The following is a 218,928-nucleotide window of genomic DNA, read 5'->3' on the forward strand; positions in this document are numbered from 1 at the left end:
GCATAGGAAAAGCCCTTCTCGCGAACGCGCTGCGCAATGCAGCATCAGCGTCACAAACTGTGGCTTTTCGTGCTGTCGTTGTCGATGCCGTGGATGAACAGGCTGCCAGATTCTACCTTTCGGTTGGCTTCAAACCGACGAAAATCAGCCCGCTCAAGCTGCTTTTGCCGACGCAGGACATCTTGGCTTCGATGAACGGCTTTTAGACTGCGCTCCGCTCAGCCACTTCGGCTTGTCGCTGGGCAAGGGCTGACAAAATGCGCTTGTCGATGCGGCGAAGAATTGCCACCTCCTCCCGCCGGACAACGGCGCCTTTGAGCGCGACCAGTTGGCAAGCTCAGTCGACATTCCCGGACCCGGGACAATGGAAACCAAGCCTGGTCTTTACGGCGCCTTGGCTGCCACAGGAAGCATCACGCCTGAGGTTTCGACGACCTCAAGACTTTCGTCAGATATGTCCATGACTATTCCCCTCTCCCAGGATTCCTTGGGATCCCGCAGGAAGAGAAATTCAAGCGCTCTTGCCTGGCCATTCCGTCATCGCCCAGAGCAAGTCTGGCGCTTGCCGTGAAGGCGCGCCGAAACCGGTTGCACCGAGGCGTGGCCAAATCGCGTCTGCCGCTCCGGTGATCCGGAAGCTACCGCAGCTGTTTCATTGCTGCTGGCTGCAGGTGGCCTCCTGAGCGCTCGCCCATCCCGGCGCCAGGCCATCGCCGGCCTCTCATTTGTCACGATGGCGGGCGGACGAGATCAAGCCCCATCGGCCCTGGCCTTCAGACGTTTGGCACTGAGATACATCATGGCGGCCGCCGCTTTCGTGCGCTCCCAGCCGGCGGCCTCGGCATGGTTCAGAAGCTTGTCGACATGTTCTGCCAAGGCGCCTTGGCATTCGGCATCGTAAGCCAGGGCAGTCGGGTGATTTTCGGGCGATTTCATCATAGGTGGCTTCGTCATTCGTCGCGTCCGCATAGACCGGAGAGGGCGCCGGCCGGCTGCCGCCCTCTCCGATCAATCAGGCGTGGGCCGATCGGAACCCCGCAGTTTCCGGCGGCATCTCGCCGTCCTCGACCAGGATGTCTTTCTTGCGCACAAAGGCGGCGAAGACACCCCTGGCTGTCTCAGCGTCGACGTCTCCAGCAAGTGCAGCTTTGCACGCCCTGATTGCCGCTCGCTGCTCGGGGCTGTTTCCGCACCACTCCATCGCAAACTGAAAGGCATCGACGACGGTGTTGAGTTGGCGCGGGAAGCCAAGTCCGACCCAGACACGGATGGCTTTTCGAAAGATTGTGCAAGCATCGCGCGATCCTCCGCCTAGGCACCGAGACCGCTTGCGCCAGCCTTTCCCCCTGTCATCCATGGCAGCGGGCCGGCCGAATGCGGGCGCGTTGCTCGAGGCCGGTGAGAGCGATGCCGGCGAGCTATGTGCCTAGCCATCGCGACGCGGCACCAGGCCGAGATCCCGACTGCGGTAATCGAGGCTTCGGCCGGTAATTCTCTCCAGAACGGCGTCCAGACCGGCGACGTGGTGATGCAGCAGCGAATAGGTCTCGTTGAAGGGCTTCAGGCTGATGAAGCACTTCTGGATCGCCATACGCAAAGGGATCGCCGCCAGGACGATCGCCTCGATCTCGCTCTCGGTCAGTCTGTCGTTTCTGTGGTGCCTGCGCGACATGTTTGCTCCTGTCTGACCGGACTGCGACGCGGCCGCGATGCGACCAGGCCGGCGCCCTCACCATCGCCTGGCGCGCGCCCCTGATCGCCGAGGCGATACGGCAGCTCATCCACGACGCTCATCGGTCCGGCGCGCGATGCGACGTCGACATCCCCAGCAGCCGCACCAGTTCCTCATATTTGGCGCCGCAGCGGTCATAAATGTTGAACGTGTTGGTCCGCGTGCAGCCGATGCGCGCGACAATCGCGTCCAGCAGAAGCGCCAGCGTGCGGTCGCCGCCTGCCCGCACCATCGCGTCGCGGTCGAACTGCTTGCGCATCCCGCATTTGTCGCAGGAGACGATGATCTTGTCGGAGGGAAATTCGGATAACATCGGCATGGGAACAAAATAGGAACAAATACCTCCGGGCGTCAATTCACAAAATGCTAACGCAAGGGCAATGGCGCGCGCCGCAGGCTTCGCCCCGGTGCAGGCCGTTGCGAACGAAACGGAAACGATGCTTCATGCCGGCATGAACATCGCCATCCGTGATTCGGCAGCAGAGCCAGGTTATCTCGCCCGCCTCAACCCGGGCCAGCGCGCCGCCGTCCTGCATGGCGACGGCGCGGTGTCAGGCCCCTTGCTGATCATTGCCGGCGCCGGCTCGGGCAAGACCAACACGCTCGCCCACCGGGTTGCCCATCTCATCGTTCGCGGCGCCGACCCCCGGCGCATCCTGCTGATGACATTTTCGCGCCGTGCCGCGGCCGAGATGAGCAGGCGCGTCGAGCGCATCGCCGCCGACGTGCTGCAGGAGCGCGCGGCGAGCCTGATGGAAGGGCTGAGCTGGGCCGGCACCTTCCATTCCGTCGGCGCGCGACTGCTGCGCGACTATGCGCTCGACATCGGGCTCGAACCGGCCTTCACCATCCATGACCGGGAAGATTCGGCCGACCTGATGAACCTGGTGCGCCACCAGCTCGGTTTTTCCGAAACCGAGAAACGGTTTCCAACCAAGGCGACCTGCCTTGCCATCTATTCCCGTGTCGTCAATTCGCAGGAGCCGATCGAGGCCGTGCTCGGCCAGGCCTTTCCCTGGTGCGTCGGCTGGAGCGACGAGTTGAAGCTCCTGTTCGGCGCTTACGTCGAGGCCAAGCAGGCGCAGAACATCCTCGATTACGACGACCTCCTGCTCTACTGGTCGCAGATGGCGGCCGAGCCTGACATCGCCGCCCATCTTGGCCAGCGCTTCGACCATATCCTGGTCGACGAATACCAGGACACCAACCGGCTGCAGGCGGCAATCCTGACGGCGATCAAGCCCGACGGACGCGGCCTGACCGTCGTCGGCGACGACGCCCAGTCGATCTATTCGTTCCGCGCCGCCGAAGTGCGCAACATCCTCGACTTCCCCACCTTGTTCGCCGAACCCGCCGAGGTCGTCACCCTCGACCAGAACTATCGCTCGACCGACGCCATCTTGAACGCTGCCAATGCCGTCATCGGCGAGGCCGAGGAGCGTTTCACCAAGAACCTGTGGACCGAACGCCGCTCGCTGGAAAAACCGCGCATCGTGACGGTTGCAGACGAAGCCGAACAGGCCGGTTATGTCTGCGACGAGGTGTTGAAGGAGCGCGAGGCCGGCACGCTGCTGAAGGAACAGGCGGTTTTGTTTCGGGCAGCGCATCATTCGGGGCCGCTCGAGGTCGAGCTCACCAGGCGCAACATCCCCTTCGTCAAGTTCGGCGGGCTGAAGTTTCTGGACGCCGCCCATGTCAAGGACGTGCTGGCTGTCCTGCGCTTTGCCCAGAACCCGCGCGACCGCATTGCCGGCTTCCGGGTGATGCAGTTGATGCCCGGCATCGGCCCGTCCGCGGCGTCGAACGCCATCGACAGCATGGAGCAGTCGCTCGACCTCGAAATGGGGCTGGCGCGCTTTTCCCCGCCGGCCCGGGCAGCCGCCGACTGGCCCGGTTTTGTCGAGCTCTTTTCACAACTCCGGCGCGGCCCCGGCTGGCCGGCCGAGATGGAGCGGGCGCGGCTCTGGTATGAGCCGCATCTCGAGCGCAAACACGAGGATGCGACGACCAGGCGGGCCGACCTGCTCCAGCTCGAACAGATCGCCTCGGGTTATGCCAGCCGCGAGCGTTTCCTCACCGAGCTGACGCTGGACCCGCCCTCGGCGACCAGCGACGAGGCCGGGCCGCCGCATCTCGACGAGGATTATCTCATCCTGTCGACGATCCATTCGGCCAAGGGCCAGGAGTGGACCAAGGTGTTCGTCCTGAACGCGGTCGACGGCTGCATGCCGATCGACCTCAGCGCCGGCGAACGCAAGGAGCTCGAGGAAGAACGCCGGCTGCTTTATGTCGCCATGACCCGGGCCAAGGATTCGCTGCACCTGATCACGCCGCAACGTTTCTTCACCTCCGGCCAGGCGGCGCGCGGCGACAGGCATGTCTACGCCTCGCGCAGCCGCTTCATTGCGCAGCATCTGCTTACCCATTTCGAGGCGACCGCCTGGACCAGCCAGTCGTTCCAGAAAGACAAGGCGACGCGGCCGCGCACCTCGGTCGACATCAAGGGCAAGATGCGCTCGATGTGGACGTAGCGGGGTCGAGGGTGTTCTTCGGCGACGTTGTAGTCGAACTGCGACATCGATGCCCGACACCTGTTACCTCGGTATGACACCGTCTTCCCAACCGCTGCGGCGCCCTCTACTTTGCCTCGACTTGCGCTCAGGACGGATGGGAGATGTTGTGTTCAGAAGTGTCTTGTCGACATTCGCACTTGTTCTGTCGACCCTCCTTGTTGCGCCTGCCGCAGCCTCGGCGGCCGAAACGCCGCCGGCCACGGCCCAACAGGCGCTCGAACAGTTGCTGCCCAGTTCCGTGTTCCGCCCTGGCATGTCCCTGGAGGAGTTGGAAGAGGTGATCGCTGCGCGCTTTTCCGACTGGCAGCGCGAAGACCGGACCCGCGCCCTCAACAACCGCAAGGACATCGAGCTTTCCCCGGAAGCCCGGTCCAGCTATCTGCATAAAGTGGTGATTGCTGGCGCCGACAAGGTGGCGGGTCGGTCCTTCCAGTATGATTTCGCCCTGACCTCGCCGCTATCGGGCGCCCGCGTCTATTCGATCGTCCATACCGTCGAGGCAGCAAAGTCGGAGCTGATCGCGCGGAACGATTGGGACCGCGCTTTGCGTGCCCGGTGGGGAGATGAACATGGGTGGCTGCGAACCGACACACGCCTGCGGGCAACATATTTCTTCGATGCACGATGGCTGCCGGTCGAAAACCGCGGCGAAAAGTGCATTGCCATCTACCCCGCGCTTGTTCGCCTGGACGAAAAGACCGTCGATCAGGTCGCTGCGACGTCGCAGCTTCTGCAAACAACGGGGTGTTCATTCAGTCGCGACAGCTTCCTGACGCTCAGGGATGGCGTTGCCGCTCGATCGACCTTTTATACCATCGACTTCAGGCTGCAGGTCGATGACGTGTCGAAGCGTGTGTCATTTGGGCTTCGTTAGCCGCGGGCCCGATCGCCGGCGGGCAACGCGACCGCCGCGTTTCGACCCGTTGCAATGTCTGCTCTCTGCCTGGCAGCTGTCACGATGCCGAGGCTGGTCGTGACCAAGAAAACGAGGACAAACGTGTCGATTGCCCGGACTGGACTGCGCGCTCTCATCGCAGCTTTCGTTCTCGCCCTTGCGGCCCCTGCCCATTCCCAGGACTGCGGCTCTCCCACGGGCGAGATGGACGCGTGCATTTTCGCCGAGCTGGCGGCAAGGGAATTTGCCGCGTCATTGCCGAAGCGCATGGACGAGTTTCAGACACTCGACATGGTCGTCGCCAACGGGCGAAGGTCCGTCTTCAACATCGTCTGGAACCAGACGAAGGCGGAGATGGATCAGATGCTTGCCGCCAAGGGTACGAGCTGGGCTGCCATCACCGACGACATCGATACGAACTTGTCAAAATTCCTCTGCGACATGAGCGGCACCTCCGACTTCATCAGGATGGGCGGCATCATGCAGGCCAACTACCGGACGAAGGACTGGCATCCGTTCCACACCGTGCAGGTCTCCAGCTGCCCTTGAAGCCGCCGTGGGCCAGCAGCTTCATCAGTTCCGCAAGATCGGCCGCCTCACAGGCGACAGGACAAGCGCCCTCGCCTTCAAAGCGAGCCAGATCGAGATTTCCAGTGTCGGCAAGTTATAGGCCGCCTACCGGCAAACAGGTGCGAAACCGATGAACTGTTCAGAATGTGCGCCATATGATCTTCAACGGCTTATCCGGTCGCCCGGCGAGCTGTCCAAAGTCATCAAGACGGTCCGCGAAGCCGTCCTTTCAGGTGCATTGTTCGCCGATGCGCATCCTGGCCACCCCTTCCTGGACCTTGATCCTGATGGCCCGTGGCAAGACGTCATCAGCTACGGCTTCCGCTGCAAAAGTTGCGCCCGGGGCTTTGAGCTCCAATGCGAAACCTACCATGGCGCAGGCGGCGCGTGGGCGCCTGCGGAATCATAGCCCGAGCCGGCGCCTCACTTCGCCAGTCTTCTCCTGCCAGCCCATTCGCACCGACGACTCCAGCAGCAGGGGCGGTCGCGAATTGAGAGTTCAAGCGATGCCTTGCACCACCCTCGCCAAACAACGCTGAGACGTCAGTCGTCGAGCATGGCGTCGACCACCTGTTCGACATCCATGGCGGATGAATCGATCCACCGGCCGAGGTGCGGCGTCTCGCGGGCAAGTGCCTCGGCGAGGATTGCGGGCGGAAAATGGTCGGAATAGCCGGTTTTTGCCCGGTCCCTGTCGCGCTGCGCCAGCACCTCGGCCGACGGCGCCAGCACCACGACGCGCGGAGTAAGGTCGGCCAGGCGCTCGACGGCGGCGACAAGATCCTGCCCGATGAGAATGTCCTGATAGACAACGGTGAAGCCGGCGTCGTGGTAACGACGCACGGCATCGGTGGCGATCATTTGGCGCAGCGTCAGTTGCGCGCGCGCTTCGGCGTCGAGCGTCGGCCCCATGACGGCTGCGCCGTTGACGATCATGCGACGGAAGACATCGCCGCCGACGACGGCCGAGCGGGGGAAACGTTGCGCCAGCGCCTTGGCGACGGTGGTCTTGCCGGCAGCCATCGCGCCGGTGATGACAAAGAGGCTCATGCGGAAATCCTGGTTGTTGCTCGCCCTGTGCGCATGGCAGTGGGCAGATCAAGGCAGCTGGGCAAATCCGGGCGCCTCGACGGATCAGGTCACCGCGACAGAAACGTCTCCGCCGCAGCCCCACGGCAGGCGTGAAAAATGCCGACGAACAGCGCACCGCGGGCCGACAGCCCGGCCCGGCCCCACAGCGCGTTGACCGAGGGTTTGTCCGCCGGCGTCGTCCTGAATGCCTGGGCAAGCGCGGCGTTCATGCAGCCGAGCACATGGGCGCGCACGACTTTGATGCCGCATTGTGCGCCATCGGCGTTGAGCGCGCTGGGCTGCATCTCCTTGAGCCGCTGCTCTGCACCAGCCAGCAGGAAGGCCCGTTCGGCTTTGGGCACGCCGTTCGATGAAAGCAGTTGTTGCAGCTTGCCGCGTTCGGCCGCCTGGCTGACCGCCGGGCACGCACCGGCGGCAGCGGCCGCGCTCGAGGCGAGCACGGCAAAAGCAAAAACCAAGGCTCAAGGCGATTCTGTAACGAGATGGCATCTGGCAAAGCTAAACCACGCGCAACACTGTCGACAACTTGCGGCAAGTGAGATTTCGTGCCGTATTATACGGGAGATCGCGGGTCGAAAGACAATGAACCACGCTGCCGGTGCCGTTGGAATATTGATTTTTTCATTCCTGACCGTGGCCGGATATGTCCTGTGGGGCCAGGGTGGAGCTGCCGCCCTGGGCGCGGTCGGGGCGATACTCGGCTTTTTCGTTGCCGTTTTTCTCGATGAAATCCTGCCCGGCAAATATGGCGACTATGTCGATACAGCTTTGGCCGCCGCGATACTGCTGACCATGGGATGGATGATCGTGGATTTTGCCATCACGAACTGGGGCGTTCGCTAGACGCGTCGATGTCATCAACCGGAGAAAAGGAGGAAAAACCATGCCCAACGAGGGAAAAATTGTCGGTGCAGCCGAAGCGCACCAGAAGGCGATGGAACAGGTCAAGGAGATGGACAAGCAGTTCCGGCCGGAGCCTGTCGAAAAGACGCTGTTCGAGAAGACCCACGAAAAGCTCGAAAAGGCGCAAAAAGAGGGCAAGGTCTGAGCTCAGGGCCGCACAGAGGCAACCGCCCTAGCCGCAGCAGGGCTGGCCATCGCCTTTGGCGGGGCCGCAGCAGCTGGCCTTCGCCTGCTCGACAAGCCAACGGTCGCGCGGCTTGCAGCTCGACGCCCGGGCGGAGAGCTGGACATGGACCTCGCCGCCCTGGACAAGCGGCATGGATGCTTTGTGGAGCTGTATCGCGGCGATGCCGTCGCTGACCTCGAAGGTCAGCCTGGCCCCGGGATCAAGAGCCACATGCGCGCCGACCTTGCCGATGATGGCCGCGAATTTTCCCGCCGGCATATGGGTCCGTCCGTCTTCGTCGACATCCCAGAGCTGGATGAAGAGCTCGGTCCAGGCCTCGGGGTTTGCGCCGCAATCAAGTGCTGCAAAGGCTCCGGCCTTCACTTCGGTGACGTGGTAGCCCGGCTTCACCGTGCGGCCGCCATAGCTGAACAGCAACGGCTTGTCCTTGTGCCCGGCAAGGACGGACAACAGCGCGCCGATCGAAATGCCGTCATCTGCGAAATCGGTCGAGCCGGCAAAATCGTGGTTGTCAGGGGTCGGCATCTCGGTTATTCCTCATTTTGACATTTCTAGGATTGTTGAAATATGGATGAACGTCAAGCGCTGATCGCCTTCGGGGCGATGTCCCAGGAAACGCGGCTGAAGATCGTCCGGCTGCTGGTCAAGGCCGGGCCGGACGGCATGGCCGCAGGCAGCATTGCGGAGGCCGCAGGGGTTACGGCATCGAATGTGTCGTTCCACCTCAAGGAGCTGGAGCGTGGCGGGCTGGTCACCGCCCGCCGGGACGCACGCTCCATCGTCTACTCGGCCGACTATCAGGCGCTGAGCGGCCTGATCCGGTTTCTGATGGAGGACTGCTGCGCCGGCAACCCGGCCATCTGCCAGCCGGCCCTTGCGCCCGCTTGCTGTTAAGGGACGGCCAGAAATCATGTCGACATTCGAACGTTACCTGACCCTCTGGGTCGCGCTGTGCATCGTCGTGGGCATCGCGCTTGGCCATCTGCTGCCAGCTGTCTTCCAGGCCATCGGCGGCGCCGAGATCGCCAGGGTGAACATTGCGGTCGCCGTGCTGATCTGGCTGATGATCATCCCGATGCTGCTGAAGATCGATTTCGCCGCCATGGGCGAGGTCGGCAGGCATTGGCGCGGCATCGGCGTCACGCTGTTCATCAACTGGGCGGTGAAGCCGTTCTCGATGGCGCTGCTCGGCTGGCTGTTCATCGGCTGGCTCTTCCGCCCGCTTCTGCCCGCCGACCAGATCGATTCCTACATTGCAGGGCTGATCATCCTGGCAGCGGCCCCCTGCACGGCCATGGTTTTCGTCTGGTCGAACCTGACCAGGGGTGAACCGCATTTCACCCTGTCGCAGGTGGCGCTCAACGATGCCATCATGGTGGTTGCGTTCGCGCCGATCGTCGGCCTGCTGCTCGGCCTGTCCGCGATCACCGTTCCCTGGGGCACGCTGGTCCTGTCGGTGGTTCTCTACATCGTCATTCCCGTCGTCATCGCCCAGCTGATCAGACGCCGGCTGCTCGCCGCAGGGGGCCAGGCCGCGCTCGACCGACTGCTGCACACCTTGCAGCCGCTCTCGCTGGTGGCGCTTTTGGCGACGCTGGTGCTTCTGTTCGGCTTCCAGGGCGAGCAGATCATCGCCCAGCCGGCGATCATCGCGCTTCTGGCGGTGCCGATCCTGATCCAGGTCTATCTGAATTCGGGCCTGGCCTATCTGCTCAACCGCATCTCGGGCGAGCAGCATTGCGTCGCCGGTCCGTCGGCGCTGATCGGCGCTTCCAATTTCTTCGAGCTGGCGGTCGCCGCCGCCATCAGCCTGTTCGGCTTCAGCTCGGGTGCGGCACTTGCAACCGTCGTCGGCGTGCTTGTCGAGGTTCCGGTGATGCTGTCGGTCGTCTGGATCGTGAACCGCAGCAAGGGCTGGTACGAGCGCGGCGCGGCCGTCAAATCCTCCACCGAAGCTGAAAGGTCCGCCTGATGGACGTCACCATCTACCACAACCCCGTCTGCGGCACGTCGCGCAACACGCTTGCGCTCATCCGCAATGCCGGGGTCGAACCCACTGTGATCGACTATCTGAAAACGCCGCCCGCGCGCGCCGTGCTGCAGGACATGATCGCCAAGGCCGGCCTCAGCGTGCGCGAAGCCATCAGGCAGAAGGGCACGCCCTATGCGGAACTGGGCCTGGACGATCCGAAGCTGACCGACGACCAGTTGCTGGACGCCATGCTGGCGCATCCGATCCTCATCAACCGGCCATTCGTCGTCACGCCCTGGGGCGTGCGGCTCAGCCGACCTTCCGAGATCGTGCTCGACATCCTGCCGCTTCCGCAAAAAGGGCCGTTTCACAAGGAAGACGGCGAAGTGCTGATCGATGCCTGGGGAAACCGCGTTGCCTGACCTGCCCAACATCGCCAGCAACGCGCTGGACCTGCCTGACCGCAGCAAGCTGTCCGTCGAATTGTCGACCCACAAGCCGCGGATCCTGCTTCTCTACGGATCGCTTCGTGGACGCTCATACAGTCGCTTCCTGACCCAGGAAGCTGCGCGCCTGCTCGAGCACTTCGGCGCCGAGACCTGCATCTTCGATCCGGCCGGCCTTCCGCTGCCGGACGGCGCGCCAACCGATCACCCGAAGGTCAAGGAACTGCGCGAGCTGTCGCTCTGGTCGGAAGGCCAGGTCTGGACCAGCCCGGAACGACACGGGGCGATGAGCGGGGTGATGAAATCGCAGATCGACTGGATCCCGCTGGCCACAGGTTCGATCCGGCCGACGCAAGGGCGCACATTGGCGGTGATGCAGGTCTCGGGCGGCTCGCAGTCGTTCAACGCGGTCAGCCAGATGCGCATCCTCGGCCGCTGGATGCGGATGATCACCATCCCGAACCAGTCTTCCGTGGCCAAGGCCTACCAGGAGTTCGATGAGGCTGGCCGCATGAAGCCGTCATCCTACTACGACCGCGTCGTCGACGTGATGGAAGAGCTGGTCAAGTTCACGCTGCTCACCCGCGATGTCTCGGACTATCTGACCAACCGCTACAGCGAACGCAAGGAAGATGCCGAAAAGCTCGAGGCGCGCATGAAGCTCAAGGCGATCTAGAGCATCTGGTCCCGCCGTTGGGGTCGTCGGCAAGGTCGTCGTCCGAACGGCATATTTCTATCATTCTCGAAATACCCATTGACGTTGCCACGCGGTGGGCGCTAGCTATTTCCATGAAACTCGAAACAGCAGCTACCCAGCTCGAAGCGCTCGGCAACCCGACGCGACTACGGATTTACCGAGCCCTCGTTCGCGCCGGCGAACAGGGGCTCGCTGTCGGCCATCTGCAGGAGAGGATCGGCATCGCCGCATCGACCCTCTCCCATCATCTGCATCGACTGATCGCCACTGGTCTCGTTGGGCAGGAGCGCCAGGCAACAACACTGATCTGCCGTGCCAATTACGCCGCAATGAACGGCCTTCTCGGTTTCCTCTCCGACGAATGCTGCGCCGACGTTCGCTCCCCGCAGACGAAAGACAACGCGGCATAGTTTTTTGACAGCTATTTCGATAATCCCGGAAAGATGGAAAATGGCACCGCCCGTTTCAACTGAACAGCGTAGCAGCACCGTCATCTGGGGCCTGGGTCTGACCCAGATCATCGGCTACGGCACGCTCTATTACAGCTTCAGCATCCTCGCGCCCGGGATGGCCAGGGATTTCGGCTGGACGCAGGAATGGGTATTCGCAGTCTTTTCCGCCGCCTTGCTGATCGGCGGTCTCGCCGCGCCGTCCATCGGCCGCCGCATCGATCGCCATGGCGCGGGTGCGATGATGGCCCTGGGCTCGCTGGTCGCGGCCTTGTCGCTGGTCCTGTGCGCGCTCGCGCCCGATCGCCTGACCTTCGTCGCCGGCATGATCGTCATGGAGATCGCCTCGGCCTTCGTCCTCTACAACGCGGCCTTTGCGGCCCTGGTGCAGATCACGCCGCAAAGCGGCCAGAAGAGCATCACCCATCTGACACTGATCGCCGGTTTTGCCTCGACCCTGTTCTGGCCGATCACCACCGAACTGCACGCGCATCTGACATGGCGGCAGGTCTATTTCGCCTTCGCCGTCCTGCATCTGGTGGCGTGCCTGCCGTTTCACTGCTGGCTGGCACGCGCGATGAACGCCGATCGCCGCGGCGGCAAGGACAGGGCCAGAGCCGTGGCAGCGATCGCAGGAAGCGTCGCCTCCGGGGATCGGCGCCGGGCGTTTGCCCTGATGGGCCTGGGATTCGCGCTCGAAGGCTTCGTCCTGTCGGCGCTGCTCGTCCACATGGTTCCGCTGCTCAGCGCCGTCGGGCTTGGGGCGAGTGCTGTGCTGGTGGGCACGCTGTTCGGCCCTGCCCAGGTGTTCAGCCGCTTCATCAACATGCTGGCCGGCCGCGGGCTGTCGCAGTTGGTGCTGGCGGTGATCTCCGCCGCTTTCCTCGTCGCCGGCTTGTCGACCTTGCTGGTGTCGGCTCCCTGGATCTGGGGTGCGGCGGCTTTCGCCATCCTTTTCGGCCTCGGGTCGGGATTGACCAGCATCGTCCAGGGGTCCCTGCCCCTGGCCCTGTTCGGCTCCGAGGGATATGGCGCGTTGCTGGGCAAGATATCGTCGATCCGGTTGATCGTATCGGCACTGGCTCCGTTTGTCTTTTCAGTGCTGATGGCGCGTTTCGGCACCTGGCCTGCGCTGGCCATCGCCATCGTGCTGGGCATCGCCGCGGCCATCGCCTTTGCCAGCATCGGCTGGCGCCGCCGTGAAACTGAAATGGTGCCGGAGACATGATCCGCCTGGCGGCGCCCCCGGGGGCAACGACCGTTGTTTCGCCCTCGGCCGTTCGACGGCGGTTTTGGGATCGTGGAGAACATCGGCCTGGTCTTTGCCGATGCCGGAGCAATCGGACTTGTGTCAGAGCTGTTGGTGCACATGGCTGCGAGGCCGGGCGTCGGCCAAGGTCTGAGGCTGCGCCTTAGCCCCAGGTGCTTGTCACCAAAGCCTTGGGATGACCGATGCATAAAGTCAGGGACGCGCTCGTCGACGTCCTGATGTCGAACACGCAAGACCGCCTTGCCTGGGACCCGGCATCGCCGGCGCAGGCGGCACAACATCTCGGCCTGACCCAAGCGCCCATCCAGCGGGCGGCCGACCGGCTCTGGCAGCGCATCGTGCAGGACAGGTCTTCTGGCGAATTCCACCTGTGGACGTAGCCAGCGCGAGCGGAAGGTGGCGCAGGCGCCGACAACACCAGACCCTGCGAAACCGCCACGCCGCCTGGCCGCTGCTACCAGCGGCCAGACCCACAAGGTCTTCCGATTCCGGATCGTGCGGGGCGCGTCGGGGAGACAGAGGTCGCGAACAGCCCTGCCCGCCACCCAGATCAGCACCGGCCAGCCTGCCCGGCCAAGGCCTGTTGAGGCGGCGGCCTCAGCAGGCCTTTGTCGCGCCTGCGCGGCTGGAAACTGCGCCGCGCGATTTATTGTGCAGTGCAGCAACGATAGACGCTCATCGGCGTTGTGGAGGGCGCGCGGTCCGGTCAGGGCTGCGGAAACAGGACACCGCCATGAGAAACCTATCTGATACGATCTCGCGCCTGGCAGCACGGCGTGCGCAAACGGTCGCGCCGGAGCGGCATGACGACCCGCTCAGGGATCTGGTGAACTTCGGCTCGAACCCCGGTGCCCTGCGCGCCAGACGCCATGTCCCCGAGAACCTGCCTGGCTCAGCGCCGCTGGTCGTCGTGCTTCATGGCTGCACCCAGACCGCGTCGGGCTACGACCATGGCGCCGGCTGGTCCGCCCTTGCCGACAGCCAGGGCTTCGCGCTGCTGTTTCCGGAGCAGCAGCGGTCCAACAATGCCAATCTCTGCTTCAACTGGTTCGAGCCGGGCGACATGATGCGCAACGGCGGCGAAGCTCTGTCGATCCGCCAGATGATCGAGGCGATGGTCCTGGCGCATCGGCTTGATCGCAGCCGGATCTTCATCACCGGGCTTTCGGCCGGCGGCGCGATGACGTCGGTGATGCTGGCGACCTACCCGGAGGTGTTTGCCGGCGGCGCCATCATCGCCGGCTTGCCCTTTGGCACGGCCAATTCGATCCCGACGGCCTTCGACCGCATGCGCGGCCATGGCAGCCGCTCGCAGGCGCGGCTTCAGCAGCTGCTGCGCGCCGCCTCGCCCCACACGGGCCCATGGCCGACACTTTCCGTCTGGCACGGCTCGGCCGACCAGATCGTCGTCGGATCAAACGCCGACGACATCATCGGCCAATGGCGGACCATTCACGGCATCGACGATGAAGCGCCGCCGTCGACGACCATGGTCGACGGCCACAGCCGTCGCGTCTGGAAAGACGGCTCGGGACGGGAGGTGATCGAACAGTATCGCATCAAAGGCATGGGGCACGGCACGCCGCTGGCTGCAAACGGCATCGGGACCCCCGGCCCGTTCATGATCGACGCCGGCATCTCGTCGACGCAGCGCATCGCGCAATTCTGGCAAATCGCAGATCCGCAGGTCGAGATCCTGCTGCCGCAAAAACGAGAAAGAGCAGCGGCTCCCGACAAGCCGGCCCGCGCCGAGGGGATCACCAGGACAATCGAGGATGCGCTGCGATCGGCCGGGCTTCTGCGCTAGAGCAATTCCAGGAAAAGTGTGCAGCGGTTTTCCGTCAGGAATTGCGCAAAAACAAGAAGATAGAGAGATTCCGCGATTCGAAGAAAAGCGGAAACGCTCTAGAGGATACGCGCCGGCTCCGGCCAAGGCGAGCGGGCCACCGGACCCGCTCGCCTGCGTCTGACATGCGTCAGCGCGCTTCTCTCTTCCACACCCGCAATCTGCCCAGAGCCTCGACGAAAGCCGGCATGTCCCGCGGCGTGGCAAGGCGGATGACGCCCTCATCTTCCAGTGCGCCGTTGCCGCAAACCTTCTCGACCAGCCCCTTGGCAGCCGTGACATGGCCGATGAACTTGCAGTGCGCGAAAGCATCGGAGACAAAGTCACGAACATCGGGATTGTCCGACAAGGCTGGCATCGTCTTCTCGTCCGGCAGCAGCGCGACCGCGTCATAGAGCACCGAGGGCGCCCCGGCGATCATCTGGTCCGCCGGCACCAGGCTGCCGTCGCTCAACTTGGCCCCGCCGACCTTCGGCGCGATGATCTCGCAGCTGGCCCCAGCCTTGGCGATCGCGTCCTTGAGCGCCGAAAGCAGGGCGGCATCGGTGCCGTCGGTGACGAGAATGCCGAGTTTTCGTCCTTCGAAGCGCTCGGGTCCCTTGGCGAGAATGCTGAGCGAGGCTGCCGGCTCGAGATCCTGGCGCGTTGGCATTGCAGCGTCGGCCGCCTTGGGCATGGACTGCAGGCCCAGATTGGCGGCGACGCCATTGGCCAGGCCGCGATCGACATTGACCAGATGCGACACCATGCGCTCGCGGATGACCGGCGTCTTGACCTTGGCGAGTTCGAAGGTCAGGGCCGCTGCGATATGGGCCTGCTCCGGCGGGGTCTGGCTCAGGTAGAATTGCCTGGCCTGGCTGTAGTGATCGGCGAAGCTTTCGGCGCGCAGCCGCTGCTTGGGCCCGCTCTCGACGTCGGCAAAGGAGCGGAACCCGGCTTGCGGGGATTCGCGCGGTCCCTCGCCCCAGGAATTCGGCTGGTAGTTGGCGCGGCCGACCGGGTTGCGCATGGCCATGTGACCGTCCTGCTGGAAGTGGTGGAACGGGCATTTGGGCGCATTGATCGGAATATGGGTGAAGTTGGTGCTGCCCAGCCTTTTGATCTGGGTGTCGAGATAGGAAAAGTTGCGCCCCTGCAGCAGCGGGTCGTTGGAGAAGTCGATGCCGGGCGGCACATTCTGCGTCATGAACGCCACCTGCTCGGTCTCGGCAAAGAAGTTGTCGGGCATGCGATCGAGCACCAGGCGGCCGACCGGGACAGGCGGCAGCAGCTCTTCGGGAATGAGCTTGGTGGCGTCGAGCACGTCGAAGTCGAAGCTGTCGGCGAACTCCTGGTCGAACAGCTGGACCTGCAGTTCCCACTCCGGAAAATTGCCGGCCTTGATCGCGTCCCAGAGGTCGCGGCGATGGAAATCGGGATCGGCGCCGTTGATCTTCACCGCCTCGTTCCAGACCACGGACTGGAGGCCGAGCTTCGGCTTCCAGTGGAACTTGACGAAGGTCGATTCATCCCTGGCGTTGACCATCCGGAAGGTATGGACGCCGAAACCCTCCATGAACCTGAACGAACGCGGGATCGCCCGGTCGGACATCACCCACATGATCATGTGCATGCTCTCGGGCGTCAGCGAAATGAAGTCCCAGAAATTGTCGTGGGCCGATTGCGCCTGTGGAAAGCCGCTGTCCGGCTCGGGCTTCACCGCATGGATGATGTCGGGAAACTTGATCGCATCCTGGATGAAGAACACCGGGATGTTGTTGCCGACGATGTCCCAGTTGCCCTCCTGGGTGTAGAGCTTGACGGCAAAGCCGCGGACGTCGCGCGCCAGGTCGACCGAACCCTTGCTGCCGGCGACGGTGGAGAAGCGGACAAAGGCCGGGGTCTTCTCACCGGCACGCTGGAAGATGTCGGCGCGGGTGTATTTTGCCAGCGACTTGTAGGTCTCGAAATAGCCATGCGCGCCGTAGCCGCGGGCATGCACCACGCGCTCGGGAATGCGCTCATGGTCGAAATGGAAGATCTTCTCGCGCAGGTGGAAGTCTTCCAGCGCGGTGGGTCCGCGTGCGCCGATCTTCAGCGAATTCTGGTCATCTGAGACCGGGCCACCCTGGGCGGTGGTCAGCACGGGGGTTGCGCCTTCGGCCAGCTGGTGCAGCTCGCCGCCTTCGCCGCGCTGGAGTTTCTGGTCATGGATCGTGGCAATCTTGCCGCGGTTCGTTGACTTGGCCATGGCTCATTCCTTGGAGAGGGGGTGCGGGTGCGCACATCACCCTCAATGCCGCGACGCCGGTGCGGTTCCCTTGGTTCTCGAAATGAAGTTGGGGCTCACGAAATGAAACGGGGGCTCGCGAAATGAAGTCTGGCCGCAACATATGAAATTGGCGTGGGCACTGCCGCCCGCCGGCTGAGCCGGCATTGGCCACATCCCGGCCGCCCCGCCGAGCCGCCCCGCTGATATGTCCGAGCGGCCATGGATGCCAGGCGGCCGACTGAGCCGGCGCGCCGAAATTGTGCCGGCACTTTTTGGGAACCAATCGTCCTGCCAACGGTTTTATTGTCGCAAGTCAGGAGAAAATAATGAAAAATCTTATACTTAGCGCGGCCATTCTGGCTGCCACGGCTTTCCATGCCCAGGCGCAGACCCAGCCGTCGAGCGACCCTCAGACGCCGGCCATCGCCACGCCTGATACTGTCAATCCGACGGCTCCGGTAGCCGGCGCCAACAGCTTCACCGAAGCGCAAGCCAAGGCCAAGATCGAAGAGGCGGGCTTTCAGAACGTGACGGCGCTGGTCAAGGCCGAGAGCGGCATCTGGCAGGGCAAGGCGACCAAGGACGGCAAGGAAACAGCCGTTTCGCTCGACTACCAGGGCAACGTCGTCGCCCAGTAATCCGGGCCCAACATTTTCACCCCATTTCAGGACGTAGAAGGAAGATCACCATGGTAAGTGTGACAGGATTGTTCGACCATTATTCCGACGCACAGGCAGCGGTCGAAGAGCTGCACCGAGCCGGCATTTCGCATGACGACATCAGTGTCGTGGCGAGCAATGTCGACGGTTCATATGACGCCCGTTCGTCGGATACGGCAGACGCTGCCGGCACCGGCGCGGGCATCGGCGCCCTTGTTGGCGGCACAGGCGGCCTGCTCGCCGGCCTCGGCGTCATGGCAATCCCCGGGGTTGGCCCGGTGGTGGCAGCCGGCTGGCTGGCGGCGACCGCCGCAGGTGCTGCGGCCGGTGCACTCGCAGGCGGTGCGACTGGCGGTCTCATCGGGGCATTGACCGATTCCGGCGTCCCCGCCGAAGACGCCCATGTCTACGCCGAAGGCGTGCGACGGGGTGGCACGCTGGTGACCGCACGCGTCACCGAAGGCGCTGAAGAAGACACCGCAAGGTCCATCCTGCACAACGCCAATCCAGTCGATGTCAGCGAGCGCCGGGCAGCCTATGCCGATGGCGGCTGGACGGCCTTCGACGAAACGGCCGACCCGTACTCGCCCAAGGACATCGAAGAAGAACGCCGGCGCTACGCCACCCGCATCCCTCCGGTGGTCTGATCGCGCCGTAGTCTGGCCCTCCGTAGTCTGGCCCCCCGTAGTCTGGCCCCCATAGTCTGAACCGGTGAGCCGCCGCTGTCTTGTCTACGACGCGGCGGCAAAACCTTGAAATGCCGAGGGGCTAGATGCCGAGGGTGAGATGCTGGCGACCCGATCTTCCGGTAGGGCCGCTTGGCTAGCACACATAGCTGCCGGCCGAGGGATCGATTCGCCCGCATGCGCGTTTCATCACTCTCTAATACAGGCTCTTATACAGGAGGCCGACATGCCGGACGATCCGAAGAAAACCGCTGAGGACCGCAAGCTCGTCTCGAGGCAGGAGTATGAGATCGAGGAATTTGCGCGCAAATATGATCTGATGCGCGGCGAAGCCGCGGCGATGATCAGGCGCTATGGTCCATCGCGCCGCAAACTTGACGCCATCATCACGCAGCGCCCGCGCGGGTAGATGGCCAGGACAGATGCCTGAACAGAGCCAGCCCGCCGCATTCAGCGTCGACGAGACGGTCAGTCTCAGGTCCCGTGCCGGCGTGCCCCTGGGCACGCCCAACAGCTTCACCGTCAAGACGATACTGCCCAGCGACAACGGCCACCGTCACTATCGCATCCGCAGCATGGAAGAGGCCTTCGATCGCATCGTGCCCGAGGCCAATCTGGTCGCCGCGGACCAGTGCCAGACGATTCATGACGATGAAGCCCGACGGAATTTCCGCATGCGCTTTGCGCCCAAGCGGCGGCGATAGCGATGCTCTTTATGCGCGCACATTGGCACGTCAGCCCCCTCAAATACCGTCAAAGGCAGTCGCTGACGAAGACGACGGCAAAGCTGCTCAATTTCCGGATGCAACCGCGCAGCTGTGGCTGTTCCCGTTATGAGGGTGTATAGTCGAGACATCGACGATAACTGGAACGGGCATCGTCGGCTGCGAGCGAAGATCAGGCTTCCGCCCCACTTACGGGAGGAAGCTATGAACAGCTCCTCGAACATCTCAGCACTGGATTTCGAAATAGCCCTGGGCGCGTTGCGCCGCATAACCCCCTTGCCGACCGACCGGTCCGACCTTGATGCGCTGGCACGAGGCCTGATCGCCGAACTATGTCCCGACAAGGCCTATCCCGACGCCCTCATAGAGGCGTTGGTGCAAGCTGCGGCAAGCGAACCTCACCCTATCCGCCGGTACGACGCAGGGTAGCCAGGCGCTGGTCGGCATGCGATTCCGCCACCGACAATAGAATGTCGACGTCGTCGAAACTTCTGCGATCATGCAGATCGGCGATGCGTTTCCTGAGCAGCCTGAGGTCGTCACGGATGGCTTCAGCGTCACTCAGGTGATTGCTGGTGGTCTTCATTGAATTCTGCCTGTCGGGGAGGTGCGGCCCTGTTGGCTGGCGAAGAAAGCAGGCGCCACGCCAGCGGCAGCCTGCACAACGGACAAGCGCCCGCTCGCAAGCTCAATCGCCGAGATCATCACAGGTTCCATGGAAAAGGCCTGCCGGATGGGGCACATCCGGCAGGCCTGGTGTGAGCATGACCGGAGGGGGGAGGCCATGCTCGCGACCACAACGCCTGTCGTCCCGATAAATTCCCTGGACGAAGGCCTGCCGGAGGGTTTTCTCGCACTGCGCGGAAAGAAACGCTCAGGCACTGATATCGGTGGGCCTCGCGACAAACCTCGCTGTCGAACGCCCGACGGTTGGGGTCGTCGCAGCCAGATCAAGCCCGGTCGCCAGATCAGGCCCGGTCGCCAGATCAGGCCCGGTCGCCAGATCAGGCCAGGTCGCCAGATCAGGCCCGGTCGCCAGATCAGGCCCGGTCGAATGTGAACGATGTGAGCAAGGTGGTCACGAAATTGCTCGCCTTTTCCTTGACCAGCATATTCGTCCAGTCGTCCGTGCCGCGCAGCCTCAGGTCGGTGTAGATGCTGTCGACAGCCGCCTCTTCGATGCGCTTGATATGCGCCATGAAGGCAACCTCCCCGTCCGCGCGATACATGTCACGGATGACCATGCGCAGGACCTCCTGAATCGCTATTTGCCAGGCAGTGTTGATCGCGTTAATTTCATTCGTGTCTTCTGACATCGAGGTTCCTTTGGGTGGCTTGGCCCTGGACAATGTTCACCCAGGGTTTGAGCAGCCGCCTGATGGCGCGCGGATGACAGGGCGTCCGCGTCAGACCTGTCTCGTAACAGCTGCCGTCCGTTGGTCTCGGATCGCTGGGCCAGGAGCGATCGCGGTCGCCCCTGCACGATCGTGCAGTTCCTTTGCAAGGCGCGCTTGACGAAGCCGGAGCGTCTTTTCCGCGCGCGAGCGAACGAGCACGTCCACCGCATCGAGGGGGGTGTTGCGTGCGAAAAATTGCGATTGCGCACGGCTGAAGGCAATCTCGGCCTGTTGGCGAGATTTGCTGTGTGTCTGAAACAATGGGTTTTCCGATTGGGAGGCCGCATAGGGTGCGCGGCAATAAAAAAGGTCAGGCGGACTGCCTGACCTTGATCGTTATCATGCTCTCACAGTGCCAGTACATCCGTGGTCAACGGAGAGACAGATACTGTATGGCTTAGGCGGCCTGCAGATTGCAGGCAGACATCTTGCCGGACTTGTTGTCGCGCTCCATCTCGAAGCCGATCTTCTGGCCCTCGACGAGTTCGCGCATTCCGGCGCGCTCGACGGCAGAGATGTGAACGAACGCATCCGCGCCGCCATTGTCGGGCTGGATGAAGCCGAAGCCTTTGGTGGAATTAAACCATTTAACGGTGCCAGTGGTCATGATGAACCCTTTCATAGCAAAAAGTGGACCACAACGCCGAAGCGCTGCGGATGGTGATAGCGATTTTTGAAAGAAAAGGTTCGTTCAGGGCGCGGTGCCAAACGCGCGGTAACCAAAGCTCAGCAAGCAAATATCGATGATGGACATGTAGGGCAGCCCTGTCGCGTTGTCAACTCAAGCTTTTGGAATTCAGCAGATTCTACCTAAGGTCGTACAGAGCAGCCGGAAAAAGGCGGTGAAAGCCTTGGTGTAATGTGCCCGAAACCAGAGGATACCATCCATTGCCCTGCCGATCTCGCGCAGGGCGCGTGCCGCAAGCCTGTCTAACAGCCAGGCTGACCACCGGCCGCACGCCGGGAGCCGTACCGCGCGGCGACGCGCAGCAGTTGCACGCCCGACGGGGTCCGTCTTCCACCCATTCCGCCAGGGCCGAGATCGAGTTGCCGGCATTGCGGTCAAGTTGGAACAATTGATGCAAGGCCCGCGCATCAACCGTGGTACAATACTTGTGTCGGACCTGGCCAATCAGCCTTTCGACGCAACTGCCGAGTCATGACTTGCTTCGTAAGTCTCCGGCCCTTGAGGGCCTCTCCATGCCACATCCGACAGAGCATTTTGAAGCGGCGAGCACCCTTGCCGTGGTGATGTCTTCCAACGAACCGCTGCTTTTCCTGTCTGACACTCTCAGAATTATTGCGGCAAGCGCGTCGTTCTGCCGGGCATTCGAGATCGACCCCGCGTCAGTCGCAGGCAAGCTCCTCGGCGAACTTGGAAACGGGGAGTGGGCGATGCCCAAGCTCGTTTCACTGTTGACGGCGACCGCGACCGGCAGTGCGAGCATCGATGCCTACGAGATCGACCTGAAGCGACCAGACCAGATGACGCGGCAGTTGGTCGTCAACGCAAGAACGCTCGACGACGGCGACCTCCACCATATTCGCCTGCTTCTCGCCATAACCGATGTGACCGACATGCGCGCCCAGGCTCGCCTGAAGGATAATCTGGTTCGCGACAAGGCCATCCTGCTGCAGGAGGTCCAACATAGGGTCGCCAACAGTCTGCAGATTATCGCCAGCGTCCTGATGCAGAGTGCACGTCGTGTGCAGTCGGAGGAGGTTCGTGGACATCTTCACGACGCCCGTCATCGCATCATGTCAATCGCAGCGCTGCAACGACAGCTTTCCACATCCGATGGCGGCAGCGTTGAGCTCCGTGGCTATCTCACGCAGCTTTGTCAAAGTCTTGGCGCATCGATGATCGCAGACGCCGAGAGGCTGTCAATCCAGGTGAAGGTCGATGACAGCACCGTGGATGCGGACATATCCATAAGTATGGGGCTCATCGTAACCGAACTCGTGATCAATGCCCTCAAGCATGCCTTTCCCGGCGAGCGGACCGGGACGATCGTGATCGAGCATCGATCGTCGGGTAAGGACTGGACGCTTTCCATTGCCGACAACGGGATCGGAATACCCGTGGGGGACGATGCGCCCAAGGCAGGGCTCGGGACTAGCATCGTGGAAGCGCTCGTTAAGAACCTGAACGCCGAAATTACGGTGAGCGACGCGGCCCCAGGTACGGTGGTCACAATCAGCCGTCGGGAAACCGCGGGCCTGCGGACCGACCTTTGTTCAGCGGCGTAGAAACCAATCTGCTCCCACAAACTGCAGTGCTGCAGCCCACCTCATACATTGAGTGACCAATGAAGAACGGCAAACCGGTCGTCCTGATCGTGGAAGACAGTCCAATCATACGAATGAGCGCAGTCGATCTTGTCCTGTCGGCGGGCTACGAAGCGCTGGAGGCTGGCGACGCCGACGAAGCAATCCGCATCCTCGAAATGCGAGATGACATCGATCTCGTGTTCACCGATGTGCAGATGCCGGGGACGATGGACGGTATCAAACTGTCCCACTACATCCGCGATCGATGGCCGCCCGTGAAGCTGATCGTAGCCTCAGGTGCTGCCATCATCGAGGAGAGCATGCTACCCGGAGGCAGTCGCTTCTTTTCGAAGCCCTACGACGATCTCACCATCACCGAGGCAATGGCACGCCTTCTTTCAAGCGACAAGCTGGACTTCGACAGCGGGGCAATGGGGAAATAGTTCGCGTGCGTTTTCCCTTGCGTCAGGCGCCGCAGCATCGGCAGCACCCCGGCCTTCACCCATTCTTGTTCCGCTTCGCCGCCGGCTTGCGGCTGCTCGGGATCGGCGAGTACAGACCGGCTCGTTGATGATGATGGACGCCTGAGCGCCATACCCCGCTCGACCCTCATCGGAGCCGAGCCCGAAGCGCCTCGACCTGACGAACGCCTTTTGATGAGCCCTTGGGGATCGGGCCGGCGGCCCCCTGCCATGAAATAAAAAAGCCCGCCACCTCAAGGCAGCGGGGCTCGATCTGGAGAACCAGATTACACGCTGGAGAACCAGATCACATCGGCGGTGACAGCGTCACCTGCGTGACCTTGGTGATGTCGTCGCCGTCCATGGTGACCACCACCTTCTTGCCGACCGCAAGCTCAGCGGGAACGGCAACGTCGGCGCCGACCGTGAAGCTCTTGCCGTCCTCCAGCATGATGACCTTGGTCTCCTTGTTGTATTCCTTGATCACGCCTTCAGCAGTTCCTGCGAAAGCCGTGCCGGCAAGGAACAGCGTGGCGCCAAGCGCCAGAATGAGCTTTTTCATTTTTTGATTTCTCCTGGCCTTTCAGGCGTGTTTGCCTCTAGGCCACTCACTCAACCTTCTCGCGCCACTATGGTTGCCATGGCTGGCCGAGATAACGGGGGCTGGCCGAGATAACAGGGGCTGGCCGAGATAACTGGCGCGCACGCTGTTGCCAATGCAGCAGCGGCGGCGACGTTCTCCTCAATCCTCCGGAACCGTAAGCGCCATCAGTCGTTCTGGCCCCGAGGGATCTCAACCAAAGGAGCCAACCATGCCGACCAAAGAAAAGGGCCTTGAAGACCTCTTCCACGACACTCTGCGCGACATCTACTACGCCGAGCGCAAAATCCTGAAGGCGCTGCCGAAGATGGCCCGCGGCGCCAGTTCCATGGAATTGAAAGCGGCGTTCGAGAAACACCGCGACCAGACCGAAGGCCATGTCGAGCGCCTGCAGCAGGTCTTCGCGCTGATGGACAAGCCGGCCAAGGGCAAGACGTGCCCCGCTATCGACGGCATCCTTGAAGAGGGCGAGGAAATCCTCGAGGAGTTCAAGGGCACGGCGGCCGGCGACGCCGGCCTGATCTCGGCTGCCCAGGCCGTCGAGCATTATGAAATCACCCGCTACGGCACGCTGCGTCGTTGGGCTGAAATCATGAAGATGCCGGAGGCAGCGGAACTTTTCGCCGCCACCCTGGCCGAGGAAGAAACCACCGACAAGGATTTGACCATGCTGGCAGACAGCAAGGCCAACCGCCAGGCCTTGGCCGCATGATCAACCGTCCTGGAGCTCTGCCGAACAAACCGGCAGAGCCGCGGGACCCCTCAAGAGCAACCGCAGGCGCGACCATGAAATCGACGACCCCACCTCTCCCAACCGATGACGAACTCGTCAGACACCTCGTGGAAACCAGCGATCTGTCGCCGCTCCAGGCCGCAGAACTTGTCAGGCTGCATGGCCGGGACCGTCAAAAGCTCGAGCAGATGGCCAAGATATCCAAGGCGGAGGGTTAACCGGTGGCTTCCTTGCAGCCAGCCGCCGCCGCAGGCAGGCAACGGGCAATACAGGCAAAGATAGACAAGGACGACGGGCGCAAGGCGCCGCGCAAAGCCAGGCCCGCCAAGGCGATGCAGGCCGGCGCCAGACGTTATCCTGCGCCGCCCTTCCCGAAGCAGCATCTGCCGAAACCCGGCCACGAAACCGCGGTCGAGCCGGCGCCGATGTATGACGCGCCCTATTATCTCGGCTCGCAGAAACTCGCCGGCAAGGTCGCGCTGATCACCGGCGGCGATTCAGGCATAGGTCGAGCGGTTGCGGTGCTGTTTGCGCGGGAGGGCGCCGACATCGCCATCGGCTATCTCAGCGAAGACGTCGATGCGAAGCAGACAAAGCTCGCCGTCGAAGCGGAAGGCCGCAGCTGCATCCTGCTTCGCGGCGATGTCAGTTCGCCCGCCGCATGCCGCAAGGCGGTGGCGAGGACAGTCAAGCAATTCGGCAAGCTCGACATCCTCGTCAACAATGCCGCCTTCCAGGTGCATTCGGCCGATATCGCCGACCTCACCGAGGCGCATTTCGACACCACGCTCAAGGTCAATCTCTACGGCTATTTCCACATGGCCAAGGCAGCGCTCGCGCATATGGGGCCAGGCGCCGTCATCCTGAACACCGGCTCGGTGACCGGCATCAGGGGCAGCAAGGAGCTGGTCGACTATTCGATGACCAAGGGCGGCATCCATGCCTTCACCAGGGCGCTTGCCGCCAACCTTGTCGATCGCGGCATCCGCGTCAACGCGGTCGCACCGGGACCGGTTTGGACGCCGTTGAACCCGTCGGACAAGCAGGCTGAGGACGTGGCGCAGTTCGGCGCAAAGACTGCGATGAAGCGTCCGGCCCAGCCCGAGGAAATCGCCCCCGCCTATGTGTTCCTCGCCTCGTCGCACTGCTCCAGCTACATCACCGGCGAGATCCTGCCGATCATCGGCGGCTACTGAGAAAATGCCTGCCGGCCGAGGCCGGCACGACACGTGCATGCAAAGGTGAGCGCCATGTTGCCGCCCGAAATCATCGACAACCCCGACCTGTCCATCGATGAGAAGATCGGTCGTCTGCGCAACCTCGATGCCAGCCTGCGCAGCCTGTACCGGGCGCTCTACCCCGGTGAAACGCCGTGGGACGACCTGGCCGAGATCGAAACCGGAATCCGCAGCCTCGAACAGATGCTGCCGTCGGGAACCACGGTCGATCGTTGCCGCGACGACGACAGACAATGACACGTCCCGGGTCCCGACCAAGGGGTTACCGGGACCTCCGCCGCTGCAAGGACCTGACGGCGCTGGCCGACAACAAGGCCAATCGTCAGGCACTTTCGGCATGATCCATGACCACCGGCCGGTCGTCTCGCGCAGAGGGCAGGCCCATGACCTCGAGAGGGCAGAGATGAGCAAGGCATTGTTGGCACTCCCGCTGGCGCTGATGTCGCTGTCGGCGGCCCCTGCGACGGAGAAGGACTTTCTTCAAACGCTTTCCGGCAGTTGGCAGGGCTCCGGCCAGGTCCGGCTGCGGCCTGATACGGCGCCGGTCCCGGTCGTCTGCACGCTGCGATCACGCAGCAAGGGCGCTTCGCTCAATCTGGACGGCAATTGCCGGGCAAAAATCGTCTTCTCCAGGCGCATCGGCGTCGATCTGCGCGCCGAAGGGGCGCGTTATTCCGGCACCTATGTCGGTTCACGTCGCGGTGCGGCCAGCCTTGCGGGCAGACGCAGCGGCGATACTGTCACGCTGCAGATCAACTGGCCTGACCGCGGCTCAGGCGCGCGGGTCGCCACCATGCAGGTGGCGAGCAGGATTGCCGGCAAAATGCGCATCGTCACTGTCGAACGACACCCGCAGACCGGAAACCGGGTGGTGACGGCTGATATCGCCTTCAGCCGCAACCAGACGGGCCTCTTTTACAGACGCACATTTTTTGAGCCGGGCGGCATCCTTCGCTGCGTGGGGGAACCCTAGCTGAGCACGGCGGGTTGTTGACAGGAAACGGAGACCCACCATGGCCAAGACAGCAACGCGGCAAAGCCCAGCCGAACCCAGGCCGGCACTGCCCCCGGACAATCCGACGCCCAGGGTGAAACCGACGCCCCAGGACAAACCGACGCGCAACGACAAACCGACGCCCAGGAACGAACCGACGCGCAACGACAAACCGACACGAGACACGCGGGACGACCCGTCAGCCAATCCGGACGCCGACGAAAACCAGCCCGACACCGCGCCCCACAAGGACGTCGAAAAGCTTCAGCGCAAGCTGAAGCGCTGATGCACCAAAAAGAAAGGCCTGCCCACGTCTCCGTCGGCAGGCCGTCAGGTTCTGGGATGCGCAGCCGGGAAAGGGACGAAACCGGCTACATGTGCAGTGTCTAAACCCGACAACAGCGCCGAAGTTCCATCGTTGGGTGAGCACCCAGCCGAGCCCCGCCCGGATCGAACCGCGAGCCGGCACCCGCAGCCGCCGCTGCATGATCACGATTGTCGCCGCGCGGTGGGTTTGTCGGAACGGATCGCCGACTGGATGGTTTCGCCAATCCACCCACCAAGAGGAGACCAGTCATGGACCACAGCAATCACGTCCGCCTCACCGAGGCCGAACTCACGCCCGATCTGCTTGCCGACGCCACCATCTATGGCCCCGACGACGAGGACATCGGATCGGTGTCGCATGTCCACGGATCCGGCAGCACGGCCCAGGTGATCATCGATGTCGGCGGCTTCCTCGGCATCGGCGCAAAACCGGTCGCGGTGCCCGTCAGCCAGCTCGATTTCATGCGCGACGAGGATGGCGAGGTCCACGCGGTGACATCGTGGACGAAGGACCAGTTGAAAGACATGCCGGAGCATCTCGACTGATCTGCATGTCGCGTCAGTGGCGCGGGATGGGCCCGCGCCACGGGGCAGGCGCGCACCTTCACGCGAAATGGCCATGATTGGCCGCCGATGAAAGATGCGGCGCCCGGACATCTGGTTCTGGCGCCCGCCTCTGCCGGCGCCTGCAGGTTGCGGGCCGCGTTCGCGGCCTGTGAGCGCGCCGCCAAGCGAACGCTCACTTTTTGATGATATCCCTACAGTAACGCTTGTTCACGATCCCGTGAGGGCGGCCCCACAGATCGAAATAATGTGTTACACTTCGTGAATGCTCAATCTCGCAGCAATCAATGCGGAAGGAGCCCGAAATGAATCAGGCGAACAATGACCGGAAGTCCTTGGATCAGAGGATTTCAGATTACAGACCAAGCAAGAAGAGTTTGGCTTGGTCAATTGTGATCAGCGCTATTTTGACCATGATATTCGGTTTTACTGCTGGAGGCTGGGTTACCGGCGGATCCGCGAGGCTTATGGCGACGGTGGCGGCGCGGGATGCCGTGGCGGAACTGGCCTCTACGGAATGTGTGAACCGCTTTCTCGGTGGCACCGATGCGGCCCAAAGACTGACCGACCTGAAAGCTCTCAGTTCCTGGCAACGAGATGACTTTGTCAAAGACGGCGGCTGGAGCCAGTTCGGGTCGGAGGAAGTCGCAGGCGCTGCCGTGATGTGCGCTGACAAGCTCGCAGCCATGGACGGCGTGCCCGAAACGACGTCCTCGGCGGCGGTCGAAGGATAGCCCCGCGCCGGGAGTTTCAACATGGACAAGGAATTCAACCCACCGGTGGTGATAGCACGCGAGAACCGAGCCGGACGCAGGACGATAGCGTCCGCCTGGGAAGCGCTGGAGTGGTTGCGACTGCGAAGACCGGCTTGCACAGGCCCGCGATACCGTTCGGCCGTTCGCATATGTCGCGATGTGCTCGATGGGTTGCGGGCTCCCCCGGACGCCCGCCGAGCCTTCATATCAGCCGCCAGGGAGGTTGGCCGGCGTGTGTTCTGACGTGAAATGAAGGGGGTGGAGAGGGATGAAGTATCGCGACGTGCAGGAAAGGCTGAGGATGGTTGGCATCGTCATGAGCAAGTCCCAGGGCCGAATACGCATCAACCACTTCGGGGCGACTGCGGAAACCGCGTATTTCACCTGTTGCCTCGAGGATGCGCTTAAGACGGGGCAGGCTATGGCCGAGCCAAGTGCACTGCCCGAAGCGTGGTGTGCGGAACGCACATAAGACTTCAGGAGATGGAAGGACGGCAGGCGATCTCCTGAAGCGACCGCCCGGATCGGGAGGAACATCCGGGCGGTCTTTTCCGTTGGGGATGACCGCTGCCCAGAAGAATGAACGCCAACAGGATCGGCGACTGCCGAGGATGTGGCGCACGTGGTCGTCGCCGTGAACTGTGCACTGTAGAACGCTCTTCCGGCTGCGATGACGCGGCCGCGTCTGCTGCAACAGGAAGGAGAGCTAAGTGGCTTTGTCGGTCAGCGCGATTTTTATCCTGCTCGCGGTTGCCCTGTTGCCTGTGCTCACGAACTTCCGAACGTCGTTGCCTGGCGGCGATGTCGCCGCGTTTGTCGTTTATCCGATCACCATCCTCGCATTGGCAGCCTTCGGAATAGCCGGCGCCATCGCTGCGCTCTTCTAGGCGCAATCGACCCGCCAAGGGCACTTGGCGCCAGAATGACCTATTGTCGGAACATTGACGGTTGCTGATATGCGCCACCGTCGACTGCGAGCGATTATCGGTAAGCTTCCGCCCCGAAACGTGAGGGAGGATGCTTTGAAAAGCTCCACGGTGTCGGCCTTCGAATTCGACCTACCCTCAGCGCTCTCCATAAGATCGTAACAGGCGATCTGTCCAAGCGGCCGAGCCTGGCGCGACTTAAGCCATTGAATTAAGTGGCGATCCCGACAGGATTGCCAAATCCGCAAAATTCATTGTGGAATCAAGGACGTCCGCCCGAACTTCCAAATGAACTGGCCCACTGATTCAGTTACAGAATTGTTGTGCCGCCCTACCCGCTGATACGGTCAAGGAGATGGTGATGAGAGTGCTTGTTTGTGGTGGCCGCGGCTGGTGCGACATCCTCGCAATGATGACGGTCATGGATGAGCTGAATGATGCGCATGGCCCAAGCCGCCGGATCTTCTTCCCGACCATCTCCCTGGAACCGGAGAAAACGCGCTCGACCTTGAGGAACCCATGGCCGCCGGGGACACTCTCACACTTCATCCGACCGGAAAGAGAATCGACGTCAACGTCGCCGAACAGTTGGATCAGGTCCGTCGGGTAATAGACGTGAGCTCGCCTGCATAGCGCACCGAACCTCGACCAAATCGCGGGCATCGTTCAGCTTGGACAGCGGAAAGGGTGTGGTTCGGCTCGGCTGTGGCATGAGAACGAAATAGGAACAAACTCCTTTTGGAGTCAATTCACATCATGTCGGAACGAAGCTCCGCGGCCAGCTTTTCGAGGCCGTCGACTGACCCTTGATAGGACGCTGCATAGCGCGGAAACAGCTCCTGCTGGTTCCTGTAAAATGCGAGCCACTTCGGCAGGTCCGAGATTGGATAGGTGTTTGTCCAGTCACCATTCGCCATCGTGAAGGTGCCGGCTGCAGAATCATAAGTGACGTTCATGCCCCGCCCTAGCGCGCCGGTTGGCAGTTGAAAACCACCGCCCCAATTGACGCCGCACCCGCCGTGACATGACTGGCTTCAACGAAGCGTCCCGTGACGTCTACCCCGGCACGCTGGCGCCGACGGCAACCGAGCCTGGCGCCCGCTTCATTCCACCCTCCGGCAACGGGCGGGCGCGCCATTTTCTAATCCATTGCTGGCCGCATCCCTGCTTTGCCTCAGCGAGCCAAATGAGTTGCAGCATTGCAACTAGGGAGCGCCAAAGGTTAGGCCCCGAAGTAGATTGTGTTTGCTAAATTAGTTCCGCCACGTAATGCTTGAGGCAACTCTTAACTGGAGGGGGTACCTGGATGAAAAACTTCCTTGTCGCGACTACCTTTCTATTGGCAATCGCCGGATCTGCTAACGCGGCAGATGTCGTGGTCGAAGAGCCTGCTCCTATCGTCCCAGCGGGCTTTGTCTGGACGGGTGGATATGTCGGTATTCAAGCCGGTTGGCAGTGGGGTAGAGACCACACCGAAGAGTTCTTCGGTGGCGTCGCCACTGGTTTCGATGAAGACCTCGACAGCGATGGCTTTATTGGGGGTGTCCACGCCGGTTACAACTGGCAGTCAGGACAGGTGGTCTACGGTATCGAGGGCGATTTCGAGTTCGCCGCTGTCGATGGCGGATACCGCCTCGACAACGGCAATGGCACTGACTTCGATATGAATTGGCAGGCGTCCATTCGTGGCCGACTTGGTTTCGTTCCGATGGAGCGTCTGTTGGTCTATGGCACTGTTGGCGCCGCTTTTGCCAACCTCGAATATACCTACGTCAGCGCCAACACGACGTTTGAATCGTTTGACGAGACGAAAGTCGGTTGGACGGCCGGCGCAGGCATTGAGTATGCCGTTACCGACAACATCACCACCCGCTTGGAATATCGGTATACCGACTTCGGAAGCGTTTCCAATTTGTCGGCGGTCGCTTTCCCAGGCTTTACCTATGATCACGACCCGCAGTTCCATGCTGTCCGTGTCGGTCTCTCATACAAGTTTTGAAGTTTGGACTGATCCATGCTCTTTGACCCCGGCTCAGCGCCGGGGTTTCTTTTTGTGCGGACCGCGGCATCGGCCTGACAGCAAAAAGACATCAAAGCCAACCGGTCGGAATGCCAAGATCTAATGCACGCCGGCACCGCACATTGGCTAGGTCGCCCTCATCCCTTGGGCTGTTGCCCGCAACCATGCCCACCCCACCACGCAATGCGGGCGGCCCGACTTGGCAACAACCAAGCGGGCCGCTTTCGCAATCCTTGCCCCTTGAAATCCGTCCTCGCCTGAACGTCCTCGCCTGAATACGATTTAGGCATAGCGGGAGGATCTGACCATGGGCGACGCTCAGTACCTCAATCACAAACTCGAATGTCCTTACTGCGGCACCATTCGCCTGCGCATTCCTGACGATGTGCAGCCGGATTCCCCGATCTCGTGTGAGGATTGTGGCCGACATCTTGGTATGTGGGATGAGTTGCAAACCGACTTTGAACGCCAGGGCGGTGCAGATGGTGTATTTCGTATCGATAAGGGCCGGATCAGACGCCTAGCGTGAGTTGCTTGGAGCGTGTCCACAGAGACAAAGGCCCGCCGCTTTGCCTCGGCAGGCCTTTGCCCTCAACGTGGTTGAAAGGGTTCACCACGTCACCCGCCTCGAACCGGGTTATCCTCACAATTCGATAGATCGGTTTCGGTTCCGCAGACTCGCCGAGACAAAAACCGCTGTCCGTTGGAACTTGCGGTGGGTGCCAACGTTCCAAAGCCGAACCTCTCTCTCACCCGGAGCAAATGCAATGGCCACGACCAAGGCAGGCGGCAAGGACTCGCTCTCGAAAAAGGGGACCGAAGCTTCCAAGCATCTTCAGACGGCGACACCGAAAAAGGAAACCGGGGGAAAAAAGGTCGATGAGGGAAAGCGGGCGAAGCCATCAAAATAGTAGGGCGACATCTGGCGAACCGCCATTCGCCCAGAGGAAATGAACCCGGCGACGATCGTGAGCAGCACGCAGCAGCGGCTATACGCCGACTAAGGCATCAAGACAGAACAGGATCTCGTCGATGCGGTTGAGCGGTGTCTCGCCAAAACGCGAAAGCCCCGCGACCTTACGGCGGCGGGGCATTGTGTCCTGCGGCGCTAGAGATCATTTCTTTGAGAATGGCCGGGTCGCCATCGATCTTGGCGCGAGCGTCGAAAACCGCACAGTCGAGCGATGCCGTCATTCTCCGCATGGAGAAGAACCCATGACGAACATTTTCGGCAAACGCTATGTAAACCGGCAGGAATCCTTGCCTTCTGGCGGTCTATGATAGGCTAACACATTGAAAATATTGGCGATCCCGACAGGATTCGAACCTGTGACCATCGGCTTAGAAGGCCGGTGCTCTATCCAGCTGAGCTACGGGACCGCTGGCCGGCGGGGCCGGCGTGATCGTGGACGTCAGTGCGTCCAGGGCGTCCTGCGGTCATAACGGAAATTGTCGGAGTAGGAAATCTGCCGGCGCTTGGCTTCCTTCGGCTCCTGCACGCGGAAGGCGATGCCTTCCTTCTCGGCGTAGGCGACAGCTTCTTCGCGGGTCTCGAAGGTCAGCCGGATCTGGCTCATCATGTCGCCGGAGCTGGTGTAGCCCATCAGCGGGTCGATCTTCTTCGGCTTCTCGGCGTCGAATTCGAGCACCCAGTGCCCGGTCTTGGCTTTGCCCGACTGCATGGCGGTCTTGGCAGGGCTGAAAATTCGCGCGGACATTAATTCCCTCATTCGTGAGTCCGCAGCGAGCGCGGACATCCAGATGCGCCCGTCATTTACTGCGCAATCGCCAATGCTGCAAGGCGAAAGCCGGTTTCCGCTTTTTTGCCCTTGCCATGTCGAGCGGAAGCCACTAGGCACGGCGTCGAAATGTGATTTCGGAGTGTAGCGCAGTCTGGTAGCGCATCTGGTTTGGGACCAGAGGGTCGGGAGTTCGAATCTCTCCACTCCGACCATTTTCTCCCCGCGACAGCTTTTCCCAGGACATCGATCTGTCCGCCCATGGCATCTGGCGTGCGCTGGCAACGGCCTTGCGCATCACGCCACGGCCATGCGCAGGCGAATCGCGCGCGATGGAACGGCCGACATCGGCCAGCGCTCAGCCCGTCCCTGCCTTCCGGCATGACGCGACCGAAAGGAAACGCACCGGCAGCTCAAGCAATTGCTCGGGGCCGTGCGGTGCTGCGGGTGCAGAAAGAGCACTGGTTCTCAACCGCTTGAGCCCGGCGGCAAGGTCACGGCATGGATCCCAGGGTCTCCGCGACGGAGCTGCGCTCCTGCTCCGCCCTGGGATGACGAAGGGGTGGGCCTGAGGCCAATTATCAGTGGCGGCGACCGGCACAGATCGCCTAGCGATGCTCTGCGGTTGCCACGAGCTCTTGCCAAAAGCCAGCCTTGGAGCCTGCCCAAGCGCCAACCGTGGCGGTTGGCCGAAACCAATGTGCCTTCGTCATCCCAGGGCGAAGCAGGAGCGCAGCTCCGTCGCGGAGACCCTGGGATGACAAAATGGTGGGCTCCCGACATCACCACCCAAGCCCACGAAACAGTTCGTGCCATTCGGGATTGGTCTTCTCGATCAGCTCGACCTTCCACTGGCGTGGCCAGCGCTTGAGCGATTTCTCGCGCTGGATGGCGTCGCGGATGTCGAAGTGCTCCTCGTACCAGACGAGGCGATGCACGCCGTAACGCGCGGTGAAACGAGAGCCCTCGCTTGCCTTGTGTTCCGGCAGACGGCGCGCGAGATCGTTCGTCACGCCTATATAGATCGTGCCGCCCTTCTGGCTGGCGGTCATGTAGACATATCCGGTCATCGCGAGAGATTATTCGCGGCAAGGTTGCGCGCAAGGCCTGCCACATGGGCGCACGCCCCGCAGTTGAACCCCACCTGGCGACGGCCCACCCCTTCGTCATCCTAGGGCGAAGCAGGAGCGCAGCTCCGTCGCGGAGACCCTGGGATCCATGCCGTGACCTTGTCGCTGGGCTCAAGCGGTCCAGAAAGCTCTCCTGCTTCAGCCCCAGGTTCCTCATCCTCGCGCCTCAGCCATGCCCAGTTCAATCGTGGGCAATGGAATGCGGCCGGCCATCGCTCAGCCCTTTCTGGCCGGCCGGCATGACGCGACCGAGACGTATCGGACCGGCAGCGTCAGCAGCTGATCGGAGCCGTGCGGGGCGGCTGCGTCGAAGAACAGGCTGTCATCAGGGGCCATGCGGTAAAGTTCCATGCCGTGGCGCCAGACCATCTCGCCTTCCAGCAGATAGATGAATGTCGTGCCGGCATGCTGGCGCAAGGCGGGGCGGTCGGCGTCATCGGTCAGGAAAACGAGACAGGGGTCGACCGACACACCTGCAGCATCGGGGACGACATAGCCGAGCGGGCGATGACCGGCGCGCGTGCCGCAGCGCTCGGTTGGCAAGCCGGCCTTCACGAACCTGGCGTCGCGCACATCCTCGGACGGTTTCAGCAAGACGCTCAGCGGCACGGCCAGGGCGCGCGACAGCTGGTGCAGCGTGGTCAGCGACGCCGAGATGATGCCGTTTTCGATCTTCGACATCATGCCGAGCGACAGGCCGGCGGCCCGCGCCAGCTCGATGATGGTCATGCCATGCCTGCGCCGGCAGGCCCTGACCTCGCGGCCGATGGCCATTTCGAGCCGGTTGCCGGCAGCGCCGCGCAGCGCGTGCGGGTCCTGGTTCAAAGCCAGAGCTGCGTCGGCCATGTCGCCTCCGCCAAAGTCGAAGCCTGATATTGTCATGCGCGTCACCTCCTGAAATGACCATGTCGATGGCCTCGTCGCCCCCCCCTGTTGCCGGCATCTTTCGCCGGCATCCTTCACCGGCATCTGTCGAGGTGTCTGTCACCGGCATCTGTCGCCGGCGTCTGCCGCCCCTATCGCAACGGCGGCCGGTCGCGACGGCCCGACCCGAAATCCGCCGCTCAATTCGGCACGTCGGCGCGACGTCAGTGGTCTGCGGACCTCCGCGACGGCGCGAGCCCGCCTGCTTGCATCCAGAACGCAAAAAGCTCCCGGCGGGGTGACCCGCGGGAGCTTTTTTGCTCTGCCATCGGCCCGCATCGGTGCGGGCGCGATGGGGTGAAGCGTCAGGGATTTAGGCGGTCATGTCAATGGGCATGCGGGGGGCATGCGGGGGGCATGCGGGGGGCATCCCGGGGGCATCCCGGGGGCATCCCGGGGTGGATCTCTGGGACTCGGGGCGGACAAGTCGAGGGTGCTCCGGCGCGCCGGCACTGCATGCGTCACGGGCCACGCGGGCTCGGGCCGAATGGCGAAACGCCTCAAGCGCGGCGCGACGGCGGCGCGCCGGCATGCGATGCGCCACAGGCCCGGGCCACCGGCATGTCAGGCCGACCGGGAGCGACCGCGGAGCGCATCGGCCGGGAGATGCCTAGGCAACGTCCACGGCCTCCTCGACCGGCAGCTTGAGCCGGGGACACGTCGAGGCTGATGCGGCGCGCCGGCATTCGATGCGCCACAGGCCCGGGCCGCCGGCATGTCAGGCCGACCGGGAGTGACCGAGGAGCGCATCGGCCCCTCTCCCGGATGCCTAGGCAACGGCCTCCTTCACCGGCAGCTTGAGCGCGTCGCTGGCATTGATGATGGCAAGCGCGATCGCCTCGATGGTGGTGCGCTTGTTCATCGCCTGCTCGCGCAAGGTCTCGTAGGCAACCTGCTCCGACACCTTGTTGGTGGCCATCAGGATTTCCTTGGCCTTGTCGATGTCGCGATGCGCCTTGAGCTTGGCGGAGAGCCGCTCGACGCGGATGCGCAGCCGCTCTTCGCGGCGGTGGTTGTTGACGCTCAGAAGGATGTTGGCGAGGATTCCAAAAGTCCTGAGCGGCAGGCCGATCACCGCCTGCGCCCTGAGCCGCAGCACCTTCTCGACGATGATCGGGTTCTCATAGTCGACGATGGCGATCAGCACCGCCGGCGGGTCGTCGGCGTTCCAGTTCCAGCTGATGCCGCCTTCGACGAGCGGGCGGATGAAGGCGAACACCACGTCGATATTGGCAGGAATTTCCGCCGGCGGCGGCCAGTTGGTCTGGACCTGGCAGCCGATGCGGTTGAGGTGCTGCCAAAGCTCCTCGCCCTCGCTGCTCTTGGGCTGCAGCAGAAGCACACGCAGCGAGCGTATGTCCTTGATCTGGATCGGCGCTGATCCGTCATGCGGCGCCACGTGGGGGCTACGTGATACCATTGGTCCTCATTACGGCAATGTCGTCGGCAACAACGCTTGCCCAGGGTGTCGTTTGCCCTGATGTCGGGCGGTTTCTTGTCCCCATGCCCCTCGGCACAGGGTCATCGCTGAAGTCCCTTGCCTCCCAGCACGGGTCATAAGGAATGCATGGCCAGGCGCTCCCCCCATTCCTCGGGATTGTAGCTGGCGAGATAGGGATCGGGGCGGATGGCCGTTGCCGATCTCGACAGGATCTCGAACTGGCCGTCCTCGCGCGCCCGTGCCACCCGCGGCCACACATAGGTATGCGCATTGTCGGGGTCGATGCGGATGCGCCCTTGCGGGGCGTCGAATTCCGAACCGAGGATGGCCGGCCTGAGCGTCTCGACATCGTCGGTGCCTGTCTTGCGCAGCGCATTGGCCACGACATGGACCTGGAAATAGGCCGCCTCCCAGCACATGTTGGTCACCGCATCGCTGCCGAACCTCTTCTTGTAGCGCTCGACGCAGCGTTCGTTCTCAAGCCCGCCGACCGACTGGAAATAGCTGGCCGAGGTGATGTGGCCGGCGCCGACGTCGATGCCCATCGCCTGGATGTCGGTTTCGCTGGTGGTCAGGCTGGCGATCGGCATCGCCCTGGCATCGAGGCCGGCTTCGGCGAAGGCCTGGTAGAAATGGACGATGCTTTCGCCGACGAAATTGCAGAAGATCACATCAGGCTGCTTGCGCTTGATGTCTGCTATCAGCGGCTTGTAGGCTGAGCGCCGGGCGTCGAGCTTGAGATAGCCGCGGCCCGCCACCTCGCCGCCATGCCTCAGCAGCATCTCGTTCATGATGCGGTCGGACTCGCGCGGCCAGATATAGTCGGAGCCGACCATGTAGAAGCGCTGGCCGACATGGTTGAGCAGATGCTCGCCGAGCTGGACGCTGTTCTGGTTGGGGGCGGCACCGCAATAGATGGCGTTGCGCGAATATTCGAAGCCCTCATATTGCGCGGGATAACAGAGCAGCCCGTTGCGGTGCTCGACCGCCTTCAGCACCGCCTTGCGCGTGCTCGACATGTAGCAGCCGAAGATGATCCGGACGCCGTCCTCGACAAGCAGGCGGTTGGCGAGGTGGTGATAGGCAACCGCATCGCAGCCCGGATCGTAATGGACGGCAACAAGCTCACGGCCGTCGATGCCGCCTGCTTCATTGACCTCGTCGATGGCAAACAGCGTCGCATTCAGCATGCTGCGTTCCATCACCGAAGTGACGCCGGTCTCAGAGAACAACACGCCGACCTTCATCGGCTCCTCGGTTCTTGTCGCCATCGATTGCCAACTCCGTCAGATTGTTCATCCGCGAACTCGACACAAAAAAAGCGCCCAGCGCGGGTTACCGCAGCAAGCGCCTTTGCTCGACTGATCGGGACATCGCTGTCCTTGCGTAAACTGTGCCTCAAGCGCCCTGCCCCGTCAACTCGCTTGCGCCTGGGCAAACGATATCAGGCAACTGCCCTGTTCCGGCAAAGCCTGTCCGACGCTCGCAGGCGAGCCGACAAACCGCCAGACACGTTGCTTTGCCTGATGTTGCGCCGATCGGACGAAATCCCGGTTGACAGAAATCGGGAAGTTGCGGATGATCATCGACATCAGGCCTGCGACGCTGCGGGCTGAGACCAGAGCAAAAAGGCTCCCGCGGTTCATCTCCGCCGGAGCCTTTTTGCGTTTTACCACCAGTGCGCTGCGCGCCCCGTCTCTTCGGCTGCGCAGACAGCAACGACGCTGACGATACCCATTGCCGCTTCGAGCGACTGACCTCGCTCGCACCCCGAATTCCCTGGGATTCCGCAAGGATTCCAGACGTGCGGAGCTGTGCCAAAACGGCCCCGCCCGGCGGAAGCACGACAACACCAATCAGCCTGAGGAGGAACTGGACGTGAACAAGGTAGAGACATTTGGCACTGCGGTGCGTGTGGCCTGCGATGTGGGCGGCACATTCACCGATGTGTGCATCCTGAACGAGGCTTCCGGCAAGATCCATGTCGCCAAGACGCCGACCACGCCGGACCCGATCGACGGCGTGCTCAAGGGCATCGAGGCGGGCGGCGTCGCGCTGCGCGACATCATCCTGTTCTCGCATGGCACGACGCTTGCCACCAATGCGCTGATCACCCGCCGCTTCCCGCCGGCCATCATGGTCACGACCAAGGGCTTTCGCGACGTCATCGAAATCCGCCGCGGCACGCGTGACGATCTCTGGGACACCTACAAGGAAATGGCCCCGCCCTATCTGCCGCGCCGCGACCGCCTGGTGGTGACGGAGCGCATCGACTATTCGGGCAAGGTCATCGAAGGCGTCAATGAAGCCGAGGCGCGCGAGCTCGCCCGCGTCATCAAAAAACGCAACGTCAACAACGTCGCCATCTGCTTCGTCAATTCCTTCGTCAATCCCGCAAACGAGCAGCGCATGCGCGACATCCTGCTCGAGGAACTGCCCGGCGTGTCGATCTCGCTGTCGAGCGACATCATGCCCGAGATCTTCGAGCATGAACGCTTCAACACCACGGTCGCCAACACCGTGCTCGGACCGGTCGCCGGCCAGTATGGCGCCGAGCTCGAAAGCCGCATGCAGGACGGCGGTTATGCCGGCGACGTGCTTTTGCTGCATTCCGGCGGCGGCGTCATGACCGCCAAGGGCGCCACCAAATTTGCCGCGCGTCTGGCGGCATCGGGCATCGCTGCGGGTGCCATTGCCAGCCGCTTCATCTCCGAGCTTGCCGGCTACAAGAACTCGATCAGCCTCGACATGGGCGGCACCAGCACCGACATCAGCCTGTGCTCCGACGGCCATCTCCACGTCACCAATGACTGGCATGTCGAATATGGCTATCCGATCCGCTTCCCCAGCATCGAGGTGCTGACCATCGGCGCCGGCGGCGGCTCGCTGGCCTGGCGCGACGCGGCCGGCGCGCTTCGCAACGGACCGCAATCGGCCGGCTCGACGCCGGGACCGGTGTGCTACAATCAGGGCGGCACGGAGCCGACCAACTGCGACGCCAATGTCTATCTCGGCCGCCTCGGCACCAAGCTCGCCGGCGGCAGGGTCGAACTCGACGTCAAGCTGGCCGAAAGCGCCATCAACCGCGTCATCGCCGAACCGTTCGGCATGGATGCGGAACAGGCGGCACTGTCGATCCTCAAGGTCGCCAACGCCAACATGGCGGATGCGGTGCGCCTGGTGTCGCTGCGCAAGGGCTACGATCCGCGCGACTTCGCACTGGTCGCCTTCGGCGGCGCCGGTGCCCTGCATGGCGTGGCACTGGCCCGCGACCTCTACATCCCCGTCGTTTTGATCCCGCCAAATCCCGGCGTCACCTCGGCCATGGGCTGCCTGCTCGTCGACATCACCCATGACATCACCCAGATGTACACCGACACGGTCAGCGACATCGACATGGCCGAGCTCAACAGCGCCTTCCGCCTGCTCGAAGAAGACGGCCACGACCGCCTGCTGAGCGAGGATATCTCGCCCGAGCAGATGCTGTTCCAGCGCTACATCGACATGCGTTATCTCGGCCAGTGGCGCTCGATGTCGATCCCGGTCAGCGCCGACATCGAAAATCTCGACGAGGCGGTCAGGCAGTTCCATGAGGAGCATGGCCGCGAGCACAATTATTCGCGGCCCGATGCCCCGGTCGAAGTGTGCCGCATCCAGGTCAAGGCCACCGGCCTCAACCGCAAGGCGGAGCTCGCCCGGCACGAACTGCGCACAGCACCCTTGCCCGACCCCGTCGGCGAACGCCTGGTCCGCTTCGACGAAGCGCCGGAGCGCATCAAGACCCCGGTCTATGACCGCTCGACCCTGCATGCGGGCGCCGTCGTCGCCGGCCCCGCCATCATCGACCAGCTCGACTCGACCATCGTCGTGCCGCCCGGGATCAAGGCCGAGGTGGACGAGTACCTGATCATCAGGATGCACGTCCCGCAGCAGTCCTGAACGACCGAGCTTTAGCCCTCACGCAAATTCTGAATTGGAGATTGGAAATGGCACCTAGAAAAGATCGCCGCACGCTCGATCCGGTTACCTTCGAGGTCCTGAAGAACGCCTATGTCAACATCGTCGACCAGATGGCGGAGCAGATCCTGCGCACCTGCTACTCCTTCGTCATCTACTCCCGCGACTTCTCCTCGGCGCTGTGCGACCCGACCGGCGACACCATCATGCAAGGCAGCGGCGACATCGCCGCTCACGTCGGCACGCTGCACCTGACCGCCAAGGCGGTGATCAAGAAGTTCGGCCATGACGTGCACCCGGGCGACGTCTTCGTCATCAACGACGTCTACCAGGGCGGCACCCACTTCAACGACACCCGCCTGTTTGCGCCGATGTTCTACAAGGGCGAGCTGCTCGGCTTCGCCCAGGCCAACGGCCACTGGGCCGATGTCGGCGGCGCCGTGCCCGGCTCGTTCAACGTCAACGCACTCGACCACATGGCCGAAGGCCTGCGCATCACCCCGGTCCGGGTCTACAGCAAGGGCGTCTATCTCTCCGACGTCGCCGAGCTGATCGCCCACAATACGCGTGCGCCCAGCGACATCATCGGCGACCTCCAGGCCCAGGCCGAAGCCTGCCGCCTGGCCGAGCGCGAGATCCAGCGCCTGTGCGACAAATATGGCGTCGAGACGATCAAGAAGTCGTTCAACGAGGTCCAGGACTATGTCGAGGACATGACGCGCCAGCGCATCTCCGAGCTGCCCGACGGCACCTGGGAGACCATCGACTATATCGACGTCGATCCCGACGAGGGCGAAGGGCTGGTGCCGATCAAGGTCAAGATGACCATCGACGGCGACCGCGTCCATTACGACCTGACCGGCTCCCACCCCAAGACGGTCGGCTCGTTCCTCAACTGCTGCTATGGCGGCGCCTTCGCCGCCGTCGTCGCCGGCACCAAGATGCAGTCGCCTGACATTCCGATGAACTCCGGCTTCTACCGGGTGGTGACGGTCGATGCCGGACCGCTCGGCTCGGTGGTCAATGCCGAATGGCCGACCCCGGTCGCCGGCTTCGCCTCCGGTCCCTTCGAAAAGATCATGAACGCGGTGTTCGAGCTCTGGGCGGAGGTCTTGCCGGAACGCGCCATGGCCTGCACCTTCAACCTCGACTATCTGCTGATCGGCGGCCGCGACACGCGTCACGAAGGCAAGCCCTACTTCATGTGGTACGACTGGATGGTCGGCGGCTGGGGCGCGCGCAACGGCCGTGACGGCTGGGCGGCAACCGGCCCGGTGTTCGGCGTCCAGCTCGGCACCCAGCCCTTCGAAGGCCAGGAGCGGCTGTCGCCCGTTCTCACCACCTGCCACGAGCTGATGGTCGATTCCGGCGGCCCCGGCGAATTCCGCGGCGGCCTCGGCGTCCAGAAGGGCGGCACGCTTTACGCCTGCGAACGCACCGTGGTGTCTTATTGCTGCGACCGCGAGCGCTCGATCACCTGGGGCCTGTGGGGCGGCCTGCCGTCGATCCCGCACGGCGTCTGGGTCAATCCCGGCCAGGACAAGGAGCGTTATCTCGGCTCGCTGTTTTCAGGCGTGCCTTTGCAGCAGGGCGACACCGTGCAGCGGCCCTCGGCCGGCGGCGGCGGCCTCGGCGATCCGCTCAAGCGCGATATCCAGAGCGTGCTCAGCGACGTGGTCGAAGGTTATGTCTCGGTCGAGCGGGCGAAGAAGGACTATGGCGTCGTCGTCCATGTCGTCGATCTCGATCTCGACCAATACAGGATCGACGAGAACGCCACGCTGGCCGAACGGGCGCGCATCGCCAGCCACCGCAAGGACTGGCTCAACGAGGACGCCGAGAAGATCGCCGCCCTTTATCGCGACAAGAAGCTCAACATGCTCGACCTGATCCGCCAATACGGCGTCATCGTCGACTGGGGCTCGGGCGAGCTTCTTGCCAAGACCACCGCCGAGTTCCGCGAGATGCTGAAGCGGCGGACGGTTCCCTACTGGACGGCATCGGGCCAGGCCGCCAACGCGACCCTGAAGGTCGCCTGATCAAGGGAAGGCAGCAGGCTCCAGTGGGCTTGCTGCCTTCTTCGCCAACGGGGTTCGCATAATCAACAATCAAGAATCTGCCAAAAAACAAAAATTCGGAGATGAACCATGTCTGGAAGTCTCGATGTCGCAGGGGAACTCGACTATTCGCAACGGCCCGTCCCACCCAAAGGCCGCATGCCCAAGCTCAATCTGACGATGGCCTTCTGGGCGATCTGCAGCGCCATGTTCTTTCTCATCATCTCGGCGACGCTCGCCGAAATCTATGGCACCGCCAATACGATCATCGGCCTGATACTGACTGTTATCTCCTACTCCGCCATCAATGCGGTCATCACCCGCTACGCGATCAGGAGCGGCCTGTCGGTGTCGCTATTTTCAAGGCTCTTGTTCGGCCGCTACGGCTCGGCGATCGCCACCTTCATCTATGCGGTCTCGAGCATCTATTACGCCGTGTTCGAAGGCTCGGTCATCGCCACGGCGGCGACCTACTATTTCGAAGGCCTGACCTTCGCGGTCGCAGCGCTTATCGTCTGCATCTACAGCGTGCCGCTGATCCTCGGCAGCGTCCAGCACTGGCTCGACAAGTTCAACGGCTATCTTTTGCCGCTCTATCTTGTCGGCCTGATGGGCACGGTGATCTACGCCATCTCGCATTACGGCTATTCCAACGCCTGGCTGACCATGACGCCTGATGGCGGCGCCCCGCCCTATGGCTGGATCAACGTCTTCATCGCCTTCATGGGCGTCTGGTGGATGATGATGTGCACCTTCGACTTCGCCCGCTTCGGCAAGAAGGAGGACGAGACCTACCACGCCGTCTTCAATTTCGGCCTGCCCTTCTACACGCTGACCTATTTCGTCAACGGCCTGGTCGGCATCTTCCTGGTGCAGACGATCCCGCTCGAGGGCGCAACCTCGGAAGTCTCGGTCGTCAAGGCGCTGATCGTGATGATGGGCGCGCTCGGCCTGCTGTTCGTCTGGATCAGCCAGACGCGCATCAACACCACCAACTTCTACCTGTCGACAGTCAACATGCAGGCGTTCTTCCGGCTGGTGTTCAAGCTGGAGATGCCGAAATATGTATGGGCGATCATTGTCGGCGTCATCGTCTATGTCGTGATGCTGGCCGACATCTTCCAGTATCTGCTCGTCGCACTCGCCTATCAGGGCATCTTCGTCGTCGCCTGGGTCGGCGTGGCGCTGGCCTATATCATGTGCGGACAGCATGACGGCAGCGGCGAGGAAAGCGCCCGTCCCGACGACGATTTCCCTGCCTATTACGCGCCCGGAATGGTCGCCTGGTTCGGTGCTGTGGCCATCGGCATCATCCTGCTCGCCATCCCCAACCTCGAACTGCTGTCGGCGCCGGCAACCGTCACCAGCAGCTTCCTCCTGTTCTGGGCGCTGTCGTCGCGCATCAGAACCGTCGCCATAGCCTCCTGAGGCCAACCGGGCGCGGGCGCGGTCTCGACCATCGAGACCCGACCGCGCCCGGATGTTTTTTGTGCCGCGCCTTGCCGTTCCGGCTCATTCCCCCGCCGTCACCGCCCTGCCCTCTGCCCATGCCGCCTGGATCGCCTGGCTGAGTTCGGTTTCCGAGATCGGCTTGTGCAGGATGCGGCTGCCGCCGGCGCTGACCTCCTTCAACCGTGACGGCGAGGTGTCGCCGGTGACGATGATCGACGGCACGCTGCGGCCGAGATAGGCGCTCAGCATGCGGATCGCCTCGAGCCCGGTGGCGCCATGGGCCAGCCGGTAGTCGGAGATGATCAGGTCGACCGATGCCACGCCGCGCAGGGCGGCGGCCGCATGTACCGCCTGGGCCTCCGCCGCCGAGCGTCCGGCATAGACGCTGTGGCCCTCGATGGTCAAAAGCTGCTCCATCGCCTCGAGAATGTCGGTCTCGTCCTCGACGACGATGATGCCGCCTGAGACCGGCTCCGGCTTCACCTCACGCTGAACAACAGGCGCCGTTGCCGCGGCGACGCGCGGCACGGTGATCGAAAACATCGAGCCGCGCCCAAGCCGGGATTTCAGCGTGAGCGGATGATCCAGCAAGCCGGCGGTGCGGCGGACGATGGCGAGGCCGAGGCCGAGCCCTTGAGTGCGGTCGCGCGCCGGGTTCTGCAGCTGCACGAATTCCTCGAAGATCGCCGCCTGCTGGTCGTCTGGAATGCCGGGCCCGGTGTCCCAGACCTGGATCTCGACCAGTCCACCGCGCTTGCGGCAGCCGAGCACGACGCCGCCCGCTTTGGTGTAGCGGAAGGCGTTGCTCACCAGATTGGTCAGCACGCGCTTCAGCATCATCGGGTCGCTTTCGACCAGCAGATGGCAGTCGACCACCCGCCATGTCAGGCCACGCTGTCTGGCCTCAGTGGCGAACTCCTCGCGGAAGTCGCGCAACAATTCGCGCAGGCAGACGCTTTCGCGGGCAACGGTGACGATGCCGGCATCGAGCTTGGAGATGTCGAGCAGCGCGTTCAGCAGGCCGCTGAGATTGCCGATGATCGATTTGGCCCGGCCGGCGAGGCCGCGCGCCTGCTCGGCCGGCACGTTGCCGCGCTTGGCCAGCACGGCAATCGTCGACACCAGCAGGCTAAGCGCATGGATCGGCTGGCGCAGATCGTGGCTGGCGGCGGCGAGGAAGCGGGTCTTGGCGCGGTCGGCGGTCTGGGCGCGATCGCGCTCCTCCTGCAGATGCTCGACCAGCCGCTCGTTTTCCAGCCGCAGGCTGATGGTCTCGCGCAACATGCGATAGGTGATGCGGCAATAGTAGAAATTGATCACCACCAGCGAGACGAGCAGGAACAAAAAACCCGCCGAGATGGCGCTGCCGCTGGTGATGACGCGGGCGGCGACCGGCAACACCGTCGCCAGGATCGAGCCGATCAGCGCTGGCGGAAAGGCCGAAAGCGACGGTACGGTGCCGCAGACCAGGCCGGTCAGCACCACCACGGTGAAGGACAGCAGAAGCGGCGCTTCGGGCAGGAAGCCGACCCAGCCGAAGATGCCCCACAACAGCCCGGAGACCCAGGAAAAGCCGGCTGCCAGCCAGGCCCAGCGCATGATCGTCCTGATATCGCGCGGTCGGCTGAAGAAGCGGCGGGAGGCGAAAACGCGCAAGCCCGTCAGCGTGTACAGCGCAGCCAGCCAGCCGGCCAGCCAGGCTGTGGAAATGCCGCTGCGCAAGACATAGACGGCGCCAAGCGAAATGACGATGTTGGAGATGACCACGCCATATGAATTGCGATAGAGCAGCTCGACCAGCGCCTGGCGTATCTTGTCTTCCTGCATCCGCTTCCCCACCTGCCGGATGAACATCACTTCAACTGTCCTTCCCGGGACAGTTGATCTACCGGCAATTTATTTCCCATAAGTTGGCAACTGCCTCCACGCATCGCTGATTCACCTGTGGTGACCACATGAACCGCCCGCTCACCTTCATCCTCGCCGACGACCATGCGCTGGTGCGCGAGGGGCTGAAGATGCTGATCTCGACGATGGACAACATGTCGGTGGTGGCGGAAGCGGCGGATGGCGAGGCCTTGCTGGACAAGGTGGCGAAGACCCGCGCCGACATTTTGCTGCTCGACCTCGGAATGCCCGGCGTTGCCGGCATCCAGTTCATCGCCGACATCAGGGAGCTCGTGCCCAGGCTGAAGATCATCGTGCTGACCGCCAATATCGAGCCGCGGACGGTGCGCGCCGCACTCGAGGCCGGCGCCAGCGGCTACCTGACCAAGGACGGCGACCCCGAAGAACTCGGCGAGGCGATCGAGGCAATCGGGAAAGGCGGCACCTACCTTGCCCGCACAGTGCGTTTCGCCGTCGGCGAGGCGTCCGGCAGCGGCAGGCCGCACGCCGTGCCCGACATATTGTCGCCGGTGCCGCTGACCCGGCGCGAGCGCGAAATCCTCGCTCTGGTGGCGCAAGGGCTGACGGCGCGCGCCACGGCCGAGCGGCTGGGCATCAGCCCGGCGACGGCGCGCAAGCACCGCGAAAACCTGATGGGCAAGCTCAATCTCCACAGTGCCGCCGAACTGACCGCCTATGCGGTTCGCCTGGGTTTGCCCACAGCCTGAAGCCTGCCGCGCAGCGCCCTGACGGCGCCCGGCATCACGTCAATATCTCTTTAACCATCAGCACTTTAGCCAAGGCCGGGCGCGCTCTAAATACGGCATCTGTCGTATGTCTTCGCGTCAGCGACGAGCCTACTCCTCCCTTCCATCGCGTCATTTGGCGATCGCGTCATCGGGCCAGCGCGCCATTTGACGGTCGCATCATTGGGGAGGAGCCGTCATGCCATCGCTGGAACTTTGGATTCCGTTTGCCCTGGCAACGCTGGCCTTCGCCTGCATGCCGGGACCGGCGATCCTCTACATGACGGCACAGACGGTGGCGCTCGGCCGCCGGGCCGGTCTGATGGCAGCCTTTGGCGTCCATATCGGCTGTTACGTCCACATCTTCGCCGCGGCCATCGGCCTGACCTCGCTGATCGAGCAGGCGCCGATGCTCTTCGAGGCGATCAAGCTTGCCGGGGCCGCCTATCTCGTCTGGCTCGGCCTTCAGATGTTCACGGGCTGGGGCAAGTCGCATGGCGACGTCGCCAGCCCGGCATCGCCCAACCTCGCGTCACAAAGCCTGCGCGACAGCATCATCGTCGAGATCCTCAACCCGAAGACCGCCCTGTTCTTCCTGACCTTCCTGCTGCAATTCGTCGATCCGGCGGCCGCCTTGCCGGTGTGGCTGCAGTTCCTGATGCTCGGCATGTTCGTCAACCTGGTGTTCTCAGTCGCCGACATTGCCGCCGTCGGCATCGCTTCGGTCACCCTTGCCCGTGTCGCATCGGGCAATACCGGCTGGATCGTGCCCAAGGCCTGCGGCACGATCCTGGTCGGGCTCGGCCTGGCGCTGGTCGGCCACCAGATCTGACATGACACGACGCCTGTCCATGCCTTCGCCCGGATCCATGCATTCGCATCTGCCCCCCCCTTGACTGAAGAGCGCGACAGGCTAGGCTGACCTCAAATACCGGCCCCGACTGCCGGGTGGCAAACATGCCTCGTATGCCTCGCCTCCCGGCGGTGGCTGCGGGGCATTTTTGTTTTTGGGAGGAATTTTTGAAGTCGCGCATCGAAATCGGCGTGCTCTATTCGCGCTCGGGCAGCTATCAGCTGGTCGCCAATGCCTGCCATGCAGGCACCATGCGCGCCATATCTGATGTCAATGCCGACCCGGCAAGCGGCATCGAGCTGGTGGCCATCGATCGGGACCCCGGCGGCAATATCGACCGCTACGCGCCGCTCTGCGACGAGATACTGCGCCACAGCAGCGCGCGCCATGTCGTCGGCGCCGTGACGTCGTGGAGCCGCAAGGAGGTCATCCCGGTGCTGGAGAAGTCGGGGGCGGCACTGTGGTATGCCTGCCCTTATGAAGGTTTCGAGGCCAATGAGCATGTCGTCTACATGCATGCCTGCCCGAACCAGCATCTGGTGCCGCTTCTGGCCCATGTCGTGCCGCGCTTCGGCGCCAACGGCTTCCTGCTCGGCTCCAACTACATCTGGGGCTGGGAGACCAACCGTGTCGCCCGCGACCTGATTGCCGACGCCGGCGGCAAGGTTCTGGGCGAGCGTTACCTGCCGATCGGCGACGCCGACGTCTCCAGGCTGATCGAGGAGATCAAGGCGACACGGCCGTCCTTCATCCTCAACAATCTGATCGGCACCTCGTCCTACGCCTTTTTCGCCGCCTACGCCGATCTCGCCCGCGACGACCCGCATTTCGGGCCCGAGTGCTGTCCGATCCTGTCCTGCAACCTGACCGAGGCCGAGCTGCCGGCAATCGGTGCGGCCGGCAATGGCCACCTCTCGGTCGGGCCCTATTTCCGCAATGCCGCCACCGCCACCGACGAGACGCCGGCGTCGTCCTTCGAGGCCTCAGGCTACGCCTCGGTCATGGTGCTGGCCAAGGTGCTGGCGCAAAACCCTGTTGCCGGCTTCGCCGAACTGTCCACAGCCTTTGCCGGGACCAGTTTTGCCACGCCCTTCGGCAGCATCACCGTCGACCCGCAGACCCAGCACGCCACCTTGCCGGTCGAGATCGGCCGCATCTCGGGGCTCGGCTTCGAACGGGTCAGCCATATCGAACGTGTGGCGCCGGACCCCTATCTCTCGCGCTACGACCGGGCCAGGACCTTCGGCCGCCAGCGGCTCAAGGTCGTATCATGAGCCGGGCCGCGCACATCCCCAATCTCGGCGGCGCCAGGGCATTCGTGCTGCACCGCCCGCATGCAACCGTCAGCGCGATATCACGCCAGCTCCAGGCGATCGGCCTCGAGGTTGTCGACTGCTGGCCGGAGCTGCCGGCCGAGGCGCTGGCCGCCGACTTCGTCTTTTTCGATGTCGATCTCGGCTTCGACCAGCAGTTTCCATGGCCAAGGGGTGCCGCCCCCATGCCGACCATCGCCTTGATCGGTTCGGAAGCGCCGGGCCGCATCGAATGGGCGCTGGCGCACAAGGCCGATGCGCAATTGCTGAAGCCGGTCGGCAATGCCGGCGTCTACAGCGCGCTGCTGATTGCCCGCCAGAGTTTTGCCGCGCGCCGGCAGCTGGCCGACGAGATCACGGCACTGCAGCAGCGTGTCGCCGAACGCCAGACCATTGTCCGCGCTGTTTCCGCGCTGTCGGGCCAGGACGGCGTCGACGACGAACGCGCCTATGCGCAATTGCGCGCGCTCGCCATGAACTGGCAGGTCAGCCTCGAGGACGCCGCCCGGCGTGTCGTCGCCCTGACCGAAAAGGAGGCCGGCGTTGACCAGTCCCATCGCGCCTGAGGTATCAGCCATCACTGTGCCAGCCCGGCCGCGCGCCGGTGTCTGGCGCCGCCTGGTCAGGCGGCCGCTGGCGCTGACCGGCCTGGTGATCATTGCGCTGACCGTCGCAGGTGCGGTGCTCGCGCCCTATCTCACCGGCTACGACCCCAACGAGCAGATGTTCGACGGGCTGACGCTGGAAGGCGCGCCGCTGCCGCCCAGCGCCACCTTCTGGCTCGGCACCGACCTGCTCGGCCGGGACCTGCTGACCCGCATTCTCCATGGCGCGCGGACCTCGCTGATTATCGGCATCGTCGCCAATGGCGCTGCCCTCCTGATCGGCACGCTCGTCGGCATCACCGCCGGTTATTTCCGCGGCTTTGTCGGGGCAGCGCTGATGCGCTTCACCGATTTGATGATGGCCTTTCCGGCCCTTTTGCTCGCCATCTGCCTGGCCGCCGTGTTCCAGCCCAGCCTGTGGATCGTCGCCATGGTGATCGCGCTGGTCAACTGGGTGCAGACGGCGCGCATCGTCTTCACCGAAACCAGCTCGCTGGCCGAACGTGAGTTCATCGACGCCGAGCGCACCATCGGCGCCGGCACCTTGCGCATCCTGTTCCGCCACATCCTGCCGCATCTTCTGCCGACCATCATCGTCTGGGGCACGCTCGGCATCTCGACGACGGTGCTTCTGGAAGCGACTTTGTCCTATCTCGGCATCGGCGTGCAGCCGCCGACGGCGTCGTGGGGCAACATCATCTTCGAGAACCAGACCTATTTCCAGGCAGCCCCCTGGCTGGTGTTCTTCCCAGGTGCGGCGATCCTGGCCCTGGCGCTGGCCTTCAACCTCGTCGGTGATGCGCTGCGCGACATTCTCGACCCGACGCAGCGAGGCCGGGCATGATCGCCTATCTCACCCGCCGGCTGATCCAGGCCGCCCTGATCCTGCTCGGCGTGTCGCTGATCACCTTTGCCCTGCTCTATCTGCTGCCGGCCGATCCGGTGCGCCAGATCGCCGGCCGCAGCGCCACGCCGCAGACTGTCGAGAGCATCCGCCAGCAGCTCGGGCTCGACCAGCCCTTCGCGGTGCAATACTGGCGCTATCTGACCAACCTCGTCAGCGGCGATCTCGGCCGCTCCTACATCCAGCGTTCGGAGGTCAGCGAGCTGATCGTGGCGCGCCTGCCGGCCAGCCTGCTTCTGATGGTCGGCGCCATCGTCTGCGAGCTGGTCATCGGCCTGAGCATGGGCCTGGTGGCCGCCGTCAGGCGCGGCAGCGCCACCGACCAGGCGCTGATGGTCGGCTCCTTTATCGGCGTGTCGGCGCCGCAATTCGTCGTCGGCCTGCTGCTGCTCTACGTCTTTGCCGTCAAGCTCGGCTGGTTTCCGATCGGCGGCTACGGCACCTTCAGCCACATGGTGCTGCCGTCGCTGACGCTCGGCATCCTCGGCGCCGGCTGGTACTCGCGCATGATGCGCTCGTCGATGATCGACGTTTTGCGCCAGGACTATATCCGCACCGCCCGCGCCAAGGGCCTGGCCCAGCGCGCCGTGCTGTTCGGCCACGCTCTGCCCAACGCCATCCTGCCTGTCATAGCCATGATCGGCATCGACATCGGCCTGTTCATGGGCGGCATCGTGGTGGTCGAAAGCGTGTTCGGCTGGCCCGGCATCGGCCAGCTCGCCTGGCAGGCGATCCAGCGTGTCGACATCCCGATCATCATGGGCGTCACGCTGGTGTCGGCCTGCGCCATCGTGCTCGGCAACCTGCTCGCCGACATCGTCGCCCCGTTCATCGATCCGCGCATAAAGCTGCGCTGATCCAGACTGCCAACAGACAGACGACAACAAACAAAGAGAAGGGAACCTCGGATGAGACATTATTTGACATCAACGGTCGCCGCGTCGGCGCTTGTGCTGGCGCTCGGCCTGGCCTCGGCCAGCGCGCAGGAAACGCTCGACCCCAAGGCCAAGCAGGGCGGCGCGATCACCATCACCTACAAGGACGATGTCGCCACCCTCGACCCGGCGATCGGTTATGACTGGCAGAACTGGTCGATGATCAAGAGCCTGTTCGACGGGCTGATGGATTACGAGCCCGGCACCACCACGCTGCGCCCAGAACTCGCCGAGAGCTACGAGATCTCGCCCGACGGCAAGACCTTCACCTTCAAGCTGCGCAAGGGGGTGAAATTCCACAATGGCCGCGAGATGACGGCAGACGACGTCAAATATTCGCTCGACCGCGTCACCAACCCCAAGACGCAGAGCCCGGGCGCCGGCTTCTTCGCCTCGATCAACGGCTATGACGACGTCGCCGGCGGCAAGTCGGAAAGCCTGTCGGGCGTGACTGTCGTCGACCCCTCGACGGTCAGAATAGAGCTGTCGCGGCCCGACGCCACCTTCCTGCATGTCATGGCGATCAATTTCAGCCATGTCGTGCCGAAGGAGGAGGTCGAGAAATACGGCGCCGATTTCGGCAAGCATCCTGTCGGTACCGGCGCCTACAAGATGGCCGAGTGGACGCTCGGCCAGCGCCTGGTGTTCGAGCGCAACGCCGACTACTGGCACAAGGGCCTGCCCTATATCGACAAGATCACCTTCGAGATCGGCCAGGAGCCGATCGTCGCCCTTCTGCGCCTGCAGAATGGCGAGGTCGACGTTCCCGGCGACGGCATTCCGCCGGCCAAGTTCCAGGAGGTGATGGCCGATCCCGAGCAGAAGGCGCGTGTCGTCGAAGGCGGCCAGCTGCAGACCGGCTATGTCACCATGAACACCCAGATGCCGCCCTTCGACAACGTCAAGGTGCGCCAGGCCGTCAACATGGCGATCAACAAGGACCGCATCGTCAAGCTGATCAACAACCGCGCGGTGCCTGCCAACCAGCCGCTGCCGCCGTCGATGCCCGGCTATGACAAGGCATTTGCCGGTTATGCCTATGATGTCGACAAGGCCAAGGCGCTGCTCGGCGAGGCCGGCCATCCCCAAGGCTTCGAGACCGAACTGTTCGTCATGAACACCGATCCCAACCCGCGCATCGCCCAGGCGATCCAGCAGGATCTGGCGGCGATCGGCATCAAGGCGGCGATCCAGTCGCTGGCCCAGGCCAATGTCATTGCCGCCGGCGGCGAAAAGAATGGTGCGCCGATGATCTGGTCGGGCGGCATGGCCTGGATCGCCGACTTCCCCGATCCGTCCAACTTCTACGGCCCGATCCTCGGCTGCAGTGGTGCGGTGCAGGGCGGCTGGAACTGGGCCTGGTACTGCAACAAGGAGCTCGACGACAAGGCGGCCGCGGCCGATTCGATCGTCGATCCCGCCAAGGCCGAAGAGCGCGCCAAATTGTGGGGCGAGATCTACGCCAAGATCATGGCCGATGCGCCCTGGGCACCTGTCTTCAACGAGCAGCGCTTCACCATGAAGTCGCCGCGCATGGGCGGCGACGACAAGCTGTATGTCGACCCGGTCCATATCCCGATCAACTACGACTATGTGTATGTGAACGATGTGCAATAACTGCAACTACACCATCCACGGACGCCATCATCACTTCGGCTGGGACAATTCTTTTGCCCCGGCCGAGCGGGTGACGCCCGGCTCGACGATCGAGTTCGAATGTCTTGATTCCTCGGGCGGCCAGCTCACGGCCCAAAGCACCGTCGGCGACATCGCCAAGCTCGACTTCGACAGGATCAACCCGGTGACCGGGCCGATCTTCGTCGAGGGCGCAGAACCTGGCGATGCGCTCAAGGTGACGATCGAGGCGTTCAAGCCGTCCGGCTTCGGCTGGACGGCCAACATTCCGGGTTTCGGCCTGCTCGCCGACGACTTCACCGAGCCGGCGCTCAACATCTGGAAATATGACGCGACCTCGCTCGCACCGGCTTTGTTCGGCAAAAACGGCCGCGTGCCGCTGAAGCCTTTCGCCGGCACCATCGGCAACGCCCCTGCCGAGATGGGGCACCACTCGGTGGTGCCGCCACGCCGCGTCGGCGGCAATCTCGACATCCGCGACCTTGCCGCCGGCACCGTGCTCTATCTGCCGGTCGAAGTGGCGGGCGCGCTGTTTTCGGTCGGCGACACCCATGCCGCCCAGGGCGACGGCGAGGTCTGCGGCACGGCGATCGAAAGCCCGATGAACGTCGTGCTCACCCTCGACCTGGTCAAGGATGCCAGGCTGAAGACGCCGCGCTTCACCACGCCGGGGCCGGTGACACGGCATCTCGACGCCAAGGGCTATGAGGTGACGACAGGCATCGGTCCCGATTTGATGACCGGTGCCAAGGAGGCGGTCGCGCAGATGGTCGACCTTTTGTCGGCGCGTTACAAGATGGATCCCGTCGACGCCTACATGCTGGTGTCGGTGTGCGGCGACCTGCGCATTTCGGAGATCGTCGACATGCCGAACTGGGTGGTGTCGTTCTACTTCCCGCGCTGCGTGTTCGAATGAACGCTGCCACCGATATCAAACGCGACGTCGGGGCCCCTGCCCCGACGTCGGAAAAGCCGGTGCTCGACGTCGCCGGGCTGACCATTTCGGTGCGCGGCGAAGACGGCGAACGGCCCGTCGTCTCCGAGCTCTCCTTCTCCCTGGCACGCGGGGAGACCTTGTGCATCGCCGGTGAATCCGGCTCCGGCAAGTCGATGACCTCGCTGGCGATCATGGCGCTGTTGCCGCAGCCGGCAGCACGCATATCGGCCGGCGCGATCCGGCTCGGCGACACCGATCTCGCCTCGCTCGACGAAGGCCGGATGCGCCGCATCCGCGGCAACCGCATCGCCATGATCTTCCAGGAGCCGATGACCTCGCTCAATCCGGTGCTGTCGATCGGCCGCCAGCTCGTCGAGGCGATCGAGGCCCATACCGGTGTTTCCAGCGCCGAGTCGCGCAAACTCGCCATCGAGGCGCTGACCGCTGTGCGCATTCCCGAGGCCGAAAGCCGGCTGAAACAATATCCGCATGAACTCTCGGGCGGCATGCGCCAGCGCGTCATGATCGCCATGGCGCTGGCGCTGAAACCCGACGTGCTGATCGCCGACGAGCCGACAACGGCACTCGACGTCACCGTGCAGGGCGAAGTGCTGGAACTGCTGCGCGACCTGCAGCGCCGGCACGGCACCAGCGTCATCCTGATCACCCACGACATGGGCGTCGTCGCCGAAATGGCCGACCGCGTCATCATCATGCGTCACGGCCGCATGGTCGAACAGGGCAAGGTGACCGACATTTTCGAGCGACCCCAGGTCGACTACACACGCGACCTGCTTGCGGCGGTGCCGCGCATGGGCACTGGCGCCGCGCGTCAGGCAGCGCTGCCGGAGATCGCGGAGGCGAAGCCCGCGCCGGTCGCGGTGGCGCGCGACCTTCATGTCCGCTTCGACCTCACCGGTGGTTTCTTCGGCCGGGTCAATCGCCGCGTCCATGCCGTCGAGGGTATCAGTTTTGCCATCGCCGCCAACGAGACGCTGTCGCTTGTCGGCGAATCCGGCTGCGGCAAGTCGACGACGGCCAAAGCCCTTGCCGGGCTGGTGCCTTATCACGGCGAGCTCGAGATCGGCGGGCGCAACCTCAAGGGCCTCGGCCGCGACGCGCGCAAGGCGGTGCGCCGCGACGTGCAGATGATTTTCCAGGACCCTTACGCCTCGCTCGATCCGCGCATGCGTGTCGGCGAGCTCGTTGCCGAACCGCTTGTGATCCACGACATCGGCACCCCAAGGGAACGCACAGAACGGGTCGCAGCTCTGTTCGAGCGCGTCGGTCTTTCGACTGAGCAGATGGAGCGTTATCCGCACGAGTTTTCCGGCGGCCAGCGCCAGCGCATCTGCATCGCCCGCGCCCTGGCGCTCAGGCCCAAGCTGATCATCGCCGATGAAAGTGTGTCGGCGCTCGACGTCTCGGTGCAGGCGCGGGTGCTGCAGCTGCTGAAGGAGCTGCAGGCCGAATTCGGCGTCGCCTATCTGTTCATCTCGCATGACATGGCGGTGGTCGAGAACATCTCCGACCGCGTCGCCGTCATGTATCTCGGCCAGATCGTCGAGATGGGCACACGCGACCAGATCTTCTCCAATCCGCGCCACCCCTACACCAGGCGGCTGATCGAGGCGGTGCCGGTGCCCGATCCCCAGAGGCGCCGGGCCCGTTTCGCCCGCATGGAGCGCGAGATCCCGAGCCCGGTGCGCAAGCTTGGCGACGCGCCAAAGAAGCTGGTGCTCACCGATGTCGGCGGCGGCCATCTCGTCGCCGAATCGTCAGAAAGCCAGGCCGGCTGAGCGCGCCGCCCGGCGCGGCCGGCGCCGGGCTGCCTGGACATCCTCCACCCGAACAACCGATGTGCGTGGCGGCGGCGGCCATAGATTGTGGAAAGATCACAGGGAGTTGTGCCGTTGCGACGTTTGCGCAGGGCAGCCAGCATTTGATGAATCAAAGTGTAGTGCTATCGTCCGATCAAGCATGGTCAACAAAAGCTGAATGACAGCAGTGCGTTCCACCATGCCCAGGCCTGGCGGATCCGCTCGCCGGCTTTGCGCCACGCGCGAATGACTTTGCATAACCGGTCGCGGGCCAGGGTGGGAGTGGCAACGATTGGCGGAGCTGTCGGAAAAATTCATCGACCAGATCTATGAGGCGTCCTTCGTCCCGGAGAAATGGCCCGCCTTGCTCGACGACCTCGCCAGGGCCGTCGACGGCATCGGCGGCTATCTCTTCACCATCAGCCGCGGTGCTTCCGCCTATGTCGCCTCTGAGGCGGTCGCGCCCCATGTCGGGGCCTTCATGGATGAAGGCTGGATGGCGGTGAACGGCCGCGCCGCGCGCGCCGAGGCGCTGGCCTATCCCGGCTTCATCACCGATCTCGATGCTTTCAGCGCAGAGGAGCTGGACAGCGAGCCGATCTACCGCGACTTCCTCAGGCCACGCGGCATGGGCTGGGCCGCCGGCACCCATATCCCGCTGCCCACCGGCGACGTGCTGTCGTTCAACCTCGAGCGTTCCACCGCCCGCGGCCCGTTCGAGCGTCCCCTTGTCGAGGCACTCGACCGCTTACGCCCACATGTCGCCCGCGCGGCCATGGTCGGTGCGCGGCTCGGGCTGGAAAAGGCGCGTGCCGGGGCCGACGCGCTGGAGGCGCTTGGCCTGCCGGCGGCGGTGCTCGGTGGACGCGGCCAGCTGCTTGCCTGCAACGCGCTGATGGACAGGCTGATCCCCGACATGGTGCAGGACGGCACGGCGCGTGCCCAGATCACCGACAGGAAGGCCGATGCCTTGCTCGATCAGGCCCTTTCGGCACTGGCCGGCGGCACCAGGCGCGGCATCGTCCAGTCCTTCCCGATCAAGGGCGGCGACGGCAAGCCGTCGGGCGTCGCCCATCTGTTGCCGGTGCGCGGCTCGGCCAACGACGTGTTCAGCCGCATGAACAGCATCCTCGTCATCATGCCGCTGCCCGGCCCGGGCGCACCGCCGGTCAAGGTGCTGCAGGCGCTGTTCGACCTGACGCCGAGCGAAGCGCGCATCGCCGCGGCCCTTGCCGACGGCCGCAGCATCGATGCCATCAGCCAGGATTTCGGCATCGCGCGCGAAACCGTGCGCTCGCATCTGCGCTCGATCTTCGCCAAATCGGGGGTCTCCAAACAGTCGTCGCTGGTCCGGCTGCTGCTCGGCGTGACGCTGCCGCGACCGGGCAGCTAGGGTGTGATCGCAGGAGGGGGAAACCGGTGTTCGGGATCAGGCTCGCGCAGAGAGGCGGCTCTGTTCGAAGGCGGAGCCAATCTAGACGATAGGCTTACTCGACAGTTGGCCTGCGACCTGCGCAACTGGCGTGGGGAGAAACGACAATGCCTTATCTCGACATCTATCTGGCCCAGCTGACCGACCCGTTCCGCATCGGCCTGCTGGTCGCGCTGCTGGTCACCGCCGCCAACACCGCGCCGACGCTGAACCGCTGGATTCCGATCGCGCTCGGCGTCGTCTTCGTCGCTGTGCTGATCCCATTCAGCTTCGGCGCCTCCGACGAGATCGCCAAGGCCTTTGCCGTCGCCGTCGGCCTGGTCTCAAACGTCACGCTGCTCGCAGTGCTGCTCGGCGCCAAGGCGCTCTACGCGCGCTTCGCCAGGGGCTAGAGCGCTTCCGCTTTTGGTCGAATTGCGGCGGCGCTTTCTGTTCCTGGGCAATTCCAAGCAATGCAGAACACAGGCAGTTTATGCCACCCGCCCCACATTCCTCACCCTCACGGCAGGATCCTCGGGTCAAGCCTCTGGGATGACGAAGCGAGGAGCCATTAGGCCCTACAGCTCGAACTCGCCCTGCCCGGCGTCGAGGGCGCCGATGGTTTCGGCGGCAAGCGCCCGGGTGATGCGGCTTTTCTGTTCCAGCGCTGCGCGGTCGAGGCGTTCGACGACGCGGATGGCGGTCGACAGGGAGCGTTCGATGCGGCGGACCAGGAACTGCACGACATGCGGCTCGACCTCGACCTGGCGGTCGGCGAACAGCTTGGTGATGACGCCGGCGAGCAGCAGGTCGTCGGGCTCGTCGATCTCGACGGTCGCCGCAGCCTTCAGCCGCGAGGCGAGGTCGGGCAGCGTCACGCCCCAGGCGGTGGGAAAGCTGCGCGCGGTGAGCAGCAATTGCGCGCCCGAGCCGCGCACCGTGTTGATGAGGTGAAACAGCCCGTTCTGGTCGAGCCGGCCCTGGTCGGCATCGTCGATCAGCACGGAGGCCGTGCCGATCTCGCCGAGATGGGCCGAAATGTCCGAGACGTCGAGCTGAAGTGCGTCGGCATTGTCACGCCAGATCGCGGCGAGATGCGACTTGCCCGAACCGGCCGGACCGGCGAGCAGCACCACCGGTGCCGGCCAGTCGGGCCAGCGGTCGATCAGCGACACGGCTTGCGCGTTGGCCCCTGAGACGACGAGGTCGTCGCGCGAAAACCCTGGTGAATGACCAAGGTCGAGCGGCAGCTGGCGCGGTTTGATCGGCTCGCGCGACACTGTCATTTTTCCGGTTTCGCATCGCCCGGCTTGCGGGCCTGGACTTTGGCGCGGCTCGGCCTATCGGCCTCGGTTTCTGCACGGCTCCGCATGGCAGCGGCGGTCTTGGCGCTACCCGGCGCGACAGCCTCGGTCTTGGCATCGCTCGGCACGCGGGCGGCCTCGATTTTTGCACCGCTCGGCGCGGGCGCCTCCACGGCATGGCCGTGATAGAGCGGGGAATCGAGGTAGCGGCCAATGGCGAAACGCACAAGCACCGCAACGGCCGCCGCCGACGGCACCGCCACCAGCAGGCCGACAAAACCGAACATCGCGCCGAAGGCGACGAGTGCGAACATCAGCCAGACCGGATGCAGGCCGACACTCTTGCCGACGAGGCGCGGCTGCAGGATGTTGCCCTCGATGAACTGGCCGATGAAAAACACCGCCGCCACCGCAGCCACCATGGTCCAGTCGGGCCAGAACTGGACGAAGGCGACGCCGATCGACAGCACCAGGCCAAGCAGCGAGCCGACATAAGGAATGAAGCTGACGAGGCCGGCAAACAGGCCGATCAGCACGCCGAAATTGAGCCCGGTCAGCGTCAGGCCGACGGCATAGAGGATGCCGAGGATCAGGCACAAGGTGCCCTGGCCGCGGACGAAGCCGGCGATCGCGGTGTTGATGTCGCGGGCGATCTGGCGGACTGTTACAACGTGGTCGCGCGGGATCCAGCTGTCGACGACTGAAACCATGCGGTCCCAGTCGAGCAGCATGTAGAAAGCGACGACGGGGGTGACCACGAACAGGCTGGCGATCGAAAACAGCGCCACGCCGGAGCTCCAGATGCCCTGGAAGATGGTGGTGACGAAGCCGAAGCCCGACTTGATCAGCGAATTCAGCCCCTCGCGCAGGCCTTGCGCATCGACGCCGAAACGCTGCTCCAGCCATTGCGGATTGAAGTCGGTGATCAGCTGCTGCAGGCGTTCGAGATAGCCCGGCACCTTGGCGGCGAAGTCGGCCATCTGCGAGGCCAGCACCGGAATGATGATGACAAGGCCGAGAACCAGAAGCACCAGGAAGCAGACCAGGATGACGACGGTTGCCATCAACCTGGACAGGCCGAGCTTCTGCAGCCGGTCGGCGACCGGGTCGAGGAAATAGGCCAGCGCCATGCCGGCGACGAAGGGCAAAAGAATGTCGCTGAACAGATAAAGGAAAGCGGCGAACAGGACGGCCGAAATCAGCCAGAAGCGGATCTGCTTGCGGAATGCCGCCGCCGCCGCTTCTTCGGCCGCGTCGTTATCGGTTGGGAGTGTCGCCTTCGCCATAACCGCTCATGTGCCTCAGCCAAGCCACGAGATAGGCTGCCGCCGAAGCGACGGTCAAGAGGCCGGAAATGGTTATCAACGCCGGCCGGACCGGGCCGAGCGCAAAGCTGAAGGCAAGTTCGGCCAGCACCACCGCCGCCAGAACGATCTGGATCGCGGTGTTGACCTTCGACACCATCAGCGGGCTGACCTTCACCGGATGGCCCATGATCGTCGACAACAGCACGGCGCCGATGATCAGCGCGTCGCGCGACACCGCCAGCATCACCAGCCACAAAGGCAGGTGCCCCATGATGCCGAGCACGACAAAGACGCTGACCAGGAGCAGCTTGTCGGCCATCGGGTCGAGATAGGCGCCGAGTTCCGAACGCTGGTTGAAATGGCGGGCGATGAAGCCGTCGACGCCGTCGGAGACGCCGGCAATGACAAAACCGGCGAAGGCCCAGTCCCACTCGCCCGCCAGCATGGCGTAGATCACGCAAGGCACGAGGATCAGCCTCATGATGGTGATCATGTTCGGAACAGTCACAATCAGCATCCCGTCTCGGCTTTTTGCCATTATGCTTTGTCTTTTTGAGATATTTTGTCTTTGGTCGATAAATGGGCGAGACTTCACGGCATCGCAAGAGAGCGGGCCGCGTCAGCCCCCTGTCCACCGCTTTGGCGGCCGTTTCCAAGGCAATCTGGCCGTCTCGCTTGCGGGAACCGGCCGTTCATGCGAATAGCGCCGCAAAAGCGCACCAGGATTTGGGCATCAGGATTTGGCGATGAGCGAAGGCAAGAACGGTCTCACCTATGCGCAGGCGGGCGTCGACATCGACGCCGGAAACCTGATGGTCGAGAAGATCAAGCCGCTGGTGCGCTCGACGCGCCGGCCGGGCGCGGATGGCGAGATCGGCGGCTTCGGCGGCCTGTTCGACCTCAAGGCCGCCGGTTTCAACGACCCGATCCTGGTCGCGGCCAATGACGGCGTCGGCACCAAGCTCAAGATCGCCATCGATGCCGGCAAGCATGACACGATCGGCGTCGACCTCGTCGCCATGTGCGTCAACGACATCGTCGTCCAGGGCGCCGAGCCGCTTTTGTTCCTCGACTATTTCGCCACCGGCAAGCTCGACCCCAACCAGGGCGCCGACATCGTCTCCGGCATCGCCGAGGGCTGCCGCCAGGCCGGCTGCGCGCTGATCGGCGGCGAAACCGCCGAAATGCCCGGCATGTATCATGGCAACGACTACGACCTCGCCGGCTTTGCCGTCGGTGCCGCCGAGCGTGGCCGGCTGCTGCCGACCGACGACGTCGTCGAGGGCGACGTGCTGCTCGGCCTCGCCTCCTCCGGCGTGCATTCCAACGGCTATTCGCTGGTCCGCCGCATCGTCGAGGTCTCGGGTCTCAAGTGGAGCGACCGGGCGCCTTTCGCCGACGGCCCGACGCTTGCCGAAGCGCTGCTCGAACCGACCCGCATCTACGTCAAGTCGCTGCTCCGGGCGATCCGCGAGACCAACGGCATCAAGGCGCTGGCCCACATCACCGGCGGCGGTTTCCCCGAAAACATCCCCAGGGTGCTGCCCAAGGAATTCTCGGCCGAGCTCGATTTGTCGGCGATCGAGGCACCACGCGTGTTCTCCTGGCTGGCTTCCACCGGCGGTGTGTCGCCCGAAGAAATGATGCGCACCTTCAACTGCGGCATCGGCATGATCGCGGTCGTTGCCGCCGGACAGGCAGCGCAGGTCGCCGCCGTGCTGCAGGAGGCCGGCGAGACCGTCACGCCGATCGGCCGCATCGTGCCGCGCCGCGACACCGGCGTCATCTATCGCGGGTCGCTCGCCCTATGATGCAGCGCAAACGCACGGTCATCCTGATCTCGGGCCGCGGCTCCAACATGGCCGCGCTGATCGACGCCGCCGCCGACCCGGCATTCCCCGCCGAGATCGTCGGCGTCATCTCCGACAAGGCCAACGCGCCCGGCCTCGGCATCGCCGCCAGCCGCGGCATCGCCACCAAGGTGGTGACCCGCGCGGAGCACGCCAGCAAGGAAGCGCATGACGAGGCGATCGGCTCGGCGCTCGACACCTTCGGCGCCGAGATCGTGGCGCTAGCCGGCTACATGCGTCTGTTGACCACCGGCTTCGTCGAGACATGGCAGGGCCGGATGATCAACATCCATCCGGCACTGTTGCCGTCCTTCAAGGGGCTCGACACCCACCAGCGCGCGCTCGACGCCGGCATCCGCGTGCATGGCTGCACCGTGCATTTCGTCACGCCCGAAATGGATGACGGCCCCATCATCGCCCAGGCCGCCGTGCCGGTGCTGATCGACGACGACGAGCCGACACTGTCGGCCCGCGTGCTCAAGGCCGAGCACCGGCTCTATCCGCTCGCCCTCAAGCTGTTTGCCGAAGGCAAGGTGCGCATGGAGGGCAGCCGCACGACCTATTCAGGTTTCAGCGACAGCATCGGCACCGACGAGATCGCAGCCCCCCATCCGGCACGCGACGAGATCGACCTGGAGCAGCTCGCCCGCATCACGCCCTGAGCCGAAAGATCCCGCATGGCAAAGGCAGGCATGGCAAGGACGAGGCATCTTCTTCTTCTGCGCCATGCCAAGTCGAGCTGGGACGACGAGGCGCTTGCCGATTTCGACCGGCCCTTGGCGCCGCGTGGGCTGAAGGCCGCACCGCGCATGGGCCAGGAAATCGCCCGACGCGGCTGGCTGCCCGAACTGGTCTATGTCTCGCCTGCCGCGCGCACCCGCCAGACATGGCAGCTTGCGTCAGCCGACTGGCCGGCGCCCCTGCCCGCGGCAAGCTTCCACGACAGCATCTATAGCGCTTTGGCCAACGACCTGTTTGCGCTGACCAGATCCGCACCCCAGGAGATCGGCAGCCTGCTGGTTATCGGCCACAATCCCGGGCTTGAGATCTTCGCCGCCCAGCTGGCCGGTCCCGGCTCGGACGCCGATGCCGTCAGCTCGCTCGAAGAGAAATTCCCGAGCGGCGCGCTGGCCCGCTTCGAGATTGACGGCGACTGGGCTCAGCTCAGCCCCGGCGGCGCGCGCCTGACCCATTGTATCAGGCCTAGAGAGTTGGCCTGAGGCGCAGCGGCGCGGACGAGCGACTGCCGGGTCAGTTCCCTGCCATCCCAGCATTCTGAAGATCGGCCAGCTTTTGAGATTGGCCAGCGCCTGAAACCGGCGAGAGACCGGCAGGCCGCCCCCTGCCCGGCAACATCAGGCCATTCAGTCCTTCGAGGTCACCGCCGTGTCACGGTCGGCCGCGCGTTTTTCCGGCCGGGGTCAAAATAATAATTGCATATGCAACTACTATGAGCTATACCGTCTCCATGTTCGACCGTTGCATCTACTTCAACACCACGGCGCTTGCGCGCCAGCTCGACCGCGTCTGGACGGCGGCCTTTCAGCCCTTCGGCCTGACGCCGCCGCAAGGCTTCATGCTCAGGGCGGTGCTTTTGCGGCCGGGCCTGTTGCAGAGCGAACTGGCCGACGAGCTGAAGATCGCCCGGGCAACCGCGACACGCGGCCTCGACGGGCTGGAAGCCAGGGGCCTGATCGTCCGAACAAAATCAACCGGTGACAAACGCGAGTCCCTGATCACGCCGACGGCGGAGGCGATTGCGATCAAGGACGCGCTGAACGCCGCCAGCGGCGCGGTCACCCAACGCCTGCAAGGCGTTTTCGGCGACCAGGTGTTTGCCGGCTTCGTCGAGCAGGCCAAGGCGATCGCCGCCAAGCTGGAATGAGCCAATCACGACCCATGAACCCTTCACAATAGTTGCATAGCTAATCATAGGAGAGAGAAAATGCCTATCCTCACCGTCAAGATCGCAGCCCAGCGCAGCGACATGCTGACCGACAAGGTGGCGGCGATGCTCGCCGAACACACCAGCACAATCCTCGGCAAGAAGCCCGAAGTGACGGCAATCGCCATCAGCTATATCGACCCGCGTGACTGGATCATCGCCGGCCGCTCGCTCGCCAGCCACGGCAAGTCGAGCTTTGCGCTGGAGATCAAAATCACCGACGAGACCAACACCAAGGACGAGAAGAAGCGCTACATCGCGGCGGTTTTCCAAGGCTTTGCCGACATCCTCGGCGACATCCACGAAGAGAGCTACATCCACGTCCATGACGTGCGCGCGGCGTCCTACGGTTATGGCGGCAAGACCCAGGAGTTCCGCTATCACCATCCGTGATGGCACCCCTGATCACCGCATCCGACGTGGCGCCATGCCAGGTCCTGGGGCGCGTGGCCTGTCTTGAGCCACGCAAATCCTGGGCGTGCCTGTCTTGGCCGCGCCGGGCCAAAAACCGCCTAGCGGAACTTGCGTGTGAGCAGCGACACCAGCCTGGGTGCCGCCATGATCAGCACGGCGCCGACCAGCCAGACCACGACCACCAGCGGCTTGAGCACGGCACCGACGAGCGCGAAAAATCCGCCGAGCAGGCCCGACGTCTCGGCACTGCCGACGACACCGACAACCTCCGAGCCGATGCCGGTCGCGGCCGCCGCATCCCGGCCGGTCTGCACCAGGGCGCCGGCATTTGTCGACGTCCAGGCGAGCACGCCGTCGACGAGGCTGTAGCCGCCCCAGGCCAAAAGCGTCCACACCACCAGCACGACAAGCGCTGCCGTGCTGCCGAAGCCGGGCAAACGCGAGCGCGGCGCGGTTTTTGCCGACGCCACACGCCCGTCGCGCCCGAAGGCTCCGTCGTTGCCCGAACGCTGACCCCAGTTGCCGCCGCCATGGCCGCTGCCGCCGCGACTGCTGCCGCCATGGCTGCTGCCACCGTGACTGCTGCCGCCATGGCTGCTGCCACCGTGACTGGTGCCGCCATGACTGCCGCTTGAGGCCTTGTCGCCAAGCCGCTTGCCGATTTCGCCGAGGACCGAGCCAAGCAGGCCATCCCGGCCCTTGCCGCTGTATTTGTTCCTGAAATCAAACCCGCCCATCGACGCTCTCCTAAGGTTCCGCGCCGAACACGCATCGGCCGGGCCATAGATAGGCATTCCAGATGTTAGAGATAACGTGACAGAGTGCTGACAGTTTGACGCAGGCAGGGTCAGTGGATGCGCTCCAGCGGCGCACAGCTGACCCGCTCCATCTGCAATGTGGTGTGGTGCAGGTCGAACTTTTCCTGCAGCCGCACCTCCACCGCCCGGCGCACCGTCTCGGCATCGGCGCCCTCCTCCAGCACCACATGCGCGGTCAGCGACGCCTTGCTCTGGGTGATCGCCCACAGATGCAGATCGTGCACCGAGGCCACGCCGGGCACGGTTGATATCGCCAGTTCCACCTCGGCCAGCTCCATGCCAGGCGGCACGCCTTCGAGCAGGATGTTGATGCACGCCTTGAGCAGCACCCAGGTGCGCGGGAAGACCATGAAGCCGATTCCGACGGCAATCAGCGAGTCGACCCACGTCCAGCCGGTCAGCCAGATGACCACAGCACCAGCAATGACGCCGAGCGAGCCCAGCATGTCGGCCCAGACCTCGAGATAGGCGCCCTTGACGTTGAGGCTGTTGTCCTTGTGTTGCGTCAGAAGCCGCATCGAGAGGAAATTGACGGCAAGGCCGATGACGGCGACGACAAGCATGCCGAGCGAGGCGATCTCGGTCGGCTGGGACAGCCTGACATAGGCCTCATAGAGGATGTAGAAGGCGACACCGAGCAACAGCAGCGCGTTGAAGGCGGCGGCCAGGATCTCGAAACGGGCATACCCATAGGTGCGCAACAGGTCGGCGGCGCGGCGCCCGACCTTGATGGCGATCAAAGCGATCGCCAGCGCCATGGCGTCGGTCGCCATATGCATGGCATCCGAAATCAGCGCCAGGCTGTTGGTGACGATGCCGCCGATCACCTCGGCGACCATGAAGCTGCCGGTCAGGCCCAAGGCCAACCACAGCCGCGACACCGGCGTGTTTTGCATGTCGCCATGATCGTGGTCGCCGCTCATCAAGGCCTCCGCTCGCCTTCTCCTGACACAGGCTAGACCGAGATGGGCGACGGACGAAAGACGCAGCGCTCACACGTCTGTGCGAACGGCGACGCTACCCGGCCGCCGCGACGCCGTCCGGCTCCTTTTCGAGCAGGAAGTCGATCACCGCGCGCACCGCCGGCAATTGGCCGCGCCGGTGTGGCGTCAGGATCGTCGTGGTCACCTGGCCTGCCGTCCAGTCGGGCAGCAGCCGCACCAGCCTGCCCTGCGCCACCGCATTGGCCGAGATCAGCTCGGGCAGGCAGACGATGCCGAGGCCGGCTTCCGCCGCCATCAGCAACGGCACCGATTCATCGGCATGGAAACGCTGCCGCGGCGCCACCTCGACGATGCGGCCTTGCCCATGGCGCAGCCGCCAGCTCCTAGACGTCATCGAGCTCATCAGCCCGTCATGGCCTGCAAGCGCCTCCGGTGTCTCGGGTTCGCCATGTGCCGCGACATAGGACGGTGCCGCCACCACCGTGATCGCATCTTCGCTCATCCGCCTCTGCATCAGGTCGGAATCGGGCAGCGGCGCGAAGTGGCTGCGCAGCGCGATGTCGAAACCGTCCTGCACCAGGTCGACGAAGCGGTCGGTGACATGCAGCTGGACCAGAAGCCTGGGATGGCGACGCGCCAGCAGCGGCAGCCGATGCGCCAGCCGGAACTGCGCGTTGGGCACCGAGGTGGTGATGCGGACTGTGCCGGCCGGCTCGGCCAGCCGCTGCAACACAACCGTCTCCACTGCCTCGGCCTCGATGACGGCGGCTCGGGCATGGTCATAACAGTCGCGGCCGACGTCGGTCAGCGTGAAATTGCGCGAGCTGCGGTGGATCAGCACCGCGCCGAGCGACGCTTCGAGTGCCGCCACCCGTTTGCTGACGGTCGATTTGGGGCAGCCGAGGCGCCGGGCGGCGGCGGCAAAACCGCCGTGATCGACGGCAGCAGTGAAGAACTGGAGATCGTTGAGGTTCAGCATCAAAGTCTACGTATGTGGACGTTTTGTTTCAGATTGCCCGACTACAGCATCAAAGTCCACGGGAATACATCAGGGTTCTCAACAATGGAGACCTGACATGACAACCCTACCGATCTTCACCTCCGGCTTCCCGCTCGGCTCGTCGGCCGGCCTCGTTACCGCCTTCGAATGGCTCGGCCAGCCCTACCGGCTGACCCGCGTCGACATGCTGGGCGAGATGCGCACCGAGGCATACAAGCGCTTCAACGGCCGCGTGGAAACGCCGGTTCTGGTCACCGATGACGGCCGCGTTTTGACCGAAACAATGGCGATCGCCTTGTGGCTCGAAGCCCGCGACACCGAGCGCCGCATCAGCTTCGAACCGGGCACGCCGGAGGCCGACAGGATGCACCAGATGATCGCCTTCCTGAACACTGCCTTCACCGGCGCCTTCGGCCCGCTCTGGGTGGCGCTCGAAGCCGAACACGCCACCGAAGCGGAGCGCGAGACGCTGCGCAAGTTCGGCCGCGACTTCGTCACCACCCGCCACGCCCAGCTCGAGGCGATGATCGGCGACAGCGCCTATCTGCTCGGTGACAAGCCGACGCTGGCGGATGCGGTGTTTTCAGGCGTGGCGCGCTGGGTCGAGTTCCATGAGGCGGTCGACCCGGCCGACTACCCGCGCATCCTCGCCCTGCGCAACCGCCTCGAAGCCGACCCGGCCTTCCGCTTCGCGGTGGCGATCGAGGACGGCGACGTCACGGCCAAGGGCAGCGGCGCGATGAAGGGGCTGGTGCCGCTCGCCCAGGTGCTGCGCGACACCGCTGCCGCGCAGGCCGCCTGAGCGGTCAGGGAGAAAGGGCTGCGCGTTGTCCGGCGCGCAGCCCTTTTTCGGTGCGGGTGGAAAGACGACGCTCGATATGGTCAAGTCCACGGCATGAGCAGATCTCGAACGATGCGGGGTGGATTCCTGACCTTCAGCTTCTGTTCGCCGAAATCGGCGACCAAAGGGTTCCAATCGTAAACCGGCCTACCAGCTGAGCGCCTCCAATTCTGTCGTCATGGGCTTCTGAACCAAAGACTTAAAACCTGCCATTCGTCGCGGCGTTCAGATCTTGCTGCCAGATGCCATGTAGAGGCGTTGCTGTTTCGCGATGTCGGGCGATCAACTCACCACGCAAACGGACGAATTGGCTCGAACGACACGGAGATGGATGCGTCGCCGTAATCGAGTCTCTTCATGACGCACTCGACATCTGGTTGTCTCAGACCGGAGCAGCACGCGCCCCTACAGCCCCGGAACGTGGTCAAGACCGTCGTCCGACCGGCCTCGAGCCAGAGGGACACAGTCCACTTCACAGTCTGGACGCTGCCGGTTCAGCGCCAGTCCTGTTCTTTTGGCGGGAACATCGGCGCAACCTCGTCAATTGTTGGGCCGCACCCTGGCCGCCGATTTGTCGGCAAAGGCCGCAAGACGGGCGCGGGCGTCAGGCTGGGTGTTCACCACGCCCGCCACGACCGCCTCGGCATAGGCTGCATCCAATGCCGACATGTTCTGCATGTGGCTCACGGCCGAGCAGATGGCAAAGTTCGAAAGCGGTAAGTTCTGAGCCGCCTTGCGAGCCAGTTCCATTGCCTTTTCAAGGCTGGAGCCTTCGGTGATGTATTGCGCAAGCCCCAGACTGACCGCCTCTTGCCCCTGATAGACACGGCCCGTCAGCATCATGTCGATCATCCGCGACTTCCCGACCAGATCGGTGACGCGGATCGTGGCGCCGCCGCCCGTGAAAAGTCCGCGTTGGCCCTCGGGCAGCGCGAAATATGTCGTCTGGTCCATCACCCGAATGTGGGCCGCGCTAGCTAGTTCCAGACCGCCGCCGACAACGGCACCCTTCAGTGCGGCGATGATGGGGACACCACCGTACTCCATCTTGTTGAACGCCTCATGCCAACGCATGCAAAGATGCATGAACTCGGCCGGGCTGCGGTCGGCCTGATGATGCTCGACCAGGTCCAGCCCGGCGCAGAAATGATCCCCGTTGGCGGCGAGCACTATGGCGCGGATCCCTGCGCGCGGCGCAGTCGAGAAGAACTCGACTAGCTCTTCGATCATGTGCGAATCGAGCGCGTTGCGCTTGGCGGGACGGTTCAGGGTGACAACCCAGACGCCGTCATCATGCGCCTCGATGGCCAGGTTTGCGAAGCGGGTGCGGTCGATCTCAACGGTCATTCTGCGGTCCTGTTCAAAAAGGCAAGTGGATCAGAAGGCGGCGTCCAGGAGGCTTGCCTCACCCTGGATGACGCGGGCGCGCTGGAGACCAGTCTCGGGCAGGATGTGATGCGCGTAGAACCGCGCGGTGGCAGTCTTGGCGATCATGAAGTCGCGGTCGCCGACGAATGCTTCGCCCGCAAGGACCGAGCGCGCCATCTGCCAGCCTGCGACCAGGTTTCCAGCCAGAATGAGATAGGGCACGGCACCGCCATATGCTTCGGTCGGGGGGGCGGACAGAAGGTAGGCGACGGTCGCTTCGAAGTCTTGCCGCGCTGCGCCGAGCCGTGCAGCGATCTCCTGCGCGACCGGTGAGCCGCCATTGAGCGCCTTTTCCGTCTCTGCGATCATCGCGGCGATACGGGTTGCCGTGGTACCACCGTCGCGCAGGGTCTTGCGGCCTAAAAGGTCGTTGGCCTGAATGGCAGTGGTGCCTTCGTAGATCGGGAGGATGCGGGCGTCTCGGTAGTGCTGGGCGGCTCCGGTTTCCTCGATAAAGCCCATGCCGCCGTGAACCTGCACCCCCAGAGAGGCGACGTGCACGGCCATTTCGGTGCAGTACCCCTTGACCAGCGGCACGAGGAATTCCGCAATCGCCGCGTCGCTACGGTCCTGCCAACCCGCAGCAAAGACCGCCAATGCACGGCAAGCTTCGGTTGTGGCGCGCATGTGCGAAAGCATCCGGCGCACATCGGGATGCTGGATGATGGCGACCGCCCCGGGGGCGCTGCCGTCGACCGGGCGGCCCTGGATGCGGGCTTCCGCGTATGCCAGTGCCTGTTGGCTCGCGCGTTCCGAGATCGCAACCCCCTGGATGCCGACCGCAAAGCGGGCGGCGTTCATCATCGTGAACATGTACTCCAGCCCAGCGTTTTCGGCCCCGATCAGAAACCCGGTCGCGCCCTCGTAGTTCAGGACGCAGGTCGGACTGGCCCGGACTCCCAGCTTATGCTCGATACTCTGGCAGGTCACGCGATTGCGGCTGCCGTCGGGAAGGACCTTCGGCACCAGGAACAGGCTGATCCCCTTGACGCCCCCCGGGGCATCAGGCGTGCGGGCAAGGACGAGATGGATGATGTTCTCGGCCAGATCATGTTCGCCATAGGTTATGAAGATCTTGGTACCGGTGATCCGATAGGTGCCGTCGCCTTGCGCCTCGGCGCGCGTTCGCAGCAGTGCCAGATCGCTACCGGCCTGCGGTTCGGTGAGGTTCATGGTGCCGGTCCAGCGCCCCGCAACCAGATTCGGCAGGTAGACGGCCTTCATCTGATCCGAACCGAAATGGCGCAAGGCTTCGATAGCGCCATCGGTCAGGAGAGGGCAGAGCGCAAAGCTCATGTTCGCGGCATTCAGAATTTCGCCCGCCGCAGCGCCCACAGTCCGGGGTAGGCCCTGGCCGCCGTACTCCACGGGATGCGGCAGACCTTGCCAGCCCATTTCAACGAACTTGGTATAGGCTGCGCGAAAGCCTCCGGGTGTGGTCACCCGACCAGCGTCACAGCGCGACCCTTCGCGATCGCCGGGGAGGTTTAGCGGTGCGATTTCCTCCGCGCAAAAGCGGCCGAACTCCTCAAGCACGACGGCAGCCGTATCCAGATCGATTTCGCCCGGCGCGGCAAGGGCGATGTTGAAAAGCAGGTCCTTTACGGGAGCTTCCCAAGTCATGATTTTGACCCCAGATCACGAGCGGCTGCGCGCAAAACGAACTTCTGGATCTTGCCCGTGGCGGTCTTTGGCAGTGCGCCAAAAACCACCGTCTTCGGCGCCTTGAAGTGAGCAATGCGGTCGCGGCAAAAGGCAATGAGTTCTGCCTCGGTCGGGGCCGGGCCTTCGCGAAGTTCGACGAAAGCACATGGGCTTTCGCCCCATTTCGGGTCCGGGCGGGCCACGACGGCCGCCGCAAGCACGGCAGGGTGGCGATAGAGGACGGCCTCGACCTCGACCGAGGAGATATTCTCGCCGCCTGAGATGATGACATCCTTCAGCCGATCGCGGATTTGCACGTAGCCGTCGGGATGGACCACGGCGGCGTCGCCCGACCAGAACCAGCCGTCGGCGAAGGCTTCGGTCGTGGCGGCGGGGTTCCTGTAATATCCCTTCATCACAGTGTTGCCCCGGATGGCGATTTCGCCCTGGGTCAGGCCGTCGCGCGGCACGTCGGCTCCGGTCGTGCGGTCCACCACACGGATATCCTCGACCATGGGAAACGCCACGCCCTGCTGCGCCTGCTTCTCGGCTCTGGCAGAGGCGGGCAGCCTATCCCATTCGTCCTGCCACAGGCACTGCGAGATATGGCCGAATGTTTCGGTCAGGCCGTAGACCTGCATGACGTCGAGGCCGAGGGCCGAGGCCCTTTCCAGGATGGCGGGCGGCGGCGGGGCGCCTGCGGTTAGCACCCTGATCTTCGGATCGAAGGGGCGTGCATCGGGACTGTCGCAGAACATCTGCAGCACGATCGGCGCCGCGCCCATATGGGTGACCCGATGCGCGGCTATGGCAGCCAGCAATTTCGCCGGGGCGATGTCGCGCGTGAAGATCATATGGCCGCCGACGATCGCCATGGCCCAGGGATGGTTCCAGCCATTGCAATGGAACATGGGCACGACCGACAGGTAAGTCGGGTGCGGCGGCAGGGCCCAGCCCGCGACCGTTCCCATCGCCATCAGATAGGCGCCACGATGGTGATAGATCACCCCCTTCGGCCGTCCCGAGGTGCCCGAAGTATAGTTCAGTGCCAATGCCTGCCATTCATCTTGCGGCAGCGCCCAGTCCATCGGAGGATGGGCGGTCAGATCGTCAAAGGTGGTCTGGCCAAAGCCGGCATGGCCCGGAAGGTCCGTGATATCGACCACCGGAAGGTCCCTGCCATTGATCTCGAACGCATGACGCAAAAGGGGAGCAAGCGCGGTGTCGGCGATCACCAGCCTGGCGTCCGAATGGTCGATGATATAGGCGACCGTTTCGGGCTCCAGCCGCGTGTTGATAGTGTTCAATACGGCGCCGAGCAGCGGAACGGCGTAGTGCAACTCGAACAACTCGGGGATGTTGGGCGACAGAACCGCCACCGTATCCCCCGCCTTGACGCCCAATGCTGCCAGCCCCGCGGCGACGGACCGACAATGCGCAGCGGTCTCGCGCCAAGTGCGGCGACGGTCGCCGTAGGTCAAGGCGGGGAGGTTCGCGTAGACCGTTTCCGCCCGCTTCAGAAAGGACAAGGGCGACAGCGCCACGTGGTTGGCAGCGTCCCGCATCGGCGCGTCAAAGTGCTGTTGCATGGCGCGCCTCAGAGGAAAGGAAGATCGACCAGCCTAGCGGCAACCGGACCATGATCGCGCAGAACCTGGACCGTTTCGCCGGTGGGAACGCCTGCGTCGACCAGCGCATAACCGATGTTGGCTTTCATGCGCGGCGACCAGACGCAGTTCGTCATCATTCCGATGCACTGGCCATTTCGGGTGATCTGCTCGCGGTGGAAACCGAGCGGCGCGGGCGCCTCGCCCTCCAGCACCAGGCCCAGCTGATGTCGCCTTATTCCTTCGGCCTTGATCCGGCGCAGGGCCTGAATTCCCACCACGTCGTCGGGCACGTCAAGGTCCACATATTTGCCCAGACGCACTTCGAACGGGTTCGTCGCCTCGTCCGTGTCCCCGCCGACCGATATGAGACCGCTTTCGGTACGTTCCGCAGTGGCTGGCGCACCGGGCCCGATACCCCAGGGGCGGCCTGCGTCCTTGAAGATGTTCCACAACTCGGTGCCGCGTTTGCCATCCTTCAGGTAGATCTCGAAGCCGCCTTGCTTCGACCAGCCCGAGCGCTGCACCGCAACGGGGATGCCCTTGATCTCGGTTTCGCGGAACCAGAAGTATCTCAGGCCCCGTATCCAGTCGCCCAGCACATGGGCCACGACATCCTCGGCCTTGGGGCCCTGCAGGGCCATCGGCGAGACGTCGGGTTCGCTGACCTCCACATTCAGGCCGCGCTCGGCGGCGATGGCCCCGGCCCAGAGCCAGATGTCGCTGTCGGCGATCGAGAACCAGTAGAGGTCGTCGGCCAGCTTCAACAGGATCGGGTCATTGATGATCGTGCCCCGGTGATTGCACAGCGGCACATATTTTCCCTGTCCCACCTGGCAGGTCGAAAGATTGCGCGGCGACAGGATCTGCGCCAGCCGCCCGGCGTCCGGGCCCTTCAGCTGCACCTGGCGCTCAACCCCCACATCCCATTGCGAGACCCCGTTGATCAGACGCCAATATTCCGCCTCCGGGTCGCCATAGGAGGTCGGCATGATCATGCGGTTGTAGATGCTGGCAGCGGTCATGCCTTCGGCAACCGCGCTGGCGTAAAAGGGCGATGGGCGCAGGCGCGCCGATGGAAACACATTGAACATGAAACCTCCCTGGATGCTCCCAGAGACGCCTCTGGCGCGCATTGGTCAAACGACGTATTCGGGGGCAATGCCTATACAAATAGTTATATCTGCGTTTTGAGGCTGTGATGAATCTGGATCTCCCTCCCCTGACCTGGCTCCGCGCCTTCGAGGCCTCGGCCCGGACGCTGAGCTTCACACAGGCGGCTGCCGAATTGCATCTCACTCAAGCTGCCGTCTCAAAACACGTGAAGGCGCTGGAGCAATATGTGCGGCGGCCCTTGTTCATCCGCCGACCGCGCGGGTTGGAGCTGACCAAGTCCGGCGCCGCCTATCTGCCCAAGATCCAGGATGCAATGGAGCGTCTAGCCATCGGCACGCGAGAGGTCTTTGGCCAGCGCCGTAGCAGCGTCCTGACCCTACGCTGCGCGGTTTCCTTCGCCGTCAACTGGCTTGCCCCACGCCTTCCCGACTATCTGAATCGATATCCGGGCAAGACCATCCGCCTTTTATCCAGCGTCTGGAAAGATGCCTTCGACACCGAAGATTTCGACCTCGACATCCAATATGGCAACGGGCGGTGGCCGGGGTTCAATAGCCATCGCCTGACATGGGAGACAATTACCCCACTCTGCGCCCCTTCAAGCCTATTGCGAGAGACCGACGATCTGCGCAACCACAGGCTCCTGCATGTGCTCGGCTACCATGAGGGCTGGGGCATCTGGCTGAAGGCAGCCGGAGCTCCTGAGATCGACGCCGGCAGCGGCCTCCATCTGGACACGTCGCTGACGGCATTTGAACTGGCGGCGCACGGCGGAGGTATCGCGCTTGGGCGCAAATCGCTGGCCGAACATGCTTTGGCTTCAGGACGGCTTATCACGCCGTTTGCCCTCGCCCTGCCGATTGATGAGGCTTTTTACCTGGTTGAGCCCGCAGGCAATAGCACGCATCCAGACGCCGGCTTGTTTACAGACTGGCTTCTGTCTGTTGCGCAAGCATCTAGAACCGCGCGCAATCGCGCCACCTGATCGCACCCGCGCCGCCGCTCTCTGAGACGCTTCATGCCAAGAGTGACCCTCACGGGCCAACGCCGGCTAGGCCGTGGTGGTCATCGGCCCGCCACTCGGCGCGAAGCAACTGGACGGTATCATCCGACATGAACTGGCTACGTCCATTGGAAATTGCCTACGCCATTTACTATGGAGATAGTGACCTTGGCGCGATCTGATTTCCATGGCTTTCATGCGCACCTCAATCGCCTCCGCGGCCTTCTTGCGGTGTGAGGATGAGTCAGGCGATTTCCGGTCAAGAGCCGACTTCTTGCTTTCGAAACTGCGGTCCGAAGGCGCTGTCATCGGCATTGCCGGAAACCGGTGCAGGTCCGCAATCCAGAGGCCCGCGACCTGCAAACCCGCGACGGACCGTTCATGTCGTCGGCCTTGCCGATTGCGGGCTTCGCCATCATCGAGGCCGCCGATCTGGCCGCAGCAATCGAAAAGGTTTCGCAGGTGCCCTGCGCGGTGGCGCACGGCGCCTTTGAAGTCTGGCCATGACGACGCCGCGCTTGATCTTGTCGAACAGGCGGGCATGCAGCACGACCTCGCCGCGCATGTTGCCGATCTCGACCCGGTCGCCTGTGGTGATCCCGAGGGCTGCCGCGTCCTCGGAATGCATCAAAAGGTCAGCCCGCCCCTCCTTGTCGCGCGACACCGGCGGCTCGGTGAAGGTCGATTCCATGTGTCGCGATAAAACAGGTTGCATAATGCAATCAGATTTGTGACGCTCCGAAGCACCTCAGCATACCGACTTGGATCGTCTGCGGGCCGCCTGTTGTGCCGCAGCCCCCCAGAAGGAGACGACATCATGCCGAAATTCCTCACCATCGGATATGGCGACCAGGCCGGATATGACCGGACCTCACAACCCGTCCGCGACGCCGCCCACGCGCAGGATGCAATGCTGCGCGCGGAGGGCGCATTGATCGGAATCGCCGGTGCGCCCGTGCAGGTGCGCAATCCCGAAGCGGCGGGTCCGGAGACGCGGGATGGCCCATTCATGTCGTCGGCCTTGCCGGTTGCCGGCTTCGCCATCATCGAGGCTGCGGATATGGCGGAAGCGGTCAAGAAGATCTCAGGCGTTCCCTGTGCCGTTGCGCATGGCGTCGTCGAAGTGTGGCCGCTGGAGTAGGCAAACCGGCTCCAAGAGCCGACGCAGAGCAAATGCGCGCCGCCTCGACAGCCTGCGCAGCTATCTCACGCTGCCGAGATAGTGAAGATGACAGGTATGGGGTGGTTTTCTGCCCGGCTGCTTTTGGCGAGCAAATGATGTAAGCGGACGCTGGATCAGCCCGGCACGGAAATCGGCAATCATGCCTGGCGGTGAGGATCTGCGGTAACCTTGCTTCTTAATTATCGTGATCGTAGCGCACATTTTTCGTATGTATGTATAAGTCGCCGGAGCTGAAATTCGTGATGTTGTGAGATGCCTCCGAGCCCACACGCGTTCTCCTTGAATCAAATCGATCTGAATCTGCTTCGTACGTTCGACGCATTGATGCAGGAGCGCAGCGTCACAAAGGCGGCGGAACTGCTTGGTCGGACGCAGTCGGCCACAAGCCATTCACTTTCCAGGTTGCGGCATATCTTCAAGGACGAATTGTTTTCTCGCGATTCAGGGGTGATGGAGCCGACGCCTCGGGCGAAAGAACTGGCTGCGGTTCTTACTCGCGCGCTGGCTGACATTCGTCAGGTCGTCGAAAGGCATCTGAATTTCGAGCCGGCAAGCACATTCAGAAACTTCAGGATCGGCCTCTCGGATTCCTCGGCCGTTACGATCCTTCCGAGCCTCATCCAGAACTTCTCGGCTCAGGCGCCAAATGCCACACTCAACGTCTTGCACACCAGAGAGGCTGAAGTCCTCGACTTGTTGAAATCCAAGCAAATCGAATGCGCGGTGCTCGGCAACTTTTCGCTCAAGAGTGACCAGATTACAGTCGTGCAACTGTCGACGCACAAGATGGTCTGTGCCGGCTGGAAAGGGAATGGCCTGCTGGATGATTTCACCCAAGAGCGCTACCTGTCTTCGCCTCATCTTCAGATCTCTGCAGACGGCAAGGCGGATGGCGTTGCCGATATCGTTCTGAGAGGCCTTGGCCTCAAGCGGAAGGTTGTCGCCACCATTCCGCACTATCTCGTGGCGCCTTGGATCATCAAGGACACGCCTCTCATAACGGTTTTTGGCGACAACTTCATTTTCGCGGTCTCCGAAGAAACCGAGACCAAGATCGTTCCGGCCCCGTTCCCTCTCCCGGACGTTCGGGTCTCCATGATTTACGAACGTGGTTTGGAGGCCGATGCGGGACATGCCTGGCTGCGAAGCCTGATCATCGCCACGACAGAGGTTCAGCGGGCATTGAAAGAAGCGGCGTATGGACGCCTGAACATCTCCGGCGGCCGTCAATCTCAACAATAGGCGTGCGCCAGGCGTTGGCCCCTGATGGGCTGTTTCACGACGGCACTATGCATGGCATGCATAGTCTTATGTCACATTATCAATTTCACCGATCATGCAGGCGACTGCTATCCGTAGGCCACGGTTCAAACAGGGAGGAACCAATGAAGCGTAGCCTTACAACGAGTGGCGTGGTTCTTGCGCTCTCGGCATTTTCGACCATCAGCAGCTTTGCTGCCGACATTCCCGTAACGGATGCCGTCAAGACCAGTGGCAAGCTCACAATCGCCAGTTCGCTCGCCTACGCCCCCTTCGAGTTCACTGACGCCTCCGGAAAGCCGGCTGGCCTGGACATTGAGATGGCTCAGGCCGCTGCCGACCTGATGGGGGTGAAGCTGGAAGTCGTCACAATTCCCTTCGCCTCGCAGATTCCGGCTCTCGCATCGGGGCGCGCAACGATGGCCTGGACCACCTTCACGGTGCTGCCTGAGCGTTTGAAGCAGGTGGACTTCATCTCCTTCATGGAAACCGGCTCCGTGGCAACGGTGAAGCCGGAGGACAAGGACAAATTCACAAAGAAGCTTGACCTTTGCGGGCACGCTGTCGCGGTTCAGACCGGCACTTCCGGCGATATCGCTGCCGACCGGATCTCGGCCGATTGCAAGGCCGCCAACCTTTCGGAGATCAACAAGCAGATCTATCCGGAGCCAAAGGACAGCATCGCTGCGGTGCTTTCAGGTCGCGCCGAGGCCTGGTTGGATGACTCGACGGCCACAGGCTATTTTGAGAAAACGAGCAAGGGGCAGCTCGTCGTTACCGGCGACAGCTACTATCCGTCACCGCTTGGGATCGCAGTCCCGAAGGGAGACAAGGCTACGGCAGCCATGGTGGATGCCGTCCTCAAAGAATTGATGGCGAACGGCACCTACAAAAAGCTGCTCGACAGTTACAACATGGGCAAGTCGTCCCTGGACGCGCCGGTCATCTATACCGACGTCTCTCAACTGAACCACTAACCGCCATTTCTCATCCGAGATCGACTGAACGCCCGGTGGCCTCGACCGCCGGGCGGGGAGAGCTGTGCGACACCCATGAAAAACGATCAAAACTCTGCGGCAATTGCCAAGCTTAAAGTGGTTCCGCTGCCCCACCCGTTCCGCCTCGCGGCGATCATCCTTGTCCTGTCGCTTCTCGCGCTGGCAGTTCGCAGCGCGGCAATGAACCCCAAGCTGCAATGGCCCATCGCCGGAAGCTATCTCTTCAATCCGCTGATCATGAATGGTCTCCTGGTGACCCTCATCGTGACCGCTCTGGTGATGGTGATCGCCGTTGTCCTGGGCACGATTGCGGCACTTATGATCTTGTCGCCGAGCCGGCTGCTTTCAACGCCGGCAAAAGTGTTCGTCTGGTTCTTCCGGGGAACGCCGGCGCTGGTCCAGCTCATACTCTGGTACAATCTGGCGCTGATCGTTCCGCGCTTCGAGCTTTGGCTGCCTGGTCTTGGCACCATTTTTTCCATTTCGACCAACGACGTCATGACGCCTCTGGTCGCGGCCGTCGTCGGCCTTTCGCTCCACGAATCCGGCTACATGGCGGAAATCATCCGCAACGGCCTGCAGTCGGTCAACCAAGGCCAGCGGGAAGCGGCTCTGTGCCTCGGGATGAAGCCGAGCCTGTTGATGCGCCGCATCATCATCCCCCAAGCCATGCGAGTAATCATCCCTCCATCCGGCAACGAGACGATCAACCTGCTCAAGACCACTTCGCTGGTCAGCGTCGTTGCGGTGGGTGACCTGCTTTATTCGGCGCAATCCATCTACGCCCGTACGTTCGAGACCATACCGCTGTTGCTGGTTGTAACCTTTTGGTACCTCGTTGTCGTGGCGATCATGTCGATCGGCCAGTTTTACCTGGAACGCTATTTCTCCCGGGACAATGCCACCCGGCAAGGCAAGGGCATGCTGAAAGCAACATTCGGCAATGCCTTCTCCGTTCGCAGGAGGGTCACACAATGACTGTTTCAAGGACACATCACGGCCGCTTTGGTATCGACCAGAATGTCATGGTCTATGCCGAAGGCGTCCGAAAATCCTTCGGTTCCCTCGAAGTGCTTAAAGACGTCAGCCTGAGCGTCCCGACAGGCAGCGTCGCCTGCATCATCGGGCCTTCGGGTTCGGGCAAGAGCACGTTCTTGCGATGCATCAACCATCTGGAGAAGATCGATGGCGGCCTGCTCCTCGTGGATGGGGACTTCATAGGCTATGAGCTCAGGCAAGACCGGCTCCATGAACTGCCAGACAGCGCAATCTGCCGCCGTCGTGCCGAGGTCGGCATGGTGTTCCAGCAGTTCAACCTTTTCGGCCATCTGACCGTCCTGCAGAACGTCATCGAGGCACCAGTCCATGTCCGGGGTGAATCGGTCAAATCTGCCACGGAGCGGGCGGTCCATCTCCTTGGCAAGGTTGGTCTGGCCGAGAAGTGTGACGCTTATCCACGACAGCTCTCTGGTGGGCAGCAACAACGCGTGGCGATAGCTCGGGCGCTTGCCATGCGGCCCAAGGTCATTCTCTTCGACGAGCCGACTTCGGCGCTCGATCCCGAACTCGTTGGGGAGGTTCTTGCCGTCATGAAGGATTTGGCGCGGGACGGCATGACCATGGTGGTGGTTACCCACGAAATCGGCTTCGCGTCAGAAGTCGCTGACCAACTCGTTTTCATGGACGGTGGCGTGGTTGTCGAGCGTGGCGTTCCAAAAGAAATGATTGCAAATCCGCAATCAAAACGCCTCCGCGAGTTCCTGGCGCGCGTCAAGTAGTCCGCTTCCATAAGCAACCAGATATCGACCCCGTGAAACCACGGGGCAAGGAGACCCCATGTCCGCAAAAACTGCTCGGTCTGCATCCGAGCAATCGCTCCATGACTTCAGCAAGGCGATAGATCGGTCAGCTCTCAGCACCCTCAAGTGGGAGATGGAAATCGACCGACTGGGCGACAAAGACCTTTTCTCGTTTGGAACCGCCGATCTGGATTTCCGGTCGCCACCGGCCGTCGTCGAAGCGCTGCATCGTGCGGTCGAAGCCGGCCATTTTGGTTATCCCCTGAGACGACCCAGCTACTACGACGCGGTCACGGGTTATCTGAGCAGACGTTTTGGATGGCAGGTGGAGAAGACGTGGATCGACGCGTGTGTCGCGATTTATCCATCGATGCACTCGATTATCATGGAACTGACCCAGGCCGGCGACGAGATCATCTACCAGCCACCCGTCCACCACGTTTTTGCCGAGATCGTGAAGGCCAACGACCGCGTGCCCGTCGCCAATCAACTGATCAATCGCGGCGGCACATACGAGATGGATTTTGCCGGGCTGGAGGCCTGCATTACTGACCGAACAAAGTTGTTGTTGCTCTGCAGCCCGCATAATCCGGTTGGTCGGGTCTGGACTCGCGACGAGCTGAAGGAGCTGGCACGCATATGCTCCGAACGCGGAGTCATCGTGGTTTCCGACGAGGTCTACAGCGGGATGCTGTATGAGGGAACGGAATTCACACCCTTTGCTGCGGTTTCAGAATGGGCTGCGATGAATTCCTATTGCCTGTTCTCACCAAGCAAGCCCTTCAATCTCACCGGACTGAAGCATTCCATCGTTGTCACCCCGAACCCGGTCCTGCGGGATGCCTTCCGGCGCGGCTTGCTGCGCGCCAATCTACAGTATGGTGGCAGCGCACTTGGATACGCCGCTGCCGAAGTGGCGTTCCGAGATTGTGACGATTGGAGCCACGCGCTGATGCACCATATTGCCGGCAATCACGCATACGTCACGGATTTGATCCGGTCATTCCTGCCCGAGGTCACGGTTCCGGTCGCCGAAGCAGCATACTTCGCCTGGCTGGATCTCTCCAGGCTCAACACGCCGAAGACCGTCTATGAGCCGCTGATTGAAAGGCAGGCGAAGCTCGTCGTGACCTATGGCGAGCCGATGGGGCCTGGTGGAGAGAACCACATCCGCATCAACCTCGGCACTTCGAGATCGATCCTGGAGGCGGGCATGCGACGGCTGCTCTCCGTACTCGTTCCACTTACCGGACGTTCCTTTGATGAAAGCGCTTGCTGATGGCAAGCACGGCGGAGACGCGTCTCGCAGCCCTCACTGGGCATTGAGTTGCCGGACCTCCGACCGCAGTGGCGACGGCGCATCCCGCCGCCATTGCCACCTTGCTGTTCGATTCGCCGCCGGAGAGGTTGTGGACGAGGAGCCTGTGTTATTGCACGGGCGATATGACCAACGATGCGATGGCCAGTCCGGTGGCCACAAGCAGCAAGAACCATAATAATTCCTGTCTGTTCATGGGCTGCCAACTCATCTTCCCAGATGTTTGACGTCGGGGTCGTGCAACTGGGATACCGCTCCTTGGTTCACGGGTTTCGACAGTGATGTCGGCTGTGTTCACGCGTAGATTTCATGACCATCGCCATGGGCGGTCCGCCCGGCGTAGCGTATCAATGCGAACAGACAATCGCCAGACGCGCGATGCCGATGGTTCTTGCTGTCTGCAACGCCATGAGTTTCGGATCTGTGTCGGTCGTACCAACTTCCGATGCGCGTTGCGAACACTCTGTCGTGCCGGGGATGTCATGACCCCAACTCAAATGCGTGGGTCGCTGCGCGATCGGATCAGCCGGCCAGGGCCCGCATGATGTTGGGCACGGCAGGCAGTGTGAGAAGCGCTGCGCATCCCAGCCAGATCGACGCAACGACGACGCTTTGGGGGCGCGCCGAAAGGCGTTCGTAGAGTGCGGCCGGAACGCCTGCCACCATCAGGGTGAGCGTCGACAGGATGAGCGCGCTCGCCATGTAGACGAACTGGCTGGTCGGTGGCGCCCAGGACGGGTACCAGACCGGGTACAGCACGAAAAGCACAAGCACCCAGGGGGAGAAGATACCGTTGACGGTGGCGATCGCCATCACCGGAACCAGACCCGTGCGTTCCATGTCTCAGTTCCCCGCCGTTGCGCCGGGTGCCAGCCCGGCGTTGAAGAGCATCATGAAATAGCCAAGCCGCAGCGCCATCAGCCACAGTGCCGCGAAGATCAGCACGACCGGCTGGGCCAACACTGCAGGCGTGAGGTAGCGCACGGCGCGCACCACATGGTCCGTGACGAAGCGGAAGCCGCGCCAGATGAAGTTGTCCCAGTTCTCCGGCACGAAAAAACCGAGAACCAGCCGCCCGATCAATGTGTACATCACTGCTGCCAACACGAAATTGGGCAGGTGGAAATACCAGTAGCTCCAGAATTCGTTCATGCACGCGGTCCAATGGGGATCATGGGGGGGATCATGGGGCGGTCATGCGAGCCATAGCGGCATCGCGCAAAAAAGAAAGAGGGGTCCTGTCCGGACCCCTCCCCTGACGTCCGATGCGATGATCAGGCCGTCTTTTCTTCCATGATCGTCTTGCCGCGAGGAACACGGATCTCCTCGATGAACTCCTGCAGCTCGTGTGACGGCTCCTTGGTCAGGCGCGAGACGACATACATGACCGCGAAGCCGACGGGCAGGCCGAACGCCGCCGCCGACAGGTTCTTCACCCCGCCCCAGTTCGCGATCGACTGCGCATGCTTGTCGAACGCCGCCCAGGCGGCTGCCTGAGCATCGGGGGCAGCGGCCGCAAAGGCGGCTTTGAGCTCCTCGAACTTGGCCAACTGCTCGGCCGTTGCCGTCGACAGGCCGCTCCACATCTCCACGAAGCCGACCGCGCCATAGCGGGTGCCCAGCAGATAGTAGAGGCAGATGCCGAAGCCTGCGATCATGCCGGCAATCGCCCCCGCCGAATTGGCACGCTTCCACCAGACGCCGAGAACCAGCGCCGGGAAGAGGCCTGCCGCCGCAAGCGAGAACGCCCAGGACACCATGGCCAGGATGTCGGCAGGCTTGGTCGAGGCGACATAGGCCGCCGCGATCGCCACCAGCACCAGAAGCACGCGCGACACCACCAGGCGGCGCGCCGTCGGTGCGTTCTGGTCGATCATCTTGTAGTAGATGTCGTGGCTGAGCGCGTTGGCGATGGCCAGAAGCAGGCCGTCGGCCGTCGACAGCGCGGCCGCGAGACCGCCGGCTGCGACAAGGCCCGAAATGACATAGGGCATGCCTGCCATTTCCGGCGTGGCAAGCACGATCATGTCGGCATTGAGGTTGATGTTGGCAAAGCCGATATTGGTCACACCCTGTTCCGCGCAGGCTGCGGCGATGGCGGCTGCGTCGATGGCAGCCTTGCCGCAGATCTGCACCAGCGCGTTGTCGGCTGCGGCCCAGCGCATCATCCATCCCGCCTTCTCGGCGATGTTGTCCGGCGTCAGGCCGGAAGCCACCAGGTCGAGCATGGTCCACTTGGCGAAAGCGGCATAGGCCGGCGCCGTGAAGTAGAGGATGAAGATGAACAGCAGCGACCATGCCACCGAGACGCGCGCCTCACGCACCGAAGGCGTGGTGAAGTAGCGCATCAGCACATGCGGCAGCGAAGCGGTGCCGACCATCAGGCACAGGATGAGCAGGAAGAAGTTGAGCGCGTTGTAGCCGCCGTGGACGAACGGCGTGATGTGGTGGACCGCGATGCCCTGCGCGGTTTCGAGCGCGGTGATGTTGGCCAGCGCCGTGCCCTGCATGATCTGCGGGATGGGGACGCCGGTCTTGACCGTGGACATCCAGATCGCCGGAATGAGGTAGGCGATGATCAGCACGATGTATTGGGCAACCTGCGTCCAGGTGACTGCGCGCATGCCGCCAAGCATGGAGCAGACCAGAATGCCGGCAAGGCCGACATAGACCGCGACGTTGAAGTCGAGGCCGAGGAAGCGGGCCGAGATGATGCCGGTCGCATAGACCTGCGCGACGACATAGGTGAAAGAGCACGAAAACAGCACGATCACGCCGATGAAGCGGGCAAGATTGCCGCCATAGCGCGCCGAAAGGAAGTCGGGCACCGTATAGGCGCCAAATTTGCGCAGATATGGCGCGACCAGAATCGCGACCAGAACATAGCCGCCGGTCCAGCCCAGGACGAAGGCGAGGCCGTCATAGCCGAGCAGGTAAAGCGTACCGGCCATGCCGACGAATGAGGCGCCCGACATCCAGTCCGCACCTGTCGCCATGCCGTTGTAGATCGCAGGCACGCGGCGGCCGGCGACATAATATTCGCCGACCTGCATGGTCCGCGACAGAATGCCGATGACGGCATAGATCAGGATGGTGAAGCCGACGAACATGTAGCCGATGATGTAGTTCGGCACGCCGGCGGCGCTCAGGATCGCCATGAGGATGACGAAGGCTATGAAGCCTCCGGTGTAGATTCCGTAGATGCGGCCTAGATTGGAGACGAAATCTCCGCCGCCGCTGGTTGTCGTCGTTGCCATGGTTCCCCCCTCACTCTTCCGACACACCGTGCTCTTCGTCGATGCCGTTCTGCTTGCGTGCAAACCAGAAGAGCATCACGACGAAAGCAATGAGCGAACCCTGCGCGGCCATGTAGAAGCCCAGCGGGAAGCCCAGAATGACGATATTGTTGAGTGGGCCGACGAAGAAGTGGATGACATATCCGAAGAAAAACCACAGCCCAAGCATAAGAAACATGAGACTGCGGGTCTTATTCCAGTAGCTTACGCGGTCCGGCGTCGCCATCGCGTTGATCCCTCCCTTGATTTACAGCCTGTGCAGATTCTCCCCGACCAACCGGCCGTTCAGCAAGTCGCCAAGCTCCCGCAAACGGGAATCTGGCGAGCGTCGGCGTCATGATGGACTCAGCCGACGCTGCTTGAACTCTAGCTGTATTTGCAACTGCCCGTTATTCGACTTTAGAATCGGTTCGGCGGGCTGGCTAAGAGGTGTCGCGAAGGCTAACGCTTGGCAGCACGCGGCAGACGAAGGGAATATTGCAATGGGCCTTCTCGATGGTCTTCTTCCGGGATTTCTCCGCAAGGCCACGCCGATCCACAGTACCGCCGATCTGGCAGATTTCATGGATGCGCGCGCCTCGTTCCTGGCGCAGAAGTGCATCGTCGAATTCTGCCGCGTGCGGGCGGGCGTGTTCTGGCAGAAGCTGTTCAGCGAAAAGGAGTTCCAGACCGCGCTCGATCAGGCGCGCTGGCGGGCCTACCCGCCGTGCTACGCCATGGTCGCGGAGATGGTCGAAGGGTCGCTGCGCGAGGTTGCAGCCGGGCGTCAGCGCGGTCTGGAGACAGCGATCGAGCGGGTCGCCCGCATGAGTTTTGCAAAGCACCCTGTTCCCGACGGCTCGCCTGGGACCTTCTGGGAGGACGCGGCCGCCCTGGTGCGCGGCAGACTGGTGGCAGCGCAGGCCGGAGCGCCGCGGCCGGTGCGGGAGATCCCCGATCCGCTGGCGCGGATGGTGTTCGATGCGGTGCCGATCCATCCCGAGTTGCTGACCAACGACTATGACTACATCTTCAACTTCCTGCGGATGAACATCCTGAGAGCGCATGAGGACCTGCTGGAGCTGGCCGATCGCGCCGCGATCGTCGATGAACTGCTCGGCGCGCCCGGCGCTTGACGGGCCTCAGGCGAACATCAGGTCGCGCACCAGCCCCGGCACGGACTGAAGGCGCCTGACCAGCGTCTTCAACTCGCCTTGCTGCTCGCGCGGGATTGCGGCCAGGTCGACGCGGTTGGAGACGGGCACGCCGGCATAGACGTCGCGAATCTGTTGATCCAGCAGCAGCCCGATCAGAAACGCATGGCCGGCCAGCATCGCCTTCATGTCCTGCTCGCCGCCGACATCGCGGGCGATCAACGCCTCGAGACGGTCGCGCGTGCTCAGTGCCCGGATGCCGTGGCGAATTGCCAGCGTCCGTGCCGCCGCAACGATCGGGAACAGGCCGTGCATCTTGATATCGAGCCGGCCGTCGTCGAGCCGCAGGCCGCCCAGAAGCGTGAACGGGTTGTCCGAAACGATCTGCTCGCCGAGGAGCTTGGCAAAGACCGGCTCGGCGTGGCCGCGTGCATAGGCATGGTCGAACAGCGCGTCGCTCAACGCCACGTCACCGTGCACGGGCTTCAAATCATAGACGATGTCGACGTTGAGCAGGTCGTTTGGCCGCGAGCGCCGGACCCATTCCTCGACGCGATTCTTCCACGTTTCGAGACTGCCGCGGAACGCCGCGTTGCGGCCCATGACGCCGCCCTTGCAGTAAGGCACGCCGGCGGCGTCGAGCGTATCGGCGAGCTTTTCGCCAAACATCTTGAACCAGAGGTCCTGCCGACCATCGGGTTCGCCGTGCTCGAAGACGATGGCGTTGTCCTGGTCGGGAGCCAGCAGGCTTTCGCCGCGTCCGCCGGAGCCGAGCACCAGCACGGCGTATCGACAGGGCGGCGCGCCGTGACCCTGCGCCTGCATGGCAAGCTCCGCCAGCACGGCGGCGCGGCGGGTCATGGCGCGCAACTCCTCGGAGATGATCTCGGCGACGATGCGCGGATCGATCGCTTCGGCGAGCAGCGAGCGCACGACGCCGGGAAGCGTGGCCCATGCCGCCGCCAGTTCGGCGGCGCCCGTGGCATGTTCGATCTGGTCGTCGAGGTTGATCGCTTCGCTGGCACGCAGCCTCAGCAGGTCACGCGCCGACAGCACGCCCACCAGCGTTCCGGCATCGTCGCGCACGGCAAGGTGACGTATCTTCAGCCGGTCCATGCGCCCGATGGCGCGATAGGCAAAGGCTGTGGCGCGCACGCTGGCGAGCGGCCTGGAGGCGAAGGTGCCGACCGGCAGGTCCAGCGCATCCGCGCCGCTGCCGGACAGTCGCCGCATCACGTCGCGCTCGGTGACGATGCCGTAGTCGGCGACCGGTCGGTTCGGTTCTCCGGCATCGGACACCAGCAGGGAGCTGATCTTTCGCGTGACCATCAGCTCGATGGCCTGCCGCATGGTTTGGCCCGATGTCACCACCACGGCGGGGGTGCTCATGAGGCTGCCGACGCGGTGGCGGTACGCGTAAGGATCCACCGACTGGAAAACAGGAGCCTGAGGACGCGACACCGGTTCGCTCCAGCCGGCGCGATGGCCGGCTTCAAGATCGCGCGAAAGGGCAAGGCACGCCAGTTCGGCTTCGCCCAGCGTCCGGACGTTGCGCTTGCGCAATTCGGGCAGCAGCGCGATGAAGACCTTGCCAGCCGTGAACGCGTCCCCCAGAGCCGTGTGCCGGCCGGCAACCTCCACGCCCAGCCAGGCGGCGACCGCGTCGAGCGAATGGTCCGCCAGACTGGGATTGGCCACCGCCGCAAGAAGGCGCACGCATAGCGCACGCGGTTTGGTCCAGGGCAGGTTCGCAAGCCGGCATTCGCGCTCCATCACCGCCAGGTCGAAGCCGATGGAGTGGCCGACGAGAACCCGTGGTCCGGTGAAATGCTGGAACCGGTGCCAGGCTGCGGTGAAATCCGGCTGGCCGACGAGTTGGTCGTCGGTAATGCCGTGGATGCGGGAAGCCGCAGGCGGCACAGCTTCGCCGGCATCGACGAGAAGTTCGAAGCGGCGTTCCGGTTTGATCTTGCCGTGCCAGATGCCGACCGCACCGATCTGCAGGATACGGGCCTTGGTGGCGTCGAGCCCGGTCGTCTCGGTGTCGACCGCCGTCGCCGCCATTGAAATCAGGGGTGTCGCGCCGGTCGCCGGCTTCATGTCCGCTCCTGCGAGGTTGCTGAATGCCCGGCTCGGATGTCCCGCTGTTGCCCGGGCCGACAATATCGGCCAATTTTCTGCCGCGGCATAGCGCGACCGGCACGCCAGGTCGAAGGCTGCTCCAACAGCCTCACCGAACATGTCGGCAAGCCGGCCCGTTCCGTGAGGCTCGATCCTCGAGGTTCTCTTCCGCGCGGTATTCGCCTGAATGTGATTTGCGCGCAGCCTGGGCGTCGGTCCACCTTGCGCGGGTTCATCGCCAGGATGTGTCAATGCGCGAGATCAGGCGGGTCGCCGTGGAGTGCGTCGGGCGTGCGGTCATGTTCGGATCGCTCGCGATCGGATGCGTCATGGTCGGCTTCTCCTTCAACCCCGTATCGGCATTCCGCAGCGGCGCTTTCCTCACACTGATGATGGCGCTGGTGCTGATGTGGAAAGCGATGACCGCCGGCACCAAGGCGCCCAGGCGCACCGAGATCTGGCTCTATCTCGACGAGAAGTCGCGCCCGCTCGATGATCCTGCGCGGCGGGTGTTCGGCACCGTCATGCGCGACGTCTATGGTATTTTCGCGCGGATTGCGCTTTGCGTTGCGGTCGGTTTCTTCCTGCTGTCGCTGGTGCTGATGGCGTTTGGCCTCGAGGCCTATGTGCCGCCCGTGGGATAGGTCAGTGGTCCATCGAGCAAGGACAAGCGCAGGCGAAGATCATCTCTTAGATGTCGCGCTATTCGTAAGCGTCCCGGGGTTCAGGTCTGACAGCCATCCCGATCACTCCTTCAAGGCAGCCGCCAGCTGTTTCGCCGCGATGCTGTCGCCCGTTTCAGCACTCTTGTCGCCGCCGGTCTGCTGGCCCGGTTGTACGGCGGCATCACCGGCACGTTCCTGTTCGGCGAGGAGCACGCGGCCGCCGACTTCTATCTGTAACGTCATGCTGCTGTTCCAGGCCGAGCGCTTCGGCGTTCACGTTCCCGAACCGATGGCCGAACTGCGCGCGGATGCGCGAGCGGCCCGCCGTCGGTGCTGCGATGCGGGCCGAAGGCTTCGCCTGAACTCGATCCTGATAGACTCGCCGCCCAGTCCCTGCCCCCAATGCGCACGCGCCAGCACAAATCCCAATGCGACTGTGTTGGCGTCGGTTGCGCCGAAAGACAGGGTTATCGTCCCGATCGCGTCCCCCAGCTGCGCAATCCCGAAGCGGCGGGCCCGGAGACGCGGGATGGCCCATTCATGTCGTCGGCCTTGCCGGTTGCCGGCTTCGCCATCATCGATGGCTGCGGATATGGCGGAGGCGGTCAAGAAGGTCTCAGGCGTTCCCTGTGCCGTTGCGCATGGCGTCGTCGAAGTGTGGCCGTTGACTGGGACCTACATGGTCCGCTGTGGTCGTCTTCGGCTCCATCATCGAACGGACGCAATCGGTTGGCTGCAGAATGGCCGCTTTCATGTTGCGCCGTTCGGTTACCGATGTCTCGACTGGTAAACTGCAAGGCGTCAGCGAAAGATGGCGCAATCTGCCAGACGCTTTCTCGATGTCGGTCAAGCAGCGGCACGAGCCGGTGTATCTGACCGACTCCGGCGGGGTGACATAGCGTCTGCTCCCCGACAAGCGAGCAGCCCAATTCCGCGCCATCGCGCAACCGGCCTCGATACGGCTGTGGGACGGCCCCTACGCCGCCCTCACCCAGACCTTGTTGTCATGCACGGCAGCGCCGCCATAAGGCGCCGGCGCGTCGGCGCCGGTCAGCACGTTGATGCCTTCGCCGCGCTCATGGTCGGAATTCGGCCAGATGCCTTCGGCGATGACGACGCCGCGCCTGATCTTGTCGAACAGGCGGGCATGCAGCACGACCTCGCCGCGCATATTGCCGATCTCGACCCGGTCGCCTGTCGCTATCCCGAGTTCTGCCGCGTCCTCGGAATGGATCAACAGTTCCGGCCGGCCCTCCTTCTCGCGCGACACCGGCGTCTCGGCGAAGGTCGAGTTGAGGAAGTTGCGCGCCGGCGACGTCGCCAGGCGGAACGGATGGGCCGCATCGGCCACCTCGATCAGGTCGACATGATCGGGGAATTCGGGCAGCTGCGCAACCGGGCCGAAGATGCCCATGCTGCGCGGCGGCTTGTTGGGGGCCGCACCGCCATTCCACTGCGGCTTGAAGCGGAACTTGCCGTCGGCATGGCCAAAGCCGTTGAGGAAATGCGCGCTGTCGAATTCCGGCTGCATGTCGGCCCATTTCTGGTCCTTGAAGGTCTCGAAATTGCCGAGGCCCTTCTTCTCCAGCATGACGTCGATATGCTGGCGTTCGGTCATGCCGAAGCCCGGCATGTCAGACACGCCAAGCCGCTTGCCCAGTTCCTCGATGACATAGTGGTTGGTGCGCGGCCCCTCGGGCGGGTCGATCAGCTTCGGCCCCAGCGTGATGTGCTGGTTGCCGCCGCCCTTGTAGATGTCGTCATGCTCGAGGAACATCGTCGCCGGCAGCACGACATCGGCGAGCTTGGCCGTGTCGGTCATGAACTGCTCGTGCACACAGGTGAACAGGTCGTCGCGCAGGAACCCCTTGACCACCAGCCGCTGCTCCGGCGCGACATTGGCCGGGTTGGTGTTCTGGATCAGCATCGCGGTGACAGGCGGGCCGCCATAGAGCGCGTCCTCGGCATTGGTCAGCACCGGGCCGATGCGCGAATGGTCGAGATAGCGGATGCCGGGGTCGCGGAATTTGGTGCCTTCGAGCAGCTCGCCATTGAGCTTGAAGATGCCCGAATTGGAATGGAAGGCGCCGCCGCCCTCATATTGCCAGGCGCCCGTCACCGCCGGGATCGACAGCGCCGCATGCATGTTGACCGAGCCGTTGCGCTGGCGCGAAAAGCCGTAGCCCAAGCGGAAGAAGGTCTTCTTGGTGGTGCCGACGAGCCGGGCGAAAGCCTCGATCTCCTCGACCGTCAGGCCGGTGATTGCGGCCGCCCATTCCGGCGTCTTGTCGGCGAGATGCGCTTCGAGGCCCCTGGGGTCGTCGGTGTATTTTTCGAGATAGGGGCGATCGGCAAACCCGTCGCGGAACAGCACATGCATGACCGCGCAGGCGAGCGCGGCGTCGGTGCCGGGCTTCAGCACCAGCCCCATGTCGGCCTGCTTCAGCGTCGCGGTCTCGTAGATGTCGATGACGACGATCCTGGCGCCGCGTTCCTTGCGCGCCTTGATCGCATGGGTCATCACATTGACCTGGGTGACCACCGCATTGGTGCCCCAGATGACGACGCAGTCCGACTTGCCGATCTCGCGCGGATCGGTGCCGCGCAGCGCACCTGTGCCCATGACATAACCGGTCCAGGCGAGATTGGTGCAGATCGAGCCGAAGAAGCCGGAATATTTCTTGGCGTGGCGCAGACGCTCGATGCCGTCGCGCTGCACCAGCCCCATCGTGCCGGCGTAGAAATAGGGCCAGACGGTCTCCGAGCCGTAACGCTCCTCCGCCGCGATGAATTTTTCCGCGATGAGGTCGAGCGCTGCCTCCCAGCTCGCTTCCTTCCAGTTGCCGTCGCCCTTGGCGCCCGCGCGGACCAGCGGCTTGAGCAGCCGGTCGGGATGGTGGACGCGGTCGGCATAACGGGCGACCTTGGCGCAGATGACGCCTGCCGTATAGCTGTTGGACTTGGCGCCGTGCACACGCCCGATGCGCTTGTCGTCGAGCAGCTCGACTTCGAGCGCACAGGTCGACGGGCAGTCATGCGGGCAGGCCGAATGGCCGATCTTGATCTTGGCGTGCTGGTTCATGGCGCCCTTTTACCCTGATGTCGGCGCGGCGTGTAGGGCCAATTCGAGGGGCAACGCTGCCCCTCATCCCCCTGCCGGGACCTTCTCCCCGTGAACGGGGAGAAGGGGCAAGTGCAACAGTTGCGGCCAGCCTCCTTCTCCCCGTCACTATACCGGGAGAAGGTCCCGGCAGGGGGATGAGGGGCGGCGCTGCGGTGACAGATGATGCCGGATGGCCGTGCAAGGCCAGCATGGGGCACGACATTACCCTCCCCCTTGTGGGGAGGGTCGGCGAGCGAGCGTTGCGCAGCAAAGCGAGTGAGACGGGGTGGGGGTATGCCGAGCGCACGGTTACCCCCTCCCCGGACCTGCGGTCCGACCCTCCACACAAGGGGGAGGGTGAAGGCCCTACTCGGCTATGCCTTCTTCATATTCGGCCGACATTGTCAGCCACTTCTCTTCGTTGGTTTCCAACTGGGCGGAGAGCTGCGAGCGCTCCTTGGCCAGTTGCGTCGCCGTCGTCGGGTCCTTTTCATAGAGCTTGGGATCGGCGAGCTGGTCCTCGATGCCGTCGATGCGCTTGCGGATGCGGTCCATCAGCGCCTCGGTGGCGCGGATTTCCTTGGCCAGCGGCTCGAGGGCGGCGCGCCGTGCCGCGGCCTCGCGGCGCTTGTCGGCCTTCGAGGCCTTGTCGGCCTCGCGCTCCTTGCGCCGGTCGCCCGACACGCCGGTCACCAGCGTCTTGTAGTCCTCGAGATCGCCGTCATAAGGATTGACCGCGCCATCCTTGACCAGCCACAGCCGGTCGGCCGTCGCCTCGAGCAGGTGGCGGTCGTGGCTGATCAGGATCACGGCGCCGGGAAACTCGTTGAGCGCCATGATCAACGCCTCGCGGCTGTCGATGTCGAGGTGGTTGGTCGGCTCATCGAGGATAAAGAGGTTCGGCCCGTCAAAGGCCGACAGGCCCATCAGCAGCCGCGCCTTTTCGCCACCGGACAGGTCCTTGGCGGCGGTGTTCATCTTCTCTGTCGGCAGGCCGAACTGGGCGACACGCGCCCTGACCTTTGACTCAGGCGCCTCCGGCATCAGCCGGCGCACATGCTCATAGGCGTTTTCCTCGGGCCGGAGATCGTCGAGCTGGTGCTGGGCGAAGATCGCCACCTTGAGCCCGGGCGCGATCGTCACCGAGCCGGTCTCGGCCTTGAGCCGGCCGGCCAGAAGCTTGGCGAAGGTCGACTTGCCGTTGCCGTTGGCGCCGAGGAGCGCGATGCGGTCGTCGGCGTCGATGCGCAAGGTCATCTTCTTGAGGATCGGCTTGTCGGCCTGATAGCCGACGCTGACCCGGTCGAGCGCGACGATCGGCGAGGCCACCGTCTTGACCGGCTCGGGGAAGCTGAACGGGCGCACATTGTCTTCGATCAGTGCGGCGATCGGCTTCATCTTCTCCAGCGCCTTGATGCGCGACTGTGCCTGGCGCGCCTTCGACGCCTTGGCGCGGAAGCGGTCGACGAAGGACTGCAGGTGCTTGCGTGCCGCCTCCTGCTTGACGCGGCCCTTTTCCTGCAGCTCGCGCTGCTCTGATATCTGGCGCGCGAACTGGTCGTAGCCGCCGCGCCAGAAGGTCATCTTCTTCTGGTCGAGATGGACGATCGAATTGACGGCGCGGTTGAGCAGGTCGCGGTCGTGGCTGATCAGGAGCACGGTGTGCGGATATTTCGAGACATAGTTCTCGAGCCACAACGTGCCTTCGAGATCGAGATAGTTGGTCGGCTCGTCGAGCAGCAGAAGATCGGGCTCGGAAAACAGCACGGCGGCAAGCGCCACGCGCATGCGCCAGCCGCCGGAGAATGACGATGCCGGGCGCTTCTGCGCCTCGTCGTCGAAGCCGAGGCCGGCGAGGATGGTGGCGGCGCGGGACTCGGCCGAATGGGCGTCGATGTCGGCCAGGCGGATGTGGATCTCGGCGATGCGGTGCGGGTCGGTGGCGGTCTTTTCCTCGGCGAGCAGTGCGCTGCGCTCGACGTCGGCCTTGAGCACGATGTCGATCAGCGGCTCCTCGGTGCCGGGCGCTTCCTGCGCGACCTGGCCGATACGCGTGTTCTTGGGCAGGCTGATGCTGCCGGTTTCCGAGCTGAAATCGCCGGTGATCGCCTTGAACAGCGTGGTCTTGCCGGTGCCGTTGCGGCCGACAAGGCCGGCCTTGGTGCCGGCAGGCAGGGTCAGCGACGCGTGGTCGAGAAGCAGGCGTCCGGCAATGCGGAGGGAAAGGTCATTGATGATGAGCATGGCGTGGCGGTTTTGGCCGAGAGTTACCGATATGGCAAGAGCGCGCCGCAGCAGCTTGTTGTTGCGGCATGATCTTTTCCTGGAACCGGCCACCACTTCCAGGGATCATGCCGTGCACCGACGCATGGGCGAACGGGCCGTTGCCTGGCGATCAGGCGAAGGCCGGCCTGTGGCTGCGCTGCAGCGCTTCGCCCGGCACCTCGCCTGCCGCATCGATCGCCGCGCCGTCTGACGTCGCAGGCGGCGGCGCGGCGTGGCCGATGGCAAACAGCACGGCACTTCCGGCGGCCAGCATGGCAAACAGCATGAACATGCCCTGCCCGCCAAAGGCGCCCAGCGCCAGCCCGCCGAACAATGGGCCGATGAAATTGCCGACCGAACTCAGCGAATGGGCGCCGAAATAGGCGCCGCGGTTGCCGTCATTGGAGATCCTGTCGACAAGCACATATTCGGCCGGCACGACCAGCACCTCGCCGATGGTGAACAGCACCATGAAGCCGATCAGCATGGCAGCATTGGTGGAGACGGCAAAACCGAGCTCGCCGCCGAGGAACAAGAGGCAGCCCAGCACCATCGCCCGCAACGGCCCGATCTTCTCGATCACCAGCCGCGCCGGCGCTGTGGCGAGCACCACCACGGCGGCGTTGGTGGTGACCAGCCAGGCAAAGATCTTCATGCCGTCGTCAACGTTGGTGGTCAGATATTGCGACAGGGTCACCGACCACTGGCCGTAGACCGCCATCAGCAGCGTGCCGCCGCCGACATAAAACAAAAGCCTGTTGTCACGCAGGGCAGCCCCGAGCCGGCGCAGGCCCGGCGCCTGCTGCGGCGCGGCCTGTCCGCTGCGGTCGGCCAGCGCCGCAGGCACGACGGCAAAGATCGCCGCGGCAAAGACGAAATGCACCATGCCGGCAATGACGAAGGGCAAGGGCGAATTGGCGCCGATGGCCAGGCCGATCATCGGCCCGACGGCCCAGCCGGCATTGATGACGAGGTAGCGCCACGAAAACATCCTGAGCCGGAGTTTCTCGGGCGCCGCATCGCTCATCAGCGCCCGCGACACCGGCTCATAGACCGCAGCCGACACCGACGAGACGACATGCGCCAGCGCAAAAGCCGCGACCGATTGCGCCAGGCCGAGGCCCACGAGCCCGAGCCCGGCAAACAGAAGTGCGGTGACCAACACCACGCGCCGGCCGATGCGATCCGAAATCGTTCCGGCAAACGGGCTTATGGCAGCGCCGAGCAACGGCCCGGTGCCGATCAGCACGCCGATCCAGGCCGGGCTCAGGCCGAAATCGCCCTGCAGGCGGATGGCCAGGAAGGTCAGGCTCATGCCCCGGGCGATCGCCACCATGCCGGAGCCGGCAATGAGCAAGAGCACGATGGCCTGGCCGGTCTTGTCGCCGAATGGACGCACGTTTTTTATCCCGATACAGAGAAAGCGACGTCAGGCCGGCTGGCCGGGCGCGGTCGCAGATGCTTCGTCTGGCCGAGATGACGTGCAAAGGCAAGGCAAGTCACGCTGCCCAGAGGCAGCTATCTGATGATCCAGACATCTCATGACAAATACTGGGGTCATGACAAATACCGGGGCATGCCAAAAGACCGGCTCATGACGACATCCGGGCCGGCGCCCTGCCGGAATCGAAACGGCCCGCACATGGCGGGCCGTCCGAAACGTCTTGGCGAAAGGCTCAGCGGCTGGCGGTGCGCAAAAGCTTGCACAGTTCGCGCAGGTCGCTTTCGAATGCCATCGGGTTGGACAGCACCATCTTGCAGCGCTTCACATAGGCAGCCACCTGGGCTTGCGACATGCCGCCGATGACGCCTGGGTTGATGCCCGGGCCGCCGGGGCCGCCAGGACCGCCGGGGCCACCGGGACCGCCGGGTCCGCCAGGGCCACCCGGCAGGCCGGGCCCGCCGATGTTGATGCCGATGTCGGCGAGCGTGTTGCCGCCGAGGCCGAGATTGGCATTCACGCCGGCCAGGCCGTTGTTGCCGCCGACATTGGCGCCGACATTGGCGGCCAGCCCGTTATTGCCGCCGACGGTGGCTTTGGCCGTGGCGTCAACGAGGCCTTTGCTTCCGCCGGCGCCCGCGTTCAGACCCGCATTGATGCCATTGGAACCGCCAACGCTGGCGCTGACGTTGGCACCCGTACCGCCCGGATTGCCGCCGGAACCCAGGCCTATGTCGGCATTGACGCCGCCGGACCCGCCGACGGTAGCGCCCACTCCGCCTGAATCGATCGAAACGCCGAGCCCGCTGCTGCGGTTGCCTATGTCCAGGGCGCTGGCTGGCGCGCAGAGCGCCACAAAAACGATACCACCCGCCAGTGTCTTGGCAATTGCCTTCGATATACCAGTCATGGAAGTCTCCCTGTGGTTGCCGATCCCAGCACCCAGCCTTGAGACTGGCTGCCGGCATAGTAACGAACCCAAGTGGCAATAAGTTTCACCTACCCCCCTAGACATCATCAACTTTTTTACTGCTCACCATGAATTGCGTTACATGAAGCAGTAGACGATCGAATCCTTTTGATTATGTTCGTTGAAAGCATAAAATTTTATGCAATTTAGGCGAATGCTCTACCGTCTTCGGTGCGCTGGAAGTATATGAGATCGAGAGCTACGGACGGGCGCCCGAGAACTGTCAGGATCATGTGCGCCTGGCCGCGATGATGCGTCTGGTGGTTGAAAAGGTGCATCAGGGCCGGCGCCAGCCGCTGCGAGATGGTGCGCATGTCGGTGATGGTCATGTAGGTGAAGCGCCCGGTGAATGCCTTGTCGCCGAGCGAGCCGATCCACTCGACGATGCGCCTGTCCTCAGCCTGGCGCGCGGCGCGCAATCTGTCGAAATCGGCATGGATGATGGCATCGAGCTGAGATGGCGCGTCGCCCTCGCCGGTGAAGCGCTTCAGCCAGACCCGGTCGGCGACCAGCAGATGATTGAGCGTCCCTTTCATCGACTTGAAGACGGCGCCGGTGTCGCGCTCATAGTCTGCCACGTCGAGTTCGGCTGCTGCCTCATAGATGCGCTCGTTGGCCCATTGATTATAGGCAGCCAACATCATGAAATGCTGTTTCATCCGATATCCCTAAGTGTTTCGAAACCAGCTTCTTACTACAGCCCATCGGGAACCCAATGACCATTCTCCTCTACGACCTCGTCGGCAGCGATATGACGCGCCCGTTCAGCCCGCATTGCTGGAAAGCGGCGATGGCTTTGGCACATAAGGGGCTGGACTTCAGCACCGTGCCGACGCGTTTCCTCGAGGTATCAGGGATCGAGGGCGGTGCGTCGAAAACCGTGCCTGTCATCCGCGACGGCGATCGTGTGGTCGCCGATTCCTTCGCCATCGCGCTCTATCTCGAACAGGCCTATCCGGATCGGCCGTCGCTGTTTTCAGGCGCCGGCGGCGAGGCCCATGCCCGCTTCATCGAGCGCTGGTCGCAGTTGACCATCCATCCTTATGTCGGTGCTGCCGCGCTGACCGCGCTTTGCGGCATGCAGGACGAAGCCAACGCCGCCTATTTCCGCGAGAGCCGCGAGACACGTTTCGGCAAAACGCTGGAAGAGGTCAGCGCGGCACGCGATGCCGGGCTGCAAAACTTCAGGGCGTCGCTCGAGCCGCTGCGCAGCATGCTCACCTACCAGCCGTGGATCGGCGGCGATCGCCCGCTGTTTGCCGACTACATCGTCTTCGGCGCGCTGCAATGGGCCCGCATCGCCACGCCCTACCAGTTGCTCGACGCGGCCGACCCGATCGCCGCCTGGTTCGGCCGTTGCCTCGAGCTCCATGACGGCCTTGCCGGCCGTGTGGCTGCGGCCGCCTAGCCCCTTGGCAATGCGGCGGGCGGCCTGTATAGAGCCCGCCACACTGCAAATCCCAGAAATCACAAGGACCAGACATGGCGATCGAACGCACATTTTCGATGATCAAGCCGGACGCAACCCGCCGCAACCTGACCGGCGCCATCACCAAGATGCTCGAAGACGCCGGCCTGCGCGTCGTCGCTTCGAAGCGCGTCTGGATGAGCCGCCGCGAAGCCGAAGGCTTCTATGCCGTGCACAAGGAACGCCCCTTCTTCGGCGAGCTGGTCGAGTTCATGTCGTCGGCGCCGACCATCGTCCAAGTTCTCGAAGGCGAGAACGCCATTGCCAAGAACCGCGAAGTGATGGGCGCCACCAACCCGGCCAACGCTGCCGAAGGCACCATTCGCAAGGTCCACGCGCTGTCGATCGGCGAAAACTCGGTGCATGGCTCGGACGCCCCCGAGACCGCCGCTGAAGAGATCGCCTACTGGTTCTCGGGCACCGAAATCGTTGGCTGATCCAGCCGGTCAACAGCAGGCGTCAAGCTGCTGATCCAGATTCGAAAAGGCCGGTGCGCACGCTCCGGCCTTTTTGTTTGGGCCGCTGCGGAAATCGAAAAAGCCGGGGTGTGCGCGCGCCCCGGCTTTTTCCTTGGGTCTCCGCCCCTCGCCTGCCGGCCAAGGATTTCAACGGCTTGGCGGCATATCAGGTGAAACCGATTCAATCCGTTGCCAAACTGATTCAGCTTGCGCTGGCGAAACGCACGATGTCCTTGCCGTCCTTGTCGGCCAGCACGAGCTTGCCCTCGACGATCGTGAAGCTGGCAGCGCGCTCGAGCGCCTGATGGAAGCTGTGTTCCTGGTCCATCACCGCCTGTTCGCAGGCCATCTCGGTCGAGCCGATCTGGCCGAAGGCCACCTTCTGGCCGTCGACCTTGGCGCTGCCGAAGAAGCCGTTGCAGCCGCCGCGGCCCGACACCTTGCCGTCGGTGGCGATGCGCAATGTCGCCTTGGCCTTGTCATGGGCGGCTGCGCCGTCGATCTCCTCGGCGACCCAGTCACGGTCGAAAATCGTGAGCTCTTCGGCGGCACCGGACTGGCGGACCATCTTGACTACAATGGTCTGCGGCCCCGCCGTCAGCGGATCGAGCGCATGGCGCACGTCGTTGATGAACCAGAGCTGGTCATCGACGCTGATGCGCGCCTGCAGCGCGTAGGTCATGTTGGTCTTGATCGCAGTGGGATCGAAGGGGATGGCAAATCTGATCGGCACCTGTCCCGCCGGATCGATCTTCTGCGCGCCGAGGATCCTCGCCGGCGCGTCGGCGAGCGAGACATCGGCAAGCTGCACCTCGAGCACCGCATTCGCAGGCAAGGCGATGCGCTCGCGATACAGCACCTCGCCGGTGACAAGGGTCTCGTCAGCCGTTGCCAGGGTGGGAACGACCATCATGCCGACCAGCAGCGGCGTCATGCCGAAAATGAGGAACTCCGCGAGCTTACCAAGCAAGGCTGCCTCCTGGTTCGTGTTGCCAAAACGATCAATGTTGCCAAGACAAAGAATCTGACCGCGCGCCCGGCATCAACCGGGCGTTTCGACAGTGAATAACAGGGAATGAGGTCGTTCCATGGCCGCGGCGTGACAGCGCGGCCGCCATCGCTCAGGACTTCGCCCAGCGGGCAGCGGCGGCGTCGTCGCTTTCCTTGGCGTCGACCCAGCCACCCTCGCTGCCGTCGAGAAGATGTTCCTTCTTCCAGAACGGGGCGCGCGACTTGAGATAGTCCATCAGGAAATTCGCGGCGTCGAAGGCGGCCTGCCGGTGCCGGGAGGCGGTGACCACCAGCACGATGTTTTCGCCGGGCCTGATCTTGCCGAAGCGGTGGATGGCGGTGATGCCGGCCAGCGGCCAGCGCGCCAGAGCCTCTTGGGCGATGCGGGTGATCTCGGCCTCGGCCATGCCGGGATAATGTTCGAGCTCAAGCGCGGCCAGGCTGCCGGCCTCGTCGCGGCAGAGGCCGGTGAAGGTGACGACGGCGCCGACATCCGCCCTGCCCGCCGATATCAGCGCGATCTCGGTGGCGACGTCGAAGTCGCCGGCCTGGATGCGCACCACAGGCACGACGCTCATTGGGTCAGCCGCCCGTCATCGGCGGAAACAGCGCGATCTCGCGCGCGCTGCCGATCTCTTCGCGGTGATCGACATGTTCCTGGTTGATCGCGACCCGGATCACCTCGGGGTGCTGCAGCGCGCTTTCGAATTCCTCGCCGCGCGACTTGAGCCACAACAACAGGTCACGGACCGTCCTGACCTCGGCGGGCAGCTCGACCTCTTCCTCGGCCTTGCCGATCCGCTCGCGCACCCAGGCGAAATAGATGAGCTTGGTCATGGTCTCACTCGTCCATGATGTGTTTCAGGCCGGCACGGAAATAGTCATAGCCGGTATAGAGCGTCACCAAGGCTGCGATCCACAACAGCACAAGGCCGATCTGGGTGGTCAGCGGAAAGATCTTGTCGCCGGCCGGGCCGGCGAGCAGGAAGGCGATGGCCACCATCTGGATCGCCGTCTTCCACTTGGCAAGCTGGGTCACCGGCACGCTGACCTTGAGTGCCGCAAGATATTCGCGCAGGCCCGAGACCAGGATTTCGCGGCACAGGATGATGATCGCCGCCCACAGCGACCAGCCGGCGATGCCGCCGCGATTGTCGGTGTCGGCGGCGAGCAAAAGCAGGCAGGTGGCGACAAGCAGCTTGTCGGCGATCGGGTCGAGCATGCGGCCGATGTTGGAGGTCTGCTTCCAGGCGCGGGCCAGATAACCGTCGAGATAGTCGGTGATGCTGGCGACGACGAAGATCGCCAGCGCGCTCCAGCGGGCGAAGTCGGACGATTGCAGCCGGCCTTCCAGGAAGAAGCAGAGCACGACCATCGGCACGGCAAGAATGCGGGCATAGGTCAGCATGTTGGGCAGATTGAATGCGCGCTGGGCCATGGTTTCTTATGCTCTTTCGTCTGCCGTATTGAAATCAGAAGGCGGGCTTGGGGGTCAACTGTCTAGAGATAGCCCGGGCAGGCGCCGGACGACAATTCCCGTTGATCACCCATTATCGTGAAAATGGTTGTAAACAAGGCGCGCGATGGATTCCGAGATGCCTTCGACGGCCATCAGGTCGTCGACGGCGGCGCGGCTGACCGCCTTGGCGGTGCCGAAGGCCAACAGCAGCGCGCGCTTGCGGCTCGGCCCGATGCCGCCGATCTCGTCGAGCGGGTTCTTGACCATTTCCTTCTTGCGCCGCGCCCGGTGCGAACCGATGGCGAAGCGGTGCGCCTCGTCGCGCAGGCGCTGGACGAAATAGAGCACGGGGTCGCGCACCGGCAGCGAGAACGACTCCTTGCCCCTGACGAAGAAACGCTCGCGTCCGGCCTCGCGGTCCTGGCCCTTGGCGACGCCGATCGCCACCACGCGGTCCTCGATGCCGAGCTCGGCCAACATGGCACGCACCGCCGTCATCTGGCCCTGGCCGCCGTCGATCAGGATGACGTCGGGCCAAGCCGGAAAGGCGCCAGTTTCCTCGATGCCTTCGGCATCCCCCTCCTCCGGCTGGTCGCCGCCATGCTCCTTGAGCAGGCGCGAAAAGCGGCGTGTCATCACTTCGCGCATCATGCCGAAGTCGTCGCCGGGGGTGATGTCGGTCGAGCGGATGTTGAACTTGCGGTACTGGTTCTTGACGAAGCCTTCGGGGCCGGCGACCACCATGCCGCCGACGGCATTGGTGCCCATGATGTGCGAGTTGTCGTAGACCTCGATGCGCACCGGCGGCTTGTCCAGCCCGAAGGTCTGGGCAAAACCTTCGAGCAGCCGCGCCTGGGTCGAGGTTTCCGCCAGCCGGCGGCCGAGCGCCTCGCGGGCGTTCTGCACGGCATGGTCGACGATGTCCTTCTTTTCGCCGCGCTGCGGCACCGAGATCGCCACCTTGTGGCCGGCGCGGGTGGACAGCGCCTCGGCCAGAAGCTCCTGTTCCTCGACGCCATGCGACAACAGGATGGCGCGGGGTGACGGCTTGTCGTCATAGAACTGGGCCAGGAACGAGCCCAGCACCTCGGCTGCCTCCAGCGACGGGTCGGCCTTGGGGAAATAGGCGCGGTTGCCCCAGTTCTGGCCGGTGCGGAAGAAAAACACCTGGATGCCGGTCTGCCCGCCCTCCTGGTGGATGGCGAAGACGTCGGCCTCGTCGATGGTCTGCGGGTTGATGCCCTGGTGGCTCTGGACATGCGACAGCGCCGCCAGGCGGTCGCGATAGATGGCGGCGCGTTCGAAATCGAGCTCCTCGGCAGCATGCTGCATCTGGCTCGAAATCTCCGTCTTCACCTTCTGGCTGCGGCCGGACAGGAAGTCCCTGGCCTCCTGCACCAGCTCGTCATAGCCCTCGCGGGAGATCTCGCCGGTGCAGGGCCCGGCACAGCGCTTGATCTGGAACAGCAGGCACGGCCGCGTGCGGTTGTCGAAGAAACTGTCGGTGCAGCTGCGCAACAGGAAAGCGCGCTGCAGCGAATTGATGGTGCGGCCGACAGCCTGCGCCGAGGCGAAGGGCCCGAAATAATCGCCACCTTTGCGCGAGCGCGCGCCGCGATGCTTGTAGATGCCGGGCGCGGTGTGGTCGCTGGTCAGCATGATGTAGGGAAACGACTTGTCGTCGCGCATCAAGACGTTGAAGCGCGGCCGCAAGCGCTTGATCAGGTTGGCTTCGAGCAGCAGCGCCTCGATCTCGGTGCGGGTGACGACGAACTCCATCGTCGCCGTCTCGCGCACCATCTTGCCGATGCGGTTGGTGTGGAAGCGCCCTTGCGCGTAGTTGGTGACGCGCTTCTTCAGGCTGCGCGCCTTGCCGACATAGAGCACGTCGCCCGCCGCATTCATCATGCGGTAGACGCCGGGCGCATTGGGCAACCGCTTGACCAGCGTCTGGATCACCTCGGCGCCGACCATGCCGTCGGCATCGCCAGCATGCGCGGTCCAGTCTATGGCGGTGAAAGGCAGGTCCGGACCGGAGGCTGCGACGATCTCGTCCGCCGCCTCGTCGTCATCGAGCTCGGCTTCGGGCATGTCTTCGGCAGCCTTGCCGCCCTTGCGGAGGCTTGTGCCGGTATCGGAATGGCGTGGACTCATTCCACCATGCCTGTCACGTCAGGCGTCTGCCAGGCAAGATGCTGGCCGCCGTCCAGCGCGATCATCTGGCCGGTTATCGAGCGCGACTGCCAGAGATAGCGGATGGTGGCGCCGAACTCGCCTAGGGCGGGACCGTGCTTGAGGATCAGCCCGTCGAGCTGGGCGGCGAAGGCTGCCGCATCCTGGCGCGCGCTCGGCAGCGTCGGGCCGGGGCCGATGGCATTGACGCGAATCCTGGGCGCCAGCGCCTGCGCCATCGTCCGTGTCGCCGCCCACATCGCCGCCTTCGACAGCGAATAGGAGAAATAATGCGGTGTCGGCTTGAGCACGCGCTGGTCGATCATGTTGACGATCAGGCCGTCCGTCCCCTCGGGCAAAGCGGCGGCGAAGTTCCTGGCCAGCAGTGCCGGCGTCTTCACATGCAGGGCGAAATGCCTGTCCCACACCTCCCAGTCGAAATCGGTCACCGAATCGACCTCGAACACCGAGGCATTGTTGACCAGAAGCGAGATCGGGCCGAGCGCTGCCGCGGCAGCGGCGACAAGCCCGTCGACATCAGCCATGTCGGCGAGGTCGCATTGCACGACGGCGGCGCGGCCGCCGCCTGATGTAATGGTGGCGGCGAGATCATCGGCGGCCTTGCGCGCGTGATTGCAATGGATGGCGACGCCGAAGCCATGCGCGGCAAGGTCTTCGACGATGGCGCGGCCGATGCGCTTGGCCCCACCCGTCACCAGCACATTGCCCGCCATCTCAGCCATCCCAGTCCTCTCATGCTGTCTGCCAGCTTCCGCGCGGGCAGCTTTCGGCTACCCCTTGGTAACCTCTGTAAAAAGCCGTTCATCGATCCGGCGGCAATGTGGCGAATGCCCGGGATACCGCCTCAAATCATGCCCGCGAAGCAGGCTTGCATGCGAGATATAGAACGGCCAACGCCTTGTACCAAGCGGCTTCAGGCAGAGGACTGGCAAAGCTCCTGACACGGCTGTTGCAGCGATGCAACGTCACGCTTCAGCCTCATTTGCGCCGGGCAATCACCCAACTTCAGGTTCGGTTCAGCCGCATTTCGACCCGACATTCGGAACCGTTCGGCGCCCAGCCCGTTTCTCCCCCCGGACGGGCTAGGGGCGCCAGTTGAAAAAGAGCCAGTGTATCGTTGGCTTAAGGAGTAAAACAATGACTGCCATTCTCAAGCACGCTCGTCCGCTCGCTGCGGCGTTCGGCCTGGTCGCGCTGGCTTCGATGCCTTCGTTCGCTGCCGACGTCGTCATGGAAGAGCCGCCGGCACCTGCCGCGCCGATGGAACAGCCCCCGCTCAACACCTGGTCCGGCCCCTATGCCGGTGTGACGCTGGGCTACGGCTTCAGCGGTGAAGCCGACGCTGCCGGCAACAAGATCAGCACCAGCGGCTTCCTCGGCGGTGCGTTCGCCGGTTACAACTACCAGATGGACAACTTCGTCCTCGGCGCCGAAGGCGACCTCGGCTACAGCGGCGTCGAAGGCGACAATGCCGGCACCTCGGTCAAGAACGGCTTCGAAGGCTCGCTGCGCGCCCGTCTCGGCTATGTCGTGACCCCTGACATCCTGCTCTACGCCACCGCCGGTGGTGCTGGCGCACAGGTCAAGGCAACGCAGGGCGGCATCGAAGACAAGAACACCATGCTCGGCTGGACCGCCGGCGTCGGCACCGACGTCAAGCTCACCGAACAGGTCTTCGGCCGCGTCGAGTACCGCTACACCGACCTCGGCACCGACACCTTCGCCCTCGGCGCAGGCAACACCGAAATCTCGAACAAGGATCACCGCATCCAGTTCGGCGTCGGTATGAAGTTCTGATCCCAGCGATCAGCACACACGAAAAAGCCGGGCTCGTGCCCGGCTTTTTTGTTGGTTGAAGCTTCGAGCGGAATGCTCGTCGGGGAGCGCTCGAATGGAGTAGCCGTCTCGCCGATGACATCTTTACGGGGCCATGTCGACCGGCACGTTCTGGGGAGGTATTCCAGCTCCCGCGCCGGTCAACTGATAACGTGACCGCATCTCGATCGGCGCCTGGCAATAGTCGTAGCCACCCGATAAGGGCATTGCCCGCAAGCTGGATGACATAGGCGAACAGCGTCTGGCACCGCGCCCTGATGCGCTCAGCATCGCGAGCTACCCGCTCAGCCTCAGCAGCTCGCCGCGCCCTCTTGCCTGATCTGGCGCATCATCGTCGCCGGGTCCGGCAAGCGGGCCGAAGATGCTTTCGAGGTGATCGAGTTCATCACCACTCAGTTTCGCCAGGTCGACTGTCTGGATCGGGCCGCCATTGCGGCCTGTGTGCTGCACGACTGCGAGCTTGGGATGCACCTGGGACGCCGCGGCTCAGCCATGTCATCGCGCCTGGAGGCATCGGCCTTGGGCTTCCGCATGACCTTCAGCATGTAGTCGAGGAGTGTATCGCCACCCTTGGCGATTTCCTTTTCTCGGCGAGCCATGGCCTTGCCTGGAGTGCCTTTCGAGCGTCCACCAGTCTTCTTGCCGACTGCCATCTATCCTGCTCTACTTTTTGTCTATTCTAGAAGGGGACAGATGGCCAATCCATTCAAGGAATACACATTGGACCAATTGATGAGCGCTGGTGAGCAGCCAGGCTCTCAAGCGTCCTATTATGTGGACCGCGAGATGCAACGCCGCCGGGAGCTAGCTCAGCAGGAGGTTGACGCGAAGGTCATTGCAGCGGCCGATGCTCAGATCGAGGCAGCGGCACATGCTAGGCGCGCTGCAGACGCAGCTATCGCAAGCGAGCAAGCCGCTAAGCACACGGCGCGGTGGACGAAGGTTTCCGCCGTTGCAATTGCCATCAGCGTTGTGGTCATGGCGATTGGCACCATGATCACTGCGACGAGTTAAGCTCTTTACCGCGTGCTGTGGGGACAAGATATTGGACGATCGCGCAGAAAGGTGCAGGCTTTGCGGGGACCGCGCAGTCAAAACGCACATCCTGCCTCGGGCCTTAATGCATGATCTTCGCGATGGCGAAGGGCACTTGATTGTTGGTTATTCCCACCAAGATGGCGTGGACTTTAGCCAAAGCGGGTCGTGGGAGTACCTGCTTTGTGACCATCATGAGCAACGGCTATCCATTGCGGATACCTATGGAGTCGACTTTTGCCGTCGGTCACGATCACTTCACGACCTCCGTGGCGAGTTATTCGAAGTTCCGAATCCCGCTCCGAATTTGCTACTTCGGTTTGCGTTGAGCATTGTGTGGCGCCACGCACACTCGAAAACAGGACGAGCGATCGGCCTTAGCCTTGGCGCCCACGAACGGAGAGTTCGCGACGCAGTGTTCGATCACTCTGACGTGGGTTATCAGCTCGTGCTGACTTCGTCCCATCACAGTATTAAGGGCGAACCCGTTGATATCACTTCGCTCCCCGCGAGGGGTCGAATAGGCGGCCTAAACACGTGGCGTTTCACGCTGGCCCAAATCAACTTTTCGCTCGCTATCACGAATGAGCAGTGGCCTCCACCGTTGAGCAACTTGCTTGCATCCACTCGTGACCCCGCAATTGTGTTTACTGGGCCGCTGATCGAAACTGCAGATCACCCGGCACACCAAGGCATCCTTGCGCGCATGAAGCGTCCTAGACCGCCCAACACTAGGAGATGATTGATCTTGCCGACCGAATATTGGTCCGGCATGGGTTAGATCTCCGATTGTGAAGTCTGCCCTTGGCAATCCACAGAAGCGGAGCGGGCCGGTGCCGCAGTAGGCAACCGGCCCTCTAAGGGTTAGGCGACCGCAAGATGCGGATCGATGTGCGAATCGCTGTCGACGGCGACACGCCAGGTGGTCAGCGGCTGGTTGGCAACGGCGTAGGCCACAGCGTGGGCGTCGCGACTTCGGATCTCGTGCCGTCGCTCGTCGACGAGGATCGCGTCGACCGAAGCTGCATTGGGCAGCACGTAGACATAAGCGGCCGGTGATGCGCCGTAGATACCGACTTCGCGGTCCAGCGCCGAGGCTGGCATGGAGAAGGAGATGGCAGCCGCGAGCATGGCGAGGCCACCGAAGAAGAGACTTCGGAACGTTCGAACCATCTGGTTCCTTTCGGGGTTGATTTCCGGGATCACCCGCCCGGTCGGGATCACACTTGATCGGGAAGGATCAGGGACTTCTCCCAGAGGCCTTCACGTTTGATTTCGTCAGCGGTCTCGGCCGGCACATACCGATATTGGTAGGGCCGTTGCAGGAGTTCCACAGCATCAGACGGTGGTGCATCCAGCCCTTTTCGGCGGGAAAGCGCGTGAACCTTGCCGCCCACACCGATTGCTCGGCCGAGCCAGACGCTACATGGCTCACTTACGGGCGGTCGTGTCCGTTGAGCGACCCGAGACATAGGTGACGTTTCGTACCGGACACATGGGTAACACTTTTGGCTTTTGGCCGGAGGTGTTGATGCCGTGGAAGGAGAGTTCGGTGATGGAGGAACGTCTTCGTTTTGTTGCGCGGCTTCTGGATGGCGAGGGCATGAGTGATGTGTGCCGAGAGTTCGGGATTTCCCGCAAGACCGGCTACAAGATCCTCAACCGCTACAAGGACGACGGCCTGGAGGCGCTGACCGACCGGTCACGGCGGCCGGTCCGCTATGCCAACCAACTGCCCTGTCAGATCGAGCAGGCGATTGTGAAGGCCAAGAAGGACAAGCCGCACTGGGGCGCCAGGAAGATCCGTGAGCTTCTGGTGCGCAAGCTGGCCGGCGACGTTCGGCTGCCGTCGACGAGCACGGTCCATGCCGTGCTCGACCGCCACGGCCTTGTCACGCGCGCCCGTCAGAGGCGGCGCTGCAAGGCCGAGGGCACGCCGCTGTCGGCGGCATGCTGCCCCAACGATCTGTGGTGTGTCGATTTCAAGGGCGAGTTCAGGCTCGGCAATCGCCAGTACTGTTACCCTTTGACGGTGACTGACCAGGCCTCGCGCATGATCCTTCTGTGCGAAGCCCTCGAATCAACGCGGGAGGTGCCCGTCGTCGAAGCCTTCGTGAGGTTGTTCAAGCAGCGCGGCCTGCCGGCGGCGATCAGAAGCGACAACGGGCTGCCCTTCGCCTCTCCCAACGGGCTCTACAATCTGTCCAGGCTCTCGGTCTTCTGGCTGCGGCTGGGCATCGACATCGAGCGCATCAAACCCGGCAACCCGCAGCAGAACGGCAGGCATGAGCGTATGCACCGGACCCTCAAGCAGGAGACGACCCGGCCGCCGGGCATGAACATTCTACAGCAGCAGGCCAGGTTCGATGCATTCGTCAGCGAATTCAATGCCGAACGACCGCACCAAGCGATCGGCATGAAGGTGCCGGACGAACTCTATAAGCCCTCTTCAAGAGCCTATGAGGGGCTGCCAGACCTGCATTACCCCTTCCATGACCGCGACATCCTCGTCACCGCCTGTGGCCGCATCTGCATGCACCGCAAGAAGATCAATATCTCGACCGTGCTCGCCGGCCAGAGGCTCGGAATCACTGAAGTCGACGACGCCATTTGGCTCGTCTCCTTCATGCACTATGATCTTGGCTATATCGACCTCGAACAGAGGACCCTGCAGACCATCGACAACCCGTTCGGCACGAGGTTGTCACCCATGTCTTAGGTACAAACTGTTACCTATGTCTTCGGGCTGTACACGTCCTGATCTGGTTGCAGGGGGAGGATTTGAACCTGCGTCCTTTTGGTTATGAGCCAAGCGAGCTACCGGGTCGCCCTGACAGACGACCGTTAAAGTGTCTGGCGTCGCCGATAGCGGCGATCATCGATCAGCGCCTTTACGACCACTCCTGCTGTGCAAAACAGTCCGCCCCCCACGAACCAGCCTACCGGCCCCAAAAGCCATCCGGCGAAGACAACCCCGCAGCAGAGCGCTAGAAGGACCCCAATTGCTATGAAGTAGAGTTTGCCGTCAGACATAACGCGAAGAGTAACACCTTCTCCACAGGCGGCAATATCACCCCGCCCGCTTAACGGGTGCCCTTTGATCCAGAAGTTCAGGGAGGTGTTGGGGGCTTGGCATCGGCGGCGCGCCAGTGATTGGCGTAAGTCACCGAAGATATCTGTTCTGGGTCTGGTTCTGCCTGCTTTCGGACAGCGGGTCACCGCCACTGTTCAACCGATCAAGCTGCTTCCGGTTGAGATCGTTCGCACTCTGTTGACAAATACGGGTTACAGCCCGGCGAAGCGTTCGGACATTCATGCCCTCGCGACTGGCGAAGTCGTTGATTGACCGGCCACCGCGCACCTTCACCCAGGCCCAAGCATAGCCCCAAACGAAAAAGCCGGGCTCGCGCCCGGGCCTTCTTTGTTGCCGTTGCGACGCTTTCCGCGCTCTAGCGGCGCGCTTCCCTGATGCTGTCGCTGAAGCGGCGGAGGGGGCCGAACAGGCTCTTGCGCAGAAAGAGCTGGTCGCCATGGTTCGGCGGGCGCCTGGCCTCGATGAAGCCATGCTGCCTGAGGAACCGGCGCAGCTCCGGCTGCAGCACGCCGCCGTCATAGAAGCGCTGCAGCGACACTTCGACGATCACCGCCTTGGCTTGCGCCAGCAGGCCGGTTGCGCCCTTCAGCACCATCAGTTCCGCGCCCTGCACGTCGGCGGCGACCAGGTCGGCCTTTTCGAAGCCATTGACCATGGCGATGTGATCGAGCGTGTCGGTGCCGACCTCTTCGGAACCGCCGGTTTCGCTGACCTCCGGCCACGTCTGACGGAACAGATCCGTCGCCGCGAAGATCGAGCTCGAAGCCCCCTCATTGCTGAACTGGCGCAGCACGACCTCGTCGCCTGCCTTGTCGGAAGCGAAGGCATTTACCGCGACATGGCGCGTGCCGTGTCCGGTCGGCTTTGCCAGGCGTTCGACGAGTTCCTGGTAGACGCCTGTCGAGGCCTCGACCCACAACACATCGGTCAGCCCGAGCGCCTCGTAAGCATCACGCTCCTCGCCATAATGGGCGCCGACGTGGATCGCCCTCTTCAGTCCGAGGCGAGCACACAGGCCTTCGCGCAGCAGCACCAGCGGCTCGCGCGGCCTTTCGAGAACACCAAACTGGCCGAGTAACTGTCGGAACATTGTTGACCCTGTGCTGGCTGGCGGCATTGTAACGCCTGCCTCGACCGCCCATTAGACGAGACATTGCGGGTTGGATACAGCGGTGGCGAGACGGCTGTGCATAAGCATGGTCGGCGGCCCGTGCTTGCGACCCTCGGCGACGCCCCCGTCCTTCGTCATCCCAGGGCGAAGCAGGAGCGCAGCTCCGTCGCGGAGACCCTGGGATCCATGCCGTGACGTTGCAGCGGCGCGCAGGCGGTGTAGGACGTGTGCTCTTCTACACCCTATTTAGCCTTCGTCACCCTCACGGCATGGATCCTCGGGTCAAGCCCGAGGATGACGAAAAGAGGAGGCCGTTCGCGGCAACCGAAGCGGAGGGGCCGCTCGCGGCAAGGACCATCGCGACGCCCCCACCCCTTCGTCATCCGAGGGCGCAGCAGGAGCGCAGCTCCGTCGCAGCCGCTTCAAATTTGATTTCCGTTTCCGCCGCTGGCACTAAGCGGCATGATTTGCAGCGACCGACACCGATGAAAAAGAGCATCGTCAGCACCATCTATGGCGGCCTTGGCAACCAGATGTTCCAGTTCGCCATGGGCCGCGCCATGGCGCTGCGCAGCCGGAGCGCGCTTGTGCTCGACACCAGGTGGTTCGACAGCTCGCCCTCGGTGAGCTTCCGGCTCGGCCATTTCAACATCGGCCCGGCCGTGACCTCAGGCACGCTGCCGCCACGGCGGAGGCAAGAGCGGCTGAGTTATTATCTCTGGCACGCGACAGGACGCTTCCCGACCCGGGTCAGGGAGAACGGCCTCGGCTTCGATCCGGCGATGCTTTCCCCGCGCAGCAATCTCTGGCTCGACGGCTACTGGCAGTCGCAGCGCTATTTCGCCGATTGCACTGAGACGATCGCCAACGATTTCCGCATCGTCACGCCGCCCAGCCCGGAGAACGCCAAACACCTCGCGGCAATCGCCGCCTGTCCGGCGATCTCGCTGCATGTCCGGCGCGGCGACTATCTTCTGCCGGAAAACCAGGCGCTGTTTGCCGCCTGCTCCAAGCAGTATTACGCCAAGGCCGTGGACCAGATGATCGCGAAGATGACTGAGGAGCCGGTCATCTATGTCTTCTCCGACGATCCCGACTGGGCCCGCGACAACCTCGCCTTCCCGGTGGAGAAACGGGTGATGGGCCATAATGGCCGCGACGCCGACTATGAGGACATGCGCCTGATGAGCGCCTGCCGGCATCACATCATCGCCAACTCAAGCTTTTCCTGGTGGGGCGCCTGGCTCAATCCCTCGCCCGACAAGATCGTCATCGGGCCGGCGGCATGGTTTGCCGATCCCACGGCCAGCAACCCCGACATCTTGCCCGATGGCTGGCTGCCCTTGTCCAATCAAGGCTGAGTGCCGGGCCCGAGCACAAGGGCTGAGCAACCGTGTCCGGCCGCAGGCTCTCAACCTTGCGGGACGATCGCCTTCAGCTCCGGGAATTTTTCGTCGAAGCGGGCGGCCCAGCGCTTGAGGCGTGGGCGGCCCTTCTCCCACTTGCCGGGGAAGCGCAGGTCGAGATAGCCGATCGCCGCCCTGAGCGCGATCTGGCCCGTGGTGATCGCCTTGGGCAGTTTCGGCGGATTGGCGTTGAGCAGGTCGAGCGAGCGCGTCACCTTCGACCACTGCTTGTCGATCCAGGGCTGGTGGACGATCTCCTCCGGACGCCCGCGGCGTTCGTAGACGATCGCGAGCAGGCAATCGCAGATGCCGTCGGCCAGCGCCTCCAGGCGTTCGGCATCGAGGCGCTTGTCGGCGTTGCGCGGGAACAGCTTGTTGCCGGACAGCCGGTTCAGGTATTGGGTGATGACGCGGCTGTCATAGATGCTCTGCCCGTCATCTGTGATCCAGACCGGGATCTTGCCGAGCGGATTGGCGTCGGTCAAAAGCGCCGGCTGCGGGCCGGTCTCGACGGTGACTGTTACAACCGGAATGCCGGCATAAGCGGCCGCCATGCGGACCTTGCTGCTGTAGGGCGAAGCGGGAGAATAGAAAAGTTTCGGCATGGAGGTCCCCTTTTGCGCCGGCGACCATATCAGCACGTGCTGTTCCGGCAACATCCGGCTGCCAGAATGAGGGGCAAAAATCAGCGGCCGCGCACCGGCGGCATCACGACCTTGTCGAGCCGACAGCCGCGGCGCTCGATCTCGGGACAGGCGCGGAAGGCGAGATCCTTGCCCATGCAGATGCGCAGCTCGCGCAGATAGCGCCTGTCGCAGGTCACCGCGACCGCATCGGCCGGCATATCGGGATTGGATTGCAGGAAGGCACGCTCGGCCTGGCCGGGCGCCAGCGTGCGATAGCTGGCCAGGCTCTTGAATTCCTTTGGAATTTCGATTCTGTCGCGGGCCGCCCGCAAGACCTTGAAATAGTCGTCCTGGCCAAGCCCGCTGCAGGTGCCATGCTTGCGCCACTGGTGACGGATCAGGCCGGCCGAGGGGATCAGGTCGTAGAGGCCGCGCAGCCTGTCGCTTGACACGTCGCTGACGTTTGTCGGGCAGTTCTCGGGATAACCGCGCTCATATTGCGGCCACAGGCCATGCACGACGAAGCCATAGGGGCGGCCGGTGCGGCATTGCTGGCCGTTGGCCTGCTCACCCTCGGCCTCGCAATAGCTCGGCGACCAGGACAGAGCCAGCACGTAGAAGTCGAACCCTTGTCCACGCGGGACAGCCGCGTCGCTGGTCCCGGTGGCAGGCCCGGTGGCAGGCTTGCCGGCAGGCCCGGTGACGGGCTTGTCGGCAGCCCCAGTGGTAGCCTTGTCGGCAGCCCCGGTGGCAGATTTGTCGGCGGGTTGCGACTGCTCGGCCGGCGCACAGGCCGCCAGCAAGGCAAAGGCCGCAGCTGTCAGCGCGGCCTTTACGAAATTGCGGATCATGTCAGCCCGGCTCGCCTCAGCGCAGGACGCGGCAGCGGCCGTTATAGACATACCAGCGGTCGAAGCCCGAGACGCAGAACTCGACATTGTCGCCGATCGAGGCAAAACCCATGCCCTCCTCGATCAGGTACCAGATGTCGCGGTCAGCACCATCGGACAGGACCACTGTCGCGCCGCAATAGCGGCGGCCGATCGGATGGTTCTCGTCGGCCGGCTCGTAGCGGTGTTCGTGGATGCGCTGGAAATCGGTGATGGCAACCTGCGGCAGGTTCGGCACGTGGCGGACCTGGTAGCTGAAGCGGCTGGTGATGCGGTTGAGCACGGCAGCGTTGCCGCAGATGCCCGGATCGGAATAGTCGGCGCCGACGGAGAGGTCGGCTGCCTGCGCGGAGCCCGCGCCCGACAGGGCCGTTCCGAGGCCGATCATAACGGCAAAGATGGTGCTGGCGACGCGACTCATGGTTCCCACTCCAAGGCTTGTGGGGCGCAGTTTGCGGTGTCGCCGCTTCGCGGTCAAGAAGCGGCGTCTTCGCCCGCCAGCCACTCGACCGACCAGCGCGCGCCGGGGCCTTCGGCCAGCAGCTTGCCGAGCGCCGGCAGCATGGTGTTGAGCTCGGCTTCGAGCTGGTAAGGCGGGTTGACCACCACCATGCCGGTGCCGTCGAGCCGCGGCTCGGCCGAGGGCGGCCTGATGTAGAACTCGATGTCCATGATCTTGGGGATGCCGGCATCGCCAAGCGCCTCACGGAACGCCGCCACCGCCTTACGGTCCTTGACCGGATACCACAAAGCGAAGATGCCGCCCGGCCAGCGCCGGTGCGCCTTCTTCAGGCCCTCGACCAGCCGCTCGAACTCGCCGCCGATCTCGAAGGGCGGATCGACGAGCACCAGGCCGCGCTTTTCCTTGGGCGGCAGATGCGCGCCGAGCGCCAGCCAGCCGTCGAGCTCGGTGACGCGGGTCTGGAAGTCGCCTTCGAAGTGCTGGGCAAGCGTCCTTGCGTCCTCGGGGTGCAGTTCGATCGCCGACAGGCGGTCCTGCTTGCGCATGAGATGCCGCGCAATGACAGGCGAGCCGGGATAGCGCGAGATGCCGCCCTCTGCGTTGACGGCCCTGACTGCGTCGAGATAGGGCGCCAGCAGAGCTGCGGCGTCAGCGGGCAATCGGGCCTCAATCAGGCGGCCGATGCCGTCATGCCACTCGCCCGTCTTTTCGGCCTCTTCCGATCCGAGGTCGTAGAGCCCGATGCCGGCATGGGTGTCGATGACGCGAAACGCCTTGTCCTTGCGCTTGAGATAGTCGACCAGCCGGGCGAGCACGGCGTGCTTGACCACGTCGGCAAAGTTTCCGGCATGATAGGCGTGGCGATAGTTCATGACCTGTCGGCGTCCCTGCCCCAACGCGGCGCAGGAGGCGGCGAATTGGGCGGCTGGGAATTGGGATTGTCGGGCCGGCTGTCCTTCTTGCGGCGCAAGGACAGCACCAGGCCGACAACGCCTATAGCCATCAGCGACAGCCCGATCGGTTGCGCCCGCTGGTCGACCTCGAGGCCGCCCGAACGCAAGATGAGATCGACGCGCTGGATCTGGATGTTGTCGGCGTCGCCCTGCTCGATGACGAAGCGGTAGCTGCCCGGCTGGACCTCGCGGATCAGCCCGGCATCGTCGCGGAACACCGGATCGGGCAATTGCGGGCTGCGCTCGCGCGGCGTGGTGTCGTAAAAATTCAGCGCCTCGGCGAGCACGGTCTGGCCGCGCGTCGAGGCGGTGATGGTCAGCACGGCACTTGCCGGATTGACCTGCGGCGGCGCCAGCGTGGTCAGATCCACCAGCACACGCACCGGCGCATCGCTCGACGCCAGCGCGACCTCCACCGGGCGATACCCCCCTGACCGGTCATAGGCGCGGTAGGTGCCGATCTCGCGGCCGGCAAAATTGGTCGCCGCCCAGGGATAGAGGATGCCGAGACCGGTGCCGGCAAGCAGGATGATCAGAAACAGGAACCGCATGTCGCTCGTTACTCTGGACCGAAACAGCAATCGCCCCGACCGGGCGATTTTTTCGTACTACGGCTTTTGCGGCGTGGCGGAAAGGGTCGCCCGGCCATGCGAGGCAACTTCCCGTTCCATCTCGTCGAGCAGCATGTCGAGCCCGAGGTCGAAGGTCTTGTCGAACTCGGCCACTGTAAAGAATGCGCCGGCCGCAGCGACATTGGGAAAGTCGCGCCGCATTTGCGCGTCATCGACAACAGTCACAGCCGAGGCGCCCCTGGCGTAGCCTGCCGTCTCGTCGAGGATCGCCCCCATCAGGTAATAACCGACCGCGCGGAACAGCCGGGCGGCGCGCTCCTTGCCGAAGCCGCCATCCTCAAACACGCCGAGCACGCCGTCGAGCCAGGCCAGGCATTTGGGCGAATTCATGCGGTAGGTGACGAGGAACGGCGCGAAGGCCGGATGGGCGCGGCCGATGGCGCGGAAATCGCCCATGACAGCCCGTGCCCGCTGCCGCCAGGGCAAGGTGCGCGGCGGGACCTCCAGCTCGCCGACCAGCCTTTCGACCAGCGCCTCGAACAGATGCGCCTGCGAGGCATAGTGATGGTAGATACTCATCGCCTCGCAACCGAGCGCCTGCGCCAGCTTGCGCATCGAAAAGCCGGCCAGGCCCTCGCGCTCGATGACCGCGAAAGCGGCCTGCTCGATCATGTCGCGCGACAGCTTCACTCGCTTTTTGTTGATCGCCCTGTCCATCCGCCCGCCTTGACAACTTACACTGTAAGGATCATCAATTCGCGTACCTTACACCGTAAGGGAAAAATGATCCAGAGGAGGAAGTCATGCCCTTGAATGACGCATACACCTTCGCCTCGTTCCGCCGCACGATGACGGTCCTGGCCGGTACAGCTAGCCTTGCCATCTCGCTTGCCGCAATGCCCCTGCCCGCTGTCGCCGACGACTATGACGCGACAGTCAAGGACATCCAGAAGACGATGGGCACAGTGCCCGCCTTCATCAACCAGTTCCCGAGGGCGGGCCTGCCCGGCGCATGGGCGGAGCTGAAGGCGATCGAGCTCAGCGACAAGACCGCCCTGCCGCCGAAGACCAAGGCGCTGATCTCGCTTGCCGTCGCCGCCCAGATCCCGTGCAGCTACTGCATCTGGGCCGACACCGAGAGCGCCAAACAGGCGGGTGCTTCGCCGGAAGAGATCCAGGAAGCCGTCGCCATGGCGGCGCTGACGCGCCACTGGAGCACCATCTTCAACGGCATGCAGGTCGATTTCGAGACCTTCAAGAAGGATCTTGGCGGCGAGAAAAGCGCTGCCAAGTAACCGACCGGCGTCGGCGTCGGCAGCGGCGCGGCGGCCTGTCAGGTGCGCCGCGCTTTCTTGTGCGCCGCGCCCGTCTGGCCGTCAGGCCTTGCGCTCCCAGCGCTTGTCGGCGCCCTGCTGCCAGTAGGTCACCGTGTGGCCGGCTGTTTTCATCGTCTTCCAGTGTTCCCTCGCCCCTTCGAGCTGGGCGGCGTCGTGGCCGTCGAACAGGAACACCGCGCGCTGATAGGGCGTGATGTCGGGCGGCGCAGCACCATCGACGAGGAATCGGATCTCGGCGGCGTTGGCATTGGCGTCCGTCACCGTCAGCACCACCGGCTGGTCGGCGGCGTGCGCCTCGCGGTCGCTGCCGTGGGCGAGAAACGAATCGTCGCGGAAAGTCCACAGATGCTGGTCGAGGGCGTCGCGGCGCTCTTCGCTGCCACACTGCACCACCGCCTTCCAGCCGCGCTGCAGACTGCGCTCGAGCAGGCCCGGCAAGGCATCCTCGAGCGTCGATTCGGTCAGGTGGTAGAAAAGGACTTCAGCCATGAGGCAATGCTATGCCCCAATTCCAGTCGCGGGTGAAGCTTCCCAGGCAACCGCGCTGACGACGCGCGGTTGCCTGGACTTGGGCCTTAGCCCTCGTAGTGATCGCGGACGAGGCGATCGAGCAGCCGCACGCCGTAGCCCGACCCCCAGGACTGGTTGATCTCGTTGCTCGGCGCGCCCATGGCGGTGCCGGCGATGTCGAGATGCGCCCAGGGCGTGTCCTTGACGAAGCGCTGCAGGAACTGCGCCGCGGTGATCGAGCCGCCATAACGGCCGCCGATGTTCTTCATGTCGGCATTCTTGGAATCGATCAGCTTGTCGTAGTCCGAGCCGAGCGGCATGCGCCACAATTTCTCCTGCGTCGCCGTGCCCGCGACGGTCAGGCGCTCGGCGAGCTCGTCATTGTTGGAGAACAGGCCGGCATGGCTCTGGCCGAGCGCCACCATGATCGCCCCGGTGAGCGTCGCCAGATTGACCATGAATTTCGGCTCGAAGCGCTGGTTGCAGTACCACAGCGCATCGGCCAGCACGAGGCGGCCTTCGGCGTCGGTGTTGAGCACCTCGATGGTCTGGCCCGACATCGAGGTGACGATGTCGCCCGGACGCTGGGCGTTGCCGTCGACCATGTTCTCGACGATGCCGATGATGCCGACGACATTGACCTTGGCCTTGCGGGCGGCGAGCGCATGCATCAGGCCGGTGACGGCGGCGGCACCGCCCATGTCGCCCTTCATGTCCTCCATGCCGGCGGCCGGCTTGATCGACACGCCGCCCGAATCGAATGTCACGCCCTTGCCGACGAAGGCGACAGGCTTGTCCTTGGCCTTGCCGCCGTTCCACTGCATGACCGCCAGACGCGGCGGACGCACAGAACCCTGGGCAACGCCGAGCAGCGAGCCCATGCCGAGCTTCTTCATTTCCTTCTCGGTCAGGATCTCGACCTTGACGCCGAGCTTTTCGAGCTCCTTGGCTTCAGCCGCGAACTCGACCGGGCCGAGGATGTTGGCCGGCTCGTTGACGAGGTCGCGGGCAAGCAGCACGCCGCCGACGACGGCCTCGGCGTCGGCAAAGGCTTTCTTGGCGGCAGCCGGATCGGCGCAATGGATGGTGATCCGGGCCGGCTTCCTGTCCTCGGCCTTGCCGTCGCCCCCTTTGTCACCATTGTCTTTCTTGGTCTTGTATTTGTCGAAGCTGTAGCTCCTGAGCAGGATGCCCGAAGCAATGCCCGCCGCGGCCGCGCCATCGGCATCGACATCAGGAATGTCGAGGATCACGGCCACTTCGGTTGCCTTGCGCAGCTGTGCTGCAACCACGCCGCCGAGCTTCAGCCAGGCATAGTCGTCGAGCGAAGACGCCTTGCCCGTACCGATCGCGACGAGACGGTCGACGGCTGTGCCTTCGGGCGCCAGCACCTCGACGACGCCGGCGAATTTGCCTTTGAAATCGGCGACGGGAAAAGCACGATCGAGCGCCTTGGCCGGATCGTTGGCACGCGCCGCATCGCTCAGCCCGCCCTCGTCTGCGGAAAAGACGATGACGGTGCCCTTCTTGGGCGTGCCCGGCTTGGCAAAACTGATCGACGGCTTAGAAGTCATGATATCCCGCTTTCGGATCCCGTTCAGATGGTGCGCGACATTTCGTCGTTTTCGCCGGTTTGGCAAGCCTCCCGTCATCTTGGCCCGATATGATTAAAGCTGAAAATTGTTCGGAAACCTCGTGTTAACCACTTCCGTTCGGCGTTTCTTAGCCATTGGCTAGGAGAGTCCGAATGGCGGGAGAAAGTGTTGGCGGTGCTGACGGCAGTTGTGCCGGCATGCCTTGGACTATAGTTTGGACACCCACCGGCCACGCGACGACAGTCGGCCGGCCAAGTCGGAAACACGGAATCCTGATCATCGATGAAGGTTGTTGAGCGCTACATTCTGCGTCGTGCGTTCGCGGTGTTCATCGCGGCGTTGACGTGGACATTGGCGATCGTCTGGACCACCCAGGTGCTCGGTCGCATCGACCTCGTCACCGACAGCGGCCAGTCGGCGCTGACCTTCTTCGAGGTCGCGGCCCTGATCCTGCCGACGGTCATTCCCATCGTCGTGCCGTTTGCCGTCATCATCGCCGTGGCGCTGACGCTGAGCACGATGAACAGCGATTCCGAGCTGGTGATCCTCAATGCCGCCGGCGCCTCGCGGCTCACCGTCATCCGGCCAATCATCATCCTCGCGGTCTGCGCGGCGATGTTTTCCTTCATCGTCGACAACGTCGCCAACCCGATGGCGCGCCAGCGCAACCGCGAGCTGATCGCGACCTCGCGCGCCGACCTTCTGTCGCTGATCATCCAGGAAGGCACCTTCCGCAAGGTCGACGATGGCCTGTTCGTGCAGGTCGGCGAGCGCCTGCCCAATGGCGGGCTGGGCGGCATCTTCGTCGCCGATTCGCGCGAGCCCAATGTCGACCTCGTCTATTATGCCAAGGACGGCTCGTTCATCGAACGCAACAACAAGCAGATGCTGGTGATGAATGAGGGCGTCATCCATCGCAAGGCGCCGGGCGGCGAAGTCTCGGTCATCAGCTTCGACTCCTATGCCTTTGATCTCAGTGAGTTTTCCGCTGCCGCCAACGAAGTCACCATGCAGCCGAAGGACCGCTCGACGTCCTATCTGATGCAGCCGCAGCACGGCGACAAATTCTACCAGCGCAACCCGCGCCTGTTCGACGCCGAGCTCAACCGCCGCTTCTCCGACTGGCTCTATTCGATCGCCTTCGCCTTCATCGCACTTGCGGTTGCCGGCGACGCGCGCTCGCACCGCGAGGCCCGAATCCATCCGCTTGTCACCACGGTGGCGATCGCCCTGTTCTTCCGCTGGCTCGGCTTCTTCGCCAACAGCAAGGCCGAAGCGTTCGCCTGGATCGGCTATGTCGTCTACGCCATTCCCATCGGCGCCTCGCTGTTTGCGCTGTGGTTCATCCGCAACCACCGCAGCATGGAACTGCCGGTTTCGGTCGCCGACCGCATGGCAGCGGCAGCCGCACGGCTGCGCGACGGCTTCACCGCCTTCCGCCAACGCATCACCGGCCGCGCTTCGGGTCAGGGAGCGGCATGATGGGCTGGACGCTTGGCCGCTATTTCCTCATCCGCTACGCCGTCATCACGACGTGGTTCTTCATCGGCATCTACGCGCTGATCTTCATCATCGACGTCACCGAATTCTCGAGCAATGTCGGCGGCCTGCCCGGCTTCAAGTTCTCGATCGCGATGACTGTTTCGGCGCTGCGCGTGCCGATGATCATGCAACAGACCGTGCCGTTCGTGGCACTGTTCAGCGCCATGGCGACGCTGGTTTCGCTCAACCGGCGTTATGAGCTGGTGATCGCGCGCGCCGCCGGCATCTCGGCCTGGCAGTTCCTGTTGCCCTGCTGCATCGGCGCGCTGCTGTTCGGCCTGGTCACCGTCGGCATCCTCAACCCGATCGCCGCTTACGGCTTCTCGCATTCCGAAACCATCGAATCCGAGCTGCGCTCGCGCCAGTCCAATTCGGTCTCGGCGTTCTCGGCGCCGTGGCTGCGCCAGAAGGCCGAGGGCACCGAAGTCATCATCGGCGCCCGCGCCGTGCTCAACCAGGGTCTCGAGCTGTCGGACGCGGTGTTCTTCATCTTCGACGACAAGGGTGACATGGTCGAACGCAAGGACGCCGAGCGCGCCTATCTGCGTGACGGCCACTGGGAACTGGTCAATGTCCGCAGCATGAAGGGCGGCAAGAATTTCACCTCCCAGCCGGTCGATCAGGTGCCCACCAACCTGAAGCCCGAATTCGTGCAGGAACGGCTGGCGCGGCCCGAAACGATTCCCTTCTTCGAGCTGCCGTCGAAGATCGAAGTGGCGCGTTCCTTCGGCCTCAGGGCCAACGCATTCGCCATGCAATTTCATTCACTTGTCGCCCTGCCCTTCCTTTTGGTTGCAATGACGCTCATTGCTGCAACAGTGTCGATGCGATTTGCACGTATGGGGCAGTCGGCAACGATGATTCTGGGTGGCGTCGTCGCCGGCTTTCTGCTTTATGTCGTTTCGGTTCTGGTCAAAGCATTTGGCAATGCGGGATTCGTGCCGACTTATATTGCGGCGTGGTTTCCAGTAGTGGTCGCAATGTTTTTCGGGGTGACGTTCCTGCTTTATAAAGAGGACGGTTAGTTGAGGGGCGCAATGGCCAACCGCAGGGCCCATATGGCAGGCCTTCTGGGCGCAACCGCGCTCGCGTGCCTGTTTGCGGTCGCGCTGCCGTCCGCACCTGCTTTCGCGCAGACTGTCGCCGACCTCGCACCCAGCGTGCCGGAAGGCGCGCAGATGCTGCTCGAGGCGGACACGCTGGTTTATGACAACGACGCCAGCACCGTCACTGCGGTGGGCGGCGTGCAGATCGACTATGCCGGCAACCGCCTGGTCGCCCAGCGCGTCACCTATGACCGCAAGACGTCGCGGCTGATCGCCAGCGGCAATGTCGAGGTCGTGAATTCCGACGGCACCAAGATCTTCTCGCAGGAGATCGACATCACCGACGACTTTGCCGACGGCTTCGTCAACACGCTGCGCATCGAGACCGTCGACAAGACCTATTTCGCCGCCGAAAGCGCCAAGCGCGAAGGCGGCTTCCTGACGACCTTCAACAACGGCGTCTACACCGCCTGCGAACCTTGCGAGGCAAAGCCCGACAAGGCGCCGATCTGGCGCGTCAAGGCACAGAAGATCATCTGGAACGGCAAGAAGAAGACAGTGCGATTCGAAAACTCGAATTTCGAGTTCTTCGGCTTCCCGATCGCCTTCCTGCCGGCCTTCGAGATCGCCGACCCGACGGTCAAGCGCAAGAGCGGCTTCCTGATGCCCGGTGTCAGCTTCAACAGCAAGCTCGGCATCGGCGTGTCCGTTCCCTATTATTTCGCGCTTTCGCCGACCTACGACCTCACCGTCAAGGGCACCGGCTACACCAAGCAGGGTTTCCTCGGCGAGGCCGAGTGGCGCCAGCGCTTCAACAATGGCGAATACAGCCTGAAGATGGCCGGCATCTACCAGATGAATCCGGACAAGTTCGACCTCAACACGGTCGATCGCGGCCCGACCGGCGACGAAAACAAGCTGCGCGGCATGGTCGGCACCAAGGGCCATTTCGACCTCAATCCGCGCTGGGCCTTCGGCTGGAACATCCTTGCCCAGACGGACAAGAACTTCTCGCGCACCTACAGCATCAACGGCTTCTCCGAGAGCACGCATCGCTCGGAAGTCTACCTGACCGGGCTCAACGACCGGAACTATTTCGACCTGCGCGCCATGCGCTTCCAGGTCCAGGAAGAAGCGCTCGACAGCGACCCGAATGCCCGCGCCGACAAGCAGCCCTGGGTGCTGCCGTCGCTCGACTATGCCTATATTCCCGACGCGCCGCTGGCCGGCGGCGAGTTGTCGTTCAACGTCAATTCGCGCGTCATCCAGCGCTCGGATCTCGATGCCAACCTGACGGCGCCGAACGGTCCGACGGTCCACGGCATCGAAGGCACGTCGAGCCGCATCACCGCCGAAGCCCAGTGGAAGCGGACCATCGTCACCGATGGCGGCCTGCTGGTGACGCCGCTGCTCGCCTTCCGCGCCGACGGCAGCTATGTCGACGCGTCGGCCGCTTCGCTCGCCGCCATCAACACCATGGCCGCCGACCCCCGCATCAACGTCGCCGAGGACGTGCGCTCGTCGCTGTTCCGCTACATGGCGACGCTTGGCCTCGAACTGCGCTGGCCCGTGCTATTCTCGTCGACCAGTTCGACCCATGTGCTCGAGCCGATGGCGCAGATCTTTGCCCGCCCGAGCGAAAGCGCCATTGGCGGCCTCGGCATCCCCAACGAGGATGCGCAGAGCTTCGTCTTCGACGCGGCGTCGCTGTTCGAGCGCGACAAGTTCTCCGGCTACGACCGCATGGAAGGCGGCACCCGCGCCAATCTCGGCCTGCGTTATTCCGGCAGCTTCAACAATGGCTGGACCACCAATGCGCTTGTCGGCCAGTCCTACCACCTTGCCGGCGACAACTCGTTTGCCGCACCCGATCTGGTCAATGCCGGCGCCTATTCCGGCCTCGAGACCGACACGTCGGACTATGTCGCGCTCGCCGGCATCGCCAGCCCGAACGGCTTCTCGGCTTCGGTCAGCGGCCGCTTCGACGAGCGTACGTTCGATGTCCGCCGTGCCGAGATGAAGGTCGGCCTCGACGCCCGTCCGCTCGCCGTGTCGGCGCGTTATGCCTTCATCCAGGCGCAGCCGCTCTACGGCTTTGCCAACGACCGCCACGAAGTGACGCTGGGCGCCACCGCCCGCTTCAACGACCAGTGGCGCGTCTTCGGCTCCGGCACCTACGACATCCAGGGCGACCTGCTGGTCAAGAACGGCGTCGGCTTCGCTTATGACGACGAGTGCTTCACCTATCTGATGTCCTATTCCGAGAGCCGCGATCACAACAAGCCGGACGACGTCTCGCGCACCGTCGGCTTCAACATCTCGTTCCGCACGATCGGCGACTTCGGCAACGCGACGAGCGCCTTCTAGGCCAGCGGCGGGAACGGCGGCACTGAGTTGTCGGGGCGGCCCGACATCGTTTTGCCGCATAAGACGGCAATGACGGGGCAGATGTATCCGGGCAATGCCCGGATCAGGGGTTTGAACGGGACTTTTTCTATGCGGAAGCACCTCTTTTCGGCAGGCCTTGCCCTGCTCGTGGCGGCGACGTCGCTTTCGATCACCGCCTATGCACCGCCGGCTCAGGCCAGCGAGATCAAGTACATCGTCAACGATGTGCCGATCACCAGCTACGACATCCAGCGCCGCGCGGCGTTCCTCAAGCTGCAGAAGCGCAAGGGCGATGCCGGCCAGGAGATGATCGAGCAGACGCTGCGCATCGCCGAGATGAAGCGGCTCAACATCCGCATCTCCGACAAGCAGGTCGACGACGCCTATGCCCGCTTCGCCGGCTCCAACAAGCTCAAGCCGGCGCAGATGGACCAGATCCTCGGTCAGGCCGGCGTAACATCGAGCCACTTCAAGGACTATATCCGCGCCCAGATGGGCTGGAACCAGGCGCTCGGCGCCCGCTTCCGCTCGGCTGACGGCGGCGGCATGTCGACCGAGCAGGACGCGGTGCGCCGCATGCTGCAGCAGGGCGGCGCCAAGCCGAGCGCCACCGAATACATGCTGCAGCAGGTGATCTTCGTCGTTCCCGCTTCCGAGCGCGGCACGATCGGCAAGCGCAAGCGCGAGGCCGATCAGATGCGCGCCCGTTTCAACAGCTGCGACCAGACACGCGAATTCGCCAAGGGCCTGCTCGACGTCACCGTGCGCGACCTCGGCCGCGTCATCGCCCCGCAGCTGCCGCCCGAATGGGCCGATCAGATCAAGAAGCTCAAGGCCGGCGGTGCCACGCCGGTGCGTGAGACCGACCGCGGCGTCGAGTTCATCGGCGTCTGCAGCTCGCGCGAAGTCTCCGACGACAAGGTCGCCCAGATGGTCTTCCAGGCCGAAGGCGCCACCGGCAAGGGCGGCGACGCCAAGGCCGAAGAGCTCAACAAGAAGTACCTTGAAGAGCTGCGGGCCAAGGCCCGCATCGTCACCCGCTAGGCCGTGGCTTCCAGCAGCCTGCCACTGGCGCTGACGTCGGGCGATCCCTCGGGCATTGGCCCCGAAATCGCTGTCGCCGCCTGGCGGCAGCGTGTGGCGGCCGGCGTGCCGCCCTTCTATCTGCTTGGCTGTCCGAAGCTGATTGCGGCGCGGGCGCGCGCCCTTGGCGTCGACGTCGCCATCGTCGAGACCGACCCCGCAGGTGCTGCGCAAGCCTTCGCGGAAGCCCTGCCCGTGGTGCCGCTCACAGCGCCATTCATCGACACGCCGGGCCAGCCCGACAAGGCAAATGCCGCCGGCATCATCGAGGCCATCGACCGTGCGGTGGCCGACACCTTCGAAGGCCGGGCCGCTGCCGTCGTCACCTGCCCGATCGCCAAGAAGCCGCTTTATGACGCCGGCTTCCGCTTTCCCGGCCACACCGAATATCTCGCCCATCTCGCGACCGAGCGGACCGGCGTCGACACCACCCCTGTGATGATGCTCGCCGGGCCGGAACTGCGCGCGGTGCCTGTGACCATCCACATCGCGCTGGCGGAGGTGCCGAAGGCGCTGACCACCGAGGCCATCGTCGAGACCGCGCGCATCACCGCACGCGACCTCAGTGCCCGCTTCGGCATATCAAGGCCGCGCATCGCCGTCTCCGGCCTCAACCCGCATGCCGGCGAAGGTGGGGCGATGGGCCACGAGGACGAGCGCATCATCCGCCCGGCGATCGCCGCGCTCAAGGCGGAAGGCATCGACGCCTTCGGCCCCCTGCCCGCAGATACGATGTTCCACGCCCGGGCGCGTGCCGGCTACGACGCAGCCATCTGCATGTATCACGACCAGGCGCTGATCCCGGCCAAGGCGCTGGCCTTCGACGAGACCGTCAACGTCACGCTCGGCCTGCCCTTCGTCAGGACCTCGCCCGACCACGGCACCGCCTTCGACATTTCAGGCAAGGGCATCGCCCGGCCCGATAGCCTGATCGCGGCGCTGAGGCTGGCGCGGCTGCTCGCCGACGGCGAGGCAAAGGCATCATGAGCACCAGCATCGACGGCCTGCCGCCGCTCCGCGACGTCATCGAACGCCATGGCCTGCAGGCCAAGAAGGCGCTCGGCCAGAACTTCCTGCTCGACCTCAACCTTACCGGCAAGGTGGCACGCGCCGCCGGCGACCTGACCGGCGTCACCGTCATCGAGGTCGGCCCCGGCCCCGGCGGCCTGACACGCGCGCTGTTGATGCATGGCGCGAAGAAGGTCATCGCCATCGAGCGCGACGAGCGCTGCCTGGCCGCCCTTGCCGAGGTGTCCGACCACTATCCCGGCCGGCTCGAGGTGGTGTCGGGTGATGCGCTGAAGACCGATTTCGCCGGCCTCGCCGCTGGTGAGCCGGTCAAGATCGTCGCCAACCTGCCCTACAATATCGGCACCGAGCTTCTGGTGCGCTGGCTGACCGTCGAGACCTGGCCGCCCTTCTACCAGTCGCTGACACTGATGTTCCAGCGCGAGGTCGCCGAGCGCATCGTGGCAAAGCCAACCAGTTCCGCTTTTGGCCGGCTCGGCGTGCTGGCGGGCTGGCGCACCGATGCCCGCATCGCCTTCGACGTGCCGCCGCAGGCCTTTACGCCGCCGCCCAAGGTGACCTCGTCGGTGATCCATCTGGAGCCGCGCAGAGAGCCGCTGGCAGCCGATGTGAAGGTGCTGGGCCGGGTCACCGAGGCCGCCTTCGGCCAGCGCCGCAAGATGCTGCGCCAGAGCCTGAAAAGCATGGGCGGCGAAAAGCTGCTGCAAGCCGTCGGCATCGACCCGACCCGCCGCGCCGAAACGCTCAGCGTCGAGGAATTCGTGGCGCTGGCAAAGGCGGTGTGACGGCAAAGGCGGTGTGACGGCAGGTTACCCTCCTCCTTGCGGGGACACTTGTATACTTGACAAGTACGGTGGCTGACTCTATATTAAAATTCAAGGGGTTACGCCATTTCCGTCCTTACTCAACCGCACTTCCACAACGAGACCGCAGCAATCGCGCGGCTTGAGGCTATCGGGTGGCCGCAAGGCCCGCATTGCCCGCGCTGTGGCGGCTTTGACCGTATCACCACGGTTAAGGGTGGTCGCGAAGGTTTGCGCCGCTGTGGCCCATGCAAGCGCGAATTTACGGTCACTGTCGGCACCGTTTTCGAGCGCAGCCATGTGAAGCTGCACATCTGGTTTCAGGCGGCGCACTTAATGGCCTCCAGCAAGAAGGGCATCAGCGCCCATCAGCTTCACCGGACGCTTGGCGTCACGTACAAGACGGCTTGGTTTATCGAGCACCGACTGCGCGATGGCACTCTTCCGATGCTTGGCGGCGAAGACAAGGATGTTGAAGCAGACACCACTTACGTGGGCGGCAAAGAGAAGAATAAGCACACCCGTAAGCGTGACCCGCGCGCTATCGGTGGCCTTGGGAAGCAGATCGCTCACACTCTGGTTGAGCATGGCGGCGCTGCCCGGTCCAGCCATATTGCCGACGTCACCGGCAAAACGCTGCGGACGGTCTTGAATAACGTTGATTGCAAATCCGCACTTATGACCGATACCGCTGGCGGTTACCTCCATGTAGGCCGTGAATTTTCCAGCCATGATACGGTTGACCATGGCGAGGATGAGTACGTGCGCGGCAATGCCCATTCGAATGCCGTGGAGGGCTATTTCAGTATCCTGAAGCGCGGCATCATTGGCACGTTCCACCACATGAGCGAGCAGCATTTGCACCGCTATCTAGCGAAGTTTGATTTCCGGTATAGCAATCGCTCCGCGCTGGGCATAGAGGATGAGGCTCGCGCTGCACTGGCGATGCGTGGTATTGTTGGAATGCGGCTTATGTACCGGGACTCATCGCTGGCGTAGCTGGCAAATCTTCGGAAGAGGATATTCTTGCAGTCATGGCCCGCCTCAGAATTCGCTTCTTGATCAACAAAGGGCGGCACGGCGCGCCTCTGGCGAAGCTTGGGCGCATTTCCGAGCAGGCCGAAAAGTTCTTGCGGTCTCTCGCGGCCGATGCCGGCATCGATGTGAAACCGGGCGAATGGTTGGCGGTCAACTTCAACAATGGTTCCGTCGAATATGACGCTGAGTTCCAAGGTTCCATGCAAAATGGAGCGGCCCAGGTATTTGTTCGAGGCGCTGAACTGCTTGCCGACTATGACCCGGAAAATGAAGGCCTGAACTCGGCGGTCTCCGAAGCCACTGCGCTTGAGTACTCCAAGATTGGCGCCTTAATAGACCCCGATGAAACTATTGGGATGGGGATCTATCCCGCACTAGGCGGTTCGCCGAAATGGCGCCTGATAACTTACGGGAAAACTGTAGCGATCAGGAAGCAGATGGAGGCGCCGATACCTTCTCACGGCACCGTCCAAGGCATCATACATACCCTGCATAAAGAGGCGAAAGAGCCGTTTTTTCAATTGCGCGAACTCGCCACTGAGGGATTGGTCAAAGTATTCTATCCGAACGCGCTCTATTCGGAAGTTGCCGACGCGCTTCGCGAGCGCAATACTATGATTATGGCTTCCGGAAATATGCTATACGATCGCGTTAGCCGAGCCGCCTCCGAAATGCGAATGGAGCGAATTGCCAAGATGCCCACGCTGTCGAGCGCTGAATTTGAACGGTTTTTCGGCAGCGCGGCAGATTTCAAATATGTCGATTTTGATAGCGAACACCAATAAATGGCCGATCTTCCGCGTGTCTATGTGGACGCTTGTTGCTTCATCGACATGGTGAAAACCGAAGTCGGGGCACAGATCGAGTCCGACCGTGAGCATGATGTTTGGCATCTGAAGCGATTGCTTGAGGCAAACCGCGATAGGGAGGTCGAGATATATACCTCGACGATCACAATCGCGGAATGCCAGCACGTCGGCGATGAAGATGTTACCGAAGCCGTCAAGGCAAGGTTTTCGGCTCTGCTCATGTCCGGCCAATATGTCCGCCTCGTTGAGGTAACGCCGTTCATTGCCCAAGACGCGCGTGATCTAAGATGGGTTCGGAACGTTGCACTGAGGGGAGCTGATAGTATCCATGTGGCGTCGGCGCTTGATCGCAGGTGCGGCGAATTTCTCAGCACGAACGGTCGTTTTGCCAGAGTCGACAAGTATTCCGGGGTGCTTTCGAACCTTGGCCTCAACGTCAGGCGAGCGCGGAATACGATTTTGCTGCCGTCGAAGTATCGCCAACTAAGGCTGGGAGATCAGTCGAATGGGCACTAAGCGCGACGACAAGAAGCAGTCCGCTGCCTTCATCAAGAAGGCGCGTGAGCTTGAAGCGGATGGCGAAGAATCGGCGGCGGACGAACTTATGAAGCGACTGGCAAAGACGCCACCGGAGCCGCGCCGCCCGCCGGCGCCAACACGATAACGCACAGCCATGGTAAGCTTCCTATATGGCCTCTTGGGCGGCTTCATCGCATGGTCCGTGACGTGGTTCTTTCTCCAGCCACTGTCTTCTTTCTTCAATCTGCGTGGGCAAGCGGCCGAAGTATTGGTTCGGTACGAGGATCGATTCGACCCGGACCCTGATGTGCCGGCGCCAACCCCAGAATGGCTTGCGGATCGAAAACGCGCTTATGAGACCTGTGGAACAAGCCTTACTGCGTTCGCCTTTTCAAATTCGTGGTTCTCCAGTCTTCTCTACAGACTGCCGTTCGGCATTCCTCGCTATTATGTGAGGAGTGCCGGATCGAGTCTAATAACATTGTCTCAGGCGACACCGGGAACGCAGGCAGCTGATCAATTGAGGAAACAGGTCGAGTCAGGTCTAAAGCTTCACTATGCTGTCCCTAGACGGAAGCGGCATTAGCCATCGTAGTTGTCAAGTATACAAGTGCCCTTGTGGGGAGGGCGTCGGCGAAGCCGACGGGTGGGGGGCCTTAGGGTGTTTCCGCGATTCGAAGAAAAGCGGAAACGTTCCAGTTGAGTGCGATCCTTACCGCCCCCACCCCGACGCTACGCGTCGACCCTCCCCACAGAGAGAGGGTAAGAAAACCTCAGAGCTTTTCGTCGAGCAGTTTCGACACGAAATCGAACAGGCCGGGCCGGCGGTCGCGGCGCAGGCGTTCCGCGGCGACGATGGCGCGGACTTCGGCGAAGGCGCGGTTGAGGTCTTCGTTGATCACGACATAGTCGTATTCGCCCCAGTGCTCGATCTCGTCGCGGGCGTTCTTCAGCCGCGTCTCGATCACCGCGTCCTGGTCCTCGGCGCGGCGCTTGAGGCGGGCCTTCAGCTCGCCCATCGACGGCGGCAGGATGAAGATCGAGACGATGTCGCCGCGCATCTTTTCCTTGAGCTGCTTGGCGCCCTGCCAGTCGATGTCGAACAGCATGTCGCGGCCCTGCGACATGGCAAGCTCGACCGGCTCGCGCGGGGTGGCGTAGAAATTGCCGTGGACCTCGGCCCATTCGAGCAGCGCGTCATTGTCGCGCAACAGCTCGAACTCGCGCTTCGAGGTGAAATGATAGTGGGCGCCGTCGATCTCGCTGCCGCGGCGCGGCCGGGTGGTGACGCTGACCGACAGCTTCAGTTCGGGATCGGTCTCGATCAGGTTGCGCGAGATTGTCGACTTGCCGGCGCCCGACGGCGACGACAGGACCAGCATCAAGCCGCGCCGCTTGATGACGATGGATGGGGTCTCGGCGCTCATGCGCTACTCCAGATTCTGAACTTGCTCGCGGAACTGATCGACCACGGCCTTCAGTTCCAGCCCGATGGCGGTCACTGCGGCGGCATTCGACTTCGAACACAGCGTATTCGATTCGCGGTTGAATTCCTGCGCCAGAAAATCGAGCTTGCGGCCGATGGCGCCGCCGCCGGCAAGCAGGATGCGTGCGGAGGCGACATGGGTCTTCAGCCGGTCGATCTCCTCGCGGATGTCGGCCTTGGTGGCGAGGAACGCCGCTTCCATGTTGAGCCGCGTCTCGTCGAGCGCGGGGGACGCCTCGAGCAGCAGCCGCACCTGTTCGGCCAGGCGCTGGCGGATCTGCGCCGGCTCGCGCGACGGATCCGCTTCGGCCTGCACCGTCAGCGTCTCGATGGTTGCGATGTGGTCCGACAAAAGCGCGCGCAGCGCCTCGCCCTCGGCCTTGCGCGCCTCGACGAGACCGGCGAGGCCCTTTTCCAGGCCATCCATGATCACCGCGTCGATCGCCGCCCGCTGCTCTTCCGTCTCGACGGCCTCGGGCATGTCGAACACGCCGCGCAGGGCAAGCAATCCGTCGGCGCTGGCGGGGGCCGCGCCATATTGCTGGACCAGGCGGGTGGCAAGCTCGGCCACGTCGCGCAGGAAATTTTCGTTGATGACCGGCTGCACCATAGCGCCGGCCGTGCGGCTGACGGTCAAGGTCGCCTGCACATTGCCGCGCGAAAAGCGCTTCTGGATCGCCTGCCTGACCGCCGGTTCGAGCCGCTCGAAGCCCTGCGGCAGGCGCAGGCGCACGTCGACGCTCTTGCCGTTGACCGACTTCACCTCCCAGGCGATCGCCGTTCCCTGGTGCTCGGCGGCCACGCGGGCGAAGCCTGTCATGCTTTGTAGAGTCATTTGGGTAGGGTCATCTGGGCAGGTTCATCTCAAGAGGTTCATCCGGGCAGCGCGTCCTGTCTTCCTGCAGCGTGCCCTGCGCGCGCCCCAGGCGGGGCAATGCAGGCCTGTTCCTACTTCTTGACGGCGTTGGTGGTGGCGGCGTCCTTCTTGGCCGGATCGGCCTCGTCAGCCGCCTTCTCGTCCTCGACGACCTTGCGCTGGAAGGCGCGCCAGCGGGCGACGTTTTCGTTGTGTTCGTCCAGCGTCTCGGCAAAGACGTGGCCGCCCGAACCGTCGGCGACGAAATAGAGATCCTTGGTCTTCGAAGGATTGGCCACCGCCTCCAGCGAGGCCTTGCCCGGATTGGCGATCGGCGTCGGCGGCAGGCCCTTGATGGTGTAGGTGTTGTAGGGCGTCGGCTTGTCGATGTCGGAGCGATAGATCGGCCGGTCGGCCGGTTTCCCCTTGCCGCCGAAGATGCCGTAGATGATCGTCGGATCGGACTGCAGCCGCATGCCCTTGTTGAGGCGGTTGATGAACACCGCCGCAACCCGCGAGCGCTCGTCGCCGCGCGCCGTTTCCTTCTCGACGATCGAGGCCAAAGTCACGAACTCGTTGATGTCGGCGAGCGGCAAATCGGGCGAGCGCCGGGCCCAGATTGTCTCGACCAGTTCCTTCTGGTCAGCCAGCATCTTGTTGACGATCTGCTGGCGCGTCAGGCCGCGGGTGAAGCGCTGCGTGTCGGCGGCAAGCGTGCCTTCGGCCGGCATCTCGGTCGGCATGTCGCCGCTCAGCGCTTCCTGCTCGGCAATGCGTTTCCACGCCTGCTCGACGGTCAGGCCCTCTGGAATCGTCAGCGAATACTGTACCGACTTGCCGCTTTTCAGCAGTTCCATGATGTCGTGCATCGAGGCGCCGGCTTGGATCTCGTATTCGCCTGCCTTGAGCGAGCCATCATTGCCATAGGCGCGCACGCCAATGCGGAAGATGCGGGCGTCGCTGATCAGGCCGCGCCGCTCGAGCTGGTCGGCGATGTCGGCGACGCCTGTCGAGGGCTTGACCAGGAAGGTCGCCGGCACCGTCGAAGGGCCCGCGCCGCCAAATTCCTGCTTGCCGAAATAGAGGGCGGCACCGCCGGCGAGGATCACCAGCACCGCCGTCGACATCATGAAATTCAGGAACACGACGACCTGGTTGCGCGAGGCGCGCGAACGCTTGGAGGGCGGCGGCGTGCCGGCTTCCGGCCGCAGCGCTTCCTGCGCGGTCTTTGGAACGATCGGATTGGCCGATATCGGATTGGCCGGTGCGGCGCGTGGTGCGCCCTCTCCCTGCCCTGGCGTATTGATGCTCATCTTGCCTCGCCTTTGCGTCGAATCCCCGCCGGGAGACTAGGCTTGAATGTGGCAAAAATCACGGCAAAGGGCCCTGAACGGGCCCCTTCCCACAACCTATCAGCCGTTGAAGCGCTGGAACACCAGCGAGGCGTTGGTGCCGCCGAAGCCGAAGGAGTTCGACAGGGCGACGTCGACCTGCCGCTTGCGCGGCGTGTTCGGCACCAGATCGATGGCCGTCTCGCGCTCCGGATTGTCGAGATTGATCGTCGCCGGCACGATGTTGTCGCGGATGGCAAGGATCGAGAAGATCGCTTCGGCCGCACCGGCAGCACCCAAGAGGTGGCCGATCGACGATTTGGTCGACGACATCGACACCTTGGAGGCGGCGTTGCCGACGAGACGCTCGACGGCGCCGAGTTCGATGGTATCGGCCATGGTCGAGGTGCCATGGGCGTTGATGTAGTCGATGTCGGCCGGCGTCAGATTGGCGCGCTTGAGGGCGGCACTCATGCAGCGGAAGGCGCCGTCGCCATCCTCGGCGGGTGCCGTGATGTGATGGGCATCGCCGGTCAGGCCGTAGCCGACCACTTCGGCGTAGATCTTCGCGCCGCGCGCCTTGGCATGTTCGAGCTCTTCGAGCACGACGACACCGGCCCCCTCGCCCATGACGAAGCCGTCACGGTCGCGGTCATAGGGGCGCGAAGCCTTTTCGGGATCGTCGTTGCGATCGGTGGAGAGCGCCTTGCAGGCGGCAAAGCCGGCCAGCGACAGGCGTGTCACCGGCGCTTCGGCGCCACCGGCCACCATCACGTCGGCATCGCCGAACATGATCAGGCGGGCGGCATCGCCAATGGCGTGCGCGCCGGTCGAGCAGGCGGTGACCACGGCATGGTTCGGGCCCTTGAGCCCGTGCCGGATCGACACCTGGCCGGAGACCAGATTGATGATCTGGCCCGGAATGAAGAAGGGGCTGATGCGGCGCGGGCCGCGCTCCTTGAGGATCAGGGCGTTTTCGGCGATGCCGTCAATGCCGCCGATGCCCGAGCCGATCATGACGCCGGTCGAATTCTGTTCGTCCGGCGTCTTTGGCGTCCAACCCGAATCCTTCAATGCCTCGTCGGCGGCCGCGATCCCGTACAGGATGAAGTCGCCGATCTTGCGCAGTTCCTTGGGTTCAAGGACCGCTTCGGGATTGAAGCTGTTGTTGGAGCCGTCGCCGCGAGGGATGACATTGGCGATCTTGCAGGCGAGGTCGTCGACCTCGAACTCCGTGATCCGACGGGCTGCGCTGCGGCCGGAAAGGAGCTCTTTCCAGCCGTGCTCGTAGCCCATGCCGAACGGTGAAAGCAGGCCAAGGCCTGTGACGACCACACGCCTCATCGCAGGCATCCCTGACAATTCGCGATCGCTCAGGCCGAAGCCTTGTCGATGTACTTCACGGCGTCGCCAACGGTGAGGATGGTCTCGGCCGCGTCATCGGGGATCTCGACGCCGAATTCTTCTTCGAAAGCCATGACGAGCTCGACCGTGTCGAGGCTGTCCGCGCCCAGATCGTCGATGAAGCTCGCAGCTTCCGTCACCTTGTCGGCGTCGACGCCAAGATGTTCGATGACGATCTTCTTGACGCGCTCTGCGGTGTCACTCATGTGGGCATCCTCAGTCTGGTGTTGTTAGGTCTTCGTTAGCGGGCGGATTGCCGCTAATCAAGCTGTAATCTACGCTTTCCCAAGCGCTCGGGCGGCGGTCGGGTTTCGTCCTGGCCACCTGATGGAGCGCGGCAATACACGAAAAATTCACCGCGTCCAAGGCAAAAGGGCCGGTTATCCCGGCCAATCGGCCAATCAGATCCCAATCAGATCCCAAATCAAATCATTGCCATGCCGCCATTGACGTGGATCGTCTGGCCGGTGACATAGGCCGCCTCGTCGGAGGCGAGATAGGCGACCGCCGAGGCAACTTCCTTACCGGTGCCCATGCGCTTTGCCGGGATCGCCGCCATGATCGCCTCTTTCTGCTTGTCGTTGAGCTTCTCGGTCATCGCCGATTCGATGAAGCCCGGGGCGACGCAGTTGACGGTGATGTTGCGGGTGGCGATCTCCTGGGCCAGCGACTTGGAGAAGCCGATCATGCCGGCCTTGGAGGCGCAGTAGTTGGTCTGGCCCGGATTGCCGGTGACGCCGACGACCGAGGTGATGTTGATGATGCGGCCATGGCGGCGGCGCATCATCGGATGCGTCAGCTCGCGCGTCAGGCGGAACATCGCCGTCAGGTTGATCTCGATGACCTGGTCCCAGTCGGCGTCCGACATGCGCACGAACAGGCCGTCCTTGGTGATGCCGGCATTGTTGACCAGGATGTCGACGCCTTCGAGCTCGGCCTCGGCCTTCTGGCCCAGCGCCTTGACCTCGTCGCGGTCGGCGAGATTGGCCGGGAACAGCTTGACCCGGTCGCCGAGTTCGCCGGCGAGCGCCTCGAGCTTTTCGATGCGGGTGCCGTGCAGGCCGACGATGGCGCCCTGGCTGTGCAGGATGCGGGCGATTTCTTCGCCGATGCCGCCGGATGCACCGGTGACGAGTGCCTTGCGGCCGGTCAGATCGAGCATGTTGCTACCTTCCTTGAAGAGCGCACCCTTCACACGGGTGGGGTCGTTTGAATCGTTCAGGCGAGCGCGGCAATCGCCGCCTCGACATCGGCCGGCGTGTTGACGGCTGACGTCGCGATCTCCTTGTTGATGCGGCGGGCGAGGCCCGACAGCACCTTGCCGGCGCCCACTTCATAAAGCGTGGTGACGCCGTTGTTGCCGAACCACTCGACGGTCTCGGCCCAGCGGACGCGACCGGTGACCTGTTCGACGAGGCGGGCGGCGATCTCTTCCGGATCGGTGATCGGCTGGACGGTGACATTGGCGACGACCGGAACGACCGGCACATTCTTCTGCACCCCGGCCAGCGCCTCGCGCATCTTCTCGGCAGCGGGTGCCATCAGCGCCGAATGGAAGGGGGCGGAGACCTGCAGCATCAGCGCGCGCTTGGCGCCCTTGGCGGTGCAAAGGGCCGCGGCGCGCTCGACCGCCGCCTTCTCGCCCGAAATGACCAGCTGGCCGCCGCCATTGTCATTGGCGATCTGGCAGACCGAACCCTGCGCTGCCTCGGCACAGGCGGCGTCGACGTCGCCCTGTTCGAGGCCGATGATCGCAGCCATCGCGCCCTGGCCAGCCGGCACCGCCGCCTGCATGGCGTTGCCGCGGATGCGCAGCAGGCGGGCTGCGTCGGCGACCGAGACGAAACCGGCGGCAGCAAGGGCCGAATATTCGCCGAGCGAGTGGCCGGCGACGTAGGACACCTTGTCCCTGAGCGACAGGCCGCGGGCTTCCAGCGCCCGGAACGCCGCCATCGACACCGCCATCAGCGCCGGCTGGGCGTTGGCGGTCAGGGTCAGCGTCTCCTCCGGCCCTTCCCAGATCAGCTTCGACAGCTTTTCACCGAGCGCGTCGTCGACTTCCTCGAAGACGCGGCGCGCCTCCGGAAAGGCATCGGCCAGTTCCTTGCCCATGCCGACGGCCTGGCTGCCCTGCCCCGGAAAAGTGAATGCAACGGCCATGTCGATCTCCTGGCTACTTGCCGCATCGGCCCGAACCGGAATCGGTTGTTTCGGGGCATGATGCGCAGACTTATCACGTCGGCGCGCCGTTGCACGTTGGGGAACAAGCCGCGCGCCATATCGTTGTGCCTCTGGCGCAATGGATACCGTCAAGTCAAGCCTTGAGGGCTTTGGCACCCCTTTGGGGCAAATAATCACAGAGAATTAATGCGAAAAACGTTTTGTTTGCCCCATCCTTCTCAATTTTGCCATATGCGCTAGGTTTTCGATGACAGTTTCGTGACGGTTGCGTGACGCCGCCGTCCAGCGTTCGAGGAAATTGAGTTGGCAAAGCTGTTCGCGACGGGCAAATCTGTCGCACATCAAGAGGAAAACGAGGCTGAAGCACTCAGCCGGCGTGCCTATGCACTGGGCGTTCTGCGCTCGGTGATGATCACGCTCGCCGTCTCGGCCGTGCTCGTCTTCGCCATCGAATTCGTCGCGCGCGGCTCCTTCACCGACACGCTCAATTTCTTCCAGCAGCCGTTCAAGCCGAGTTGGACGACTGTGGCGCTGTTTGCGCTTTTGATCATCGGTTTCGACGCCCTGCTCGGCCGGCCCTATAACGGCCTGCTGGTCGTGGCACCCGTGGCGCTGATGCTTGCCTTTGTCGGCCACCAGAAGTCGCTCTATCTCGGCGACCCGCTCTACCCGACCGATTTCCTCTATGTCAGGCAGATCGTCGAACTGATGCCGCTGCTCGTGCGCGAGCGGCCGCTTGCCGGCATCGGCATCGCGGTCGGCCTTGTCGCCGGCATCACCATGCTGGTGCTCGCCTGGCGCTACTGGCGCCGCCGCATGCCGGCGCTGTCGTTCTGGGCGCGCATGTCGCGCCTGGCGATCGCCCTTCCGGCGCTGGCCTTCTTCGTCTCGATCATGGACTACGCCACCTTCTCGTGGACGCGCGACCGCCTGCAGATCATCCCGATGATGTGGGACCAGAAGGAAAATTACGCCTCCAACGGCTTTGCCATCGCCTTTGCGCTCAACGTGCCGATGGCCAAGGTCAAGGCGCCGCAGGGCTATTCCGACAAGGCCATCGACGCCATCGCGGCCCCCGAACAGGCCGCTGCCGTGCTGCCCGAGGAAAAGCCCGACGTCATCATCGTGATGAGCGAATCTTTCTGGGATCCGTCACGCCTGCCCGGCGTCTCGATCACGCCCGACCCGATCCCGAACGTGCGCGCGTCGCAGTCCGGCCACGTCTTTTCGCCCGAATTCGGCGGCATGACCGCCAATGTCGAGTTCGAGGCGCTGACCGGCTTCTCCAATGCCTTCCTGCCGGCCGGCTCGATCCCCTACCAGCAATATGTCCGCGCGCCGGTGCCGTCGCTCGCCACCTTCTTCAAGAGCGAAGGCTACGACACCAAGGCCATCCATCCCTTCGGCGGCTGGTTCTGGAACCGCGCGCCGGTCTACAAGGCCTTCGGCTTCGACAAGTTCATGTCGGAAGAGAACCTGCCGCTGCTCGCCAAGCGCGGCCCGCTGGTCTCGGACGCGGCACTGACCGAAGAGATCATCCGCGAGGCCGACGCCACCGACCATCCCTTCTTCATGTTCGCGGTCTCGCTGCAGAGCCACGGCCCCTATGAGCCGAACCGCTACAGCGACACCAGCCACAAGGTCGACGCGCCGACGTCGCAGTGGACGCGCGATTCGATCCTGACCTATGCCGAGGGCGCCTCCGACGCCGACCGTGGCCTGAAGCGGCTGATGGACTGGGCCAGCAAGCGCGAGCGCCCGACCGTCATTGCCTTCTTCGGCGACCACCTGCCGCCGCTCGGCCCCGTCTATGTCGAGACCGGTTTCATGAAAGAGCCGGTCGCCAAGCGCAGGGCGCCGATCGACGAGATGCTGGTGCAGCACGAGACGCCTCTGGTGGTGTGGTCGAACCGCACCGGAACCGCGCGCGACATCGGCTCGATCAGCCCGGCCTTCCTGCCGCTGCATGTGCTCGAGACCGCCGGCATCAGCCACCCCTATTACACCGGCTTCCTCGGCGACCTGCATGACCGCTACCGCGTCGTCGACCGCAACATGCTGTTGCCGCGCCAGGGCGAGTCTGTGTTCGACTGGTCGCGCCAGAAGGAACTCGACCCGGCGATCCGCGATTTCCGCTGGCTGCAATATGACATGATGTTCGGCAAGCGCCGCGGCGCCAAGGGCTTCTTCCCCGAGACCGTCGACAAGGTCGTCGCCAACCGCACCCGTTCGCCGCTGTTCCTTCGGGACGAAGCCTTCGGCTGAGCATCGAAATCGGGCGCAAAAGCCCGACTTATCACCCTGGAAGCCTTCGGCGGAACATCGAAATCGGGCGAAAAAGCCCGATTTCTCAGGGAATCTCGGCCCTTCCCCTTGCCTTGGCCCGACTTAGCATGTAGACGCGCGCCATCTGCCGGTCCCAGCTGGGGGCTGAACGGAGGGCCGGAGGTTTTCTTGAAAGCCGCCGTGTGAAGCGAAAACGCTTCCGCCTCCCGTGTCTCCGCTCTCGACCGTCTCGTCGTGCACCTTTCTTCTCCCGAGGTGGCCAATGGCCCTCGAAGGATCAGGGAAGTCGCAGAGGCTCTAGCCGCCGGGACCGGAAGATGGAAACGAAGAAAGGCAAAAACTATGGCTCTTTATGAACATGTGTTTCTTGCCCGCCAGGACCTCTCGCAGCAGCAGGTCGATGCACTTGTCGAACACTACAAGGGCATCATCACTGCAGCTGGCGGATCGGTTGGCCGGGTCGAGAACTGGGGACTGAAGTCCCTCACCTACCGCATCAACAAGAACCGCAAGGCGTATTACACGCTGATGGACATCACCGCGCCGTCGGCTGCCGTCAAGGAAGTCGAGCGTCAGCAGGGCCTGTCCGAAGACGTCCTGCGCTTCATGACCGTCAAGGTCGAGGCGCATGAAGAAGGCGTCTCCGCCATGATGCAGAAGCGCGAAGAGCGCTCCGAGCGTGGCGAACGCGGTGGCTTCGGCGACCGTCCGCAGCGCAGCTTCGGCGATCGCGGCGACCGTGGTCCGCGCAGCTTCGGCGACCGCGATGGCGGTGGCGATCGTGGCCCGCGCCGTCCGCGCGAAGGTGTTGAAGGGGGTGCAGAATAATGGTCGACATCAACCAGATCCCGACCCGTCGTCCTTTCCACCGTCGTCGCAAGACTTGCCCGTTCTCCGGCGCCAACGCTCCGAAGATCGACTACAAGGACGTGCGTCTGCTGCAGCGCTACATTTCCGAGCGCGGCAAGATCGTTCCTTCGCGCATCACCGCCGTCAGCCAGAAGAAGCAGCGTGAACTCGCCCAGGCGATCAAGCGCGCCCGCTTCCTCGGCCTGCTGCCCTACGTGGTGAAGTGATATCGGTTCCGGCCCGGCGGCATTCGCCCCGGGCCGGACCATTCCCTGCCGCGACGGGCGCGGTCGGGTGAACCTTCAAATCCCGGGTTGGATTTCTAAGGGAAATCCTAACTGCCGCGACAGGCAGGACAGCGAAACCGGCGGCAACGCCCTCATTGCTTCCTTGCCCGTTGAATTTTTCCGCTGCCTTTGCAGCCAACGAAAGGACAAGGACAATGGACGTCATTCTCCTCGAACGCATTTCCCGCCTCGGCCAGATGGGCGACACCGTCAAGGTCAAGGACGGCTTTGCCCGTAACTTCCTGCTGCCCAAGGGCAAGGCGCTCCGTGCCAACGAAGCTAACAAGAAGAAGTTCGAAGGCCAGCGCGCCCAGCTCGAAGCCCGCAACCTCGAGCGCAAGTCGGAAGCCCAGCAGGTCGCCGACAAGCTCGACGGCAAATCGTTCATCATCGTGCGTTCGGCTGGTGAAACCGGCCAGCTCTACGGTTCGGTCTCGACCCGCGACATCGCCGATCTGCTGATCGCCGAAGGCTTCACGGTTGCCCGCAACCAGGTCGAGCTCAACCAGCCGATCAAGACCATCGGCCTGACCAATGTCGCCATCGCGCTGCACGCCGAAGTCGAAGTCACCATCACGCTGAACATCGCACGCACGGCCGATGAAGCCGAGCGTCAGTCGAAGGGCGAGACGCTGACCACCGCCGAAGCCATCTATGGCGACGACATCAACGAAAACGCCCGTCCGGACAGCTTCTTTGATCCGAACGAGGACGGCGAAGGCGACGAGGGCTGATCCAGCCTTCTGTCCCGATCCAAGTTTACCGGCCGGTCTTCCGGCCAGTTTTCTGGACCAAGCCCGGATGGCAACATCCGGGCTTTTTTTGTGCCAGGCGTGGAACTTGGCAGCGTCGCTCCTATTTTGAGGAAAGGACTACACGACTGACCTTTTCGCGAGCACGCCATGAATATGCTGTTGCAACGCATCGTCGGGAAGCTTGTGCGTACCGGCAATCTGACAGTCACCGGCCCCAACGGACGATCGCACCGTTTCGGCGATGATACGGGCGACCCTGTCCACCTCCTGATCAAGACGCGGCGTGCCGAAAACGCCATCACGCTCGACCCGATGCTGGCTTTGCCCGAGGCCTATATGGACGGCGATGTCGACATCGTCGGCGGCGACGTGCTCGGGCTGATGCGGGTGGTATTCCAGAACCTCGGCAATGGCAGCATCGACACTGCCTGGACCAAGGCGCTGGACAATCTCCGGCTCGCCTTCCGCCGCTTCCAGCAGGTCAACACCACAGCCCGCGCCAAGCGCAACGTCCAGCGCCACTACGACCTGTCGGGCGATCTCTACCGGCTCTTCCTCGACACCGACATGCAATATTCCTGCGCCTATTTCGCCGATCCCGACATGACGCTGGAAGAAGCCCAGATCGCCAAGAAGGCGCATATCGCAGCCAAGATGCGGCTGAGGCCGGGCCAGTCCGTGCTCGACATCGGTTCCGGCTGGGGCGGGCTCGGGCTCTACCTCGCCCGCACCTTCGAGGCGCAGGTGCTCGGCGTGACCTTGTCAACCGAGCAGCATGCGGTCGCCACCGAACGCGCCCAGGCCGAGGGCCTCGAAAACCGGGTCCATTTCGAAATCAGGGACTACCGCGACCTCGTCGAGCGTTTCGACCGCATCGTCTCGGTCGGCATGTTCGAGCATGTCGGCGTCAACCACTACCGCACCTTCTTCGACAATGTCGCCAAGCGGCTGAAACCAGACGGCGTCATGGTGCTGCATTCGATCGGCCGCGCCGGCCCGCCGGCCTCGACAAGCGCCTTCATCCGCAAGCACATCTTCCCCGGCGGCTACATTCCGGCGCTGTCGGAAGTGCTGCCGGCAATCGAAAAGGCCGGCCTGATGGTCACCGACGTCGAGATTCTCAGGCTGCATTATGCCGAGACGCTGCGGCACTGGAGCCTGCGTTTCCAGGCCAACCGAGACAAGGCCAAGGCGATCTATGACGAGCGCTTCTGCCGGATGTGGGAGTTCTATCTCGCGGCGTCCGAGGCTGCCTTCCGCTGGCAGGACCTGATGGTGTTCCAGATCCAGCTCAGCCACCGCAACGACACGCTGCCGCTGACCCGCGACTATATCGGCAAATGCGAAAAGGCGCTGGCCATGCACGAGATGGGGCACCGGCAGGCGAAGCTCGCCGCCGAGGACAAACCTGCCGCCCAGCCTGCAGCCAAGGCTCAACCTGCCGCCAAGGCCGGAGCCGCCCAGGCTGAAGCTGGAAAGATCGGCCGCCGCAGGAAGGTTGCCGACAAGGAATAGCATGGCAACCACGCCTGGCCCTTGCGCCTCATGCGTCTGCCATAGGAAAAAGCCCGTCTCGCCATGAGCCGGGCTTTTTTCATGACCCCAGGGTTTCCTCGATGACCTATGCCATCTACGTCCTGGCAGCCCTTGCCGAGATCGCCGGCTGCTTTTCCTTCTGGGCCTGGTGGCGGCTCGACAAGTCGGCGCTGTGGCTGATCCCCGGCGTCGCCGCGCTCATCGCCTTCGGCTGGCTGCTGGCCCTGGTCGATGCCGACGCCGCCGGCCGCACTTACGCCGCTTATGGCGGCATCTACATCGCAGCGTCGCTGGCCTGGCTTTGGCTCGCCGAAGGCATCCGCCCCGACCGCTGGGACATGATCGGCGCCGCCATCTGCATCCTCGGCGCCTCGGTCATCCTGCTTGCGCCGCGCGGCGCCTAGCTGACCTCCGGCCAAACCGCGCGGCCTCGTCACCATTTGACCTGCAGGCCGATATTGCCTTCGAAGCTGCGGCTGCGCTCGCCGCCCAGATTGAAGCTGTAATCGGCGACCGCAAAGGCGCTCACCTTGTCGGTGAAGGCATGGCTGATGCCGGCGCCGAGCTCGAGCCGGGTGCCGCCGGTTTCAACCCGGATCGCGTCGCTGTCGAAATAGGTGACATCCTCGCCGTCGAAGCCGTGCCAGAGATTGGCCTTGAGATAGGGCTTGAGCTGGCCCGAGGCGGTGTCGAACGTGCCCTCGAGGCGCGCGCCGATGCGGCCGGTGACGCCGCGCCCCTCGTCGAAGCGCACGCCCGACAAGGTGTCGTCGGCGTCTTCAAGGGACACATCCTGCCAGATGATCTGGGCCTGCGGCTCGAGCATCCAGCTTGCGGTCAAAGCGATCGGCGCCCCCGCCTCCAGCGAGGCGGTCACCACGCGGCCGTCGGCATCGATGGCGATGGCGCGGTCGGAGCCTGCATCGCCGCCGAGCCAGCTTCCCATCAGCACGGCATCGACATACCAGCCGCCCGCACCGACATGGGTAAAGTAGCCGCCGACGCTGTAGGCATCGAGGTCGAGCTTGCCGGCGGCCAGATCGGCCTGGCCCTGCACCGCACCGCGGATATCGGCGTTGAGGCTGGCATAACCGAGGAACAGGCCGGCGGCGTGACGCGCGCCCGCTTCGGTCTCGCCGCGCCAGAGATCGAGGCCGGCCTGGATGCCCAGCGTCGTGCTGTCGGCCGACGGCGACACCGTGCCGGCCCAGTCCTGGCTGGAGCTTGAGCCGAACACCCGTCCCCATCCGACCGAAAGATCATCGCCGCCGGCAAGGAAACCCTGCTCGCCGCGGCGCTCGTGGAAGGTGCCGAGCGTCGCCAGCGCGACGTCGCGGGCCATTGGCGGCATCACGGAATAATCAGCCGTCTCGGGCCGGATCAGCGGGATGCCGGGCTCGCTCGGGTCAACCGGGTTGACCAGTTCGGAGCGCAGATACCAGTTCTCGCCCAGCCCCGCGGCATCGCCCCGGAACAGCAGATATTCGTAGGCGCCATAAGCCACCGGGCTCGCCAGCGTGAAGGCGCCGGCATCGGTGGTGCCGCCCGAGGTCGTTTCGACGACCAGGATGCCGTCGGCATCGGTCTGCTCGCCGGTGCCGCCGAGATTGACGATGATGATGCCGGTCGAGCCGCTGGCGTTGCCGCCCTCGATCACCAGCCGGTCGGACGGCGCGCCGTCACCTGAAACAACGGTGTCGAGCCTGATGTAACCGCCGGCGCCGATGTAGTTGCCGACGACGGTGAAGCTGTCTGTGGCACTTGCCGCACCATTGGTCAGGTCGACGGTGCCGGCATTGGTCAGCATCACCGCATTGCCTCCGGTGAAGGCGCGAACGGCGGCATTGACGCCGGCCCCGGCGCGCAGCGTGCTCGACGCGTCGATGCTCAGGCTGCCGGTGTTGGACAGGCCATCGCCCAGCACCAGATCGCCGTCGAGCGTGAATTGGGAGCCCTGCGTCAGATTGACGGTCTCCCAGTTGACGTAGCGGGCGACCGAGGTCGAACCGGTGCCCTCGAAGGTCAGCGTGTCGATACTGGCGCTGGAGCCACCGTCGATGAGCTGGCCGGCGGCAAAACTGGCCTCCGTCAGGCCGCGCAGCAAGGCCGTGTCCTGCCCGGTGCCCATCGTGACATTGCCGCCGATGCTGCCGCCGCCGAGCCAGCGGAAAATGTTGTTGCCGTTGCCGAGATTGATGAACGTGCCGACAGCGGCGGTTCCGGAGATCTCAAGCAGGTCGTTGCCTTGCACCGCGACAATCGAGGTGTCGACGCTGCCGCCCGACATCCGCATCTCGTTGTTGGCCTGCTCGAGATTGACGTTGCCGATGCGCCCGCCGGTCATGGTCACGAAGTCGCCGGCGAAGAATTCACCGATGATGTGGCCGCCGCTGATCGTCGCCGTATCGAGGGCACTGCCCTGGTTGAGCGATCCGACCACGCCGCCTGACATGACGAAGTCGTCGATACCGCCGCTCTGGTTGACCGCGCCATTGATCACCCCTGAATGGATGGTGACGACATCGCGGAAATTGCCGAAGACGACGTCGCCGTTGATCGTGCCGGTGCCGCCAGCAGGCATCGTCAGCGCATTGGTGCCGTCCGTGTCAGTCAGCCCGGCGCTGGCGCCGCTGTCGCAGACATAGACGCTGTTGCCGGCCGTCGGCGTCAGGTCGCAGGCGGCGAAACCGGCCTCGGTCGAGGCCAACACAACCATGGCGGTGGAAGCCAGCCAGACCAGTCGGGCCGGTGCCGAGCGAAGAACGTGCATGTTGCCTCCTCAAGCAGACGAGGCCCGCGCCGCAGCAGCGCAGAATTGGCCCCTGACAGCCCTCGGACATATGCTTCGCCATGTGCCGCATCGCGATGAACAAGCCCTCGGGATGGCAAGGATCAGCGAATGTCTGAATAAAATCAACAGCCGATGTATACGAACGACCCTGGAATTATGCTGAGCAGCTTCTTGGTAAACAAAACTGCTTGAGGAATATTCCTGTTTTGTTCCTTCCGATTTCCGGCTACGATTGCGCCGATTCGCGGACCGGTTTCCGCTGCCGGCGGCTGTGCCGTGGGGAGTCTGACTCGCAGGAGGCATCTTTCCCGTGGTTCGATGCCGTGCCGCGTGCAGTTCGGCCCTAAGGATTCGATGGTTTTGGAGAAATACGCGAGCCGGGATTCGGCAACAGTCAAATTGATTCCGGCGGTAGGATTCATGTCCTGTGGATGGTTTCGCCCGACCTGTGAATTCTTGGGCAAACTGGCCTTGAAACCCAGCTAAAGCAGATTGAGCCAGCACTTCGATATCGGACTCTGCTACGGGAGTATCTGGTTCAGCGACGGGGACGACATTGGCAGAGGCAGCACGCAAATTCGAAGTGGCGGAGGCGACCCCGCTCTATCGGGAAGCCCCCAACAACATCGAGGCTGAACAGGCCCTGCTCGGCGCGATACTGGTCAACAACGACGCCTTCTACCGCGTCTCCGACTTCCTCAAGGCGACCCATTTCTACGAGCCGCTGCACCGCAAGATCTTCGAGGTGTCCGCCGAGCTCATCCGCATGGGCAAGATGGCGAACCCGGTGACGCTGAAGACCTTCCTGCCGGCCGACGAGAAGGTCGGCGACATGACGGTCATGCAGTATCTCGTCGCCCTTGCCGCCAACGCGGTGACCGTCATCAACGCCTCCGACTATGGCCGCGCCGTCTATGACCTGGCCACCCGCCGGGCGCTGATCACCGTCGGCGAGGACATGGTCAACATCGCCTATGACGCGCCTGTCGACATGTCGCCGGCCGAGCAGATCGAGGACGCCGAACGGCGCCTGTTCGAGCTCGCCGAAACCGGCCGCTATGACGGCGGCTTCGAAAGCTTCTCCGATGCGGTCAAGACGGCCATCGACATGGCCAGCGCCGCGTATATGCGCGACGGCCATCTTTCCGGCGTCGCCTCGGGCCTGCACGACCTCGACGCCCGCATGGGCGGCCTGCAGTCCTCCGACTTGATCGTGCTCGCCGGCCGCCCGGGCATGGGCAAGACCTCGCTGGTCACCAACATCGCCTTCAACGTCGCCCATGCCTATGTGCCGGCACAGCAGGCGGACGGTTCGTTCAAGGCCGAAAACGGCGGCGTGGTCGGCTTCTTCTCGCTCGAAATGTCGTCCGAGCAGCTCGCCACCCGTATTATTTCAGAGCAGGCCGAGGTGCCCTCCTCCAAGATCCGCCGCGGCGATCTCACCGAGGCCGACTTCGAAAAGCTGGTCAGCTGCACCCAGACGCTGCAGAAGATCCCGCTGTTCATCGACTCGACCGGCGGTATCTCAATCGCCCAGCTCGCGGCACGCGCCCGCCGCCTCAAGCGCCAGCGCGGCCTCGACCTGATCATCATCGACTATATCCAGCTGATGCAGGGCTCGTCGGCCAAGGCGTCGCAGAACCGCGTCCAGGAAATCACCGAGATCACCACCGGCCTCAAGGCGCTGGCCAAGGAGCTCAACGTTCCGATCATCGCGCTGTCGCAGCTGTCGCGTCAGGTCGAAAGTCGCGACGACAAGCGCCCGCAGCTCTCCGACCTGCGTGAATCGGGCTCGATCGAGCAGGACGCCGACGTGGTGATCTTCGTCTACCGCGAGGAATATTACCTCAAGAACAAGGAGCCGAAGCCCGGCACCGACGAATACCTGCAGTGGGAAGCCAACATGAACGACGTGCGCGGCAAGGCCGAAGTCATCGTCGCCAAGCAGCGTCACGGCCCCACCGGCACCGTCAGCCTCGGCTTCCAGGGCGAATTCACCCGCTTCTTCGACCTCGCGCCCGAGCATCATCTGCCCGACAGGTTCGGGGAAGAGTAGCGCATGGAGCTTCTCTCTGGTGATGGCGGCGGGGCAGCGCCCCCCTCTGTCCTGCCGGACATCTCCCCCACAAGGGGGGAGATTGGCTGGCCGCTCGCCTCTCGCCAATTTGGAGCGCCGCAGATTGAGGCACCGTCGCGCCTGACGGCTGATCTCCCCCCCTGTGGGGGAGATGTCCGGCAGGACAGAGGGGGGCAACATAGAACTCTGCCTTTCCATTTTTCCGAAAGGCATCCCCTCCATGGCTAAAGCCCGCGTTCAATTCATCTGCCAGAACTGCGGTGCCGCGCATCAGCGCTGGGCCGGCAAGTGCGATTCCTGCGGCGAGTGGAACACGCTGGTCGAGGAAGGCACTTCAGGCGGCATCGGCAGCGGTCCGGGCTCGCTCAAGAGCGCGCGAAAAGGCCGCGCCGTCACGCTGACCTCGCTCGACGGCGACATCGAGGATGCGCCGCGCATCGTCTCGGGCATCGGCGAACTCGACCGCGCCACCGGCGGCGGCTTCGTGCGCGGCTCGGCGCTTTTGATCGGCGGCGATCCCGGCATCGGCAAGTCGACGCTGTTGACCCAGGCGGCGGCGGCGCTCGCCGCGCGCGGCCACCGCGTCGTCTATGTCTCGGGCGAAGAAGCGGTTGCCCAGATCAGGCTGCGCGCCCAGCGCCTCGGCGTCGCCTCGACACCGGTCGAACTCGCCGCCGAGACCAATGTCGAAGACATCCTCGCCACCATCGCCGACGGCAAGCGGCCGGACCTGGTCATCATCGATTCGATCCAGACCCTGTGGACCGACCTCGCCGATTCGGCGCCTGGTACCGTCACCCAGGTGCGGGCGGCGTCCCAGGCGATGATCCGCTACGCCAAGTCGACGGGTGCGGCGGTGGTGCTCGTCGGCCATGTCACCAAGGAAGGCCAGATCGCCGGTCCCCGCGTCGTCGAGCACATGGTCGACGGCGTGCTCTATTTCGAGGGCGAAGGCGGCCACCATTTCCGCATCCTGCGCACGGTCAAGAACCGCTTCGGCCCGACCGACGAGATCGGCGTCTTCGAAATGTCCGACAAGGGCCTGCGCGAGGTCGCCAACCCGTCCGAGCTGTTCCTCGGCGAACGCCATTCCAAGGCGCCGGGAGCCGCGGTCTTTGCCGCCATCGAAGGCACGCGACCGGTGCTGGTCGAGATCCAGGCGCTTGTCGCCGCCTCCAGCCTGGGCACGCCGCGCCGTGCCGTCGTCGGCTGGGATTCGTCGCGGCTGTCGATGATCCTCGCCGTGCTCGAGGCGCATTGCGGCGTGCGTTTCGGTCAGCACGACGTCTATCTCAACGTTGCCGGCGGCTACCGCATCTCGGAGCCGGCGGCCGATCTGGCCGTGGCTTCCGCACTGGTTTCATCGCTCACCGGTATTGCCCTGCCTGCTGATTGCGTCTATTTCGGCGAAATCAGCCTTTCTGGCGCCGTGAGGCCGGTTGCGCATGCGCAGCAACGCCTTAAAGAGGCCGAAAAGCTGGGCTTCGGAAGGGCCGTGCTGCCCTCCGGCAGTGGGGAGCTCGCAGGTGGAATCGGAGCCGGTTCGTTCCAGCCGACCGCACTGGCGGATCTGGTGGCGCGGATAGCCGGCTCAAGGCGAAGCCGCGCGGAAGAGACGGACTGAAACCGTCGCCATGGAGTGAGTGGACACGATGCCGATTACGCTGCTTGACGGAATTCTTGTCGGCTTCACCCTGGTCTCGGCGATGCTCGCCATGGTGCGCGGTTTTTCCCGCGAGGTGCTGTCGGTCGCCTCATGGGCCGCTGCCGCCGCTGCCGCCTTCTTCTTCTACAAGCCGGTCGTGCCTTACGTTCAGCCCTATATCGACAACGAAAAGATCGCCATGGCGGCTGCCGCCGGCATCGTCTTTATCATCGCGCTGATCGTCGTCACCATCATCACCATGAAGATCGCCGATTTCATCATCGACAGCCGCATCGGCGCGCTCGATCGCACGCTCGGCTTCCTCTACGGTGCCGCCCGCGGCATCCTGGTCGTTGCCGTCGGCCTTTTGTTCTTCAACTGGCTGGTCGGCCCCAACGCTCCGGCCTGGGTCGCGGAGGCGAAGTCGCGGCCGCTGCTCGAGAGCATCGGCACCTCGATCGAGAACCTTCTGCCCGAGGATCCCGAGAATTCGATCCTCAAGAAGCTCAATTCGCAGACCGGCGAACCGGAAGCCGGCGCCACCACGCCGCCTGCCGAGGCGCCTGCCGAAGGCGAGGCGCCGGCCGAGCCGGCACCGACCAACAACTGATTGCGCCTGAGGCGGGATGGCGCGTTGCCCTTGCCGCCTCATCGCACTATATAGCGTTTTTGCTAGAAGAGGCCGCCCCCGATGGCAGACGCAGCTGACGTGCTTTCCGCGGAAGCCGATGATCATTTCCACGACGAATGCGGTGTGTTCGGCATTTTTGGCCGACAGGACGCCGCGGCAATCGTCACGCTGGGGCTGCATGCGCTCCAGCATCGCGGCCAGGAGGCCGCCGGCATCGTCAGTTATGACGGCAGCCAGTTCCACGTCGAGCGCCATGTCGGCCTGATCGGCGACACCTTCACCAAGCAGCGTGTCATCGACAGCCTCAAGGGCAACCGCGCCATCGGCCACACCCGCTACGCCACGACGGGCGGCGCCGGCGTCCGCAACATCCAGCCTTTCTTCGCCGAACTCGCCGATGGCGGCTTCGCTGTCGCGCATAACGGCAACCTGACCAATGCGATGACGGTGCAGCGCGCGCTGCAGAAGCAGGGCTCGATCTTCTCGTCGACCTCCGACACCGAAACCATCCTGCATCTCGTCGCCACCTCGAAGGAACGCGACCTCAATGCGCGCTTCATCGATGCGGTGCGCCAGGTCGAGGGTGCGTTTTCGCTGGTCGCGCTGTCGTCGAAGAAGATGATCGGCTGCCGCGATCCGCTCGGCATCCGCCCGCTGGTGCTCGGCGATCTCGACGGCGCCTGGATCCTCGCCTCCGAGACCTGCGCGCTCGACATCATCGGCGCGCGTTTCGTGCGCGACCTCAAGCCCGGCGAGATGGTGATCGTCACCTCCAAGGGCATCGAGAGCATCTTCCCGTTCGAGCCGCAGAAGCCGCGCTTCTGCATCTTCGAATATGTCTATTTCGCCCGTCCCGATTCTTCGGTCGAGGGCCGCAACGTCTATGACGTGCGCAAGCGCATCGGCGCCGAGCTGGCGCTCGAAAGCCCCGTCGACGCCGACATCGTCGTGCCGGTGCCGGATTCGGGTACCCCGGCAGCCATCGGCTTCTCGCAAGCCGCCGGCCTCCCCTTCGAGCTCGGCATCATCCGCAACCACTATGTCGGCCGCACCTTCATCTCGCCGGGCGATTCCATCCGCCACATGGGCGTCAAGCTGAAGCACAATGCCAACCGCCGCATGATCGAAGGCAAGCGCATCGTGCTGGTCGACGATTCCATCGTCCGCGGCACCACCAGCCAGAAGATCGTGCAGATGGTCCGCGATGCCGGTGCCAAGGAGGTGCATATGCGCATCGCCTCGCCGCCGACCCGCGCCTCCTGCTTCTACGGCGTCGACACGCCGGAAAAGTCCAAGCTTCTCGCCTCGCGCATGACGATCGAGGAAATGGCCGAGTTCATCCGCGTCGACTCGCTCGGCTTCCTGTCGATGAACGGTCTCTACCGCGCCGTCGGCGAGGCGAGCCGCAATGACGAGCAGCCGCAATATTGCGATGCCTGCTTCTCCGGCCAGTACCCGACCCGCCTGCTCGACCTCGAAGGCGCCGACAATGTGCGCTCGCTGTCGCTTCTGGCCACCGGCGGGCTGTAGCAGCGGCACCTTCAGCATGCTTCCGCGTCAATGCGCGGAAGCAGCCTTGTCCTTCCAGATCAAGCCTTGCCGCAGCGCGAGCCGCTCGCCCGGGCCGTGGACGGCTGCGTAAAGCAGTCCGGCCAGGAAGGTGAAGTGATCGACGAAGAAGCCGAATTCGGCTGGGTTTCCCTGCCAGTGCGACGGACCGTGGAAGGCGAAGGCCAGGAAAACGACATAGGCGCCGGCCAGCAGGGCCGCCTCCGAAAAGAACGCGCCGGTGAGGAAGGCCAGCACAAGCCCGATTTCGAAAAAGGCCGCCAGCCATGCCAATGGCAAGGCAAAAGGAAAGCCGGCGGCCGAGATGTAGGCGGCGGTTTCAGTCATTCCGGCGAATTTGAACAAGGCCGCCATGCCGAAGGCGCCGGCGAAGATCAGTCTGGCCACCAGGATTGCAACGCTTCTGCCCATCATGTCCTCCTCCAGGGTATGTTTCATCCCTAGGACGGATACCGGCCGGCATTCCCGACATCGTCGGCAGGAAATAGGGCGATTGCGAGAAATAAGGCCTGCCGCCGGCGCCTGCGGCATCCATTCCGGACGCGTGGGGTTTTGTTCGGGACAAAATCGTCCTATCAGGCTGCGGACCGACAAGATCGAACTGGATGCCATGATGACAACCACTCCCGACCTCTCCGGCCGCATCGCGCTCGTCACCGGCGCATCGCGCGGCATCGGCTACAACACGGCCAAGCAGCTTGCCGCGGCGGGTGCCCATGTGATTGCCGTGGCGCGTACGGTCGGCGGGCTGGAAGAGCTCGACGACGAGATCAAGGCATCAGGCGGCCAGGCGACGCTGGTGCCGCTCGACCTCACCGACATGGCCGGCATCGACCGTCTCGGCAGCTCGATCAACGACCGCTGGGGCAAGCTCGACATTCTGGTCGCCAATGCCGCCGTGCTCGGCGTCATCGCCCCCATCGGCCATGTCGAGGCCAAGGTCTTCGACAAGGTCATGGCCGTCAACGTCACCGGCACCTGGCGCCTGATCCGCTCGGTCGATCCGCTGCTGCGCAAGTCGGATGCCGGCCGCGCCGTCATCGTCAGCTCCGGCTCCGCCCATTCGGCGCGCGCCTTCTGGGCGCCCTATGCCGCCTCCAAGGCCGCCGTCGAGGCGCTCGCCCGCTCCTGGGCCGACGAGACCAAAAACACCGCCTTGCGCGTCAACATCTTCGACCCCGGCACCAGCCGCACCGCGATGCGGGCGTTGGCCGTGCCCGGCGAGGATCCGGCGACCGTCACCCATCCGTCTGAGACGGCGCGCCACATCCTTGGCATGGTCGACCCTGCGCTGACCCGCACGGGCCAGATCTACCAGATCCGCGAGCAGCGCTGGGTTTCGCACCAGAAGCCGGCCTGATCTTTCCGCGCGACGCGTCGCTGCGGCTAGCGGCGATGCCGGCAACGATGTTGCCGCCGTCGCGTTGACCACTGCTTGAGCGCATCGCAGCGATGCGTGGAACGAAAGTCTTGCAAGTGCCCGCCCGGGCGCTCTATGTCCAGGCGCCCGGGCGCTCTATACTGATGTGGGGGACATCGGCCGCATGACCACCGACCAGTTGATGTCCTTCGCCGTCATAGCGCTGATGATGGCGGCATTCGTCTGGGGCCGGTTCCGTTACGATCTCGTCGCCTGCGGCGCGCTCATCGCAGCGGTTGCGATCGGCATCGTGCCGCAGGCCGAAGCGTTCAGCGGCTTCAGCGACGACATCGTCATCATCGTCGGCTCGGCACTTCTGGTCAGCGCCGGCGTCGCGCGCTCGGGCATCATGGAATATGCCATCCAGCGCTTCGCCCCCGACGTCTCGAGCGTCAGGGCGCAATTGGCGCTTTTGGTGATCATCGTCACCATCCTGTCCGCCTTCGTGAAGAACATCGGCGCGCTGGCGATCATGATCCCCATCGCCTTCCAGTTCGCCCGCCGCTCCAACACCTCGCCCTCGGTTTTCCTGATGCCGATGGCCTTCGGCTCGCTGCTCGGCGGGCTGATGACGCTGGTCGGCACCTCGCCCAACATCGTCGTGTCGCGCGTGCGCCAGGACATGACCGGCGACGCCTTCTCGATGTTCGACTTCACCCCTGTCGGCGCAGCACTTGCCGTCGCCGGCCTCGTCTTCCTGGTGCTGTTCTACTGGCTCCTGCCGATCCGCACCCGCGCCTCGGCCTCGATCCACGAGGCGCTCGACGTCAACAACTACGTCACCGAGGCCCGCCTGGTCGCCGACTCCACCGTCGTCGGCAAGACGCTGGCCGACCTGTTGAAGCTCGGCGGCAGCCGCGCGGTGGTAACCTCTATCCTGCGTTCGCGCGCACTGCATGTGACGCCGTTCCCCGACGTCGTGCTGCGCGAGGGCGACATCCTGTTGATCGAGGGCGCCCCTGAAGCGCTCGACCGCATCGTCACCCAGTCCAAGCTCAGCGTCACCGGCAGCCGCGATTCCGCCGGCGGCAAGCATGCGGCCACCGCCGTCGAGGCGATCATCGGCGAAAACTCCACCCTGATCGGCGGCTCGGCGCAGCGCCTGGCGCTCTATGACCGTTTCAACGTCAACCTGCTCGCGGTCAGCCGCAAGGGCGAACGCATCCAGGAGCGGCTCGGCGCCGTCATCCTGCGCCTCGGCGACGTCGTCGTGCTGCAGGGCAACCCGCAGACGATGCCCGACATATTGCGCGAGCTCGGCTGCCTGCCCTTGGCCGAGCGCCCAATCCTGCTCGGCAGTTTCAGGCGCGGCATCGTGCCCCTCGCCATCCTGGTTGCTGCGATGGGCGCCACCGCCCTTGGCCTTTTGCCGGTGCCGCTCGCCTTCTTCATCGCCGCTGTCGCCATGGTGCTGTTCCGCGTCATCCCGCTGCGCGAAGTCTATGGCGCCATCGATGGCCCGATCCTGGTGATGCTCGCCGCCCTCATCCCGGTCAGCGACTCGCTGCGCCGGACCGGCGCCACCGACATCATCTCGGCCTGGCTCGCCGAATTCGCCTCGACGCTGCCGCCTGCCGGGGCGCTGACATTGATCATGGTCGTGGCGATGGCGGTCACGCCGTTCCTCAACAATGCCGCCACCGTGCTCGTCGTGGCACCGATTGCCGCCGGATTTGCCACCACGCTCGGCTTCCGCCCCGAAGCGTTCCTGATGGCGGTGGCGATCGGCGCCGGCTGCGATTTCCTCACCCCCATCGGCCACCAGTGCAACACCCTTGTCATGGGCCCCGGCGGCTACAAATTCTCCGATTATCCGCGCCTCGGCCTGCCGCTGTCGCTGCTGGTCATCGTCGTCGCCGTGCCGATGCTGATGCTGGTCTGGCCGATGTAGCGACACGCAAGCGTGATTGGCCGGTGAATTCGGCCAGTCCTAGTTTTGCGGCCCTCAAATCAAGAAAATGAGGGAGGACCACGCGATGAAACGCATTCTTCTGATGTCTGCGCTGCTTTTATCAGGCCTGTCGGCGGCCAGCGCGCAGGACGCCACGATGAGCTTCTTCGTCACCAGCAGCGGCATCGGCAAGGGCGCCAATCTCGGCGGCCTCGCTGGCGCCGACGCCCATTGCCAGAGCCTGGCCGAGGCCGCGGGCTCGACCGGCAAGACCTGGCACGCCTATCTCTCGACCAAGGACGTCGACGCCAGGGACCGCATCGGCCAGGGACCATGGGTCAACGCCAAGGGCCAGAAGATCGCCGACGACGTGGCGTCGCTGCACAGCGACGCCAACAACATCAACAAGGAAACCGCCCTCGACGAGAAGGGCAACACCATCAATGGCCGCGGCGACCAGCCCAACAAGCACGACATATTGACCGGTTCCAAACCCGACGGCACCCGCATCGCCGACCAGACCTGCGGCGACTGGACCCTCGACGGCACCGAAGGTGCTGCGATGATGGGCCATCACGACCGCATGGGCCTCGACGATTCCGCGGCGGCCAAATCCTGGAACTCGTCGCATGCCTCGCGCGGCGGCTGCAGCCAGGAGGCGCTGAAGGGAACCGGCGGCGACGCCCTGTTCTACTGCTTCGCCGCCAATTGATGGCAAGCGTCAGGCCGCGGCGCCTGGAACAGCTGATCTGTGAAGGCTCACCGCCACCCGGTGAGCCTTTGCACATCTGAGGCGCGCCACGCGTCAACGTTCGCCGCAAGGGGTCGGCGCAACTGTACCTTAGCGTTCGGCCGAAACGCTCAGTTCCGGCCGGACGTTCAATGTCTGGAACACCACGCAATAACGTTCGGTCAGCCTGATCAGAGCATCGATGCGTTCCTGCGGCTCGTCGGTGTCGAGCTTGACGGCAAGCCGGATGGCGCGAAAGCCGACCGGCGCATCCCTGGCGACGCCCAGCGTGCCGCGAAAATCGAGGTCGCCCTCTGCCGAGACCACTGCCTGGCCGAGGCGGAACTCCAGTGCGGTCGCCACCGCCTTCAGGGTCACGCCGGCGCAGGCGACCAGTGCCTCGAGCAGCATGTCGCCCGAGCACAGGTCCATGCCGCTGCCGCCTGTCGCCGGATGCAGGCCGGCGGTGACGATTGCCTTGCCGGTGTCGATCTTGCAGGAAATCGACTGCTCGTCGACGGCGCCGCGCGCCCGAAGCGTGATCAGCGCGCGCCCGGCATCCGCGCGATAGGCGTCCTTCATCGGCGCCTGCAGCGCCTTCAACCCAGCAGCATCCATCATTTTCCTCCCGGTCGACGTGGCGTACCATCCTGGCAGCCACCCTAGCATGCCGGCCTGCTGACAGCAGGCTGGCAGTTGCACTGGGATAGGCTGGACCCGACAGACTGGGCCCCTGACCGGGAAAAGAGGATGACGACAGCAAGCGAGACCGCCGCGCAGCACCGGCTCGGCATGCTGCTTGTGGCAGCATCGGCGGCCGTTTTCGGCCTTGCCGGCATCCTGACAAAATCCGTCGACGCCGATCCGCTGACCATCACCTCCTGGCGCGGGCTGGTCGGCGGCCTGCTGATATCGGCCTATGTGCTGTGGCGGCGGCGAAACGGCACGGGCGAAAGCCTGCATCTCGGCTGGCAGGGCTGGCTGCTGGCCGCACTCGGCACGATCTCCAGCGTCGCCTTCATCGCCGCCTTCAAGAACACCTATGTCGCCAATGTCGTGGTCATCTACGCCACCGTTCCGTTCGTCGTCGCTTTGTTTGCCTGGCTGATCGCCGGCGAGGTGTTCCGGCGCCAGACGGCGGTGGCGGCGACGGTGTGCCTCGCCGGCGTCGCCATCATGTTCTGGTCCGGCCTCGGCGGCGGCCATGCCTTCGGCGATGCGCTGGCGCTGATGATGACCTGCCTGTTTGCCTTCTACGCCGCCCTCGTCAGGCGCTTCCGCCACGCCTCCGTCGTCTGGGCCGGGGCCGTTTCCGCCTTTCTCGGCGTGATCCCGGCCTGGCTTCTGACCGATCCGCTCACCGTGCCACGGTCGAGCATCGCGCCGCTCGTTTTCTTCGGCTTCACCTTCGCCCTTGCCGTCATCCTGTGGACCGAAGGCGCGCGCCGCATTCCGGCAGCGGAGGCGGGCCTGCTCGGCACGACCGAGGTACCGTTCGGCATCTTCTTCGCCTGGCTGTTCCTGGCCGAGCTGCCGCCGACGGCGAGCCTTTTCGGCGGCGCCATCGTGCTTGGCGCGGTGTTCTGGCACGCCTGGCGCGACGCCCGCTCGGCTGAACGGTTCGAGACTGGCGGAAAATTCCGCCGTGAAACGAGCTAGACAGCCAGTGGCAATTCGAGATCCTGCCGTGAAGGTGAGGAATGTGAGGCGTGCGGAGGAATGCGGAGCGGGTGGAAGAAAGAGCCCTGTTGCTCGCACGAACACAGCCGCCTGCCCGACCCTCGGCGGTCGCGACCTCCGGCACGGGCACGTTCTCCGTCTCTCGGCTGCTTCTCTGCCTGGACCGGCGCGACGACCGCATCGATATGGCGGTTCGCGACAGGACGCGCCGCTTGGTGCCTGCCGTCGCCTGATACAGCCCGCTTCCGGGCCAGAACGACTAGAAGCTGGTAATGGGTGGCTGATGGATCCTGATCCGCCGGCCATTGACGATCATGATGAGCCAGGTGCAGCCGGAGGATGTCGCTTCGAGCTTGGTCTCGACCTTGAACTTCAGGTCTCCTCCGCCGTCCCGGCTTCTTTGCTCCAGCGCCTCTTCGAGAACAGCCGCAACAATGCTGCGCCCGAAGGACTCGTAATTGTGAGCGCCTAGGTGATCCTCAACATACTGTCTGTCTAGAGTATTGGGCATCAGGGCCTCCGTCGCCTTTCTAAGTTGGCAGGAGCGGCGCGACTAAACACGGACTTACAAGCACGGTCTAATATGAACATCGCCTTGGCGAGGGTCGCGGTCAATACGTCATGCCGAATACTGCAAGCGATCCGGTAAAGGTGAGCAGCTTGTCCTGGTTGCGCCCGAAACCAGATGCTCGAACACATCAGGCCCCATCGTCGCCGCTCGCCGGCAGCGCACTTCCGGCTGCGCAGAAGGATACCGTCAGCCGGCGAGAACTGCCCCCTGCCCGGCCCGATCGAAAAAGAATCACAAAAAGCATGATTGCCGTGGAACCAAATGTTAGCGACCGCGTTGTTGGGCTCAGGACGGGTTGCCCCATCCCCCCATCCCCTCCACCCGTCCCTCTGCTTCAAGCCGGTCGCAAGACCGGCTTTTTCCTGTGCTGGTGCCAAGGCCCGACGGCAGCGGGCCTGATGGCAGCGGGGGTGGCGGGATGACGATGCGCATTGACGTTGCGCCGTCATCGTCTAGTTTCGATGCGCGCGGTGGGCTTCGCGTGCATTGGGAGGTGCGGCATGGTCCTGGCCAGTGCAATTGTGCTCGGCTTCGTTGCGGCATGGATGCTTGCATCAGGCGTCTTGATGCACGGACGCGGCATCCGCTTCCGCCAGGCGCTGCTCTATCTGCCGCTCAAGCTGCTCTACCGGATCGATGACCGCGCGCTGATCCAGGCCCGCGACGCCGAAGCACCCGTCATCTATGTCATTTCACACCAGTCGCGCCTCGAACCGGCGCTGATGCTGTCGCTGCTGCCCGATCAGACGCTGCATATCCTCGACGATGCTTCGGCCCAGGCGTTCTGGCTCGAGCCGTGGCGCGAGCTTGGCCGCACCATCGCCTTCAACGCCGAGCATGTCTTCGTCAGCCGCCGGCTGGTTCGCGTATTGCGCGGCAAGGGCCGCCTCGCCGTCTACCTGCCCGACACCGTCGAGCCCGACGTCAAAGCCTTCCGGCTGTTCCGCGCCGTCGCCCGCATCGCCATGCAGGCCGACGCGCGCATCGTGCCGATCTTCGTCAGCGGCGCCCGCCACCTGCCGTTTTCGCTGACGCCGGCCGAACGGGCGCCGCGCCACTGGTTCCAGCGCCTCCGTATATCAGCCCTCGCCCCGATGACCATGGCCGAGCGGCTGCAGCGCGCCGGCTACAGCCAGACGACGACAGCCAACGCCCTGTTCGACCGCTTCGCCGAGGCCCGCCTTGCCGGCACCGATCTCGACAGGGGCGTGTTCGGCGCAATGGTCGACGCTGCCAGGCGCTACGGCCCGTCGCAGCCGATCGTCGAGGATGTCGTCAGCGGCGCGCTCAGCTACCGCAAGCTGCTTGTCGGCGCGCGCGTGCTCGGCAGCCGCTTCGAAGCCATGTCCAAACAGGGCGAAGCCGTGGGCATCCTGTTGCCCAACGCCAATGGCGTGGTGCTTGCGATGCTCGGCCTGATCTCGGCCGGCCGCGTCGCTGCGATGATCAACTACACGGCGGGAGCCGCCAATGTCGCCTCGGCGGTGAAGACAGCGGCGATCGCGACCATCGTCTCATCACGCGCCTTCGTCCAGAAGGCCGATCTCGGCGACGTCGTTGCGGCGGCAGAACAGGCCGGCGCCAAGATCGTCTGGCTGGAAGAGCTGCGCGACAGCGTCACGACGCCGGAAAAGCTGACGGCCGCCCTGCAATGGTCGCGGCCGCTTGCGCCACAGGATGCGTCAAAGCCGGCCGTCATCCTGTTCACCTCAGGCTCCGAGGGCACGCCCAAGGCGGTGGTGCTGTCGCACCGCAACCTCGTCGCCAATGCCATGCAGGCCGAAGCGCGCATCAGCATCTCGCCAAAAGACAAGCTGTTCAACGTGCTGCCGGTGTTCCACTCCTTCGGCCTCACCGGCGGCACCATCCTGCCGCTTCTGACCGGCATCAGGCTGTTCCTCTACCCCTCGCCGCTGCACTACAAGATCATTCCCGATGTCGCGCGCAAGATCCGTCCGACGATCATGTTCGGCACCGACACCTTCCTCGCCGCCTATGCCCGCACCGCCGAGGACGGCGATTTTTCCAGCCTGCGTTTTGTCGTCGCCGGCGCCGAACCTGTCAGGGCGGAGACGCGCCGGGTCTGGCGCAGCCGCTTCAATGCCGAGATCATCGAGGGTTTCGGCCTGACCGAGGCCGCACCCGTCGTTGCCGTCAACACGGCGACGCATGGCCGCGACGGCACCGTCGGGCGGCTGCTGCCCGGCATGCGCATGCGCCTCGAAGAGGTCGAGGGCGTCGCCGAGGGCGGCCAGCTCTGGCTCACCGGCCCCAACCTGATGATGGGCTACATGACATCGGACCGGCCGGGCGAATTGCAGCCGCTCGACGGCTGGCACGACACCGGCGACATCGTCTCGGTCGACCGCGAGGGTTTCATCACCATCAAGGGCCGCGCCAAGCGTTTCGCCAAGATCGCCGGCGAAATGGTGTCGCTCGGCGCGGTCGAGATGCTGGTCCAGGCGCTGTGGCCGGAACAGCGCCACGCCGCGGTCGCCGTGCCCGACAAGCGCCGGGGCGAGCGCATCGTGCTGGTCACGACAGCCGGAAATGCCGATGCCGAGGCCCTGCGCCTCCATGGCAAGCAGGCCGGCGCCACCGAGCTGATGGTGCCGCACGACATCATCAAGGTGCATGAAATCCCGGTGCTCGGCTCGGGCAAGACGGACTATGTCGCCGCCCGCCGCCTGGCGCTCGACCAGCTCGGGCTGGCGGCCTGACGCAGGACCTCCAATTCGTCATCCCAGAGGCTTGACCGGAGGATCCATGCCGTGAGGGTGAGGAATGTTATGCAGGGGTTGAGAAAGAACACACGTTCGTGACGGCTTGAGCCTGGCGGTAATGTCACGGCATGGATCCCAGGGTCTCCGCGACGGAGCTGCGCTCCTGCTCCGCCCTAGGATGACGAAGGCAGGTGGCGTTCTCCGCCAATCTGCGACGTTTCCTATTGGCTCGAGACAGGCGTTGGAGAATAGCCGGCAACGTCCCCGCTTCGTCATCCTCGGGCCTGACCCGAGGATCCATGCCGTGAGGGTAAAGGGCGTGATCCGGGTGGAGGAAAGTGCAGGCTTTCTCAACCGTCTGTGCACTGCTGCAGCATCACGGAATGAATCCTAGGGTCTCAGCGACGTCGCTTCGGTACGGCTCAAAACTGTCCCGACTAGGCCTTGGGTTCGGCGGGCGTTTCAGCCGCTTCGGCCGCAGCCGCAGCTGCAGCAGCTTCGAGCTTGGAGCGGCGCGCATAGGCGCTGGCACTGAGCGGCAGGAAGATCAGATATGCGCCGACCGAGGCGGTCAGCGTCTGCCAGGGATAGACGGTCAGAAGCAGCACGTAGAACACCGCCAAAAGCATGACAGGCAGCAGGTGCTCGCGTTTGATCTTCAGCTTCTTGCCGGAATAGACGGGCAAGCGGCTGACCAGCAGGAAGGCGACCAGAATGGTGAAAACGGTGGCGATGTAGGCGGCGTTGCGGGTGCCTTCGAGGCCGAGGAAGCCGAGATACATCGGCAGCATCAAGGTGATGGCGCCGATCGGCGCCGGCACGCCGACGAAATATTCGGCCTGCCATGCCGGCCGGTCTAGATCTTCGTCGAGCACGTTGAAGCGCGCCAGCCTCAGCCCCATGGCGATGGCAAACAAAAGCGTCGCGATCCAGCCGAGCGAGCCGGCCTTGTCGAGCAGGTAGGCGTAGAGCACCAGCGCCGGCACGACGCCGAAATTGACGATGTCGGCGAGCGAGTCCATCTGCGCGCCAAAGCGCGAGGTCGCCTTGAGCATGCGCGCCAGGCGGCCGTCGATGCCGTCGAGAAAGGCCGCCAGCAGCACCATCACGACGGCCGATTCGAAGCGGCCCTCGAAGGCGAGCCGGATGCCCGACAGGCCGGCGCAGATCGCCAGCACGGTGATCAGGTTGGGCAGCACCATGCGCAGCGGGATCTCGCGAATGCGCGGGCCGCCGCTGCCATGCGGTTCAAAGGGCTTGAAGGGCGCAACCATCAGGAGACCCGCACCAGCGGCGGATGGCTGGCGCCACCGAATTCGGCAAGCACGGTTTCGCCGGCGACCGCGGTCTGGCCGACGGAAACGCGGGCAACCGCATGGTTGGGCAGGAACACGTCGACGCGCGAGCCGAAGCGGATCAGGCCGAAACGCTCGCCAACGGCGATGTTGCCGCCGACATCGGCCCAGCACAGGATGCGGCGGGCGACGAGGCCGGCGATCTGCACCGCCGCCACCTGGCCGTTGGGGCTGTCGATGACGATGCCGTTGCGCTCGTTTTCCTGGCTTGCCTTGTCGAGCTCGGCATTGAGGAACTTTCCGGGACGGTGCTCGATGCGGACGATCTTGCCACGCACCGGGGCGCGGTTGATGTGCACGGAAAAGACATTCATGAACACCGAGATGCGGGTCATCTCGGCGGTGCCGAGATTGAGTTCGCGCGGCGGCACTGCCGGGCCGACGGCCGACACCACGCCGTCGGCCGGGCTGATCACCAGCCTGTCGTCGACGGGGGTGACACGCTCTGGGTCACGGTAGAAATAGGCGCACCAGGCCGTCAGGATCGCGCCGATCCAGAACAGCGAAGTAGAAAAGAAGCCCAGCAGGACGGCAACAGCCGCAAATCCGGCAATGAAGGGATATCCCTCGCGATGGACCGGAACGAAGGCGTTGCGGATCGTGTCGGCTATGCTCATGAAGTGGAGGCCGTTGCTGTTGAAGTCCCGGAGTGCTTACCGGAAACGACCGTCAGCCGCAACGCGGCATTGCCGGCGCCCACCGCTATCGCGGGCGGCAAACGGCGCTGTCGCCGCTCGCATGAGAAATGATCATGCGAGCCTGATCATGGCAGGCTGTTCGTCTCAGCCGGCTAGCGAGCCGGCGGCTCACTCCGCGTCGTTGGTCACCTCAGGCGTGCGGCGGCGCACGACGACGCCGAGCTCGTCGCCCTCGCGGGCCTGGCGCAGGCGTTCCTCGGCCTCGGTCGCCTCGCGCTGGCGATCCCACATCGAGGCGTAGAGCCCGCCCTGCGCCAGCAGGTCGGCGTGGGTGCCGCGCTCGGCGATGCCGCCATCGGCGAGCACGATGATTTCGTCGGCCGAGATCACCGTCGACAGGCGGTGGGCGATGACGAGCGTGGTGCGGCCCTTGCTGACCAGGTCGAGCGCGCTTTGGATTTCCTGCTCGGTCTGGGTGTCGAGTGCGGAGGTCGCCTCGTCGAGCATCAGGATCGGCGGCGCCTTGAGGATGGTGCGGGCGATCGCCACGCGCTGCTTTTCGCCGCCCGAGAGCTTCAGGCCGCGTTCGCCGACCATCGCCTTGTAGCCGTCCGGCAGGCGCTGGATGAAGCCCGATATCTGCGCCAGCTCGGCTGCCTTGCGCACATCCTCCTCGTCGGCGTTCACCCGGCCATAGCGGATGTTGTAGGCGATGGTGTCGTTGAACAGCACCGTGTCCTGCGGCACCATGCCGATCGCTCCGCGCAGGCTCTGCTGCGACACGTCGCGAATGTCCTGGCCGTCGATCAGGATCGCGCCCTGCTGAATGTCGTAGAAACGGAACAGCAGGCGCGAAATCGTCGACTTGCCGGCGCCCGAGGGACCGACGATCGCCACCGTCTTGCCGGCCGGCACTTCGAAGCTGACACCCTTCAGGATCTGGCGGTTCGGGTCATAGGCAAAATGCACGTCGCGGAACTCGACGCGGCCGGTGCCGACGACAAGTGCCTTGGCATCCGGCTTGTCCGTCACCTCTTGGCTGACGTCGAGCAGGTCGAACATCTGTTCGATGTCGGTCAGGCCCTGGCGGATTTCGCGATAGATGAAGCCGATGAAGTTGAGCGGCACCGAAAGCTGCATCAGCATGGCGTTGATGAAGACGAAATCGCCGACGGTCTGGGTGCCGGCCATCACCTCCATCGCCGACATGGCCATGACGATGGTCATGCCGATGCCGAAGATGACGCCCTGGCCGAAATTCAGCCAGCCAAGCGAGGTCCAGATGCGGGTCGCCGCCGTCTCGTAGCGCGCCATCGAGCGGTCGAAACGCTCGGCCTCCATGGCCTCATTGTTGAAATACTTCACCGTCTCGAAATTGAGCAGCGAATCGATCGCCTTGGTGTTGGCGTCGGTGTCGGAATCGTTCATCTCGCGGCGGATGCCGATGCGCCAGTCGCTCGCCCAGACGGTGAACCAGGTGTAGAGCCACACCGTCGCGGCCACCACGGCCACATATTTCCAGCCATAGGCGAAGCCGAAGATGCCGGCGGTGAGGCCGAATTCCAGCACCGTCGGCGCGGTGTTGAGGATGGTGAAACGGACAATCGTCTCGATGCCCTTGGTGCCGCGCTCGATGATGCGCGACAGGCCGCCGGTGCGGCGCTCGAGATGGAAGCGCAGCGACAGCTGGTGCATGTGCACGAAGGTGCGGTGGGCAAGCTGGCGCACCGCATATTGGCCGACGCGGGCAAACAGCGCGTCACGCAGCTGGTTGAAGCCGAGCTGGACGATGCGCACCACATTGTAGGCGATCACCAGCATCACCGGCGCCACCAGGAAGGCCGGCAGCGGCAGCGGCGAACGCTGGTCGCCGGCGAGCGCATCGGTCGCCCATTTGAAGAAATACGGGCCGGCGACCAGCGTCAGCTTGGCGACGAACAGGAAGATCGTCGCCCAGATGACCCGCGCCCGGAGGTCGGGTCGGTCTTCCGGCCACATATAGGGCCACAGGTTCCTGATCGTGCTGAAGGTCGAGCCGCGTTCGGCGGATACGGTTTTGCTGGCCACTGTGCTTGCCTTGATTAGATGTGCGCGCCGCCGGCGGCGCAAAAGGTGTCGACCAGCGCCGTGACCGACACGGAGACGGCGCGCAGCGCCGCCTGGTCGATCTCATAACGCGAGCGCTGCCGCTCCGGCGCGTAACGCACCAGACCGGCTTCGACGAGGATTTTCAGATGTTGCGAGACTGTCGACTGGGCGAGGTCGAGATGCTCGACCACTTCCTTGCAGCAGCATGACCTGCCGCCGGCCAGGCATTTCAGGATTTCGAGCCGCGCCGGATGCGACAGCGCGGCAAGCTTCTGCGTCACGTCGGTGACGGAGCTGCAGCAGGATGGCGGTGAGGAGAAAGAATTCATCGTTTATCGACGATAGACGATGAACTCTTTCCAATCAACCGGGAAAGCGGAAAACCGTTCCCGGCACTTACGGCTTGGGCGCCGGCATCGCCTGCTCGCCCATGGCGCCCATATTGGCGGCCTCGCCCTCTTTCGACTTTTCCGGAACGCGGAACACCTGGCCCGGCCAGATGCGGTCCGGATCCTGGATCTGGTCCTGATTGGCGAGATAGATGTTGGAGTAGCGCACGCCGTGGCCATAGACGCGGCGCGAGATGCGCCACAAGGAATCGCCGCGACGGATGATGACGGCGCCATTGACGGCTTCGAGCTTGGGCGCCGTGGTCTCTGGCGCAACAGGTGCGGCGGCGACTTCAGCCGGCTTGTCGGCAGTAGCCGTGGCGGCCGGAGCAGTTGCCTGTGCCGGTGCCGTCGCTTCGGCAGCCGGGTCTGCAGGCTTGGCAGGTACTTCGCCCGCCATCGCCGTCTTGGCCTCGGCCGTTGATGCAGCTGCGGGCGCGGGTGCGGCTGCGGGCGCGGGTGCATCGACGGCCGGCGCTGCTGATACCGTCGGCTGCGGCGCGACCGCTGCCACCGCCTCGCCCGGCTCGCGCTGGAACGGCACGGCGGCGCGGGCGACGACCTTGGCGCCGTTCGGCTCGAGCGCGTCGACGCGGATGATGTAGTCGCCGACCGGCAATTCACGCTCGGCCTCGATCAGGAAGCGGCCTTCGGGCGAGGTCTGCGTCTCGCCGATCAGGATCTCGTTGGCATAGGCGCGCACCTTGCGCCCGGCATCGGCCGAGCCGGCGATGAAGATCTTCTTGCCTTCGATCTCGACGGCCTCGACGGCGACCTTGATCTCCGCTGCCGGCGCGGCCGACTTGGCCGGTGCGGGTTCTGCTGCGGGGGCGGTCGCAGGCGCGCTGGCCTGTTGTTCGCCGCTGGCCGGCGCCGCTGGCGCGTCAGCCGGCTTCGGCACGGTGATCAGCTGCGCCGGCTTGCCCGGTTCCTCGACCAGGGCCAGCACCTGGCCACCCGGATCGGACGGCACCGAAACCACCGCTGTCTCGGTCGAGGTCGCGACAACATTGTCGGGCGCGGTTGCGCGCAGCACGATCTGGTAGTCGCCGGGCTTCAGCGGATCGTCGAGCACGACGGCGAAATCGCCGTCAGCGCCGGCGACGGCAGCACCGATGACCTTCGATCCGGTAACGATCTCGACCTTGGAATTGCCGGCGGCCTTGCCGGCGATGACCACGGAACCGTTGTTTTCGACACGCACCACGTCGAAGGACGGGGCGATCACGGCAGCGGCTGCGGCAGGCGCTGCGGGTGCCGGCGCGACCGCGGCAGGCGTCTCTGCGCCGGCTGCCGGCTTGGCCGGATCTGCGGGCTTGTCGCTCGTCGGCGTCGTTGTCGCGGGTGCCGGCAGTGACGCGATCGCGGCCGGCGGCGCCAGATAGGGATCGAGTGCTCCCGACACATATGCAACGGTCGCAGCAGCGGCTGAGCCACCTGCTGCGAGTAGGAAAATCTTCAACGGATTGATCGCCATATTCCTCTGCCCCTAGCCGCCCGCCGGGCATACCTTGTTTTGCCGGCAGCGACAAGAAAAAGCCCGGTTCGGGCTTGACCCTGCCTGTGGAGGCAATACCCAATCAGCCGATGAACAAGATTCGATCCATCTGCGTCTATTGTGGCTCCTCGCCGGGCCGTGACGAGGTCTACATCAAGGCCGGGCACCTGCTCGGCCATTCGATTGCCAAGGCCGGCGTCCGGCTCGTCTATGGCGGCGGCACCAAGGGCATCATGGGCGCTGTCGCCGATGGCGCGCGGCGCGCCGGCGGCAAGGTCACCGGCATCATCCCGCGCTTCCTGATGAACAGGGAAGCGACGGAAAGCGCGCTGACCAAGCTCGACGAAGTCATCGTCACCGACAACATGCACGAGCGCAAACATCTTATGTTCGAGAAATCGGACGCATTCGTGGCACTGCCCGGCGGCATCGGCACGGTCGAGGAGATCGTCGAGATCATGACCTGGGCCCAGCTCGGCCATCACCGCAAGCCGATCGTCTTTGCCAACGTCAAGGGTTTCTGGGATCCGATGCTGACGCTGCTCGACCATATGAAGACAGAGGGTTTCGTCCATACCTCGCATCTGGTCCAGCCGCTTGTCGTCGACCAGCCGGAAGCGGTGGTCTCGGCGATCATGGTCGCCGCGGGTGCTGATTCCACGCCGACCGAAGGCGTCCAGTCGGTCATCGACAAGATGTAGGTTCGAGGTCGGATCGAACCACGCTCGGCCAGTTTCAGGTCAGGCCGAGCCAAAGATGGTCGTTACCGAGAACCGGAACGGAGCGTACATTCGGGTACGCGAATACCGGAAGCGCAGGCAACGGCGATTTGCAGACCGGCCTCACCTGAACCTCAGCCGTTCTTGGCGCGTTCGGAAAACATCGACCAGGTATAGATCGCCAGTGCCGCCCAGATCAGGGCGAAGGCAACAGCGCGTTCGCTCGAGAACGGCTCCCTGAAGATGAAGATGGCGATGACGAAGATCATCGTCGGCGCGATGTACTGCATGATGCCGATGGTCGACATGCGCAGCAGCTTGGCGCCATTGGCAAACAGGATCAGCGGCACGGCGGTGACGATGCCGCAGCCGAGCATCAGCCAGACGTCGGTCATCCCGGTGGTGCCGAAATGGCCGGCGCCGGTGCCCTGGAGATAGGCGATGTAGACCAGCGCCGGGATGCCGAGGATCAGCACTTCGAGGAAGAAGCCCTGCGCCGGGCCGATCGGCAGCGTCTTCTTGAACAGCGCGTAAAAACCCCAGGACAGCGCCAGCACGATCGACACCCAGGGCAAGCCGCCGCTTTCCCAGGTCAGGAGTGCCACCGCGATCACCGCAAGCCCGATCGCCACCATCTGCGCCCGTGTCAGCTTCTCGCCGAGCACGACAGCGCCCAAAAACACCGAAAACAGCGGGTTGATGTAATAGCCGAGTGCGGTTTCGAGCGCCCGGTCATTGCCGATCGCCCAGACATAGACGCCCCAGTTGATGGTGATCAGCGTCGCCGTCAGCGTGCCCATCGCCAAAGTGCGCGGGGTGCGCAAGGCGGTCTTGATGTCGGAGGTGCGGCCGAGCCACCACAACAGCAACGCTGCGATCGGGATCGACCAGGTGATGCGGTGCGCGATCACCTCGGGCGCCGGAATATGGGCGACCGCCTTCATGTAGAAGGGCAGGAAGCCCCACATCAGATAGGCCGACAGGGCAAACAGGAAGCCGCGGGTGGCTTCGTCGCGGGAAATCGCGGGCGTGTTGGTGCTCATGGCGGGCACCTATGCGCCCGCCCGCCAGCGCATGCCATTTCAAAATAGTGATGGTCCACCCGCTTTTCGTTGATGGATCAATCGACAGGGCCAGCCGCTGCGGCTGGCCCATCATCGCTCACCGCGCCTATTCGGCCGCCACCAGCCCGGCCATCTCGCGGTTCTTCATCAGCTTGTAGATGATCGAATCCATCAGCGCCTGGAACGAGGCGTCGATGATGTTGGTCGACACGCCGACGGTCCACCAGCGGGCGCCGGTCGAGTCATGCGATTCTATCAGCACGCGCGTGATCGCCTCGGTGCCGCCATTGAGGATACGCACCTTGTAGTCGACGAGCTCGAGGTCGCCGATCTCGTCCTGGAACTTGCCGAGATCCTTGCGCAAGGCGATGTCGAGCGCATTTATCGGGCCGTCGCCTTCGGCCACCGACATCTTTTCCTCGCCGTCGACCATCACCTTCACCACGGCTTCCGACACGGTCTTGAGATTGCCATTGGCGTCGAAACGGCGCTCGACGAGGCAGCGGAACGAGGTCACCCGGAAGAAATCCGGCAGGCTGTGCAGCATGCCGCGCGCCAGAAGCTCGAAGCTGGCATCCGCCCCTTCATAGGCATACCCCTCGGCCTCGCGCTCCTTGACCACCGCGATCAGCGCATCGAGCCGGCTGCTATCCTTGGGCACGTCGATGCCGCGCCGCCTGAGCTCGGCGATGAAGTTGGCCTTGCCGCCCTGGTCCGACACCATGACCTTGCGGCGGTTGCCCACCGTCTCCGGCGGCACATGCTCGTAGGTCTTCGGCTCCTTGACGATCGCCGAGGCGTGGATGCCTGCCTTGGTGGCAAAGGCCGATGCGCCGACATAAGGCGCCTGCGCCTCGGGCGCGCGGTTGAGCAATTCGTCGAAAGCGCGCGACAGCCTGGAAAGGCCCGCCAGCGCCTCGGCCGAGACGCCGGTTTCGAAACGTTCGGCGAAATGCGGCTTGAGCGCCAGCGTCGGAATGATGGTGACCAGATTGGCGTTGCCGCAGCGCTCGCCGATCCCGTTGATCGTGCCCTGCACCTGGCGCACGCCGGCTTCGATCGCCGCCAGCGAATTGGCCACCGCCTGGCCGGTATCGTCATGGGCGTGGATGCCGAGATTGGCGCCCGGAATGCCCGCGGCGATCACCTGGGCGACGATGTCGCGCACCTCCGACGGCTGGGTGCCGCCATTGGTGTCGCACAACACCACCCAGCGCGCGCCGGCGTCATAGGCCGTCCGCGCGCAGGCCAGCGCGTAGTCGGGATTGGCCTTGAAACCGTCGAAGAAGTGCTCGCAGTCGACCAGGGGCTCGCGGCCGGCGGCACGCGCCGCCTCGACCGAAGCGCGGATCGTTTCAAGGTTTTCCTCATTGGTGACGCCGAGGGCGACGCGGACATGGTAGTCCCAGCTCTTGGCGACGTAGCAGATGCCGTCGGCCTTGGCCTGCAGCAAGGTTGCCAGGCCTGGATCGTTGGAGGCAGAGACGCCTGCCCGCTTGGTCATGCCGAAGGCGACGAACTTCGCCCGCCTGGTCCGCTTTTCCTGGAAGAAGGCGGTGTCGGTCGGATTGGCGCCGGGATAACCGCCCTCGACATAATCGAGGCCGAACTCGTCGAGCATCGCCGCGATCGCGATCTTGTCCTCGACGGAAAAGTCGATGCCCGGCGTCTGCTGGCCGTCGCGCAATGTCGTGTCGAAGAGATAGATGCGTTCTTTCATGGCAACACCTTGTGGGCTAGCGCGCTATGGCACCCCCGTCTGTCCTTGGGGGCCAGCGCCCTTTGGCGCCCCCCTCTGTCCTGCCGGACATCTCCCCCACGAGGGGAGAGATCGGCAGTATTGACGCCTCGCTCCGTCCTGCAACGCCGGCGATTGGCGAAAGCCGGCATACCAGCTGATCTCCCCACTTGTGGGGGCCGGCAGGACAGAGGGGGGCAACGTAGGGCGGAAGCGGTCACGACGTTTTCCCTGCAAACCTGTCGGTCGCCCGGACCAGCTGGTCCAATATGCCCGGTTCCGAATAAGCGTGACCGGCGCCCTCGATCAGGTGGAACTCCGCCTCGGGCCAGGCCTTGTGCAGTGCCCAGGCATATTTGGCCGGGCACGGCATGTCATAACGCCCATGGACGATGACACCGGGAATGTCGCGCAGCCTGTGGGCGTCGCGGATCAGCTGGCCTTCCTCCATCCAGCCGGCATGGACGAAATAGTGGTTCTCGATGCGGGCGAAAGCGACGGCGAAGTCGTCCTCGCCAAACTTGCCTGACGTGTCGGGGTCGGGCAGAAGCGTGATCGTCTCGCCTTCCCACAGGCTCCAGGCCAAAGCTGCCTCGACCTTGGCCTTGCGGTCGTCGCCGGTGAGGCGCTTGCGGTAGGCGCCCATCATGTCGCCGCGCTCGGCCTCCGGGATCGGCTTGACGAAACGCTCCCATTTGTCGGGAAACATTTCGGAGACGCCGAACTGGTAATACCAGTCGAGCTCGGCGCGGGTCAGCGTGTAGATGCCGCGCACCACCAGTTCGCTGACGCGATCCGGATGCGTCTCGGCATAAGCGAGCGCCAGGGTCGAGCCCCAGGAGCCGCCGAACACCAGCCATGTGTCGTGGCCGGCCATCTCGCGCAGCCGCTCGATGTCGGCGACCAGGTGCCAGGTGGTGTTGGCGTCGAGCGAGGCATTGGGCAAAGACTTGCCGCAGCCGCGCTGGTCGAACAGCATGATGTCGTACAGCTTGGGGTCGAACAGGCGGCGATGCTTGGGCGAGGTCGCGCCGCCCGGGCCGCCATGCAGGAACACCGCCGGCTTGCCGCCCTTGGTGCCCGAACGTTCCCAATAGACCTGATGGCCGTCGCCGACATCGAGCATGCCGCTGTCGAAGGGTTCGATCTCGGGATAGAGGCCGCGCAGTTCAGTCGTCATATCTTCAGTCCATGCTCCGGCCAATGGGCCGTCTCTTCATCGGGATGCTGGAAGGAGATGATCTGCTCCTGCCGCTGGTAATAGTCGGGATTGTCGAGCACCGGCTGGTCGAAGATCGTCTCGACCCAGGGCAGGCGGAAACCATGATTGATCTGGATCGTCGGCGCGAGGTCGGAGCGGTCGTCGAACGAGCCGATCGACAGCTCGAGGCCTTCCGCGTGGCGGTAGGCCATCGGCGTGCCGCAGCGCTGGCAGAAGCCGCGCGATATGTTGATCGACGACTGGAAGTAGCTCGGCTCCTCGCGGATCCACTCGACGCCATCCACCGGCACCGCGACGAAGGCGCCGAAGAACGAGCCGAACTGCTTCTGGCACATGCGGCAATGGCAGATCGAGCTGCGCCCCAGCGCGCCGTGGATACGGAAGCGGACGGCGCCGCACTGGCAGCCGCCTGTCCTTGCAGTCTCGGTCATGACCTTTTCTCCGCTGGCCATTGTTCAGTGTCGTGGTCGGGGTGCTGGTGGTTCGAAGGGGCAACCGCCGCGTACCAGGCGGTTTCATCGTCCGACAATTCGACCGTGTCGAGCTCGCCGAACCATGGCATCTTCTCGGCCGATCCGCACTGGAATGTCGGTATCACCGCCTTGGGATCGTCGAGCGCGCCGAGCACGACATTGATCGTGTCACGGTCGATCACGTCGAACAGAAGCGGCGTGCCGCAGTCGCGGCAGAAGCCGCGGCGCACGATGTCGGACGAGCGGAACCAGCCGATCTCGCCGCGCGTCACCGAAAACTTCGCCTTCGGCGTGCGCGCCAGCGGCTGGAAGTAGTTGCCCGATGCCTTCTGGCACATGCGGCAATGGCAGATATGCGCATTCTCCAGCGCCTGGTCGATGCGGTAGCGCACGGCACCGCACTGGCAACCGCCTGTCGTGACGGTCATGTGCGCTCCTCCGGCGGCCAGGTCTCGGTGTCGTGGTCGGGGTGCTGGAACGAGACGATGTCGTTGACGAAGTCGGCCGCGTCAGGGTCCTCTTCGGTCGAATAGCCCTCGAGCTCGTGGATATTGTCGACATAGGGCAGCTTGCCCTCGAGCCCCCACTGCATCGTCGGCGCGATCTCCTCCGGCTCGTCGAAGGCGGCGATCGCCAGCGCCACGCCGTCGGGTGCCTCGTAGGTCAGCGGCGTGCCGCAGTTGCCGCAGAAGCCGCGCAGGCCGAAATTCGACGAGCGGAACTTCTTCGGCTCGCCGCGCGTCCAGACGAGCCTGGAGTCGCGATGCACCGAAACCAGCGGCGCATAAAAATTGCCGAACGCCTTCTGGCACATGCGGCAATGGCAGACCGAGGCGGCGCCGAGCTTGCCGTCGACATGGAAACGCACGGCGCCGCACTGGCACCCGCCGGAATAATGCGGCCTGTTGTCGAGGCTCATTGCGTCACCCCCTCACGCTTCAAACCCTCACGCCGGGACATGGCACACCGCCTCGATGTTGTTGCCGTCGGGATCGAAGACAAAGGCGGCATAATAGTCGGGGTGATAATGCGGCCGTGGCCCCGGCCCGCCATTGTCCCGTCCGCCGGCGGCGATGGCGGCGGCATAAAACGCATCGACCTCGGCCCGGCTGCGCGCGGTGAACGCATAATGCCGCCCCGGCCCGGCCGGCGCCTCGTGCAGCCAGAACACCGGCCGCTCGCGGCCATAACCGCCGACCTTGACCCCGCCGGTATATTCGCCCGGCACCATCATCAGAAGCTGTGCCCCCAGCGGCGCGAACGCCTTGTCGTAAAACGCCTGTGCGGCATCGAAATCGGCGACTGAAATTCCCGTATGGTCGATCATTGCACGAACTCCTCCGTCATGCGGACGGCCATCCCGGCCGAGATCACAATGTTCTGGCAGACGTTATCCATATCGCGAACAACGTCATCGTTCCAGAAGCGGAGAATGGTCCAGCCGTCCTGTTCCAGGCGGTGGGTTCGGACGGCATCGACCTCCGCATTGGCCGGTTCAGCATGCTGTGAGCCGTCCAGCTCAACGATCAGCTTGTGTGTCGGGCAAGCGAAATCGACGATGTAGCCTGCAACTGGATACTGGCGACGAAATCCGAGCCCCATCAACCGGTGGGCGCGCAGCTCATTCCACAGCTTCAACTCGGCATCGGTCATCTTCCGACGCATCGACTTGGCATTCTTGCGGTTAGCGGGCGCGACCGGCGTGTGTGGCATCAGCGATGCCCCCTTGGTGAGGTCGTAGCCCTACGTTGCCCCCCTCTGCCCTGCCGGGCATCTCCCCCACGAGGGGGGAGATTGGCAGCTGCGCTCAGACCGCTCATCCTGCGATGTCGGCGATTGGCGAAAGCCGGCATGAAGGCTGATCTCCCCCCTCGTGGGGGAGATGTCCGGCAGGACAGAGGGGGGCGCTGTCCCGCAGCCATTGCCACCCTATCCTGCCCCGCCATCATCACCGCTTCACTTCCCACGTCGTCACGCGCTCACCCGTGACAGGGTCCTTGCCGTCCTTGAGCTGCACGCCCTGAGCCAGAAGCTCGTCGCGGATGCGATCGGCTTCGGCCCAGTTCTTGGCGTTGATCAGCTCCAGCCGCCGCGCGATGGTAACCGCGACCGCCGCCTCGTCGACCGCGGCCGCCTCGAGCCCGAAGCCGAGGAACAGCAGCGCTGCCTTGAGTTCGGCCGCGGCTTGGACATTGCCGGCCGCCTCGCCGGCCAGTTGCGACAGGCCCTGGAAGACGCTCGACGTGGCAAGGTCGTCGCTCAATGCGGCGATCAGTGCCGCCGGCACCTCGGCTTCGGTGGCGCCGGCGCTGTCGGCCGCACGCTTCCATTTGCGCAATGTGTTTTCGGCTTCCTCCAGCTTGCGCAGCGAGAAGTCGATCGGCTCGCGGTAATGGGTCATCAGCATCGCCAGCCTGAGCACCTCGCCCGGCCAGGTGCGGCCGCCGAAATTCTCCGTCGCGAGCAGTTCGTGGATCGAATAGAAATTGCCCAGGCTCTTGGACATCTTCTGGCCCTCGACCTGCAGGAAGCCGTTGTGCAGCCAGTAATTGGCCATCACCTCGGTGCCGTGGGCGCAGCGCGACTGGGCGATCTCGTTCTCGTGGTGCGGGAAGATCAGGTCGAGCCCGCCGCCATGGATGTCGAAGACCTCGCCGAGATAGGCGGCCGACATCGCCGAGCACTCGATGTGCCAGCCCGGGCGGCCGCGGCCCCAGGGACTATCCCAGCCCGGCTCCTCGGGTGAAGACGCCTTCCACAGCACGAAGTCGCCGGGGTTCTTCTTGTGCGCCTCGACCTCGACGCGGGCGCCGGCCTGCTGCTCGTCGAGATTGCGCTTCGACAGCTGGCCATAATCTTCCATCGAGCCGGTGTCGAACAGCACTTCGCCTTGCGCTTCATAGGCATGGCCGCGTTCGATCAGGCGTTGAATCAACGACACCATATCCGTCTTGCCGTCCGGCCGCGCGAGCACGAACTCGGTCGCCCTGGGCTCGACTGAAGGCTCGAGGCAACCGAGCGCCTTGACGTCGGCCTGGTACTGGTTGGCGGTCTTTTCGGTGACCCGCCGGATCGCCTCATTGAGCGGCAGATTGGGAAAATCGCGCAAGGCGCGGGCGTTGATCTTGTCGTCGAGGTCGGTGAGGTTGCGCACATAGGTGACGTGGTCTTCGCCATAGACATGGCGCAGCAGGCGGAACAGCACGTCGAAGACGATCGCCGGGCGCGCATTGCCGATATGGGCGAAGTCGTAGACCGTCGGGCCGCAGACATACATCCTGACATTGTCAGGATCGATCGGCACGAAGTCCTCCTTCGTGCGCGTCAGCGTGTTGGTAAGGCGCAGGCCCTTGAATGCGTCAGACATGGTTCTCCCCGTGTGCGTAACCCCTTGGGATTCTGCACGCAATTTCAGTTTCACGGCGTCCTTTGCGCGTCCAAACGGACGCGCGGCGCCGTGCCTTCAGTTTCACGGCGTCCTTTGCGTGTCCAAACGGACGCGCGGCGCCGTGCCTTCAGCTTCACGGCGTCCTTTGCGTGTCCAAACGGACGCGCGGCGCCGTGCCTTCGGTTTCACGGCGTCCTTTGCGTGCCCGTAAGGACGTGCGGCGCCGTGGCCTGCTGGCCCGGGCGTTCAACCTGTCTTGTGTGAAGATGAGGCGAAAACGTCCTGACCAGCGCGAACGCTAGCCAATAAAACAAATGCCGGAAATGGCGAAAGACGTTTTCATCAGGGGCTTTATCGCCTCACCGAGCTGTTGCCGTCAAGACGCATCGACATGAAACTTTACCGCCCGGACCGGAACGGAAGCGGTACTGAAACACTTTGTTAAACATCCCGGCACCGTAATGAAACATCGCCCGGATAAAAGGCGCCGCACTGCCACGAATTCGACCGAATCCGTAAGCAAATGCAGCCGCTCTCAACAGAGCTGACTTTAGGGAAGAGACCGATGAAACGAAAACAATCCGACCAGGACCGAGCGCGTCACCAGTACGCCGAACTGACCAAGCACTACCGGGCCATCGGCCCCGCCGCAATTCTTGCCGCGCTGATCTGCGCGCCGAAGAAAGACAAGACGGCCGTCAAGCTAAACAAGGCTGCCTAACAGGCTGAGGCCGATCGCCGCCATCACCAGGCCGATCAGCACATCGAGCACGCGCCACGCGGCAGGCCGGGCAAACACCGGTTCCAGCAGCCGGGCGCCATAGCCGAGCCCGAAAAACCAGACGAACGAAGCTGATGCAGCGCCGATGCCATAGGCAAGGCGCGCCTGTCCTTCATGGGCTGCCGACAGGCTGCCCAGCAGCACCACCGTGTCGAGATAGACATGCGGGTTGAGGAAGGTGAAGGCGAGACAGGCGGCGACCGCCGGCCACAGCTTCGTGCCGACCGATTTTGCCGCCTGCATCGCAGCGGGTTTCATGGCGCGGCGGAAGGCAATGATCGCATAAGCAAACAGGAACAGCGCGCCGCCGACCGTCACCACTGATATCAGGCGCGGCGACTGCGAAATCAGCGTGCCGAGCCCGGCGACGCCGAGGCCGATCAGCAACGCATCCGAGGCGGCGCAGATCAGGCTGAGGACGAAGACATGCTGGCGCAGCAGCCCCTGGCGCAGGATGAACGCGTTCTGCGCGCCGATGGCGATGATCAGCGAGGCACCAAGCAGGAATCCGGAGATGGCGGCGGTGAGAATGGGCGTGGACACGCCGCTCTTCTAATGCACTGCCCGGAAAATCAAAATCGAATTCCGGCAGGCAGGATGCAGGGATTGATGATGCCAGAGCGCCCAGCAGCGCGCTGTTCTGCTGCAATCAGAACAGCGTCATCTGGCCGTCATCGGGCTTTTGCTTCTCCGGCTTCGGCTTCGCCGCCCGCTCAGGTGCTGCTTCAGGCAGCGGCTCGACCCGCGCCTGGATCTCCGGCCCCGTATTGGCGACCTTGTTGACCAGCTCCGACACCGGGATCTGCTCGAAGAAATCGGGCTGCGCCGGCCGCATCAGACGGGCGACATCGCGCGGCTCCTGGGTGCGGCAGTCGAGCCAGCGGGCAAAATCCTCCGGCTGGATCACCACAGGCATGCGGTCGTGGATATGCATGATGTCGGCGCTGGCACCGGTGGTCAGGATCGCCGCGGTGTCGATCTCCGAGCCGCCCGGCTCGCTCCACGTCTCCATCAGCCCGGCCAGCGCTACCAGCCCGCCCTTGCGCGGCCTCAGCCAATAGGGCTGGCGCCGGTTGCCAGGCAGCTTTTTCCACTCATAGAAACCCGAGACAGGGATCAGCGCCCGCCTGTGGCGCATCGCGGTCTTGAACGACGCCTTTTCGATCGCCGTTTCGGAACGCGCATTGATCAACAGCGGCATGTCGGCCGGGTTCTTGGTCCAGGCCGGGATCAGCCCCCAGCGCGCCAGAAGCGCCATGCGGTCTGAGCGATTCGAGCCCGGCGGCCGCTGCGGCCCTGCCGTCACCACCAGGATCGGCTGCGTCGGCGCCACATTGTAGCGCGGCGGAAAGCTCTCGAGATCGTCCAGCCCGAGAAAGGCGGAGGTTGCGTCGGGCGACGCCAATACCGCAATGCGTCCGCACATCAGGTCAGGTTCCGGTTCATCGCCTGAAAGTGGCGATGGATCGCGCCGGCCGCAACCGCTAAAGCGGATAGGATCGGCTGTTCCACAATGGAACGCATTGCCCGAGGTAAAATCATGATCGACGCGACCATCATCCCTGCCGTCTCCGTCGCCGTGCTGCGCGACCGCTCGATCATGCTGGTGCGCCGCGGCCGCGCGCCGTCGAAAGGGCTCTACGCCTTCCCCGGCGGACGTGTCGAAGAAGGCGAGGCGCTGGAAGATGCCGCCCGCCGCGAGCTGATGGAGGAAACGGGCATTGCGGTCGGCGACCTCGTCCGCTTGCGCGAGCTGCTCATCGACAGCCGCAACGACAGCGGCTCGGTTTACCTGCTCACCGTCTTCGGCGCCCGCCACCTCGAAGGCGAGCCAGTTGCCGCCGACGATGCCGACGAGGCCGCCTATTTCGACCTCGTCGAGATCGAACGCCTGCCGCTGACCGATTCGACGCTCGAAATCGTGCTCGAACTGCTCGGCGGTGCGGTCGTACTGCCGGCATAGAGCAATTCCAGGAAAAACCGTGCAGCGCGCATCCCAAGGATTTCGCAAGTCGAAGATCGAGGGATTCCGCTTTTTGACGAAAAGCGAAAGGGATAGAGGCCTCGGCGGCCTTGCCGGGGACAAATTGTTTCGCCACAAAAGCTTATGATGCGCGCTTCGACCTACATCATGGCTATCACGCTTGCCGCGACGACCGCGTTCGCAGCACCGGTGCGCGCCGTCGAAGCGCCGTTCGAGCCGGGCCTGATGCGCCTTGCCGAGGTTCTCGGCTCGCTGCATTTCCTGCGCAATCTGTGCGGCGAAAAGGGCAGCCAGTGGCGCGCCGAGATGGAAAAGCTGCTGCAGGCCGAGAACCCCTCGCCCGAGCGCCGCGCCCGTTTCATCGCGTCCTTCAACCGGGGCTATCGCTCCTTCGACGGCACCTACACCGCCTGCACGCCGTCGGCGACCGAAGCGATCAGCCGCTACATGAAGGAAGGCGAGGCTTTGAGCCGCGACATCGCCTCCCGCTTCGGTAATTAACAGGCTATTTACTCTCCCGGCATTGCTTGCCGTACACGAACGGGCGATTGTGCTAGGTGTCTTAACGGGACATTAAAGGGATAGCTCAAGTTGATCCGAATCATCGGGTTGCTGGGCAGGGTGAAAGACCGCAATGGAACAAAGCGTAAGCGACATCGACGCCCTGGTTCGGGAAGAAAAGCGCCTGACCGCTGTCGAGAGCCACAATGAGGCGTGGGCCGAAGGCCTGTCCGCCGGCATCGAGCCCGAGATCATCGCCGAAGCAGCCCTTGCCACGGCTTTTGCCGAGATCGTCGCCGCCAATGGCGAACCTGCAGCACTGGCCATGCTCGAACGCATGCGCGCCAGGGTGGAAGCCGGTGACTTCGAGCCGGTGCGCCTGCGGCATTGAGCGCCGCCCCACTTCTTTGACTAGCCGACACGGTTTCGGCATCATGCTGGCACATTGAGGGCGTAACCACGCATTGTCGGAACATGATTCCGGGCGGGGTCATGCGATTGAAAGCGTTGCAGCGTCGGCCCGAGAGGGGGCAAACGCTCGGGAATACCGGAGCCAGGGATTTGATGCGGCCAAAGACTGAAACTGCGCCCCGCGGCGCAATGCGACTTGCCGTTCTCGGCCTTGCCGCCTCGCTCGTCCTGCCGCTCCATGCCTCGACGGCTTTTGCGCTTTCCGAAATCAAGCGCGAGGAAATCCCCGCCCCCGTCATGCCGCCCAAGCCGGCCGCCGACCAGGATGCCGTGCCGGAAAAGTCGGTGCCGATGCCCGACCCGATCCAGACGCCGGCGACCACGGCACCTCAAGGGACCGAAGCACCTGCAGGCACCGAAGTACCGTCCGGTTCCGAGCAACCGGCCGACGACCAGCCGGCCGAACCGGATGCCACGCCCACCGAACCGGGCGGCGCCACCGGTCCCGCCGCCCCCAATCTCGATCCGGAAGGCCCGCTGCCCGAAATCGTCTACGACCTCAGCCGCCTGCCCGAGCCGGTGGCGCGCATGCGCAGCCTCTTGGTCGAAGCCGCCAAGACCGGCGACATCGAAAAGCTGCGGCCGCTGGTCGGCCAGGGCGAAGCGATGCCGCAATTGTCGTTCGGCGACATCGAGGGCGATCCGATCGCCTTCATCAAGGGCCTGTCAGGCGACGGCGAAGGCCAGGAAATCCTCGCCATCATGGAAGAGGTGCTGAACGCCGGCTACGTCCATTTGGGCGAAGGCACCGACGAGGACCTCTATGTCTGGCCCTATTTCTTCGGCATCCCGCTCGACAAGCTCGATCCGCGCCAGAAGGTCGAGCTGTTCAAGATCGTCACCGCCGGCGACTACGAAGACATGAAGCAATATGGCGCCTACGTCTTCTATCGCCTCGGCATCACCCCCGAAGGCCGCTGGGCGTTTTTCGTCGCGGGTGATTGACCCTCGTTCCTTCGCCCCGTTCACGGGGAGAAGGTGGCCCGAAGGGCCGGATGAGGGGCGGCGCTGACGGCCGGCAAATGTGGAGAGCACTCCCGATCGCCGGCTTCGCTTTCACAGGGCTTTCGCACCAGTCGATCTTCCAGCAACGGCATGGACTGGGATGACGAATTGGAGAGGCCGCTCGCGGATGGCAGTATTGTCAGCCATTGAGGTCGCATGACCGAGCGCCCCCCATGCCCTGCAGTCCGATCTCGCCCACGAACGGCGGGAGGAAAGACTACTTCACCAAGGCTTCCGAAAACTCCACCGCCCTGCCCTGCGACGGCGTGGTGATCTCGGCTTCCCACATGACGCGGATGCCGCGGACGATGGTGCCGACCGGCCAGCCGGTGACCTTCTTGCCGTCATAAGGCGTCCAGCCCGCCTTGGAGCCGGCCTGGGCGTTGGTGATGGTCACCTCGCGCTTCATGTCGACGACGGTGAAGTCGGCGTCGTAGCCGGCGGCGATGCGGCCCTTGCGGGCCATGCCGAAGATGCGGTTGGGGCCGTGGCTCGCAAGGTCCACGAAGCGCTCCAGCGTCAGCCGGCCCGCATTGACGTGGTCGAGCATGATCGGCACCAGCGTCTGCACGCCGGTCATGCCCGAGGGCGAGGCCGGATAAGGCTTGGCCTTCTCATTCAGCGTGTGCGGCGCATGGTCGGAGCCGAGCACGTCGACGATACCTTGCGAAATACCGTGCCAGATGCCGTCGCGGTGACGTGCTGCGCGTACCGGCGGGTTCATCTGCAGCAGCGTGCCGAGACGGGCGTAGTCGTCCGCGCTCATGGTCAGATGATGCGGGGTCGCCTCGCAGGTGGCGACGTCCTTGTGCTGTTCGAGGAAGGTGATTTCCTCCGCCGTCGAGATGTGCAGCACGTGGATGCGGGCGCGCTCTTGCCGGGCGATGCGCACCAGCCGCTCGGTGCATTGAAGTGCTGCGATCTCGTCGCGCCAGATCGGGTGCGAGGACGGGTCGTTTTCGACGCGCAGGTTCTGGCGCTCGCGCAGGCGGAACTCGTCTTCCGAGTGGAAGGCGGCACGGCGGCGGGTGTTGCGCAGGATCGATGCGACACCCTCGTCGTCCTCGACCAGAAGGTCGCCGGTCGACGAGCCCATGAACACCTTGATGCCGGCAGCACCCGGCAGACGCTCCAGCTCGGCGACGTCGCCGGCGTTGTCGCGGGTGCCGCCGACCCAGAAGGCGAAGTCGCAATGCATGCGCGCGGTCGCCCGGCTGACCTTGTCGGCCAGCGTCGCTTCGCTCGTCGTCAGCGGGTTGGTGTTGGGCATCTCGAAAACAGTGGTGACGCCGCCGAGAACGGCCGCGCGCGAACCACTCTCCAGGTCTTCCTTGTGCTCCAGCCCCGGCTCGCGGAAATGCACCTGGCTGTCGACGACGCCGGGCAGGATGTGCAGGCCGGTGCAATCGATGGTCTCGCCGGCCGAAGCGCGGCCGAGATCGCCGATGGCGGCGATCCTGCCATTGGTGACGCCGACGTCGCGAACGCCGCTGCCGTCATGATTGACGACCGTGCCGCCCTTGAGGATGAGATCGAAGGTGGTAGCCATGTCGCGCGTGCCCTTGTCTGGGAATTGCCTGCGGCTTACGTAATGGCTCTCCGAAATGCAAGATCAGGTCCATGCCGACAGCCATCCTCGCCGACCGCGCCATCATCGATGTTTCCGGCCCCGATGCCGAGCATTTTCTGCAGAACATCCTGACGCTCGACCTCGATGCGCTTGGCCGCAACGAGGCCAAACCCGGCGCGCTGCTCGCCCCGCAAGGCAAGATCATGTTCGATTTCCTGGTCTCGCGCAGCACAGACAATGCGCTCAGGCTGGAATGCCGGGCCGACATTGCGGATGATTTCGTCCGCCGCCTGATGCTCTACCGGCTGCGTGCCAAGGCCGATATTTCCAAGCAGGATCAGGCTGTTGTTGCGGTTACGTGGCAAGATGATTCAGCTGCTTCGCACTCTGATTCAACTGTCCGCGACAGCCGCTTCCAGCAGCCTGTCTTCCGCCATTACGGCACTGCCCCCGCGGCCCCCACCGCCCAGGAAGCCTCCGAGGCCGACTGGCACGCGTTCCGTATCGACAATGGCGTCGCCGAAAGCGGCCCCGACTACGCGCTCTCCGACGCCTTCCCGCATGACGTGCTGCTCGACCAGATGGGCGGCATCGGTTTCAGGAAAGGCTGTTTCATCGGCCAGGAGGTCGTGTCGCGCATGCAACATCGCGGCACCGCCCGCCGCCGCGTGCTGCTCGTCTCGGCTGCTTCAGGCCTGCCGGCGCCGGGCACCGAACTTAAGGCCGACGGCAAGGTTCTGGGCACGCTCGGCTCCGTCGATGGCTCGAACGGCCTCGCCATCGCCCGCATCGACAGGGTCAAGGCCGCACTCGACGCCGGCAGCGCCATCACCGCCGGCGACGTCACCGTGGCGCTCGCCATCCCTGCCTGGGCCAGCTTCACCTATCCCGAAGCCACCAGTGCGGAAGACGCCTGAGCCATGGCCGACCGTCCCGGCGCCCCGCCCCGCGCCTGGCAGCGCATGCTGTCGGGCCGCCGCCTCGACCTGCTCGACCCCTCGCCGTTCGACGTCGAAATATCAGACATCGCCCACGGCCTGGCGCGTGTCGCGCGCTGGAACGGCCAGACCTCGGGCGACCACGCCTTCTCGGTGGCGCAGCACTCGCTTCTTGTCGAGCAGATCTTCCGCCGGATCGTGCCGGATGCCGCACCCGAGGCGCTGCTGGCGGCGCTGCTGCATGACGGGCCGGAATATGTCATCGGCGACATGATCTCGCCGTTCAAGTCGGTCGTCGGCGGCGGCTACAAAAGCTGCGAGGAGCGGCTGCAGCACGCCATCCATCTGCGTGTCGGCCTACCGGCCGAGATCGGCCAGGGCCTGAAGAAGGACATCAAGCGCGCCGACCAGATATCGGCCTATTTCGAGGCGACAGTGCTTGCCGGCTTTTCGGTCACCGAGGCGACCGAGTTCTTCGGCCGCCCGCGCGGCATCACCGCCGACGGGCTCGAGCTGTCACCGCAGCCGGCCAAACGTGTGCAGGAGGCCTTCCTCAAACGTTTTGCCGCGATCGAGAAGCTGCGCGCTTTCAGGGCGTGAACGCGAAAAACCGCCCGTCTGTTTCCGGGCAGGCTCTGCCGAAAATCCTCAGGCCGGCGGGATGAACTCCTGGCTGATCTCCTTGAACACCGCCGTTGCCTCCAGCCGTGCTGCATCGGCGGCAAGGGCGGGGAATTCGGCCATGTCGAGCAGGCCCTGATGGGCGTCGTTGATGAAGCGCAGCACACAGACAACGGCAATGTCGGCATGGCCGATATGGTCGCCGAACCAGTAGGCGCTGCCGCGTTTGGCGCGCTCGGCCTCCAGCACCGCCAGCACCGAGGCGATCTGCGTGCGGCAGCGTTCGACCCAGACCTCCGAGACATGGGTGTGCAGCCGCTTCTCGTAGAACAGGCTGACCGCCTTCTCGCCGACGCCGGTGGCGAGCGTCGCTATCTTCAGCGCCTGGTGCCGGGCCGGCTCGGCCTGGGGGAACATCGCCTCGCCTGCAGGCGCAAGGTGGTCGAGATAGTCGAGCATCATGTGGCTGTCGATCAGCACCTCGCCATTGTCGAGCACCAATGTCGGCACCCGGGTCAGCGGGTTGTAGGCACGGATCTTGTCGGCGTCGCCGAAGGCCGACCAGGTCTCATGCCGGAACGGGATGCCGTAGAGCCTGAGAGCGATGCCGACGCGGCGGACGAAAGGGCTGTCATACTGGCCGATGAGGATCATGTCGTAACGTCCCGGAGCGAAACCTCGGGGGATAGTACACGAGGCAGAGTGCCGTTCCAGAAGCCTGGCCGCGCCGGTTCTTCGTCCAGAGCTCCGGTTCGTCGTCCAGAGCTCCAGTTCTTCGTCCAGAGCTCCAGTTCTTCGTCCAGAGCTAATGCGCGTGATGTCTGGCCGGCTGCCCCCTGAGTTCGAGCACTGCAACCAGCACCATCACGACAGTGGTCGCCGCCCCGATCGCCAGCGGCGACAGGTGGCTGGCAAAGGGCACCATGGCCGCAAGGATGGCGATGCCGATGATGTGCGACAGCGGCGCGCGGCCGACGACGTAGAATTTGAACAGCAGGTTGCCGGCGAGATAGAGCGCCGAGCCGCCGATCGCCGTCCAGATCAGCGCCGGCTCGGCATGGCCGAGCGGATGGGCAAGCACCAGCTCGTCCGAAACCGCCACGACGATGATGCCGGCGACCAGGATGACCGGGATGTAGGTGTAGGCGACACGGGCGATCTGGCCGGTGTCTGAGGCCGAGGCGATCTTGTGGTGGGCGAGTTCCTGCCCGACGTTGAAATAGACCAGCCACATCGCCACCGAGGCGAAGAAGGTGGTCAGGAATGCCGCCAGATTGACCCAGTTCAGTTCGAGCTCGGCAAAGGTCACGCCGGAGACCAGGATCGATTCGCCGAGCGCGATGATGATGAACAGTGCCGAGCGCTCGGCCATGTGGCCGCCCTCGACGTCCCAGCCCGTCGTCGACGAGGCGCCATGCCAGGGGGTCCAGAAGCCGAGCGCCGGCGACACCAGTTCGATCAGCAGGGCCACCGCCCACAGCGCGAAACGGTTCTCGGGCTCGGCCAGTCCGCCTGATATCCAGAACACACCCGACAATGTGAGCCAAAGTCCGATGCGGACGAAGTTGAGATAGTTGTCGCGGTTGTGGTTCTTCAGCGCCCAGATCACGAACAGGGTGCGCCCGACCTGCATGACGACATAAGCGAGCGCGAATTGCAGGCCACGACCCTCGAACGCTTCGGGGATAGAGGTCGACAGCATCAGCCCGGCCAGCATCAGGGCAAACAACATGCCGCGCACCGGCGCCTTGCGCGGGTCGAGCCAGTTGGTCACCCAGGCGGTGTAGTTCCACACCCACCAGACGGCGACCAGCATCAGCAGTCCCTCGAGCGCGCCTGCCACCGACAGATGCTTGAGCAGGAAATGCGACAGCTGCGTCACCGCAAAGACAAAGACGAGGTCGAAAAACAGCTCGACGAACTCGACCCTGGCGCTCTCGCCCTGCTGCCGCTTGCGCTGGTAGTCGTTGCTTGCACCGCTCAATGCCATGCCTGTTTCCCCTGATGTTCAATCATCGATAGCCTTGCGGCATTCCGTTCGGTCCGGGCCCATGCACGGGCTGACCGGACGGCCTTGCCACTCAATCCGGCGGCGGCGGCAAGGATTTGTCGGCCCGGCACCTGGCGAGCGGCAGGATGTCACCGGCAAAAACCTTTCTAATGCGCTGGTTGCCGGCATCGGTCTCGACGGTCATGCAGGCGCAGCCATAACCATAGCCGGCCCCCCGCACATTGGTCTCGACGAACTGCCTGGGATTGAAGTCAGGCGCCTTGTCGGCACCGGCCGCGTCGGGCCCGTCGGCCTCGCCCTGCGATGTGATCGTCCAGGTCGCATCCTTGTCGATGAGCCAGAGATTGCCCGGCGTCGGGTTGGCGTACCAGCCGCAGCGGCGCTCGGCCGCCGATGCATCACCCAGCGACGCGAGTGCTCCAACCGCAAGAGCAAGAGAGAGAATCCGCCGCATGCACGCCTCCAATGCATCGGCAGGAAAACAAGCCGCCCGGTCATTTGCAAGCGGCATTTGCAAGTCTCGATTGATATGGCGCGCGAGCACACGCGGCTCAAAGATGGGGCGCCAGCCCCGCGGCGGTATCTTTGCTCGATGCCACCGGCACGATCTCGAAGCCGACAAGGTCGGCCCATTCGACGACCCAGCGCTGCAGCAGCGTGACGTTTTCGGCCTCCACCAGCATGAAGCAGCGGCTCATGTCGGCGGCGATCCAGCTGTGGTGAACGATGAAGCCTTCGGGTGCCAGCCGTCCCTTGTCGCGAAATCGGCGGTAGATCGCCTTCGGGTCGCGCCCGCGAAAATCCTCGATGACAAAGAAAAGCATCTTTTGTCCGTGCCCCCAACTCTCCGTGGGAGAAGATCAGGGGGCACGGAACTTGGCAAGCGGTCAGTCGACCAGCGTGCCGCAGCTCAGATTGGCGATTGCCCCGGTCATCGCGCCGGCACGGTCGGATGCGGCGAAGGCGGCGAAATCGCCGATCTCGGCCAGCGTCGGAAAGCGCCTGAGCAACGGCCCGCTGGCGGCGCGGGCGGAAAGCATGTCGTCGACCGACATGCCCGCGCGCAGCGCAAAACCCTCGAAGGCCGCGCGGACATGCGAAACATCAATCGCTTCCGGGATGGCGTCGGGCCGGAGGCAGATCACCCTGATGCCCTGCGCCCCGAGCTCGCCGGCGAGGATGCGCGAAAACGCCTCCACCGCCGCACTTGCCACGCCGTTGCCGAGAAAGCCTGCACCCGACAGCCGCGCGCCCGGTGTCGACAGGGTCAGGATCACGCCCCTGCCCCTGAAGTGCCGCGCCACCGCTTTCGCGGTCAGGAAGTTGGTCCTGGTGTAGGCTGCGACAGGCAGCTCGAAATCGGCATAGGACAGCTCCGCCAGCGGCGTGCCCTGGACATGGGATATGCCGATGGCATTGAGCGCGATGTCGATGCCGCCTGCTTTGGCCGCCACCATCTCGGCGTGGCGTTCGACTTCGTCCTCGTCGAGCGCGTCGACGACGGCGATATCGACGTCACCGCCCAGCGCCCGGATGTCGCCGGCAACCGCCTCCATCTTCGCCCGCGTCCGCCCGGCGAGGAACACACGCGCCCCGTCGCGGGCGAAGGCCCGGGCAGCGGCGCCGCCGATCGCGCCGCCGCCGCCATAGACAACCGCAACGCGGTTCACGAGCGACATGTCACGCTCCACCCGCACTGCCGATACGCTCGGCATATTCGCCGACAAGCCTTGTGTGGGTGCGCCAGAAGCCGTCGGGTTCGCGGCCCTCGAGTCTGTCGGCCAGGATGCCGAGATGGGTGTGCCAGCCGGCGGCGACATTGAGCATCGCGCCATGGTCGGTGAGCCGGCGATGGGTGACCGTCAGCAGCACCTTGTCGTTGCGCGGCTCGAGCTCGAAGCGCACTTCGGAGCTTTCGCCGGCTTCCGCAGCCCCACCCCAGCTATAGGCCAAAAGATGCGGCGGCTCGCAGGCGATGATCTCGCCCGGCACCCGGTGTTCGGCGAAAGCGGCGAGATGGGCGGGCGGCGGATCGTCGTTGCGGGTCAGTTCGGAGTTGCGGAAACGGTTCTCGACCTTGCCGCCCGCGCGCAATTCCATCGGGCCGCCGGCAAGCCAGGTGCTGCGCTTTTCGGAGTCGGTGAGATAGCTCCAGATGCGCTCGACCGGGCCGGGCAGCAGGCGCTCGATGCGCACGGTTCCGGGCTCGGTGACGACGCCGTAAGAAGTATGGATATTCATGACCTTTTCCCTTTCTTCTTCGCTTCAGTGGTTTCGGATGGTTTGTTCGCCGCGGCCTGGTCCTCGGCGACGAGCAGGGCTTCGAGGACGTCGAGCTGCTGGTTCCAGAATTTCTCGTAGTGCCGCATCCACTCGACGCCGGCATGCATCGGCATGGCGTCGAGGCTGCAGAGATGGGTGCGCCCCTGCACGCTGCGGCGCACCAGCCCGGCCTTCTCCAGCACCTTGATGTGCTTAGAGGCGGCAGCCAGCGTCATCTCGAAGGGTGCGGCGAGGTCGCCGACATTGCGTGGCCCCTTGGCCAGACCCTGGAGCATCGCCCGGCGGGTCGGATCGGACAGCGCGTGGAAGATCGCGTCAAGATGTTCGGAATGCTCAACCATAAGGTATAATATATGGCTGCAAATCCGAATAGTCAACCGTTCGGTATAATGTTTTCCGAGGCTACTTGCCGTTGCGCTCCAGCCGGTCGAGGAACCATTGGGTCAGGCGCACCCAGACCTCGTCCTTCTCGCCGGAGTCCTCGACGCCGTGGTCGAGGTTGGGATTGTCGTTGACCTCGATGACGAAGACACCCTCCTTGGTCTCCTTGAGGTCGACACCGTAGAGCCCGTCGCCGATGCAGCGCGCGGCGCGCACGGCGGTGTCGATGACATGGACCGGCGCATGCTTCAGCGTGAACGTCTTGATGCCGCCCTCGTCGGGCTTGCCGGCGCGGTCGTGGTTGACGATCTGCCAGTGTTTCTTGGCCATCAGATAGTGGATGGCAAACAGCGGCTGGCCGCCGAGCACGCCGACACGCCAGTCATACTGCGTCGGCATGAACTTCTGCGCGATCAACAGGTCGGAATCCTCGAGCCAGGCGGTTGCCAGCGCCTTCAGCTCGTCAAAGTTCGACGCCTTCTTGACGCCGCGCGAGAACGACGAATCGGGGATCTTCAGCACCAAGGGAAAGCCAAGCGTGTCGGCGGCGAGCTGCAGGTCCGAGACACCCGCAATCATCACCGTCGGCGGCACCGGCACGTTGTTGTAGGTCATCAGCTCGTTGAGATAGACCTTGTTGGTGCAGCGGATCATCGACAGCGGATCGTCGATGACAGGCATGCCCTCCTGCTGCGCCCGCCGGGCGAAGCGGTAGGTGTGGTTGGAAATCGAGGTCGTCTCACGGATCAACAGCGCATCGTAATTGGCGAGCTTGGCCAGGTCCTTTTTGGTGATCGGCTCGACCTCGACGCCCATCTTCTCGGCGATACGGGCCCAGTAGCGCAGCGACGATATCTCCGACGGCGGCAGCTGCTCGTTGGGGTCGATCAGCGTGGCGAAGGTGTAGCGCGACGGCGTGCGCGCCTTGGTGTCGCGCCACTCCCGGCTGGTATAGGTCTCGAGCGCCGCAACGAAGCGCTTCTTGTCGGCATCGTCGAGCCGGCCGAGTGCGGCAAAACCTATTCTGTGGATCGAGGCCCATTCGCCGTCCTTGATCGCCACCTCCAGCGCCGGCGCACGGAACCAGTCGAACAACAGCCTGCTGAAGCGATCCCAGGCCTTGGACGGGCCGATGCCGAAAAAGATCGTCACCTTGGCCGGAAACGAGCCGCCGAGATCCTTGCGGCACTTGTTCAGCGCCAGCTCCAGTTCGGGCAGCGCGTTTTCATAGAGCTTGCGTTCCGACAGGTCGATCATCGTCTCGACCGTCGGGATCACCTTGTGGCCGCGCGAGCCGGCCAGCAGCGAGGCGTAATAGCCCCGGCTCTGATAGGCATAACGGTTCGACAGGTTGATGATCTTCGGCCGCTGGCCGCGAAACAGCGCGGGGTGGGCGAGATAGTCGCGGTTGGTGATGATCTTGTGCGGCGTCGCCGTCTGGTCGAGATCGCTTTGGCGGCCGGTAAGAATGACCCAGGTCATCGTTTCGAAGGCTTTCCGAGAGTGATGGCGGCGCGCAGGCCGTCGCGGCCGAACTGCGCCATGCGCATGAAGATGTCGTAGGGGACGGGAATGTTGGCGGCGTCCGACGCCGTCTCGCGCTGCTCGTCCTCGATCCAGGGGTCATGGATCAGGATGTGGCCGCCATCGTCGCCGATGGCCAGCACCCAGTGCGGCACCTTCTTGCCGAACATCAGGAAGCCCGAGATCAGCACCAGCACCAGCTTGCCCTGAGCCAGCCTGGCCCTGATGTCGTCGAGCGCGAAGGGACGGTAGGTCACGGGGATGGCGTATTTCTCGGCGCGGGCGCGAAAATCGGCCTGGGCCAGCTCCATCACCCGACGCTTTTCGGCTGTTCGCACCGACTGCAGGAACAAGGCGCCTTCGGCCGAGACGAAGATCTCGGCGCCAAGCCCGGCCTCGTGCCCTGCCACCGCCAGCCCGAACGGCTCGCAGCCGCCCGGCCCCGACATCATGAAGATGGTGGTCGCCTCACGCCACAGCCTGACCTCCATCACCGGGTCGGGTACGAATGTGCGGTCGAAATTGGCCATCGCCATCATCAGGCAGCACGGGCCGCAGGTGAAATCACAGGTCTGGGCGTAGAACGGCACCCTGGTTGCCACCGGCACGTCGCCGCGCAGCGTCTTTTCGTAGCGAAGGGCCGCCATGCCGTCTTCGTAATAGTCGGGCTCGTGGCCGATCCGGCGGTAGCCGTTCTTTTCATAGAGGCCGATAGCGCGGGCATTGTCCTGGCGCACCTCGAGCCTCAGAAGCATGCGGCCATGCCCGTAGGCGACGTCTTCGGCAGCATCGAGCAGCAGGCGGCCGATGCCCTTGCCGCCGAAGTCGGGGGCGATGGCAAAGGAATAGAGCCGGGCGACGCCGCTGCCCTTACGACACCATGGCGTAGCCGACAAGACGGCCGCCACTTTCCGCAACCAGCGCCTCGGCGGTTTCGTGATCGATCAGCTGGCGGAAGGAGCGGCGCGAGATCCTGTCGCCCGGAAAGACAGCGTTCTCGATGGCGACGAGCGCATCGACATCTTCAGCGCGGGCCGTACGAATGTCGGCAGCCATCTGGTCCTGAGAACCTCGTCTGGGCAGGAGGAGCCCTGAAGGAATGACCTGCGAAGCGCTGGCGCGCGCCGCATTTGCCCTGCGCATTCACGCCTCGATTCGGGCCTTATTGTGTCATGGGCGGGGGCTGGTCGGGCATATGAATCTGATGGGGAGAATGGCGAAATCAGGTGGTGCCGGCACCCCCTGTTTCCCGATCTCGCCAACTGGTGATCGCCGTGTCGTGGTGGATGGATGAAGCCGTTGCCATCTCTCCCGGCTTGAACCTGATGGCGTGTGGCCACTCGACTGTCACGGCATGGCAGCTGGTGATCGCCATGTTGCGCATGTGGATGATCTGCAAAGCCGTTGCCGTCTCTCCCGGCTTCTCCTGATGGCATGTGGCCGTTCGACCGTCACGGCATGGATCCTAGGGTCTACGCAGTTCGCTGCGCTCCCTGCTTCGCCCTAGGATGACGAAGGCGCAGACGTTGTCGGCCAATCTCCGACGCTTGGCTCAAGGCTTCCGCCAACAGGAAACGTTGGCGATTGGCGGAGCGCTCCCGCACCTTCGTCATCCTGGGGCGGAGCAGGAGCGCAGCTCCGTCGCGGAGACCCCAGGATCCATGCCGTGACCTCCCAACGACCGCAGGCCATCAGGATCAGGCCGTCAGGATCAGGCCGTCAGGATCAGGCCGTCAGGATCAGGCCGTCAGGATCAGGCCATGACACTCAAGCCATTGCGCTCAAGAGAAACAAACACGACCAACGCCGACGCTCAAGTCCGCGCCTGCCCCGCCCCGGCGATCAATTGCTTGTAGGCGTTCCTGGCGACCGTTCCCATCTGCTCGGGCGGCAGCGTGCCGACGATGGCGCAGCCATAACCTTCATCCTGCCAGTAGACGGCCTCGGGGCCGCCACTCGCCAGGGTGAAGGTGCCCTTGCTCCGCTCGGTGCCTTCGGCCACGACATAGACCGAGATGCGGTTGCCGTCGGCGTCGGCATAAAGCATCAGCGCCGCGGTGGCGCCATCCGCCGGCACCAGGCGGCCGCCGAGCAGCGTGAAGCCGTCCTTGCTGAGATCGGGCGCCACCAGGGTGAGGCCAGTGCGTTTGGAGAGCCAGCCGGTCAGATAGGCCTGGTCGCTGCCGTCGACCTCGACCGGCCGGTTCTTGTCTGCGGCAAAGGTCTGGTGGGCGGCGATCGCCAATTGGGCCATGCGGTCGTCGGAATCGCCGCCGATGCCAAGGCCGTTCATGCCGGCAAGATAACCGCCGAGACCGCCTGCGATCAGCAATGAAGCTGCCGCCGCCATGCGCCACCACGGCGTCGCCTGCTTACGCCTGGGTCCCTCGCCATTGACCACAGCCTCCAGCCGCGCCGGCACCGGCTCCTCGAGCACGCCGGCAAACAAATTGCGCAAGGCGGCGTTGTCGGCAGCATAACGCAGGCTCCTCGCCTTCATGTCGGGATTGGCTTCCAGCCACATCTGGTAGGCGGCGCGCTCGTCCTCGGGCAGCTCGCCGTCGAGAGCCAGATGAATGTCACGGTCGGTGAAGCTGCGCGCGCTCATTTCTCGACGATCCTTATCGCCCGCCGGCGTGCCTGGTCGTCTAGCAGCCCGCGCAATTCCTCGCGGCCACGCGCGATGCGCGACATCAGCGTGCCGGCCGGCACGCCGAGCATGGTTGCGGCCTCGGCATAAGAAAAACCTTCGATCGCCACCATCACCAGTGCCGCGCGCCGGTCGGGGCTGATCTGCTGCAACGCGTCGACGATCTCGCGCGAGGCGACGCTCTCGGCCTGGATCGCCGGCGTTGCCAGCGCCTCGCTTGCCTCGAGCGGCAGGATCGCCGCTTCGCCGCGGCGGCTGACCTTGCGCATCTGGTCGATGAAGAGATGATGCATGATGGTAAACAGCCACCTCCTGGGGCTTTCTCCTGTTCGCCAGTTGTCCATGCGCAAAAGCGCGCGCTCGAGACTGTCCTGGACAAGATCGTCGGCGGAATCGCGGTCGCGCAGCAGCGCCCTGGCATAGCGGCGCAGGCGGGGGATTTCCTGAAGTATCGCTGCCTTCTTGTCGTCCATGAGCCGGGATCGCAAGCCGTCCTCTTCCACGCCGATTGAACGCGCCCAATTGAACGCGGCTTGTCGGCGCTGCGCAAGCACCCGGCCACGGCTTTCGCCACCCCGGCCACCCAAGCGCACAACTAACGAATGGCTGCGCCATTCTCTTCCCGACACATCAGAAATCTTGAACCATTTCCCTAGTTCAATTGATTTTGAACATCGCGGCGGATCGGGTAAAAACACTCCACTCACGGGAGACTTGACGATGACGGCAGCGGCGGTGAACACCAGGTCGGGGTCGAAAATACCCTGGCTCATCATCATTTGTGGCTGCCTGATCGCAGCGCTGACCTTTGGCCCGCGCTCGGCGATGGGCTTCTTCCAGCTGCCGATGCTTGCCGAAAAGGGCTGGGACCGCACCACCTTCGGCCTCGCCATGGCGATCCAGAACCTGTGCTGGGGCCTCGGCCAGCCGATCTTCGGCGCCATCGCCGACCGTTTCGGCAGCTGGCGCGTGCTGACGCTGGGTGCCGTGCTTTATGCGCTCGGCCTCTATCTGATGGCGCATGCCGACAGCGCCGGCATGCTGCATCTCGGCGGCGGCGTGCTCGTCGGCCTCGGTGTTGCAGCCGGCTCGTTCAGCATCGTGCTGGCCGCCTTCGCCCGCAACACCAACCCGCGGAACCGTTCGATCGTGTTCGGCATCGGCACCGCCGCCGGTTCCGCCGGCATGTTCATCTTCGCCCCGATCAGCCAGGGCCTGATCGACGCCTATGGCTGGTCCGACACGCTGGTCTACATGTCGCTCGCCATGCTGGTGATCCCGGTGCTGGCGATCCCGCTTGTCGGCAATTCGCGCTCCGGCAAGGTCTCGCAGGCCGAGATCGAACAGACGCTCGGTCAGGCGCTGTCGGAGGCCTTCGGCCACAAGAGCTATCTCCTTCTGGTCTCCGGCTTCTTCGTCTGCGGTTTCCAGGTCGCCTTCATCACCGCCCACTTCCCGGCCTATATCAGGGACATCGGCATCGATGCGCGTTATGCCGTGATCGCGCTGGCGCTGATCGGCTTCTTCAACGTCATCGGCTCGCTCGCCTCCGGCGTCATCGGCCAGAAATACTCCAAGCCGCATTTCCTCGCCTGGATCTATCTCGCCCGCTCGGCGCTGGTGACCGCCTTCCTGCTGCTGCCGCAGACGCCGACATCAGTCGTCGTCTTCGCCATCATCATGGGCCTGTTGTGGCTGTCGACGGTGCCGCCGACAAACGGCCTTGTCGCCATCATGTTCGGCACCCGCCATCTCGGCATGCTCGGCGGCATCGTCTTCTTCTCGCACCAGATCGGCTCGTTCCTCGGCGTCTGGCTCGGCGGCTATCTCTACGACCATTTCGGGTCCTACAACCCGGTCTGGTGGCTCGGTGTGATCCTTGGCCTCTTTGCCGCCGCCGTGCACTGGCCGATCAAGGAACGCCCGGTCGCCCGGCCGGCGGTGCTGGCCCCGGCGGAGTGATCTGCCTGCCGGCCTGGCGACCCGCGTCAGGCCAACTTGGCTAGGCAAGATCGGTCAGGCCAGATCGGTCCTGGAAAAGTTGTTGCCCTTGTAGAGCAGTCCGGCACCGAGCGAGATGGCGCAGGCATAGGCAAAACAGTCGCCGAAATTGAGGTCGGCCGGATGGCCTACCGCCTTGCCGTAGCGCATGCCGGCATCGATGGCGAGCGAACCGACATCGCTTGAGATCGCCATGTCCAGCGCCCCGATCTCGACAATGAAGTCATCGACCAGTTCACGCGCCCGCTCGACGAGGTCGGGCGTCGGCTTCCGTCCCGTAGGCTCGGCGGCAGCGCGAGCCAAGGCCATCACCGCCTCGAAGCGAACAAGTGGCGAAACATGAAAGGCGCTGGGCAGGTCGCCCAGCCGCTTGACCAGCTCTTCCCAGCCGGCTTCCTGGTTCAGTATGGCGACGATGACCGACGCATCGACGAACATCATTCGCCGTCCCACATCTCGTCGCTGAATTTCTTCATGTCGAAATCGCTGTTGGGCAGGCCGATGCCGGCAGCCCTGGCCTGCAATTTGGCCAACCGGTCGCGCAGCGGCACCTTGGCGCGGTTGCGCGCAAGTTCATGCAGAAGTGCTGTGCGCACCGCCTCAGTCTTGCTTACGGCACCCGAGACCGCCTGCAGCTCGGCAGCCAGGGCATCGACTTCATTGTCTCTGATGTAGAGCGGCATCTGAATATTCCTTGAAGATATTCAGATATCCCATTTTGCATATTCATTCAAGGTCACCACGCGACTGCCGGCCCTTACCGACAGTAGAAGCGCCGGCCGCCCTCGCCGATGAAGGTGTTGCTGCGGCGGTCGTAGCCGTAGCGCCGGTGGCACGGGCCGCTCCACTGGTCGCGCTGGCGATCCCGGGAATTCTGCTCGGCCACCGATCCGGCGACGATGGCGCCGACGGCCAGGCCGAGGATGCCAAGGCCGATGGCGGCTTCGGTGTCCTTGTCGCGCTTGTGGCGGTCGCGACGATCCTGCCTGTCGCGCCAGCGCTCGCATTGGCGGCGCTCGTAGCGGTCACGCGGCCAGTCGCAGTCGATGTCGTCATCGTCGTCCCAATAGCCGCCGCCGACCAGCAGCACCGGCGCGCTGCCGGTGAAGCTGCCGCCGGCCTGCGCCGGCAGGCTTGTGGGCAGGCTGCCGCCGGCCTGCGTCGGCAAGCTTGTGAGCAGGCTTGCGGCAATCGCGCAGGCCAGGATCCGTGACACGGACATGAGACATCCTTTCCGGGCATTGCCCGATCATCGAAAACAGGCCGATCGGGAGCTGGACCTGCCTTCGATGCGCTGGGACACCGTCGCCGGCGCGGCTCGCGTCCCCCTGGAGGACCGGGACGCTGGCCAGCACCTTGACGGGCAATCTCCTCCCGGGCGACGTGAGCGCCCGGAAAGTGCTGATCAGAAGCCGTAGTTCAGGCCGAGCTTGACGCTGTGGCTGGCGAGGTCTTCGCTGCGTTTTCCGCCGCCCTTGACCATCGCGTTGACGTCGCCATAGTTGACGTAGTTGTACTCGACACGCGCCCTGAGGCCGCCGTCGAAGGCCTGTTCGATACCGCCGCCGACGAGGTAGCCGCCTTCCCATTTGTCGTCTGATATGACGTTGCCCTTGCCCTTGAACTTGGCCATCGAGTAGCCGGCCGTGCCGTACACCAGCGTGCGGTCGAGGGCGACGCCGGCGCGGACCTTGGCCGCACCGTTCCAGGTGCGCTGCAATTCGGCGCCGCCGCCGAGATTGTATTTCGAACCCTTGGAGTAGCTGCCTTCGAGCTCGGCGCCATAGACCATCGAGCCGGACTGGAAGTTGGTCCCGACCTGGCCGCCGAGCTGCCAGCCGCTCTTGTCGGCAAACGGGTTCGGGAAGCCCGAGGAGGCCGAGCCGAGATGGACGCCGGCATAAGTGCCCGACCAGTCATAGGCCTGGTTGGAAAAGTCCTGCGGCGCCTCATAGTTCTGGGCGATATCAGCGGCCATTGCAGGCATGACGAAAGGCGCGAGGCCCGCGAATACGACGAAAAACAGATTTCGCGTGGACATGATAGATCTTGCTCCGACATTTGCGTGGGGCTGCGAAGCAAAGCCTCGCAGCCCGTTGACGGGGCCTCGACGCAGCGGCAACGGGGGGAGATCCCGCCGGCCAAGTCCCGTGCACCATATCATTGGTTGCGAGCGTAACCTCGGCCTTCTGCATTGCAGCAACATTGCATCGAATATAATAAAATCAACTATTTAGCGGTAACCTTTCGGTAATCTTCATTAAGCCTTTCTTAGGCTGACACGCGCGGACAGGCGGCGGCCCGGGATCAACCGAACCGCAGCTGAAGGCAACGCGTCGTGAAGATTGGCTCGCTGGAAGTGAGGCCGGCGCTGACACGCCGACCTCATCCAGCACATGTCAGCGCGCTGCCCGCGTCAGCAGGCGCTGGTAGAACAGGCCGATGCCGATCAACACGCCGCCCAGGCCGATGAAGGACAGCGCCCGCAGCACGCCCTCCAACTCGGACATGTCGAACAAAAAGACCTTGGCCACCGCGATCGAGATCAGCGCTGCCGAGGCGATGCGCAGGACCTGCGACTTCAGCGTCACCCCGGCGACAAGCAGACCGACGCCCATGACCAGCCACAGCGCCGAATAGCTGTAGGTCTCGACCTGGCCGAGCCCGGCCCACATGCCGATATGCTCGCCCTGGAACAGGCGCCGGACCGACAGCGTGGCATAGGCAAAGACCAGCAGGGCTGCGACCAGCGCCAGCATCGCCGAATACCAGTGCGGCCGCTTGTTGCGGGCATAGAGCGCGAGGCCGGCGGCGGCCGCCGCCGGCAGCAGATAGGCGAGGAACAGAAGGTTGAAGAAGACGATGGTGCCGGTGTTTTCGTTGGTGAACAGCGGATTGAGCACCAGGAAGTGCTGGCCGACGATCGACAGCACCGATACGACGCCGATGCCGAGCGAGCCGTAGCGCAGCACCGGGCTCGGCGAGCGCATGTCGAGCGCCACCAGCATCGCGCCACCGCCAAGCGCGATCAGCGTGTAGATCGCCTGTTCGGCCAGCGTCGGCACGTCGGAGGTGATGACGCCGCCATTCATCGCGTGACGCCCCAGCATCGCCAGCGTCAAAAGCGCAAACAATGCCGCCACCGCCTCCATCACCAGCCGCGGCCGGCCATTGGTTGTGCGCGCCAGCTGCCAGGCGGCAAAACCGAAGGCTGCCGCCGGGATGCCATAGCCCGGCAGGATCCAGTTGAACACAGGCGTCGTGCCCAGCACGTCGGCGCCGACGATGGTCGGGTCGAAGGCGATGCGCGCCAGCACTGCAACGGCCGCAGCCACGCTCAGCCAGCCGAGCACCGGATAGGAGCGCTCCCTGGTCGCCAGCGCCGGCAGTGCGGCGGCAGCGCCCAGCAGCGCCGTCGTCCAGCCCGAGCCGAAACCCATATGCAGGGCGAGCAGCAGCGCCACCCCTGCCCCGCCAAGGGCGAAGGACACGGCATGCCCGCCGGCCAGCGGCGGCTGCTCGCTGCGGGCGATCCATTCGCCGCCGGCAACGAAGGCGGCAACCATGGCAACGGCCAGAAGCGCGCGCAGGAGATCGCGGTCGGGATTGCCATAAGCGAGCCAGAGCGAGAACAGCACCGCCAGCGGCACGGCAACGCCCCAGCCGGCCCAGGACGCCGCACGCCAAGGCGCTGCTACGACCTCGCGCCGTGCGTTCCACAGGCCGGCCGCTGCAAAGACCAGCCCGAGCAGCCAGCCGATCGGCGTCAGCGACGAGCCGGCGACCTCGATCGGCAGCCCCTCGACGGTCAGCGCGCCGATCGGCAGGTCGAGGTCGAAGGTGCCGCCCAGCGCATTGCGCAGATAGACCAGCACTGCGGCGATGCCTGCGGCAAACAGCAAGGACAAAGCTTGCGGGCGATACAGCGCCACCGCCAGCATGCCGACCAGAAGGATGGTGCCGCGCAGCGGTCCGCCCAGCGAGGCATAGGTCGGGTGGATGAACAGCACGACGGCGGTCACGGCGACGAAAAAGGCCGGCACCATGGACGGCCAGTCGAGTGCCGATGGCTCCTCGTCGCGGCCGAGCCACACAAACGCAAGCGCGCCCAGCGTCACCGCGCTGATGAACAGCACGACGGCGAAGCTCGCCAGCGGGGCGTCGGCAAGATAGAGCAGCGTCCACAGGCCGGTGCCGATGAAGGCAGCGCCCATCAAAAGCGACCAGCGGCGGATGCGGGCAACGGCTGATGTCGCCACCAGGACGATGGCGAGATAGCCGAACAGCGCCCAGTAGCTCGGCGCCGTAGACGCCACCAGCACCGGCGTCACCATCGAGCCGAGAAGGCCGAGCCCGGCCAGCGCCTGGCCGTGGGCAAGGGCCGCGGCAATCGTCGCGACGCCGACGATGCCCAGAAGAACGAAGGCCGGGCCGGCACCGATGAAGCCGTAAATGCCATGCGCGGCATAGATGGTGCCGAACAGGGTGAAGGCGCCCGCCGCCGTCAGGATCGCAGGGATATAGGCATTGGAGCCATTCTGGATCGGCACGCGGTAGCCGGTGCGGCGGATGAATTCGCCGCCGCCGACAAGCACCAGTCCGAGCAGTGCTGCCATGCTCAAGCGCAGGCCGGGACCGAAGATGCCGGATTCGATGGAAACCTTGATCAGGAACACGGCGCCGAAGGCCAGCGCCAGGCCGCCGACCCACACCGCCCAGCGGGTGCCGAGCGTTGTTTCGATGTCGGGCGCAGTACGCGCGGCTGCCTGTGCCGGCGCGGCGCGAGCGGCCGCCCACGGCCCGGAAGCTGCCGCATCCGCCTCGACATTCGCCGCCACGGGAAGCTCTTCGGCAGGGGCTGTCTCCGGTATCGTTGCCGGCGCCGCTGCGGCGGGCTGTTCAGCCGCTGCCGGCGCTTCGGGCACCTCGCTCACCGTCTCGGCCGCGACCTCCGCCGGACTGACCTCCACCGGCTTGACCTCCGCCGGCTTGGCGACAGGCGCCGGTGCGGCGCCCGACAGCACCAGCGAGCGCAGCGCACCCAACTCGCGCTCGAGCAGGCCGAGCCGACTCTGCTGCTTCGAAATGATGATGAACAGCGCCACGATGGCGATGACGCCCAACAGGCTCTCAAGCATGGCCGTTCCCCCTCAGATTGGCCGGCTTACCGCGCCGCCAGATTGGCGACCGGAAAGATCGAACATGTTTCGGTGCCGAAGGCGAGCAGCTTGCCGTCCTTGTCCTTCAGCGTCGCTTCCGACACGGCAAGCGTGCGGCCCTTGTGGATCACCCTGCCCTCGCAGACCACTTCACCGGTTTTCGGCGTGATCGGCCGGGTCAGGTTCACCTTGAACTCGACAGTCGTGTAGGCCTCGCCCTTGTCCAGCGTGCTGTGCACGGCGCAGCCCAGCGCCGAATCGAGCAAGGTCGCGGCCCAGCCGCCATGCACCGTGCCGAGCGGGTTGAGATGGCGGTCGCCGGGCAGGCCACGAAACACCGCGCGGCCCGTTTCGACCTCGGTCAGGCCGAAATTCATCGCAGCCGCGATCGGCGGCGCGGGGTAGAGCCCGTCGACGACGCGCTGCAAAAGCTCGGTGCCGGAATGGAGATGCACGTCCTCATGCGGGATCGTGCCCAGGCCAAGCGGAGACACCAGGCCGGGGAACAGTTCGACTTCGCTCATGCGGCAGTGTCTCCATGGGAAATCGCGCCGGGCGAGATGGCTCGGGCGGCGTGGAATTTCCGCAGCGCCGTCAGAAGCCCGCCGCGCGCATCCGGCGGCTCTATGCCGCGCGGCTCGTAGACATGGCGGGCAAAGAAGAAGCTCGACAGCCGGAAGGCATCCTCGATGGCCTTGAGGTCGGCGCCCTGCCTCGCCCCGCGCTGCAGGAAATGTGGCAGCGGCAGCAACTTGTCGCGCCATGGCTCACCGGCGGCGCGCGACACGGCGCGGCCCGACTTCGGCGAGACATAGGTCAGCTCCTCGAGCGCGCCGGTGGCGGCGCATTCGGTGAGATCGAGGCCGAAGCCGAGCTCGTCGAGCACCAGCAGCTCGAAGCGCACCACGAGTTCGCCGACGGCGTCGGCATCGTTCAGATGTTCGATCAGGATCGCCAGCGTCTCGTAGAGGCCGGCATGCGGGTCGCGCTCGGGCAGCAGCCGGAGATGGGCGGCGAGTGTCTGCAGCGCATAGACGGCAACCGCGCTGTCGATCAGCCTGGCTGCATTGAGCTCGATCGGCTCGGCCTGGAAGGTGCCGAGATGTTCGTCGAGGCGGGCGCGCCAGATCAGCTCGACGCGGTTGCCGGCCTGCAGCACCGGCTGCTGCTTGCGCGAGCGGCCGCCGCGCACCAGGCCGAGATGCCGGCCATGGGCGCGCGTCATCACCTCCAGCACGGCGGAGGTTTCGCCATGCCTGCGGGTGCCGAGGATGATTCCTTCGTCGCGCCACTCCATGGCCGGACCATCAGCCGGTTGGGCGACGAAATCAAGAACTATGGCTGGCCAAGACGGTTGGCCGGAACCAGGCCCGGCGGCTCAGCGCTCGGGCAGCGGCGGGATCAGTGCCAGCAGCAGCAACGCGCCCAACACCAGTGCCGCTGCGGCGAGCGCCAGCGGCAACAGGCCAAGCGTGATGAAGGGCGCGACGACTGCCGTGCCGGCCGCCGTCGTGCCGAGGATGGCGACAACCACGAGGGCTGCGCCGCGGGCATCGTCACCATGCGCGGCAACCACCGCGCGGTGGAAGCCGGGCGGACCACGGAAGCCGAGGCCGAAGTTGAACGGCACGAACAGTGCGGTCACCACCAGCGTGCTCGCCCCGCCGATCAGCGCATAGGCGAGCATCGCCACGCCGCCGAGGGCGGAAAGTGCAGTGCCGAACCAGATCATCCGTTCGGCGCCGAAACGCGCCGTCAGCCTGCCGGTGGCATTGGCGGCAACGATGAAGGTGGCGATACCGGTCAGCTGCATGGCGATGAAATCGCTGAGCCCTGCGCCAAGGGCCGCGACGAACACCGTCGGTGCGGCAAAGACGATGACCAGCAGCGCGCCGAGCGTGAAGGCATGGCTCACCGCATAGCGCAGGAAGGTGGCGTTGCGCAGCAGATGGGCATAGCCGCCGCTGCGGCGGCCGCTGACGACAGCGGGCAGGTGCCGCCCAAGCGTGGCGACGGCCGCGGCAAGCAGCAGCGCGAGTGCGGCGATGACCTCGAACGAGGCATTCCAGCCGGCGACCGACAACAGCCAGACACCGGCTACCGGCGCCAAGGCAGGGGTCAGCGATTCGATGCTTCCGAGCAGGCCGAGCTTGCCTATGGCGCGCTCGTCGCCATAGAGCGCGCGGATCATGCCCGGTGCGAACACCGCCGCGGCCGATCCCGCCGCCCCTTGCAGGAAGCGCAGGCCGATCAGCATGTCGAGCGAGGTGCTGAAGCCGGCCAGCGCCGAGACCAGGCCATAGGCGACAAGCGAGCCGACCAGCAAGCGGCGCTGGTCATAACGCGCGCCGAGCGTGCCGAAGGCCAGCAGGCCAACTGCAGCGCCGGTGACGAAGGCCGCCAGCACGAATTGCGCCTGGGCATAGGTGCCGCCCAGCACCTCGGGCAAGCCAGGCACGGCCGGCAGCACGAGGTCGGTGCCGGCGATGCCGAGCACGGTGCTTGTCACGATGAGCGCAAAGGCGATGCCTGCATGGCCGCCATGCTTGCCGGTTGTCATTGTCTTGCCTGTTCTTGTCTTGGCCCAGCCTTGACCTTGGACCGATCCCGGTCTTGGGCCAGTCCTGGATCGAGGGCTTTTTCGGGACGGCGTCAGTGCCCCAGGACAGGCCACGGGTCAAGCAAAGCCGGTTGGTCCAGCTTGCTGGCGAAAGCCGTTCGAGCCTTACGGGCAGTCGCTGTCGCGGACAAAACGCGCCTTGACCCAGCCCTTGGTGGTGCGGTCGCCATTGTAATGGGTGACCGGGCACCAGCGGCTCGCCCAAGGGGCGCTCGCCGGCCGGCAGGCGGCGTCGAGATGGATGATGCCGTGCGTCTCAGGCGGCAGCACGTCGACGATGCGGGCATTGGCCGAGGGCCGCGCCCGCATGTTGAGCGCATCATTGCCAGCGACATTGACCACCACAAGGCAGCCCGGCCCTGAGGTCGCCATCACAGGCGTGGCGATGGTCAGCGTCAGCAGTGCTGCCAGAAATGCTCTCCGCATGTTGGTCCTCGCTTGCTCCCGGCCGATGACGCCGGCGCGTGAGCTTAGCCCGACGACTGAGCTGCGCCAAGGCGGCCGCCGCCGATCAAGCGGCGGCCGCCCCCCTGCCAGGCAAAGCATGTCAGGCGAAGCGTGGTCGCATCACCCGCGTTCCGGCCCAGTCGAGCACGAGCATCACCAAAAGCGAGATGCCGACGAGCGGAAAGGCGATGCCGCCCAAGGCAAGGATGGCGATCAGACCGCGGAACACTCTCGTGTCCTCAGGCAGCGGCGGCACGCCGAGCGAGCCGGACGGACGGCGCTTCCACCACATCACCCCGGCAGACACCGCAAGCAGCACGATGCCAAGGCAGGCGGCGAGCAGCACGAGCTGGGTGACCAGCCCGAACTCCTGGCCCATATGCACCGAGATGCCCCACTCCATCCATTTGCCGCCGAGGCCGTAATCGGCAAAGCCCATATCGATCAGCGGCTCGCCGCTATACTGGTCGAGATGGATCACCCGCTGCTGGCTGGCAGCATCCGGATAGACCGAGCCGGTGTAGACGCCGGCCGGCTTTCCTGGGATCGCCACCGTATAGCCGCGATGCAGCCCCAGCCTGTCGAAGGTCTCGACAGCCTTGTTCAGCCCGATCGGCGTGCCCGCGGCAGCAGACGATTCCGGCAGCCTGGCCTGCTCCAGCGACCACGACGTCTTGGCGACATGGTCGAGATGTTCGCCCGACATCGGCACGTCGACGCGCACGCCCGAGGGGTAGCCAAAATTGCTGCCATTGGCCCATTCATTGACCTTTTCGCCCCAGACACCCGACCAGGGCATGCCTGTTATCGCCAGGAAGACGATGAAGACGCCTGCGAACAGGCCGGTCACCGCATGCAGGTCGCGCCAGAACATGCGGTTCCTGGGCTTGCCGCGCACCGAAACGACGCCGCCCTTCTTGCCGCGCGGCCACCACAGATAGATGCCGGTGCCGACAAGCAGGATCGACCAGCCGCCGGCAAGTTCGATCACCATGCGTGCGCCGTCGCCGAAATATTTCAGGCTGTGCAGGTAGCGGATGGTCCACATGATGGTGCCGCGATCGGGCAAGGCGCCCAGCACCGACCCGTCATAAGGGTTCACATAGACGGCGAGCTTGCCGAAATCGGCTGATGCGACAGTGATTTCGGCCGAACTCCCAGGCGTTGCCGGGTCGAGATATTTCACCGCCGTGCCGGGATAGTTGGCAAGGGCTGCGTCGACCATGACCTCGGGCGTGACCTTGGTCTGCGCGACGGTCACGCGCTTGAGGTCGGAGTAGACTGACGTGTCGATCTCGTCCTTGAACAGATAGAGCGCGCCAGTGACGGCGAGCGTGATCATGAAGGGCAGCACCATCAGCCCGGCATAGAAGTGCCAGCGCCAGACGGCGCGGTAAAGGTTGGACGCGGAGCGCGCGACGGCGTTCTCCCGTCCGAGGGTCATATCGGACATTGTTGTCTCCATAGCGTGGAAGCACGGGCCTATCGGCCCGCAGGGTTCGACGTCAGACGGAGACAGACGGAGGCGCCCTCGCCTCGGCGATCAGGCCGCGTTGGCCCTGGGGCGCAGGCTGCCCAGGTTCGGCAACGACAGTGCCGGAGGCTTCGGGCCGTTCGAGAATGAAGGCAAGCTGCTCGCCCGGCAGGCCGGGCGTCGTCGCAACCGCAAGCTGGCAGAGCGTGCCGCAGGGACAGTCGGCCGGGCTGCGGGCGGGCCTGGTGTCGCCGCCGGCCGGGCCCATGCCGTCCATGGTGCAGATGACGCCGAGCGGGTCGGCGGCGGACGCGGCCATGGCGCCGGAAGCAGCGCCCGAAAGCAGCGCCTGGAACAGCAGCATGAAGGCGATCATGCCGGCGATGACGCCAGCCGACAGCCTGTCCCGCAAGATGAGCCGCATCCCCTTCATGTCAGCGCCATGCCACAGTGCCGCCGCAAAGTCACTGCGGCACGAGCGCTTGATGCGACAGCCGTGTCAGATCTGCAATGTCACGTCGGCCGTGGCCTTGTCAGCCATGGCGCGGCCATTGCTGGTGCAGCGTATCGATGACGAAACCATGGGCATGGCGGTGGCCGAAGCGGTGTCCGCCCTCGGCCCAGTGCGGGTCGTCGTCGGAAAGATCGTGATGGTGATGGTCGACGATTTCGGGGTCCGATGACGGCCACAGCGCCAGGGCAGTGGCGACCGCAGCAGCCGTGATGCCGGCCATGATGACGAAGGTCATGGGCAGGCCGACCGAGACGCCGAGCCAGCCGGCCAGCGGATAGGTGATGAGCCAGCAGGCATGCGACAGCGCGAACTGCGCGGCAAACAGCGCCGGCCTGTCCTCGGCGTGCGACGAGCGCCGGAGCAGCCGGCCCGCCGGCGTCTGCGCCATCGAATAGCCGAGGCCGAGCAGGAACCACAGCGGCAAGAGCGCGGCAAAACCCTGCACCAGCGTGCCGGAAACAAGCCCGACAGCCAAAAGGGAAATGCCCGCCAGCATGATCGAGCGGTCCGGCACCTTGTCGAGGATTCTGGGCAGCATCAGCGCCGCCGTCATCGAGCCGGCGCCATAGGCGGCGAGCGCCACTGCGGTCGCCTTCTGCGTCAGGCCATACTCGCCCTGCACGATGACGACGGTGTTGACGATCACCATCGCGCCCGACGCCGCCACCGCCATGCTCACCGCCAGCAGGCCCTGCAGCCGCGGCGTCGCCAGATAGATCTTCAGGCCCCTGGTGGTGCGCTCATAGATGCCGCGCGGCACAGACGGTTTCGGGCTCGGCAGCGTCACCGAGACGACAAGTGCTGCGGAGGCGAGGAAACCGATGACCGTGCCGGCAAACAGCTCGTGGAAGCTGACCACCGTCAGCAGTGCCGCAGCCAGTATGGGGCTGACGAGGCTCTCCAGATCATAGGCAAGCCGGGTCAGGGACAGCGCTCGCGTATAGTCCTTCTCCTCGGGCAACACGTCGGGGATGGTCGCCTGGAATGCCGGGGTGAAGCCGGCGGAGGCCGACTGCAGCACGAAGATCAGCACATAGACCTGCCAGACCTCGGTGACGAAGGGCAGAAGCAGCACCACCGCCGCGCGCACAAGATCGAGGCAGACAAGCATCGAACGCCTGGGCAGCCGCTCGGCGAAGGCTGCGGCAACGGGTGCGACGAGGACGAAGGCGATCATCTTGATCGCCAGCGCGGTGCCGAGAACGACACCCGCATCGGGTCCGGCCAGCTCATAGGCCAAAAGCCCGAGCGCCACGGTGGCGAGGCCGGTGCCGAGCAGCGCAATCAGCTGTGCGGCAAACAGGTGCCGGTAGGTTCGGTTGGACAGGATCTGAAGCATGGTCGGGCTCTGGCGGTATCAGGCGGCCCAAGGGCCAGTCAGTTCTTCGGCATCGGGCGCGGCCGCAGAACGGCCGGCGTGGCCTAAAGATACTTGGTGATTTCCTTGAACGCGTCGATCGACTGGCGCTGCGCGCGCGGCAGGCTTCCGACCGCGTCCTCCAGGCAATGGTCGAGATGATCCTGAATCAAAGTGCGCTTGGCCTGGCCGACGGCTTTTTCCACGGCATGGAGCTGCTGGGCGATGTCGAGGCACGGCCGGCCCGCCTCGATCATGGCGATGATGCCGCGCAGATGGCCCTCCGCCCGTTTCAGCCGCTTGATGGTGTCGGGATGGGAGGCGTGTTGGTGAGCATGTTCCGTCATGCCTAATTGCTATCCCCCCGGAGGGGATATGGTCAAGGCCGGCCCCGTGCGAAAATTCCTGGCCTACCCGCTCACCAGCCGCGGAAGCGTGGCCCTCCAACAGGCGAGGCGATGAAAAACGCCGCCGGCCGATCTCCGCCATGCCATCGGCATCTCGGGGACTGGCGCAGACCCGGCTGCAGACGCGTCGTCGCGTTCAGCGATAGCCCGTCGTATCGGCCGGCTTGCCGGCATCCTGCACCTCGACGACATAGGGCCAGGCATTCGGACGGGAACCGTCGAGATCGGTGAAACCATAGACCTGCGCCAGGCCGCCGCTGGACAGCGACTGGCCGTTCCAGCGCGCCACATCGGGGTCGGCCGCCAGGGCCGCCACGGCGCGGCCGACGAAGCGCGGCGTCTCGGAAATGGCGAAATGCGGAACATTTTCAAGCGCGTCGCGCCAGTTGGCTTCGGTGACGCCGAAATGCTCGAGCATCATTTCCGAGCGCAGCCAGCCGGGCGTGATCGCCACCGCGGTCGCGCCATGCGGCGCGAGATCCCTGGCATGCGCCCAGGCCATGCGCAGCACCGCCGACTTGCACAGGTCGTAGAAGGGCGACAGGCGGTAGTTCACCGCATTGTATTCGGCCGTGCCGTCGGTGACCTCGACAAGCAGGCCGCCCGGCTTCTCGATCATCAGCGGCAGCGCGTGATGGGCAGTGATCAGATGGGTGTCGATGGACAGCCTGAGCATGCGCAGGCCATTGTCGAGATCGTGGTCCCACACCGGCTTGTTCCACTCGAACAGCTTTTCGCCGCCCCAGATGTCGTTGACCAGTATGTCGAGCCGGCCCTCGTCCTTGCGGATGCGGGCAACGAGGTCGCGGACCTCGTCGGAAACGAGATGGTCGACGCGCACAGCGATGCCCTTGCCGCCAAGCGCGTCGATGGCCTCGGCGGTTTCCTCGATCGTCTCCGGCCGCTGGTATTCGGACTGGCGGTCGCGCGTCGTCCGCCCGGTGACGTAGACGGTGGCGCCGGCCGCGCCCAGTTCCATGGCAATGCCCCTGCCCGCGCCGCGGCTGGCGCCGGCAACAAGCGCTACTTTTCCTTGCAGTGTCATCGATCTCTCCCGAGAGTGTTTCTTTCGGAGGCTGGTCATCGGCTTCGAAGCGATATATAAATGAATATTCGTTTATAAATAAAGGTCAAGATGCCCCGCCGCAAAACCCTGTCCGACGAAGAGGTTCTGATCGCTGCCTCGCGGCTGCTGCATGAGCACGGCCCCGATGCGCTCACCTTCGAAAGCCTGGGGCGCGCCTGCGGCCTGTCGCCGGCAACGCTGGTGCAACGCTTCGGGACCAAGGCCAGGCTCAAGCAGGCAACACTTCTGCACGCCTGGGACGGGCTCGACGCCAAGACGGCAGCACTTGCCGCCGCGATGCCGAAAACGCCTGAGGGTGCGATCGCCCTGCTTGTCGGCCTGTCGGATTATGGCGGCATCGAAACCTATGCCGAAGGTCTTCTGGTGCTGCGCGAGGATCTGCGCGATCCGGTGCTCAGGGCGCGCGGCGCTGCCTGGAAGGCTGCGCTGTCGGCGGCACTCGACGAGCGTTTCGCCAGGGTTGCCGCAGCACCCCAAGGGATCGGCCTGCTCATGGCCTCGCAATGGCAAGGCTCGCTTTTGTGGTGGGGTTTCGACCCGCAGGGGCGTGTCGAGGATTTCGTCGCCGACGCGCTGCGCGGCTTCATTGCCGCGGTGCTGGCCGAGCCGGCGACGACATGAGAGGGCTGGCATGGCAGCCCGCAGCCTGCCGCGAGCCTGTTCGGCCACCTCACAAGCCTCTCCATAGTGCAGGGATACCCGCATTGACGTTAGGTTATTTTAGACTTAAAAAATTTAAGCTCAAAATAATTTGATTGCTGATTGGGAGGAACTTTATGAGCCATTCCGGTTCCACGTATAGCGGAGCACCTGCATCGAAGATCGGCCGTCGCGGCTTTCTGAAGGCAACGCTGGTCATGGGCGCCGCTGCTGCCGCGCCGGTCGGCAGCAGTGCGCAGACCCAGGGCGCTGCAGCCGGAAATCCGGCATTGGGCAACGAGTTCGTCATTCGCGCCGGTCACATCCTGTCCATGGATGGGGACGTCGGCGATTTCGCCAGCGGCGAGGTCCACGTCAAGGACGGCCGGATCGTTGCGGTCGGCGAGAAACTGAGTGTTGCGGGGATCGAGGCAGTCGATGCCACCGACATGATCGTCATGCCTGGCTTCATCGACACACATTCCCATCTCTGGAACGCCTTCCTGCGCGGTTCGATAAGAGGCGACGATCCTGTCCGGGGTTACTTCCCGACGACCAATAGGGCAGCCCCGCTGTGCACGCCGGACGACGCGTCCGCCTCGGCGAGGTTCGGGCTTCTGGAAGCGCTTCTCTCCGGCACCACCTGTATCAACAACTTCAGCCACAACACCCGCTCGGTCGAGCACGCCAACGCCGAGATACGCGCCTCGATCGATCTCGGAGTCCGCACACGATACTCCTATGGAACGCCGGGCCGCGGGGAACGCCTCGACACCACCGGCGTCGAAGCGGTGCGCAAGCAGTGGGCCACGGGACACCCCCTCATCACGGTCGGCGTCAACCTCCAGACGCCCGCCCCGGACATCCTGAAAAGCGGCGGCGACGACGACAAGTTCGTCGCAGAAGCACGGTTTGCAAAAGAGCTCGGATTGCCAGTTTCGCTCCACTACGGCAATACCGCCCACGGGCTGGTCGCCTTCATGGACAAGCACGACTTGCTCGGCCCCCATATCCTCTTCATCCATACCCAGGGACTGACCGAAGCAGAGCGCAACACGCTCGTCGCCAAGAACGTGCAGTTCTCGATGTCGCCAGCGATCGAAATCCCCTACTCGACGGTCAGGAATGGCTACATCCAGTTCGCCGAGCTCGAGCAGTTGGGCGCGAGCCTCAGCCTGTCCGTCGACGCGTCGAGCGCCATGGCCACCGCCGACTTCTTCACCGTCATGCGGGCACTGCAATGGTCCCACAAGCAGCGTGCCGACGTCGACCGGACGCTTGAGCCGAAACGGATCCTTGAAATCGCTACGCTCGGAGGCGCCAGGGCCCTCGGCCTCGATCGGGAGATCGGCTCGCTGACGCCGGGAAAGAAGGCCGACATCATTCTGGTCCGAAAGACCGACCTCAACATCGCGCCGGTGATCGATCCGTATTTCTCCCTGGTCTTCTCGGGAGGCGCGCGCAACGTCGACACCGTCATCGTTGACGGCGTCCTGGTCGTGAAATCTGGCCAGCATGTCCGAGTCGACGGCTCCGACGTGGTGGCGAAGGCCGAACAGGCCGGGCGTGCCATGCACGAAAAGCTCGAGCACATCATCGCCAACACGAAGGAAAGCGTCGAGCAGCTGAACAAAAAGGGATAGTGCGGGCCGGGCGCAGGTTTCGCCTGCGCCCGGATGCCTGATCTCGCAGCCAGACGAGTGTCCAGCAGACGGCGACAGCTACTTGTCGCCGGGCTTCCTCTTGCCGCTGAGCAGCGCATAGACCGCCATCGAATGGCCGTGGCCGAGGCCGAACTCGGAGCCCAGCCATTCGACGATCTGCCCGGCCTTCACGCCAGCCTTCAGCTTGCCGGCGTCGGAAAATCCCTTGCCGTCGGCGAGTGCGGCCAATTCCTCCGGTCCCTTGCCGGTCTTGGTCTTGATGGTGTCGAGATAGGCCTGGAAGGACATGTCGTTCTCCTCGTTGAAGTTTGATTGATCAGGCGCGCTTGCGGTTGGCCAGCACGCCGCCGGCGATGATCGCCGCCAGACCTGCGACCGACAGCACAGTCAGCACGTCGTTGAACAGCATGGCCGCCAGCACCACACCGAAGCCGGTGCCCCAATAGCCGAGCTGGCTGAAGAACACCGGCCCGCCGATCTCCTGCAGGCGGAAGTTGAGCAGATAGGACGAGGCTGACGTCGCGACCATGCAACCGATCCAGAACAGGATGTCGCGGTCGAAAAAGACCCAGCTCGACGGCGCCTCGAAGAACGGCGCCACCAGCGCCACCATCAGGCTCGAGCTCAACAGGATGCCGCAGGAAAAGGCGAGCGCCGACGAGCTCTTGGGCCAGTACGCCGTGCGGATGATGTTGCCGGCGGCGGCACAGGCCGGAACGATGATGCCGAGCAGCACCCAGACAGTCTGCGAGAAGTCGATCTCGGCCAGTTGCTGCTGCACCAGGGCCGCCATGCCGGCGAGGCCGATCAGGATGCCGGCGAAACGCCTGAAATACATGCGCTCGATGCCGAGGCCGGCGGCAAAGCTCATCGTCAGCAGCGGCGACAGCGAATAGACCGTCGAGGTGTAGGCCGGCCCGACCCGGTCGACGATGTAGTAGCCGAGCACCGTCGGCACGGTGAAGCTGATGATGCCGAGCACCAGATAGAGCAGGATGTGGCTGCGCTGGCGCGGAATGCCCTGCCCGGAAGCGGCGAGCAGCGGCAGCAGCACCATGCCGGCGCCGACATTGGCGACCAGCGCCAGCTGGAATGGCTGCATGCCGGCATTCAGCGCCGCCTTGGAGATCATGATGCGGGTGGCGAAGACCAGGCCGCACAAGGCCAGCAGGATCAGCGGCGAGCGCGCGGCATAGGACACCGGCAAACGAAGAACTTCCTGTTGCGTCATGGTCATCTCCGAGATATCTTAGCACTAAGATAAATATGGAATTATCTTAGTGTCAAGACATCTCGACGAGAATATTGGGGAACTGGCCGGCGACGGCCTGCAGGACGGCATCGATGCCCGCCGGGCGCAATGGGCCAGGGAACTGCCGCATCTCGACACGCGCGGCATGGCGATCCTCGGCCGCGCCCGCTGGATCACGCTTGCCGCCCGGCCCAAGATCGAGGCGATCTTCGCCTCCTACGGGCTCGACACCGGCGAGGCCGACGTGCTGTTCACGCTGCTGCGCTCGGGCCCGCCCTACCGGCTGCGTCCGACCGAGCTCTACAAGTCGATGATGATCTCGTCGGGCGGCGCCACCAACCGCATCGTCAAGCTGGTCAAGGCGGGCCTGATCAGGCAGGTCGCGTCCGATGGCGACGGCCGCAGCCTGCCGGTCGAATTGACCGAGGAAGGTCTTGCCCGTGCCCGCGAGGCCTTCGAGGCCGACATGGCGGTGGAAACGCTGATGCTCGAAAGCCTGAGCTGGGACGAGCAGGCGCAACTCGCGCGGCTGCTGCGCAAGCTGGCGCTGTCGCTCGGCAGTTCGCCGTCGCTGGAGTGAAGACCGTCGGCCCCGCCTCGCCGAGCCTTCGCTCAGGACTTCGTCCTGCGCGCCAGTTCCCGGTCGATCTGGCCGATCTCCCTACCCGCCTGCTCCAGTTTCAGCAGGCAGCCGAGGATGCGTCTTTGCAGCTCGCGCACGGGACCGCTGATTCGTGCTGCGTCCAGTCCGCCCATTCCCAGGCGCAGCAGCTCATAGGCGGCGATGGCCAGCGACAGGCCGCCGGTGACAGGCGAAGCGATGATCCCGATCACGAAGACGGTGCCGTCGGCGGCCAACCACAGGCCAGCCGACCGCAGTTCCGCCTTGCGGACCTTCAGCTCGGCCTCGAGCTGGTCGAGTTCGACCGAAATGGCTGATACTTCCGCCCGCCTGGCGGCCCGTTCCTTCAACAACTCTGCCTGGGGAAATCCGGCAAAGCGGGACATGACAGCAGGTCAGCCGCCTGGAGAGGCGTAGCCGCTTTCAGCCTCCTCCCGTTGCGCACCCGATGCTGCGTCACGATACCCGAGACCACGCGAAATCCGCGCAGCCTCCAGCCTGGCGGTGGCGAGACTTCGCTCAGTGCTCTCGATGGCCCGCCGGTCGGCAAGCAGGCCCTGCAGCCGCACCGCCACCACGGCGGCGCCGATGATGCAGAGCCCGACGACCACCGCGCCATGAAGAATGTCTGCCTCAGCGCCAAACAAGCGGGGCAGGTTAATGCCCAGGGTGGGCGCCAGGATCATCGCGGCGAGCAGGATCACGGCGGCCGACAGCGACAGCAGCGGCCAGAGCTGTGACCGCTTGCCGTAACCTTCATCCACCAGGACGGCTGTCGGAACAGGCTCTCGAACGGGCTCCGGCTCAGCCGCACCGGCGACCTCGGCCGGGCGCTGTCCGTCATTTGCCCCGTCGCCGCCGAAATCGGGGGCGACATCGGGCGATCGATCGAGGAGATCCTGAAAACGCTTTGGCATGCTTGCGACATAACCGGCCCCGACGAGGACCTCGAGGGCTTTTGCCGCGCCTGGCTGATACTGGCGAAGTCCGTCGTCGATGTGCTGCAGCTTGCTTGCCGCGACCCACAGCAACCGCTGCAATTCGGACACATCCGCCGCCGAACCGGTCTCTTGACCAGTCACCTCGCGCAGCAGCCACTCCAGGTTTCTGGTCCGCTCGTCCAGTGACGATCGCTCGAAAGCGCCAAGGCGCACCGATGAGCTTTTGCCTGGATGACCAAAAAGAGCAACGAAGCCGATGACCTCGCGTATCGACAGCAGGATCGACGGATCCCAGTCGAGAGCAAAGTCGAATCCACGGGCTTCGCTGTAACTGCGAATCTTTGCGAGGCTTTCCAGCAATTCGGTATCGGTCATAAAGCGCCCTGCGCCCCACGAACAACTTGGCAACGACAGCATATTAGCAAACCCACATCGAAGAATACAGGCCGACTGGAGAGACGTTCGTCGCGCCGCCGACACGGCTGGCCAGGCTGTTACGCCAACTGGCGCTATGCCTCGCCGGCACCGCCGGAGAGACTGACCCGCGAATCATGATGCGGCCGCGTCGCCACTGGGAATATGGAATGAACCGGGAAACGCTTGTCGACCTTGTCCGTGACCAGCGGATCCCGCTGGCACTCTACGCCACCGGCCAGGGCCTTGAGCGGCCCTGGGCCACGGCATCGGGCATGGCCGACGAACAAGCCGGCCGACCGATGTCGCTCGACACGCCGCTCCGGGTCGCCAGCAACACAAAGACCTTCGTTGCCGCCACCATCCTCCGCTTCTGGGAACGCGGGCTGATCGATCTCGACGGCCCGATCGCACGGTTGATCGACCCGCTGTTCAACGCGTTGCTCGCTGCCGCCGGCTACCGCACCGACAGGATCACCCTTCGCCACCTGCTGAACCACAGCGGCGGCCTTGTCGACCACACCAACGCCCCCGAATTCTTTGCCACCGTCCTGCGCGAGCCGCAGCATTTGTGGACGCGCGAAGAGCAGGTTCGCCTCGGCGCCAAATTCTCGGCGCCGCTCAGCGAACCGGGCACGCGCTTCAGCTATTCCGACACCGGCTATATCCTGCTTGGCGACATCATCGAGCGCATCTCGGGCACGACGCTTGCGGCAACCGTCCGGCGCGAGATGGGATTCGAGCGGCTCGGCCTTGCAACGAGCTGGTGGGAGATATCAGAGCCGCAGCCTGTGCACGTCGAGCCGCGGGCGCGCCAGTTTTTCGGCGATGTCGATGCCACCGGGATCAGCGCCTCGATGGATCTTTATGGCGGCGGCGGGTTGGTGATGTCGGTGCGCGACCTCGCCACCCTCTTTGCAGCGCTGTTCGAAGGCCGTGTCTTCGACAGCCCCGACACGCTGCGCGAAATGCTCTCCCAGGGCAGCCACGACGGTGCCGCCACCTATCGCCTCGGCATATCAGTCGACACCGTCGACGGTGCCGAGGTCTACTCGCATCTCGGCTTCTGGGGCACTGCGGCCTATTACGCACCGGCAAAGGGCATTGCCGTCGCCGGTTTTGCGACCCGGCGCGACGCACGCGACACGTTGGTGTCGGTCATCCAGCAGGTGCTCGCCGCCGAGGACTGGCGTGGCTGACCCCGCCACCGGCAGCGAACCGCTGTTCGAATGGCGCGGTGCCTTTGCCAATGCCGAGCTGAACGCCTTGCACGCCGCATGTTTCGAGCACCGGCTCTTCGACGACGACTGGTGGACGCAGGTCAACAGGTTCAGCCTCGGCTGGGTCTGCATGCGGCAATCCGGCAGCCTCGCCGGCTTCGTCAATGTCGCCTGGGACGGCGGCCTCCATGCCTTCCTGCTCGACACGATGGTCGCCGCACCGCTGCGCCGGCGCGGCCATGCCGCGACCCTCGTCCGGCTGGCGATCGACAATGCCAGGAACACGGGCTGCGAATGGCTTCACGTCGATTTCGATCCGCATCTGCGCGGCTTCTATCTCGATGCCTGCGGCTTCGAGCCGACACAGGCCGGGCTCGTCCACTTGCTGTAGCCGGCCACGATGAGGACCGCCGCCGGGATCAGACGGCGGAATCGGGCGAAACCACCTCCCAGGTGCCGAACAGCTCGAGGCCGGCCTTGCCGGCGAGCAGGATCGACGCCGCATTGTCGAGCTGGCATCGGTACTGCGGCTCATAGCCCAGGTCCCAGGCGTGCCGGCTGATCGAACGCACCACCTTGCGGGCGTGGCCCTTGCCCCGGTAGGGCTCGAGCGTCAGCACGCCGAGATCGGCGACGCGACCGTTCATCCAGGGATACATGCTGCCGGCACAGACAAGACGGTCCTGCTCGAAGGAACCGAACACCAGCCAGTGGTCGAGTTCGACCGAGGCACCATCGAGGTCCTGCTCCGACGCCTGCGCCTGGAAACCTGAAAACAGCGCCGCGTCCTCGGCGCTCAGACGCCTCGGCCCAACAACCGGCTCGTCCAGTGCCAGCCGCTTCTTCTCCGCCTCGGTGAAATGATAGATGCGGTCGGCGCCATGCAGCATCACACCCGCGCCATCAAGGGCGTGGCGAAAGCCGGCGATGGACAGGCCCTGCCTTTTGCGCAGGCCGGCCCTGGCCGCCAGCTCGGGCGTCACCACCGCCATGGCCCGACCATCGATCGTCTCCAGCACCATGACCCGGCAGTCCTCGTCGAGATCAGGGTCGGCGGCGACAGTAAAATTGTCGTCGCTGTGGAGAATGTCGCCGTTGAGAAACTGCGCCCGCCAAAAATCGACGATCGTCTGCGAAAAATATGACATTGTGAATACTCGGTCTCGTCTGGACGAGCGTGAGCGCGGAAAGTGTAGGCCCACGATTCTCACGACTTCGTGAAGAAAGCCGTAGCCAGCAAAAACCGGCAAATGTGCGGCATAACAGCGCTTCGCGATCGCTGGACCAAATATAGGCCGGGCTGGCAGACGGGTTTCGCCTACCGAACGATCGCGCCCTATGCGAATTTGCCGGCATGGGTCGCGCCATTTTGGTGCGACGGGAGCCTGCCATGCCGTCAGCCGAACTGTTGATCGCCTTTGTCGCCACCACCGCGATCTTCGCCTTCATGCCGGGCCCGGCCATGCTCTATGCCGCAGCCCAGACGCTGGCACGCGGGCGCTGGTCGGGGCTGATGGCGGCACTCGGCATCCATCTCGGCGGCTACGTTCACGTCATTGCCGCCGTCGCCGGCCTGTCGGTGCTGTTCCACGCCGTGCCGCTGGCCTATTTGGTCGTCAAGCTTGCCGGTGCCGCCTATCTCGTCTGGCTCGGCATCGCCATGTTCCGCGCCAGGAATGAGGGTGACGGCAACCTGCCCGCCATCGCGCCGAAATCCGCCCGCCGCGCCTTCGTCGAGAGCATCGCCGTCGAGGTGCTCAACCCCAAGACGGCGATCTTCTTCATGGCTTTCCTGCCGCAGTTCATCGACGCTTCGGCGGCCTTTCCACTCTGGCTGCAGTTCTTCATCCTGGGCACCGTGGTCAATGCGATGTTCACCCTGGCCGACGTCGTCGGCGTCATGCTGGCCGGAGCGATGACCGACCGGCTCAAGCGGTCGCGCCGCGCCCAAAGGCTGATGCAGCGCGCCGGCGGTGCGGTGCTCGTCGGCCTTGGCGTCCACGTCGCGCTGCAGAAAAGCTGACCCGCCGACACCGCGACGCGACAGTTTCGAAAAACCATGCCAGCCGACCCGCCCGCCACCGCCCTCGTCGACCTCATCGCCCAGGGGCAGCGCTCCTTCAGTGGCCTGCAACTGGCAGGCCACGATCTGTCGCGGCTCGACTTCAGCGGCTGCACCTTCGCCGACTGCACTCTTTCAGACGCCGACCTCAGGGGTTCGACGCTGACCGACACACGCTGGACCAGCTGCCGCATGGCGGGCGCCAAACTCATGGCCATCGATGGCGTCGACGCACAGTTCCACAATTGCGACCTCTCCAACACCGACTGGACAAGGTCGCGGCTCAACGGCTCGACCTTCAGCCAGAGCAAGCTGACGGGGGCGAATTTCGTCGCCAGCGCGTTCATCGGCGCCGACTTCCGGCAATGCCGGCTGGTCAGCGCCCTGCTGCCGGCGATCTCGTTCCGGCGCAAGACGCTTGACCATCTCGATTTCAGCGACGCCGAGCTCACCGGCTGCGATTTCCGCGAGGCGATTTTCGACGGCTGCAGCCTGCGCGGCGCCAGCATGCGCTCCTGCCGCTTCGAAGGTGCCGATTTGCGCGGCTGCGACCTCGGCCCGCTGAAGCTCAACGAAGCGGCGATCCTCAAGGGTGCGGCGATCTCGAAAAGCCAGGCAACCGAGCTGTTGCGCGGCCTCGGCCTGCTGGTGCTGTAGCGCACCGCCTCATGCCGCCACGCCTCGGCTGTGCCCGGCTTCGAACAGCTTGTGGCCGATGGCGTGCGCCGCTTCGAGATGCTCGGCCGCCCCCAGCGTTTCGGTGTCGAGCAGAAGCTCCGATGTGACGACAGGCGCGCCGACATAGTCGAAGATGCCGTGGTCGATCTGCGTCTGCATCGCGCCGAAATAGCCGTGCCGGGCATAGGTCCGCATGGTTGCGCCGCCAATGGCGACAAGATGCACCTTGAGATGACGCAGCCGCTTGACCGGCCTGATGCCGGCGCCTTCGTCATAAGCCCAGCCATTGGCGAACACCCTGTCGATCCAGCCCTTGAGCAAAGCCGGCATCGACCACCAGTAGACGGGGTAGACCAGCACCAGCGTGTCGGCGCGGTCGATCCGCGCCTGCTCGGCGGCGACGTCGGCAGCAGGTGCCACTTCCCGGCGGTGAACGGCGAGATCGGTGGCGGTGTAGCGCGGGTCGAAGCCTTCCCCGGCAATGTCGGCGATCTCGTGGGTGTGGCCGGCCATCTCAACCCCTGCGGCGAGCTGTGCTGCGATGCCGTGGCTGAGTGACTTGGGATCGGGATGGGCGACGACGATGAGCGCGTGCATATGGACATTCCTGTTGGCAGTTGCGGGCGACGGTCACAGCTTATATACTTTTTGTAACCTACTTTTCGTATATACTTTTGGTACATTATGACGTCAAGCGCTGAAACACCGGAACCGCGCCGCCGCCTGTCGCGACAGGACCGGCGGCGGCAGCTCGTCGACGTCGCCTGGAGCATCATCCGCGCTGAAGGCACCGAGGCGCTGACCTTGCCCCGGCTGGCCGAGCAGGCGGGCGTAGCAAAACCCGTCGTCTACGATCATTTCGCCACGCGGCCTGCCTTGCTCGCAGCGCTGTACCAGGAGTTCGACACGCACCAGACCGCGCTGATGGATGCGGCATTCCAGGCCAGCGAGCCGACCCTGCCGAGCCGGGCGATGGTCATCGCCGCGTCTTATGTCGACTGCGTGCTCGAACAGGGCCGCGAGATCCCCGGGGTGATCTCGGCCCTTGCGGGCTCGCCGGAGCTGGCCAAGGTCAAGCGCGACTATGAAGCTGTTTTCATGGAGAAGTGCCGGACCCTGCTCGCCCCGTTCGCGCCGGCCGGCACCGTAGCTGCGTCAGGACTTCTGGCGATGCTGGGTGCCGCCGAAGCGCTGTCCTTCGCCGCCGCAAGCGGCGACATCACCCCTGACGAGGCCAAGGACGAGCTGTTCCAGACCATCCTCGCCATTGTCGCCCGAAACGCGCGGTGATTGCGCGACAGCGGCAGATCGGCCCGCCGCCGGTTTCGAAGACATGCCTCGGCGCCTGCGGACCTTCGCAGCGGCGCCGGCCAGTCCAGCCGCCATCGCCATCGCGGCCAGCAGCAGCGCCGTGCCGCCGAACAGCGTTCCGTAGCCATGCCAAGCGATCAAAGGCGTGACGAGCAGCGGCGAGACGAACTGGCCGATGAAGATCGACGCCGTCAGCACGCCGCCGCTGACGCCCCGGTGCCGCAACGGCGCAAGGTTCAAGGTCAGCGCAACGAAGCTCGGCGAAACCAGCGCGTAACCGGCGCCGATCGCAGCGGCCGCCGCAAACAGCACAGGCGTCGTTGCGGCCAGGACCAAAAGCAGGAAGCCAAGCGCCATCGCTGCATAACCGATGAGGAAGATGCCGGCATAACCGGTGGCGCGCTGCAGGCGGGGATAGAGCAGCGCGAAGCTGCCGCCGGACAGCATCACCGTGCCGAGGATCGCGCCGGTCATCATCGCGGCGTCATAGCCTTTGGCTTCAAGAAAGAACGACATCTGCGTCGGCATGACGAAGAAGATCATGTTGGTGAGCGCCTGCAGCAGCACCAGCAGCGACAGCAACAGCACAAAGGACGGATGCCCGGCAGCGTCACTTGTTGCCTTGGCGCCCGGTGCCTGCGACCGCCTGGGGTCGACGATGACCATCCACATCAGGGGCAGGAAGACAATGGCGAGGCCATAGATGGCGAAGGGCCAGCGCGGCGAGATTGCCGCCACCCATCCGGCAAGCGAGATGAAGACGAGGCCGCCGAAATTGCGTGCCGAAATCTGCAGCCCGGTCATGGCACTGCGCTTGTCGCCGTTGAAATAGTCGCCGACAAGGGCGGTCTGCGCCGTCATGATGAGTGCCACCGCCACCCCGAGAACGAGGCGGCTCACGAAGATGCTGGGCAGGTCGGGCAGGACCAATCCGGCGCATCCGGCAACGGCAAACAGGATCACGCCCCAAAGCAGCAGCAGGCGGCGGCCGAACCGATCCACCGCCAAGCCGGCAAAGGGCGCGAACAAGGCGACGCTGAGCGACGGCGCCGGCACCAGCAGCCGGGTCAGCATCGCGGCGTTCGGATCGCCTGCAAACAGCCGCTCGAGCCCGGGCAGCGCCGGGCTGATCGTCGCGTTGGCCATGGTGGTGAGCGATGCGGCCAACAGCAGGGCGAGCGCGCGCCCGTCCATCCAGACCGGCCTTTCCAGTGTTTGTTGAATGACTTGCATGATTTTTCCTCTTGCTGAATTCGACTGTTCGGCACAGCGTACGAATTCAAGCCAACTTGAGGTCAAGCATGCATTTCCTGGATATTGGCGAGGTCGTTGCACGCTCCGGCGTGCCGCCGTCGACGCTGCGCTATTACGAGGAGATCGGCCTGATCCGCTCGGTTGCGCGGCACGGCCTGCGGCGGCAGTTCGACCACGACGTGCTGATGAAGCTGTCGCTCATCGCCATGGGCAAGGCTGCCGGCTTCTCGCTGCCCGAGATATCGGGCATGTTCGGCAGCGATGACCGCCCCGACATTCCGCGCGACCAGCTCCATGCCAGGGCCAGGGAGCTGGAGCGGCAGATCATAGAGCTCAGGATGCTGCGCGACGTCATACGCCACGTCGCCGACTGTCCCGCGCCCTCGCACATGGAATGCCCGAGCTTCCGCAAATTGCTGAAGTCGGCGACGACGACAACTGCCAGCCGTTCGCCGAAACCGCCGACGACACGGGCAAGGTCCGCACGTCGGCGCTAGCCTGCTGATGTGGCGTGGGCAGCGGCTGCGCATGCTGGCCGTCCAGGGACCCAACAGGACGCCAGCTCTTTTTCAGAGCAGCAGTGGGCGCGGCGTTTCCTGATTTTGCCGGTCAGCCTGACAGCAGGTGGGCAAACATCTCGGCCAGTTCCTTGTCCATGAACGGCTTCTTCAGGACCGGCCGATCACGGTAGCCGTCCTTCATGTGGCCGCTATAGCCCGTCGAAAAGACGAAAGGTACGCCGCGCGCGGCGAGCGCGTCGGCCACGACATAGGTGTTGTCGCCATTCAGGTTCATGTCCACCATGGCGGCATCGAAATCATGCGCCGTGATGAGGGCAAGCGCCTGCTCGACCGTGGCGGCAGCGATCACCGACACGCAGCCGAGGTCGGCCAGCATGTCTTCGATCATGAGGAGGACGAGCATCACAAAGCAGCCTATTCATCGCGAACACCACAGGCGGCAGGAAAGTCCATCGTGCAGACAACGCCTTCCACCCGGTAGTCGAGATCGACCGCGCCATCCAGTTCGTGTGCCAGGCCGCGCTCCAGGACCCGCGAGCCAAAACCCTTTCTGGACGGTGGCATGACCGGCGGACCGTCCTTCTCCTGCCAGCGCACGACAAGCCGACCGCCCTCAGGCGAGGGCTCGATCGTCCATGAAATCAGGACGGACCCAACATTGTTGGAAAACGCGCCGTATTTTACCGCATTGGTCGCAAGTTCATGGAAGGCGATGCCCAGTGCCAGGGTAACCTTGGGTGAGACGCGGATGTTGCTGCCGGTGATGACAACGTGCTGCGACCTGCCATTTGCGATCCCGAACGGCTCCAGGGCTGCCTTGATCAGATCGAGCAACCCCGCACCTTCCCAGTTCTCGCGGGTCAACAGGTCATGCGACCGTGAGAGCGCAAAGAGGCGCGACTCGATGGAGTCCCTGATCACGTCGGGATTGGAGGTGTTTCGCAGCGCCTGCCAGACAATCGACTGCACAGTGGCAAGCGTATTCTTCACCCGATGACTAGAACTCGCTGCCGTTCTTTCGGCGGTAGCAGATTTCCGAGCCGCCATTGGCGTCGCCCGCGAAAGTGGCTTCGATGCGCGCCAGAGAATCGAGGTCGGTGCCGCCCGCGATCAGGAAGTTGAAGCTTTGGCCGAGCAACTCGTCGCGCGCAAATATCCGGTCAGACGGAGAAAGGCGTCATTGGCGAAAATGATCGGACTGCCGGGCTCTTTCGCATCCGTGAAAACCATCGCCATGCGTGTCGTTTCAGCGGCAACGAC

General features: G+C 64.1%; 235 protein-coding genes, 2 tRNA genes and 3 pseudogenes (2 of these 240 running past the window's edge). 116 read left to right on the forward strand and 124 right to left on the reverse strand.

The window, feature by feature from the left end; genetic code table 11:
- A protein-coding gene (locus tag N7E70_RS21825) for a GNAT family N-acetyltransferase (RefSeq protein WP_245432050.1) crosses the window boundary here: on the forward strand, positions 1-206 show its final stretch. 208 nt of this gene lie to the left of the window's left edge; 206 of the gene's 414 nt are visible here — the last part of the coding sequence; its start codon lies beyond the left edge, outside the window; its stop codon occupies positions 204-206.
- Positions 207-750: 544 nt separating this feature from the next.
- Here the strand turns inward: N7E70_RS21825 and N7E70_RS21830 are convergent.
- From N7E70_RS21830 to N7E70_RS21845, 4 genes are all read right to left on the reverse strand, one after another.
- Positions 751-954 carry a hypothetical protein gene (locus N7E70_RS21830; protein WP_263007619.1) on the reverse strand — a complete coding sequence of 68 codons (204 nt, stop codon included), beginning with the start codon at positions 952-954 and terminating at the stop codon, positions 751-753.
- A 58-nt stretch (positions 955-1,012) separates the two neighbouring features.
- On the reverse strand, positions 1,013-1,357 hold the full coding sequence (locus N7E70_RS30865; protein WP_331461843.1) for a DUF982 domain-containing protein: 345 nt from the start codon (positions 1,355-1,357) through the stop codon (positions 1,013-1,015).
- A gap of 69 nt (positions 1,358-1,426) precedes the next feature.
- Positions 1,427-1,672, reverse strand: a complete 246-nt coding sequence (locus tag N7E70_RS21840; protein WP_067963833.1) for a hypothetical protein — start codon at positions 1,670-1,672, stop codon at positions 1,427-1,429.
- 118 nt (positions 1,673-1,790) lie between these two features.
- Positions 1,791-1,991: a hypothetical protein gene (locus N7E70_RS21845; RefSeq protein WP_157097127.1), complete on the reverse strand. Its 201-nt coding sequence runs from the start codon at positions 1,989-1,991 to the stop codon at positions 1,791-1,793.
- 193 nt (positions 1,992-2,184) lie between these two features.
- Between N7E70_RS21845 and N7E70_RS21850 the strand changes: the two genes are divergently transcribed.
- The 3 genes from N7E70_RS21850 to N7E70_RS21860 all read left to right on the forward strand — a co-directional run bounded on the left by N7E70_RS21850 (position 2,185) and on the right by N7E70_RS21860 (position 5,749).
- A complete protein-coding gene (locus tag N7E70_RS21850) occupies positions 2,185-4,263 on the forward strand; it encodes an ATP-dependent helicase (RefSeq protein ID WP_263007689.1) in 2,079 nt (692 codons plus the stop codon).
- Positions 4,264-4,426: 163 nt separating this feature from the next.
- A complete protein-coding gene (locus N7E70_RS21855) occupies positions 4,427-5,179 on the forward strand; it encodes a hypothetical protein (protein WP_154385178.1) in 753 nt (250 codons plus the stop codon).
- 99 nt (positions 5,180-5,278) lie between these two features.
- Positions 5,279-5,749, forward strand: coding sequence for a hypothetical protein (locus tag N7E70_RS21860; RefSeq protein WP_154385177.1), 471 nt, complete (start codon positions 5,279-5,281; stop codon positions 5,747-5,749).
- A 564-nt stretch (positions 5,750-6,313) separates the two neighbouring features.
- Here the strand turns inward: N7E70_RS21860 and N7E70_RS21865 are convergent.
- Positions 6,314-6,820 (reverse strand): AAA family ATPase, encoded by a 507-nt coding sequence (locus N7E70_RS21865; RefSeq protein ID WP_263007620.1) that lies wholly within the window; start codon positions 6,818-6,820, stop codon positions 6,314-6,316.
- Positions 6,821-6,909: 89 nt separating this feature from the next.
- Entirely contained in the window at positions 6,910-7,302 is a 393-nt protein-coding gene (locus N7E70_RS21870; protein ID WP_263007621.1) for a hypothetical protein, read from the reverse strand.
- A gap of 142 nt (positions 7,303-7,444) precedes the next feature.
- Here N7E70_RS21870 and N7E70_RS21875 point away from each other — a divergent pair, with 142 nt between their 5' ends.
- Positions 7,445-7,705, forward strand: coding sequence for a hypothetical protein (locus N7E70_RS21875; RefSeq protein WP_263007622.1), 261 nt, complete (start codon positions 7,445-7,447; stop codon positions 7,703-7,705).
- 40 nt (positions 7,706-7,745) lie between these two features.
- Positions 7,746-7,910, forward strand: coding sequence for a hypothetical protein (locus N7E70_RS21880; protein ID WP_154385174.1), 165 nt, complete (start codon positions 7,746-7,748; stop codon positions 7,908-7,910).
- A 27-nt stretch (positions 7,911-7,937) separates the two neighbouring features.
- On the opposite strand, the gene N7E70_RS21885 is transcribed toward N7E70_RS21880, so the two are convergent.
- Entirely contained in the window at positions 7,938-8,477 is a 540-nt protein-coding gene (locus N7E70_RS21885; RefSeq protein WP_263007623.1) for a DUF6428 family protein, read from the reverse strand.
- Between the two features lie 42 nt (positions 8,478-8,519).
- On the opposite strand from N7E70_RS21885, the gene N7E70_RS21890 reads away from it, so the two are divergent.
- The 8 genes from N7E70_RS21890 (at position 8,520) to N7E70_RS21925 (ending at position 14,593) form a co-directional block, all read left to right on the forward strand.
- Positions 8,520-8,846, forward strand: a complete 327-nt coding sequence (locus tag N7E70_RS21890; RefSeq protein WP_067963850.1) for an ArsR/SmtB family transcription factor — start codon at positions 8,520-8,522, stop codon at positions 8,844-8,846.
- Positions 8,847-8,862: 16 nt separating this feature from the next.
- The gene (gene arsB / locus N7E70_RS21895) at positions 8,863-9,924 is read left to right on the forward strand and encodes an ACR3 family arsenite efflux transporter (RefSeq protein WP_263007624.1); all 1,062 of its coding nucleotides are present in this window, start codon (positions 8,863-8,865) and stop codon (positions 9,922-9,924) included.
- Entirely contained in the window at positions 9,924-10,346 is a 423-nt protein-coding gene (gene arsC / locus N7E70_RS21900; protein WP_263007625.1) for an arsenate reductase (glutaredoxin), read from the forward strand. The genes arsB and arsC overlap by 1 nt, the downstream gene beginning before the upstream one ends.
- Complete coding sequence (arsH, locus tag N7E70_RS21905) at positions 10,321-11,046, forward strand: arsenical resistance protein ArsH (RefSeq protein WP_263007626.1); 726 nt, start codon at positions 10,321-10,323, stop codon at positions 11,044-11,046. Before arsC ends, arsH begins: the two co-directional genes overlap by 26 nt.
- Before the next feature lie 113 nt (positions 11,047-11,159).
- Complete coding sequence (locus N7E70_RS21910) at positions 11,160-11,477, forward strand: ArsR/SmtB family transcription factor (protein ID WP_067963858.1); 318 nt, start codon at positions 11,160-11,162, stop codon at positions 11,475-11,477.
- A 40-nt stretch (positions 11,478-11,517) separates the two neighbouring features.
- Positions 11,518-12,744: an arsenite efflux MFS transporter ArsK gene (gene arsK / locus N7E70_RS21915; RefSeq protein WP_263007627.1), complete on the forward strand. Its 1,227-nt coding sequence runs from the start codon at positions 11,518-11,520 to the stop codon at positions 12,742-12,744.
- Between the two features lie 224 nt (positions 12,745-12,968).
- Complete coding sequence (locus N7E70_RS21920; protein ID WP_263007628.1) at positions 12,969-13,166, forward strand: hypothetical protein; 198 nt, start codon at positions 12,969-12,971, stop codon at positions 13,164-13,166.
- Between the two features lie 353 nt (positions 13,167-13,519).
- Entirely contained in the window at positions 13,520-14,593 is a 1,074-nt protein-coding gene (locus N7E70_RS21925; RefSeq protein ID WP_263007629.1) for an extracellular catalytic domain type 1 short-chain-length polyhydroxyalkanoate depolymerase, read from the forward strand.
- 169 nt (positions 14,594-14,762) lie between these two features.
- Here N7E70_RS21925 and N7E70_RS21930 read toward each other — a convergent pair whose 3' ends face one another.
- Positions 14,763-16,862 (reverse strand): catalase, encoded by a 2,100-nt coding sequence (locus N7E70_RS21930; protein WP_263007630.1) that lies wholly within the window; start codon positions 16,860-16,862, stop codon positions 14,763-14,765.
- 347 nt (positions 16,863-17,209) lie between these two features.
- On the opposite strand from N7E70_RS21930, the gene N7E70_RS21935 reads away from it, so the two are divergent.
- The 5 genes from N7E70_RS21935 to N7E70_RS21955 all read left to right on the forward strand — a co-directional run bounded on the left by N7E70_RS21935 (position 17,210) and on the right by N7E70_RS21955 (position 19,382).
- Positions 17,210-17,521 carry a PepSY domain-containing protein gene (locus N7E70_RS21935; protein ID WP_115732746.1) on the forward strand — a complete coding sequence of 104 codons (312 nt, stop codon included), beginning with the start codon at positions 17,210-17,212 and terminating at the stop codon, positions 17,519-17,521.
- A gap of 50 nt (positions 17,522-17,571) precedes the next feature.
- Complete coding sequence (locus N7E70_RS21940) at positions 17,572-18,189, forward strand: general stress protein (RefSeq protein ID WP_115732747.1); 618 nt, start codon at positions 17,572-17,574, stop codon at positions 18,187-18,189.
- A 265-nt stretch (positions 18,190-18,454) separates the two neighbouring features.
- A complete protein-coding gene (locus N7E70_RS21945; protein ID WP_115732748.1) occupies positions 18,455-18,637 on the forward strand; it encodes a DUF3606 domain-containing protein in 183 nt (60 codons plus the stop codon).
- Between the two features lie 13 nt (positions 18,638-18,650).
- Complete coding sequence (locus N7E70_RS21950; RefSeq protein ID WP_115732749.1) at positions 18,651-18,932, forward strand: hypothetical protein; 282 nt, start codon at positions 18,651-18,653, stop codon at positions 18,930-18,932.
- 225 nt (positions 18,933-19,157) lie between these two features.
- Positions 19,158-19,382, forward strand: coding sequence for a hypothetical protein (locus N7E70_RS21955; protein WP_263007631.1), 225 nt, complete (start codon positions 19,158-19,160; stop codon positions 19,380-19,382).
- Here the strand turns inward: N7E70_RS21955 and N7E70_RS21960 are convergent.
- The 4 genes from N7E70_RS21960 to N7E70_RS21975 form a co-directional block, all read right to left on the reverse strand.
- Positions 19,357-19,539: a hypothetical protein gene (locus N7E70_RS21960; RefSeq protein ID WP_154385161.1), complete on the reverse strand. Its 183-nt coding sequence runs from the start codon at positions 19,537-19,539 to the stop codon at positions 19,357-19,359. The two genes, N7E70_RS21955 and N7E70_RS21960, sit on opposite strands and share 26 nt — an antisense overlap.
- Positions 19,540-19,993: 454 nt before the next feature.
- Positions 19,994-20,269 (reverse strand): hypothetical protein, encoded by a 276-nt coding sequence (locus N7E70_RS21965; protein WP_210252519.1) that lies wholly within the window; start codon positions 20,267-20,269, stop codon positions 19,994-19,996.
- Positions 20,270-20,359: 90 nt separating this feature from the next.
- Positions 20,360-20,611, reverse strand: a complete 252-nt coding sequence (locus N7E70_RS21970) for a hypothetical protein (RefSeq protein WP_246670760.1) — start codon at positions 20,609-20,611, stop codon at positions 20,360-20,362.
- Positions 20,612-20,747: 136 nt separating this feature from the next.
- The gene (locus N7E70_RS21975) at positions 20,748-20,957 is read right to left on the reverse strand and encodes a cold-shock protein (RefSeq protein WP_067966826.1); all 210 of its coding nucleotides are present in this window, start codon (positions 20,955-20,957) and stop codon (positions 20,748-20,750) included.
- Positions 20,958-21,550: 593 nt separating this feature from the next.
- Here N7E70_RS21975 and N7E70_RS21980 point away from each other — a divergent pair.
- Positions 21,551-22,600, forward strand: a complete 1,050-nt coding sequence (locus tag N7E70_RS21980; protein ID WP_263007632.1) for a sensor histidine kinase — start codon at positions 21,551-21,553, stop codon at positions 22,598-22,600.
- A 59-nt stretch (positions 22,601-22,659) separates the two neighbouring features.
- A complete protein-coding gene (locus N7E70_RS21985; protein WP_263007633.1) occupies positions 22,660-23,064 on the forward strand; it encodes a response regulator in 405 nt (134 codons plus the stop codon).
- 325 nt (positions 23,065-23,389) lie between these two features.
- On the opposite strand, the gene N7E70_RS21990 is transcribed toward N7E70_RS21985, so the two are convergent.
- A complete protein-coding gene (locus tag N7E70_RS21990) occupies positions 23,390-23,644 on the reverse strand; it encodes a DUF1344 domain-containing protein (RefSeq protein WP_115732756.1) in 255 nt (84 codons plus the stop codon).
- A 250-nt stretch (positions 23,645-23,894) separates the two neighbouring features.
- Between N7E70_RS21990 and N7E70_RS21995 the strand changes: the two genes are divergently transcribed.
- The 9 genes from N7E70_RS21995 to N7E70_RS22035 all read left to right on the forward strand — a co-directional run bounded on the left by N7E70_RS21995 (position 23,895) and on the right by N7E70_RS22035 (position 29,181).
- Positions 23,895-24,395, forward strand: coding sequence for a YciE/YciF ferroxidase family protein (locus tag N7E70_RS21995; protein WP_263007634.1), 501 nt, complete (start codon positions 23,895-23,897; stop codon positions 24,393-24,395).
- A gap of 242 nt (positions 24,396-24,637) precedes the next feature.
- Positions 24,638-25,612, forward strand: coding sequence for an SDR family oxidoreductase (locus N7E70_RS22000; protein WP_442866474.1), 975 nt, complete (start codon positions 24,638-24,640; stop codon positions 25,610-25,612).
- Positions 25,613-25,657: 45 nt separating this feature from the next.
- Complete coding sequence (locus N7E70_RS22005) at positions 25,658-25,891, forward strand: hypothetical protein (protein WP_263007635.1); 234 nt, start codon at positions 25,658-25,660, stop codon at positions 25,889-25,891.
- Between the two features lie 202 nt (positions 25,892-26,093).
- On the forward strand, positions 26,094-26,627 hold the full coding sequence (locus N7E70_RS22010; RefSeq protein WP_157097131.1) for a hypothetical protein: 534 nt from the start codon (positions 26,094-26,096) through the stop codon (positions 26,625-26,627).
- A gap of 40 nt (positions 26,628-26,667) precedes the next feature.
- Positions 26,668-26,934 (forward strand): hypothetical protein, encoded by a 267-nt coding sequence (locus N7E70_RS22015; protein ID WP_154385156.1) that lies wholly within the window; start codon positions 26,668-26,670, stop codon positions 26,932-26,934.
- Between the two features lie 290 nt (positions 26,935-27,224).
- Positions 27,225-27,521, forward strand: a complete 297-nt coding sequence (locus tag N7E70_RS22020) for a PRC-barrel domain-containing protein (protein WP_182575327.1) — start codon at positions 27,225-27,227, stop codon at positions 27,519-27,521.
- A 323-nt stretch (positions 27,522-27,844) separates the two neighbouring features.
- Positions 27,845-28,273 (forward strand): hypothetical protein, encoded by a 429-nt coding sequence (locus N7E70_RS22025; RefSeq protein ID WP_067966828.1) that lies wholly within the window; start codon positions 27,845-27,847, stop codon positions 28,271-28,273.
- Positions 28,274-28,294: 21 nt separating this feature from the next.
- Positions 28,295-28,537, forward strand: a complete 243-nt coding sequence (locus N7E70_RS22030; RefSeq protein WP_083948634.1) for a DUF982 domain-containing protein — start codon at positions 28,295-28,297, stop codon at positions 28,535-28,537.
- Positions 28,538-29,004: 467 nt separating this feature from the next.
- Positions 29,005-29,181, forward strand: a complete 177-nt coding sequence (locus N7E70_RS22035) for a hypothetical protein (RefSeq protein ID WP_263007636.1) — start codon at positions 29,005-29,007, stop codon at positions 29,179-29,181.
- A gap of 788 nt (positions 29,182-29,969) precedes the next feature.
- On the opposite strand, the gene N7E70_RS22040 is transcribed toward N7E70_RS22035, so the two are convergent.
- Complete coding sequence (locus tag N7E70_RS22040) at positions 29,970-30,176, reverse strand: hypothetical protein (RefSeq protein WP_182575326.1); 207 nt, start codon at positions 30,174-30,176, stop codon at positions 29,970-29,972.
- Positions 30,177-30,526: 350 nt separating this feature from the next.
- Here N7E70_RS22040 and N7E70_RS22045 point away from each other — a divergent pair, with 350 nt between their 5' ends.
- The 3 genes from N7E70_RS22045 to N7E70_RS22055 all read left to right on the forward strand — a co-directional run bounded on the left by N7E70_RS22045 (position 30,527) and on the right by N7E70_RS22055 (position 32,151).
- The gene (locus N7E70_RS22045; protein WP_154385152.1) at positions 30,527-31,219 is read left to right on the forward strand and encodes an outer membrane protein; all 693 of its coding nucleotides are present in this window, start codon (positions 30,527-30,529) and stop codon (positions 31,217-31,219) included.
- A 328-nt stretch (positions 31,220-31,547) separates the two neighbouring features.
- Positions 31,548-31,769: a hypothetical protein gene (locus tag N7E70_RS22050; protein ID WP_182575325.1), complete on the forward strand. Its 222-nt coding sequence runs from the start codon at positions 31,548-31,550 to the stop codon at positions 31,767-31,769.
- 238 nt (positions 31,770-32,007) lie between these two features.
- Positions 32,008-32,151 carry a hypothetical protein gene (locus N7E70_RS22055; protein WP_182575324.1) on the forward strand — a complete coding sequence of 48 codons (144 nt, stop codon included), beginning with the start codon at positions 32,008-32,010 and terminating at the stop codon, positions 32,149-32,151.
- Positions 32,152-32,543: 392 nt separating this feature from the next.
- On the opposite strand, the gene N7E70_RS22060 is transcribed toward N7E70_RS22055, so the two are convergent.
- Positions 32,544-32,620 (reverse strand) — tRNA-Arg (locus tag N7E70_RS22060).
- A gap of 32 nt (positions 32,621-32,652) precedes the next feature.
- Entirely contained in the window at positions 32,653-32,958 is a 306-nt protein-coding gene (locus N7E70_RS22065) for an ETC complex I subunit (protein ID WP_067963894.1), read from the reverse strand.
- Between the two features lie 159 nt (positions 32,959-33,117).
- Between N7E70_RS22065 and N7E70_RS22070 the strand changes: the two genes are divergently transcribed.
- Positions 33,118-33,194, forward strand: a tRNA-Pro gene (locus N7E70_RS22070).
- 567 nt (positions 33,195-33,761) lie between these two features.
- On the opposite strand, the gene N7E70_RS22075 is transcribed toward N7E70_RS22070, so the two are convergent.
- From N7E70_RS22075 to N7E70_RS22095, 5 genes are all read right to left on the reverse strand, one after another.
- The gene (locus N7E70_RS22075; protein WP_067963896.1) at positions 33,762-34,049 is read right to left on the reverse strand and encodes a GIY-YIG nuclease family protein; all 288 of its coding nucleotides are present in this window, start codon (positions 34,047-34,049) and stop codon (positions 33,762-33,764) included.
- 276 nt (positions 34,050-34,325) lie between these two features.
- Complete coding sequence (locus tag N7E70_RS22080) at positions 34,326-34,991, reverse strand: helix-turn-helix domain-containing protein (protein ID WP_263007637.1); 666 nt, start codon at positions 34,989-34,991, stop codon at positions 34,326-34,328.
- 811 nt (positions 34,992-35,802) lie between these two features.
- Positions 35,803-36,453, reverse strand: a complete 651-nt coding sequence (locus N7E70_RS22085) for an ANTAR domain-containing response regulator (RefSeq protein WP_083948635.1) — start codon at positions 36,451-36,453, stop codon at positions 35,803-35,805.
- 134 nt (positions 36,454-36,587) lie between these two features.
- Entirely contained in the window at positions 36,588-37,745 is a 1,158-nt protein-coding gene (locus N7E70_RS22090) for a transporter substrate-binding domain-containing protein (RefSeq protein WP_067963900.1), read from the reverse strand.
- Positions 37,746-37,889: 144 nt separating this feature from the next.
- Positions 37,890-38,150 carry a hypothetical protein gene (locus tag N7E70_RS22095; RefSeq protein ID WP_154385147.1) on the reverse strand — a complete coding sequence of 87 codons (261 nt, stop codon included), beginning with the start codon at positions 38,148-38,150 and terminating at the stop codon, positions 37,890-37,892.
- A 202-nt stretch (positions 38,151-38,352) separates the two neighbouring features.
- On the opposite strand from N7E70_RS22095, the gene N7E70_RS22100 reads away from it, so the two are divergent.
- The 3 genes from N7E70_RS22100 to N7E70_RS22110 all read left to right on the forward strand — a co-directional run bounded on the left by N7E70_RS22100 (position 38,353) and on the right by N7E70_RS22110 (position 43,916).
- Positions 38,353-40,413 carry a hydantoinase/oxoprolinase family protein gene (locus N7E70_RS22100; protein ID WP_263007638.1) on the forward strand — a complete coding sequence of 687 codons (2,061 nt, stop codon included), beginning with the start codon at positions 38,353-38,355 and terminating at the stop codon, positions 40,411-40,413.
- A gap of 47 nt (positions 40,414-40,460) precedes the next feature.
- Positions 40,461-42,470 (forward strand): hydantoinase B/oxoprolinase family protein, encoded by a 2,010-nt coding sequence (locus tag N7E70_RS22105; protein ID WP_182575321.1) that lies wholly within the window; start codon positions 40,461-40,463, stop codon positions 42,468-42,470.
- Between the two features lie 108 nt (positions 42,471-42,578).
- Positions 42,579-43,916 carry a purine-cytosine permease family protein gene (locus N7E70_RS22110; RefSeq protein WP_067963906.1) on the forward strand — a complete coding sequence of 446 codons (1,338 nt, stop codon included), beginning with the start codon at positions 42,579-42,581 and terminating at the stop codon, positions 43,914-43,916.
- A gap of 84 nt (positions 43,917-44,000) precedes the next feature.
- Here N7E70_RS22110 and N7E70_RS22115 read toward each other — a convergent pair whose 3' ends face one another.
- Positions 44,001-45,767 carry an ATP-binding protein gene (locus tag N7E70_RS22115; protein ID WP_263007639.1) on the reverse strand — a complete coding sequence of 589 codons (1,767 nt, stop codon included), beginning with the start codon at positions 45,765-45,767 and terminating at the stop codon, positions 44,001-44,003.
- A gap of 128 nt (positions 45,768-45,895) precedes the next feature.
- On the opposite strand from N7E70_RS22115, the gene N7E70_RS22120 reads away from it, so the two are divergent.
- The 11 genes from N7E70_RS22120 (at position 45,896) to N7E70_RS22170 (ending at position 57,399) form a co-directional block, all read left to right on the forward strand.
- Positions 45,896-46,555 (forward strand): response regulator, encoded by a 660-nt coding sequence (locus N7E70_RS22120; RefSeq protein ID WP_263007640.1) that lies wholly within the window; start codon positions 45,896-45,898, stop codon positions 46,553-46,555.
- A 217-nt stretch (positions 46,556-46,772) separates the two neighbouring features.
- The gene (locus N7E70_RS22125) at positions 46,773-47,405 is read left to right on the forward strand and encodes a LysE family translocator (protein WP_263007641.1); all 633 of its coding nucleotides are present in this window, start codon (positions 46,773-46,775) and stop codon (positions 47,403-47,405) included.
- Between the two features lie 188 nt (positions 47,406-47,593).
- A complete protein-coding gene (locus N7E70_RS22130; protein ID WP_263007642.1) occupies positions 47,594-48,700 on the forward strand; it encodes a transporter substrate-binding protein in 1,107 nt (368 codons plus the stop codon).
- The gene (locus N7E70_RS22135; protein ID WP_067963914.1) at positions 48,697-49,305 is read left to right on the forward strand and encodes an ANTAR domain-containing response regulator; all 609 of its coding nucleotides are present in this window, start codon (positions 48,697-48,699) and stop codon (positions 49,303-49,305) included. The genes N7E70_RS22130 and N7E70_RS22135 overlap by 4 nt, the downstream gene beginning before the upstream one ends.
- Entirely contained in the window at positions 49,283-50,188 is a 906-nt protein-coding gene (locus tag N7E70_RS22140; protein ID WP_067963916.1) for an ABC transporter permease, read from the forward strand. The genes N7E70_RS22135 and N7E70_RS22140 overlap by 23 nt, the downstream gene beginning before the upstream one ends.
- Positions 50,185-51,105 carry an ABC transporter permease gene (locus tag N7E70_RS22145; protein ID WP_154385144.1) on the forward strand — a complete coding sequence of 307 codons (921 nt, stop codon included), beginning with the start codon at positions 50,185-50,187 and terminating at the stop codon, positions 51,103-51,105. Before N7E70_RS22140 ends, N7E70_RS22145 begins: the two co-directional genes overlap by 4 nt.
- A 51-nt stretch (positions 51,106-51,156) precedes the next feature.
- Positions 51,157-52,800 carry an ABC transporter substrate-binding protein gene (locus N7E70_RS22150; RefSeq protein WP_263007643.1) on the forward strand — a complete coding sequence of 548 codons (1,644 nt, stop codon included), beginning with the start codon at positions 51,157-51,159 and terminating at the stop codon, positions 52,798-52,800.
- Positions 52,790-53,734: an acetamidase/formamidase family protein gene (locus tag N7E70_RS22155; protein WP_263007644.1), complete on the forward strand. Its 945-nt coding sequence runs from the start codon at positions 52,790-52,792 to the stop codon at positions 53,732-53,734. Before N7E70_RS22150 ends, N7E70_RS22155 begins: the two co-directional genes overlap by 11 nt.
- Positions 53,731-55,554 carry an ABC transporter ATP-binding protein gene (locus N7E70_RS22160; protein ID WP_263007645.1) on the forward strand — a complete coding sequence of 608 codons (1,824 nt, stop codon included), beginning with the start codon at positions 53,731-53,733 and terminating at the stop codon, positions 55,552-55,554. The genes N7E70_RS22155 and N7E70_RS22160 overlap by 4 nt, the downstream gene beginning before the upstream one ends.
- A gap of 313 nt (positions 55,555-55,867) precedes the next feature.
- Positions 55,868-56,968: a helix-turn-helix transcriptional regulator gene (locus N7E70_RS22165; RefSeq protein ID WP_263007646.1), complete on the forward strand. Its 1,101-nt coding sequence runs from the start codon at positions 55,868-55,870 to the stop codon at positions 56,966-56,968.
- Between the two features lie 146 nt (positions 56,969-57,114).
- Complete coding sequence (locus N7E70_RS22170) at positions 57,115-57,399, forward strand: hypothetical protein (RefSeq protein WP_263007647.1); 285 nt, start codon at positions 57,115-57,117, stop codon at positions 57,397-57,399.
- Between the two features lie 165 nt (positions 57,400-57,564).
- Here N7E70_RS22170 and hdaA read toward each other — a convergent pair whose 3' ends face one another.
- From hdaA to N7E70_RS22185, 3 genes are read right to left on the reverse strand one after another with little or no spacing between them, the layout of a single operon-like run.
- Complete coding sequence (hdaA, locus tag N7E70_RS22175; protein WP_263007648.1) at positions 57,565-58,272, reverse strand: DnaA regulatory inactivator HdaA; 708 nt, start codon at positions 58,270-58,272, stop codon at positions 57,565-57,567.
- Positions 58,269-59,576 carry an AI-2E family transporter gene (locus tag N7E70_RS22180; RefSeq protein WP_263007649.1) on the reverse strand — a complete coding sequence of 436 codons (1,308 nt, stop codon included), beginning with the start codon at positions 59,574-59,576 and terminating at the stop codon, positions 58,269-58,271. Before N7E70_RS22180 ends, hdaA begins: the two co-directional genes overlap by 4 nt.
- Positions 59,548-60,105: a CDP-alcohol phosphatidyltransferase family protein gene (locus N7E70_RS22185; protein ID WP_263007650.1), complete on the reverse strand. Its 558-nt coding sequence runs from the start codon at positions 60,103-60,105 to the stop codon at positions 59,548-59,550. Before N7E70_RS22185 ends, N7E70_RS22180 begins: the two co-directional genes overlap by 29 nt.
- A 238-nt stretch (positions 60,106-60,343) precedes the next feature.
- Between N7E70_RS22185 and purM the strand changes: the two genes are divergently transcribed.
- The 5 genes from purM to N7E70_RS22210 all read left to right on the forward strand — a co-directional run bounded on the left by purM (position 60,344) and on the right by N7E70_RS22210 (position 63,785).
- Positions 60,344-61,408 carry a phosphoribosylformylglycinamidine cyclo-ligase gene (gene purM, locus N7E70_RS22190; protein ID WP_263007651.1) on the forward strand — a complete coding sequence of 355 codons (1,065 nt, stop codon included), beginning with the start codon at positions 60,344-60,346 and terminating at the stop codon, positions 61,406-61,408.
- Entirely contained in the window at positions 61,405-62,109 is a 705-nt protein-coding gene (gene purN / locus N7E70_RS22195; protein WP_154385136.1) for a phosphoribosylglycinamide formyltransferase, read from the forward strand. The genes purM and purN overlap by 4 nt, the downstream gene beginning before the upstream one ends.
- 30 nt (positions 62,110-62,139) lie before the next feature.
- Positions 62,140-62,667, forward strand: a complete 528-nt coding sequence (locus tag N7E70_RS22200) for a SixA phosphatase family protein (protein WP_269441415.1) — start codon at positions 62,140-62,142, stop codon at positions 62,665-62,667.
- 230 nt (positions 62,668-62,897) lie between these two features.
- Positions 62,898-63,332 (forward strand): MarR family winged helix-turn-helix transcriptional regulator, encoded by a 435-nt coding sequence (locus N7E70_RS22205; RefSeq protein WP_263007653.1) that lies wholly within the window; start codon positions 62,898-62,900, stop codon positions 63,330-63,332.
- A gap of 60 nt (positions 63,333-63,392) precedes the next feature.
- Positions 63,393-63,785 (forward strand): tautomerase family protein, encoded by a 393-nt coding sequence (locus N7E70_RS22210; protein ID WP_263007654.1) that lies wholly within the window; start codon positions 63,393-63,395, stop codon positions 63,783-63,785.
- Positions 63,786-63,904: 119 nt separating this feature from the next.
- On the opposite strand, the gene N7E70_RS22215 is transcribed toward N7E70_RS22210, so the two are convergent.
- The 3 genes from N7E70_RS22215 to N7E70_RS22225 all read right to left on the reverse strand — a co-directional run bounded on the left by N7E70_RS22215 (position 63,905) and on the right by N7E70_RS22225 (position 66,547).
- Positions 63,905-64,543: a hypothetical protein gene (locus N7E70_RS22215; protein WP_263007655.1), complete on the reverse strand. Its 639-nt coding sequence runs from the start codon at positions 64,541-64,543 to the stop codon at positions 63,905-63,907.
- A 110-nt stretch (positions 64,544-64,653) separates the two neighbouring features.
- A complete protein-coding gene (locus N7E70_RS22220) occupies positions 64,654-65,547 on the reverse strand; it encodes a cation diffusion facilitator family transporter (RefSeq protein WP_263007656.1) in 894 nt (297 codons plus the stop codon).
- Positions 65,548-65,641: 94 nt separating this feature from the next.
- Positions 65,642-66,547, reverse strand: coding sequence for a LysR family transcriptional regulator (locus N7E70_RS22225; RefSeq protein ID WP_263007657.1), 906 nt, complete (start codon positions 66,545-66,547; stop codon positions 65,642-65,644).
- A 97-nt stretch (positions 66,548-66,644) separates the two neighbouring features.
- Here N7E70_RS22225 and N7E70_RS22230 point away from each other — a divergent pair, with 97 nt between their 5' ends.
- Positions 66,645-67,370 (forward strand): glutathione S-transferase family protein, encoded by a 726-nt coding sequence (locus N7E70_RS22230; protein ID WP_263007658.1) that lies wholly within the window; start codon positions 66,645-66,647, stop codon positions 67,368-67,370.
- Positions 67,371-67,949: 579 nt separating this feature from the next.
- Here the strand turns inward: N7E70_RS22230 and N7E70_RS22235 are convergent.
- The 4 genes from N7E70_RS22235 to N7E70_RS22250 are packed head-to-tail and all read right to left on the reverse strand — an operon-like array spanning position 67,950 to position 73,182.
- Entirely contained in the window at positions 67,950-68,756 is an 807-nt protein-coding gene (locus N7E70_RS22235; protein WP_154385128.1) for a crotonase/enoyl-CoA hydratase family protein, read from the reverse strand.
- Positions 68,757-68,786: 30 nt separating this feature from the next.
- Positions 68,787-70,460 carry an acyl-CoA dehydrogenase gene (locus tag N7E70_RS22240; RefSeq protein ID WP_263007659.1) on the reverse strand — a complete coding sequence of 558 codons (1,674 nt, stop codon included), beginning with the start codon at positions 70,458-70,460 and terminating at the stop codon, positions 68,787-68,789.
- Entirely contained in the window at positions 70,457-72,070 is a 1,614-nt protein-coding gene (locus tag N7E70_RS22245; protein ID WP_263007660.1) for an AMP-binding protein, read from the reverse strand. The genes N7E70_RS22240 and N7E70_RS22245 overlap by 4 nt, the downstream gene beginning before the upstream one ends.
- Before the next feature lie 8 nt (positions 72,071-72,078).
- Positions 72,079-73,182: a glycine cleavage T C-terminal barrel domain-containing protein gene (locus N7E70_RS22250; RefSeq protein ID WP_263007661.1), complete on the reverse strand. Its 1,104-nt coding sequence runs from the start codon at positions 73,180-73,182 to the stop codon at positions 72,079-72,081.
- 107 nt (positions 73,183-73,289) lie between these two features.
- On the opposite strand from N7E70_RS22250, the gene N7E70_RS22255 reads away from it, so the two are divergent.
- Positions 73,290-74,189, forward strand: coding sequence for a LysR substrate-binding domain-containing protein (locus N7E70_RS22255; protein WP_263007662.1), 900 nt, complete (start codon positions 73,290-73,292; stop codon positions 74,187-74,189).
- A gap of 399 nt (positions 74,190-74,588) precedes the next feature.
- Complete coding sequence (locus N7E70_RS22260) at positions 74,589-74,714, forward strand: hypothetical protein (RefSeq protein ID WP_246670764.1); 126 nt, start codon at positions 74,589-74,591, stop codon at positions 74,712-74,714.
- On the opposite strand, the pseudogene N7E70_RS22265 reads toward N7E70_RS22260, so the two are convergent.
- Positions 74,707-74,895 (reverse strand): annotated as a pseudogene (locus tag N7E70_RS22265) (molybdopterin dinucleotide binding domain-containing protein); the annotation flags it as partial. The gene N7E70_RS22260 and the pseudogene N7E70_RS22265 overlap by 8 nt on opposite strands.
- Before the next feature lie 129 nt (positions 74,896-75,024).
- Here N7E70_RS22265 and N7E70_RS22270 point away from each other — a divergent pair.
- From N7E70_RS22270 to N7E70_RS22295, 6 genes are all read left to right on the forward strand, one after another.
- Positions 75,025-75,348, forward strand: coding sequence for a YciI family protein (locus N7E70_RS22270; protein ID WP_263007663.1), 324 nt, complete (start codon positions 75,025-75,027; stop codon positions 75,346-75,348).
- Between the two features lie 321 nt (positions 75,349-75,669).
- Complete coding sequence (locus tag N7E70_RS22275; protein ID WP_246340759.1) at positions 75,670-76,632, forward strand: LysR family transcriptional regulator; 963 nt, start codon at positions 75,670-75,672, stop codon at positions 76,630-76,632.
- A gap of 143 nt (positions 76,633-76,775) precedes the next feature.
- Complete coding sequence (locus tag N7E70_RS22280) at positions 76,776-77,627, forward strand: ABC transporter substrate-binding protein (RefSeq protein WP_263007664.1); 852 nt, start codon at positions 76,776-76,778, stop codon at positions 77,625-77,627.
- A gap of 75 nt (positions 77,628-77,702) precedes the next feature.
- Positions 77,703-78,626 carry an amino acid ABC transporter permease gene (locus N7E70_RS22285; protein WP_067963970.1) on the forward strand — a complete coding sequence of 308 codons (924 nt, stop codon included), beginning with the start codon at positions 77,703-77,705 and terminating at the stop codon, positions 78,624-78,626.
- Complete coding sequence (locus N7E70_RS22290; RefSeq protein WP_269441416.1) at positions 78,623-79,426, forward strand: amino acid ABC transporter ATP-binding protein; 804 nt, start codon at positions 78,623-78,625, stop codon at positions 79,424-79,426. The genes N7E70_RS22285 and N7E70_RS22290 overlap by 4 nt, the downstream gene beginning before the upstream one ends.
- Before the next feature lie 58 nt (positions 79,427-79,484).
- Positions 79,485-80,726, forward strand: coding sequence for a MalY/PatB family protein (locus tag N7E70_RS22295; protein WP_263007665.1), 1,242 nt, complete (start codon positions 79,485-79,487; stop codon positions 80,724-80,726).
- Between the two features lie 561 nt (positions 80,727-81,287).
- On the opposite strand, the gene N7E70_RS22300 is transcribed toward N7E70_RS22295, so the two are convergent.
- The 4 genes from N7E70_RS22300 to N7E70_RS22315 form a co-directional block, all read right to left on the reverse strand.
- Positions 81,288-81,605 carry a hypothetical protein gene (locus N7E70_RS22300; protein ID WP_263007666.1) on the reverse strand — a complete coding sequence of 106 codons (318 nt, stop codon included), beginning with the start codon at positions 81,603-81,605 and terminating at the stop codon, positions 81,288-81,290.
- A 3-nt stretch (positions 81,606-81,608) separates the two neighbouring features.
- The gene (locus tag N7E70_RS22305) at positions 81,609-81,917 is read right to left on the reverse strand and encodes a hypothetical protein (protein ID WP_263007667.1); all 309 of its coding nucleotides are present in this window, start codon (positions 81,915-81,917) and stop codon (positions 81,609-81,611) included.
- Between the two features lie 122 nt (positions 81,918-82,039).
- On the reverse strand, positions 82,040-84,022 hold the full coding sequence (locus N7E70_RS22310; RefSeq protein ID WP_263007668.1) for a sodium:solute symporter family protein: 1,983 nt from the start codon (positions 84,020-84,022) through the stop codon (positions 82,040-82,042).
- 10 nt (positions 84,023-84,032) lie between these two features.
- Positions 84,033-84,287 (reverse strand): DUF4212 domain-containing protein, encoded by a 255-nt coding sequence (locus N7E70_RS22315; protein WP_067963983.1) that lies wholly within the window; start codon positions 84,285-84,287, stop codon positions 84,033-84,035.
- Between the two features lie 256 nt (positions 84,288-84,543).
- On the opposite strand from N7E70_RS22315, the gene N7E70_RS22320 reads away from it, so the two are divergent.
- A complete protein-coding gene (locus tag N7E70_RS22320) occupies positions 84,544-85,176 on the forward strand; it encodes a hypothetical protein (protein WP_263007669.1) in 633 nt (210 codons plus the stop codon).
- A 6-nt stretch (positions 85,177-85,182) separates the two neighbouring features.
- Here the strand turns inward: N7E70_RS22320 and N7E70_RS22325 are convergent, their stop codons facing one another.
- Positions 85,183-87,294 carry a DUF294 nucleotidyltransferase-like domain-containing protein gene (locus N7E70_RS22325; RefSeq protein ID WP_263007670.1) on the reverse strand — a complete coding sequence of 704 codons (2,112 nt, stop codon included), beginning with the start codon at positions 87,292-87,294 and terminating at the stop codon, positions 85,183-85,185.
- A gap of 272 nt (positions 87,295-87,566) precedes the next feature.
- Between N7E70_RS22325 and N7E70_RS22330 the strand changes: the two genes are divergently transcribed.
- Entirely contained in the window at positions 87,567-87,959 is a 393-nt protein-coding gene (locus N7E70_RS22330) for a hypothetical protein (RefSeq protein WP_154385113.1), read from the forward strand.
- Positions 87,960-88,061: 102 nt separating this feature from the next.
- Here N7E70_RS22330 and N7E70_RS22335 read toward each other — a convergent pair whose 3' ends face one another.
- The 6 genes from N7E70_RS22335 to N7E70_RS22360 form a co-directional block, all read right to left on the reverse strand.
- Positions 88,062-88,223: a hypothetical protein gene (locus tag N7E70_RS22335; protein ID WP_154385112.1), complete on the reverse strand. Its 162-nt coding sequence runs from the start codon at positions 88,221-88,223 to the stop codon at positions 88,062-88,064.
- A 733-nt stretch (positions 88,224-88,956) separates the two neighbouring features.
- On the reverse strand, positions 88,957-91,062 hold the full coding sequence (locus tag N7E70_RS22340) for a molybdopterin-containing oxidoreductase family protein (protein ID WP_263007671.1): 2,106 nt from the start codon (positions 91,060-91,062) through the stop codon (positions 88,957-88,959).
- A gap of 387 nt (positions 91,063-91,449) precedes the next feature.
- Positions 91,450-93,327 carry an ABC-F family ATP-binding cassette domain-containing protein gene (locus N7E70_RS22345; protein WP_263007672.1) on the reverse strand — a complete coding sequence of 626 codons (1,878 nt, stop codon included), beginning with the start codon at positions 93,325-93,327 and terminating at the stop codon, positions 91,450-91,452.
- 151 nt (positions 93,328-93,478) lie between these two features.
- Positions 93,479-94,747 (reverse strand): MFS transporter, encoded by a 1,269-nt coding sequence (locus tag N7E70_RS22350; protein ID WP_263007673.1) that lies wholly within the window; start codon positions 94,745-94,747, stop codon positions 93,479-93,481.
- Between the two features lie 277 nt (positions 94,748-95,024).
- A complete protein-coding gene (locus tag N7E70_RS22355) occupies positions 95,025-95,699 on the reverse strand; it encodes a hypothetical protein (RefSeq protein WP_263007674.1) in 675 nt (224 codons plus the stop codon).
- A gap of 206 nt (positions 95,700-95,905) precedes the next feature.
- Positions 95,906-96,418, reverse strand: coding sequence for a DinB family protein (locus N7E70_RS22360; protein ID WP_182574446.1), 513 nt, complete (start codon positions 96,416-96,418; stop codon positions 95,906-95,908).
- Positions 96,419-96,474: 56 nt separating this feature from the next.
- On the opposite strand from N7E70_RS22360, the gene N7E70_RS22365 reads away from it, so the two are divergent.
- Both N7E70_RS22365 and ndk read left to right on the forward strand, forming a co-directional pair.
- Positions 96,475-97,167 (forward strand): glutathione S-transferase family protein, encoded by a 693-nt coding sequence (locus N7E70_RS22365; RefSeq protein WP_263007675.1) that lies wholly within the window; start codon positions 96,475-96,477, stop codon positions 97,165-97,167.
- A 74-nt stretch (positions 97,168-97,241) separates the two neighbouring features.
- Positions 97,242-97,664 carry a nucleoside-diphosphate kinase gene (gene ndk, locus N7E70_RS22370; RefSeq protein WP_067964005.1) on the forward strand — a complete coding sequence of 141 codons (423 nt, stop codon included), beginning with the start codon at positions 97,242-97,244 and terminating at the stop codon, positions 97,662-97,664.
- Positions 97,665-97,887: 223 nt separating this feature from the next.
- Here ndk and N7E70_RS22375 read toward each other — a convergent pair whose 3' ends face one another.
- The 6 genes from N7E70_RS22375 to N7E70_RS22400 form a co-directional block, all read right to left on the reverse strand.
- Complete coding sequence (locus N7E70_RS22375) at positions 97,888-98,655, reverse strand: META domain-containing protein (protein WP_263007676.1); 768 nt, start codon at positions 98,653-98,655, stop codon at positions 97,888-97,890.
- A 151-nt stretch (positions 98,656-98,806) separates the two neighbouring features.
- Complete coding sequence (locus tag N7E70_RS22380) at positions 98,807-99,274, reverse strand: molybdenum cofactor biosynthesis protein MoaE (protein WP_263007677.1); 468 nt, start codon at positions 99,272-99,274, stop codon at positions 98,807-98,809.
- Between the two features lie 4 nt (positions 99,275-99,278).
- Complete coding sequence (gene moaD, locus N7E70_RS22385) at positions 99,279-99,533, reverse strand: molybdopterin converting factor subunit 1 (protein ID WP_192317632.1); 255 nt, start codon at positions 99,531-99,533, stop codon at positions 99,279-99,281.
- 4 nt (positions 99,534-99,537) lie between these two features.
- On the reverse strand, positions 99,538-100,134 hold the full coding sequence (pgsA, locus tag N7E70_RS22390) for a CDP-diacylglycerol--glycerol-3-phosphate 3-phosphatidyltransferase (protein WP_067964015.1): 597 nt from the start codon (positions 100,132-100,134) through the stop codon (positions 99,538-99,540).
- A gap of 105 nt (positions 100,135-100,239) precedes the next feature.
- On the reverse strand, positions 100,240-102,309 hold the full coding sequence (uvrC, locus tag N7E70_RS22395; RefSeq protein WP_263007678.1) for an excinuclease ABC subunit UvrC: 2,070 nt from the start codon (positions 102,307-102,309) through the stop codon (positions 100,240-100,242).
- Complete coding sequence (locus N7E70_RS22400; RefSeq protein ID WP_263007679.1) at positions 102,306-103,070, reverse strand: SDR family oxidoreductase; 765 nt, start codon at positions 103,068-103,070, stop codon at positions 102,306-102,308. Before N7E70_RS22400 ends, uvrC begins: the two co-directional genes overlap by 4 nt.
- A 415-nt stretch (positions 103,071-103,485) precedes the next feature.
- Here N7E70_RS22400 and N7E70_RS22405 point away from each other — a divergent pair, with 415 nt between their 5' ends.
- The 3 genes from N7E70_RS22405 (at position 103,486) to N7E70_RS22415 (ending at position 105,198) form a co-directional block, all read left to right on the forward strand.
- A complete protein-coding gene (locus tag N7E70_RS22405; RefSeq protein WP_067964021.1) occupies positions 103,486-104,145 on the forward strand; it encodes an outer membrane protein in 660 nt (219 codons plus the stop codon).
- Positions 104,146-104,556: 411 nt separating this feature from the next.
- The gene (locus tag N7E70_RS22410; protein WP_263007680.1) at positions 104,557-104,733 is read left to right on the forward strand and encodes a hypothetical protein; all 177 of its coding nucleotides are present in this window, start codon (positions 104,557-104,559) and stop codon (positions 104,731-104,733) included.
- 144 nt (positions 104,734-104,877) lie between these two features.
- On the forward strand, positions 104,878-105,198 hold the full coding sequence (locus tag N7E70_RS22415; protein ID WP_263007681.1) for a hypothetical protein: 321 nt from the start codon (positions 104,878-104,880) through the stop codon (positions 105,196-105,198).
- A gap of 885 nt (positions 105,199-106,083) precedes the next feature.
- Here N7E70_RS22415 and N7E70_RS22420 read toward each other — a convergent pair.
- Positions 106,084-106,392, reverse strand: a complete 309-nt coding sequence (locus N7E70_RS22420; protein ID WP_263007682.1) for a hypothetical protein — start codon at positions 106,390-106,392, stop codon at positions 106,084-106,086.
- A gap of 358 nt (positions 106,393-106,750) precedes the next feature.
- On the opposite strand from N7E70_RS22420, the gene N7E70_RS22425 reads away from it, so the two are divergent.
- The gene (locus tag N7E70_RS22425; RefSeq protein WP_067956582.1) at positions 106,751-107,938 is read left to right on the forward strand and encodes an IS481 family transposase; all 1,188 of its coding nucleotides are present in this window, start codon (positions 106,751-106,753) and stop codon (positions 107,936-107,938) included.
- A gap of 730 nt (positions 107,939-108,668) precedes the next feature.
- Here the strand turns inward: N7E70_RS22425 and N7E70_RS22430 are convergent.
- The gene (locus tag N7E70_RS22430; RefSeq protein WP_263007693.1) at positions 108,669-109,403 is read right to left on the reverse strand and encodes an FkbM family methyltransferase; all 735 of its coding nucleotides are present in this window, start codon (positions 109,401-109,403) and stop codon (positions 108,669-108,671) included.
- A 506-nt stretch (positions 109,404-109,909) separates the two neighbouring features.
- Between N7E70_RS22430 and N7E70_RS22435 the strand changes: the two genes are divergently transcribed.
- Positions 109,910-110,785 (forward strand): alpha-1,2-fucosyltransferase, encoded by an 876-nt coding sequence (locus N7E70_RS22435; RefSeq protein WP_263007694.1) that lies wholly within the window; start codon positions 109,910-109,912, stop codon positions 110,783-110,785.
- A 50-nt stretch (positions 110,786-110,835) separates the two neighbouring features.
- Here the strand turns inward: N7E70_RS22435 and N7E70_RS22440 are convergent, their stop codons facing one another.
- The 6 genes from N7E70_RS22440 to N7E70_RS22465 form a co-directional block, all read right to left on the reverse strand.
- Positions 110,836-111,435, reverse strand: a complete 600-nt coding sequence (locus tag N7E70_RS22440) for a glutathione S-transferase family protein (RefSeq protein ID WP_263007695.1) — start codon at positions 111,433-111,435, stop codon at positions 110,836-110,838.
- 80 nt (positions 111,436-111,515) lie between these two features.
- Complete coding sequence (locus tag N7E70_RS22445) at positions 111,516-112,307, reverse strand: ribonuclease T2 (RefSeq protein WP_263007696.1); 792 nt, start codon at positions 112,305-112,307, stop codon at positions 111,516-111,518.
- A 16-nt stretch (positions 112,308-112,323) separates the two neighbouring features.
- Positions 112,324-112,767 carry a hypothetical protein gene (locus N7E70_RS22450; RefSeq protein WP_182574433.1) on the reverse strand — a complete coding sequence of 148 codons (444 nt, stop codon included), beginning with the start codon at positions 112,765-112,767 and terminating at the stop codon, positions 112,324-112,326.
- A 53-nt stretch (positions 112,768-112,820) separates the two neighbouring features.
- Positions 112,821-113,681: a 23S rRNA (adenine(2030)-N(6))-methyltransferase RlmJ gene (locus N7E70_RS22455; protein WP_263007697.1), complete on the reverse strand. Its 861-nt coding sequence runs from the start codon at positions 113,679-113,681 to the stop codon at positions 112,821-112,823.
- Positions 113,678-114,313 (reverse strand): hypothetical protein, encoded by a 636-nt coding sequence (locus tag N7E70_RS22460; RefSeq protein ID WP_263007698.1) that lies wholly within the window; start codon positions 114,311-114,313, stop codon positions 113,678-113,680. The genes N7E70_RS22455 and N7E70_RS22460 overlap by 4 nt, the downstream gene beginning before the upstream one ends.
- Before the next feature lie 57 nt (positions 114,314-114,370).
- The gene (locus N7E70_RS22465) at positions 114,371-115,051 is read right to left on the reverse strand and encodes a TetR/AcrR family transcriptional regulator (RefSeq protein WP_263007699.1); all 681 of its coding nucleotides are present in this window, start codon (positions 115,049-115,051) and stop codon (positions 114,371-114,373) included.
- Positions 115,052-115,182: 131 nt separating this feature from the next.
- Here N7E70_RS22465 and N7E70_RS22470 point away from each other — a divergent pair, with 131 nt between their 5' ends.
- Positions 115,183-115,629 (forward strand): carboxymuconolactone decarboxylase family protein, encoded by a 447-nt coding sequence (locus N7E70_RS22470; protein ID WP_442866525.1) that lies wholly within the window; start codon positions 115,183-115,185, stop codon positions 115,627-115,629.
- 81 nt (positions 115,630-115,710) lie between these two features.
- Here N7E70_RS22470 and N7E70_RS22475 read toward each other — a convergent pair whose 3' ends face one another.
- Positions 115,711-116,160, reverse strand: a complete 450-nt coding sequence (locus N7E70_RS22475; RefSeq protein WP_263007701.1) for a DNA polymerase III subunit chi — start codon at positions 116,158-116,160, stop codon at positions 115,711-115,713.
- Between the two features lie 86 nt (positions 116,161-116,246).
- Positions 116,247-117,755: a leucyl aminopeptidase gene (locus N7E70_RS22480; RefSeq protein WP_263007702.1), complete on the reverse strand. Its 1,509-nt coding sequence runs from the start codon at positions 117,753-117,755 to the stop codon at positions 116,247-116,249.
- A gap of 303 nt (positions 117,756-118,058) precedes the next feature.
- Here N7E70_RS22480 and lptF point away from each other — a divergent pair, with 303 nt between their 5' ends.
- The 10 genes from lptF to N7E70_RS22530 all read left to right on the forward strand — a co-directional run bounded on the left by lptF (position 118,059) and on the right by N7E70_RS22530 (position 128,178).
- The gene (gene lptF, locus N7E70_RS22485) at positions 118,059-119,258 is read left to right on the forward strand and encodes an LPS export ABC transporter permease LptF (protein ID WP_154385087.1); all 1,200 of its coding nucleotides are present in this window, start codon (positions 118,059-118,061) and stop codon (positions 119,256-119,258) included.
- Entirely contained in the window at positions 119,255-120,343 is a 1,089-nt protein-coding gene (gene lptG, locus N7E70_RS22490) for an LPS export ABC transporter permease LptG (protein ID WP_067964059.1), read from the forward strand. The genes lptF and lptG overlap by 4 nt, the downstream gene beginning before the upstream one ends.
- Before the next feature lie 12 nt (positions 120,344-120,355).
- The gene (locus tag N7E70_RS22495) at positions 120,356-122,731 is read left to right on the forward strand and encodes an LPS-assembly protein LptD (RefSeq protein WP_263007703.1); all 2,376 of its coding nucleotides are present in this window, start codon (positions 120,356-120,358) and stop codon (positions 122,729-122,731) included.
- Positions 122,732-122,860: 129 nt separating this feature from the next.
- Entirely contained in the window at positions 122,861-123,796 is a 936-nt protein-coding gene (locus tag N7E70_RS22500; RefSeq protein ID WP_154385085.1) for a peptidylprolyl isomerase, read from the forward strand.
- Between the two features lie 3 nt (positions 123,797-123,799).
- On the forward strand, positions 123,800-124,822 hold the full coding sequence (gene pdxA, locus N7E70_RS22505; protein WP_185910181.1) for a 4-hydroxythreonine-4-phosphate dehydrogenase PdxA: 1,023 nt from the start codon (positions 123,800-123,802) through the stop codon (positions 124,820-124,822).
- Positions 124,819-125,649, forward strand: a complete 831-nt coding sequence (gene rsmA, locus N7E70_RS22510) for a 16S rRNA (adenine(1518)-N(6)/adenine(1519)-N(6))-dimethyltransferase RsmA (protein WP_154385084.1) — start codon at positions 124,819-124,821, stop codon at positions 125,647-125,649. Before pdxA ends, rsmA begins: the two co-directional genes overlap by 4 nt.
- 105 nt (positions 125,650-125,754) lie before the next feature.
- Positions 125,755-126,666 (forward strand): IS1595 family transposase, encoded by a 912-nt coding sequence (locus tag N7E70_RS22515; protein WP_263007741.1) that lies wholly within the window; start codon positions 125,755-125,757, stop codon positions 126,664-126,666.
- Positions 126,667-126,701: 35 nt separating this feature from the next.
- Positions 126,702-127,490: a hypothetical protein gene (locus N7E70_RS22520; protein WP_263007704.1), complete on the forward strand. Its 789-nt coding sequence runs from the start codon at positions 126,702-126,704 to the stop codon at positions 127,488-127,490.
- On the forward strand, positions 127,491-128,030 hold the full coding sequence (locus N7E70_RS22525) for a type II toxin-antitoxin system VapC family toxin (protein ID WP_263007705.1): 540 nt from the start codon (positions 127,491-127,493) through the stop codon (positions 128,028-128,030).
- Entirely contained in the window at positions 128,020-128,178 is a 159-nt protein-coding gene (locus N7E70_RS22530) for a hypothetical protein (protein WP_263007706.1), read from the forward strand. The genes N7E70_RS22525 and N7E70_RS22530 overlap by 11 nt, the downstream gene beginning before the upstream one ends.
- Positions 128,179-128,806: 628 nt before the next feature.
- Here the strand turns inward: N7E70_RS22530 and gmk are convergent.
- From gmk to fabD, 7 genes are all read right to left on the reverse strand, one after another.
- Positions 128,807-129,460, reverse strand: a complete 654-nt coding sequence (gmk, locus tag N7E70_RS22535; protein ID WP_067964069.1) for a guanylate kinase — start codon at positions 129,458-129,460, stop codon at positions 128,807-128,809.
- 3 nt (positions 129,461-129,463) lie between these two features.
- Positions 129,464-130,354 carry a YicC/YloC family endoribonuclease gene (locus tag N7E70_RS22540; protein ID WP_263007707.1) on the reverse strand — a complete coding sequence of 297 codons (891 nt, stop codon included), beginning with the start codon at positions 130,352-130,354 and terminating at the stop codon, positions 129,464-129,466.
- A 113-nt stretch (positions 130,355-130,467) separates the two neighbouring features.
- Positions 130,468-131,688 (reverse strand): endolytic transglycosylase MltG, encoded by a 1,221-nt coding sequence (gene mltG, locus N7E70_RS22545; RefSeq protein ID WP_263007708.1) that lies wholly within the window; start codon positions 131,686-131,688, stop codon positions 130,468-130,470.
- Positions 131,689-131,787: 99 nt separating this feature from the next.
- Complete coding sequence (gene fabF / locus N7E70_RS22550) at positions 131,788-133,050, reverse strand: beta-ketoacyl-ACP synthase II (protein ID WP_192317676.1); 1,263 nt, start codon at positions 133,048-133,050, stop codon at positions 131,788-131,790.
- 29 nt (positions 133,051-133,079) lie between these two features.
- Positions 133,080-133,316 (reverse strand): acyl carrier protein, encoded by a 237-nt coding sequence (locus N7E70_RS22555; protein ID WP_055978681.1) that lies wholly within the window; start codon positions 133,314-133,316, stop codon positions 133,080-133,082.
- 218 nt (positions 133,317-133,534) lie between these two features.
- A complete protein-coding gene (gene fabG / locus N7E70_RS22560; RefSeq protein WP_192317678.1) occupies positions 133,535-134,272 on the reverse strand; it encodes a 3-oxoacyl-[acyl-carrier-protein] reductase in 738 nt (245 codons plus the stop codon).
- Positions 134,273-134,328: 56 nt separating this feature from the next.
- Positions 134,329-135,270 carry an ACP S-malonyltransferase gene (gene fabD / locus N7E70_RS22565; RefSeq protein ID WP_263007709.1) on the reverse strand — a complete coding sequence of 314 codons (942 nt, stop codon included), beginning with the start codon at positions 135,268-135,270 and terminating at the stop codon, positions 134,329-134,331.
- 429 nt (positions 135,271-135,699) lie between these two features.
- On the opposite strand from fabD, the gene N7E70_RS22570 reads away from it, so the two are divergent.
- From N7E70_RS22570 to N7E70_RS22595, 6 genes are all read left to right on the forward strand, one after another.
- Positions 135,700-137,556, forward strand: coding sequence for an LTA synthase family protein (locus tag N7E70_RS22570; RefSeq protein ID WP_263007742.1), 1,857 nt, complete (start codon positions 135,700-135,702; stop codon positions 137,554-137,556).
- A gap of 363 nt (positions 137,557-137,919) precedes the next feature.
- Positions 137,920-138,405, forward strand: a complete 486-nt coding sequence (gene rpsF / locus N7E70_RS22575; RefSeq protein WP_067964080.1) for a 30S ribosomal protein S6 — start codon at positions 137,920-137,922, stop codon at positions 138,403-138,405.
- Positions 138,405-138,653 carry a 30S ribosomal protein S18 gene (rpsR, locus tag N7E70_RS22580; protein WP_018427106.1) on the forward strand — a complete coding sequence of 83 codons (249 nt, stop codon included), beginning with the start codon at positions 138,405-138,407 and terminating at the stop codon, positions 138,651-138,653. Before rpsF ends, rpsR begins: the two co-directional genes overlap by 1 nt.
- Positions 138,654-138,868: 215 nt before the next feature.
- Entirely contained in the window at positions 138,869-139,447 is a 579-nt protein-coding gene (gene rplI / locus N7E70_RS22585; RefSeq protein ID WP_067964082.1) for a 50S ribosomal protein L9, read from the forward strand.
- Positions 139,448-139,615: 168 nt separating this feature from the next.
- Positions 139,616-140,983 carry an SAM-dependent methyltransferase gene (locus tag N7E70_RS22590; protein WP_182574417.1) on the forward strand — a complete coding sequence of 456 codons (1,368 nt, stop codon included), beginning with the start codon at positions 139,616-139,618 and terminating at the stop codon, positions 140,981-140,983.
- 101 nt (positions 140,984-141,084) lie between these two features.
- The gene (locus N7E70_RS22595; RefSeq protein ID WP_067964085.1) at positions 141,085-141,408 is read left to right on the forward strand and encodes a YnfA family protein; all 324 of its coding nucleotides are present in this window, start codon (positions 141,085-141,087) and stop codon (positions 141,406-141,408) included.
- Positions 141,409-141,437: 29 nt separating this feature from the next.
- Here N7E70_RS22595 and N7E70_RS22600 read toward each other — a convergent pair whose 3' ends face one another.
- Positions 141,438-143,774: an autotransporter family protein gene (locus tag N7E70_RS22600; protein ID WP_182574416.1), complete on the reverse strand. Its 2,337-nt coding sequence runs from the start codon at positions 143,772-143,774 to the stop codon at positions 141,438-141,440.
- A 577-nt stretch (positions 143,775-144,351) separates the two neighbouring features.
- On the opposite strand from N7E70_RS22600, the gene N7E70_RS22605 reads away from it, so the two are divergent.
- From N7E70_RS22605 to purF, 4 genes are all read left to right on the forward strand, one after another.
- On the forward strand, positions 144,352-145,851 hold the full coding sequence (locus N7E70_RS22605) for a replicative DNA helicase (protein ID WP_067964088.1): 1,500 nt from the start codon (positions 144,352-144,354) through the stop codon (positions 145,849-145,851).
- Positions 145,852-146,092: 241 nt separating this feature from the next.
- Positions 146,093-147,496: a DNA repair protein RadA gene (gene radA, locus N7E70_RS22610; protein WP_263007710.1), complete on the forward strand. Its 1,404-nt coding sequence runs from the start codon at positions 146,093-146,095 to the stop codon at positions 147,494-147,496.
- A 28-nt stretch (positions 147,497-147,524) separates the two neighbouring features.
- A complete protein-coding gene (locus tag N7E70_RS22615; RefSeq protein WP_067964091.1) occupies positions 147,525-148,127 on the forward strand; it encodes a CvpA family protein in 603 nt (200 codons plus the stop codon).
- 81 nt (positions 148,128-148,208) lie between these two features.
- Positions 148,209-149,678 (forward strand): amidophosphoribosyltransferase, encoded by a 1,470-nt coding sequence (purF, locus tag N7E70_RS22620; RefSeq protein WP_067964093.1) that lies wholly within the window; start codon positions 148,209-148,211, stop codon positions 149,676-149,678.
- A gap of 27 nt (positions 149,679-149,705) precedes the next feature.
- Here purF and N7E70_RS22625 read toward each other — a convergent pair whose 3' ends face one another.
- Complete coding sequence (locus N7E70_RS22625) at positions 149,706-150,128, reverse strand: DoxX family protein (RefSeq protein ID WP_182574460.1); 423 nt, start codon at positions 150,126-150,128, stop codon at positions 149,706-149,708.
- Between the two features lie 202 nt (positions 150,129-150,330).
- On the opposite strand from N7E70_RS22625, the gene N7E70_RS22630 reads away from it, so the two are divergent.
- The 3 genes from N7E70_RS22630 to N7E70_RS22640 all read left to right on the forward strand — a co-directional run bounded on the left by N7E70_RS22630 (position 150,331) and on the right by N7E70_RS22640 (position 153,740).
- Entirely contained in the window at positions 150,331-151,077 is a 747-nt protein-coding gene (locus N7E70_RS22630) for an SDR family NAD(P)-dependent oxidoreductase (protein WP_067966857.1), read from the forward strand.
- 184 nt (positions 151,078-151,261) lie between these two features.
- Complete coding sequence (locus N7E70_RS22635) at positions 151,262-153,028, forward strand: SLC13 family permease (RefSeq protein ID WP_192317690.1); 1,767 nt, start codon at positions 151,262-151,264, stop codon at positions 153,026-153,028.
- Positions 153,029-153,113: 85 nt separating this feature from the next.
- Complete coding sequence (locus N7E70_RS22640) at positions 153,114-153,740, forward strand: hypothetical protein (RefSeq protein WP_067964097.1); 627 nt, start codon at positions 153,114-153,116, stop codon at positions 153,738-153,740.
- Positions 153,741-153,869: 129 nt separating this feature from the next.
- On the opposite strand, the gene N7E70_RS22645 is transcribed toward N7E70_RS22640, so the two are convergent.
- Positions 153,870-154,376 (reverse strand): OsmC family protein, encoded by a 507-nt coding sequence (locus tag N7E70_RS22645; RefSeq protein ID WP_263007743.1) that lies wholly within the window; start codon positions 154,374-154,376, stop codon positions 153,870-153,872.
- Positions 154,377-154,508: 132 nt separating this feature from the next.
- On the opposite strand from N7E70_RS22645, the gene N7E70_RS22650 reads away from it, so the two are divergent.
- On the forward strand, positions 154,509-155,417 hold the full coding sequence (locus tag N7E70_RS22650; RefSeq protein WP_263007711.1) for a DMT family transporter: 909 nt from the start codon (positions 154,509-154,511) through the stop codon (positions 155,415-155,417).
- 280 nt (positions 155,418-155,697) lie between these two features.
- Here the strand turns inward: N7E70_RS22650 and N7E70_RS22655 are convergent, their stop codons facing one another.
- Positions 155,698-155,949 (reverse strand): hypothetical protein, encoded by a 252-nt coding sequence (locus N7E70_RS22655; RefSeq protein ID WP_067964104.1) that lies wholly within the window; start codon positions 155,947-155,949, stop codon positions 155,698-155,700.
- A gap of 560 nt (positions 155,950-156,509) precedes the next feature.
- On the opposite strand from N7E70_RS22655, the gene N7E70_RS22660 reads away from it, so the two are divergent.
- Entirely contained in the window at positions 156,510-158,729 is a 2,220-nt protein-coding gene (locus N7E70_RS22660) for an AMP-binding protein (RefSeq protein ID WP_263007712.1), read from the forward strand.
- Between the two features lie 440 nt (positions 158,730-159,169).
- Here N7E70_RS22660 and pssA read toward each other — a convergent pair whose 3' ends face one another.
- The 5 genes from pssA to N7E70_RS22685 form a co-directional block, all read right to left on the reverse strand.
- Entirely contained in the window at positions 159,170-160,006 is an 837-nt protein-coding gene (pssA, locus tag N7E70_RS22665; RefSeq protein WP_154385080.1) for a CDP-diacylglycerol--serine O-phosphatidyltransferase, read from the reverse strand.
- Positions 160,006-160,704 carry a phosphatidylserine decarboxylase gene (locus tag N7E70_RS22670; protein WP_067964110.1) on the reverse strand — a complete coding sequence of 233 codons (699 nt, stop codon included), beginning with the start codon at positions 160,702-160,704 and terminating at the stop codon, positions 160,006-160,008. Before N7E70_RS22670 ends, pssA begins: the two co-directional genes overlap by 1 nt.
- A 189-nt stretch (positions 160,705-160,893) precedes the next feature.
- Positions 160,894-162,792 carry an ABCB family ABC transporter ATP-binding protein/permease gene (locus N7E70_RS22675; protein ID WP_067964112.1) on the reverse strand — a complete coding sequence of 633 codons (1,899 nt, stop codon included), beginning with the start codon at positions 162,790-162,792 and terminating at the stop codon, positions 160,894-160,896.
- A gap of 14 nt (positions 162,793-162,806) precedes the next feature.
- A complete protein-coding gene (locus N7E70_RS22680; RefSeq protein ID WP_182574410.1) occupies positions 162,807-163,142 on the reverse strand; it encodes an ArsR/SmtB family transcription factor in 336 nt (111 codons plus the stop codon).
- A gap of 67 nt (positions 163,143-163,209) precedes the next feature.
- Positions 163,210-164,679, reverse strand: a complete 1,470-nt coding sequence (locus tag N7E70_RS22685; RefSeq protein ID WP_182574409.1) for a LysM peptidoglycan-binding domain-containing protein — start codon at positions 164,677-164,679, stop codon at positions 163,210-163,212.
- 110 nt (positions 164,680-164,789) lie between these two features.
- On the opposite strand from N7E70_RS22685, the gene N7E70_RS22690 reads away from it, so the two are divergent.
- Positions 164,790-165,401 (forward strand): TIGR00730 family Rossman fold protein, encoded by a 612-nt coding sequence (locus N7E70_RS22690; protein WP_067964119.1) that lies wholly within the window; start codon positions 164,790-164,792, stop codon positions 165,399-165,401.
- A 152-nt stretch (positions 165,402-165,553) separates the two neighbouring features.
- On the opposite strand, the gene rarD is transcribed toward N7E70_RS22690, so the two are convergent.
- From rarD to cysS, 9 genes are all read right to left on the reverse strand, one after another.
- Positions 165,554-166,471, reverse strand: coding sequence for an EamA family transporter RarD (gene rarD / locus N7E70_RS22695; RefSeq protein WP_263007713.1), 918 nt, complete (start codon positions 166,469-166,471; stop codon positions 165,554-165,556).
- Between the two features lie 118 nt (positions 166,472-166,589).
- Positions 166,590-168,203, reverse strand: a complete 1,614-nt coding sequence (gene cimA, locus N7E70_RS22700; RefSeq protein ID WP_263007714.1) for a citramalate synthase — start codon at positions 168,201-168,203, stop codon at positions 166,590-166,592.
- Positions 168,204-168,438: 235 nt separating this feature from the next.
- A complete protein-coding gene (gene pip, locus N7E70_RS22705; RefSeq protein ID WP_182574406.1) occupies positions 168,439-169,401 on the reverse strand; it encodes a prolyl aminopeptidase in 963 nt (320 codons plus the stop codon).
- Positions 169,398-169,874 (reverse strand): GFA family protein, encoded by a 477-nt coding sequence (locus N7E70_RS22710; protein ID WP_154385074.1) that lies wholly within the window; start codon positions 169,872-169,874, stop codon positions 169,398-169,400. Before N7E70_RS22710 ends, pip begins: the two co-directional genes overlap by 4 nt.
- Entirely contained in the window at positions 169,871-170,344 is a 474-nt protein-coding gene (locus N7E70_RS22715; RefSeq protein ID WP_263007715.1) for a GFA family protein, read from the reverse strand. Before N7E70_RS22715 ends, N7E70_RS22710 begins: the two co-directional genes overlap by 4 nt.
- On the reverse strand, positions 170,341-170,835 hold the full coding sequence (locus tag N7E70_RS22720) for a GFA family protein (protein WP_263007716.1): 495 nt from the start codon (positions 170,833-170,835) through the stop codon (positions 170,341-170,343). Before N7E70_RS22720 ends, N7E70_RS22715 begins: the two co-directional genes overlap by 4 nt.
- Before the next feature lie 27 nt (positions 170,836-170,862).
- Positions 170,863-171,243: a VOC family protein gene (locus N7E70_RS22725; RefSeq protein WP_263007717.1), complete on the reverse strand. Its 381-nt coding sequence runs from the start codon at positions 171,241-171,243 to the stop codon at positions 170,863-170,865.
- Entirely contained in the window at positions 171,240-171,629 is a 390-nt protein-coding gene (locus tag N7E70_RS22730; protein WP_154385070.1) for an endonuclease domain-containing protein, read from the reverse strand. Before N7E70_RS22730 ends, N7E70_RS22725 begins: the two co-directional genes overlap by 4 nt.
- A 235-nt stretch (positions 171,630-171,864) precedes the next feature.
- A complete protein-coding gene (cysS, locus tag N7E70_RS22735) occupies positions 171,865-173,283 on the reverse strand; it encodes a cysteine--tRNA ligase (protein WP_263007718.1) in 1,419 nt (472 codons plus the stop codon).
- A 586-nt stretch (positions 173,284-173,869) separates the two neighbouring features.
- On the opposite strand from cysS, the gene N7E70_RS22740 reads away from it, so the two are divergent.
- Entirely contained in the window at positions 173,870-174,025 is a 156-nt protein-coding gene (locus tag N7E70_RS22740; RefSeq protein WP_263007719.1) for a transcriptional regulator, read from the forward strand.
- Here N7E70_RS22740 and N7E70_RS22745 read toward each other — a convergent pair.
- Together N7E70_RS22745 and N7E70_RS22750 are read right to left on the reverse strand one after the other, a co-directional pair.
- A complete protein-coding gene (locus N7E70_RS22745; protein WP_263007744.1) occupies positions 174,008-174,616 on the reverse strand; it encodes a LysE/ArgO family amino acid transporter in 609 nt (202 codons plus the stop codon). The genes N7E70_RS22740 and N7E70_RS22745 overlap by 18 nt on opposite strands.
- A gap of 118 nt (positions 174,617-174,734) precedes the next feature.
- A complete protein-coding gene (locus tag N7E70_RS22750; RefSeq protein ID WP_154385067.1) occupies positions 174,735-175,511 on the reverse strand; it encodes an SOS response-associated peptidase in 777 nt (258 codons plus the stop codon).
- A gap of 114 nt (positions 175,512-175,625) precedes the next feature.
- Here N7E70_RS22750 and N7E70_RS22755 point away from each other — a divergent pair, with 114 nt between their 5' ends.
- The 4 genes from N7E70_RS22755 to N7E70_RS22770 all read left to right on the forward strand — a co-directional run bounded on the left by N7E70_RS22755 (position 175,626) and on the right by N7E70_RS22770 (position 177,986).
- Positions 175,626-176,048, forward strand: a complete 423-nt coding sequence (locus tag N7E70_RS22755; protein WP_263007720.1) for an NUDIX hydrolase — start codon at positions 175,626-175,628, stop codon at positions 176,046-176,048.
- 144 nt (positions 176,049-176,192) lie between these two features.
- Complete coding sequence (locus N7E70_RS22760; RefSeq protein ID WP_442866475.1) at positions 176,193-176,570, forward strand: TIGR02301 family protein; 378 nt, start codon at positions 176,193-176,195, stop codon at positions 176,568-176,570.
- A gap of 133 nt (positions 176,571-176,703) precedes the next feature.
- Positions 176,704-176,961: a hypothetical protein gene (locus N7E70_RS22765; RefSeq protein WP_263007721.1), complete on the forward strand. Its 258-nt coding sequence runs from the start codon at positions 176,704-176,706 to the stop codon at positions 176,959-176,961.
- A 209-nt stretch (positions 176,962-177,170) separates the two neighbouring features.
- Positions 177,171-177,986, forward strand: a complete 816-nt coding sequence (locus tag N7E70_RS22770) for a hypothetical protein (RefSeq protein ID WP_263007722.1) — start codon at positions 177,171-177,173, stop codon at positions 177,984-177,986.
- A 277-nt stretch (positions 177,987-178,263) separates the two neighbouring features.
- On the opposite strand, the gene N7E70_RS22775 is transcribed toward N7E70_RS22770, so the two are convergent.
- A complete protein-coding gene (locus N7E70_RS22775) occupies positions 178,264-179,595 on the reverse strand; it encodes a dihydroorotase (RefSeq protein WP_263007723.1) in 1,332 nt (443 codons plus the stop codon).
- A gap of 71 nt (positions 179,596-179,666) precedes the next feature.
- On the opposite strand from N7E70_RS22775, the gene ygfZ reads away from it, so the two are divergent.
- Positions 179,667-180,533, forward strand: coding sequence for a CAF17-like 4Fe-4S cluster assembly/insertion protein YgfZ (gene ygfZ / locus N7E70_RS22780; RefSeq protein WP_154385063.1), 867 nt, complete (start codon positions 179,667-179,669; stop codon positions 180,531-180,533).
- A gap of 3 nt (positions 180,534-180,536) precedes the next feature.
- Positions 180,537-181,154, forward strand: coding sequence for an HD family hydrolase (locus N7E70_RS22785; protein ID WP_263007724.1), 618 nt, complete (start codon positions 180,537-180,539; stop codon positions 181,152-181,154).
- A gap of 48 nt (positions 181,155-181,202) precedes the next feature.
- Here N7E70_RS22785 and N7E70_RS22790 read toward each other — a convergent pair whose 3' ends face one another.
- The 9 genes and pseudogenes from N7E70_RS22790 to N7E70_RS22830 form a co-directional block, all read right to left on the reverse strand.
- The gene (locus N7E70_RS22790; protein WP_263007725.1) at positions 181,203-181,829 is read right to left on the reverse strand and encodes a glutathione S-transferase family protein; all 627 of its coding nucleotides are present in this window, start codon (positions 181,827-181,829) and stop codon (positions 181,203-181,205) included.
- Between the two features lie 151 nt (positions 181,830-181,980).
- A complete protein-coding gene (locus N7E70_RS22795) occupies positions 181,981-183,165 on the reverse strand; it encodes a low temperature requirement protein A (RefSeq protein WP_154385060.1) in 1,185 nt (394 codons plus the stop codon).
- 91 nt (positions 183,166-183,256) lie between these two features.
- The gene (locus N7E70_RS22800; RefSeq protein ID WP_154385059.1) at positions 183,257-183,640 is read right to left on the reverse strand and encodes a DUF4087 domain-containing protein; all 384 of its coding nucleotides are present in this window, start codon (positions 183,638-183,640) and stop codon (positions 183,257-183,259) included.
- Between the two features lie 97 nt (positions 183,641-183,737).
- Positions 183,738-184,010, reverse strand: coding sequence for a DUF3303 domain-containing protein (locus tag N7E70_RS22805; protein ID WP_154385058.1), 273 nt, complete (start codon positions 184,008-184,010; stop codon positions 183,738-183,740).
- 63 nt (positions 184,011-184,073) lie between these two features.
- Positions 184,074-184,865: an SDR family NAD(P)-dependent oxidoreductase gene (locus N7E70_RS22810; RefSeq protein ID WP_154385057.1), complete on the reverse strand. Its 792-nt coding sequence runs from the start codon at positions 184,863-184,865 to the stop codon at positions 184,074-184,076.
- Position 184,866: 1 nt separating this feature from the next.
- Positions 184,867-185,427: an SRPBCC family protein gene (locus N7E70_RS22815; RefSeq protein ID WP_154385056.1), complete on the reverse strand. Its 561-nt coding sequence runs from the start codon at positions 185,425-185,427 to the stop codon at positions 184,867-184,869.
- Complete coding sequence (locus N7E70_RS22820) at positions 185,424-185,810, reverse strand: ArsR/SmtB family transcription factor (protein WP_154385055.1); 387 nt, start codon at positions 185,808-185,810, stop codon at positions 185,424-185,426. Before N7E70_RS22820 ends, N7E70_RS22815 begins: the two co-directional genes overlap by 4 nt.
- Positions 185,811-185,871: 61 nt before the next feature.
- A complete protein-coding gene (locus N7E70_RS22825; protein WP_154385054.1) occupies positions 185,872-187,332 on the reverse strand; it encodes a RimK family protein in 1,461 nt (486 codons plus the stop codon).
- Positions 187,329-188,430 (reverse strand): annotated as a pseudogene (locus N7E70_RS22830) (peptidase C39 family protein). The gene N7E70_RS22825 and the pseudogene N7E70_RS22830 overlap by 4 nt, the downstream one beginning before the upstream one ends.
- 173 nt (positions 188,431-188,603) lie before the next feature.
- On the opposite strand from N7E70_RS22830, the gene N7E70_RS22835 reads away from it, so the two are divergent.
- A complete protein-coding gene (locus tag N7E70_RS22835; protein ID WP_263007726.1) occupies positions 188,604-188,804 on the forward strand; it encodes a hypothetical protein in 201 nt (66 codons plus the stop codon).
- A gap of 383 nt (positions 188,805-189,187) precedes the next feature.
- Here the strand turns inward: N7E70_RS22835 and N7E70_RS22840 are convergent, their stop codons facing one another.
- Both N7E70_RS22840 and N7E70_RS22845 read right to left on the reverse strand, forming a co-directional pair.
- Positions 189,188-189,982 carry an anti-sigma factor family protein gene (locus N7E70_RS22840; protein ID WP_154385051.1) on the reverse strand — a complete coding sequence of 265 codons (795 nt, stop codon included), beginning with the start codon at positions 189,980-189,982 and terminating at the stop codon, positions 189,188-189,190.
- On the reverse strand, positions 189,979-190,497 hold the full coding sequence (locus tag N7E70_RS22845) for a sigma-70 family RNA polymerase sigma factor (RefSeq protein WP_154385050.1): 519 nt from the start codon (positions 190,495-190,497) through the stop codon (positions 189,979-189,981). The genes N7E70_RS22840 and N7E70_RS22845 overlap by 4 nt, the downstream gene beginning before the upstream one ends.
- 247 nt (positions 190,498-190,744) lie before the next feature.
- On the opposite strand from N7E70_RS22845, the gene N7E70_RS22850 reads away from it, so the two are divergent.
- A complete protein-coding gene (locus N7E70_RS22850) occupies positions 190,745-191,986 on the forward strand; it encodes an MFS transporter (RefSeq protein ID WP_371818588.1) in 1,242 nt (413 codons plus the stop codon).
- 54 nt (positions 191,987-192,040) lie between these two features.
- Here the strand turns inward: N7E70_RS22850 and N7E70_RS22855 are convergent, their stop codons facing one another.
- The 14 genes from N7E70_RS22855 to N7E70_RS22920 all read right to left on the reverse strand — a co-directional run bounded on the left by N7E70_RS22855 (position 192,041) and on the right by N7E70_RS22920 (position 205,048).
- Positions 192,041-192,466 carry a type II toxin-antitoxin system VapC family toxin gene (locus tag N7E70_RS22855; RefSeq protein WP_263007728.1) on the reverse strand — a complete coding sequence of 142 codons (426 nt, stop codon included), beginning with the start codon at positions 192,464-192,466 and terminating at the stop codon, positions 192,041-192,043.
- Complete coding sequence (locus N7E70_RS22860) at positions 192,463-192,708, reverse strand: type II toxin-antitoxin system VapB family antitoxin (RefSeq protein WP_154385048.1); 246 nt, start codon at positions 192,706-192,708, stop codon at positions 192,463-192,465. Before N7E70_RS22860 ends, N7E70_RS22855 begins: the two co-directional genes overlap by 4 nt.
- 74 nt (positions 192,709-192,782) lie before the next feature.
- Complete coding sequence (locus N7E70_RS22865; protein WP_263007729.1) at positions 192,783-193,247, reverse strand: hypothetical protein; 465 nt, start codon at positions 193,245-193,247, stop codon at positions 192,783-192,785.
- A 183-nt stretch (positions 193,248-193,430) separates the two neighbouring features.
- On the reverse strand, positions 193,431-194,066 hold the full coding sequence (locus N7E70_RS22870; protein ID WP_263007730.1) for an outer membrane protein: 636 nt from the start codon (positions 194,064-194,066) through the stop codon (positions 193,431-193,433).
- A 358-nt stretch (positions 194,067-194,424) separates the two neighbouring features.
- A complete protein-coding gene (locus N7E70_RS22875; protein WP_263007731.1) occupies positions 194,425-197,163 on the reverse strand; it encodes a DUF2339 domain-containing protein in 2,739 nt (912 codons plus the stop codon).
- Positions 197,164-197,189: 26 nt separating this feature from the next.
- Entirely contained in the window at positions 197,190-197,708 is a 519-nt protein-coding gene (locus N7E70_RS22880) for a PaaI family thioesterase (protein WP_067964183.1), read from the reverse strand.
- Entirely contained in the window at positions 197,705-198,481 is a 777-nt protein-coding gene (recO, locus tag N7E70_RS22885) for a DNA repair protein RecO (protein ID WP_192317756.1), read from the reverse strand. Before recO ends, N7E70_RS22880 begins: the two co-directional genes overlap by 4 nt.
- Before the next feature lie 81 nt (positions 198,482-198,562).
- Positions 198,563-199,744, reverse strand: coding sequence for an MFS transporter (locus tag N7E70_RS22890; protein WP_067964187.1), 1,182 nt, complete (start codon positions 199,742-199,744; stop codon positions 198,563-198,565).
- A 165-nt stretch (positions 199,745-199,909) separates the two neighbouring features.
- A complete protein-coding gene (locus N7E70_RS22895; RefSeq protein ID WP_154385042.1) occupies positions 199,910-200,230 on the reverse strand; it encodes an SH3 domain-containing protein in 321 nt (106 codons plus the stop codon).
- A 121-nt stretch (positions 200,231-200,351) separates the two neighbouring features.
- Complete coding sequence (locus tag N7E70_RS22900) at positions 200,352-201,704, reverse strand: PepSY-associated TM helix domain-containing protein (protein ID WP_263007732.1); 1,353 nt, start codon at positions 201,702-201,704, stop codon at positions 200,352-200,354.
- 52 nt (positions 201,705-201,756) lie between these two features.
- Positions 201,757-202,137: a DUF2946 family protein gene (locus N7E70_RS22905; protein WP_269441417.1), complete on the reverse strand. Its 381-nt coding sequence runs from the start codon at positions 202,135-202,137 to the stop codon at positions 201,757-201,759.
- Between the two features lie 121 nt (positions 202,138-202,258).
- On the reverse strand, positions 202,259-203,578 hold the full coding sequence (locus N7E70_RS22910) for an MFS transporter (RefSeq protein WP_263007734.1): 1,320 nt from the start codon (positions 203,576-203,578) through the stop codon (positions 202,259-202,261).
- 83 nt (positions 203,579-203,661) lie between these two features.
- On the reverse strand, positions 203,662-203,943 hold the full coding sequence (locus N7E70_RS22915; RefSeq protein ID WP_263007735.1) for a metal-sensing transcriptional repressor: 282 nt from the start codon (positions 203,941-203,943) through the stop codon (positions 203,662-203,664).
- A 196-nt stretch (positions 203,944-204,139) separates the two neighbouring features.
- Positions 204,140-205,048, reverse strand: coding sequence for an SDR family oxidoreductase (locus N7E70_RS22920; protein WP_263007736.1), 909 nt, complete (start codon positions 205,046-205,048; stop codon positions 204,140-204,142).
- 90 nt (positions 205,049-205,138) lie between these two features.
- Here N7E70_RS22920 and N7E70_RS22925 point away from each other — a divergent pair, with 90 nt between their 5' ends.
- Both N7E70_RS22925 and N7E70_RS22930 read left to right on the forward strand, forming a co-directional pair.
- Positions 205,139-205,711 (forward strand): TetR/AcrR family transcriptional regulator, encoded by a 573-nt coding sequence (locus tag N7E70_RS22925; protein WP_263007737.1) that lies wholly within the window; start codon positions 205,139-205,141, stop codon positions 205,709-205,711.
- A 155-nt stretch (positions 205,712-205,866) separates the two neighbouring features.
- Positions 205,867-207,372 carry an amidohydrolase family protein gene (locus tag N7E70_RS22930; RefSeq protein WP_263007738.1) on the forward strand — a complete coding sequence of 502 codons (1,506 nt, stop codon included), beginning with the start codon at positions 205,867-205,869 and terminating at the stop codon, positions 207,370-207,372.
- 78 nt (positions 207,373-207,450) lie between these two features.
- On the opposite strand, the gene N7E70_RS22935 is transcribed toward N7E70_RS22930, so the two are convergent.
- Both N7E70_RS22935 and N7E70_RS22940 read right to left on the reverse strand, forming a co-directional pair.
- On the reverse strand, positions 207,451-207,681 hold the full coding sequence (locus tag N7E70_RS22935; protein ID WP_154385033.1) for a DUF4287 domain-containing protein: 231 nt from the start codon (positions 207,679-207,681) through the stop codon (positions 207,451-207,453).
- A 28-nt stretch (positions 207,682-207,709) separates the two neighbouring features.
- Positions 207,710-208,624 (reverse strand): DMT family transporter, encoded by a 915-nt coding sequence (locus N7E70_RS22940; protein ID WP_263007739.1) that lies wholly within the window; start codon positions 208,622-208,624, stop codon positions 207,710-207,712.
- A gap of 49 nt (positions 208,625-208,673) precedes the next feature.
- On the opposite strand from N7E70_RS22940, the gene N7E70_RS22945 reads away from it, so the two are divergent.
- Positions 208,674-209,225 carry a MarR family transcriptional regulator gene (locus N7E70_RS22945; protein WP_182574383.1) on the forward strand — a complete coding sequence of 184 codons (552 nt, stop codon included), beginning with the start codon at positions 208,674-208,676 and terminating at the stop codon, positions 209,223-209,225.
- A gap of 32 nt (positions 209,226-209,257) precedes the next feature.
- Here N7E70_RS22945 and N7E70_RS22950 read toward each other — a convergent pair whose 3' ends face one another.
- The gene (locus tag N7E70_RS22950) at positions 209,258-209,653 is read right to left on the reverse strand and encodes a hypothetical protein (RefSeq protein WP_154385032.1); all 396 of its coding nucleotides are present in this window, start codon (positions 209,651-209,653) and stop codon (positions 209,258-209,260) included.
- A 9-nt stretch (positions 209,654-209,662) separates the two neighbouring features.
- Positions 209,663-210,583, reverse strand: coding sequence for a hypothetical protein (locus N7E70_RS22955; RefSeq protein WP_154385031.1), 921 nt, complete (start codon positions 210,581-210,583; stop codon positions 209,663-209,665).
- Between the two features lie 209 nt (positions 210,584-210,792).
- On the opposite strand from N7E70_RS22955, the gene N7E70_RS22960 reads away from it, so the two are divergent.
- Together N7E70_RS22960 and N7E70_RS22965 are read left to right on the forward strand one after the other, a co-directional pair.
- Complete coding sequence (locus tag N7E70_RS22960; protein ID WP_154385030.1) at positions 210,793-211,821, forward strand: serine hydrolase domain-containing protein; 1,029 nt, start codon at positions 210,793-210,795, stop codon at positions 211,819-211,821.
- The gene (locus N7E70_RS22965) at positions 211,814-212,233 is read left to right on the forward strand and encodes a GNAT family N-acetyltransferase (protein ID WP_263007747.1); all 420 of its coding nucleotides are present in this window, start codon (positions 211,814-211,816) and stop codon (positions 212,231-212,233) included. Before N7E70_RS22960 ends, N7E70_RS22965 begins: the two co-directional genes overlap by 8 nt.
- Before the next feature lie 28 nt (positions 212,234-212,261).
- Here the strand turns inward: N7E70_RS22965 and N7E70_RS22970 are convergent, their stop codons facing one another.
- Positions 212,262-212,990, reverse strand: coding sequence for a GNAT family N-acetyltransferase (locus N7E70_RS22970; protein ID WP_263007748.1), 729 nt, complete (start codon positions 212,988-212,990; stop codon positions 212,262-212,264).
- Between the two features lie 242 nt (positions 212,991-213,232).
- On the opposite strand from N7E70_RS22970, the gene N7E70_RS22975 reads away from it, so the two are divergent.
- Together N7E70_RS22975 and N7E70_RS22980 are read left to right on the forward strand one after the other, a co-directional pair.
- Positions 213,233-213,865: a LysE family translocator gene (locus N7E70_RS22975; protein ID WP_263007749.1), complete on the forward strand. Its 633-nt coding sequence runs from the start codon at positions 213,233-213,235 to the stop codon at positions 213,863-213,865.
- Positions 213,866-213,901: 36 nt separating this feature from the next.
- Positions 213,902-214,561 carry a pentapeptide repeat-containing protein gene (locus N7E70_RS22980; protein WP_263007750.1) on the forward strand — a complete coding sequence of 220 codons (660 nt, stop codon included), beginning with the start codon at positions 213,902-213,904 and terminating at the stop codon, positions 214,559-214,561.
- Between the two features lie 9 nt (positions 214,562-214,570).
- On the opposite strand, the gene N7E70_RS22985 is transcribed toward N7E70_RS22980, so the two are convergent.
- Positions 214,571-215,179: an NAD(P)H-dependent oxidoreductase gene (locus N7E70_RS22985; protein ID WP_263007751.1), complete on the reverse strand. Its 609-nt coding sequence runs from the start codon at positions 215,177-215,179 to the stop codon at positions 214,571-214,573.
- Between the two features lie 87 nt (positions 215,180-215,266).
- Here N7E70_RS22985 and N7E70_RS22990 point away from each other — a divergent pair, with 87 nt between their 5' ends.
- Positions 215,267-215,872 carry a TetR/AcrR family transcriptional regulator gene (locus tag N7E70_RS22990; protein ID WP_263007752.1) on the forward strand — a complete coding sequence of 202 codons (606 nt, stop codon included), beginning with the start codon at positions 215,267-215,269 and terminating at the stop codon, positions 215,870-215,872.
- 237 nt (positions 215,873-216,109) lie between these two features.
- Here the strand turns inward: N7E70_RS22990 and N7E70_RS22995 are convergent.
- Positions 216,110-217,126: pseudogene (locus tag N7E70_RS22995) on the reverse strand (MFS transporter); the annotation flags it as partial.
- 68 nt (positions 217,127-217,194) lie between these two features.
- On the opposite strand from N7E70_RS22995, the gene N7E70_RS23000 reads away from it, so the two are divergent.
- Positions 217,195-217,644 carry a helix-turn-helix domain-containing protein gene (locus N7E70_RS23000; protein WP_067964220.1) on the forward strand — a complete coding sequence of 150 codons (450 nt, stop codon included), beginning with the start codon at positions 217,195-217,197 and terminating at the stop codon, positions 217,642-217,644.
- Positions 217,645-217,756: 112 nt separating this feature from the next.
- On the opposite strand, the gene N7E70_RS23005 is transcribed toward N7E70_RS23000, so the two are convergent.
- The 4 genes in view from N7E70_RS23005 to N7E70_RS23020 are tightly spaced (at most 11 nt apart) and all read right to left on the reverse strand, a layout consistent with a single transcriptional unit that may run on beyond the window.
- Positions 217,757-218,071 carry a response regulator gene (locus N7E70_RS23005; protein ID WP_115732923.1) on the reverse strand — a complete coding sequence of 105 codons (315 nt, stop codon included), beginning with the start codon at positions 218,069-218,071 and terminating at the stop codon, positions 217,757-217,759.
- An 11-nt stretch (positions 218,072-218,082) separates the two neighbouring features.
- Positions 218,083-218,658 carry a sensor histidine kinase gene (locus N7E70_RS23010; RefSeq protein ID WP_269441418.1) on the reverse strand — a complete coding sequence of 192 codons (576 nt, stop codon included), beginning with the start codon at positions 218,656-218,658 and terminating at the stop codon, positions 218,083-218,085.
- A 7-nt stretch (positions 218,659-218,665) separates the two neighbouring features.
- Positions 218,666-218,806, reverse strand: coding sequence for a hypothetical protein (locus tag N7E70_RS23015; protein WP_245432062.1), 141 nt, complete (start codon positions 218,804-218,806; stop codon positions 218,666-218,668).
- Positions 218,779-218,928 carry the 3' portion of a hypothetical protein gene (locus N7E70_RS23020; RefSeq protein ID WP_269441419.1) on the reverse strand. 84 nt of this gene lie beyond the right edge of the window, so only the last 150 of its 234 coding nucleotides appear in the window; the start codon falls outside the window, past its right edge; it ends in the stop codon at positions 218,779-218,781. The genes N7E70_RS23015 and N7E70_RS23020 overlap by 28 nt, the downstream gene beginning before the upstream one ends.

The sequence above is a fragment of the Aminobacter sp. NyZ550 genome (genome assembly GCF_025628925.2).
In the GTDB taxonomy this organism is placed as follows: domain Bacteria; phylum Pseudomonadota; class Alphaproteobacteria; order Rhizobiales; family Rhizobiaceae; genus Aminobacter; species Aminobacter ciceronei.

Excerpts from the sequence above, each read along its gene's own strand:
- recO (WP_192317756.1), bottom strand. The coding sequence starts at position 198,481 with ATGGAGTGGCGCGACGAAGGAATCATCCTCGGCACCCGCAGGCATGGC.
- N7E70_RS22815 (WP_154385056.1), bottom strand. The coding sequence starts at position 185,427 with ATGAATATCCATACTTCTTACGGCGTCGTCACCGAGCCCGGAACCGTG.
- N7E70_RS22755 (WP_263007720.1), top strand. The coding sequence starts at position 175,626 with ATGATCGACGCGACCATCATCCCTGCCGTCTCCGTCGCCGTGCTGCGC.
- mltG (WP_263007708.1), bottom strand. The coding sequence starts at position 131,688 with ATGAGCATCAATACGCCAGGGCAGGGAGAGGGCGCACCACGCGCCGCA.
- N7E70_RS22655 (WP_067964104.1), bottom strand. The coding sequence starts at position 155,949 with ATGCCCAATACTCTAGACAGACAGTATGTTGAGGATCACCTAGGCGCT.
- N7E70_RS22540 (WP_263007707.1), bottom strand. The coding sequence starts at position 130,354 with ATGACTCTACAAAGCATGACAGGCTTCGCCCGCGTGGCCGCCGAGCAC.
- N7E70_RS22940 (WP_263007739.1), bottom strand. The coding sequence starts at position 208,624 with ATGACGCAACAGGAAGTTCTTCGTTTGCCGGTGTCCTATGCCGCGCGC.
- N7E70_RS22475 (WP_263007701.1), bottom strand. The coding sequence starts at position 116,160 with ATGGCTGAAGTCCTTTTCTACCACCTGACCGAATCGACGCTCGAGGAT.
- N7E70_RS22650 (WP_263007711.1), top strand. The coding sequence starts at position 154,509 with ATGACGACAGCAAGCGAGACCGCCGCGCAGCACCGGCTCGGCATGCTG.
- rpsF (WP_067964080.1), top strand. The coding sequence starts at position 137,920 with ATGGCTCTTTATGAACATGTGTTTCTTGCCCGCCAGGACCTCTCGCAG.
- N7E70_RS21885 (WP_263007623.1), bottom strand. The coding sequence starts at position 8,477 with ATGCCGACCCCTGACAACCACGATTTTGCCGGCTCGACCGATTTCGCA.
- N7E70_RS22990 (WP_263007752.1), top strand. The coding sequence starts at position 215,267 with ATGACGTCAAGCGCTGAAACACCGGAACCGCGCCGCCGCCTGTCGCGA.
- N7E70_RS22440 (WP_263007695.1), bottom strand. The coding sequence starts at position 111,435 with ATGCCGAAACTTTTCTATTCTCCCGCTTCGCCCTACAGCAGCAAGGTC.
- N7E70_RS22285 (WP_067963970.1), top strand. The coding sequence starts at position 77,703 with ATGAAAAACGATCAAAACTCTGCGGCAATTGCCAAGCTTAAAGTGGTT.
- arsK (WP_263007627.1), top strand. The coding sequence starts at position 11,518 with ATGGCACCGCCCGTTTCAACTGAACAGCGTAGCAGCACCGTCATCTGG.
- N7E70_RS22525 (WP_263007705.1), top strand. The coding sequence starts at position 127,491 with ATGGCCGATCTTCCGCGTGTCTATGTGGACGCTTGTTGCTTCATCGAC.
- N7E70_RS22055 (WP_182575324.1), top strand. The coding sequence starts at position 32,008 with ATGGCCACGACCAAGGCAGGCGGCAAGGACTCGCTCTCGAAAAAGGGG.
- N7E70_RS22105 (WP_182575321.1), top strand. The coding sequence starts at position 40,461 with ATGGCACCTAGAAAAGATCGCCGCACGCTCGATCCGGTTACCTTCGAG.
- N7E70_RS22845 (WP_154385050.1), bottom strand. The coding sequence starts at position 190,497 with ATGGACGACAAGAAGGCAGCGATACTTCAGGAAATCCCCCGCCTGCGC.
- radA (WP_263007710.1), top strand. The coding sequence starts at position 146,093 with ATGGCTAAAGCCCGCGTTCAATTCATCTGCCAGAACTGCGGTGCCGCG.
- lptG (WP_067964059.1), top strand. The coding sequence starts at position 119,255 with ATGATGGGCTGGACGCTTGGCCGCTATTTCCTCATCCGCTACGCCGTC.
- N7E70_RS22425 (WP_067956582.1), top strand. The coding sequence starts at position 106,751 with ATGCCGTGGAAGGAGAGTTCGGTGATGGAGGAACGTCTTCGTTTTGTT.
- N7E70_RS22270 (WP_263007663.1), top strand. The coding sequence starts at position 75,025 with ATGCCGAAATTCCTCACCATCGGATATGGCGACCAGGCCGGATATGAC.
- N7E70_RS22320 (WP_263007669.1), top strand. The coding sequence starts at position 84,544 with ATGGGCCTTCTCGATGGTCTTCTTCCGGGATTTCTCCGCAAGGCCACG.
- N7E70_RS21830 (WP_263007619.1), bottom strand. The coding sequence starts at position 954 with ATGACGAAGCCACCTATGATGAAATCGCCCGAAAATCACCCGACTGCC.
- N7E70_RS22495 (WP_263007703.1), top strand. The coding sequence starts at position 120,356 with ATGGCCAACCGCAGGGCCCATATGGCAGGCCTTCTGGGCGCAACCGCG.
- N7E70_RS22150 (WP_263007643.1), top strand. The coding sequence starts at position 51,157 with ATGAGACATTATTTGACATCAACGGTCGCCGCGTCGGCGCTTGTGCTG.
- ygfZ (WP_154385063.1), top strand. The coding sequence starts at position 179,667 with ATGCCGACAGCCATCCTCGCCGACCGCGCCATCATCGATGTTTCCGGC.
- N7E70_RS22085 (WP_083948635.1), bottom strand. The coding sequence starts at position 36,453 with ATGGTATCACGTAGCCCCCACGTGGCGCCGCATGACGGATCAGCGCCG.
- N7E70_RS22330 (WP_154385113.1), top strand. The coding sequence starts at position 87,567 with ATGCGCGAGATCAGGCGGGTCGCCGTGGAGTGCGTCGGGCGTGCGGTC.
- arsB (WP_263007624.1), top strand. The coding sequence starts at position 8,863 with ATGTCGACATTCGAACGTTACCTGACCCTCTGGGTCGCGCTGTGCATC.
- N7E70_RS22590 (WP_182574417.1), top strand. The coding sequence starts at position 139,616 with ATGAATATGCTGTTGCAACGCATCGTCGGGAAGCTTGTGCGTACCGGC.
- N7E70_RS21955 (WP_263007631.1), top strand. The coding sequence starts at position 19,158 with ATGAACAGCTCCTCGAACATCTCAGCACTGGATTTCGAAATAGCCCTG.
- N7E70_RS22020 (WP_182575327.1), top strand. The coding sequence starts at position 27,225 with ATGGACCACAGCAATCACGTCCGCCTCACCGAGGCCGAACTCACGCCC.
- N7E70_RS21840 (WP_067963833.1), bottom strand. The coding sequence starts at position 1,672 with ATGTCGCGCAGGCACCACAGAAACGACAGACTGACCGAGAGCGAGATC.
- N7E70_RS22155 (WP_263007644.1), top strand. The coding sequence starts at position 52,790 with ATGTGCAATAACTGCAACTACACCATCCACGGACGCCATCATCACTTC.
- N7E70_RS22065 (WP_067963894.1), bottom strand. The coding sequence starts at position 32,958 with ATGTCCGCGCGAATTTTCAGCCCTGCCAAGACCGCCATGCAGTCGGGC.
- N7E70_RS22870 (WP_263007730.1), bottom strand. The coding sequence starts at position 194,066 with ATGTCCACGCGAAATCTGTTTTTCGTCGTATTCGCGGGCCTCGCGCCT.
- N7E70_RS22445 (WP_263007696.1), bottom strand. The coding sequence starts at position 112,307 with ATGATCCGCAATTTCGTAAAGGCCGCGCTGACAGCTGCGGCCTTTGCC.
- N7E70_RS22840 (WP_154385051.1), bottom strand. The coding sequence starts at position 189,982 with ATGAGCGCGCGCAGCTTCACCGACCGTGACATTCATCTGGCTCTCGAC.
- N7E70_RS22205 (WP_263007653.1), top strand. The coding sequence starts at position 62,898 with ATGAGCTATACCGTCTCCATGTTCGACCGTTGCATCTACTTCAACACC.
- N7E70_RS22925 (WP_263007737.1), top strand. The coding sequence starts at position 205,139 with ATGCCCCGCCGCAAAACCCTGTCCGACGAAGAGGTTCTGATCGCTGCC.
- N7E70_RS22050 (WP_182575325.1), top strand. The coding sequence starts at position 31,548 with ATGGGCGACGCTCAGTACCTCAATCACAAACTCGAATGTCCTTACTGC.
- N7E70_RS22645 (WP_263007743.1), bottom strand. The coding sequence starts at position 154,376 with ATGGATGCTGCTGGGTTGAAGGCGCTGCAGGCGCCGATGAAGGACGCC.
- N7E70_RS22255 (WP_263007662.1), top strand. The coding sequence starts at position 73,290 with ATGAATCTGGATCTCCCTCCCCTGACCTGGCTCCGCGCCTTCGAGGCC.
- N7E70_RS22430 (WP_263007693.1), bottom strand. The coding sequence starts at position 109,403 with ATGTTCCGACAGTTACTCGGCCAGTTTGGTGTTCTCGAAAGGCCGCGC.
- N7E70_RS22180 (WP_263007649.1), bottom strand. The coding sequence starts at position 59,576 with ATGGCGAAGGCGACACTCCCAACCGATAACGACGCGGCCGAAGAAGCG.
- N7E70_RS22720 (WP_263007716.1), bottom strand. The coding sequence starts at position 170,835 with ATGAGCCTCGACAACAGGCCGCATTATTCCGGCGGGTGCCAGTGCGGC.
- N7E70_RS21920 (WP_263007628.1), top strand. The coding sequence starts at position 12,969 with ATGCATAAAGTCAGGGACGCGCTCGTCGACGTCCTGATGTCGAACACG.
- hdaA (WP_263007648.1), bottom strand. The coding sequence starts at position 58,272 with ATGACAGTGTCGCGCGAGCCGATCAAACCGCGCCAGCTGCCGCTCGAC.
- N7E70_RS22125 (WP_263007641.1), top strand. The coding sequence starts at position 46,773 with ATGCCATCGCTGGAACTTTGGATTCCGTTTGCCCTGGCAACGCTGGCC.
- N7E70_RS22790 (WP_263007725.1), bottom strand. The coding sequence starts at position 181,829 with ATGATCCTCATCGGCCAGTATGACAGCCCTTTCGTCCGCCGCGTCGGC.
- N7E70_RS21910 (WP_067963858.1), top strand. The coding sequence starts at position 11,160 with ATGAAACTCGAAACAGCAGCTACCCAGCTCGAAGCGCTCGGCAACCCG.
- N7E70_RS22135 (WP_067963914.1), top strand. The coding sequence starts at position 48,697 with ATGAGCCGGGCCGCGCACATCCCCAATCTCGGCGGCGCCAGGGCATTC.
- N7E70_RS22935 (WP_154385033.1), bottom strand. The coding sequence starts at position 207,681 with ATGTCCTTCCAGGCCTATCTCGACACCATCAAGACCAAGACCGGCAAG.
- N7E70_RS21935 (WP_115732746.1), top strand. The coding sequence starts at position 17,210 with ATGAAAAATCTTATACTTAGCGCGGCCATTCTGGCTGCCACGGCTTTC.
- N7E70_RS22090 (WP_067963900.1), bottom strand. The coding sequence starts at position 37,745 with ATGGCGACAAGAACCGAGGAGCCGATGAAGGTCGGCGTGTTGTTCTCT.
- N7E70_RS22985 (WP_263007751.1), bottom strand. The coding sequence starts at position 215,179 with ATGCACGCGCTCATCGTCGTCGCCCATCCCGATCCCAAGTCACTCAGC.
- N7E70_RS22680 (WP_182574410.1), bottom strand. The coding sequence starts at position 163,142 with ATGAATTCTTTCTCCTCACCGCCATCCTGCTGCAGCTCCGTCACCGAC.
- N7E70_RS23005 (WP_115732923.1), bottom strand. The coding sequence starts at position 218,071 with ATGCTCGTCCTCCTCATGATCGAAGACATGCTGGCCGACCTCGGCTGC.
- N7E70_RS22760 (WP_442866475.1), top strand. The coding sequence starts at position 176,193 with ATGATGCGCGCTTCGACCTACATCATGGCTATCACGCTTGCCGCGACG.
- N7E70_RS22215 (WP_263007655.1), bottom strand. The coding sequence starts at position 64,543 with ATGGGCGGGTTTGATTTCAGGAACAAATACAGCGGCAAGGGCCGGGAT.
- N7E70_RS21990 (WP_115732756.1), bottom strand. The coding sequence starts at position 23,644 with ATGAAAAAGCTCATTCTGGCGCTTGGCGCCACGCTGTTCCTTGCCGGC.
- pip (WP_182574406.1), bottom strand. The coding sequence starts at position 169,401 with ATGACGACTGAACTGCGCGGCCTCTATCCCGAGATCGAACCCTTCGAC.
- N7E70_RS22025 (WP_067966828.1), top strand. The coding sequence starts at position 27,845 with ATGAATCAGGCGAACAATGACCGGAAGTCCTTGGATCAGAGGATTTCA.
- N7E70_RS22345 (WP_263007672.1), bottom strand. The coding sequence starts at position 93,327 with ATGCTCATCATCAATGACCTTTCCCTCCGCATTGCCGGACGCCTGCTT.
- N7E70_RS22775 (WP_263007723.1), bottom strand. The coding sequence starts at position 179,595 with ATGGCTACCACCTTCGATCTCATCCTCAAGGGCGGCACGGTCGTCAAT.
- N7E70_RS22200 (WP_269441415.1), top strand. The coding sequence starts at position 62,140 with ATGGCAAGGACGAGGCATCTTCTTCTTCTGCGCCATGCCAAGTCGAGC.
- N7E70_RS22465 (WP_263007699.1), bottom strand. The coding sequence starts at position 115,051 with ATGGACAGGGCGATCAACAAAAAGCGAGTGAAGCTGTCGCGCGACATG.
- N7E70_RS22010 (WP_157097131.1), top strand. The coding sequence starts at position 26,094 with ATGTCGCTGTCGGCGGCCCCTGCGACGGAGAAGGACTTTCTTCAAACG.
- N7E70_RS22120 (WP_263007640.1), top strand. The coding sequence starts at position 45,896 with ATGAACCGCCCGCTCACCTTCATCCTCGCCGACGACCATGCGCTGGTG.
- N7E70_RS22875 (WP_263007731.1), bottom strand. The coding sequence starts at position 197,163 with ATGCTTGAGAGCCTGTTGGGCGTCATCGCCATCGTGGCGCTGTTCATC.
- N7E70_RS21975 (WP_067966826.1), bottom strand. The coding sequence starts at position 20,957 with ATGACCACTGGCACCGTTAAATGGTTTAATTCCACCAAAGGCTTCGGC.
- N7E70_RS22145 (WP_154385144.1), top strand. The coding sequence starts at position 50,185 with ATGATCGCCTATCTCACCCGCCGGCTGATCCAGGCCGCCCTGATCCTG.
- N7E70_RS22235 (WP_154385128.1), bottom strand. The coding sequence starts at position 68,756 with ATGACCGTTGAGATCGACCGCACCCGCTTCGCAAACCTGGCCATCGAG.
- N7E70_RS22040 (WP_182575326.1), bottom strand. The coding sequence starts at position 30,176 with ATGAACGTCACTTATGATTCTGCAGCCGGCACCTTCACGATGGCGAAT.
- N7E70_RS22315 (WP_067963983.1), bottom strand. The coding sequence starts at position 84,287 with ATGGCGACGCCGGACCGCGTAAGCTACTGGAATAAGACCCGCAGTCTC.
- N7E70_RS21965 (WP_210252519.1), bottom strand. The coding sequence starts at position 20,269 with ATGTCAGAAGACACGAATGAAATTAACGCGATCAACACTGCCTGGCAA.
- N7E70_RS22280 (WP_263007664.1), top strand. The coding sequence starts at position 76,776 with ATGAAGCGTAGCCTTACAACGAGTGGCGTGGTTCTTGCGCTCTCGGCA.
- N7E70_RS22450 (WP_182574433.1), bottom strand. The coding sequence starts at position 112,767 with ATGAGTCGCGTCGCCAGCACCATCTTTGCCGTTATGATCGGCCTCGGA.
- N7E70_RS22230 (WP_263007658.1), top strand. The coding sequence starts at position 66,645 with ATGACAACCCTACCGATCTTCACCTCCGGCTTCCCGCTCGGCTCGTCG.
- fabD (WP_263007709.1), bottom strand. The coding sequence starts at position 135,270 with ATGGCCGTTGCATTCACTTTTCCGGGGCAGGGCAGCCAGGCCGTCGGC.
- N7E70_RS22795 (WP_154385060.1), bottom strand. The coding sequence starts at position 183,165 with ATGGCATTGAGCGGTGCAAGCAACGACTACCAGCGCAAGCGGCAGCAG.
- N7E70_RS21940 (WP_115732747.1), top strand. The coding sequence starts at position 17,572 with ATGGTAAGTGTGACAGGATTGTTCGACCATTATTCCGACGCACAGGCA.
- N7E70_RS22530 (WP_263007706.1), top strand. The coding sequence starts at position 128,020 with ATGGGCACTAAGCGCGACGACAAGAAGCAGTCCGCTGCCTTCATCAAG.
- N7E70_RS22325 (WP_263007670.1), bottom strand. The coding sequence starts at position 87,294 with ATGAAGCCGGCGACCGGCGCGACACCCCTGATTTCAATGGCGGCGACG.
- N7E70_RS21985 (WP_263007633.1), top strand. The coding sequence starts at position 22,660 with ATGAAGAACGGCAAACCGGTCGTCCTGATCGTGGAAGACAGTCCAATC.
- rsmA (WP_154385084.1), top strand. The coding sequence starts at position 124,819 with ATGAGCACCAGCATCGACGGCCTGCCGCCGCTCCGCGACGTCATCGAA.
- N7E70_RS22980 (WP_263007750.1), top strand. The coding sequence starts at position 213,902 with ATGCCAGCCGACCCGCCCGCCACCGCCCTCGTCGACCTCATCGCCCAG.
- N7E70_RS22630 (WP_067966857.1), top strand. The coding sequence starts at position 150,331 with ATGACAACCACTCCCGACCTCTCCGGCCGCATCGCGCTCGTCACCGGC.
- N7E70_RS22900 (WP_263007732.1), bottom strand. The coding sequence starts at position 201,704 with ATGTCCGATATGACCCTCGGACGGGAGAACGCCGTCGCGCGCTCCGCG.
- rplI (WP_067964082.1), top strand. The coding sequence starts at position 138,869 with ATGGACGTCATTCTCCTCGAACGCATTTCCCGCCTCGGCCAGATGGGC.
- N7E70_RS22825 (WP_154385054.1), bottom strand. The coding sequence starts at position 187,332 with ATGACCTGGGTCATTCTTACCGGCCGCCAAAGCGATCTCGACCAGACG.
- N7E70_RS22520 (WP_263007704.1), top strand. The coding sequence starts at position 126,702 with ATGGCCCGCCTCAGAATTCGCTTCTTGATCAACAAAGGGCGGCACGGC.
- N7E70_RS21865 (WP_263007620.1), bottom strand. The coding sequence starts at position 6,820 with ATGAGCCTCTTTGTCATCACCGGCGCGATGGCTGCCGGCAAGACCACC.
- N7E70_RS22660 (WP_263007712.1), top strand. The coding sequence starts at position 156,510 with ATGGTCCTGGCCAGTGCAATTGTGCTCGGCTTCGTTGCGGCATGGATG.
- N7E70_RS22415 (WP_263007681.1), top strand. The coding sequence starts at position 104,878 with ATGGCCAATCCATTCAAGGAATACACATTGGACCAATTGATGAGCGCT.
- N7E70_RS22960 (WP_154385030.1), top strand. The coding sequence starts at position 210,793 with ATGAACCGGGAAACGCTTGTCGACCTTGTCCGTGACCAGCGGATCCCG.
- N7E70_RS22950 (WP_154385032.1), bottom strand. The coding sequence starts at position 209,653 with ATGTCCCGCTTTGCCGGATTTCCCCAGGCAGAGTTGTTGAAGGAACGG.
- N7E70_RS22625 (WP_182574460.1), bottom strand. The coding sequence starts at position 150,128 with ATGGGCAGAAGCGTTGCAATCCTGGTGGCCAGACTGATCTTCGCCGGC.
- N7E70_RS22360 (WP_182574446.1), bottom strand. The coding sequence starts at position 96,418 with ATGAAACAGCATTTCATGATGTTGGCTGCCTATAATCAATGGGCCAAC.
- moaD (WP_192317632.1), bottom strand. The coding sequence starts at position 99,533 with ATGACCAAGCTCATCTATTTCGCCTGGGTGCGCGAGCGGATCGGCAAG.
- purM (WP_263007651.1), top strand. The coding sequence starts at position 60,344 with ATGAGCGAAGGCAAGAACGGTCTCACCTATGCGCAGGCGGGCGTCGAC.
- N7E70_RS30865 (WP_331461843.1), bottom strand. The coding sequence starts at position 1,357 with ATGGATGACAGGGGGAAAGGCTGGCGCAAGCGGTCTCGGTGCCTAGGC.
- N7E70_RS22015 (WP_154385156.1), top strand. The coding sequence starts at position 26,668 with ATGGCCAAGACAGCAACGCGGCAAAGCCCAGCCGAACCCAGGCCGGCA.
- N7E70_RS22820 (WP_154385055.1), bottom strand. The coding sequence starts at position 185,810 with ATGGTTGAGCATTCCGAACATCTTGACGCGATCTTCCACGCGCTGTCC.
- N7E70_RS22975 (WP_263007749.1), top strand. The coding sequence starts at position 213,233 with ATGCCGTCAGCCGAACTGTTGATCGCCTTTGTCGCCACCACCGCGATC.
- N7E70_RS22725 (WP_263007717.1), bottom strand. The coding sequence starts at position 171,243 with ATGATCGACCATACGGGAATTTCAGTCGCCGATTTCGATGCCGCACAG.
- N7E70_RS22355 (WP_263007674.1), bottom strand. The coding sequence starts at position 95,699 with ATGACTGGTATATCGAAGGCAATTGCCAAGACACTGGCGGGTGGTATC.
- N7E70_RS22600 (WP_182574416.1), bottom strand. The coding sequence starts at position 143,774 with ATGCACGTTCTTCGCTCGGCACCGGCCCGACTGGTCTGGCTGGCTTCC.
- N7E70_RS22245 (WP_263007660.1), bottom strand. The coding sequence starts at position 72,070 with ATGCAACAGCACTTTGACGCGCCGATGCGGGACGCTGCCAACCACGTG.
- N7E70_RS21880 (WP_154385174.1), top strand. The coding sequence starts at position 7,746 with ATGCCCAACGAGGGAAAAATTGTCGGTGCAGCCGAAGCGCACCAGAAG.
- N7E70_RS22470 (WP_442866525.1), top strand. The coding sequence starts at position 115,183 with ATGACGGTCCTGGCCGGTACAGCTAGCCTTGCCATCTCGCTTGCCGCA.
- N7E70_RS22910 (WP_263007734.1), bottom strand. The coding sequence starts at position 203,578 with ATGCTTCAGATCCTGTCCAACCGAACCTACCGGCACCTGTTTGCCGCA.
- N7E70_RS22670 (WP_067964110.1), bottom strand. The coding sequence starts at position 160,704 with ATGAGCATAGCCGACACGATCCGCAACGCCTTCGTTCCGGTCCATCGC.
- N7E70_RS22300 (WP_263007666.1), bottom strand. The coding sequence starts at position 81,605 with ATGGAACGCACGGGTCTGGTTCCGGTGATGGCGATCGCCACCGTCAAC.
- N7E70_RS22220 (WP_263007656.1), bottom strand. The coding sequence starts at position 65,547 with ATGAGCGGCGACCACGATCATGGCGACATGCAAAACACGCCGGTGTCG.
- N7E70_RS22115 (WP_263007639.1), bottom strand. The coding sequence starts at position 45,767 with ATGCAGGAAGACAAGATACGCCAGGCGCTGGTCGAGCTGCTCTATCGC.
- N7E70_RS22170 (WP_263007647.1), top strand. The coding sequence starts at position 57,115 with ATGCCTTATCTCGACATCTATCTGGCCCAGCTGACCGACCCGTTCCGC.
- N7E70_RS21875 (WP_263007622.1), top strand. The coding sequence starts at position 7,445 with ATGAACCACGCTGCCGGTGCCGTTGGAATATTGATTTTTTCATTCCTG.
- N7E70_RS22970 (WP_263007748.1), bottom strand. The coding sequence starts at position 212,990 with ATGTCATATTTTTCGCAGACGATCGTCGATTTTTGGCGGGCGCAGTTT.
- N7E70_RS22250 (WP_263007661.1), bottom strand. The coding sequence starts at position 73,182 with ATGTTCAATGTGTTTCCATCGGCGCGCCTGCGCCCATCGCCCTTTTAC.
- N7E70_RS23000 (WP_067964220.1), top strand. The coding sequence starts at position 217,195 with ATGCATTTCCTGGATATTGGCGAGGTCGTTGCACGCTCCGGCGTGCCG.
- cysS (WP_263007718.1), bottom strand. The coding sequence starts at position 173,283 with ATGTCTGACGCATTCAAGGGCCTGCGCCTTACCAACACGCTGACGCGC.
- lptF (WP_154385087.1), top strand. The coding sequence starts at position 118,059 with ATGAAGGTTGTTGAGCGCTACATTCTGCGTCGTGCGTTCGCGGTGTTC.
- N7E70_RS22915 (WP_263007735.1), bottom strand. The coding sequence starts at position 203,943 with ATGACGGAACATGCTCACCAACACGCCTCCCATCCCGACACCATCAAG.
- N7E70_RS21950 (WP_115732749.1), top strand. The coding sequence starts at position 18,651 with ATGCCTGAACAGAGCCAGCCCGCCGCATTCAGCGTCGACGAGACGGTC.
- N7E70_RS22310 (WP_263007668.1), bottom strand. The coding sequence starts at position 84,022 with ATGGCAACGACGACAACCAGCGGCGGCGGAGATTTCGTCTCCAATCTA.
- N7E70_RS22865 (WP_263007729.1), bottom strand. The coding sequence starts at position 193,247 with ATGTCCGTGTCACGGATCCTGGCCTGCGCGATTGCCGCAAGCCTGCTC.
- N7E70_RS22045 (WP_154385152.1), top strand. The coding sequence starts at position 30,527 with ATGAAAAACTTCCTTGTCGCGACTACCTTTCTATTGGCAATCGCCGGA.
- arsC (WP_263007625.1), top strand. The coding sequence starts at position 9,924 with ATGGACGTCACCATCTACCACAACCCCGTCTGCGGCACGTCGCGCAAC.
- N7E70_RS22955 (WP_154385031.1), bottom strand. The coding sequence starts at position 210,583 with ATGACCGATACCGAATTGCTGGAAAGCCTCGCAAAGATTCGCAGTTAC.
- N7E70_RS22075 (WP_067963896.1), bottom strand. The coding sequence starts at position 34,049 with ATGACCGGATATGTCTACATGACCGCCAGCCAGAAGGGCGGCACGATC.
- N7E70_RS22030 (WP_083948634.1), top strand. The coding sequence starts at position 28,295 with ATGGACAAGGAATTCAACCCACCGGTGGTGATAGCACGCGAGAACCGA.
- N7E70_RS22340 (WP_263007671.1), bottom strand. The coding sequence starts at position 91,062 with ATGAACCAGCACGCCAAGATCAAGATCGGCCATTCGGCCTGCCCGCAT.
- N7E70_RS21960 (WP_154385161.1), bottom strand. The coding sequence starts at position 19,539 with ATGAAGACCACCAGCAATCACCTGAGTGACGCTGAAGCCATCCGTGAC.
- N7E70_RS22730 (WP_154385070.1), bottom strand. The coding sequence starts at position 171,629 with ATGCCACACACGCCGGTCGCGCCCGCTAACCGCAAGAATGCCAAGTCG.
- fabF (WP_192317676.1), bottom strand. The coding sequence starts at position 133,050 with ATGAGGCGTGTGGTCGTCACAGGCCTTGGCCTGCTTTCACCGTTCGGC.
- N7E70_RS22160 (WP_263007645.1), top strand. The coding sequence starts at position 53,731 with ATGAACGCTGCCACCGATATCAAACGCGACGTCGGGGCCCCTGCCCCG.
- N7E70_RS22420 (WP_263007682.1), bottom strand. The coding sequence starts at position 106,392 with ATGGTTCGAACGTTCCGAAGTCTCTTCTTCGGTGGCCTCGCCATGCTC.
- N7E70_RS21945 (WP_115732748.1), top strand. The coding sequence starts at position 18,455 with ATGCCGGACGATCCGAAGAAAACCGCTGAGGACCGCAAGCTCGTCTCG.
- rpsR (WP_018427106.1), top strand. The coding sequence starts at position 138,405 with ATGGTCGACATCAACCAGATCCCGACCCGTCGTCCTTTCCACCGTCGT.
- N7E70_RS22685 (WP_182574409.1), bottom strand. The coding sequence starts at position 164,679 with ATGGCGATCAATCCGTTGAAGATTTTCCTACTCGCAGCAGGTGGCTCA.
- pssA (WP_154385080.1), bottom strand. The coding sequence starts at position 160,006 with ATGGTTGCGCCCTTCAAGCCCTTTGAACCGCATGGCAGCGGCGGCCCG.
- N7E70_RS22460 (WP_263007698.1), bottom strand. The coding sequence starts at position 114,313 with ATGCGGTTCCTGTTTCTGATCATCCTGCTTGCCGGCACCGGTCTCGGC.
- N7E70_RS22295 (WP_263007665.1), top strand. The coding sequence starts at position 79,485 with ATGTCCGCAAAAACTGCTCGGTCTGCATCCGAGCAATCGCTCCATGAC.
- N7E70_RS21845 (WP_157097127.1), bottom strand. The coding sequence starts at position 1,991 with ATGCGCAAGCAGTTCGACCGCGACGCGATGGTGCGGGCAGGCGGCGAC.
- N7E70_RS22855 (WP_263007728.1), bottom strand. The coding sequence starts at position 192,466 with ATGATGTTCGTCGATGCGTCGGTCATCGTCGCCATACTGAACCAGGAA.
- N7E70_RS22480 (WP_263007702.1), bottom strand. The coding sequence starts at position 117,755 with ATGACTTCTAAGCCGTCGATCAGTTTTGCCAAGCCGGGCACGCCCAAG.
- N7E70_RS21930 (WP_263007630.1), bottom strand. The coding sequence starts at position 16,862 with ATGGCCAAGTCAACGAACCGCGGCAAGATTGCCACGATCCATGACCAG.
- N7E70_RS22405 (WP_067964021.1), top strand. The coding sequence starts at position 103,486 with ATGACTGCCATTCTCAAGCACGCTCGTCCGCTCGCTGCGGCGTTCGGC.
- N7E70_RS22240 (WP_263007659.1), bottom strand. The coding sequence starts at position 70,460 with ATGACTTGGGAAGCTCCCGTAAAGGACCTGCTTTTCAACATCGCCCTT.
- N7E70_RS22080 (WP_263007637.1), bottom strand. The coding sequence starts at position 34,991 with ATGACAATATCAGGCTTCGACTTTGGCGGAGGCGACATGGCCGACGCA.
- N7E70_RS22880 (WP_067964183.1), bottom strand. The coding sequence starts at position 197,708 with ATGAGCGAAGTCGAACTGTTCCCCGGCCTGGTGTCTCCGCTTGGCCTG.
- N7E70_RS22335 (WP_154385112.1), bottom strand. The coding sequence starts at position 88,223 with ATGACGTTACAGATAGAAGTCGGCGGCCGCGTGCTCCTCGCCGAACAG.
- N7E70_RS22380 (WP_263007677.1), bottom strand. The coding sequence starts at position 99,274 with ATGAGCGTCGTGCCTGTGGTGCGCATCCAGGCCGGCGACTTCGACGTC.
- purF (WP_067964093.1), top strand. The coding sequence starts at position 148,209 with ATGGCAGACGCAGCTGACGTGCTTTCCGCGGAAGCCGATGATCATTTC.
- purN (WP_154385136.1), top strand. The coding sequence starts at position 61,405 with ATGATGCAGCGCAAACGCACGGTCATCCTGATCTCGGGCCGCGGCTCC.
- gmk (WP_067964069.1), bottom strand. The coding sequence starts at position 129,460 with ATGAGCGCCGAGACCCCATCCATCGTCATCAAGCGGCGCGGCTTGATG.
- N7E70_RS22595 (WP_067964085.1), top strand. The coding sequence starts at position 141,085 with ATGACCTATGCCATCTACGTCCTGGCAGCCCTTGCCGAGATCGCCGGC.
- N7E70_RS22800 (WP_154385059.1), bottom strand. The coding sequence starts at position 183,640 with ATGCGGCGGATTCTCTCTCTTGCTCTTGCGGTTGGAGCACTCGCGTCG.
- N7E70_RS21890 (WP_067963850.1), top strand. The coding sequence starts at position 8,520 with ATGGATGAACGTCAAGCGCTGATCGCCTTCGGGGCGATGTCCCAGGAA.
- N7E70_RS22615 (WP_067964091.1), top strand. The coding sequence starts at position 147,525 with ATGCCGATTACGCTGCTTGACGGAATTCTTGTCGGCTTCACCCTGGTC.
- ndk (WP_067964005.1), top strand. The coding sequence starts at position 97,242 with ATGGCGATCGAACGCACATTTTCGATGATCAAGCCGGACGCAACCCGC.
- N7E70_RS22920 (WP_263007736.1), bottom strand. The coding sequence starts at position 205,048 with ATGACACTGCAAGGAAAAGTAGCGCTTGTTGCCGGCGCCAGCCGCGGC.
- N7E70_RS22110 (WP_067963906.1), top strand. The coding sequence starts at position 42,579 with ATGTCTGGAAGTCTCGATGTCGCAGGGGAACTCGACTATTCGCAACGG.
- N7E70_RS22810 (WP_154385057.1), bottom strand. The coding sequence starts at position 184,865 with ATGTCGCTCGTGAACCGCGTTGCGGTTGTCTATGGCGGCGGCGGCGCG.
- N7E70_RS22750 (WP_154385067.1), bottom strand. The coding sequence starts at position 175,511 with ATGTGCGGACGCATTGCGGTATTGGCGTCGCCCGACGCAACCTCCGCC.
- N7E70_RS21925 (WP_263007629.1), top strand. The coding sequence starts at position 13,520 with ATGAGAAACCTATCTGATACGATCTCGCGCCTGGCAGCACGGCGTGCG.
- N7E70_RS21995 (WP_263007634.1), top strand. The coding sequence starts at position 23,895 with ATGCCGACCAAAGAAAAGGGCCTTGAAGACCTCTTCCACGACACTCTG.
- N7E70_RS22305 (WP_263007667.1), bottom strand. The coding sequence starts at position 81,917 with ATGAACGAATTCTGGAGCTACTGGTATTTCCACCTGCCCAATTTCGTG.
- N7E70_RS22770 (WP_263007722.1), top strand. The coding sequence starts at position 177,171 with ATGCGACTTGCCGTTCTCGGCCTTGCCGCCTCGCTCGTCCTGCCGCTC.
- N7E70_RS22690 (WP_067964119.1), top strand. The coding sequence starts at position 164,790 with ATGAACAAGATTCGATCCATCTGCGTCTATTGTGGCTCCTCGCCGGGC.
- cimA (WP_263007714.1), bottom strand. The coding sequence starts at position 168,203 with ATGAAAGAACGCATCTATCTCTTCGACACGACATTGCGCGACGGCCAG.
- N7E70_RS21850 (WP_263007689.1), top strand. The coding sequence starts at position 2,185 with ATGAACATCGCCATCCGTGATTCGGCAGCAGAGCCAGGTTATCTCGCC.
- N7E70_RS22500 (WP_154385085.1), top strand. The coding sequence starts at position 122,861 with ATGCGGAAGCACCTCTTTTCGGCAGGCCTTGCCCTGCTCGTGGCGGCG.
- N7E70_RS22850 (WP_371818588.1), top strand. The coding sequence starts at position 190,745 with ATGACGGCAGCGGCGGTGAACACCAGGTCGGGGTCGAAAATACCCTGG.
- N7E70_RS22455 (WP_263007697.1), bottom strand. The coding sequence starts at position 113,681 with ATGAACTATCGCCACGCCTATCATGCCGGAAACTTTGCCGACGTGGTC.
- N7E70_RS22710 (WP_154385074.1), bottom strand. The coding sequence starts at position 169,874 with ATGACCGAGACTGCAAGGACAGGCGGCTGCCAGTGCGGCGCCGTCCGC.
- N7E70_RS22890 (WP_067964187.1), bottom strand. The coding sequence starts at position 199,744 with ATGACAACCGGCAAGCATGGCGGCCATGCAGGCATCGCCTTTGCGCTC.
- N7E70_RS22640 (WP_067964097.1), top strand. The coding sequence starts at position 153,114 with ATGAAACGCATTCTTCTGATGTCTGCGCTGCTTTTATCAGGCCTGTCG.
- N7E70_RS22260 (WP_246670764.1), top strand. The coding sequence starts at position 74,589 with ATGTCGTCGGCCTTGCCGATTGCGGGCTTCGCCATCATCGAGGCCGCC.
- N7E70_RS22895 (WP_154385042.1), bottom strand. The coding sequence starts at position 200,230 with ATGCGGAGAGCATTTCTGGCAGCACTGCTGACGCTGACCATCGCCACG.
- N7E70_RS22210 (WP_263007654.1), top strand. The coding sequence starts at position 63,393 with ATGCCTATCCTCACCGTCAAGATCGCAGCCCAGCGCAGCGACATGCTG.
- pgsA (WP_067964015.1), bottom strand. The coding sequence starts at position 100,134 with ATGGCCCAGCGCGCATTCAATCTGCCCAACATGCTGACCTATGCCCGC.
- N7E70_RS22930 (WP_263007738.1), top strand. The coding sequence starts at position 205,867 with ATGAGCCATTCCGGTTCCACGTATAGCGGAGCACCTGCATCGAAGATC.
- N7E70_RS22765 (WP_263007721.1), top strand. The coding sequence starts at position 176,704 with ATGGAACAAAGCGTAAGCGACATCGACGCCCTGGTTCGGGAAGAAAAG.
- N7E70_RS21980 (WP_263007632.1), top strand. The coding sequence starts at position 21,551 with ATGCCACATCCGACAGAGCATTTTGAAGCGGCGAGCACCCTTGCCGTG.
- N7E70_RS22715 (WP_263007715.1), bottom strand. The coding sequence starts at position 170,344 with ATGACCGTCACGACAGGCGGTTGCCAGTGCGGTGCCGTGCGCTACCGC.
- N7E70_RS22365 (WP_263007675.1), top strand. The coding sequence starts at position 96,475 with ATGACCATTCTCCTCTACGACCTCGTCGGCAGCGATATGACGCGCCCG.
- N7E70_RS22435 (WP_263007694.1), top strand. The coding sequence starts at position 109,910 with ATGAAAAAGAGCATCGTCAGCACCATCTATGGCGGCCTTGGCAACCAG.
- uvrC (WP_263007678.1), bottom strand. The coding sequence starts at position 102,309 with ATGAGTCCACGCCATTCCGATACCGGCACAAGCCTCCGCAAGGGCGGC.
- N7E70_RS22785 (WP_263007724.1), top strand. The coding sequence starts at position 180,537 with ATGGCCGACCGTCCCGGCGCCCCGCCCCGCGCCTGGCAGCGCATGCTG.
- fabG (WP_192317678.1), bottom strand. The coding sequence starts at position 134,272 with ATGCTCGATCTGACCGGCCGCAAGGCACTCGTCACCGGTGCATCCGGC.
- N7E70_RS22555 (WP_055978681.1), bottom strand. The coding sequence starts at position 133,316 with ATGAGTGACACCGCAGAGCGCGTCAAGAAGATCGTCATCGAACATCTT.
- N7E70_RS22400 (WP_263007679.1), bottom strand. The coding sequence starts at position 103,070 with ATGGCTGAGATGGCGGGCAATGTGCTGGTGACGGGTGGGGCCAAGCGC.
- N7E70_RS22860 (WP_154385048.1), bottom strand. The coding sequence starts at position 192,708 with ATGCCGCTCTACATCAGAGACAATGAAGTCGATGCCCTGGCTGCCGAG.
- N7E70_RS22635 (WP_192317690.1), top strand. The coding sequence starts at position 151,262 with ATGACCACCGACCAGTTGATGTCCTTCGCCGTCATAGCGCTGATGATG.
- N7E70_RS22570 (WP_263007742.1), top strand. The coding sequence starts at position 135,700 with ATGATCACGCTCGCCGTCTCGGCCGTGCTCGTCTTCGCCATCGAATTC.
- N7E70_RS22290 (WP_269441416.1), top strand. The coding sequence starts at position 78,623 with ATGACTGTTTCAAGGACACATCACGGCCGCTTTGGTATCGACCAGAAT.
- N7E70_RS22740 (WP_263007719.1), top strand. The coding sequence starts at position 173,870 with ATGAAACGAAAACAATCCGACCAGGACCGAGCGCGTCACCAGTACGCC.
- N7E70_RS22805 (WP_154385058.1), bottom strand. The coding sequence starts at position 184,010 with ATGCTTTTCTTTGTCATCGAGGATTTTCGCGGGCGCGACCCGAAGGCG.
- N7E70_RS22225 (WP_263007657.1), bottom strand. The coding sequence starts at position 66,547 with ATGCTGAACCTCAACGATCTCCAGTTCTTCACTGCTGCCGTCGATCAC.
- arsH (WP_263007626.1), top strand. The coding sequence starts at position 10,321 with ATGCCTGGGGAAACCGCGTTGCCTGACCTGCCCAACATCGCCAGCAAC.